Annotated in this window: 165 protein-coding genes, 2 tRNA genes and 6 pseudogenes (2 of these 173 running past the window's edge); 88 read left to right on the forward strand and 85 right to left on the reverse strand. The window is 64.7% G+C overall.

Features of this window, described 5'->3' with window-relative positions:
* Both BRAD285_RS27635 and BRAD285_RS27640 read left to right on the forward strand, forming a co-directional pair.
* Nucleotides 1–520, forward strand: the 3' portion of a protein-coding gene (locus BRAD285_RS27635) for an SDR family oxidoreductase (RefSeq protein WP_006610566.1). Its footprint begins 335 nt before the window's first position; 520 of the gene's 855 nt are visible here — the last part of the coding sequence; its start codon lies beyond the left edge, outside the window; it ends in the stop codon at nt 518–520.
* 398 nt (nt 521–918) lie between these two features.
* A complete protein-coding gene (locus BRAD285_RS27640; protein WP_006610565.1) occupies nt 919–2,508 on the forward strand; it encodes a hypothetical protein in 1,590 nt (529 codons plus the stop codon).
* Here BRAD285_RS27640 and BRAD285_RS27645 read toward each other — a convergent pair.
* From BRAD285_RS27645 to BRAD285_RS27660, 4 genes are all read right to left on the reverse strand, one after another.
* Nucleotides 2,444–3,700 carry a hypothetical protein gene (locus tag BRAD285_RS27645; protein ID WP_006610564.1) on the reverse strand — a complete coding sequence of 419 codons (1,257 nt, stop codon included), beginning with the start codon at nt 3,698–3,700 and terminating at the stop codon, nt 2,444–2,446. The genes BRAD285_RS27640 and BRAD285_RS27645 overlap by 65 nt on opposite strands.
* The gene (locus BRAD285_RS27650; protein WP_006610563.1) at nt 3,700–4,704 is read right to left on the reverse strand and encodes a hypothetical protein; all 1,005 of its coding nucleotides are present in this window, start codon (nt 4,702–4,704) and stop codon (nt 3,700–3,702) included. Before BRAD285_RS27650 ends, BRAD285_RS27645 begins: the two co-directional genes overlap by 1 nt.
* 533 nt (nt 4,705–5,237) lie before the next feature.
* Complete coding sequence (locus BRAD285_RS27655) at nt 5,238–5,513, reverse strand: YiaA/YiaB family inner membrane protein (protein ID WP_006614112.1); 276 nt, start codon at nt 5,511–5,513, stop codon at nt 5,238–5,240.
* 56 nt (nt 5,514–5,569) lie between these two features.
* Nucleotides 5,570–6,268 carry a PspA/IM30 family protein gene (locus tag BRAD285_RS27660; protein ID WP_006614113.1) on the reverse strand — a complete coding sequence of 233 codons (699 nt, stop codon included), beginning with the start codon at nt 6,266–6,268 and terminating at the stop codon, nt 5,570–5,572.
* Between the two features lie 103 nt (nt 6,269–6,371).
* On the opposite strand from BRAD285_RS27660, the gene BRAD285_RS27665 reads away from it, so the two are divergent.
* The 4 genes from BRAD285_RS27665 to BRAD285_RS27680 all read left to right on the forward strand — a co-directional run bounded on the left by BRAD285_RS27665 (nt 6,372) and on the right by BRAD285_RS27680 (nt 10,954).
* On the forward strand, nt 6,372–6,989 hold the full coding sequence (locus BRAD285_RS27665) for a TetR/AcrR family transcriptional regulator (RefSeq protein ID WP_035648034.1): 618 nt from the start codon (nt 6,372–6,374) through the stop codon (nt 6,987–6,989).
* 385 nt (nt 6,990–7,374) lie between these two features.
* The gene (locus BRAD285_RS27670) at nt 7,375–9,009 is read left to right on the forward strand and encodes an ABC transporter substrate-binding protein (protein WP_035648036.1); all 1,635 of its coding nucleotides are present in this window, start codon (nt 7,375–7,377) and stop codon (nt 9,007–9,009) included.
* A gap of 145 nt (nt 9,010–9,154) precedes the next feature.
* Complete coding sequence (gene hydA, locus BRAD285_RS27675; RefSeq protein ID WP_006614116.1) at nt 9,155–10,609, forward strand: dihydropyrimidinase; 1,455 nt, start codon at nt 9,155–9,157, stop codon at nt 10,607–10,609.
* A gap of 87 nt (nt 10,610–10,696) precedes the next feature.
* Nucleotides 10,697–10,954, forward strand: a complete 258-nt coding sequence (locus BRAD285_RS27680; RefSeq protein ID WP_244563565.1) for a hypothetical protein — start codon at nt 10,697–10,699, stop codon at nt 10,952–10,954.
* A 36-nt stretch (nt 10,955–10,990) separates the two neighbouring features.
* On the opposite strand, the gene galE is transcribed toward BRAD285_RS27680, so the two are convergent.
* Nucleotides 10,991–11,986, reverse strand: a complete 996-nt coding sequence (galE, locus tag BRAD285_RS27685) for a UDP-glucose 4-epimerase GalE (RefSeq protein ID WP_006614118.1) — start codon at nt 11,984–11,986, stop codon at nt 10,991–10,993.
* A 513-nt stretch (nt 11,987–12,499) separates the two neighbouring features.
* On the opposite strand from galE, the gene BRAD285_RS27690 reads away from it, so the two are divergent.
* Together BRAD285_RS27690 and BRAD285_RS27695 are read left to right on the forward strand one after the other, a co-directional pair.
* On the forward strand, nt 12,500–13,630 hold the full coding sequence (locus BRAD285_RS27690) for an HlyD family secretion protein (protein WP_006614119.1): 1,131 nt from the start codon (nt 12,500–12,502) through the stop codon (nt 13,628–13,630).
* Entirely contained in the window at nt 13,617–15,254 is a 1,638-nt protein-coding gene (locus BRAD285_RS27695) for an MFS transporter (RefSeq protein WP_006614120.1), read from the forward strand. Before BRAD285_RS27690 ends, BRAD285_RS27695 begins: the two co-directional genes overlap by 14 nt.
* 207 nt (nt 15,255–15,461) lie before the next feature.
* Here BRAD285_RS27695 and BRAD285_RS27700 read toward each other — a convergent pair whose 3' ends face one another.
* Entirely contained in the window at nt 15,462–16,937 is a 1,476-nt protein-coding gene (locus tag BRAD285_RS27700) for a M81 family metallopeptidase (RefSeq protein WP_006614121.1), read from the reverse strand.
* Between the two features lie 117 nt (nt 16,938–17,054).
* Nucleotides 17,055–17,672: a TetR/AcrR family transcriptional regulator gene (locus BRAD285_RS27705; RefSeq protein WP_006614122.1), complete on the reverse strand. Its 618-nt coding sequence runs from the start codon at nt 17,670–17,672 to the stop codon at nt 17,055–17,057.
* Between the two features lie 191 nt (nt 17,673–17,863).
* Between BRAD285_RS27705 and BRAD285_RS27710 the strand changes: the two genes are divergently transcribed.
* The 7 genes from BRAD285_RS27710 (at nt 17,864) to BRAD285_RS27740 (ending at nt 27,411) form a co-directional block, all read left to right on the forward strand.
* Nucleotides 17,864–19,096, forward strand: coding sequence for an efflux RND transporter periplasmic adaptor subunit (locus BRAD285_RS27710; protein ID WP_006614123.1), 1,233 nt, complete (start codon nt 17,864–17,866; stop codon nt 19,094–19,096).
* Between the two features lie 256 nt (nt 19,097–19,352).
* Complete coding sequence (locus BRAD285_RS27715) at nt 19,353–22,535, forward strand: efflux RND transporter permease subunit (RefSeq protein ID WP_006610079.1); 3,183 nt, start codon at nt 19,353–19,355, stop codon at nt 22,533–22,535.
* Between the two features lie 252 nt (nt 22,536–22,787).
* Nucleotides 22,788–23,009, forward strand: a complete 222-nt coding sequence (locus BRAD285_RS35920; protein ID WP_006610080.1) for a hypothetical protein — start codon at nt 22,788–22,790, stop codon at nt 23,007–23,009.
* A gap of 295 nt (nt 23,010–23,304) precedes the next feature.
* Nucleotides 23,305–24,306 (forward strand): ABC transporter substrate-binding protein, encoded by a 1,002-nt coding sequence (locus BRAD285_RS27725; protein ID WP_371507732.1) that lies wholly within the window; start codon nt 23,305–23,307, stop codon nt 24,304–24,306.
* An 89-nt stretch (nt 24,307–24,395) separates the two neighbouring features.
* Nucleotides 24,396–25,490, forward strand: a complete 1,095-nt coding sequence (locus tag BRAD285_RS27730) for an ABC transporter ATP-binding protein (protein ID WP_006610082.1) — start codon at nt 24,396–24,398, stop codon at nt 25,488–25,490.
* Nucleotides 25,491–25,525: 35 nt separating this feature from the next.
* Nucleotides 25,526–26,635: an ABC transporter permease gene (locus tag BRAD285_RS27735; RefSeq protein WP_006610083.1), complete on the forward strand. Its 1,110-nt coding sequence runs from the start codon at nt 25,526–25,528 to the stop codon at nt 26,633–26,635.
* Entirely contained in the window at nt 26,632–27,411 is a 780-nt protein-coding gene (locus BRAD285_RS27740) for an ABC transporter permease (protein WP_006610084.1), read from the forward strand. The genes BRAD285_RS27735 and BRAD285_RS27740 overlap by 4 nt, the downstream gene beginning before the upstream one ends.
* Before the next feature lie 153 nt (nt 27,412–27,564).
* On the opposite strand, the gene BRAD285_RS27745 is transcribed toward BRAD285_RS27740, so the two are convergent.
* Nucleotides 27,565–28,464 (reverse strand): NAD(P)-dependent oxidoreductase, encoded by a 900-nt coding sequence (locus tag BRAD285_RS27745; protein ID WP_006610085.1) that lies wholly within the window; start codon nt 28,462–28,464, stop codon nt 27,565–27,567.
* Nucleotides 28,465–28,689: 225 nt separating this feature from the next.
* Between BRAD285_RS27745 and BRAD285_RS35515 the strand changes: the two genes are divergently transcribed.
* Nucleotides 28,690–28,851, forward strand: a complete 162-nt coding sequence (locus BRAD285_RS35515) for a hypothetical protein (RefSeq protein ID WP_157681696.1) — start codon at nt 28,690–28,692, stop codon at nt 28,849–28,851.
* 1,553 nt (nt 28,852–30,404) lie between these two features.
* Here the strand turns inward: BRAD285_RS35515 and BRAD285_RS27755 are convergent.
* Both BRAD285_RS27755 and cpdR read right to left on the reverse strand, forming a co-directional pair.
* Nucleotides 30,405–30,479, reverse strand: a tRNA-Val gene (locus tag BRAD285_RS27755).
* Nucleotides 30,480–30,597: 118 nt separating this feature from the next.
* Complete coding sequence (gene cpdR / locus BRAD285_RS27760; RefSeq protein WP_006610087.1) at nt 30,598–30,957, reverse strand: cell cycle two-component system response regulator CpdR; 360 nt, start codon at nt 30,955–30,957, stop codon at nt 30,598–30,600.
* A gap of 419 nt (nt 30,958–31,376) precedes the next feature.
* On the opposite strand from cpdR, the gene BRAD285_RS27770 reads away from it, so the two are divergent.
* From BRAD285_RS27770 to BRAD285_RS27780, 3 genes are all read left to right on the forward strand, one after another.
* Nucleotides 31,377–32,261, forward strand: coding sequence for an N-formylglutamate amidohydrolase (locus BRAD285_RS27770; RefSeq protein WP_006610089.1), 885 nt, complete (start codon nt 31,377–31,379; stop codon nt 32,259–32,261).
* A gap of 499 nt (nt 32,262–32,760) precedes the next feature.
* Complete coding sequence (gene hisN / locus BRAD285_RS27775) at nt 32,761–33,549, forward strand: histidinol-phosphatase (RefSeq protein WP_006610090.1); 789 nt, start codon at nt 32,761–32,763, stop codon at nt 33,547–33,549.
* 115 nt (nt 33,550–33,664) lie between these two features.
* A complete protein-coding gene (locus tag BRAD285_RS27780) occupies nt 33,665–35,635 on the forward strand; it encodes a methyl-accepting chemotaxis protein (RefSeq protein WP_006610091.1) in 1,971 nt (656 codons plus the stop codon).
* A 4-nt stretch (nt 35,636–35,639) separates the two neighbouring features.
* Here BRAD285_RS27780 and BRAD285_RS27785 read toward each other — a convergent pair whose 3' ends face one another.
* The gene (locus tag BRAD285_RS27785) at nt 35,640–36,530 is read right to left on the reverse strand and encodes a LysR family transcriptional regulator (RefSeq protein WP_006610092.1); all 891 of its coding nucleotides are present in this window, start codon (nt 36,528–36,530) and stop codon (nt 35,640–35,642) included.
* A gap of 83 nt (nt 36,531–36,613) precedes the next feature.
* Between BRAD285_RS27785 and BRAD285_RS27790 the strand changes: the two genes are divergently transcribed.
* Nucleotides 36,614–37,366: a sulfite exporter TauE/SafE family protein gene (locus BRAD285_RS27790; RefSeq protein WP_006610093.1), complete on the forward strand. Its 753-nt coding sequence runs from the start codon at nt 36,614–36,616 to the stop codon at nt 37,364–37,366.
* Here the strand turns inward: BRAD285_RS27790 and BRAD285_RS27795 are convergent, their stop codons facing one another.
* A complete protein-coding gene (locus BRAD285_RS27795; protein ID WP_006610094.1) occupies nt 37,367–38,008 on the reverse strand; it encodes a LysE family translocator in 642 nt (213 codons plus the stop codon).
* A gap of 163 nt (nt 38,009–38,171) precedes the next feature.
* On the opposite strand from BRAD285_RS27795, the gene BRAD285_RS27800 reads away from it, so the two are divergent.
* The 3 genes from BRAD285_RS27800 to BRAD285_RS27810 all read left to right on the forward strand — a co-directional run bounded on the left by BRAD285_RS27800 (nt 38,172) and on the right by BRAD285_RS27810 (nt 44,823).
* Nucleotides 38,172–39,917: an adenylate/guanylate cyclase domain-containing protein gene (locus BRAD285_RS27800; protein ID WP_006610095.1), complete on the forward strand. Its 1,746-nt coding sequence runs from the start codon at nt 38,172–38,174 to the stop codon at nt 39,915–39,917.
* Nucleotides 39,918–40,032: 115 nt separating this feature from the next.
* Entirely contained in the window at nt 40,033–41,826 is a 1,794-nt protein-coding gene (locus BRAD285_RS27805) for an adenylate/guanylate cyclase domain-containing protein (RefSeq protein ID WP_006610096.1), read from the forward strand.
* A 186-nt stretch (nt 41,827–42,012) separates the two neighbouring features.
* Nucleotides 42,013–44,823: a di-heme-cytochrome C peroxidase gene (locus BRAD285_RS27810; RefSeq protein WP_006610097.1), complete on the forward strand. Its 2,811-nt coding sequence runs from the start codon at nt 42,013–42,015 to the stop codon at nt 44,821–44,823.
* 47 nt (nt 44,824–44,870) lie between these two features.
* On the opposite strand, the gene BRAD285_RS27815 is transcribed toward BRAD285_RS27810, so the two are convergent.
* Nucleotides 44,871–47,396 carry a YbcC family protein gene (locus BRAD285_RS27815; protein WP_006610098.1) on the reverse strand — a complete coding sequence of 842 codons (2,526 nt, stop codon included), beginning with the start codon at nt 47,394–47,396 and terminating at the stop codon, nt 44,871–44,873.
* A 13-nt stretch (nt 47,397–47,409) separates the two neighbouring features.
* Entirely contained in the window at nt 47,410–48,999 is a 1,590-nt protein-coding gene (locus BRAD285_RS27820; RefSeq protein ID WP_006610099.1) for an NADH-quinone oxidoreductase subunit L, read from the reverse strand.
* A gap of 115 nt (nt 49,000–49,114) precedes the next feature.
* On the opposite strand from BRAD285_RS27820, the gene BRAD285_RS27825 reads away from it, so the two are divergent.
* Entirely contained in the window at nt 49,115–50,002 is an 888-nt protein-coding gene (locus tag BRAD285_RS27825) for a LysR family transcriptional regulator (protein ID WP_006610100.1), read from the forward strand.
* A gap of 961 nt (nt 50,003–50,963) precedes the next feature.
* On the opposite strand, the gene BRAD285_RS35925 is transcribed toward BRAD285_RS27825, so the two are convergent.
* Nucleotides 50,964–51,113, reverse strand: a complete 150-nt coding sequence (locus tag BRAD285_RS35925; protein WP_006610101.1) for a hypothetical protein — start codon at nt 51,111–51,113, stop codon at nt 50,964–50,966.
* Between the two features lie 778 nt (nt 51,114–51,891).
* On the opposite strand from BRAD285_RS35925, the gene BRAD285_RS27835 reads away from it, so the two are divergent.
* The gene (locus tag BRAD285_RS27835) at nt 51,892–53,592 is read left to right on the forward strand and encodes a sensor histidine kinase (RefSeq protein WP_006610102.1); all 1,701 of its coding nucleotides are present in this window, start codon (nt 51,892–51,894) and stop codon (nt 53,590–53,592) included.
* Between the two features lie 330 nt (nt 53,593–53,922).
* The gene (locus BRAD285_RS27840; RefSeq protein ID WP_006610103.1) at nt 53,923–55,482 is read left to right on the forward strand and encodes a TadE/TadG family type IV pilus assembly protein; all 1,560 of its coding nucleotides are present in this window, start codon (nt 53,923–53,925) and stop codon (nt 55,480–55,482) included.
* Between the two features lie 49 nt (nt 55,483–55,531).
* Here the strand turns inward: BRAD285_RS27840 and BRAD285_RS27845 are convergent, their stop codons facing one another.
* Nucleotides 55,532–55,855: an immunity 53 family protein gene (locus BRAD285_RS27845; RefSeq protein ID WP_050886755.1), complete on the reverse strand. Its 324-nt coding sequence runs from the start codon at nt 55,853–55,855 to the stop codon at nt 55,532–55,534.
* Nucleotides 55,856–56,177: 322 nt separating this feature from the next.
* Here BRAD285_RS27845 and BRAD285_RS27850 point away from each other — a divergent pair, with 322 nt between their 5' ends.
* Together BRAD285_RS27850 and BRAD285_RS27855 are read left to right on the forward strand one after the other, a co-directional pair.
* Nucleotides 56,178–57,380, forward strand: coding sequence for an ABC transporter substrate-binding protein (locus BRAD285_RS27850; protein ID WP_006610105.1), 1,203 nt, complete (start codon nt 56,178–56,180; stop codon nt 57,378–57,380).
* A gap of 69 nt (nt 57,381–57,449) precedes the next feature.
* Complete coding sequence (locus tag BRAD285_RS27855; RefSeq protein WP_035644918.1) at nt 57,450–58,160, forward strand: hypothetical protein; 711 nt, start codon at nt 57,450–57,452, stop codon at nt 58,158–58,160.
* Here BRAD285_RS27855 and BRAD285_RS27860 read toward each other — a convergent pair.
* Entirely contained in the window at nt 58,150–58,998 is an 849-nt protein-coding gene (locus BRAD285_RS27860) for a tetratricopeptide repeat protein (protein WP_006610107.1), read from the reverse strand. The genes BRAD285_RS27855 and BRAD285_RS27860 overlap by 11 nt on opposite strands.
* A gap of 143 nt (nt 58,999–59,141) precedes the next feature.
* On the opposite strand from BRAD285_RS27860, the gene BRAD285_RS27865 reads away from it, so the two are divergent.
* Nucleotides 59,142–59,345: a hypothetical protein gene (locus tag BRAD285_RS27865; RefSeq protein ID WP_035644924.1), complete on the forward strand. Its 204-nt coding sequence runs from the start codon at nt 59,142–59,144 to the stop codon at nt 59,343–59,345.
* Between the two features lie 23 nt (nt 59,346–59,368).
* Here the strand turns inward: BRAD285_RS27865 and BRAD285_RS27870 are convergent, their stop codons facing one another.
* Nucleotides 59,369–60,316 (reverse strand): alpha/beta fold hydrolase, encoded by a 948-nt coding sequence (locus tag BRAD285_RS27870; protein ID WP_006610108.1) that lies wholly within the window; start codon nt 60,314–60,316, stop codon nt 59,369–59,371.
* A 192-nt stretch (nt 60,317–60,508) separates the two neighbouring features.
* Here BRAD285_RS27870 and BRAD285_RS27875 point away from each other — a divergent pair, with 192 nt between their 5' ends.
* Nucleotides 60,509–60,985 (forward strand): Hsp20 family protein, encoded by a 477-nt coding sequence (locus BRAD285_RS27875; RefSeq protein WP_006610109.1) that lies wholly within the window; start codon nt 60,509–60,511, stop codon nt 60,983–60,985.
* Between the two features lie 140 nt (nt 60,986–61,125).
* Here BRAD285_RS27875 and BRAD285_RS27880 read toward each other — a convergent pair whose 3' ends face one another.
* Nucleotides 61,126–62,136, reverse strand: a complete 1,011-nt coding sequence (locus tag BRAD285_RS27880; RefSeq protein ID WP_087877673.1) for a hypothetical protein — start codon at nt 62,134–62,136, stop codon at nt 61,126–61,128.
* A gap of 561 nt (nt 62,137–62,697) precedes the next feature.
* On the opposite strand from BRAD285_RS27880, the gene gltB reads away from it, so the two are divergent.
* Entirely contained in the window at nt 62,698–67,434 is a 4,737-nt protein-coding gene (gene gltB / locus BRAD285_RS27885; protein ID WP_006609204.1) for a glutamate synthase large subunit, read from the forward strand.
* 259 nt (nt 67,435–67,693) lie between these two features.
* Complete coding sequence (locus BRAD285_RS27890; protein ID WP_006609205.1) at nt 67,694–69,142, forward strand: glutamate synthase subunit beta; 1,449 nt, start codon at nt 67,694–67,696, stop codon at nt 69,140–69,142.
* Between the two features lie 918 nt (nt 69,143–70,060).
* Here the strand turns inward: BRAD285_RS27890 and BRAD285_RS27900 are convergent.
* The 3 genes from BRAD285_RS27900 to BRAD285_RS27910 all read right to left on the reverse strand — a co-directional run bounded on the left by BRAD285_RS27900 (nt 70,061) and on the right by BRAD285_RS27910 (nt 72,912).
* Entirely contained in the window at nt 70,061–70,876 is an 816-nt protein-coding gene (locus tag BRAD285_RS27900) for an arylamine N-acetyltransferase (RefSeq protein WP_006613062.1), read from the reverse strand.
* 14 nt (nt 70,877–70,890) lie between these two features.
* On the reverse strand, nt 70,891–71,706 hold the full coding sequence (locus tag BRAD285_RS27905; RefSeq protein ID WP_006613063.1) for an arylamine N-acetyltransferase: 816 nt from the start codon (nt 71,704–71,706) through the stop codon (nt 70,891–70,893).
* A 204-nt stretch (nt 71,707–71,910) separates the two neighbouring features.
* On the reverse strand, nt 71,911–72,912 hold the full coding sequence (locus BRAD285_RS27910; RefSeq protein WP_006613064.1) for an SIS domain-containing protein: 1,002 nt from the start codon (nt 72,910–72,912) through the stop codon (nt 71,911–71,913).
* Nucleotides 72,913–73,083: 171 nt separating this feature from the next.
* Here BRAD285_RS27910 and BRAD285_RS27915 point away from each other — a divergent pair, with 171 nt between their 5' ends.
* Nucleotides 73,084–74,790, forward strand: coding sequence for an outer membrane beta-barrel protein (locus BRAD285_RS27915; protein WP_006613065.1), 1,707 nt, complete (start codon nt 73,084–73,086; stop codon nt 74,788–74,790).
* 139 nt (nt 74,791–74,929) lie between these two features.
* Here BRAD285_RS27915 and BRAD285_RS27920 read toward each other — a convergent pair whose 3' ends face one another.
* The 3 genes from BRAD285_RS27920 to hemH all read right to left on the reverse strand — a co-directional run bounded on the left by BRAD285_RS27920 (nt 74,930) and on the right by hemH (nt 77,651).
* Nucleotides 74,930–75,376 (reverse strand): NfeD family protein, encoded by a 447-nt coding sequence (locus tag BRAD285_RS27920; RefSeq protein ID WP_006613066.1) that lies wholly within the window; start codon nt 75,374–75,376, stop codon nt 74,930–74,932.
* Nucleotides 75,377–75,389: 13 nt separating this feature from the next.
* Nucleotides 75,390–76,394, reverse strand: a complete 1,005-nt coding sequence (locus tag BRAD285_RS27925) for an SPFH domain-containing protein (protein ID WP_006613067.1) — start codon at nt 76,392–76,394, stop codon at nt 75,390–75,392.
* A gap of 189 nt (nt 76,395–76,583) precedes the next feature.
* The gene (gene hemH, locus BRAD285_RS27930; RefSeq protein ID WP_006613068.1) at nt 76,584–77,651 is read right to left on the reverse strand and encodes a ferrochelatase; all 1,068 of its coding nucleotides are present in this window, start codon (nt 77,649–77,651) and stop codon (nt 76,584–76,586) included.
* A 109-nt stretch (nt 77,652–77,760) separates the two neighbouring features.
* Between hemH and BRAD285_RS27935 the strand changes: the two genes are divergently transcribed.
* Together BRAD285_RS27935 and shc are read left to right on the forward strand one after the other, a co-directional pair.
* On the forward strand, nt 77,761–78,168 hold the full coding sequence (locus tag BRAD285_RS27935) for an MAPEG family protein (RefSeq protein WP_006613069.1): 408 nt from the start codon (nt 77,761–77,763) through the stop codon (nt 78,166–78,168).
* A gap of 209 nt (nt 78,169–78,377) precedes the next feature.
* A complete protein-coding gene (shc, locus tag BRAD285_RS27940) occupies nt 78,378–80,444 on the forward strand; it encodes a squalene--hopene cyclase (protein WP_006613071.1) in 2,067 nt (688 codons plus the stop codon).
* A 579-nt stretch (nt 80,445–81,023) separates the two neighbouring features.
* Here shc and BRAD285_RS27945 read toward each other — a convergent pair.
* From BRAD285_RS27945 to BRAD285_RS27955, 3 genes are read right to left on the reverse strand one after another with little or no spacing between them, the layout of a single operon-like run.
* On the reverse strand, nt 81,024–82,268 hold the full coding sequence (locus tag BRAD285_RS27945) for a nickel/cobalt transporter (RefSeq protein ID WP_006613072.1): 1,245 nt from the start codon (nt 82,266–82,268) through the stop codon (nt 81,024–81,026).
* Nucleotides 82,265–82,900, reverse strand: a complete 636-nt coding sequence (locus tag BRAD285_RS27950) for a DUF1007 family protein (protein ID WP_006613073.1) — start codon at nt 82,898–82,900, stop codon at nt 82,265–82,267. Before BRAD285_RS27950 ends, BRAD285_RS27945 begins: the two co-directional genes overlap by 4 nt.
* A 10-nt stretch (nt 82,901–82,910) precedes the next feature.
* Complete coding sequence (locus BRAD285_RS27955; RefSeq protein ID WP_006613074.1) at nt 82,911–84,992, reverse strand: M3 family metallopeptidase; 2,082 nt, start codon at nt 84,990–84,992, stop codon at nt 82,911–82,913.
* Between the two features lie 125 nt (nt 84,993–85,117).
* On the opposite strand from BRAD285_RS27955, the gene BRAD285_RS27960 reads away from it, so the two are divergent.
* From BRAD285_RS27960 to BRAD285_RS27985, 6 genes are all read left to right on the forward strand, one after another.
* A complete protein-coding gene (locus tag BRAD285_RS27960) occupies nt 85,118–85,378 on the forward strand; it encodes a hypothetical protein (RefSeq protein ID WP_006613075.1) in 261 nt (86 codons plus the stop codon).
* Between the two features lie 675 nt (nt 85,379–86,053).
* Nucleotides 86,054–87,196 (forward strand): type III PLP-dependent enzyme, encoded by a 1,143-nt coding sequence (locus tag BRAD285_RS27970; protein ID WP_006613076.1) that lies wholly within the window; start codon nt 86,054–86,056, stop codon nt 87,194–87,196.
* 176 nt (nt 87,197–87,372) lie between these two features.
* Nucleotides 87,373–87,960: a GNAT family N-acetyltransferase gene (locus BRAD285_RS27975; protein ID WP_006613077.1), complete on the forward strand. Its 588-nt coding sequence runs from the start codon at nt 87,373–87,375 to the stop codon at nt 87,958–87,960.
* Complete coding sequence (locus BRAD285_RS35930; RefSeq protein WP_172889829.1) at nt 87,948–88,109, forward strand: hypothetical protein; 162 nt, start codon at nt 87,948–87,950, stop codon at nt 88,107–88,109. The genes BRAD285_RS27975 and BRAD285_RS35930 overlap by 13 nt, the downstream gene beginning before the upstream one ends.
* Nucleotides 88,110–88,204: 95 nt before the next feature.
* Nucleotides 88,205–88,594 carry a RidA family protein gene (locus BRAD285_RS27980; protein WP_006613078.1) on the forward strand — a complete coding sequence of 130 codons (390 nt, stop codon included), beginning with the start codon at nt 88,205–88,207 and terminating at the stop codon, nt 88,592–88,594.
* Between the two features lie 55 nt (nt 88,595–88,649).
* Complete coding sequence (locus tag BRAD285_RS27985; protein WP_006613079.1) at nt 88,650–90,074, forward strand: homospermidine synthase; 1,425 nt, start codon at nt 88,650–88,652, stop codon at nt 90,072–90,074.
* A gap of 338 nt (nt 90,075–90,412) precedes the next feature.
* Here BRAD285_RS27985 and BRAD285_RS27995 read toward each other — a convergent pair whose 3' ends face one another.
* The 9 genes from BRAD285_RS27995 to BRAD285_RS28035 form a co-directional block, all read right to left on the reverse strand.
* Nucleotides 90,413–90,721: a hypothetical protein gene (locus BRAD285_RS27995; RefSeq protein WP_006613080.1), complete on the reverse strand. Its 309-nt coding sequence runs from the start codon at nt 90,719–90,721 to the stop codon at nt 90,413–90,415.
* Nucleotides 90,722–90,865: 144 nt separating this feature from the next.
* Nucleotides 90,866–91,885, reverse strand: coding sequence for a WD40 repeat domain-containing protein (locus BRAD285_RS28000; protein WP_006613081.1), 1,020 nt, complete (start codon nt 91,883–91,885; stop codon nt 90,866–90,868).
* Nucleotides 91,885–92,925: a GTP-binding protein gene (locus tag BRAD285_RS28005; protein ID WP_035647175.1), complete on the reverse strand. Its 1,041-nt coding sequence runs from the start codon at nt 92,923–92,925 to the stop codon at nt 91,885–91,887. The genes BRAD285_RS28000 and BRAD285_RS28005 overlap by 1 nt, the downstream gene beginning before the upstream one ends.
* 69 nt (nt 92,926–92,994) lie before the next feature.
* A complete protein-coding gene (locus tag BRAD285_RS28010; RefSeq protein ID WP_006613083.1) occupies nt 92,995–93,864 on the reverse strand; it encodes a metal ABC transporter substrate-binding protein in 870 nt (289 codons plus the stop codon).
* Nucleotides 93,865–93,875: 11 nt separating this feature from the next.
* On the reverse strand, nt 93,876–94,745 hold the full coding sequence (locus BRAD285_RS28015) for a metal ABC transporter permease (RefSeq protein WP_035647177.1): 870 nt from the start codon (nt 94,743–94,745) through the stop codon (nt 93,876–93,878).
* The gene (locus BRAD285_RS28020; protein WP_035647180.1) at nt 94,745–95,497 is read right to left on the reverse strand and encodes a metal ABC transporter ATP-binding protein; all 753 of its coding nucleotides are present in this window, start codon (nt 95,495–95,497) and stop codon (nt 94,745–94,747) included. The genes BRAD285_RS28015 and BRAD285_RS28020 overlap by 1 nt, the downstream gene beginning before the upstream one ends.
* 8 nt (nt 95,498–95,505) lie before the next feature.
* On the reverse strand, nt 95,506–95,745 hold the full coding sequence (locus tag BRAD285_RS28025) for a hypothetical protein (RefSeq protein WP_006613086.1): 240 nt from the start codon (nt 95,743–95,745) through the stop codon (nt 95,506–95,508).
* 526 nt (nt 95,746–96,271) lie between these two features.
* Nucleotides 96,272–96,658: a fluoride efflux transporter CrcB gene (gene crcB, locus BRAD285_RS28030; RefSeq protein WP_006614894.1), complete on the reverse strand. Its 387-nt coding sequence runs from the start codon at nt 96,656–96,658 to the stop codon at nt 96,272–96,274.
* A 208-nt stretch (nt 96,659–96,866) separates the two neighbouring features.
* Entirely contained in the window at nt 96,867–97,466 is a 600-nt protein-coding gene (locus tag BRAD285_RS28035) for a superoxide dismutase (RefSeq protein WP_006614893.1), read from the reverse strand.
* Nucleotides 97,467–97,571: 105 nt separating this feature from the next.
* On the opposite strand from BRAD285_RS28035, the pseudogene BRAD285_RS28040 reads away from it, so the two are divergent.
* Nucleotides 97,572–98,106, forward strand: a pseudogene (locus BRAD285_RS28040) (GNAT family N-acetyltransferase).
* A gap of 1,331 nt (nt 98,107–99,437) precedes the next feature.
* Nucleotides 99,438–99,872 carry a DUF2147 domain-containing protein gene (locus BRAD285_RS28050; protein WP_006611423.1) on the forward strand — a complete coding sequence of 145 codons (435 nt, stop codon included), beginning with the start codon at nt 99,438–99,440 and terminating at the stop codon, nt 99,870–99,872.
* 6 nt (nt 99,873–99,878) lie between these two features.
* Here the strand turns inward: BRAD285_RS28050 and BRAD285_RS28055 are convergent, their stop codons facing one another.
* Complete coding sequence (locus tag BRAD285_RS28055; protein ID WP_006611422.1) at nt 99,879–101,027, reverse strand: DUF3095 domain-containing protein; 1,149 nt, start codon at nt 101,025–101,027, stop codon at nt 99,879–99,881.
* Between the two features lie 139 nt (nt 101,028–101,166).
* Here BRAD285_RS28055 and BRAD285_RS28060 point away from each other — a divergent pair, with 139 nt between their 5' ends.
* A complete protein-coding gene (locus tag BRAD285_RS28060) occupies nt 101,167–101,970 on the forward strand; it encodes an RMD1 family protein (RefSeq protein WP_006611421.1) in 804 nt (267 codons plus the stop codon).
* A 200-nt stretch (nt 101,971–102,170) separates the two neighbouring features.
* On the opposite strand, the gene BRAD285_RS28065 is transcribed toward BRAD285_RS28060, so the two are convergent.
* Nucleotides 102,171–102,887, reverse strand: a complete 717-nt coding sequence (locus BRAD285_RS28065; RefSeq protein ID WP_006611420.1) for an MgtC/SapB family protein — start codon at nt 102,885–102,887, stop codon at nt 102,171–102,173.
* A gap of 149 nt (nt 102,888–103,036) precedes the next feature.
* Between BRAD285_RS28065 and BRAD285_RS28070 the strand changes: the two genes are divergently transcribed.
* On the forward strand, nt 103,037–103,423 hold the full coding sequence (locus BRAD285_RS28070) for a hypothetical protein (protein WP_006611419.1): 387 nt from the start codon (nt 103,037–103,039) through the stop codon (nt 103,421–103,423).
* A gap of 1 nt (nt 103,424) precedes the next feature.
* Here BRAD285_RS28070 and BRAD285_RS28075 read toward each other — a convergent pair whose 3' ends face one another.
* The 5 genes from BRAD285_RS28075 to BRAD285_RS28095 all read right to left on the reverse strand — a co-directional run bounded on the left by BRAD285_RS28075 (nt 103,425) and on the right by BRAD285_RS28095 (nt 110,085).
* The gene (locus BRAD285_RS28075; RefSeq protein ID WP_006611418.1) at nt 103,425–105,719 is read right to left on the reverse strand and encodes a heavy metal translocating P-type ATPase; all 2,295 of its coding nucleotides are present in this window, start codon (nt 105,717–105,719) and stop codon (nt 103,425–103,427) included.
* A gap of 92 nt (nt 105,720–105,811) precedes the next feature.
* Nucleotides 105,812–106,543, reverse strand: coding sequence for an SDR family NAD(P)-dependent oxidoreductase (locus BRAD285_RS28080; protein ID WP_006611417.1), 732 nt, complete (start codon nt 106,541–106,543; stop codon nt 105,812–105,814).
* The gene (locus BRAD285_RS28085) at nt 106,536–107,924 is read right to left on the reverse strand and encodes a class I adenylate-forming enzyme family protein (protein WP_006611416.1); all 1,389 of its coding nucleotides are present in this window, start codon (nt 107,922–107,924) and stop codon (nt 106,536–106,538) included. Before BRAD285_RS28085 ends, BRAD285_RS28080 begins: the two co-directional genes overlap by 8 nt.
* A complete protein-coding gene (locus tag BRAD285_RS28090) occupies nt 107,911–108,156 on the reverse strand; it encodes an acyl carrier protein (RefSeq protein ID WP_006611415.1) in 246 nt (81 codons plus the stop codon). The genes BRAD285_RS28085 and BRAD285_RS28090 overlap by 14 nt, the downstream gene beginning before the upstream one ends.
* A gap of 126 nt (nt 108,157–108,282) precedes the next feature.
* Nucleotides 108,283–110,085, reverse strand: a complete 1,803-nt coding sequence (locus BRAD285_RS28095; RefSeq protein WP_006611414.1) for a long-chain-acyl-CoA synthetase — start codon at nt 110,083–110,085, stop codon at nt 108,283–108,285.
* Nucleotides 110,086–110,262: 177 nt separating this feature from the next.
* On the opposite strand from BRAD285_RS28095, the gene BRAD285_RS28100 reads away from it, so the two are divergent.
* Entirely contained in the window at nt 110,263–111,252 is a 990-nt protein-coding gene (locus tag BRAD285_RS28100) for a tripartite tricarboxylate transporter substrate binding protein (protein ID WP_006611413.1), read from the forward strand.
* Between the two features lie 25 nt (nt 111,253–111,277).
* Here BRAD285_RS28100 and htpG read toward each other — a convergent pair whose 3' ends face one another.
* Nucleotides 111,278–113,152, reverse strand: coding sequence for a molecular chaperone HtpG (gene htpG, locus BRAD285_RS28105; protein WP_035645938.1), 1,875 nt, complete (start codon nt 113,150–113,152; stop codon nt 111,278–111,280).
* Between the two features lie 593 nt (nt 113,153–113,745).
* Between htpG and BRAD285_RS28110 the strand changes: the two genes are divergently transcribed.
* Nucleotides 113,746–114,399 carry a hypothetical protein gene (locus tag BRAD285_RS28110; protein WP_006611411.1) on the forward strand — a complete coding sequence of 218 codons (654 nt, stop codon included), beginning with the start codon at nt 113,746–113,748 and terminating at the stop codon, nt 114,397–114,399.
* A 128-nt stretch (nt 114,400–114,527) separates the two neighbouring features.
* Nucleotides 114,528–114,938 (forward strand): hypothetical protein, encoded by a 411-nt coding sequence (locus BRAD285_RS28115; RefSeq protein ID WP_006611410.1) that lies wholly within the window; start codon nt 114,528–114,530, stop codon nt 114,936–114,938.
* Between the two features lie 947 nt (nt 114,939–115,885).
* Here the strand turns inward: BRAD285_RS28115 and BRAD285_RS28125 are convergent.
* From BRAD285_RS28125 to BRAD285_RS28135, 3 genes are all read right to left on the reverse strand, one after another.
* Nucleotides 115,886–116,368, reverse strand: a complete 483-nt coding sequence (locus tag BRAD285_RS28125; protein ID WP_006611408.1) for a hypothetical protein — start codon at nt 116,366–116,368, stop codon at nt 115,886–115,888.
* 156 nt (nt 116,369–116,524) lie between these two features.
* Complete coding sequence (locus tag BRAD285_RS28130; protein WP_006611407.1) at nt 116,525–117,013, reverse strand: DUF427 domain-containing protein; 489 nt, start codon at nt 117,011–117,013, stop codon at nt 116,525–116,527.
* Nucleotides 117,014–117,475: 462 nt separating this feature from the next.
* Nucleotides 117,476–118,279: a hypothetical protein gene (locus tag BRAD285_RS28135; protein WP_006611592.1), complete on the reverse strand. Its 804-nt coding sequence runs from the start codon at nt 118,277–118,279 to the stop codon at nt 117,476–117,478.
* A 123-nt stretch (nt 118,280–118,402) separates the two neighbouring features.
* On the opposite strand from BRAD285_RS28135, the gene BRAD285_RS28140 reads away from it, so the two are divergent.
* From BRAD285_RS28140 to BRAD285_RS28170, 7 genes are all read left to right on the forward strand, one after another.
* Entirely contained in the window at nt 118,403–119,518 is a 1,116-nt protein-coding gene (locus BRAD285_RS28140; protein WP_006611591.1) for a ring-opening amidohydrolase, read from the forward strand.
* 269 nt (nt 119,519–119,787) lie between these two features.
* Complete coding sequence (locus tag BRAD285_RS28145) at nt 119,788–122,199, forward strand: TonB-dependent siderophore receptor (protein WP_006611590.1); 2,412 nt, start codon at nt 119,788–119,790, stop codon at nt 122,197–122,199.
* Between the two features lie 433 nt (nt 122,200–122,632).
* Entirely contained in the window at nt 122,633–125,161 is a 2,529-nt protein-coding gene (locus tag BRAD285_RS28150; RefSeq protein ID WP_006611589.1) for a TonB-dependent siderophore receptor, read from the forward strand.
* 45 nt (nt 125,162–125,206) lie between these two features.
* A complete protein-coding gene (locus tag BRAD285_RS28155) occupies nt 125,207–125,896 on the forward strand; it encodes a Fe2+-dependent dioxygenase (protein ID WP_006611588.1) in 690 nt (229 codons plus the stop codon).
* A gap of 790 nt (nt 125,897–126,686) precedes the next feature.
* Entirely contained in the window at nt 126,687–127,946 is a 1,260-nt protein-coding gene (exbB, locus tag BRAD285_RS28160; RefSeq protein WP_035646069.1) for a tonB-system energizer ExbB, read from the forward strand.
* Nucleotides 127,947–127,952: 6 nt separating this feature from the next.
* A complete protein-coding gene (exbD, locus tag BRAD285_RS28165) occupies nt 127,953–128,402 on the forward strand; it encodes a TonB system transport protein ExbD (RefSeq protein WP_006611586.1) in 450 nt (149 codons plus the stop codon).
* A 26-nt stretch (nt 128,403–128,428) separates the two neighbouring features.
* Nucleotides 128,429–129,217, forward strand: coding sequence for an energy transducer TonB (locus BRAD285_RS28170; protein WP_006611585.1), 789 nt, complete (start codon nt 128,429–128,431; stop codon nt 129,215–129,217).
* Between the two features lie 697 nt (nt 129,218–129,914).
* On the opposite strand, the gene BRAD285_RS28175 is transcribed toward BRAD285_RS28170, so the two are convergent.
* The 8 genes from BRAD285_RS28175 to BRAD285_RS28210 all read right to left on the reverse strand — a co-directional run bounded on the left by BRAD285_RS28175 (nt 129,915) and on the right by BRAD285_RS28210 (nt 142,229).
* Complete coding sequence (locus BRAD285_RS28175) at nt 129,915–131,780, reverse strand: outer membrane beta-barrel protein (RefSeq protein WP_006611584.1); 1,866 nt, start codon at nt 131,778–131,780, stop codon at nt 129,915–129,917.
* A 107-nt stretch (nt 131,781–131,887) separates the two neighbouring features.
* Nucleotides 131,888–132,229, reverse strand: coding sequence for a cupredoxin domain-containing protein (locus tag BRAD285_RS28180; protein ID WP_006611583.1), 342 nt, complete (start codon nt 132,227–132,229; stop codon nt 131,888–131,890).
* Between the two features lie 571 nt (nt 132,230–132,800).
* Nucleotides 132,801–133,598: a cytochrome b/b6 domain-containing protein gene (locus tag BRAD285_RS28185; RefSeq protein WP_006611582.1), complete on the reverse strand. Its 798-nt coding sequence runs from the start codon at nt 133,596–133,598 to the stop codon at nt 132,801–132,803.
* 10 nt (nt 133,599–133,608) lie between these two features.
* Nucleotides 133,609–133,887, reverse strand: a complete 279-nt coding sequence (locus tag BRAD285_RS28190; protein ID WP_006611581.1) for a PepSY domain-containing protein — start codon at nt 133,885–133,887, stop codon at nt 133,609–133,611.
* Nucleotides 133,888–134,475: 588 nt separating this feature from the next.
* Nucleotides 134,476–134,679, reverse strand: coding sequence for a hypothetical protein (locus tag BRAD285_RS28195; protein WP_244422170.1), 204 nt, complete (start codon nt 134,677–134,679; stop codon nt 134,476–134,478).
* A gap of 220 nt (nt 134,680–134,899) precedes the next feature.
* Nucleotides 134,900–135,514 carry a DUF4399 domain-containing protein gene (locus tag BRAD285_RS28200; protein ID WP_006611579.1) on the reverse strand — a complete coding sequence of 205 codons (615 nt, stop codon included), beginning with the start codon at nt 135,512–135,514 and terminating at the stop codon, nt 134,900–134,902.
* 10 nt (nt 135,515–135,524) lie between these two features.
* A complete protein-coding gene (locus BRAD285_RS28205; RefSeq protein ID WP_006611578.1) occupies nt 135,525–136,997 on the reverse strand; it encodes an SUMF1/EgtB/PvdO family nonheme iron enzyme in 1,473 nt (490 codons plus the stop codon).
* A 33-nt stretch (nt 136,998–137,030) separates the two neighbouring features.
* Nucleotides 137,031–142,229, reverse strand: coding sequence for a hypothetical protein (locus BRAD285_RS28210; RefSeq protein ID WP_006611577.1), 5,199 nt, complete (start codon nt 142,227–142,229; stop codon nt 137,031–137,033).
* Nucleotides 142,230–142,893: 664 nt separating this feature from the next.
* Between BRAD285_RS28210 and BRAD285_RS28215 the strand changes: the two genes are divergently transcribed.
* Together BRAD285_RS28215 and BRAD285_RS28220 are read left to right on the forward strand one after the other, a co-directional pair.
* Nucleotides 142,894–143,907, forward strand: a complete 1,014-nt coding sequence (locus BRAD285_RS28215; RefSeq protein WP_006611576.1) for a hypothetical protein — start codon at nt 142,894–142,896, stop codon at nt 143,905–143,907.
* Nucleotides 143,900–147,073: an efflux RND transporter permease subunit gene (locus tag BRAD285_RS28220; RefSeq protein ID WP_006611575.1), complete on the forward strand. Its 3,174-nt coding sequence runs from the start codon at nt 143,900–143,902 to the stop codon at nt 147,071–147,073. The genes BRAD285_RS28215 and BRAD285_RS28220 overlap by 8 nt, the downstream gene beginning before the upstream one ends.
* 20 nt (nt 147,074–147,093) lie before the next feature.
* Here BRAD285_RS28220 and BRAD285_RS28225 read toward each other — a convergent pair whose 3' ends face one another.
* Nucleotides 147,094–147,963 (reverse strand): ferritin family protein, encoded by an 870-nt coding sequence (locus BRAD285_RS28225; RefSeq protein WP_006611574.1) that lies wholly within the window; start codon nt 147,961–147,963, stop codon nt 147,094–147,096.
* Between the two features lie 248 nt (nt 147,964–148,211).
* Between BRAD285_RS28225 and BRAD285_RS28230 the strand changes: the two genes are divergently transcribed.
* The 12 genes from BRAD285_RS28230 to BRAD285_RS28285 all read left to right on the forward strand — a co-directional run bounded on the left by BRAD285_RS28230 (nt 148,212) and on the right by BRAD285_RS28285 (nt 163,562).
* Nucleotides 148,212–150,476: a NosR/NirI family protein gene (locus BRAD285_RS28230; protein ID WP_083846366.1), complete on the forward strand. Its 2,265-nt coding sequence runs from the start codon at nt 148,212–148,214 to the stop codon at nt 150,474–150,476.
* A gap of 10 nt (nt 150,477–150,486) precedes the next feature.
* Nucleotides 150,487–152,406 (forward strand): TAT-dependent nitrous-oxide reductase, encoded by a 1,920-nt coding sequence (nosZ, locus tag BRAD285_RS28235; protein ID WP_006611572.1) that lies wholly within the window; start codon nt 150,487–150,489, stop codon nt 152,404–152,406.
* Between the two features lie 2 nt (nt 152,407–152,408).
* The gene (locus BRAD285_RS28240) at nt 152,409–153,797 is read left to right on the forward strand and encodes a nitrous oxide reductase family maturation protein NosD (protein WP_006611571.1); all 1,389 of its coding nucleotides are present in this window, start codon (nt 152,409–152,411) and stop codon (nt 153,795–153,797) included.
* Complete coding sequence (locus BRAD285_RS28245) at nt 153,794–154,714, forward strand: ABC transporter ATP-binding protein (protein ID WP_006611570.1); 921 nt, start codon at nt 153,794–153,796, stop codon at nt 154,712–154,714. The genes BRAD285_RS28240 and BRAD285_RS28245 overlap by 4 nt, the downstream gene beginning before the upstream one ends.
* Nucleotides 154,711–155,541 carry an ABC transporter permease gene (locus BRAD285_RS28250; protein ID WP_006611569.1) on the forward strand — a complete coding sequence of 277 codons (831 nt, stop codon included), beginning with the start codon at nt 154,711–154,713 and terminating at the stop codon, nt 155,539–155,541. Before BRAD285_RS28245 ends, BRAD285_RS28250 begins: the two co-directional genes overlap by 4 nt.
* Nucleotides 155,538–156,083, forward strand: a complete 546-nt coding sequence (locus BRAD285_RS28255; protein ID WP_006611568.1) for a nitrous oxide reductase accessory protein NosL — start codon at nt 155,538–155,540, stop codon at nt 156,081–156,083. Before BRAD285_RS28250 ends, BRAD285_RS28255 begins: the two co-directional genes overlap by 4 nt.
* Before the next feature lie 10 nt (nt 156,084–156,093).
* Complete coding sequence (locus tag BRAD285_RS28260) at nt 156,094–157,092, forward strand: FAD:protein FMN transferase (protein ID WP_006611567.1); 999 nt, start codon at nt 156,094–156,096, stop codon at nt 157,090–157,092.
* A gap of 269 nt (nt 157,093–157,361) precedes the next feature.
* On the forward strand, nt 157,362–159,137 hold the full coding sequence (locus BRAD285_RS28265) for a thiamine pyrophosphate-requiring protein (RefSeq protein WP_006611566.1): 1,776 nt from the start codon (nt 157,362–157,364) through the stop codon (nt 159,135–159,137).
* Nucleotides 159,137–160,243, forward strand: a complete 1,107-nt coding sequence (locus tag BRAD285_RS28270) for an enolase C-terminal domain-like protein (RefSeq protein ID WP_006611565.1) — start codon at nt 159,137–159,139, stop codon at nt 160,241–160,243. Before BRAD285_RS28265 ends, BRAD285_RS28270 begins: the two co-directional genes overlap by 1 nt.
* Complete coding sequence (locus BRAD285_RS28275) at nt 160,240–161,214, forward strand: hypothetical protein (RefSeq protein ID WP_006611564.1); 975 nt, start codon at nt 160,240–160,242, stop codon at nt 161,212–161,214. The genes BRAD285_RS28270 and BRAD285_RS28275 overlap by 4 nt, the downstream gene beginning before the upstream one ends.
* Complete coding sequence (locus tag BRAD285_RS28280; RefSeq protein ID WP_006611563.1) at nt 161,207–161,875, forward strand: gluconate 2-dehydrogenase subunit 3 family protein; 669 nt, start codon at nt 161,207–161,209, stop codon at nt 161,873–161,875. Before BRAD285_RS28275 ends, BRAD285_RS28280 begins: the two co-directional genes overlap by 8 nt.
* Complete coding sequence (locus tag BRAD285_RS28285) at nt 161,865–163,562, forward strand: GMC family oxidoreductase (RefSeq protein WP_006611562.1); 1,698 nt, start codon at nt 161,865–161,867, stop codon at nt 163,560–163,562. Before BRAD285_RS28280 ends, BRAD285_RS28285 begins: the two co-directional genes overlap by 11 nt.
* A 653-nt stretch (nt 163,563–164,215) precedes the next feature.
* Here the strand turns inward: BRAD285_RS28285 and BRAD285_RS36375 are convergent.
* The 3 genes and pseudogenes from BRAD285_RS36375 to BRAD285_RS28305 form a co-directional block, all read right to left on the reverse strand.
* A pseudogene (locus BRAD285_RS36375) lies at nt 164,216–165,268 on the reverse strand (recombinase family protein); the annotation flags it as partial.
* A 17-nt stretch (nt 165,269–165,285) separates the two neighbouring features.
* Nucleotides 165,286–165,528, reverse strand: a complete 243-nt coding sequence (locus tag BRAD285_RS28295; RefSeq protein ID WP_006611560.1) for a hypothetical protein — start codon at nt 165,526–165,528, stop codon at nt 165,286–165,288.
* A 473-nt stretch (nt 165,529–166,001) separates the two neighbouring features.
* The gene (locus BRAD285_RS28305) at nt 166,002–166,538 is read right to left on the reverse strand and encodes a hypothetical protein (protein ID WP_139020611.1); all 537 of its coding nucleotides are present in this window, start codon (nt 166,536–166,538) and stop codon (nt 166,002–166,004) included.
* 408 nt (nt 166,539–166,946) lie between these two features.
* Between BRAD285_RS28305 and BRAD285_RS36700 the strand changes: the two genes are divergently transcribed.
* From BRAD285_RS36700 to BRAD285_RS28330, 5 genes are all read left to right on the forward strand, one after another.
* The gene (locus tag BRAD285_RS36700; protein ID WP_006611558.1) at nt 166,947–167,822 is read left to right on the forward strand and encodes an isochorismatase family protein; all 876 of its coding nucleotides are present in this window, start codon (nt 166,947–166,949) and stop codon (nt 167,820–167,822) included.
* Nucleotides 167,823–168,086: 264 nt separating this feature from the next.
* Nucleotides 168,087–168,962 carry a tyrosine-type recombinase/integrase gene (locus BRAD285_RS28315; protein WP_006611557.1) on the forward strand — a complete coding sequence of 292 codons (876 nt, stop codon included), beginning with the start codon at nt 168,087–168,089 and terminating at the stop codon, nt 168,960–168,962.
* 12 nt (nt 168,963–168,974) lie between these two features.
* The gene (locus BRAD285_RS28320; protein ID WP_006611556.1) at nt 168,975–170,174 is read left to right on the forward strand and encodes an IS91 family transposase; all 1,200 of its coding nucleotides are present in this window, start codon (nt 168,975–168,977) and stop codon (nt 170,172–170,174) included.
* Between the two features lie 758 nt (nt 170,175–170,932).
* A complete protein-coding gene (locus BRAD285_RS35520) occupies nt 170,933–171,121 on the forward strand; it encodes a hypothetical protein (RefSeq protein ID WP_006611555.1) in 189 nt (62 codons plus the stop codon).
* A 684-nt stretch (nt 171,122–171,805) separates the two neighbouring features.
* The gene (locus BRAD285_RS28330; RefSeq protein ID WP_035646049.1) at nt 171,806–172,156 is read left to right on the forward strand and encodes a hypothetical protein; all 351 of its coding nucleotides are present in this window, start codon (nt 171,806–171,808) and stop codon (nt 172,154–172,156) included.
* A 119-nt stretch (nt 172,157–172,275) separates the two neighbouring features.
* On the opposite strand, the gene BRAD285_RS35525 is transcribed toward BRAD285_RS28330, so the two are convergent.
* From BRAD285_RS35525 to traA (BRAD285_RS28340), 3 genes and pseudogenes are all read right to left on the reverse strand, one after another.
* Nucleotides 172,276–172,440, reverse strand: coding sequence for a hypothetical protein (locus tag BRAD285_RS35525; RefSeq protein ID WP_157681697.1), 165 nt, complete (start codon nt 172,438–172,440; stop codon nt 172,276–172,278).
* Nucleotides 172,441–172,765: 325 nt separating this feature from the next.
* Nucleotides 172,766–172,954: pseudogene (locus tag BRAD285_RS28335) on the reverse strand (helix-turn-helix transcriptional regulator); the annotation flags it as partial.
* Between the two features lie 116 nt (nt 172,955–173,070).
* Nucleotides 173,071–176,082: a Ti-type conjugative transfer relaxase TraA gene (traA, locus tag BRAD285_RS28340; protein WP_006611551.1), complete on the reverse strand. Its 3,012-nt coding sequence runs from the start codon at nt 176,080–176,082 to the stop codon at nt 173,071–173,073.
* 170 nt (nt 176,083–176,252) lie between these two features.
* On the opposite strand from traA (BRAD285_RS28340), the gene BRAD285_RS28345 reads away from it, so the two are divergent.
* Both BRAD285_RS28345 and BRAD285_RS28350 read left to right on the forward strand, forming a co-directional pair.
* Nucleotides 176,253–176,579 (forward strand): conjugal transfer protein TraD, encoded by a 327-nt coding sequence (locus tag BRAD285_RS28345; protein WP_035646061.1) that lies wholly within the window; start codon nt 176,253–176,255, stop codon nt 176,577–176,579.
* A gap of 1 nt (nt 176,580) precedes the next feature.
* Complete coding sequence (locus BRAD285_RS28350; RefSeq protein ID WP_035646046.1) at nt 176,581–176,835, forward strand: conjugal transfer protein TraD; 255 nt, start codon at nt 176,581–176,583, stop codon at nt 176,833–176,835.
* 60 nt (nt 176,836–176,895) lie between these two features.
* Here the strand turns inward: BRAD285_RS28350 and BRAD285_RS28355 are convergent, their stop codons facing one another.
* The 7 genes and pseudogenes from BRAD285_RS28355 to BRAD285_RS28380 form a co-directional block, all read right to left on the reverse strand.
* Nucleotides 176,896–179,520: an AAA family ATPase gene (locus BRAD285_RS28355; protein ID WP_006611548.1), complete on the reverse strand. Its 2,625-nt coding sequence runs from the start codon at nt 179,518–179,520 to the stop codon at nt 176,896–176,898.
* A 74-nt stretch (nt 179,521–179,594) separates the two neighbouring features.
* Nucleotides 179,595–180,719 (reverse strand): hypothetical protein, encoded by a 1,125-nt coding sequence (locus tag BRAD285_RS28360; RefSeq protein ID WP_006611547.1) that lies wholly within the window; start codon nt 180,717–180,719, stop codon nt 179,595–179,597.
* A pseudogene (locus tag BRAD285_RS36390) lies at nt 180,716–181,007 on the reverse strand (type II toxin-antitoxin system HipA family toxin); the annotation flags it as partial. The pseudogene BRAD285_RS36390 and the gene BRAD285_RS28360, both read right to left, overlap by 4 nt.
* 726 nt (nt 181,008–181,733) lie before the next feature.
* Nucleotides 181,734–182,165: a GIY-YIG nuclease family protein gene (locus BRAD285_RS36705; protein WP_349509734.1), complete on the reverse strand. Its 432-nt coding sequence runs from the start codon at nt 182,163–182,165 to the stop codon at nt 181,734–181,736.
* Nucleotides 182,155–182,940 carry a hypothetical protein gene (locus BRAD285_RS28370; RefSeq protein ID WP_006611544.1) on the reverse strand — a complete coding sequence of 262 codons (786 nt, stop codon included), beginning with the start codon at nt 182,938–182,940 and terminating at the stop codon, nt 182,155–182,157. Before BRAD285_RS28370 ends, BRAD285_RS36705 begins: the two co-directional genes overlap by 11 nt.
* Complete coding sequence (locus tag BRAD285_RS28375) at nt 182,933–185,020, reverse strand: DEAD/DEAH box helicase (RefSeq protein ID WP_006611543.1); 2,088 nt, start codon at nt 185,018–185,020, stop codon at nt 182,933–182,935. The genes BRAD285_RS28370 and BRAD285_RS28375 overlap by 8 nt, the downstream gene beginning before the upstream one ends.
* Nucleotide 185,021: 1 nt before the next feature.
* Nucleotides 185,022–187,826 (reverse strand): DNA methyltransferase, encoded by a 2,805-nt coding sequence (locus BRAD285_RS28380; RefSeq protein WP_035646058.1) that lies wholly within the window; start codon nt 187,824–187,826, stop codon nt 185,022–185,024.
* 679 nt (nt 187,827–188,505) lie between these two features.
* Here BRAD285_RS28380 and BRAD285_RS36710 point away from each other — a divergent pair.
* Nucleotides 188,506–189,530, forward strand: a pseudogene (locus BRAD285_RS36710) (transposase); the annotation flags it as partial.
* Between the two features lie 410 nt (nt 189,531–189,940).
* On the opposite strand, the gene BRAD285_RS36395 reads toward BRAD285_RS36710, so the two are convergent.
* Nucleotides 189,941–190,099 carry a diguanylate cyclase gene (locus BRAD285_RS36395; RefSeq protein ID WP_006611538.1) on the reverse strand — a complete coding sequence of 53 codons (159 nt, stop codon included), beginning with the start codon at nt 190,097–190,099 and terminating at the stop codon, nt 189,941–189,943.
* A 961-nt stretch (nt 190,100–191,060) separates the two neighbouring features.
* On the opposite strand from BRAD285_RS36395, the gene BRAD285_RS28395 reads away from it, so the two are divergent.
* Nucleotides 191,061–192,839 (forward strand): bifunctional diguanylate cyclase/phosphodiesterase, encoded by a 1,779-nt coding sequence (locus tag BRAD285_RS28395; protein WP_087877675.1) that lies wholly within the window; start codon nt 191,061–191,063, stop codon nt 192,837–192,839.
* A 419-nt stretch (nt 192,840–193,258) separates the two neighbouring features.
* Nucleotides 193,259–194,740 (forward strand): efflux transporter outer membrane subunit, encoded by a 1,482-nt coding sequence (locus tag BRAD285_RS28400; protein ID WP_006613217.1) that lies wholly within the window; start codon nt 193,259–193,261, stop codon nt 194,738–194,740.
* Between the two features lie 40 nt (nt 194,741–194,780).
* Here the strand turns inward: BRAD285_RS28400 and BRAD285_RS28405 are convergent, their stop codons facing one another.
* Genes BRAD285_RS28405 through BRAD285_RS28430 form a run of 6 tightly spaced genes read right to left on the reverse strand, consistent with a single transcriptional unit; the run spans nt 194,781 to nt 207,522 of the window.
* Complete coding sequence (locus BRAD285_RS28405; protein WP_006613216.1) at nt 194,781–197,870, reverse strand: hybrid sensor histidine kinase/response regulator; 3,090 nt, start codon at nt 197,868–197,870, stop codon at nt 194,781–194,783.
* Nucleotides 197,871–197,872: 2 nt separating this feature from the next.
* The gene (locus BRAD285_RS28410) at nt 197,873–198,805 is read right to left on the reverse strand and encodes a response regulator (protein ID WP_006613215.1); all 933 of its coding nucleotides are present in this window, start codon (nt 198,803–198,805) and stop codon (nt 197,873–197,875) included.
* A gap of 3 nt (nt 198,806–198,808) precedes the next feature.
* Nucleotides 198,809–200,158 (reverse strand): HlyD family type I secretion periplasmic adaptor subunit, encoded by a 1,350-nt coding sequence (locus tag BRAD285_RS28415; RefSeq protein ID WP_006613214.1) that lies wholly within the window; start codon nt 200,156–200,158, stop codon nt 198,809–198,811.
* Entirely contained in the window at nt 200,155–202,395 is a 2,241-nt protein-coding gene (locus BRAD285_RS28420) for an ATP-binding cassette domain-containing protein (protein WP_006613213.1), read from the reverse strand. Before BRAD285_RS28420 ends, BRAD285_RS28415 begins: the two co-directional genes overlap by 4 nt.
* Nucleotides 202,392–204,080 (reverse strand): ABC transporter transmembrane domain-containing protein, encoded by a 1,689-nt coding sequence (locus BRAD285_RS28425; protein ID WP_006613212.1) that lies wholly within the window; start codon nt 204,078–204,080, stop codon nt 202,392–202,394. Before BRAD285_RS28425 ends, BRAD285_RS28420 begins: the two co-directional genes overlap by 4 nt.
* Nucleotides 204,081–204,102: 22 nt before the next feature.
* Nucleotides 204,103–207,522, reverse strand: coding sequence for a hypothetical protein (locus BRAD285_RS28430; RefSeq protein ID WP_157681698.1), 3,420 nt, complete (start codon nt 207,520–207,522; stop codon nt 204,103–204,105).
* A 1,532-nt stretch (nt 207,523–209,054) separates the two neighbouring features.
* Between BRAD285_RS28430 and BRAD285_RS28435 the strand changes: the two genes are divergently transcribed.
* From BRAD285_RS28435 to BRAD285_RS35935, 4 genes and pseudogenes are all read left to right on the forward strand, one after another.
* Nucleotides 209,055–213,344 (forward strand): PAS domain S-box protein, encoded by a 4,290-nt coding sequence (locus BRAD285_RS28435; protein WP_006610679.1) that lies wholly within the window; start codon nt 209,055–209,057, stop codon nt 213,342–213,344.
* A gap of 47 nt (nt 213,345–213,391) precedes the next feature.
* Nucleotides 213,392–214,741 carry a diguanylate cyclase gene (locus tag BRAD285_RS28440; protein ID WP_006610678.1) on the forward strand — a complete coding sequence of 450 codons (1,350 nt, stop codon included), beginning with the start codon at nt 213,392–213,394 and terminating at the stop codon, nt 214,739–214,741.
* Nucleotides 214,741–215,004 (forward strand): annotated as a pseudogene (locus BRAD285_RS36715) (response regulator); the annotation flags it as partial. The gene BRAD285_RS28440 and the pseudogene BRAD285_RS36715, both read left to right, overlap by 1 nt.
* A gap of 104 nt (nt 215,005–215,108) precedes the next feature.
* Nucleotides 215,109–215,987 (forward strand): GGDEF domain-containing protein, encoded by an 879-nt coding sequence (locus BRAD285_RS35935; RefSeq protein WP_083846349.1) that lies wholly within the window; start codon nt 215,109–215,111, stop codon nt 215,985–215,987.
* A 120-nt stretch (nt 215,988–216,107) separates the two neighbouring features.
* On the opposite strand, the gene BRAD285_RS28455 is transcribed toward BRAD285_RS35935, so the two are convergent.
* The 7 genes from BRAD285_RS28455 to BRAD285_RS28485 form a co-directional block, all read right to left on the reverse strand.
* Nucleotides 216,108–216,329: a hypothetical protein gene (locus BRAD285_RS28455; RefSeq protein WP_087877564.1), complete on the reverse strand. Its 222-nt coding sequence runs from the start codon at nt 216,327–216,329 to the stop codon at nt 216,108–216,110.
* Nucleotides 216,326–217,978, reverse strand: a complete 1,653-nt coding sequence (locus BRAD285_RS28460) for an IS66 family transposase (RefSeq protein ID WP_157681655.1) — start codon at nt 217,976–217,978, stop codon at nt 216,326–216,328. Before BRAD285_RS28460 ends, BRAD285_RS28455 begins: the two co-directional genes overlap by 4 nt.
* Before the next feature lie 70 nt (nt 217,979–218,048).
* A complete protein-coding gene (gene tnpB / locus BRAD285_RS28465) occupies nt 218,049–218,396 on the reverse strand; it encodes an IS66 family insertion sequence element accessory protein TnpB (protein ID WP_006613318.1) in 348 nt (115 codons plus the stop codon).
* Nucleotides 218,393–218,782, reverse strand: a complete 390-nt coding sequence (locus BRAD285_RS28470) for a transposase (protein WP_157681650.1) — start codon at nt 218,780–218,782, stop codon at nt 218,393–218,395. The genes tnpB and BRAD285_RS28470 overlap by 4 nt, the downstream gene beginning before the upstream one ends.
* A gap of 219 nt (nt 218,783–219,001) precedes the next feature.
* Nucleotides 219,002–220,666 (reverse strand): PAS domain-containing methyl-accepting chemotaxis protein, encoded by a 1,665-nt coding sequence (locus tag BRAD285_RS28475; protein WP_006612377.1) that lies wholly within the window; start codon nt 220,664–220,666, stop codon nt 219,002–219,004.
* Between the two features lie 422 nt (nt 220,667–221,088).
* Entirely contained in the window at nt 221,089–221,289 is a 201-nt protein-coding gene (locus BRAD285_RS28480; protein ID WP_244422217.1) for a conjugal transfer protein TraD, read from the reverse strand.
* Between the two features lie 46 nt (nt 221,290–221,335).
* A complete protein-coding gene (locus BRAD285_RS28485) occupies nt 221,336–221,662 on the reverse strand; it encodes a conjugal transfer protein TraD (protein ID WP_006612379.1) in 327 nt (108 codons plus the stop codon).
* Between the two features lie 170 nt (nt 221,663–221,832).
* Here BRAD285_RS28485 and traA (BRAD285_RS28490) point away from each other — a divergent pair, with 170 nt between their 5' ends.
* From traA (BRAD285_RS28490) to BRAD285_RS28500, 3 genes are all read left to right on the forward strand, one after another.
* Nucleotides 221,833–224,844 (forward strand): Ti-type conjugative transfer relaxase TraA, encoded by a 3,012-nt coding sequence (traA, locus tag BRAD285_RS28490; protein ID WP_006612380.1) that lies wholly within the window; start codon nt 221,833–221,835, stop codon nt 224,842–224,844.
* 127 nt (nt 224,845–224,971) lie between these two features.
* On the forward strand, nt 224,972–225,226 hold the full coding sequence (locus BRAD285_RS28495; protein ID WP_050886867.1) for an AlpA family transcriptional regulator: 255 nt from the start codon (nt 224,972–224,974) through the stop codon (nt 225,224–225,226).
* Nucleotides 225,227–225,801: 575 nt separating this feature from the next.
* The gene (locus tag BRAD285_RS28500) at nt 225,802–227,496 is read left to right on the forward strand and encodes a recombinase family protein (protein ID WP_006612382.1); all 1,695 of its coding nucleotides are present in this window, start codon (nt 225,802–225,804) and stop codon (nt 227,494–227,496) included.
* Here BRAD285_RS28500 and BRAD285_RS28505 read toward each other — a convergent pair.
* Nucleotides 227,453–227,529: transfer RNA gene (locus BRAD285_RS28505), tRNA-Met, on the reverse strand. The two genes, BRAD285_RS28500 and BRAD285_RS28505, sit on opposite strands and share 44 nt — an antisense overlap.
* Before the next feature lie 501 nt (nt 227,530–228,030).
* On the opposite strand from BRAD285_RS28505, the gene BRAD285_RS28510 reads away from it, so the two are divergent.
* Entirely contained in the window at nt 228,031–229,464 is a 1,434-nt protein-coding gene (locus BRAD285_RS28510; RefSeq protein WP_006612383.1) for a coniferyl aldehyde dehydrogenase, read from the forward strand.
* Between the two features lie 159 nt (nt 229,465–229,623).
* Nucleotides 229,624–230,686, forward strand: partial view of a GMC family oxidoreductase gene (locus tag BRAD285_RS28515; protein WP_006612384.1) — the 5' portion only. 542 nt of this gene lie beyond the right edge of the window; the window shows 1,063 of its 1,605 coding nt (coding positions 1–1,063); it begins with the start codon at nt 229,624–229,626; the stop codon falls past the right edge of the window.

Genomic DNA, 230,686 nt, shown 5'->3' on the forward strand with positions numbered 1-230,686 from the left:
TTGGCAGCGCATTCTCGGCGTGAACCTGTGGGGCATCATCCACGGCTCGCAGGTGTTCGCGCCGAACATGATCGCGCAAGGCAAGCCGGCGCTGATCATCAACACCGGCTCCAAGCAGGGCATCACCACGCCGCCCGGCGATCCCGCCTACAACGTCTCCAAGGCCGGCGTGAAGGCGTTCACCGAAGCGTTGCAGCACGAGCTGCGCAACACGCCGGACTGCCGGTTGACGGCGCATCTGTTCATTCCCGGCTTCGTGTTCACGCCGCTCACCGCCAATGGCCGCGTCGAGAAGCCGGCCGGCGCGTGGACGCCGGAGCAGACCGTCGACTTCATGCTGGAGCGTGTGTCCGCCGGCGACTTCTACGTGCTGTGCCCCGACAATGACGTGCCGCGCGCGCTCGACGAGCGGCGGATTCTCTGGGCGGCCGGCGACATCGTCGAGAACCGTCCGCCGCTGTCGCGCTGGCATGCTGACTACGCGGAAGCGTTCGCGGCGTTCGTAAAGAAATCGCCATGATCTCGTCACGTCGCGGCGGCTGCGTTACGCCGCCGCGGCCTGGAGCCATAGTTCCCTAGCGCGTCGGATCGTCGCAACACAGCCGGCGCGCTGACATGGCCCGCTTCCATCGATCGAATCATTTCGGCTGACGTTGCCGCGAAGTGCCGAGTTGCGGTGCAAGCGACATCGCCTGCTCCTCGGAAGGCCGCATCCGTCAAGCGCTGCAATGTCGCAGCTCAAGCACCTCCGCCGCATTCACGCCGCACGACAATCTGACGCAGACGCATTCCACAAAGCTTGCGCGAAGCAGCCACGAAGCAGGCGGCAGATCGTCTCCGTCAGCCGCACCCGTTCAGCCGCAGCCGTTCAGCTCCGGCCGATCCGTCGGATGCGTAGCATTGGAGAGACCATCGGACATGACGCGCCATCACCGTCACCATCACGACAGTCACCACGATCACCATCATCACAACCATCATCACCACGATAACCACCACCATCATCATTGCCCGCCGGCACCGCCCCCGTGTCCCACGCCGCCGACACCAACGCCACCCACACCCACGCCGCCGGCACCTGCGCTCGGCTTTGCCGACCTCGGCATCGTCTTCAATGACGCCACGCGCTTCCTCGAAGGCGGGCTGTGGCGCAACGTGGTCGACGAAGGCGGCCAGGGACTCGGCAGCGTCTACAACTACACCGGCGATCTCGGCGTGATTCAGGACGGGCTGAAGGCGATGGTCGCGGCGGGCCAGTTCAACGGCCAGGCGCTCGCCAGCGTCAACAAGATCCTCGCCGACATCACCATCGCGCAGGATGCCGCGATGGCGTCGGTGACCGGCGGCGGCGCGTTCGGCAGCATCGCGGCCGCGGAAGCCGCGCTGCGCAACGCGCATCTCGACATTCTCAGCGTCGTCAACAACGACCCGACGCTGGCGGGTAAGGCCACCAATGCCGATGGTGCGACGGGCTTCCTGCAGGTGCCGCAGCTGCTGCCGGACGGCGTCACGGCGGCCACCGCGCCGAAGAACACGCTGGCCGAGCTCGGCCTGATCTTCAACGATGCCGCCAACCGCCTGCTGGGCGGCGTCAACGACAGCAACGCGGGCATCATCCAGGACGACGTCAACGCGCTGATCGCGGGCCTCAACGCGCTGGTCGCGGCCAACCCGCTGCAGTTCGGCGGGCTCACGGGCGTGCATGCGCTCGCGATCATCGATCAGCTCGCGCTGGTCAATACCCACATCAATGGCGCGGCGGGCAATGTCGACATCGGCCGGGCGCTGAACGACGACTTCCTCGACATCATCGACATCGTCGCCGGCGACACCAATCTCGCCAACATGGCGCAGCAGAACGGCGTCAACGGCTGGAGCCAGTTCGGCGACTTCCTCAACCCGACGCCGGCCTATCAGGACAACCAGGCGCAGACCGACTTCTGGGCGATGTTCATTGCGCAGTCGAACGCGCTGGGCAAGGCGGCGATCGCAGCCGTCAATGCCGGCGACGCCGCGGCGATGGCCAAGGTCACCGCTGACCTCATGACCTTCAAGAAGGACGTCACCGATTTCGACGCGGCGCAGGGCGGCATCTTCCAGGCCCGCTTCGACAACGAGCTGCTCGGCGACCAGAGCACGCTCGGCGCGGAGATCGCGAAGATCCTCGAAGGCTTCCAGACCGGCAACAAGGCGCTGGTGGCGGCGGCGGCCGACCAGATGCACCAGAACGCGGCCGATGTCGGAGGCAACAACATCCCGGTCAATGGCGGCGCCTATGACGTCAACGGCACCACGGCCGCACAGGTTCTGGCGACGACCGGCGGCAACGCCAACGCGGCCGCCGTGCTCGCGGAGATCATGGCCCAGCCTGCCGCGAACGTGATCATGCTGCCGACGGCCGCGTCCTCACACGGCGCCGCGACCGCCGTGCCGGAGACGCCCGTCATCGACCCGCCGCAGGTGGACATGTCGCAGCATCAGCACGCCCATCATCACATGTGGGCGTAGTTGCTTCGGGCGCCTGCACCAGCAGGCGCCTGACCAATGCCAGCGCGGTCTCCGTGGCCGGGTCGGCCGCGATCACGGAGACCGCGAGCACGATGAGATCGACCGGCTCGTGCGACAGCACGATCACATGCGTCGCATGCCGTGCCGTCATCAGCGTCACCATGCGCTCGACTGCAGGATCGTTCGCAGCGAGCCCCCAGGGCGCATCGGCCCGGCGCAGCACGCGCCGCGAGGCGAGAAAATCGCGCAGCAGCGGCGGATCATAGGCCGCGAGCTCGGCCTCGCGGTAGCGACGCGCGCTCTCGAAGATCGGCTGGTGGGTGAGCTCGGCAATCAACTCGTCGCGGGTCGACGCGGTCGCTGCGCCGATCGAATCGAGTACGCCGGGTTGTCGCGCTTCGAGCATCGCGCGCAACGCATCCCCCAACAGGCCGATCGTGAGCACGCCTGCGACCGCGACCGCGCAGAAGCGCATCAATTGTGCCGCATCGACCTCCGGCGCTAACGCCGCTGCGGCTGCACCGAGCAAGGCCGCGCCGGTCATGCGCAACGACGTCAGCCACACGCCCTGGCGCTGCGCCTCGGCGCTGGAGCCTGCGATCAGCATCGCGGTCACCGCGAGCAGCGCGCCGAGGGCGCCGAGCCGCACCGGCATGTGCGGGGCGAGGACGCGGAAATCGGTGACGATGAAGGGAATGACGATCAGCGCGCCGAAGGCGACGCGGTCGATGGCGCGGTTCTCCCAGGCGAGCAGGCTGGCGCGATCGCGCCGGAGCAGCAACCAGGCGCAGGTCGCAAAGCCGGCGAGCTGAAATGCCGACAGCACCGCGGTATGATGGTTCTCCAGCGCGACCGGGCCGAGCGCGCCGGCCAGCGCGAGCACGATACCGCCGATCAGCGCGGCGAGCTTCAGCCCGCGATGCGCATGCCGGCGCAGCAGCCCCTCGGTGACGATGAGCGCACCGACCGGGATCAGCGCCGCGGGGATCAGCGAGATGCGATCGAGCGTGGCGTTGTCGGTCCACCACGCGATGCCGCGCAGCAGGAACAGCGAAGCCACCAGCGCCAGCAGCGCGACGAGCCGCGCCGTTAGCGGTCCCCTTGGGTCGCGCCGGTACAGCATCGCCGCGGCGACGGCGAGACCGATCGCGCCACAGAGATTGACCACGGAGTCGGCGACCACGCCCGGCATCATGGCGCGGATTGTCCGGCTGGCAGGCGCGGCCGCAAGGTGCCGAACGGCCTGGTGTCATCGAGCCAATGCAGCAGCGGCAGAATCATCCGCTGCAGCGCCAGCACGGCCGAGGTTGCGAGCAATGCCGGCAATGAGCCGGAGGGAATCTCGCGCAGCAGATAACGCCGCGCGGCCGCGAGATCGATGCGTCCGAGTTGCAGCAGGTCGTCGCCCCGGGCGTAGTCCAGCTCGCGGGCGCAGAAGCCGTTATAGATATCGTCGCGATGCTTGGGCGCGTCGGCAAAGGTCTTCTTCAGCGCATCCGAGCCGCCGGTATAGGCATCGGTGATGACGAAGCGCGTCTCGTCGAAACCGGCCTCATCGCCAACGCCGAATACGGCGCGATGCGTTCGCATGATGCCGCGCGCGAGCTCCAGATGGGTAAAGCTCTTCCGCGCGTCCGGCTGCGGCGATGGATAGACGTCGGAGAAGGTCTCGCAGACCATGCCGGCCACCGCCGGCACCTGCGTGACGTTGGAGATCCATTTCGGCCGCAAGCCGTCGCGGATGAACAGGAGCAGCGTGGTCAGGCCGTAGAGCACGCCCGACAGGCCTTTGCCGCGCGCCTCCGGATCGACCATCACGAGGCCCAGATGGACCACCTCCTGGGTCTCGCCGTCGCGCGCCACCTGCATCACCGCCAGCGCATTGAAGGCGATCGGCCGACCGGTCACGGCATCCGACACCAACGTGATGATGGCGCGCGCCAGCGCCTCGCGTTGCCCTGAGAAGATGCCGTAGGTGAGATCTCCGGCGGGCAGCGTCTTGGCGGCGATGCTGCGGAGATCTTCAACGAGCGCGGTCAGGGCTGCATCGTCCAGTGTCTTGCCAGGGCTTTCGACGATGCGCGTGCGCAACTCCGCATGCGTGCGCAGCGACAGGTCCATCGCCTCCTGGCCCAGCGCGGTGAACCAGAAGCCGAGATTGTCACGAAGGCGCCTGACGGCTGCGACGATGTTCATTCCCCTCATCCGCCCGGCGCGAACGCAAATGGCTCGCCGGAGCCCTGCCGTCCTTCGCGTCATATGCGCTGCCCGCGTTAATACGTGATCACGCCAAGCTGCGAAGCCGCCGTCAGGGTAAACGCAGCTTGAACGATGGTCATGACAGCAAAGTCTGCCCGTGTGGCTGCCCCTCACCCCAACCCTCTCCCCGTGAAGAACGGGGAGAGGGAGCGCAGCCGGGCTCAAGTGAGCAGATTTGCCTTCTCGCATATGACGATCGAAGTTTTGCGATCATCTCTCGCCGCGTCGTCATGGCCGGGCGTGTCCCGGCCATCCACGTCGGGCGGCAAACTGAGAAGGACATGGATGCCCGGGACAAGCCCGGGCATGACGGAGCAACTCGATTACAGGATCGCTTGTCGCGGCCAGGCCCGGCTGCGCTCCCTCTCCCCGTCCTTCACGGGGAGAGGGTTGGGGTGAGGGGCGTCCTGCGCACCGGCCTCTGCTTCATTCAGGGACCTCTTCTTCCACGTGGGCGAAGAGGCCACGCCTCACGCCGCCTTGGACACTTCCATCAGCAGGCGCTCGGCGCGGGCGTCTTCGATGCGGTTGACGAGCTTGCTGCTTTCGTGACGGTCGCGCAACGTCTTGGTCAGGGTGACGCAGGTCTGCACCAGCATGACGATGCCCATCGTCAGATAGCCCTTCATCCAGAGATCGATCGGCATGAAGAACACGCCGAGCGCCACGAGGAAGGCGGACGCGGCGAACGAGACATAAGTGAAGGTGACGAAGGCACCGCTGTGGGGCTGGACGTTCTGGTTCATGGTCGGCTCCTATGGTGTCGGTTGATGAGTTGATCGAGTGGAGAGCAGTCGTAGATTCAGTTCGCCGGGACATTGCGGCCGGCCTTGAGCCGCGCCAGCACATCGTCGGCGGTGGTCTTGATGCGCGGGCCAAAGCCCTGTTCCGCGAGCTTCTCGGCTGTGGTGATCGGGCCGGTGGCGGCGTCGAGCTCCATCAGGGCCTCGTCGGCGGCCTGCGCTTCCATCTGCCGCTCGCGCAGCCGCTTCAGGGTGGCCTCCGCCTCCGGCAGCGTGCATTCGTAGGGACGCGCCGCCTCGATGCCGCCGCGGCGCAGGTTGCGCACCGCTTCCGAGGCGCGGGCGATGCGGCGGCCGCGGTCGAGCTCGGCGATGCGGGCTTCGGCACCGGCAACATGCTTCTTCAGCCGCGCAATCTCGGTAGCGAACAGCGCCCGCGCTGTCTTGGCAGCATCGCGCTCGGCCTCCAGCCCGGCGATCGCCTGTGCAGCCTCGCGGGCCAGGTCTTCGCGGCCGCCATCGAGCGCGGCGGTGGCGCGCACTTCGAGGTCGGTGATCCGGGCCATCGTGGCTTCCAGGCGCCTGCCCTCCTGCTGGTCCTGCGCGATGGCCAGCGCCAGTGCGCGCTTGCTGCGCTCGACGGCCGCCGCCGCGTCGCGCATCTGCTGATCCAGGATCACCAGCGCGGTCCGGTCCTGCAGCTCCTCTTCCGCAACGGCAACGGTTCCCCGAAACAGCGTCAGAACGGTCTTGAACATTGTGAACTCCCTGCTATGAGCATCGCTCATGAATATTCATCTAGCGCAAACTTGAGCGTCGCTCAAGAGATATTTTGAGCGCCGCTCATGATCATGGTTAACAATGTCTAAAACCCTGGAAAGACGCGCGAAACAGCGCGAGGCCCTGATCGAGGCGGCCGAGCGGATGATCCGGACGCGGGGTCTGGCCGGCCTGAAGACGCGCGATCTCGCCCAGGAGATCGGTGTCGCCAACGGGGCGGTCTACAATCTCGTCGCTGATGTCGACGAACTGGTGCTGATGGTCGGCTCACGCACCCTGGCGCGGCTCGATGCGGAATTGTCGGCGGCCGAGAGCGCCGATCCGCCCGGCCCGGCGGCGGCGCTGGAGCGCATCGCGATCGCCTATTGCGACTTCGCCGCCCATAATCTCGAACTCTGGCGCGCGCTGTTCGAACATCGCATGCCGGCGGACAAGCCCCTGCCCGATTGGGCGGTCGCCGACCAGATGCATCTGTTTCGTCACATCCATCAGCCGCTGGCGGCGCTGTTTCCGCAACGTTCGTTCGACGACATCAGCATCGTCGCGCGCAGTCTTTTCTCCGCCGTGCACGGCATGGTCGCGCTCGGCCTGGAGCAGAAGCTGATCGCCGTGCCGCTGGCGCTGCTGCGCCAGCAGATCGCCACCATGGTGAAGGCGATGGTGGCGGGACTGGCGGTGAATGAGAAGAGTGGTGGCTGACGAGAGCTTGATATGGCGCACCCCGCCGTCAGCTCCTTGATGCCGACCCACCAGACAGCGTAACGAACATCACGCCCACCTCCCGCCTTGCTGATGCCATAGCGGCTCTCGCCCGCTTGATGCTGATCGCGCGAGGCGAACAAACAACCGCCGCATTGCTTCGCAGTATCATGCCGAGGTTCGGACGTGTTCCAGACAATATCGGGAACTGCCGATCTACTGATACTCATCCACTGACACTCGATGGCGAGTGTTAGTTCGTGCGACATGCGCAGATGTCGGAGCATGGCCAGCTTCGCCGGCCGGCACATCCTGCAGCGTATGGCGCCGCGCGAGCCAAACAAGAAAATCCAACGACACGGCCGCGCGAGCCAAGGGGGAAATCGTGAGACATTTGCGTGCGCCCAATGACGACCGTGATCCGCCATTCTCGCCCGGCCACGCGGATGGCCGGCATCCGCACTATGACGCGCCGTGGCGTGACGACTACGAGCGGCCGACGCCGGCCGAATTTGCCTCTCGCTTCGGCGTGCAGCAGGTTCCACCGCCGCCACGCGAACGCAATGTCGTCGGCCTGCTGAGCATTGTCGGGCTCGTCGCCGTGGCCGCCGGCGTCGCCGGATTTGCCGCGATGAAACTGCCGGCGCGGTGGACCGCTGCCCTCTCTGCCAACAGCACTGTGGACGTCGCCCCCGCGACCGCTGCGCCGTCATCGCCGCCCCGAGCGCCGCAGAGCGCAGCATCCACCCCGGATAATCTTCCGACCGGCGCGCTTGCGAACGCCCTCCCTGCGGCCACGCCGGACCAGAGCATGCCGTTGCGGGAGGACGACCGCGCGCCGAAGTTCGACCCGCGGATGGCAAATGCCGCAGCGGCGCCGCCGGCCAACACGCGGCCTCCGGTGCAGGGCGTCACCGACAGCGAGATCAGCTTCGGAATGGCGGCGCCGTTTTCGGGGCCGGCCAGGGAAATGGGCCATCAGCTCAAGCTCGGCATCGACCTCGCATTTTCACAAGCCAATGAGGAAGGCGGCGTGAATGGCCGCCAGCTCAAGCTCTACACGGCCGACGATGCCTACGAGCCGGCGCGGACCTTGAACGCGATGAAGGAGCTCTACGAGCAGCACAAGGTGTTCGGCTTCGTCGAGAATTACGGCAGCCCGACCGCGCTGATCTCGGTGCCCTACGCGCTCGAACATCATGCGCTGTATTTCGGCGCTTTTACCGGCGCCCCGTCGCTGCGCCGCGATCCGCCGGACCGCTACGTCTTCAACTACCGGGCCGGCTATGCCGAGGAAGCCCATGCGCTGGTGAATTATCTCGTCAAGACCCGCAAGCTGCGTCCGCAGGAGATCGGCGTTCTCATCCAGCAGGACGCCTATGGCGACGCCGGATGGGACGGCGTCAGCAAGGCGATGCACGCGCTCCGCGGCGGCACGGGCGACGTCTTCCGCATGAGCTACAGCCGCAACACCGTCAATGTCGACGACGCCATCGCGCAACTGCGCCGACAGAAACATGGCATCAAGGCCGTCGTGCTGGTGGCGACCTTCCGCGCCGCGGCGAAGTTCATCGAGAAGACCCGCGACCTCTATCCCGACATGATCTACGCGACGATCTCGGGCGTCGGCAGCACCGGGCTGGCCAGCGAGCTGACGGTGCTCGGTCCCAAATATGCCGACGGGGTCATCTGCACCCAGGTCACGCCGGCGGTCGAGGGCTATGCATCCGTGACGCTGAACTACAAGAAGGCGCTCGCGAAATATTTCCCGGGTGAACCGGCCGACTACACTTCTCTCGAAGCCTACCTCACGGCCAACATCCTGATCGAGGGTCTGCGCCGCGCCGGTCCCGCCGTCGATACGGAGTCGGTGGTCGATGCCCTCGAAACGATGCAGAACTACGAGCTCGGCGTCGGATCGAAGGTGAGCTTCGGCCCGTCCGACCACCAGGCCCTGCACAAGGTCTGGGGGACGCAACTCGACAAGACCGGACAGTACCACGCCATCGATCTGGAATGAGGCGACGGCCTGAGCGCTCGCCTGCCTCGCCTGCGCTCTGCCCTGATCAAAATTTGATCAGGGCAGCTCGCCCTGCGCGCGTTAGATTCGTTCTCGGCGCCGCAAGGATGCGACGTCAGGCGATGCGCGGGGCGAGAGGCGATCCATGTCATTGTTCATCCGCGGCGGCACGGTGGTGAACCACGATCATTCCCGGCGCGCCGATGTCCTGATCCAGGGCGGCACCATTCTCGCGGTGGGCAACTCGATCGAGCCGCCGCTGTCGGCGGAGGTGATCGATGCCGACGGATGCTACGTGATGCCGGGCGGCATCGATCCGCACACCCATCTCGAGCTCGGCTTCATGGGCACGGTGTCGGCGGACGATTTCGAATGGGGCACCAAGGCGGGGCTCGCCGGCGGCACCACCATGGTGGTGGACTTTTGCATTCCCGACCCCGGCCAGTCGATGCTCGCCGCCTATCAGGACTGGCGGCGGAAGTCGGAGAAGGCGGCGGCCGACTACGGCTTCCACATGGCCGTGACCTCCTGGTCGAAGCAGGCGTTCGACGAGATGGCGGTCGTCGTCCAGACCTACGGCATCAACACCTTCAAGCACTTCATGGCCTACAAGGGCGCCTTGATGGTGGATGATGACGAGCTGTACAATTCGTTCGCGCGCTGCGCGGAGCTCGGCGCCATGCCGCTGGTCCATGCCGAGAACGGCGACGTCGTGGCCCGGATGCAGGAGGCGATGCTGGCGCGCGGCATCGACGGGCCGGAGGGCCATGCCTTCTCGCGGCCGCCGGAGGTCGAGGGCGAGGCCACCAGCCGCGCCATCATGATCGCCGACATGACCGGCGCGCCGCTCTATGTCGTGCACACCAGTTGCCGGCAGTCGCACGAGGCGATCGCGCGCGCCCGCGCCGCCGGCCAACGCGTCTACGGCGAGCCGCTGATCCAGCATTTGCTGCTCGACGACCGTGAATATCGCGCCGCGGATTGGGATCAGGCCGCGGCCTGCGTGATGTCGCCGCCGTTCCGCGACAAGGCGCATCAGGACAGCCTGTGGGCGGGGCTGCAATCCGGCTTGCTGCAGGTGGTCGCGACCGATCATTGCGCCTTTACGCTGGAGCAGAAGCGGCTCGGCCGCGGCGACTTCCGCAAGATTCCCAACGGCACCGGCGGGCTCGAGGACCGCATGCCGCTGCTGTGGAGCGCCGGTGTCGGCACCGGGCGGCTGACCAAGGAGGAGTTCGTCGCAGTCACCTCGGCGAACATCGCGCGCATCCTCAACATTTTCCCGCGCAAGGGCGCGGTCATGGCCGGCTCGGACGCCGACCTCGTGGTGTGGGATCCGGCCGCGCATAAGACGATCAGCGCGAGCCGGCAAGTGAGCCGCATCGACTACAACGTGTTCGAAGGCTTCAGCTGCACCGGCGGACCCGCCGTCACCGTGTCGCGCGGCCGCATCGCCTTCCGCGACGGCGAGCTGCGTGCGGAGGCCGGCGACGGCCGCTATGTCGAGCGGCCAGCCTTCCCGCCGGTGCATGTCGCGAACTCCACCTGGAAGGAGATCAGCGCGCCTCAAGGCGTCGCACGCGACATGATCACGCCATGATGGCCGCTTCATATGAGGCGCGACCCGGCGGCATTTACCGGGCGGAAACCGTTACTGTCGTTGAATGCGAGCATGGCACAGTTGCGCATGGAAGTTCGCGATTCGGCCGGCACTCCGCTGCCGGGCTATGGCGATGCATTCTTCGATCTCAGGCTGCCCGGCGATCATTGCCGCGTGGCGCAGACCCTGCTCCGGATGATTCGCGGCGACGATGTCCGCTCGCCGGTCCACAGCATCCACTTCTTCCGTGACGACGCCGAGATCGGCCGCTGGTCGATGGAAGACGAGCACGTGGAGCTGATGCTGATGGACGCCTTCGCGCATACGCCGCCAGCGGCGGCCTAGCAGCTCTCGCGCAACACTCTTTCCACGACGCGCCGCTCAGGCGATGCGCGGATGCGCCGTCTGGTGCCAAGCCCAGGCCGAGCGGATGATCGTGCCGAGGTCCGAACAGCGCGCCTGGAAGCCGAGCTCCTGCCGGGCGCGACGGGGATCGGCGACCAGCACCGGCGGGTCGCCGGCGCGGCGCGCGCGATACACCAGGGGCACCTGCTCGCCGGTTTCGTCACGGATCGCATCGACGACCTCGCGCACCGAATGGCCGGCCCCGGTGCCGAGATTATAGGTGCCGCCGGCCCCGGCTTCGAGCAACCGCACGAGCGCGGCGATATGGGCGGCGGCGAGATCGTCGACATGGATGTAGTCGCGCACCGCGGTGCCATCGGGCGTGTCGTAATCGGTGCCGAAGATCGCGAAATCCGTGACATGGCCGAGGATCGCCATCAGCGCGCGCGGAATGAGATGCGTCTCGGGATTGCGCAACTCGCCGATCCGGCCCTCTGCGTCGGCGCCGCTGGCGTTGAAATAGCGCAGCACGCTGGCCGAGAAGCCGTAGGCGGCGCGGTAATCGGCCAGGATCTGCTCGATCATGTATTTGGAGCGGCCATAGGGATTGATGGCCGGTCCCGCCGCGCTTTCCGGAATCGGATCGCGCCCGGCCTCGCCATAAACAGCGCCGGTCGAGGACAGCACGATCGACGCGCAGCCGGCCTCGCGCATGCCCTGCAGAAGGCCGAGGGCGCCGGTGACGTTGTTGCGATAATAGGTCTGCGGGTCGACGACCGATTCACCGATCGCGCTCGATGCCGCGAAGTGCATCACCGCCCGGACGTCGTATCGCCGGATGGTGTCCGCGACCAAGCGGCTGTCGGCGATGTCGCCGAGGACGAACGGCCCCCATTGCACGAAGCTGCGGTGGCCGGTGGACAGGTCGTCATAGCAGACCGGGGTGAAGCCGGCTGCGGCGACCGCCTTGCAGCAGTGAGCGCCGATATAGCCGGCACCGCCGGCGATCAGAACCGCGCCCCTCGTTGCCATGCGTCCGAATGCTTTCGTCCTGGAGATGAAAAGGCAGAGCCCGAACGCAGAACGCGCGACAGCATAGGTCGACGTTGCAGGTGAAGCAAATGCAACGGATGGCAGCGATGCCGTACGCGACACGCGATGCTTGCGGAGCCGCTCATTGCTCGACCGGCGCCGTTAACCTCCGCGCATCAACGCCATCGCGTGAGACGCACGCCGGATGCTGCATGTTGTCGGACGTTTGCTGATCATGCCGACATCTAGCCGTGAACAGATTTCAAACCGTGAGTCGCGACTGATTCGGACGCGGTTCGTTCCAGCCGCGTTCTGAACGTTAACGGCAGCGTCATCGGCGTCGCATTCCGGGACATCATGGCCCACCGCGTGCCAAGCGCCGGCTCCGGCGGGCACGCGGACTATCCACGAGCTGCGAATGCATATCTCCTCACCCTGGAGTCCAGGTGGCAGGTCCCGCAGAATGGGCTACCACTGGTGCAGCCGGTGAATGTCGGGCGATGGAGGCGTGTCTTGAGTGAAACATCGAGCAGCGTCGATGCGGCGTCCCGTGCGGCGCCACCCCCGCCCTCGCCCGCAGCGTCGCCGGGCCTGTGGGCGCGCCTGGCCATTCCCCTGTTGGCCGTGATCGTCGCGCTGGCCTTCGTGGCGCTCGCAACCAGCCGTTGGAATGCCTGGACCGGCAACGCCACGACCCAGACCACGAACGACGCTTATGTCCGCGCCGACCTGACCCAATTGTCGAGCCGGGTCGCCGGCGAGGTGCTGAAGGTCGCGGTCAGCGATTTCCAACAGGTCAAGGCTGGCGACCTCCTCGTGCAGATCGATCCGGCCGACTACCAGGCCCAGGTCTCGCAGGCCGAGGCCAATGTCGAGGCCGCGCAGGCCGCGCTCGACAATCTCAGCAACCAGGTCGAGCTGCAATACGCGACCATTGCGCAGGCCGAGGCGCAGCAGGTCTCCGCGGGCGCCGCCGAGGTGCAGGCCCGGCAGGAGGAAGAGCGCCAGCAATCGCTGTCGCAGAGCGAGGCCGGCACCAAGCAGCGGCTGGAGCAGGCCACCGCCGCCTATGCCAAGGCGCAGGCCGATGTGCGCGCCAGCCGCGCCGTGATCGCCGCCCAGCGTCATCAGTTGGAGGTGCTGACCGGCACCAAGAAGCAGCGCGGCGCCGACCTCGCCGGGGCCAAGGCAGCGTTGGCGGCCGCCCGGCTCAAGCTCGGCTACACCAAAATCACCGCGCCGTTCGACGGCGTCGTCGGCCAGCGCCAGGTGCAGACCGGCGACTATGTCAATATCGGCAGCAGCCTGATCGCCGTGGTGCCGCTGCCGCAGGTCTTCGTCATCGCCAACTACAAGGAAACGCAGCTCACGCATGTCGCGCCGGGCCAGCCGGTCGACCTCACCGTCGACTCCTTCCCCGGCGAGACGCTGCATGGCCGGGTCGAGCGCATCGCGCCGGCCTCCGGCTCGCAATTCGCGCTGCTGCCGCCCGACAACGCCACCGGCAATTTCACCAAGGTCGTGCAGCGCATTCCGGTGCGCATCGCGCTCGACGCCAACCAGCCGCTGCTCAACCGGCTGCTGCCGGGCATGTCGGTCGTGACCCACATCCGCACCGCAGGCGCGGCCGATGGCAGCAAGTGACGCGATCAGCGCAGCCGATCGCGGGCCGCTGTCGCGCGGCGGCCAGGCGGCACATCCGCTGTTCGCAGTCGGCGCCGTGCTGCTCGGCTCGTTCCTGGCCAATTTCGACAGCCGGCTGACCTCGGTCGGCCTGCCCGACCTGCGCGGCGCATTCTCGCTGGGCTTCGACGAGGGCGCCTGGCTGTCGACTGCCGCGATCGGCTCGCAGATCCTGATCGCGCCGGCGGTGGCGTGGCTCGCGACGGTGTTCGGCCTGCGCCGCGTGCTCGGCATTCCAAGCCTGGTCTATGCGGTGGTGTCGCTGATCATTCCGTTCGTCCGTGACTATCCAACCCTGATCACGCTCGCGATCATCCACGGCATGCTGCTCGGCACCTTCGTGCCGGCGACCCTGATGATCGTCTTCCGCAACCTGCCGATCCGCTGGTGGCTGCCGGCGATCTCGATCTACTCCATCCGCGTCGGCTTCGCGCTTGATACTTCGACGTCGCTGGTCGGCTTCTATGTCGAGCATCTCGGCTGGCAGTGGCTGTATTGGCAGGGCGTCGTGCTGGCGCCGCTGATGACCTTGATGGTCTATCTCGGCACTCCCGCCGAGCCGGTCAATCGCACGTTGCTCGAGAAGGCCGATTGGGGCGGCATGCTGCTGCTCGGCAGCGCGGTGTCGATGATCTATGCCGGGCTCGACCAGGGCAACCGGCTCGACTGGCTGCAATCCGGCACGGTGATGGCGCTGCTCGCCGGCGGCGCCGTGCTGTTCGTGCTGTTCCTGATCAACGAGGCGCTGGCGCCGCAGCCCTGGGCGCATTTCAACGTGCTGTTCTCGCGCAACATCGGGCTCTCGCTGGCCGTGATCCTGCTGTACACGCTCACCAGCCTGTCGAACGCGTCACTGGTCCCGAACTTTCTCGCTGCGATCACGCAGCTGCGGCCGGAGCAGAGCGGTTCACTTCTGCTGGTCTATGGCGCACTGCCGATGGTCGTGCTGGTGCCGCTGCCGATCTGGCTGCTGCGCCATTTCGATCCGCGCATCGTCGTCGTGCTCGGCTTGAGTGCGTTCGCGGCGGCCAATCTGATGGGCACGCAGCTGACCCACGCCTGGGCGCGAGAGGATTTCATCGGCATCGTCGTGCTGCAGTCGATCGGACAGGCGCTGACCTTGCTTCCGATCATCATCCTCGCGCTGTCGAATTCCGATCCGGCGCGCGCAACATCATTCGCGGCCTACATCCAGATCATGCGGCTCGGCGGCGCTGAAATCGGCGTCGCACTGATGGGGACGTGGCTGCGCGTGCGCGAGCAGGTGCATTCGGCGTATCTCGGCCTCAACATCCAGAGCGGCGATGTCGACGTCGCCCGCGCACTGCAGCGGCTCACCGGCTATTTCGCCAGTCATGGCGGCGCACAGGCCAAGGCCCGCGCCGTCGGCACGCTGGCCGCGCAAGTCCAGCGCGAAGCCAATGTGCTCGCTTATCTCGATGCGTTCTGGCTGTGCTTCTGGCTGGCCATCGCCGCGCTGGTGCTGCTCGCCCTGATCACGCGCGCACCGCCTGGCCCGTTCTCGCCGACGCCCATCGGCCTGCGCGCCGCGTGGATGCGGCGGTTCGGATCATCGCCGACGTAAACCGCCGCCCGGCTATTAACTCTTTTGACGAGCAACGCGCCGCGCGAGACGTACGCCGTCGCTGCATGTTGCGCGTCGCTTCGCAGGGCCACGACATCTAGCCATGAACGGATTTCAAACTGTGATTCGCCAGCGATTCGGACGCGGTTCGTTCCAGCCGCGTTCCGAACGTTAACGTCAGCGCTGACAGCGTCGCATTCTGGGACATCATGCGCGCGTCAGTTGCGGCAGCTCGTCGAGCGGCCATTTCGGACGCTTGATCTTCTTGTACGGCAACGTCGTCACGTCGCGCGCGACCACGCCGGGCGCATCGACCATGATGATGTCGGCCGCGATCGGGGCGAACGACGCGCGGAAGTGCTGCGCGGATTTCACCACGACGAGCTTGCGCGTCGACGGATCGCAGCCGAGCTGGGTGAAGAAGTCCTTCCCGAACGCCTGGCAGCGGAACGTCGTGATGACGACCTCGACGCCGCCGGTTGCGATCAGCGCGGAATCGCCGAGCTTCGCCGGCGTGCCGGCGAGCCCGGTCATCACCATGTTCTCCTTCAGCGCCTTGATCTCCCAGGTCGCATCGACCGGATCGCCCGACAGCGGCCCGATCTTGCCGCCGATCCGCAACGGCAGCTTGGCGCCGACGCCGGCATCGAAGGCGATGCGCACCGCGATCGGGTCCCACATCGGGCCGACGCAGACGTTCTCGATCTTCCGCTCGAGCACGCGGCGCAGGATGAAGGTGGAATCGCCCGGCGCGCCGCCGCCGGGATTGTCGCTGGCATCGCCGAGCACGATGGTGCCGTCCTTGGCCAGCGCCTGGTCGAGCGCGGCATCGACGCCGGGCATGCGCTCGGTCACAGCCTCGCGCATGCCGATCAGCTCGTCCGCGAGCTTGCGCGCCAGCGCTTGCGCCTTCGCGCCGTCGGGATCGACGGCCGCATCGCTATACACCAGCACCTTGGTGCCCATCGCGGGCGTGTCGCCCCAGCCAAAGCCGTGCACGACCGACGCCGAGACGATGCCGTCCTTGCCTTCCAGCGCGGTGATACGGTCGACGAAGCTGCGCACCGGCTCGCGCGTGGTGTGCAGAGTGACGATCATGTCGGTGTCGACCAGCGCCTTGCGCAGCTTCAGCCGCTTCTCGGCCAGCTCCGTGCAATGCTTCACCAGATCCTGCGCGCGCTCGAGAATGTCCGTGTGCGGATATTCCTTCCAGCAGATCAGGAGATCGGCGCTGTCCACCATCAGCTCGCTCATATGGACATGCGGATCGAGTGTCGCGCCGATGACAACGTCTGGGCCGACAATCTTGCGGATCTGCGACAGCAGCTCGCCCTCGCAGTCGTCATAGCCGTCGGCGATCATCGCGCCGTGCAGGCCGATCAGCGCCATGTCGATCGGCATCGCGGCCTTGAGGTCGGTGAGGATCTGGTCGCGCAAGGTCTCGAACGCCGCGCGGGTGACGAGCCCGTTCGGCACCGCCGCCGCGACCAGCCCCTCGATCAGCGTCCATCCTTTGGACGGCCCGACCTGCCGCGCCGCCCATAGCGGCCCGCCATGCATCTGCATCTTGTCGGGGTGCTGCCCTGCCGGAAAATACGCACGCTCGTGAAAGGTCCCGAGTCCCGTCGGCATCGGCGCAAAGGTGTTGGTCTCGGTAGCGAGGGCGGCGGAGAAGACACGCATGAAGAAATGGCTCTTGGTTCGCGCTGACAATGAGGCGGCCGCAGGGGACCGCATCGCGTCCGCGAGCACAAGACAGTACGACGGCAGAGCGCCCCGTCGCCCAGCGCATGCGAGCGATCAGTTCGCGGTGACCGGCGCCCGCACCGACTGATCTGCGATGGTCTTGATGGCGACCTCGGCGACCTGCGCCAGCGACTGACGGTCGGCGCCGGAGGACGCCATCACGCTCATGCCGGTGATGACGGCGGAGACGTAGCGCGCCAGCGCGGCGGGGTCGGCGCTCTCGGCCAGGTCGCTCTCTTGCTTCGCACGATCGAAGCGATGCCGGAGCTGCTCCTCGGTCTGGGCGCGCCGCGCGGCGAGCTCGAACGGCACGTTGGCCGAGCCGGAGCCGCAGGCGAGGCCGCCCTGCACCAGCAGGCAGCCAGGGGGATTGGACGGATCGGTCTGCTTCTCGGCAACGCCCATCAGCATCCGCGCGGTGACCTCGCGGGCGGTCGGCGCGCCCAGGACCTCCTCCATCCAGGCCTCGCGGCGCTGGGTGTAGCGGTCGAGCGCGGCCTTGAGCAGCGCCTCCTTGCTGCCGAAGGCGGCATAGAGGCTCGGCGGGTTGATGCCCATGGCGTCGGTGAGCTGGGCGATGGTCGCGCCCTCATAGCCATGGCGCCAGAACACCTCCATCGCCTGGTCCAGCGCGGTGTCGCGATCGAAAGTCCGGGGCCGTCCGACGCCCATGGTGCAAAACTCCTGTTTTCGTCTCCGCCCCGACTGATTCTTATCTATTTGCGATTCCTAGCCATTTCTTTGATCTGGCGCAGCCGCCAAAGTTCCGTCTAGGATTTTCGTAGCATCCGTTACATAAGTCTCTTGCGAACGAGTTGCCAGCGCCACATTTGTAGCGAGCACTACAAATCTGGAGCGGGACAATGCCTTCGCCTGATACGAGTTCCCCTAACCGCCTGAACCGGTGGCTGAGCACCGTCGCTGTTGCCGGCGCGCTGATCGCCGCCGGCTCCTATGCCGGTTCGCACTATTTCCATTTCAGCCCCGTCCCGCAGGCGGCTCACGCCGCGGCGCCGGAACAGGCCGTCCCGGTGACGGTCTCGGTCATCGAACCGCGCAAGGCCAGCCTGTGGGACGAGTTCTCCGGCCGGCTCGAAGCCGTCGAGCGGGTCGAGGTCCGGCCGCGCGTCGCCGGCGCCATCCTTGCCACCAATTTCACCGAGGGCTCGCTGGTGAAGGCCGGCGACGTGCTGTTCAAGATCGACCCCGCGCCCTACGCTGCCGAGGTCGACCGCGCCCAGGCGCAGCTCGAAGCCGCCCGCGCCCGCGCCTCCTTCGCCGCCAATGAGCTCGAGCGCGGCGCGCAGCTGGTCGGCAATTCCATTGTCACCAAGCGCGACTACGACCAGCGCGACAACGGCAATCGCGAGGCGATCGCCAACGTCAAGGCGGCGGAAGCCGCACTCCAGGCGGCCAAGCTCAATCTCGACTACACGCAGGTGCGCGCGCCGGTCGACGGCCGCGTCGGCCGCATCGAGGTCACCGTCGGCAATCTCGTCGCCGCCGGCTCGGCCTCGCCGGTGCTGACCAACCTGGTCTCGGTCAATCCGATCTATGCGAGCTTCGACGCCACCGAGGATGTCGTGCTGCGGGCGCTGGCCGCCGTGGCCGACGCCTCCGGCAAGCGCGGCAATCTCGATCGCATTCCAGTGGAGATGACGACGTCGGGCGGCATCACCGCGTCGGGCCACATCCAGCTGATCGACAACCAGGTGCAGGGCCAGACCGGCACCATCCGCGTCCGCGCCGTGTTCAAGAACGAGACCGGCACCCTGATCCCCGGCCAGTTCGCCCGCGTCCGCATGGGCCAGCCGCAGCAGCAGTCGCTCGTCCTGCTCGACGAGCGCGCCATCGGCACCGACCAGGACAAGAAATTTGTGATGGTGGTCGGCGACGACGAGCGCGCGGTGTACCGGCCGGTCACGCTCGGCGGCAGCGTCGAAGGCCTGAGGATCATCTCGGCGGGGCTGAAGCCTGGCGAGCGCGTGGTCGTCAACGGCCTGCAGCGCGTGCGGCCAGGGGCACTGCTGAAGACGCAGGTGGCCGCGATGGGCGCACGCGATGGGGCTGACACGAAGCAACTGGCGCAGCGCTGATCATGATTAGTCGATTCTAGTCCGACGCGGACGGTGCGCTCCCTCTCCCCGTTCTTCACGGGGAGAGGGTTGGGGTGAGGGGCAGCCACACCCACCGACCGTGCTGAAAGTCCCCCTCACCCGGATTGCATCTGGCGATGCAATCCGACCTCTCCCCGCACGCGGGGAGAGGCGCAGACCGAGTTCGCGGCACGACCGATAAAGCCAACTAACAACGTCAGCCCCACGCTGACCTCTCCCGACCACGGGGCCTTCCATGAACCTTTCCAAATTCTTCATCGACCGGCCGATCTTCGCAGGCGTGCTGTCGACGCTCATCTTTCTGGGCGGCCTGATCGCCCTGTTCTCGATGCCGATCTCGGAATATCCCGACGTCGTGCCGCCCTCCGTCGTGGTGCGCGCGACCTATCCCGGCGCCAACCCGAAGGTGATCGCCGAGACGGTGGCGACGCCGATCGAGGAGCAGATCAACGGCGTCGAGAACATGCTCTATATGAGCAGCCAGGCGACCACCGACGGCGCGATGACGCTGACCGTCACCTTCAAGCTCGGCACCGATCCGGACAAGGCGACGCAGCTGGTGCAGAACCGGGTGCAGCAGGCCGAGCCGCGGCTGCCGGCCGTCGTGCGCCAGCTCGGCGTCATCACCAAGAAGAGTTCGCCCGACCTCACCATGGTCGTGCATCTGATCTCGCCCAACGGCCGCTACGACACCACTTACCTGCGCAACTACGCGGTGCTCAACGTCAAGGACCGGCTGGCGCGCATCGACGGCGTCGGTGACGTGCAGCTGTTCGGCGCCGGCGACTATTCGATGCGGGTCTGGGTCGATCCGCAGAAGGCGGCCGAGCACGGCCTCTCCGCCTCCGACATCGTCAAGGCGATCCAGGCACAGAACGTCGAAGCCGCCGCCGGCGTGGTCGGCGCGTCGCCAAGTGTCAAAGGCCTCGACCTGCAGCTCTCGGTCAATGCCGAGGGCCGGCTCTCCAACGAGGACCAGTTCGCCGACATCGTGGTGAAGACCGGCGCGCATGGCGAGGTCACGCGGCTGCGCGACGTCGCCCGCATCGAGCTCGGCGCCTCCGAATACGGCCTGCGCTCGCTGCTCGACAACAAGCAGGCGGTGGCGATCCCGATCTTCCAGGCGCCCGGCTCCAACGCGCTGCAGATCTCCGACAATGTCCGCGCCACCATGGCCGAGATCAAGAAGACGATGCCGGAAGGCGTCGAGTATCACATCGTCTACGACCCGACCCAGTTCGTGCGCTCCTCGATCGAGGCCGTCGTGCACACGCTGTTCGAGGCGATCGTGCTGGTCGTGATCGTGGTGATCCTGTTCCTGCAGACCTGGCGCGCCTCGATCATCCCGCTGCTGGCCGTTCCCGTCTCCATTGTCGGCACCTTCGCGGTGATGCATCTGTTCGGCTTCTCGATCAACGCGCTCAGCCTGTTCGGCCTGGTGCTCGCGATCGGCATCGTCGTCGACGACGCCATCGTCGTGGTCGAGAACGTCGAGCGCAACATCGAAGCGGGGCTATCCCCGCGCGACGCCACCTATCAGGCGATGCGCGAGGTGTCCGGGCCGATCATCGCGATCGCGCTGGTGCTGGTCGCGGTGTTCGTGCCGCTCGCCTTCATCTCCGGCCTGACCGGGCAGTTCTACAAGCAGTTCGCGCTGACGATCGCGATCTCCACCGTGATCTCGGCCGTGAACTCGCTCACCCTGTCGCCGGCGCTGTCGGCGCTGCTGCTCAAGGGCCACCACGACCCGAAGGACCGCCTCACCCGCATCCTCGACCGCTCGCTCGGCTGGTTCTTCCGCGGCTTCAACCGCGCCTTCGTCCGCGCCTCCGACAATTACAGCGGCAGCGTCTCCCGGGTGATCGGCGGCAAGGCGGCCGTGATGATTCTCTACGTGCTGCTGATCGGCGCCACCGGCTTCCTGTTCAAGCAGGTGCCGGGCGGCTTCGTGCCGGGCCAGGACAAGCAGTATCTGGTCGGCTTCGCCCGCCTGCCGGACGGCGCCACGCTCGACCGCTCCGAGGAGGTGATCCGCAAGATGAGCGACATCGCGCTGACGCAACCCGGTGTCGAGAGCTCGATCGCCTTTCCCGGTCTGTCGATCTCCGGCTTCACCAACTCCTCCAATGCCGGCATCGTGTTCTCCGGCCTGAAGCCGTTCGACGAGCGCAAGGATCCGTCGCTGTCGGGTCCGGCGCTGGCGATGCAGCTCAACAAGAAATACGCCGGGATCCAGGACGCGTTCATCGCGATGTTCCCGCCGCCGCCGGTCAACGGTCTGGGCACGATCGGCGGCTTCAAGCTGCAGATCGAGGATCGCGCCGGCCGCGGCTACGAGGCGCTGAACGACGTCACCACCGCCTTCATGGGCGCCTTGCAGAAGTCGCCGGAGATCGCCGGCGCGTTCTCGAGCTTCCAGGTCAACGTGCCGCAGCTGTTCGCCGACATCGACCGCACCAAGGCGCTGCAGCTCGGCGTTCCCGTGACGGAGGTGTTCAACACGCTGCAGATCTACCTCGGCTCGTACTACGTGAACGACTTCAACAAATTCGGCCGCACCTATTCGGTGCGCGTGCAGGCCGACGCGCCGTTCCGCGCCCGCGCCGACGACATCCGCCAGCTCAAGGTGCGTTCGTCGTCCGGCGAGATGGTGCCGCTGTCGGCGCTGCTCAACGTCCGGCAGAGCGCAGGTCCCGAGCGGGCGATCCGCTACAACGGCTTCCTGTCGTCGGACATCAACGCTGCAGCAGCCCCCGGCTACTCGTCGGGCCAGGCGCAGGCGGCGGCCGAGAAGATCGCCGCGGAAGTGCTGTCTCCTGGATTTGCCTTCGAATGGACCGATCTGACCTATCAGGAGTTCATCGCCGGCAACTCCGGTCTCTGGGTGTTCCCGCTCGCGATCCTCCTGGTGTTCCTGGTGCTGGCCGCGCTCTACGAGAGCCTCACTCTGCCGCTGGCGATCCTGATGATCGTGCCGATGGCGCTGCTGGCGGCGATGGCCGGCGTCTGGATCTCGAAGGGCGACAACAACATCTTCACCCAGATCGGCCTGATCGTGCTCGTCGGCCTCTCGGCCAAGAACGCGATCCTGATCGTCGAATTCGCGCGCGAGCTCGAATTCGCCGGACGCACGCCGCTGCGTGCGGCGATCGAGGCCAGCCGGCTCCGGTTGCGGCCGATCCTGATGACGTCGATGGCGTTCATCATGGGCGTGCTGCCGCTGGTGCTCTCGACCGGCGCCGGCTCGGAAATGCGGCGCGCGATGGGTGTGGCGGTGTTCTCCGGCATGATCGGCGTCACCGTGTTCGGCCTGTTCCTGACGCCCGTGTTCTACGTGCTGCTGCGAACCCTCACCGGCATGAGGCCGCTCACCCAGCATGGCGGCCACGGCACGGTGGCGGCTCAGCCTGCGGAGTAAACGGCGATGTGAACAGGCGTGATGTCGGACACGGAGAAACGCGACCGTCTCTTGTAACGTACAGGCAAGTGACGGTTGGCGTCCTCATCACGCTTCCCCCGATGATCCGGTGCACGATCAATTTTCGCGAGATGTGAACCGGATCACAGACCAGCGCAGCGCGATGGAGGACGCCAACTCCAGCACGTTGCGCCGACCCGGCGGCCTGTCCCGCACCAGGCCGCCGGGTCATTTGACCAAAGGAGTTGCAGCATGGATTTTTTGAATCAAATGGTCGCAGCCCGGCTAATGAGGACCGCCGAGGGTTTTCAGCGCATCGGCGCGCATCGTGCCTTTCGCCGGCTGGCCGGCCCGGGCAGCGCCGCTGTCAACGCACGCCCCTCCGTCGGCCTGATCGTCGATAATTCGGCGACGTGCGACCCATCGCTCTCGCAGATCTGCCCGGAGCGCGACGGCTGCGGCGCCGGCCTTTAAGTCGGCGCTGGTCTGTCGACGCCGACGGAGCATTCCCGCAGCCATCCCGACGTCACGCTGTTGCAGTGCCGTTTCGCATGGCGCTAACGCCAAAATAGCATCAACATCCGGTGAAAACTCGCGCTTGCCAGCGGAATGGGCAGCCGATAGCTTTTTGCACCTTTCAAAGTGCGACGGATCATTGAGCATGTTTTCTCTGCGAACCAGCCTTCGAACAGCAACGGCGCCCACCAGAACGGACCGGGCACGCGCGATGCGACCTGGTTCGCGCACCGTGCTGGTGGCCGCGGCTGCGATGCTCGCGCTTGCCGCGTCGGCAGAGGCGCGGGACCTCACGGTGGTCTCATGGGGCGGCAACTACCAGGACGCACAGCGCAAGATCTACTTCCAGCCGTTTGCCGCCAAGCTCGGCGCCACCGTGCTCGACGAGAGCTGGGACGGCGGCTACGGCGTGCTGCAGGCCAAGGTGAAGGCCGGCGTGCCGAACTGGGATGCGGTGCAGGTCGAGGCCGAGGAGCTCGAGCTCGGCTGCAGCGACGGCATCTATGAGAAGATCGACTGGAGCAAGCTCGGCGGCAAGGACGGCTTCATTCCGGCCGGCGTCAGCGATTGCGGCGTCGGCGCCATCGTCTGGTCCACCGGCATGGCGTTCGACGGCGACAAGATCAAGGACGGGCCGAAGACCTGGGCGGATTTCTGGGACACGACGAAGTTTCCCGGCAAGCGCGGCCTGCGCAAGGGCGCCAAGTACACGCTCGAATTCGCATTGATGGCCGATGGCGTGCCGGCCACCGACGTCTACAAGGTGCTGAAGACCAAGGAGGGCGTCGAGCGCGCCTTCAAGAAGCTCGATGCGCTGAAGCCCGACATCGTCTGGTGGGAGGCCGGCGCGCAGCCGCTGCAATTGCTGTCGTCGGGCCAGGTCGCGATGACCTCGGTCTATAACGGCCGCATCACCGCCATCAACCGCACCGAGGGCAAGCATTTCGGCTTCGTCTTCCCGGGCAGCATCTATGCCGTCGACAGCTGGGTGGTGCTGAAGGGCTCGCCGAACAAGGACGCGGCGATGAACTTCATCGCGTTTGCGAGCCAGGCCGACAATCAGGCCAAGCTGCCGGAATACATCGCCTACGGCCTGCCGAACATCGCCGCCGCCAAGCTGGTGCCGGAGAAATACGCCGCGGAGCTGCCGACCACGCCGGACAATCTCAAGCAGGCGATCGCGCTCGACGTCGGCTTCTGGACCGACAATTCGGAAGAGCTGTCGAAGCGCTTCAACGCCTGGCTGGCGCGCTAAATCCCGACGCTCTGGACGCACGATCCTCGCATCGTGCGTCCGCCTCATGTGCCAGCGTACCGGCGTGTTTGGCGCCGAAAGCCTCCCTCATGGACACCCCCTTCATCTCGTTCCGGCAGGTGGTCAAGCGCTTCGGCCCGTTGACCGTCGTCGACCATCTCGATCTCGACATCACCAGAGGCGAGTTCATCGCCCTGCTCGGCCCCTCCGGCTCCGGCAAGACCACGCTGTTGATGATGCTCGCCGGCTTCGAGCAGCCGACCAGCGGCACGATCGCGGTCGATGGCGTCCGGGTCGACGGCCTGCCGCCGCACAAGCGCAACATGGGCGTGGTGTTCCAGAACTACGCGCTGTTTCCGCATATGAGCGTGCGCGACAACATCGCCTTTCCGTTGAAGATGCGCAACGCGCCCAAAGCGGAGATCGCCACGCGCGTGGCGCGCGTGCTCGACATGGTCAAGCTCTCCGCCATGGCCGAGCGCAAGCCGGCGCAGCTCTCGGGCGGCCAGCAGCAACGCGTGGCGCTGGCCCGCGCGCTGGTGTTCGAGCCGCAGGTGGTGCTGATGGACGAGCCGCTCGGCGCGCTCGACAAGAAGCTGCGCGAGCAGATGCAGCTCGACATCCGCGACCTGCACCGCCGGCTGGGCCTGACCATCGTGTTCGTCACCCATGATCAGGACGAGGCGCTGACGATGTCCGACCGCATCGCCGTGTTCAACCATGGCAGGATCGAGCAGATCGGCACGCCGCGCGAGATCTACGAGATGCCGCGCACGCCGTTCGTCGCCGAGTTCATCGGCGAGACCAATCTTTTGTCGTGCAAGGTCGACTCCCATGTTGGCGAGGCCGTGCATCTGACCACGGAGTCCGGGCTCTCGCTGACGGCGCATGCCAGCACGAAGCCTATCGACGGCGGCAAGGTGCGCGTCTCGATCCGCCCCGAGGCGATCCGGATCAACGATCATGCCGCGGCGACGGCGAACCGTGCCACCGCGCGCATCCTCGACGCGGTCTATTTCGGCGATCACATGCGGCTCGTCGCTGCTGTCGGCGAGCAGCGGCTGATCATCAAGGGCGACCGGATGAGCGAGGCGGCGGAGGTCGGTCGCGAGGTGGCGCTGTCCTTTGCCGCGTCGGATGTCTGGGTGGTGGGATCATGCGACCAGACCTCAACCAGCGCTTGAAGGCAGCCCTGCTGCTCGCGCCGCTTTTGGCGTTCATGCTGTCGTTCTTCGTCGTGCCGCTGGTGACGATGATGAAGTCGGCGGTGTCGGATCCCGTCGCGACCGAGGCGCTGCCGCGCACGGCGCGCGCGTTGTCGGGGTGGGACCGCCGCGGCGCGCCGCCCGCAGCGGCACAGGCCGCCTTTGCCGACGACATCCGCGCGCTAGAGAATGACGAGCAGTTCGGCGATCTCGTCCGCCGCCTCAACAGCGCACAATCCGGCTTCCGCAGCCTGCTCGGCAAGACCCGCCGCGCGCTCGACGGCAGCGGTGCGGTCGACCTCGCGAGCATCGATCCGCGCTGGAGCGAGACGTCCTACTGGACGACGATCGCCGAGGCCGTCGCGTCGCCCTGGACCGACAAGAACCTGCTCGCGGCCGTCGATCTCGAGCGCAACGCATCCGGCAGCATCGCGGCGATGCCCGAGGGCGCGTCGGCCAACCGGCTGATCATGATCCGGACCTTCATCACCTCGGCGCTGGTCACGCTGGCCTGCATCCTGATCGGCCTGCCCTATGCGATGGTGGCGGCCTCGGTCGAGGGCTGGCGTCGGCAGGTGCTGCTCGGCGCCGTGCTGCTGCCGCTATGGACCTCGCTGCTGGTGCGCACCGCGGCGTGGTACGTCGTGCTGCAGGACAACGGCCTGATCAATGCGACCTTGAAGGGGCTCGGCCTGACCTCGGCGCCGATCCCGCTGATGTTCAACCGGCTCGGCGTGGTCATCGCGATGACCCATGTGCTGCTGCCGTTCATGGTGCTGCCGATCTTCAGCGTGCTGATATCGATCCCGCGCAATCTGATGCCGGCGGCCGCCTCGCTCGGCGCGCATCCGCTGCGCGCCTTCTTCCACGTGCTGCTGCCGCTGTCGATGCGCGGCGTCGTCTCCGGCGCCCTGCTCGTGTTCATGGCCGCCCTCGGCTACTACATCACGCCCGCGCTGATCGGCGGCGCCAACGACCAGATGATCTCGTCCGTCATCGCCTATTACGCGACTGGTGCTGCGAACTGGGGCATGGCGGGCGCACTCGGCCTGGTGCTGCTGGCGATGACCATCCTGCTCTACGCCATCTATATGCGCCTGACGGTCGAGGAGCAGCGCGCATGAGGCCGCTGCCGCTCCTCAAGTTCGTGTTCGCCGCGTTCGTGGTGATCTTCCTGCTCGGGCCGCTCGTGGCCGTGCTGCCGCTGTCGCTGACCGACAGCGTGTTCCTGAACTATCCCATATCAGGCTATTCGACACGCTGGTTCCGCGAGCTCGTCACCGCCGAGTCCTGGCGGCTGTCGATCGTCAACAGCCTCCTGATCGGCACCGGCACCACGGTGCTCGCCACCCTGCTCGGCACCCTCGCCGCGCTCGGCCTGCGCGGCAAGCGCGCCTCGCTGCTGATCTCGACATTGCGCACGGTGTTCCTGCTGCCGATGGTGGTGCCCGCGGTGGTGCTTGGTGTGGGCATGCAGCTGATGTTCGCGCGCTATGGCCTCACCAACACCTATCTCGGCGTCATCATCGCCCACACCGTGGTGGCCGTGCCGTTCGTGCTGGTCAATGTCTCCTCGGCTTTGCAGGGCGTCGACATCAGGCTGGAGCAGGCGGCCGCCAGTCTCGGCGCCGCGCCGCCGACGGTGCTGTTCTCGGTGACGCTTCCCATTGCGCTCCCCGGCATCATCTCCGGCGCGCTGTTCGCCTTCGCGACCTCGCTCGACGAGGTCGTACTCACCCTGTTCGTCGCCGGCCCTAACCAGCGCACGCTCGCCCGGCAGATGTTCGCCACCATCCGCGAGAACATCAGCCCTGCCATCGTGTCGGCCGCGGCGGTCTTCATCGTCGGCACCATCGTGCTGTCACTCGCGATGCTGGCGATCCGGCGGCGGATGGCGTGACGCGCGGCGTGCACGTAAGGCAATTGGGTTACTCGTCATGCCCGGGCTTGTCCCGGGCATCCACGTCCTTCCGCTAGGCCCGACGTGGATGGCCGGGACGAGCCCGGCCATGACGTTGTGGAGAGAGCCGAGCATATCTCGCGATTGCGTGCCCTACCCCGCCTTCACATATTTCCGCCAGTCGTGCTCCTCCTTGAACCCGAGCACCTCGCGCGCCTTGCGGTTCGACAGCGGCGCCTCGCGTTCGCCGAGCTCGCGGGTCACCGGCACATTCGGACAATAGCGCCGCAGCAGCTCCTGCGTCGGCATGTTGGCCGTCACGGTATCGTTCACCGCATTGAACACCTGGAAGCCGAGCCCGTCCTTGGCGATTGCCAGATGCACGATCTCGCCGAGGTCACGCGCGTCGATGTAGGACCACGCATTGCGCTTGCGCGACGGCGGGTCGGCGAGGAAGCGCGGGAACATGTCGTATTCGTCAGGCTCGATGACGTTGCCGATCCGCAAGCAGTAGATGTCGATGCCGTAACGCATCGCAAATGCCCGCGCGGTCTTCTCGTTGACCACCTTCGACAGCCCGTAGGAATCCATCGGGTCGATGTCGTAATCCTCCTCGAGCGGGAAGCTGTGGAAGTCCTTGTCGCCCTCGGCGAAGCAGACCCCATAGGTGGTCTCGCTGGAGGCGATGATGATCTTGCGCACGCCGAGCTTGGCCGCGGCCTCGATCACGTTGTAGGTCGAGATCGTATTGACCCGGAACGTCTCGTTGTCAGGCTCGATCAGCACCCGCGGGATCGCGGCGAAATGCACCACGGCGTCCGGTGCCTGTGCCGGCCGCCCGGCATTGAAGCCGCCAAAGCCATAATGCGTCGTCAGCGCATTGAACGCCTGGCCGCTATCGGTGAGGTCGGCGACCAGCGTGTTGATCCCGGGATGATCGAACGGCTTGAGGTCGACATTGAGCAGCTCATAGCCCTTGGCCTTGAGATGCGGCAGCACGTGCCGTCCCGCCTTGCCGGTTCCTCCGGTGAACACCACGCGCTTTGTTGTCATTGGTCTTGCCATCCTCGTGAGTGCGTCGACGCCTGGGTTCTATCAGTTTTTCGCAGGAGTGCTCCATAGGAACCTGACCCAAGAGGGCCGGAGCCGGTCGGCCCGAGAACGCTCGCCCGAAGCCTGATTTGCCCTCCCGGCGGACCGCCTGCGACGGCGTCGGCCGAATGAACCTTTCTGTCCGTTCCGCTGACCTATTCATATTGGGCGAGATGGAGGTCGCAAATGACGACTCTGGCCAAAGCTATCTCGAAAGCCTTTTCTGATTCATCAAATGGCATTTCAGACGCGCTGCTCAAGCAGCTCCTGCTGGCCGCTGCCGCAGTTTTGCTGGTGGCGGCAATGGCGCTGACCTACGGGCTTGATCTCAGTCCCGGATTGTTCTGACCGGGCGACGTCCGGCGCAGCACGCACGACCGGCCGAGACCCGACAGCAATCTTGGTCCGCCACTTGAGATTCATCTTGCGGGACATTCGTTTCTGACCCCGGTCATGCGAGCGCCCATCGCAGGTGCGACTTGGCAGATCAGTGATCGCAACTGGTCGGATCAAGACGTCTTCAATCTAGCGAAACGGCTCAACGATACCCGGAACGGACAGATACAATTCCGAACGGTCCAACCAACGAAGTAGTCCGCTTCGGGTCAAAAAGCGGACGCTCGGTCCGTTGGCCGGCTGGGTCCAATTGATCTCGATGAGCCGACGTCGCTAATCCCAATGAGGAGACCGCCTTAGGTCAATGCGAGGCCAGTTCGTCACTCATACTGCTAGACGGGATATCGCCACCGCAGAGCGCGACGAACGACAATGAGCGCCAAAACATTTGCCAAAAGACTCAACCAAAGGATCGCCGGGACTGACAGCGCGATGCATGCGTGAATCAGGAAAATGAGCTGCCCAATCAGGCCGGCAAGAAGCGCGACTCGAATCCAGCCCAACAGCGTTCGCGGTATCCAATCATCGGACTCTGCGATTAAATGCGACGCGATCCATGCTCCCAAGAATTCCATGCTCTGCCCTGGCGTCGTTTGAGAGTATGTAAGAGCTAACTTCAATATTGATCAAGCCCGCTTTGGCTCTAAAGCCAACGTCCAGCCCTCCGACAGCGCAATTCCGATTGCTCCGGTAAAGCCGAATTTTTCTCTTTCATTTTTTCCGAATTCATGTATATCTATCGCCATCCCGTCTCACACGAGGGGCGCTTCGCGGTCGTCACGAACGTCGAGGCGGGATGCGGTGGGCGTGTTGTTGTCGCAGCGTGGTTGTCCGCGCCGACGAACGACAGCGATGCGCACGGTCAAGTCGCGTGGTCCTGACACCCCGACGCTGGTGTCACGTCCGTGGCGGCGCTCACGCGCCGCGCTGATAACGGTGGCCAGAAAGCCCGGCGCACCGGGGAGAGCGCGAAGCAGCCGTCAAAACCATCGCGCGGGGAATGCCGGGTGTTCTCGGCTGAACCTGTGGTGACTGCCGCCTGCTTTCTTTTCTGCAGGCGGGCCATGGGTGCGGCCAGCGCCCGGCATTCCCCGTGCCCTCTTCTCGGGAAGAGGGACATCGATCAGCAAAGCTCGGACGCGAGAACGCGCCGCGGGGCAGCGAAGCCATGTTTGCCGCCATCATCACGATCCAGCCGCCGTCATTGCGAGCGAAGCGACGCAACGCAGGGTCACGTGTGCGACTCTGGATTGCTTCGTTGCAACTGCTCCTCGCAATGACGGAGATAGAGAGAGTGACCGAAGCCCTCGGCATGGATTGCCGGTTCACGCCAGGGCTGCCCCGGTCACGGCGCCCCAGCGGCAGAAGGAGTTGCGCTTGCGTTCGCAATGGCCGCCGCCCTGCGAGCGTCTCGGCAGCGAGCGCCGATCACTGCGCATTCACAACGGAGGATCTTCAATGATCGAAAACTGGGACCAGGCTGGGCCACCGGCCATTTCGGCCGATGGTGGGCACGACAGGGATCGAACCTGTGACCCCTACCATGTCAAGGTAGTGCTCTCCCGCTGAGCTACGTGCCCTAATCCAACGATCCGTTCGGGTGGGCGTCCCTATATCGGCTCCCACGCAGGCAGGCAAGGACGCAAAATGCCGAAATTGGGAATAATCCGCGAATTCGCGGACAAGGCCTGCGGCGGCTCAGGCCGCCAGCATCTTATTGACCTCGCTGACGAGCTCGCGCAGGTGCACCGGCTTGGACAGCACCTTGGCATTCTTGGGCGCCTCCGAATCGGAGTTCAGCGCGACCGCGGCGAAGCCGGTGATGAACATGATCTTGATGTCCGGATCGAGCTCGGAGGCGCGGCGCGCCAGCTCGATGCCGTCCATCTCCGGCATCACGATGTCGGTGAGCAGCATCTCGAACGGCTCCTCGCGCAGCCGCTGGTAGGCCGACATGCCATTGTCGTGGGGCGAGACCTGGAACCCGGCATTTTCCAATGCCTTGACCAGGAAGCGGCGCATGTCGTTGTCGTCTTCGGCGAGCAGGATCTTGTGCATGGCGTGGGAGTCTGAACCGGTGAGAGGCGGAGCGTTGCCGCCACTAAGCCTGACGGGCGGTAAATTTCGGGTGAAAGATTGCGCCTTTTGATCCGACATCGACAAGGCAATTTCAGGGCTGAAGCTTGGCCGTTCACGGCGACGCGGCGCGCCCGCTCAGAGTTGTTCCAAACGACGGATGAACTTTTTCATTGCTTTTCGCTTGGCAGAACGGCCCGGATTATCGAAGATACAGGCTTGCGCATCAGCAGTAACGGCGTTGTCCAGCGCTCTACGGCCGGAGGATACCGGCGCATCGACGGACGTGACATCGAGCGACGTGACATAGACGGACCTGACATAAACGGACGTGACATCGACCCAAATGACGTGGAAGCACGTGACAGTGAAGCACGTGACCGAGGGGACGGCGCCCAGCAATGACGGACTTTGAAGGCGAATTGCCGCCGTTCGAGATCATGGAGCCTGCCGAATGGCGCGCGCCCATCATCTTCAATTCGCCGCACTCCGGCTCCGTCTATCCCGACGAGTTCCTGCTGGCCTCGCGAATCGACCTGCCGTCGCTGCGACGCTCGGAAGATTCGTTCATGGACGAATTGATCGCCGATCTGCTGGAGCGCGGCTTTCCCGTCGTGCGCGTGCACTTTCCGCGCTGCTATGTCGACGTCAACCGCGAGCCCTATGAGCTCGATCCAAGGATGTTCACCGGCCGGCTGCCGAGCTTCGCCAACACCCGCTCCATGCGGGTCGCGGGCGGCCTCGGCACCATCCCCCGCGTCGTCGGCGACGGCCAGGAGATCTATCGCGACCGGCTGAACGTCGACGAGGCGCTGCACCGGATCGAGACGCTGTACAAACCCTATCACCGCGCCTTGCGCCGGCTGATCAACCGCGTGCACCAGCAGTTCGGCACCGTCGTGCTGGTCGACTGCCATTCGATGCCGTCGGTCGGCGTGTCCCGTGACGAGCCGCGGCGGCCCGACATGGTGATCGGCGATCGCTACGGCACGAGCTGCGCCTCGCTGCTGCCGGACCTGTTCGAGGACGTGCTCGGGCGCCTCGGCTATTCGGTCGGCCGCAACAAGCCTTACGCCGGCGGCTTCATCACCGAGCATTACGGCAACCCGGCTTCGGGGCTGCACGCGATTCAGATCGAGCTCAACCGCGCGATCTACATGGACGAGCGCAAGCGCGAGCGCGGCCCGCGCTTCGCCCAGGTCGCCTCCGATCTCGCCGTGCTCGCCGAAGTGCTGGCGACCGTGCCGCTCGGCGACCTCGGACCGTTCCAGGCCGCCGCGGAATAGAGGGCGCGCACTTTCTCTGCGTAGGCGCGTTGCGCCGATCGCGTCGGCGCAAAGCTCGACGCAAAAAAAAGGGCCGCTTGAATGACAAGCGGCCCAAGTCTAGGGAGGAAACGCCCAAGGAGGGCAGCGATAACGCGAAGCGCTACCGCACCGCAACAATATGCAGATGCGCTGCACAAAACGCAAGGGTTTTTCGGCTGAACTCCATGCAAAAAACACAGGCCCGGTTTGCACTCAGCGCGACCCGAGCGGCATTTCATCCGTTCCATCAATGGGTTGATTGAAAAGTCTGATCAATCGACCTCGGGCCGGATCATTTCGTTTCCGGTTTCGATTGGCCGCTCGAGGCCGAAAACGCGCGCGATGTGAACCCCTGATGTCACCGAACGGTATCCAAGATGCCAAGTCGCCGTTCCATCTCCGGATGCGCGCCCGGTCGCTTTGAGCTAGGCATGATCCGGCTCGCGCGCCATCCGATTCCCTCACCGAAGGACGTGTTGTGACGGTCATCGACTTCTCTGCCTTCATCGGCCGCCTGGCGACGGCCTCGGGCGAAACCATCCTGCCGTTCTTCCGGACCTCGCTCCTGGTCGACAACAAGAGCAACCGGCACGATTTCGACCCGGTCACCGAGGCCGACCGCGCCGCCGAGGCGGTGATGCGCCGGCTGATCAAGGCCAACTTCCCTCAGCACGGCATCGTCGGCGAGGAGTTCGGCAATGAGCGCGAGGACGCCGACTATGTCTGGGTGCTCGACCCGATCGACGGCACCAAATCGTTCATCGCGGGCTTTCCGACCTGGGGCACGCTGATCGCGCTCTTGCACAAGGGCACACCGGTGTTCGGCATGATGCACCAGCCGTTCATCGCCGAGCGCTTCGCCGGCGACAACGGCTCGGCTAACTACAAGAACGCCAGCGGCGAGCGGCGGCTGTCGGTGCGGCGCTGCGAGCGGCTCGAGGACGCGGTGTGCTATACGACGAGCCCGCTGCTGATGAACGAGAGCGATCGCGCGATCTTCGCCAAGGTCGAGTCCGAGACGCGGCTGTCGCGCTATGGCGGCGACTGCTACTCCTACTGCATGCTGGCGGCCGGCCATCTCGACCTCGTCATCGAGACCGAGCTCAAGCCCTACGACATCGCAGCCCTGATCCCGATCATCAACGGCGCCGGCGGCATCGTCACCGACTGGGAGGGCGGTCCGGCGCAGAACGGCGGCCGGATCATCGCGGCCGGCGACAAGCGCGTGCACGAGGCGGCGCTGAAGCGGCTCGCCGAAGCGGGGTAACGACGGTCCGTACAACTACGGGAAGCGCACAACAGAATGCATTGTTAACAACACGTTGATCTCCCCCGCCTAGGATTTGTGCAGATTTGACAGAATTCCTGGGAAGGCGGCGTCGATGTCTCGTTTCAGCTTTCGGCTCACCCACAAGATCATGGCCATCGCGCTGATCGGCATCGGCGCTCTCGCGGTTTTCGGCGCGATCTATCTGGCCGGCACCGCATCCCAGGACGCCTCCCGCCGCCTCGCCGACAGCGCCCGCGGCGTTGCCGATCTGAACCAGAAGGTCCTGACCGATCTGCTCGAGGCGCGGCGCGCGGAAAAGGACTTCCTGCTGCGACGCGATCAGAAATACGCCGCGCGCCATGCCGAGCTGAGCAAGGCAATCAAGCGGGAGCTCGACGAGCTGCGCGGCGCTGTCCGTGCCATCGGCGATGCGTCGATCGGGAGCAGAATCGATGCCGTCGCCAGCGGATTCGCCTCCTACAGCTCGGAGTTCGCCGCAGCCGAGGCGTCGGAGGTCCGCCTCGGCCTCAACGAGACGATCGGTCTCTCCGGCTCGCTGCGATCCGCCGTCCACGACATCGAAGCCAAGTTGAAAGAGGTCGGCGACCCCCGACTCACCAGCGGCATGCTGATGCTGCGCCGGCATGAGAAGGACTTCATGCTGCGTCGCGATTCGAAATATGTGAACGAGCTGAAGACGGCCGCTACCGAGTTCGCCAAGGCCGTTGCCGGCGCCGACCTCGCGCCGGCGATGAAGGCGGATATCGGCCAGAAGCTCGACAAGTACCAGAAGGATTTCCTGGCCTGGGCCGATGGATCCCAGGACGCCGCGCGCCATGGCGCTGCGATGTCGAAGGCGTTTGCCGAGATCGAGCCCGTCATCGCCGAGATCGGCAGGGCCGTCGCGCAGCAATACGCGACAGCACAGCAGGCGGCGGCGCAGACTGGCGACGCCGTCAAACGCGGCATGCTGTGGACGCTCGGCATCTCGCTGATCCTGGTGAGCTGCGTGTCATTCCTGATCGGCCGCGGCATCTCCCATGCGATCCGCAACATGGTGCAGGCCATGACGAGGCTTGCAGGCGGCGACGCGTCGATCCGGATTCCCGGTGTCGGCCGTCGCGACGAGATCGGCGAAATGGCCGGCGCCGTGGAGATCTTCAAGACGAACATGATCGAGACCGAGCGGCTGCGCGCCGAGCAGGCCGCGCTCGAGCAGCGTCAGGCCGAGCAGCGCAAGGCCGATATGGCGGCGCTTGCCCGGAGCTTCGAGACGGCTATCGGAGAGATCATCGAGACTGTGTCCTCCGCCTCCACCGAACTCGAAGCGTCGGCGACGACCTTGACGCGGAATGCTCAGCACGGCCAGACACTGGCGACGACGGTCGCGTCGGCCTCCGAGGAAGCCGCAGCCGGTGTGCAATCCGTGGCGTCGGCCACCGAGCAGCTCTCGGCGTCGGTCGACGAGATCAGTCGGCAGGTGCAGGAATCGGCACGGATCGCCGGGGAAGCGGTCGGCCAGGCCCGCCGCACCAACGAGCGGGTCGGCGAGCTGTCCCAGGCGGCGACGCGGATCGGCGACGTCGTCGAGCTGATCAACACGATCGCCGGTCAGACCAATCTGCTCGCGCTGAACGCGACGATCGAAGCAGCCCGGGCTGGCGACGCCGGCCGCGGCTTTGCCGTCGTTGCCTCCGAGGTCAAGGCGCTCGCCGAGCAGACCGCAAAGGCGACCGGGGAAATCGGACAGCAGATCGCAAGCATCCAGTCGGCTACAGCAGAATCCGTCGACGTCATCCGGGAGGTCTCCGGTACGATCGAGCGGCTATCCCATATCTCGGCGACGATCGCTGCGGCGATCGAGCAGCAGGGCGCTGCCACCCAGGAGATCTCGCGCAACGTCCAGCACACCGCGCAGGGAACGCAGCGCGTGTCCGACAACATCGTCGAGGTTCAGCAGGGTACGACGGAGACCGGCTCGGCCTCTGCACAGGTGCTCTCGGCAGCGCAGTCGCTGTCGGAAGAAAGCAGCCGGCTGAAGCTCGAAGTCGGCCGTTTCCTTGAAACCGTCCGCGCCGCCTGACCGCTCACGCGGCGCTCCTGCGCAGGTGCTCGACGAGCAGCCTGGCGGGCCGTGGCAAGGTCTTGAAGCTGCGGGCGCAGATCACCAGCCGGCGATCGGCCCAGGCATCGCGCAGCGCGATCAGGCTGATCGGCATCGACCGCGCGCAGCGCCGCGCGGCCGCTTCCGGCACCACGGCGATGCCGATGCCGGCCGCCACCATCTGGCAGATCGCATCGAAGTCGCGCAGCCGCGCCCGCACATGCTGGCGAATCCCAAGCCGCGCGACGTGACGGCCGATATGGACGTTCAGCGCAGTCCCCTGGGTGAGGCCGATGAAGTCCTGCCCCGCCGTCTCGCTGAAATCGATCTGCCTGCGCCCCGCAAACGGGCTTGGCTTGCCGGCCACCAGGATCAGCCGGTCCTCGCCGAACGCAAAGCGCTCGATCGTCTCGGGCAGCGCGTGCTCCGCCGCGAAGCCGAGATCGGCGCGGCCGGACGCGATGGCTTCGGCGATCTCGGTGCTCTCGCGCTCCTCGACGTCGACATTGATGTCCGGGTTCTCGCGCAGGAAGGTCGCGAGCGCTCGTGGCAGATGCTCGGCGAGGCCAACCGTGTTGGCCAGCAGCTGCACATCGGCGCGCTGGCCGGATGCGAAGCCGGACAGCTCCCCCTGCATGGTCTCGACATTGGCCATGATGATGCGGGCGTGTTCGAGCAGGCTCTCGCCCGCGGCGGTCAGATCGACGCCGCGGCGGCCGCGCTTGAACAGCGCTATGCCGAACGCATCTTCCAGCCCCTTGATTCGGGCGCTGGCGGAGGCCAGCGCCAGATGCGCCCGGTCCGCGCCGCCGGTGATGCTGCGCGCCTCGGCGACGGCAATGAACAGCCTGAGATCGACCAGATCGAAACGCATGCCGCCCTGCCTCTGTCCAGACCGAAGGCTATCTCCGTAAGCTCCACATTGTGTCCCGGACAGCCGTTGGTCAATGTCGCATCATGATCGACCCGCTCCTGATCTTCATCGCCTTCGCCTTGACGTTGGCCGGCTTCGTCAAGGGTGCCCTCGGACTCGGCCTGCCGACCATCTCGGTCGGACTGCTCGCGATCGCCATGCCGCCGGGCCGGGCGCTCGCGATCGTCATCGTGCCAGCAGTCATCACCAACATCTGGCAGACCTTCGCCGGCCCCTATCTGCGCGACATCGCCAAGCGTCTCTGGCCGCTGATGGCCGGCACAGCGATCGGCATCTGCCTGAACGCCGGCGCGCTCAGCCACGCCTCGACGCGCTGGGGCAGCATCGCGCTCGGCGTGCTGCTCATGCTCTACGCGGTGCTCGGTCTCACCCGCTTCGCCTTCAAGGTCGCGCAATGTCACGAGAAATGGGTCGGCGGCATCGTCGGACTGATCACCGGGCTGATCTCGGCCGCTACCGGCGTGCAGGTGGTGCCGTCGGTTCCGTATATGCAAGCCATCGGGCTGGAGAAGGACGAACTGGTCCAGGCGCTCGGCGTGTTCTTCACCGTGGCCACCATTACGCTCGCCTTCAACCTGACGAGCGCCGGCCTGCTCAGCACCGCGACCGCCCTGCCCGGGGCGGTGGCGATGGCCTGTGCTTTTCTCGGCATGTTCGCCGGCCAGGCCGCGCGGTCGCGATTGCCGGCCGAGGCCTTCCGCCGCGTGTTCCTGATCGCCATGATCGTGCTCGGGCTTTATCTCGCCGGCAGTGCGATCATCGAGCTGATGTGGTGATCAGCGCGCCTCCAACATCGCGATCCTCACACCGAGATAGACCAACAGCCCGCCGATCGCGCGATTGAGCCAGAGCATCACGGCGGACGAGCCGCGGACACGACGTGCGGCACGGGCCGCGACGACGGCGACACCGAGACACCACATCGTGCCGTTGACGATGAAGATCGCGCCGAGCAGCAGGAAGGCGAGCGGCTTATGCGGCGCGTCGGCTGCGACGAATTGAGGCAGGAAGGCGAGGAAGAACATCGCCACCTTCGGATTGAGAATGTTGGTGAGCGCGCCCTGCCAGAACACCTGGCGCAACCGCACCACTGGCGTTCCGGCCACAACGCTCTCTTCTCTGACCATCTGGCGCCGGGCTAGCAGTTGCGTGACCCCGAGATAGACGAGGTACGCAGCCCCCGCCCATTTCACCACGGCAAAGGCCGTTGCCGAGGCGGTGAGCAGGGCCGACAGCCCGATCGCGCTGCCGAAGACATGGACGAGGCAGCCCGCGCTGATGCCCAAGGCAGCCGCGGCCCCGCCCCGCCAGCCCATCTGTACGCTACGGCCGACGATATAGGCCGTGTCCGGCCCCGGCGTCATATTGAGCAGAAGCCCGGAAACGAGGAAGAGCAGCAGGTCGTGGATGCCGAACATGATTGAACTTTTCCTAACGATATCGGTCTAAATCTCAAGCCATCCTGGTTTTGCCGTCCCGAGTGGCGGCCGATCTTATGACCGTGGGTAGCCGATTGGTTCTGGAAAAGGATTGGATTCGGCCGCCTTGGCCATGGTATGCGCGAGGCGGGAGCACGACGTGATGGAAAGACGCCTCGCTGCCATCCTTTGCGCCGATGTTGCCGGCTATTCGCGCATGATGGGGATCGATGAGGCCGGCACGCACGCCGCCTTCAAGGCTCATCGCGGCGCGATCCATCCGATCATCCTCAATCACGCCGGCCGTATCGTCAAACACACCGGCGACGGCTTCCTTCTGGAGTTCGCAAACGCCGCCAGCGCGATCCAGTTCGGGGTCGAGATGCAATGCCTGATGGCGGAACGCAATGCGCATCTGCCGACCGAGCGCAACATGCGCTTTCGTCTCGGCATCCATAAGGGCGAGGTCACGGTCGACGATGGCGAGGCCTTCGGCGACGGCATCAACGTCGCCGTCAATCTCGAATCGATCGCCACGCCGGGAGGCGTCGCCATCTCGGGACCCGCCTATGAGGAGGCGAGCCCGCAACTCCCCGTCAGTCTCACCAACGCCGGAAGCTTCCAGTTCAGGAATCTCCAGGAGCCGATCCAGGCGTGGACATGGGAGCCCGAGAGCGATGCCGCGTTTGGGGCGCACAGAAGCGCGGCCAGCGTGCCACCGCCCTACCGGACGGCGGTCGTCGGTGTGTTGCCATTTGCCAATCTCGCCGACGGCACCGACGAATATCTCGCCGACGGCCTCGCTGATGACCTGATCCATGCCCTGTCGCTGCAATCATTCTTTCGCGTCCTGAGCCGGACGTCGACGTTTCGCTTCAGGGACCGCGGAATCGACCCTCGGCTCGTCGCCCGCGAGATCGATGCGACCTATCTGATCCAGGGAACGGTGCGGCGCTCGCAGCAGAAGATCCGCGTGACGGCCGAGCTGATCGCGCCCGAAACCGGCGCCCAATTGTGGGCCGGACGGTATGATCGGGACATCGGTGATCTCTTTGCGATGCAGGACGAGATCACCACCAGCCTCTACGCCGCGCTGATGCCCGAGATCTATCGCGCCGAAGCCTCGATTCCGGTGCGTTCGCAGGCGGCCGATCCGACGGCATGGGACCGTTTCCTGCGAGGCCTGTCCCACTACTATCGACCGACCAAGACCGACTACGAGATTTCGATCACACTGTTCCGCGAAGCGATCCGGCTCGACCCGACGCTGGGCATCGCACATGCTTATCTGGCGACCATTCTGATGCAGGGCATCAGCTTCGGCTGGATCAAAGGCTCGCGTGAGCTCTGGGACGAGGCCAAGAGCCTCGCCTTGGACAGCGTCCGACTCGATCCTCGCTTCTCCTACACCTACGCCATCCTTGCCTTCGTGCACGCCATGCAGGGCGCACACGACGACGGCATGAAAGCGGCGCGTAAGGCGACCGAACTCAACGCTTACGACATGGGTGCGCGTGGGGTGCTTGGCCTCTGCCATATGGTCATGGGCGAGCATCAGCAGGCGATCGATCAGTTCTCGGTCGCGGCGCAGCGCGGCAACAGCGATCCACGCTATCAATGGCCGGCGCTGAACGCCTACAGTCACTATCTGCTCGGCCGCTATGAGGCGGCGCTGTCCTGGGCGCGTGAGGAGCTGTTCCTCTATCCCAACCATCTGCAGGCAATGACGATCCGGGCCGCGAGCCTGGGCCAACTCGGCGACCACGATCAGGCCCGGGACGCCATCGCGGCGCTGGGCGAGCAATATCCGTGGCTGACGCTGGACCGCCACCTGAAGAACATCCGGTGGAAGCAGCGGGCCGACATCGACCACTACCGCGACGGACTGATCAAGGCGGGATTGACCTGAGGGGATCCCGGGATCGATCCCCGAGCTGCCACATGGCCTACACATTGCTTCCGCAAAATCATTGGATTCGAGCAACGCTGCCGTGTTATCGCCCTCTGTAGGAGCGAGGAAACGAATGGAGAGACGGCTGGCCGCCATTGTCTGTGCCGATGTGGTCGGTTACTCGCGGATGATGGGCGCCGACGAGGCGGGAACCCATGCCGCGTTCAAGGCCCATCGCGGCGCCATCCATCCGATCATCCTCAATCACGGCGGCCGCATCGTAAAGTATACGGGCGACGGATTTCTCCTGGAGTTTCCGAGCATCGTCGGCGCCATCGCGGCCGCGGTCGAGGTTCAGAAGCTGATGGCCGAGCGCAATGCTCATCTGCCGGCCGATCGCGTCATGCAGTTCCGCCTCGGCGTGAACATGGGCGATGTCATCTTCGATGAAGACGAGGTATTCGGCGACGGCGTCAACACCGCGGTGCGACTTGAGGCCGCAGCCCCTCCCGGCGGAATCGCGCTGTCCAACAAGGCCTATCAGGAAGCCTTCAAGCATCTGACCGTCACCTTCGTCGACCGGGGTCCGTTCCGCTTCAAGAACATCGAAGGCACCATCAACGTCTGGACCTGGGATCCGTCCTCGCCGGAGAAGAGCCGCGAGACGCCGCCCGCAACCTCGCTGCCGGCGGAGTACCGGACCGCCATCGTCGGCGTACTGCCCTTTGCCAATCTCAGCAGCGAGACCGATGAGTATTTCTCGGACGGCCTGGCGGAAGACCTGATCCACGCCCTGTCGCTGCAATCCTTCTTCCGGGTGCTCAGCCGCAATTCGACCTTTGCCTTCAAGCATGCGGGCATGAGCGCGCGCCTGATCGCGCGCGAGATCGATGCGACCTATCTGATCCAGGGCTCGGTGCGGCGCTCCGGCAACAAGATCCGGGTCACCGCCGAGCTCGTCGCCCCGGAGAACGGCGAGCAGATCTGGGCCGGGCGCTACGACCGCGACATCGGCGACCTGTTCGCCGTCCAGGACGACATCACCGCCAATCTCTGTACGGCGCTGATCCCCGAGATCTACCGCGCCGAGGCAGCCGTGCCGGTGCGGTCGTCGACCACGGATCTGACGGCGTGGGACCGGTTCCTGCGCGGCTTGTCGCACTACTACCAGCCGACCAAGGCGGACTACCAAAGCTCGATCGCGCTGTTCCGCGAGGCGATCAAGATCGACCCGGGCCTCGCGATCGCCCACACCTATCTCGGCACCATCCTGCTGCAGGGCATTCATTTCGGCTGGATCCGGAATTCGCGGGAGCTGTGGGACGAGGCGATGGCGCTCGCCGAAGCCGGCGTGCGGCTCGATTCCCGCTCGTCCTTCTCCTACTCGCTGCTGGCCTATGTCCATGCCATGCAGGGACGGGTGGAAGCGGGCATGGAGGCGGCACGCAAGGCGCTGCAGCTCAACCCCTATGACATGGGCGCGCGCGGCGTGCTCGGCGTGTGCCATCTCGTCGGCGGCGAGCACCGTCAGGCCATCGAGCTGTTCTCGGTGGCGGCGCAGCGCGGCAACAGTGATCCGCGATATCAATGGTCGGTGCTCAGCGCCTTCAGCCACTACATGCTCGGCCAGTATGACGCAGCGCTGTCCTGGGCGCGCGAGTCGCACTATCAGAATCCCAACCATCTGCAGTGCCTCGCCATCCGCGCCGCCGCGCTGGCGCAGCTCGGACGCTCCGTCGAAGCCGGCGAGGCCGTCGCCGCGCTGCTCAGTCAGCATCCGTGGATGACGATCGACCGGCTTCTGAGCAACATCCGCTGGCGCAATCCGGCTGATATCGCCCATTATCGCGACGGCCTCGTCAAAGCCGGCGTGCCGCTCACCAAGCTGACGCTGGTCGACACCAAGGCGAAATACGCGGGCGAATAACGCAATCTCGACTTGAGGTTGACACGGCGGCGGGTTACGCCATCATTCATAATTGCATTGTAACGTTCAGACGCTGAGGGCTTTCGCCCTTCCGCGGCGCAATTCGGCGCCGACCTTGTTTGTTTGCGTGCCGTTTGTTTGCGTGCCCGTTTTCATCACTCAGCTGCTTTTCAAGGATGTCGCACGATGCAAGAAGACAGCGCCCGCGTCCGTGACGCCCTGCCGGGGCAAGTCCCCGTCTCTCCCGACAATCCATGCCCCTTCCTGCGCGCACTCGTCGCCGGCGGCTTCGTCGATGGGCACAGCGTTCCGCTCAAGACGATCGGTGATCGGGTCGAGGCAGCCAGTGGCGAGACCGGCTTCAAGAAGCGCATCGTCGGCATCGAGACCTTCGGCGTCGCGCTGATTGCCAACGGCCTCTCGCCGCTGCGGCTGCTGAAAAGCCTGTTCTCCGGCGCCGATCTCGATCAACTGCGCAACGGCCCGCTCGACAAGCATGGCGGCGGCTCGCGCATTCTCGATGCCGAAGCCAAGATCCATCCTGAGGAGATCGATCGTTTCGCGAGCTTCGGCAGCGATTATCCCGATCCGAATGGCGGCACCGAGCGCGGCTTGAATGCGGCGCAGATCCAGACCTTCATGAAAGCCAATCTGCAGCGCGACGGCGATCAGGCGCGCTGGTACTTCCCGATCCTGATGCAGGGCGAATGGCCGGTGCTGCTGAACATCCTGGGCAAGGGCGAGGGCGACGGCCGCTATCTGTCGGTCGCTGAGGTCCGCACGTTGTTCGTCGAGCGCCGTTTTCCGCAACGCATCGTCTCGCGCCTGATGGCCAAGCCGACGCCAGCCAACATCGTCTGGCGCATCGGCAAGGCCGTCGTCGGCACGGCGGTCCTGGCTGCGGTCGCTGTGCTGCTGGCCTGGGTGGCCGCGCCCGACGCGGTCAGCGACAAGCTGAGCGCCATCCTGCCGAAGAAGGCTGCGGCCCTGATCCCGCCGGCGCTGCCGGAGGTCGAGTCGACCAAGGCGGCCTACTGGCTCGACCAGGGCTGGACCACCAAGGACCGCCACTGGTTCCACCATGTCACCCAGGGCACGGCGACCTTCCCGATCCCCTACGCCTGGTTCATGGCGATGGAGCAGCCTTATTTGTCGCTGTTCGGCACGCCCGGCCTGATCTCCGACAGCGCCTATCTCGAACGCTTCGGCTTCATTCCCAGTCCGAAGAGCGTCGATGGCGACCCCAGCGCGCTTCGCGCGTTCGGCTATGCGGCCACCACGGCTGCCAAGACCGACATCGCGCCCGCCCTGCCCGCCAGCCTGAAGCCGACGCCGGCCGGTAACGAAGACGGCCTGCCGGTCGGCTTCGCCCGGCTCTCCGGCGCGGCCGACCCGGCCACGGGCGCCGCCCAGTCGAACAAGATCGGCTTGACCTGCGCGGCCTGTCACACCGGCAGCATCCACTACAAGGGCGTCAGCGTGCGGTTCGACGGCGGGCCGGGGATGGTCGACCTGCGCAAGCTCGAAGAGGCCATGGGCTTTGCGATGATCTTCACGCAATACGTGCCCGGCCGCTTCTCGCGCTTTGCCGATCGCGTGCTCGGGCCGAACGCCACGGATGCCGATCGCGATGCCCTGAAGAAGGGGCTGAAGGCCGCGACCGACTTCGCGCTCAACATGCAGGCCAAGAACTACCAGACGGCGATCGAGGCCAAGGGCCAGACCGAGACCGAGGAAGGTTTTGGCCGGCTCGATGCTCTGAACCGCATCGGCAACCAGGTATTCTATCTCGACATGGCCGTCAGCGGCCTGCCGAACATGCTCGGCAACCAGGAGGCCATCGACGCGCCGGTGTCCTATCCGCCGATCTGGACCGTGCCCTGGTTCTCCTGGGCGCAGTATGACGGCTCGATCTCGCAGCCGCTGATCCGCAATGCCGGCGAGGCGCTCGGTGTGTCCGCGCAGATCAACTTCTCGCCGGAGACGGCGAGCGACAAGCTGTGGCGGTCGACGATGGCGCTCGAGAACCTCACCCACATCGAGGACATGCTGCGCGGCCCCGATCCGTTCGCGACGACAACGCCGGCCTTCGGCGGACTGACCTCGCCGAAATGGCCGGAGAAGCTGTTCGCCGGCGACGATGCCTGGAAGATCGATCCGGCCCGCGTCGAGCGCGGCCGCAAGATCTACGCGACGATCTGCGTCGAATGCCATCTCGGCCCGGTCGCCGATCCCGTGTTCGACAAGGCCTATCCGGACAAGAGCTTCTGGAAGATCAAGCCGGCGGATGACTGGGAAACGAAGGGCTGGAGCGCCAAGGGGCCGATCCTCGACCTGATGCAGAAGCCCGTCGAGGTGATGCAGACCGATCCGGGACAGGCCAGCATTCTTGCGACGCGCAAGGTCAAGGTCCCCGGCTTCCTCCAAGTCGATCCGGCCAAGGAGCTGAAGGGCTGCAATCTGCCGCAGGGCTCGACCACCGAGATGCCTTACGCGCTGGCGCTGATGGCCGTCGTGCAACGCGCCAGCGACAAGTGGATGGAGGACCGCAAGCTCTCCCCGGCCGAGCAGGCGGCGCTGTGGGGGGACCGCCCGAACTGTCCCAATCCCGCCGGCAAGACCTATCGCGCCCGCCCGCTCAACGGCGTCTGGTCGACCGCGCCCTATCTGCACAACGGCTCGGTGCCGTCGCTGTATTGGCTGCTGACGCCGGCGGCTGAGCGGCCGACCTCGTTCTGCCAGGGCGCCCGCGACTATGATCCCAAGCATGTCGGCTTCGACGTGGCGAAGGGCGGCGAGACGGCCTGCAAGGTCGGACAGTCGCTGTTCGCCACCAAGGACGGCAGCGGCAAGCCGATCAAGGGCAACAGCACGCTCGGCCATTCCTTCGAGGGGCCGACCAAACCCAATCCCAAGGACTATCCGAACGGCGTCATCGGCGGCACCTTCTCCGAGGAGGAGCGCTGGGACCTGATCGAGTACCTGAAGACGCTGTGAGCCCATCACGCGGCGCGCCTTGCCGATGCCGAGGCGCGCCGCCGCTGTCATGCAGCGCTCCATTCACCGGGGCGGATGCAGCGCCGGATCGTTCCCTGCTCGCCGAGGGAATGCAGCATCACCCAGCCGTTGACGACGAGATCGCGCACACCCTGATGGCGCTGTATTACCTCGTCCATCGCGCTCTCGGGCGCGGCGATGAAGACGTTCAGCCGCACCGGCTCGTGGATGAAGCGCGTGCCGTCGTGGACCGATTGCCAAGGCAGTCCGACCCTGAGATCGCCGGCATTACCTTCGAGCACGCCGAGCTGGCCGACGATGTTGTGCAGCACCTTGTTGCCGCTGCCGAAGGCTGCATTGTTCACGGTCGAGCCGTAGTATTGCAGATTGATCCAGCTCGCGACCACCATCGGCGCCGTCATGATCAGCTCGAGCGTCCGATAGCCGTCGTCGCGCGCAGCCTCGTACGAGTGCAGGAAGGCCCGGCCGCCGAGATCGAGACCGCGGGTGAAGCCGCGCGGCGCCGCGATGAAGGCGGCGTTGCCGGCGAGCCCCCATTCGGGCCGCACCTGCGACCAGTCGCGACTGCGCGCGATCACGGCATCGTCGACATCGGACTTATCGCGGATGCCGAGCAGCGCGCTGCGCTCCAGCCGCGCCAGCCGCGCGGCGTCGGCCAGCTTCTGCTTCAATCGCTGCAGGTCCGGCGCGAGCGTCGCCGGAACGTCGTCCTCATCGAACAAGGTCACCGCGTCGGTGGTGGTGTCGTGCAGCGCGCCGATGAACCAGCAGTCAGCGGGGATGTCGATGCCCTTGGCCCGCAGCCCCTCGCGCACCCGCCAATCGTTCAGCACGGCCGCGGCGACGCGGGCATTGGCCTCACCGGTGTGTCCGCCGCAGGCGCCGCAATCGAGCCCCGAGGCATGCGGATTGTTGACCGTGGTGCTGCCATGGCCTGCCAGCAGCACCAGCCGCGCGAACGGCCCGGTCAGCGACATCGCCTTCAGCACCGCCTCGGCCATCGCGACCCGCTGCGGATCGGTGAAGCCGGTGGCCCGGCCGCCGAGCTCACCCGGCACGAGCCGCGGCTGAACCCGTGCGGCGATCTCGGGATCCAAGCCATCGACGACCGGCGACGGCACCGGCCGCGTGACGCCCGCGCTGTCCGTGGCGATCTTGGCGGCAAAGCCGAGTCCGGCCGTCTCGACGAAGGAGAATGACGACACGGCCGAGACCTTGAACGACTTCCACGCCTTGGCCGCGCGCCGCCGCAACAGTCGAAGGCCGAGCACCTCGGCCTGCTCGACGTCATCGGCATCTTTCACCGCCTCGCAGACGATGAAGGCGGGCTTGAGCAGCACCGGACATTGCGCGCCGCCCCGGGTGTGGCCGATCGGGACGTATTCGATCGGGAAGCCGAAGAATCCGGCGAAGCCGATGGTCTCGACTTCAGGATAGGCGGTCTCCAGTGCGCGCCGGAAGATCTCCGAGCGCACGTCGATGCAGAACGCCGCCTGCACCGGCGGCCGTGCCGGCAGCCGCGTGACCGCCGCCTGGGCACCGTGCTTGGCGAGCCGGGCAACGAGCTTGCTCCGGATCGCGATCTCATAAGCCTCGTGCAGGACGAGATCGATCGCGAGCTCCGGCGTCTCTTCGAGCCGCTGATCGGCCGGCAGCTTCGCCGCCTCCACCATCGCCTGCGCCCAGGCCGCCTTGAAGGCCTCGTCGGTGCGTTCCTGATACAGCGCGTAGCCCCAGGTGAGCCGGATCGCGAGCAGCTCCAGCAGCGTGTCGTCCCGCCGGCCGTCGAGCTGTGCATTCCAACCGATGTAGCGGGCATAGGCCGACCAGCCGCCGAGATCGAACAGCGCCCGCACCAGATAATCCTCAACCGCACGCTCGGGGATGCCGAGCCGGTCGACGATCACGCCGATCGCCTGCACGGGATCGGCAGGCAGCTCCGCAATGGCCTTGCGGAAGCCGGTGAGCCCCATCACCTCCGGATTACGGTCATAGGCCGCAATCGCCCGCCACGCGGCGTACGGCTTCAGCTTCCGCACGGGGCTTGGCCAGCTTGCCTGGCCCTCGTCGAAATAGGTGGCGCAGAACGCCGAGATCTCGTCGATCATGAAGGCGACCAGCGAGACGTAGCGATCCCCCTCGGCGAGCCGGTCGAGCACCTCGGCCACCGTCGCCACCACCGCAGGCGGCGACGACGGCGCGGCCTCGGCGCGCGCCTTCTGCTTGAGCGCTTCGACATCGAGCCCCGTCGACGGATGCAGGTCGAGCGCCTGCGCCAGCGCGGTATCGGCGATCCGGCCGTCGTCGAGCGCCTGCCGATAATAGGCCCGCGGCATCAGCATCCGCGTCCGCACCACGCGCTCGAACGTCGCGGCCGTCGCGGCGAAGCTCTGCGAGGTGAAGCCGAGGAACGGATTGACGGCGACGAAGTGCTTCAGCGGCCACAGCGGCGCGATCCGCTGGCAGGCGCTGTCGATGCGGGCCATCAAACCGGCATCGGCGGAGGTGTCGATCGGGTCGGTCAGGGACATGACAAGGGCAGCCTGGGTCATCGTCATCTCCGGCTCAGGACTGGGACGGAAGGTGCGAGGTCGAGCTTCGCGGCCAGACCGTCAGCACGAGGCGGTTGGCGAGCGTGTTGAGATAGAGGCCGTTGCGCAGGTGGACGTAGGCCGCGATCCAGAACGGCGCGTCGGCGCGGCGCATCATCTGGTTCTGGAACACGGTGACGGCCGCGAACGAGACCACCACCGCCGCCGCGATCAGCATCGGCACGACGCCGTCGACCGGCCGCGACGCGGGGATGCTGCCGCCGACCAGCCAGGCCGTGCCGGCCTGCAGAGCGAAGTACACGATCGCGACGCCGGCTGCGGTGACCCCGGCACGGGCGATGACGAAGGCGTTCGGACGTTCGTCGATGGCGTTGGCCATCAAGTGCACCAGCCCCATTAGCAGCACCGAGCCGAGCGCGATCTGCGCCGGGTTGCTGCGGAGCGTCATGCCGAAGGCAAGTCCGGTCAGCAGCGCCAGACCGATCACCGCGACCAGCGCCAGGATCAGCCGCGCCGCGTGCGGCTGGCCGCCGGGGCTCGGCGTCCACGACGCCCGCGCGAGATCGATGATGCTGCCCGAGGACAGGAAGGCGTGCGCCTTGTAGAGCGAGTGCGCCACGATGTGCAGCAGCGCCGCTGAGAAGGCGCCGAGCCCGCATTGCAGCAGCATGAAGCCCATCTGCGCGACCGTCGAATAGGCAAGCTGCACCTTCACCGAGGTCTGCGTCAGCATCACCAGCGAGCCGAACAGCGCGGTGGCGCCGCCGACGACCGCGAGCACGTCGAGCGCCGGCGTCGCCAGCAGTAGCACGTCGCTGAGCCGGAGCACCAGGAAGCCGCCGGCATTGATGATGCCGGCATGCAGCAGCGCCGACACCGGCGTCGGCGTCTCCATCACCTCGATCAGCCAGCCATGCAGCGGCAGCTGCGCGGATTTCAGCATCGCGGTTGCGACGATCAGGAGCGCTGCGATCGTGACGAGCGCCGAGCCCGCGCCCTCGCCCGCCCGGGCGTGCGCAGCGAGGCCGGCGATCTCCAGCGTGCCGAACCGGATGTAGAGCAGCAACGCCGCGAGCGCGAGGAAGGCGTCGCCGAGCCGGCTCGCGACGAACTTCTTGCGCGAGGCGCGGATCGCCGCCGGCCGGGTCTCGTAGAACAGCAGCAGCTTGCCGAGCGACAGGCTGGTCGCGACCCAGGCGGCGAACAGCAGCACCACATTGCCCGCGATCGGCAGCAGCAGCACCGCGGCGAGGGTCAGCAGCAGCCAGCGCGTGAACCGAACCTGGCCAGGGTCGCCGTCGAGATAGTTGCGGCTGTAGCGCACCACGACCAGGCCGATGAAGCTGACCAGCACGGAGAGGATCGCAGCCAACGCATCGAGCTGCAGCGACAGGCCGAGCCCGTACGCGCCGAGCAGCGGCGTCCGCCCTGCCCCGATCACGGCTGCGGCGAGGCTCGCGGCCGCCGCGATACCGAAGGCAATCGCGGCGGCGGCGATGGCGCGGGTGGCGACGGCGCGGGCGCCCGCCTCCGTGCCCAGGAGGGCGGCAAGGGCAAGTGTCAGCGGCGCGAGCGCCGCGAGGCAGGGCAGGAGCTGGGTCATTGGCGGCTCGGAGGGTTGATCAAATGAGACGATTGCCCCTCGTCTTAACGGCACCGAAGCCTTCTTAAAATTTCAATCATTGAACCTGATCGTTATAAAATATAGAATGATCGTCATGCCGCATCTGAACTACCATCACCTGCGCTATTTCTGGATCATCGCCAACGAAGGCAGCATGAGCCGCGCCGCGCGGCGGCTCAACGTGTCGCCGTCCTCGCTGTCGGTGCAGGTCAAGGCGCTGGAGGACCAGCTGGGACAGAAGCTGTTCGAGCGCACCGGCCGCTCGCTGCAGCTGACCGAGGCCGGCCGCATCGCGCTCGACTATGCCGGCAGCGTGTTCAAGTCCGGCCATGAGCTGATCGAGACCTTGTCGGGCCTGCGCCCGGGACGGCAGCTGCTGCGGGTCGGCGCAGCCGCCAATCTGTCGCGCAACTTCCAGATCGCCTTCCTCAAGCCGCTGATCGGACGCAGCGACGTCGAGCTGATCATCCGCACCGGACAGTTCGCTGATCTGCTGGAGCAGCTCGATGCGCACAAGCTCGACCTCGTGCTCGCCAACCATCCGGCCGCACCGGACACGCGCAGCAATTTCGACAACGCACTGATCGACGAGCAGCGCGTCAGCCTGGTCAGCCGCAAGCCGGCCAAGGCAGCCCGCTTCCGCTTTCCGCAGGATCTGGCGACGACGCCGGTGATCCTGCCCGGCCGCGGCAGCGCGCTGCGCTCCGCCTTCGATGCGCTGGTCGGCTCCAGCGGCATCCGCCCGATCATCGCCGCTGAGGTCGACGACATGGCGATGCTGCGCCTGATGGCGCGCGAGAGCGGCAGTGTCACGCTGGTGCCGTCGATCGTCGTGATCGACGAGTTGCGCACCGGCGTGCTGGTCGAGCGCGCGCGGCTCGGCGCGCTGAAGGAGCAGTTCTTCGCGGTGAGCCAGCAGCGCCGCTACCCCAACCCGCTGGTCGCCGAGCTGATCGGATCGCGTAGCAAGACTGCGGGGTGACGTGCGCATGCCGTCCAGGCTCGGTGCGTAGGGTGGGCAAAGGCGCGCTCGCGAGGTCTCGGCGTCATACGCGAATCTGTCGCGCGACGTGCCCACCGCGTCGCCCCGAGATCAAGATGGTGGGCACGGCGCGCCGGCAGCGACGCAAACGGCAAGACCTCGTAACGCGCCTTTGCCCACCCTACGGTCTCAGATAAATCTCCGAGCAATCGCACACGAACATACTACACGTGTCAAACAGCAAAAACACACGGGATCGCGCTCTCGCGACGGCATCCGTCCGAGCCTTGCGCATCATCACCCTCCGCTTCCAACGGGAGGGCGCAGGGAAGGCCGGACCTCGACTGAGGCCCGTGGCCCCCGTGCGGGAAAGAATGCACGGGGCAGGAACCACAGGTTCAGCCGGACAGACCCGGCCTTCCCTGCGCGATGGCGTTACGGCTTATACGCGCTCTCCCCGGTGTCCGGGCTTGTAGCCACCGTCACCCGCGCGCCTCATCAGGAGCACACGAGCTTGACGCCAGCATCGGGGCGCCAGGACCACGCGATTTCACCGTGCGCGTCGGATCGTTCGTCGGCATGAACGATCACGCTGCGACCCGCCGTGCCCACCGCATCCAGCCTCCCACGCTCGTGACGACCGCGATACGCCCCTCCTCGCGGAGACCGGACGCAGCGCAGACTACACGAATTCCGAATTTCGTAAATCAGAATCTTTTTCGCGCGAGGGCTGGACAGGTTTTTGAAATGCGTACCCGTCGGGCAAATCAGTCGTTCGATGCGACGGCGACGCCGCCGTTATCCCTCGCCCGTGAGAGGCATGTCATCACCGTTAGGTGGGCGATGACCGCAGCCGGGCCTGGATGGCCATCGACCCGGCGAGCAGCCTGTGAGGCGGCTCAGGCGACCGGCTCCCAACTCTGTCGAACCGGGAGCGGGCTAGGTCGTGTGGGCAGCCCGATCAGAACATGCCGGGCGGGCTGACGTCGATGCCGCGCTGAACGAGCACCAGCGAGGCGACGACGCCGGTCAACGCGAACATCGTCACCAGGCCGAAGCCGGAATTGAGAGCATGGGGGCCAAGCAGCTTGCGCGCAATCATCTTCAACATGAGCGTCTCCTCCAGAATGTCTTTGAATGAGCATCACTAGAGCGTCGACGCGTTACCGGCGAGTTTCCTGACACAGGGAGATCGGCACGTAGTGAACGCATGGTTGAGCGGGCCGCGCAGCCGGCGTGAAGCCCGCTTAACTGTGACCGGCGCGATCTAATTACTTCGCTGGAAGCACGGAATGTCGCACTAATAAGTTGCGCGCCCCTGCAACCTCTCGCTGGGCGGAGCACTGCCTCCCGGGCAGGAGACCAACGCCTCAAAGGCGAATCACCAGGCGAACATTACCAGGACGTGCGGAGGATGGCGCCGGCAGATCGGAAGCCCGGTTGCGACGCGAGCCACTTCGCATGCAGGCCATGGATCACCGCCGATGACGACGTCCGTCCCCGAACTAATAGAATGGGATCGGGCTCACCGCGCCGCCTGCGGGAGCAATGTCGGCGGATGCGGCGCCACCGGCAAAACAATCCCCGGGGCTCATTGGGTGGCGGGCCGTTTCGCGGTCCGGGCACATGGCGCCCCCGCGCGGATCTCGAGTCGTGGCATCTCTCGTGCCCGCCTCGACGCTGGCTCAGCAGCGGAGCCGCTGACGTAGTTGACAGACGAGGACAACAACGCGATCAGTCGACAGCGGCTGAAGCGCGTCAGAATCGCGGGAACAAAAGTTCCACATGGTAGTTCGGGTTCCGCCGCGGCCGGCAGCTTTCCTCGCAGAAGCAGATGTGACGACGCCCGCGGCTGGAGCGTTGAACCGCGCAAGCGGGGAGGAGATGGCGTGTTTCCTGGGGCATTGCGGATCGCGAGAAAATCCCGGACGATCAAGCCCGGGACCTGGCCGATCTCGGCCTACCTCCTCATTCTCGCGCTCGCGACTGCCGTTCCGATCACCGCCTGCGCGGCGTTCCTCGCCTATCACTTCGTCGCGGAATCGTCGCAATATCGGAAGGTCGAGTATGAGGACAGGCTGCGGTTGATGCGCAATGCGACCGAGCTGCGCCTCGCCAACATCATCGAGGATCTTCAGATCCTGGCGCTGTCGCCGCTGCTTGCGGAAGGCCGCTACGAGGAATTCAGGGATCACGCGATCGACGCCGTGAAGCTGATCGGTGGCGTGGCGATCGCATTATATCAGCCCGACGGGCAACAGCTCGTCAACACCCGGCTGGAGCCGGGAACGCCGCTGCCGAAGCGCGTCGCTTTCGATGCCGAGCGCCGCGCGATCGACACCGGCCGTCCGCAGGTCTCGGGCCTGCAGAAGGCGGTGGTCGATGGCCAGGCCATCGTCACGATCGCCGTGCCGGTGCGGATCGCCGGGGAGATCCGCTACGCCCTGAACGTCGGATTGTCGCCGCGCTATCTGTCGACTTTGATGGACGACTACGTGTCGGGGAATCTCGTCGGCAGCATCATCGACCAGCAAGGGCTGCTGCTCGCGCGGCGGCCGCTGCTCGGTGACGACGATCTGATCGGTCAGCCCACGATCCCGGAGGTCAGAGGTCACATCGGACAGGCCGCAGCCTGGTGGATCAAGGCGGTCTCGCGATCCGGCGTCCCGACCTACACGTCGGTGCTGCGCTCCGAGCAGAGCGGCTGGACCGTCAATCTCGCTCTGCCGCGAGACGCCATCGACGGCCCCTTACACCGGACGATCGGATGGATCGTGGCGCTCACCGTCTTCACCTTTGCGCTCGGCATGGTGCTGGCGCGCCTGCTCGCGCATCGCTTCGTCGCCGAGTTCGCTGATCTCGAGCGCTACGTGTCGGGGCTGCAGGCCGGCGCCGTGGCGCCCCGGATGGGGCGGATCGCCGAAGTCAATCGCATGAAGCACGTGCTCTACGAGGTGGGCGGCGAGCTGGCGAGCGCCCTGCGCCAGCAGCGCGACCTGCTCGACGAGATCAATCATCGCGTGAAGAATACGCTGGGAACCGTGCAATCCATCGCGCGCCTATCGCGCGCGAGCGCCGGTGATATCGAGCACTATGTCGCTGCGTTCGAGGCGCGCATCCTTGCGCTGTCCGAGGCGTATAATCTGTTGACCGAGAACAACTGGGTCGGCGCCGACCTCAGGGCCATCGTCGACCGCACGCTGGCGCCCTATGCCGGCCCCGATCGCCTCACCATCAGCGGCCCCCGCCTGCTGCTGCCGCCCAAGCTGACGCTCGCGCTGTCGGCAGCGATCCAGGAGCTGAGCACCAACGCCGCCAAATACGGCGCCTTCTCCACGCCCGCGGGCAAGCTCGACATCGCTTGGACCGGCCAGGAGAGCGGCATCGTCCGACTGGTCTGGACCGAAAGCGACGGGCCGCCGGTCCGCAAGCCGACGCGGCGCGGCTTCGGCACCAAGATGATCACGCGGATGTTCGGCTCGGAGACCGGCTGGTCCGTGACGCTCGACTTTGATCCGAGCGGCCTGCGCTGCGCGATGCAGTTCGGGGTGCAGGAGGAGCGCATCGGTGAGCCTCGGCTGACTGCTTAAGTCCCACGCTCCTCGCAATCCGCAGTCGCCTGAGTGGGCCTAGTGACTGGGCCCGGGCTGAGGGGGGAGCTTACGCGGCCTGAACGCGCCCCAAGGCCCGGCGGGAACTTCGCGCGGAGAAGTACTATAAAACCTCCAAACTTCTCAAGGACTTAAACCCAAACGCAACACCCATGCGCGATATTTTGTCGCATGGCGGTCGGACTTGCGACTGCCCGTGCGCAAACCGACCGGGCGCGCCGGACGTCCCGGCCCCTCCGCGTCGTGAACGCGGGTCAATGAACAGCAAGTCACCGGACCGGACAGGGAACGGGATCTTGGAGGTCAAGCGTGGGTAACAGCCGACGACTGCGACGGGCCGCGGCCCTCACGGCGCTCTTCTTCCGGGACCGCGGGGCCAACATCGGCGTCACCTTCGCGATAGCCCTGCTGCCGATCCTGGCGGCGATCGGATGCGCGACCGACTACTCCATGGCGATGCGGTTGAAGGTCAAGCTGCAATCCGCGGCGGATGCCGCGAGCATCGCCTCGATCGCGGTCAACTCGGCCGGCTATGCAGCGGCCATGGCGATGACATCAGACGGATCGGTGAGTGCGGGCGTCGCGGAAGCCGACAGCATCTTCAAGGGCAACGCCTCCACGATCCAGGGCTATACGCTGACGGCGGAAAGCAGCACCGTCACCAAGAGCGGGGCATCCCTGACGTCGCAGGTCCAGTTCACCGCCAGCATGCCGACGACGTTCCTGGGCGTGATCGGATTTCCCAATCTGACGCTCACCGGCCGCTCGTCATCCTCCGTCACGCTGCCGCTGTACCTCGACTTCTATTTGACCCTGGACGTGTCGGGCTCGATGGGCCTGCCCTCGACGACGGCCGAAGCGCAGCGCATGCAGGCGATCAGCCCCGACAACTACAGGCAATATCCCACCGGCTGCACGCTCGCCTGCCACTTCTCTCCGCAGAACAGCGCTTGCACGGATTCAGGCACGCAGGGCTATCCGACCAACAATTATTGCCTGGGCTATGCAATCTCGCGCGTCAGCCAAAGCGGCTACAAGAGCCTGCTGACGACCAACAAGAACTATCCCAAGGGCGTTGCGCTTCCCTCGACGATCGTGTCCGGGCTGCCGAACTCGCTCTACAACAAGCTGCCGACGGTCGCGAACTGCCCGACCGACGGGACGGATGCCTGCATCCAGCTGCGCCTGGATGCAGTCGGCTACGCGGTCAATCAGCTGTTCACGACGGCGAACAACACCAAGAAGGTCACCAACCAGTTCCGAATCGGCCTCTACCCGTTCATCCGCTATCTCTATTCCTATTATCCGCTCACCACCAATATCAGCGGCTCGACCAGCGATTCGACGACCATCAACTATGCCGCGGCGAACCTCGCGACCTTGCTCGACACCAACACCAACGCATCGCTCGGCTCGGGTGGGACGCATATCGATACGGCGCTCTCCAGCGTCAACAACCTGATCACCAGTGTCGGCAACGGCAGCGCCACCAACAACACCCTGCCTTACGTGTTCCTGGTCACCGACGGCGCGCAGGACCCGCAGGTGAAGGGCGTGCCCAACGGCTCATGGTCCGGCAGCAATCATGCCACCACAATCAATCCGGCTACGTCATGCACGCCGCTGAAGAACCGCGGCATCATCATCTCCGTGCTCTATATTCCTTATCAGCCGATCAACCCGGTCAATGCATCCTTCGCCGGCGACGAAGACGACTACGCCAACAACAACATCCCCAACATTCCACCGAGCCTGCAAGCCTGCGCATCGCCGGGATTCTTCTACACCGCGAACACCCCGGCAGACATCACCTCGGCGCTGAACGCGATGTTCAATCACGCAGTCTCGGAAGCGCATCTGACGCGATGAGGGCACGACCCGGATCAGGGGCAGCCCGCAGTTGGTGGACGGTACGACGTCAATGAGCAGGGTCGCGCGCGGCCGCGATCGCCCATGCGAGGAAGATCGAGATGACGTCGCCGAGGTGATGCGGGCCGCAAAAGGCTTCGAACACCGCGCCGCGGACCCGGCAATGGCACCAATCATCATCCTCGTCGCCCTGAACCTTCACCTCGGTGAACGGGCGCTCTGCCAGCTCTGTGTCGACCAGGTCGATCCTAAGGGCCCATCCCGGACTGTCCAAAGTGTCGATCTTGATCCCGTATTGATGCTCCCACTGGCCGTCGCATTGGGAGGCGTACCAATCCTGGAGGACCTTCAGAGGCTCGCGCTGATCCCGCATCTGCATCTCATTCATTGGGGCGCTGCGGCCCGGGTCGAAGCGGGTCGAAAACGTCAATGGCCCGCATCCGGATCCGGCGCGGCCGGAGCAGGATGACGCAACCCGCCGATCTGCGCGAGGGGCGCCGGGGCACATTGTCCGGACATGCTTTCGTGGACGTCACCTCGCCACGCCCGTCGCTGCGGTTGTAAGCGGCGCCACCTCGATCGTGTCACTTGTGTTGCCGAGGCAGAGCGTCATGATCGTCATTGCTGGCGGGTCGGGACAACCTTAAGCTTCCCAGCCAATTGCCGCCGTCAGCGCGGTGACCAGGGAGGTGTCCATGCGAAGTGCCCTCGCAGCCGCAGGGCTGGCCGTCATCTCGTCCGCGTTCGTGATGCCCGCCTGGGCGGAGGATCCGCCCGGAATCACCGCGAGCGAAATCCGCATCGGCCAGACCATGCCCTATAGCGGACCGGTGTCGGCGTTCGGCATCCTCGGCAAGGGCGAGGTGGCCTATTTCAAGATGGTCAACGACCGCGGCGGCATCAACGGCCGCAAGGTCAACCTGCTCTCGCTTGACGACAGCTACGTGCCGCCGAAGACGGTGGAGCAGACGCGGCGGCTGGTGGAGAGCGACGAGGTCTCCTTCATCTTCTCGACCATGGGCACCGCGCACAACACCGCGATCGCAAAGTATCTTCAGGGAAAGAAGGTGCCGCAGCTGTTCGTGGCCTCGGGCGCCTCGAAGTTCGGCGATCCCCAGCAGTTTCCGCTGGCCCTGATGGGCGTGATGGCGCCGTTCCGCAACGAGGCGCGGATGTATGCGCGCTACGCGCTGGAGAAGAAGACGGACGCGACGTTTGCGATCCTGGCGCAGAACGACGATTTCGGCCGTGACTATCTCGCGGGCCTGAAGGACGTGCTCGGCGAGCGCTTCGACACCGCGGTGACCGTGGCGAGCTACGAGGTGACCGAGCCGACCATCGACTCGCAGATCGTGAAGCTGAAATCGACCGGCGCCGACGCGCTGATCATCGCGGCCACGCCGAAATTCGCCGCGCAGGCGATCCGCAAGACCCATGAGGTCAACTGGCATCCGATGACGTTCCTGACCAACGTCTCAGTGTGGGTGTCCTCGGTGATGGAGCCGGCCGGCCTGGAGGCCGGCACCGGCATCATCTCGACGGCCTATGTGAAGGACCCGCTCGATCCGGCCTGGGCCGAAGATCCCGGCGTCAAGGGCTGGCGCGACTACATGGCGAAATACGTGCCGGACGGCGACATCCGCGATTCCAATTACGTCAACGGCTACAACAACGGCATGGTGCTGGAGCACGTGCTGAAGGCCGCCGGCAACGATCTGTCGCGCGAGAACATCCTCAAGCAGGCGCTGTCGATCAAGGACCTGGAGCTGCCGATGCTGCTGCCCGGCATCAAGGTCAACACGTCCGAGGGCGACCATCTGCCGGTCGAGCAGGTGCAGTTCATGCGCTTCACCGGCAAGCAGTGGGAGCGCTTCGGCGAGGTACTGTCGACCAAATAGCGGCGGGTTGGCGTTTCGGCGCCGAAAGCGTAGACCTCTCCTGTCGACCACAGGAGAGCCGCGGTGCCGATGTCCGAGACTGATGCCCTGACGCTGAAATTCCGCTGCCCCCGGGAGCTCGAAGGCCTCATCCCGCAGCCGCTGCCGGCACCGATGGGCATTCCCGACTGGGTCAAGAGCATGCCGGCGACGGCGTTCAGCGCGCTCAACCAGGCGGAGGAGCAGACGGTCAAGCGCTGCCCGCCGTTCATCGACGCGATGACGGCGGGCTTTCTGATTCCGCTGGTCTGCGATCTCAAGGTCGAGGATGGCGGCATCAGCTGGGACAACGAGCTGCCGCCGGGCGGCGCGATCGACTTTCCACGCTCGCCGGTGAGCTTTCACGACGTGTCGCAGGTGACGGGATCGCCGCTGTCCGAGGCCGACCGCTTCCTGCTGAAGTTCCACAATCTCTGGACGATCGAGGCGCCCGCGGGCTGGTCGCTGCTGTTCACCCATCCGCTCAACCGCTTCGACCTGCCGTTCACGACCGTGACGGGCCTCGTCGATAGCGACCGCTTCCACGACAGCTTCGTGCATTTCCCGGCGCACTGGCACGACACCGCGTTTCGCGGCGTGCTGCCCAGGGGCACGCCGATCGCACAGTGCATCCCGGTGAAGCGGCAGACGTGGACGATGCAGACCTCGGCCTTCACCGACGAGGACGTTGCCGAGATTCACACGGTGCGCGATGCGCTCAAGCGCGAGCAGGGCCTGTATCGCAAGCAGTTCAGGGCTTGACCGCCCCTGCCCCATTGGCGCCGAGGAATTTGGCGGCGTCGCTCGGACGGAAGAAGAAGCGGCCGTGCGAGCTCACGGCCATCGTGTAGGCGGCGCGGCTGAGCAGATGCGGCCGGCCGCGCATGACCGTACGTAGCGCCGCCTCGGCGCCGGCGCGGTCGCCGAGTTCCATCAGGCACATCGCGAGATTGGCGCGGGTCTGGGTGTCCTCTGGCCGCAGGCCGAGCGCATGCTTGTAGGTGCCGGCCGCTTCCGCGTAGTCGCCATCGAGGAACTGCACCCAGGCGAGCTCGATCAGGATGTCGGGACGGCCCGGCGCGGCCTCGCGGGCCGCCACGAAACTCTCCCGCGCGCGGGCGCGCTGATTGGCCTGCAGGCAGAGCCGCCCGAGATCGAGCTTGAGGTCGACACTGTCGGGAGCCAGGAGCAGCGCTTCCTCGATGACGCCGATTGCATCACCGAGCCGGCCGGATTTCGCCAGCCGTCCCGCGAGCTCCTGAAATGCCGGCAGATACGGCGGACGCCGCGCTGCGATCTTGCGCAACTGCGCGAGGCCGTCGGCTGCGCGCCGGGACTCGCACAAGGCGGCGCCGAGCAACGTCTCCAATTCAGGATCGGGACCGCGCAACGCGGCCTTCTCCAGCGGCGCGACCGCCTCGCCGGCGCGCTGCTGGCCGAGCAGCGCATGGGCGTAGACGAGCAACGCGGCGCGATCGGTCTTGACGTTGCGAAGGATGGAGGCTGCGATCTGCTCGGCGCGGGCGAACTGTCGCGCGCGCAGCGCCTGAACCGCTTCCTGCAGCGCCTGAGCCTGCAATTGTTTGCGTCGTTCACTCACTGCTGCTGCCGTCCCAGTGATACGATGCCACGACTAGACCGGCAGCCCTGGCCTGTCCAGCAGCCGCCCCGGCCTCACAAAAGGCCTTGGCACCTCATGCGCGCCGACCGCGTTGACGATCCATCGCAACAAGGAGAGAGACGATGAGCGGGAACGCACGCGACAACGACCTGCGTCTGCAGGACTCCGACGCCACGCTGAATCCGGGCGATGAGGCGCCACGCGGAACACCGGGCACCGGCGAGGATGTCTGCCCCGACTGCAACGGCAGCGGACGGCTCCATGAGGCGCCGTGCCCGACCTGCGGAGGCCGCGGCACGATCGTCCGAGGTGTCGGCGGCGGCTGATTGTCTACGCGACGACGCTGCGTTCACCCGAACAGCGGCGTGCCCGGCACGAAGGCGTCGAAGGCGGCCCAGAACTGCGAACGGTAGCGGTCCTGCTCCTGCAGGATCTCGTGCTTGGCGCCGGCGATGACGAGATGCGAGCCGGCGCGCAGGTGGTAGGCGAACTCCTCGATCGCCGCGGTTGACACCACGGTGTCGCTGGAGGCTGCCAGCATCAGGATCGGCTGGCGGATCTGCGAGGGGTAGGTCATGCCCCGGAACGTCATCATTGCCGAGAAGGCGGCGTCGGCCCAGGCCACGGTGGGCGAGGCGATGCCCAGCGTCGGATCCTCCTCGAGGATCGCGGCGTTGCGGGCGTAGCGCACGGGATCGGACGTCAGCGGGTTGTTGACGAACGGCGCGAGCCCGCTCATCTCGTCATTGCCGCCGGGCACGTAGCGGCCGCCCTGCCCTGCGATCCGCATGGCGCGCAACAGCAGCCGCGCCGGCAGCGAGGTGCGGTTGCCCGGCAGGTCGATCATCGGCGCCGACAGGACGATACGGTCGAACCAGCGCTTGCCGGCATGGGAGAGCCGCAGCAGCACCGTGCCGCCCATCGAATGCGCCAGCGCGAAGTAGGGCGGCGGGCAATCCGGCAGCACCACCTCGGTAATGAAGGTCTCGACGTCGACTTCGTAGTCGGAGAACGACCGCACGTAGCCTTTGCGGGAATCGCGCAGCCGACGCGACGAATGGCCCTGGCCGCGCCAGTCGATGATGGCGACCGCAAAGCCGCGGTCGCGCAGATCGCGGACCGTCTCGAAATACTTCTCGATCGACTCGCTGCGGCCGGTGAACACGCAGACAGTGCCCTTGCGTCCCGCAGGCGGTGCCCAGCGCGCAAAGCGCAGCTCGGCGCCATCAGGGGTCTTGATGGTGCCGGCGGTGGCGTTTTCGGGGACGGGATTGGCGGGAATCGAGACGAGCGTCATGAGGCGCCCATCGAATAGGTGAAAGGCCCAGGGAATCAAGGGGTGGAACGGCAAAAAGAGCGCGTTTGGGCGCTCTTGAAGGTGCAAACCTCCGACCCATATCGAGATCGTGCAGGCCGTCATGGCTGCACGACAGCCCGGCCCGATGGCGGGCGGGTTTGCCTAACAGTCGCTCAATGGAGGACTTCGACAATGCGTACCTACGACCTCACCCCGTTCTATCGTTCCACCGTCGGTTTCGACCGTCTGTTCTCGCTGCTCGATCAGGCGACCGCCGAGCCCAGCCCCGGCTATCCGCCCTACAATATCGAGCGCACCGGTGAGAACGCCTACCGCATCACGGTTGCCGTCTCCGGCTTTGGCAAGGATGAGCTCTCCCTCGTCGCGAAGGAAAACACGCTGACGATCAAGGGCGAGAAGGCCGCCAACGAGAACGGCAAGAAGAGCGAGGTGCTGTATCGCGGCATCGCCGCCCGGGCGTTCGAGCGCAGCTTCCAGCTCGCCGACCATGTGGTCGTGAAGAACGCCAGCCTCGAGAACGGCCTGCTCCACGTCGACCTCGTACGCGAGATCCCCGAGGCCAAGAAGCCGCGGTCCATTCCGATCTCGACCAATGCGAAAGCCGAGCAGCCGGCGATCGAAGGAACCGCCGAGAAGGCTGCTGCGTAACAGGCCGAACAGCTCCCAGAATACGAACGCCCCGGGAAACCGGGGCGTTTTTGTGTGCGGGGTTCGGTCGATGGTTCCGCGATGTTCGCCGGCCCGCGGCTCTATTCACGCAACGCTAGCCAAGAGGTGCCCGGCTGCTGTTACTCCAGCCCTTGCGCCGGCGGCATCTTTGCGGTCGGCAGGATCTGCGGCGCCGGTTTGGCTGCAGGCGCAATCGATCCGGTTGTCTGCGGAGCGGCTGCCGCCGACTGGACGGGCTTGGCGTCCAACGGCTTCGCATCAGACGATTTGGGCTCGGCCGGCTTGGTATCGACCGCCTTCGCGTCAGCCTTCGTCTCGGCTTTAGCTTCCACCGGCTTCGTCTCGGCCGGGTTCATATCCGCAGGCTTCGCTTCGGCCGGCTTGATGTCGGCGGTCTTCGGCACGGACGCCTTCGGAGCATCAGCCGGCTTCGGCGCGAGCGCCGCGGTCTGCGGCGACGGCGCGGCCGGTCGGACGGCCGGAGCGGCAGGCCGCGGCGCCTGCGCCGGGGCAACGGCCGCCACCCGCGGCGCGAACGGCGCCGGCGGCACGATACGCGGATCGGCCCGGATCACGGTCGGTGCTGGCAGGCGGTCGAGGCCGCCGCGCGGGGCCGGCTCGTAGCGCATCCGCTCGTACTGCTCGCCCCACTGGAACGCCGGCACGAAGCGAATGATGCGACCGGAGCGGGCGTCGACCACGAGCTTGCCGTCCTCGCCCTGACGGTCGAGCACCGCCACGACATAGACGTTGCCGCGCTGGCGCGGCGCGCCGAGCGGCGAAAAGCCGTTGTCGCGCAGGATGGCATAGACCTCATGCACCGGCAGGAACGCCGGCGCGTAGCCATAGTCCTGCTGATAGCCGTCACGGTAGCCGTCCTGCCGATAGCCATCCTGGCGGTATACCGGCGCCGGCGGCGCGTAGCGCTCCTCCCGGTAGCCGTCATCGGGACCAGCCCCGTAACCGTAGCGCGGCGGCGGCGCCGGGATCACGGCCGGCGGCGCCTCGGAATAAGGCGCATCGAAATCGGAGACCGCCGTATACGGCCCGCGCATACCCGGCAGCGGCTCCGCCTGGGCGGCAAAGGCTGCGATCAACGAGGCCGAGACGGCTCCAACTAGCAACTTCATGGCTCAAAGCTCCTGCATGCCCCCGCACGTGAAGCTGTTCGCTTCTTCAAGTGCCGCAGAAGGTCTGCCGCGATTCCGGCGGTCCTGGGTCGGAGTGTGGGCGGGATCGGGGCGCCGTGTTGCAAAATCGAGCGCGACGCGTGATCGCCTCGCCGGTTTCGCTCGTTCGGTCAGCGGCAGAAGCGGAAGATTTGCCGGGAGAATGCCGGCGAGACCACGCCGGAACCAGGGACTCCGGTGCCCTTGTGTGATAGGTTAAACTTTGGCATCTTGCGGTTTAGGACAGAATTGCTGTCTAAAATTTCGTTGCAAAGGTGACCGAGACTTTGCAATGATGTTACGGCGCCCAGTGGCCTAGCGGCATGGGCGTTGCGACATGAACAGGCCGTGATCATCCAGCGGGGACGTGGTCCCCCGGTGATTGGCCTGAACTCTGCAAATGCGGCTCGCTGAGAAGGACGAGCGTTGGTTCCGGAGAGGAGCCCGCGCAGCGCCCGGGGTGCGCCGGACTGTGTACCGGACTGTGGTGAAGGCCCTGACCAATAACTGATGGGGACGGATATGAGCGGATCGAAGGTCGAGCACGGGAAGTTGGGCGGCGCGGTGCTGGCTGTGGATTCGCACGAAAAACCGGCCGAGATCACGCGCGAGCTGCATACGTGGCGTCCCGAGGCGGAAGGTCTCTATGACCCCGCGCAGGAGAAGGATTCCTGCGGCGTCGGCTTCATCGCCAACATCAAGGGTGAGAAGTCGCACCAGATCGTCGCGGATGCGCTGAACATCCTGTGCAACCTCGAGCACCGTGGCGCCGTCGGCGCCGACCCGCGCTTCGGCGACGGCGCCGGCATCCTGGTGCAGATCCCGCACGCGTTCTTCTCGCGCAAGGCGAAGGAGCTCGGCTTCACTTTGCCCGCTCCAGGCGAATACGCCATCGGCGCGCTGTTCATGCCGCGCGACGAGGCCTGGCGGAACGTCATCAAGAGCATCATCGCCGACCAGATCGAGGACGAGGGCCTGGTGCTGCTCGGCTGGCGCGACGTGCCGACCGACAACTCCTCGCTGGGCGTGACGGTCAAGCCGACCGAGCCGCGCAGCATGCAGGTGTTCATCGGCCGCAACGGCGCCGCCAAGACCGAGGACGAGTTCGAGCGCAAGCTCTACATCCTGCGCAAGTCGATCTCGCAGGCGATCTATCAGCGCCGCGACCGCGGCATGTCGGGCTACTATCCGTGCTCGATGTCGTGCCGGACCGTGATCTACAAGGGCATGTTCCTGGCTGACCAGCTCGGCAAGTACTACGCCGATTTGCACGAGCCGGACTTCGAGAGCGCGCTGGCGCTGGTGCACCAGCGCTTCTCGACCAACACCTTCCCGACCTGGTCGCTGGCGCATCCCTACCGGATGATCGCGCATAATGGCGAGATCAACACGTTGCGTGGCAACGTCAACTGGATGGCGGCGCGCCAGGCGTCGGTGTCGTCGGAGCTGTTCGGCAAGGACATCAGCCGGCTCTGGCCGATTTCCTATGAAGGCCAGTCCGACACCGCCTGCTTCGACAACGCGCTCGAATTCCTGGTGCAGGGCGGCTACTCGCTGCCGCACGCGGTCATGATGATGATCCCGGAGGCGTGGGCCGGCAATCCGTTGATGAGCGAGGAGCGCCGCTCGTTCTACGAATATCACGCCGCGCTGATGGAGCCGTGGGACGGCCCCGCCGCGATCGCCTTCACCGACGGGCGCCAGATCGGCGCCACGCTCGACCGCAACGGCCTGCGGCCGGCGCGCTATCTCGTGACCAAGGACGACCGCATCGTGATGGCGTCCGAGATGGGCGTGCTGAAGATTCCGGAGGACCAGATCGTCACCAAGTGGCGGCTGCAGCCCGGCAAGATGCTGCTGGTCGATCTCGAACAGGGCCGCCTGATCCCGGATGACGAGATCAAGGCGCAGCTCGCCGCCAGCCATCCCTACACCGAGTGGCTCGCCCGCACGCAGATCCAGGTCGAGAAGCTGCCGGATGCGCCGACCAAGGGCGCGCGGACCAACCTGCCGCTGCTCGATCGGCAGCAGGCGTTCGGCTACACGGCCGAGGACATCAACATCCTGATGACCCCGATGGCTGCGACCGGCGAGGAGGCGACGGGCTCGATGGGCAACGACGCGCCGATCTCGGCGCTGTCGGACAAGCCGAAGCTGCTGTTCACCTACTTCAAGCAGAACTTCGCCCAGGTCACCAACCCGCCGATCGATCCGATCCGCGAGGAGCTGGTGATGAGCCTGGTGTCGATCATCGGCCCGCGCCCGAACCTGTTCGACCTCGAAGGCGTCGCCTCGACCAAGCGGCTCGAAGTGCATCAGCCGATCCTGACGGATGCGGATCTGGAGAAGATCCGCTCGATCTCGGAGGTTTCCGACAGCCACTTCGTCTCGCGCACACTGGACACCACGTTCGATGCGAGCCTGGGCGCCGCCGGCTTCGAGCAGGTGCTCGACGATCTCTGCGGCCGTGCGGAAGCTGCCGTCCGCGAGGGCGTCAACATCATTATCCTGTCCGACCGCATGGCGTCGGCCGACCGGATCCCGATCCCGTCGCTTTTGGCCTGCGCTGCCGTGCATCATCATCTGATCCGCACCGGCCTGCGCACGTCGGTCGGCCTCGTCGTCGAGAGCGGCGAGCCGCGCGAGGTGCATCACTTCGCGTGTCTCGCCGGCTATGGCGCCGAGGCGATCAACCCGTATCTCGCCTTCGAGACGATCATCGCGCTGAAGGACAAGCTGCCGGGCGCGCTGAGCGACTACGAGGTCGTCAAGCGCTACATCAAGTCCATCGGCAAGGGCCTGCTCAAGGTCATGTCGAAGATGGGCATCTCGACCTACCAGTCCTATTGCGGCGCGCAGATCTTCGACGCGGTCGGCCTTCGTGCCGAGTTCGTGCAGAAGTTCTTCGCTGGCACCCACACCCGCGTCGAAGGCGTCGGCCTCGCCGAGATCGCCGAGGAGACCACGCGCCGTCACCGCGACGCGTTCGGCGATGCGCTGGTCTACAAGTCCGCGCTCGATGTCGGCGGCGAATATGCCTTCCGCACCCGAGGCGAGGACCATGCGTGGACCGCCGAGTCCGTCGCGACCTTGCAGCATGCGGTGCGCGGCAATTCCAAGGACCGCTACCAGGCGTTCGCCAAGCTGCTCAACGAGCAGTCCGAGCGACTCCTGACCCTGCGCGGCCTGTTCCGGATCAAGTCGGCCGAGGACGACAAGCGCAAGCCGGTCCCGCTCGACGAGGTCGAGCCGGCCAAGGAGATCGTCAAGCGCTTCGCCACCGGTGCGATGTCGTTCGGCTCGATCTCGCGCGAGGCGCATACGACGCTCGCGATCGCCATGAACCGGATCGGCGGCAAGTCGAACACCGGCGAAGGCGGCGAGGAGGCCGACCGCTTCAAGCCGCTGCCCAACGGCGACTCCATGCGCTCGGCGATCAAGCAGGTCGCCTCGGGCCGGTTCGGCGTGACGACGGAGTATCTCGTCAACTCCGACATGATGCAGATCAAGATGGCGCAGGGCGCGAAGCCCGGCGAAGGCGGCCAGCTGCCCGGCCACAAGGTCGATGCCACGATCGCCAAGGTGCGTCACTCGACCCCGGGTGTCGGCCTGATCTCGCCGCCGCCGCACCACGACATCTACTCGATCGAGGACCTCGCGCAGCTGATCTACGACCTGAAGAACGTCAATCCGGACGGTCAGGTCTCGGTCAAGCTGGTCTCCGAGATCGGCGTCGGCACCGTTGCGGCCGGCGTGGCCAAGGCGCGCGCCGACCATGTGACGATCGCGGGCTTCGAGGGCGGCACCGGTGCCTCTCCCCTCACCTCGATCAAGCATGCGGGCTCGCCGTGGGAGATCGGCCTCGCCGAGACGCATCAGACGCTGGTGCGCGAGCGGCTGCGCAGCCGCATCGTGGTCCAGGTCGACGGCGGCTTCCGCACCGGCCGTGACGTCGTCATCGGCGCACTCCTTGGCGCCGATGAGTTCGGCTTCGCCACCGCACCGCTGATCGCGGCCGGCTGCATCATGATGCGCAAGTGCCACCTCAACACCTGCCCGGTTGGCGTCGCCACCCAGGACCCGGTGCTGCGCAAGCGCTTCACCGGCCAGCCGGAACACGTCATCAACTACTTCTTCTTCGTCGCCGAGGAAGTCCGCGAGATCATGGCAGCCCTCGGCTACCGCTCGTTCAACGAGATGGTCGGCCAGGTGCAGATGCTCGACCAGTCCAAGCTGGTGGCGCATTGGAAGGCCAAGGGCCTCGACTTCTCAAAGCTGTTCGTGAAGCAGAAGGAAGCGCCGGGCCAGAAGATCTTCCACTCGGAGAAGCAGGATCATCACCTCGACGCCGTTCTCGACCGCAGACTGATCGAGCAGGCCAGGCCCGCGCTCGACCGCGGCGCGCCGGTGAGAATCGAGGCCGAGATCAACAACACCGACCGTTCGGCGGGCGCGATGCTCTCCGGCGCGGTGGCCAAGATCTACGGCCATGCCGGCCTGCCGCAGGACACGATCCATGTCAGCCTGAAGGGCACCGCCGGCCAGGCCTTCGGCGCCTGGCTCGCCAATGGCGTCACCTTCGAGCTCGAAGGCGAAGGCAACGACTATGTCGGCAAGGGCCTGTCGGGCGGCCGCATCATCGTCAAGCCGCCGCGCAACTCCGGCATCGTGCCGGAGGAGTCGATCATCGTCGGCAACACCGTGATGTACGGCGCCATCTCCGGCGAGTGCTTCTTCCGCGGCATCGCCGGCGAGCGCTTCGCTGTGCGTAACTCCGGCGCGGTCGCCGTCGTCGAGGGCGCAGGCGATCATTGCTGCGAATACATGACCGGCGGCATCGTGGTCGTGCTCGGCAAGACCGGGCGCAACTTCGCGGCAGGCATGTCGGGCGGCGTCGCCTACGTGCTCGACGAGGCCGGCGACTTCGACAAGCATTGCAACATGGCGATGGTCGAGCTCGAGCCGGTGCTGTCGGAGGAGATGATCGCGGAAGCTTCCTATCACCAGATGGGCGACCTCGAGGCGCATGGCCGGGTCGACGTGTTCAAGAACCTGCTGGCGTCCGACGTCGAGCGCCTGCACGTCCTGATCTCGCGCCACGCCAAGGCCACCGGCTCCAGGCGCGCCGCCGACATCCTGGCGAACTGGAAGGACTTTGCGCCGAAGTTCCGCAAGGTCATGCCGGTCGAGTACCGCCGCGCGCTGAAGGAAATGGCGGCCAACGCCGACGCCGAGCCGAAGATCGCGATCGGGGCTTGATGCACGGAAGTAACCAAGGACGTCATTGCGAGCGCAGCGAAGCAATCCAGGGCCCAGAAGAAAGTCTGGATTGCTTCGTCGCCTTCGGCTCCTCGCAATGACGAAGTGAGAAAGGGACGGGCCTCATCCTTCGAGACGCGGCGAAGACGCCGCTCCTCAGGATGAGGATGAAAAGCAGAATGTTGATCCCTCATGGTGAGGAGGCGCGGAAGCGCTGTCTCGAACCATGAGGCCCGAGCAGTCAGGGACGTCGTAGGTCATGGGCAAGGTCACAGGTTTTCTCGAAATCGAGCGGCACGATCGCAAATACGCGCCGGTTGCCGAGCGGCTGAAGCATTTCCAGGAATTCGTGGTGCCGCTCTCCGAGAAGGAGCTGCGCGACCAGGCGGCGCGCTGCATGAATTGCGGCATTCCCTATTGCCACGGCACCGGCTCGGCCGCGCCGGGCACGCCCGGCTGCCCGGTCAACAACCAGATCCCGGACTGGAACGACCTGATCTACAACGGCAACTGGGAAGAGGCATCGCGCAACCTGCACTCGACCAACAACTTCCCGGAGTTCACCGGCCGCATCTGCCCCGCCCCGTGCGAGGCGTCGTGCACCCTGAACATCGACGACAATCCGGTGACCATCAAGACGATCGAATGCGCCATCGTCGACAAGGCGTTCGAGCAGGGCTGGATCAAGCCCGAGCCGGCCGCGGTCAAGACCGGCAAGAAGGTCGCGATCGTCGGCGCCGGCCCCGCGGGCCTCGCCGCCGCGCAGCAGCTCGCGCGCGCCGGCCACGAGGTGCATGTCTATGAGAAGCACGCCAAGGCCGGCGGTCTGCTTCGCTACGGCATTCCCGACTTCAAGATGGAGAAGGGCATCATCGACCGCCGCATCGCGCAGATGGAAGGCGAAGGCGTCGTCTTCCACTACGGCGCCCATGTCGGCGGCAAGGACGGGATCGATGCCAAGTCGCTGCTGAAGGATTACGACGCCGTGGCACTGACCGGCGGCGCGGAAGCCCCGCGCGACCTGCCGATCCCCGGCCGCGATCTCGCCGGCGTCCACTACGCCATGGACTTCCTGCCGCAACAGAACCGCCGCGTCGGCAACGAGGCCGTCAACGCCACCGACATCCTCGCCGGTGGCAAGCATGTCGTCGTGATCGGCGGCGGCGACACCGGCTCCGACTGCATCGGCACCTCGCTGCGCCAGGGCGCGCTGTCCGTCACCCAGCTCGAGATCATGCCGGCCCCGCCGGAGCGCGAGAACAAGGAGCTGACCTGGCCGAACTGGCCCTTGAAGATGCGGACCTCGTCGAGCCAGGCCGAAGGCGCGGTGCGCGAATTCGCGGTGCTGACGCAGAAGTTCGAGGGCGAGAACGGCGCGGTCAAGAAGCTGCACTGCGTGCGCGTCGACGCGCAGTTCAAGCCGATCGCCGGCACCGAGTTCGTGCTCGATGCCGACCTCGTGCTGCTGGCGATGGGCTTCGTGCATCCCGTGCACGAGGGCCTGCTGAAGAGCCTGGGCGTCGACCTCGACCCGCGCGGCAACGTCAAGGCCAATTTGTCGGACTACCAGACCTCGCTGCCGAAGGTGTTCTCCGCCGGCGACATGCGCCGCGGCCAGTCGCTGGTTGTCTGGGCCATCCGCGAAGGCCGCCTGTGCGCCCAGGCCGTCGACAAGTTCCTGATGGGCAAGACCGATCTGCCGCGCTGAGCGAGGCCACGCCGCGCATATCTGGACTCCACCTTCTTAGTTGGATCCGATCCACCACCCCGACGCCGGTGCGCTCCCCTCCCCCTTGCGGGGAGGGGTCGGGGGTGGGGGTCTCCGGGCGCTGACCGTCGTGGAGTTCGCCGGCGCTATACGGCAGGCGCAGCTCTCGCCGACGCCCTCCATCCTCGCTACTACCGTCATTGCGAGCGCAGCGAAGCAATCCAGAGTCGTGGGCGGGCCTCTGGATTGCTTCCTGCGCTCGCAATGACGCGGTGAGGCCATGGTCTCGGACGAACAGCGAGCCCGTGGATGATTGCCCAGCTCTCGTCACATCGAGCGGGACTCGTGGCCCCCCACCCCCGACCCCTCCCCGCAAGGGGGAGGGGAGCTCACTGTCTGCGCTGTGGGAGATCGGGTCTATTCAGACAACGGTAAAACAAAACGGGGTGGGGGCTTCCACGACGTGAGTCTCCGCGCGGCCTGAAGTGGCAGGTCAGGCCGTCGTTCTCAGATCGATCGGATGAACGTCGAAACGTCAGGGTCGACGTTTCAGCCGTGAAGCCCCCACCCGTCCTGGCCGCAAGGCCAGCTCGGATGAGCCGCGCATGTCGCGGCTCTGAGGTCAGGCGAGGGGCGGACCACAGCGGGGGCGGCGCTGCCCTATGATCTCGCGCGGGATTGATCGCGTCGCGTGCACCACCATGTCAGCCATGCTGGACGATCCCCATTGTTCCACGGCTGGACGCCGCGAGCCCCGTCAGGTCACGCAACCTAAAGGTGCGATTCTTAAGATAGACCAAACGGAAGTTCCGACTTTCCAAACAAATGACGCACGCCCAACAGCCGCGTCAGTCAGAGTTCAGCAAGCGATCTTTGTTCGATCTACGAACATTGAAATACTGTATCTTTATACCGCCGTCAATCCGCCGTCCGCGCCCAGATCGCGCCGATCGGGACCGGCGGCGTCACACGAAACACATCCTCAATGAGCCGGCCAAGCTCGGCGGCGCTGGCGACGATCCGCTCCTCGATCACCTCGCCGTCGCGCACCTGGCGCTGATAGCGGCGGCTGACCAGCTTGTGCCGCACGGTCGGCTCCACGCGCTCCACCATCAGCGTGTGCGTGGCCGGCACGGTCGCATTCGTCGACGTGTACCAACTGCCGAGCACGTAGTCGGCGTGGATCTGCGGCGCGAGATCGAACGCGTACATCATCCGCCAGCCGGTCGGCTGCTTGGCGCTAATCGTATAGAGCCCGTCCCAGGTGCCGATGCGGAACGTGCCCATCGGTGTGCTCTGCTCAAGCCCGACCTCAAGCCGAACCGGTCCATCCATCATGCAGATGCCGAAGCCGACATCGACGAGATGCGGCCGGCCTTCGACTTCCACCAGCAGCATCATGTGCTGGCGCGGCCCGAGCGGATCTGTCGGCTGCGAGCGCCAGCGCACCCGGCCCGTCAGGCCGGTGACCTTGAAGCCGATCGCCTCCAGCGCCGCCTGGAACAGCACGTTCTGCTCGAAGCAATAGCCGCCGCGGCGGCCGTGGACGAGCTTCTGCTGCACCGAGGCGAGATCGACATGGACCGGACGCCCCATCAGCGGATCGAGCGCCTCGAACGGCAGCGCGTCGACATGCGCGGCTTGTAGCGCGTTCAGCGTGGCTAGGTCGGGCGCAAGCGGGCCGCGATAAGCGATACGGGTGAGATAGGACTCCAGCTGAAACTCATCCGCCATCGCCGCGCCTTCCCTCAGCTCTCGATCCGCGCCCAGACCACATCGGCGGCGACCGGGAATGTGACGCCGAAGATTTCCTCGACCACGCGCTGCAACGCCTCCGGCGTCTCGATGATCTGCTCGCTCCGGATCTCGCCGTTGCGCGCCTCGACGACCAGCCGGCGGTTGACCAGCTTGTAGCGCAGCTCGGACGTCAGCCGTTCCAGGATCAGCATCGAGGTGAACGGCGTCAGCGGACTGGTCGAGGTGAACCAGTTGGAGAGCATGTAGTCGGCGTGGACCTGCGGCGTCAGATCAAAGACGTACATCATGCGCCAGCCCGTCGGCAGCTTCGTGGCGAGCCAATACATTCCGTCGGAGAACGTGAGGCGGAATGTGCCCATCGCGGTTGCCTGCTCGATGTCCGGCACCATCCGCAGCGGCATGTCAAACAGGCAGGAGCCGAAGCCGACATCAGCCAGATAAGGTCCCTCCGGCAGGTCGACCTTCAACATCATATGCGTGCGCGGCGTCAGCGGCGCATCGGCATCGACGCGCCAGCGCACCCGGGCCGACAGCGGCGTCACGGCGAAGCCGATCGCATCCAGCGCGGCTTTGAGCAGCGCGTTCTGCTCGAAGCAATAGCCGCCACGGCGGCCGTCGATGATCTTGGCCTGCAGCGAGGGGAGATCAATGTTCACGGGCCGGCCAAGCAGCGGATCAATGCCCTCGAACGCGATCGCATCGACATGCGCCGCCTGCAGTCCGGCAAGCGTCTCGAAGGTCGGGGTCAGCGGCCCGCGATAGCCGATCCGCGCGAGATATTTGTCGAGATTGAAGTCGGGAGGCATCGTGCGAAAACTTCTAGCGGCCTTAGGGCACCATGTCGATTTGGCGTCATTGCGAGCCTAGCGACGTGTCCGCCGTAGCTCAAAGAGCGAAGGCGGAAGCAATCCAGGGCTCAGCAAGGATTCTGGATTGCTTCGTCGCGGAGCCTGTCATCGGGCCGCGCTTGGCGCGGACCCGTTGGCTCCTCGCAATGACGGTGAGCGAGATCACGCCACCCCGGCGCGCAAGAGATCGTGCATGTGCAGGATGCCGACCGGCTTGGCGCCATCGGTCACGATCAGGGTCGTGATCTTGGCGGAGTTCAGGATCTCCAGGGCCTCTGACGCCAGCGCCTCGCGGCGGACGGTGCGCGGGTTGGCGGTCATGATCTCGTCGACCGAAACCGACAAGAGATCGGACCGCATCTTCCGGCGCAGATCGCCGTCGGTGATGATGCCAGCGACATGGCCGCGGCCGTCGACGACCACGACGCAGCCGAGGCCCTTGGCGGTCATCTCTTCCAACGCGTCGGCCATGCCGGTGCCCAGAGGCTTGAGCGGCACGGCGTCGCCGGAGCGCATCAGATCGGAGATGTGCTTGAGCATGGCGCCGAGCTTGCCGCCCGGATGGAAATTGGCGAATTCGAGCGCAGTGAAGCCGCGGCCCTCGAGCAGCGCAATCGCCAGGGCATCGCCGATCGCCGCCTGCATCAGGGTCGAGGTGGTCGGCGCGAGATTATGAGGACAGGCCTCGCGGGCCTTCGGCAGCTCCAGCACGATGCGCGCCGCCTGCCCCAGCGACGACTGCGCATTCGAGGTGATCGCGATCATCGGAATGGCGAAGCGCTTGGTGTAGTTGACCAGGGTCTTCATCTCCGGCTGCTCGCCGGACCAGGACAGCGCGATGACGACGTCGTCCGAGGTGATCATGCCGAGATCGCCGTGCCCCGCCTCGGCGGAATGGACGAAGAAGGCCGGCGTGCCGGTGGAAGCCAGCGTGGCCGCCATCTTGCGCGCGACATGGCCGGACTTGCCGAGGCCAGTGAGGATCGCGCGGCCCTTGGCCTGTCGGATCAGCTCGACCGCCGAGGCAAAGGCGGGGCCGAGGGCCCCGCGCAGCGCGGCCGAGATCGCAGCAATACCGTTGCTGCCGGCGTCGAGCGTGCGCAGCGCCGATTGGATATCCGCGTTAGCGGGAGGGGCTTCGGTCAACGGCTTCGATCTCGGCATTCTCTCATCCAAGGCTGAGACAGTCAGGCGCCGCTCTTTAGCATGGGTAAGGCGGCAAGGCGTCATCAACAGCCCATTAACCATATTTGTTTTTACTCCCTTAACGACGGTGTTTGCCGGCGGCACGCGGCTGCTTGGCGATATGCATGATTTTGTTGGAGTTTTCAGATCGTGGGGTGGAGGCCTGACAGCGGCCGCAGGGGGCGCGCGATGCGGCGCGGCGTCTCCGCCGCGTGCCTGCTGCTCGGCGCGCTCGGCCCCGACGCGGCTCGGTCCCAGACCCTCGACGTGCTCCGCCCCGTCCGCGACGGCTTCCTCGCCCCGCAAGATTCGCCGCTACGTCGCACGGCGGTGAGCGGCCTTTCCGACGCCGTCCCAACGCCGGGCGTCCCGGCCTCCCCTGCTCCGCCTAGCTCAGCCTCATCCGCCAACCGCGTTCCGCTGCCGGGCGTACCTGCCGCCAGCGGCGCGGCCGATGTCGGCTATGATTCGCTGAACCGCACGCGTAAGAAGGCGAAATACTATCCCGCGCAGCCGCGGCCCAAGCCGGCGCCTGGGCCAGGGACGCGGCCCTCCGGCGAGCTGATCGGGCAGCTGCGCCCGACGTTGCCGCCCTCGGCCTCCGCCAACCGGCAGCCGATCCCGCCGGGGATGGCCGGCACCGTGCCCGGCCAGCCGCCGCGCAAGCGTCTGCGGATCGACGACGACCCGTTCGGCGCAGTCGGCGACTATGTCGGGCCGTTCCTGGTGAAGGGCGCGGTGGAGCTGTCGGCCGGCTATGACAGCAACCCGGCGCGCCTCGCACGGCCGCGTGGCATGCCGGCCTGGATGATCGCGCCGGAATTTCTGGCGGTGTCGAACTGGGAGCGGCATGCGCTCGTCGCCGATCTGCGCGGCTCGTTCACCGGTTATGGCAGCACCCTGCCGGCCATCATGGATGGCGGCATCAATTCGGCGCCGACCACGCTCGACCGCCCGGATTTCACCGGCCATGTCGACGGCCGCCTCGATGTCACCCGCGATACCTCGGTCGGCGCGCAGCTCCGCCTGCGCGCGGCGACGGACAATCCCGGCAGCCCGAGCGTCCAGGCCGGCTTGGCGCGTTATCCAGTCTACACCACGCTCGGCACCACCGTTGGCTTCGACCAGCGCTTCAACCGGCTGCAGATCTCGGCCGGCGCCGCCGCCGACCGCACCAGCTATCAGCAGAGCAAGCTGACCGACGGCACGATGACGTCGAACGACGACCGCAACTACAACCAGTTCGGCGGCATCGGCCGAGTGTCCTACGAGGTCACGCCGGCGCTGAAGCCGTTCGTCGAGGTGCAGGGCAACACCCGCACCTACGACCTGCAATACGATCGCTCCGGCTATCAGCGCGATTCCGCCGGCGGCTATGCCAAAGCCGGCACCTCGTTCGAGTTCACGCGGCTGCTGACCGGCGAGCTCTCCCTCGGCTACGCCACCCGCAGCTACACCGATCCACGGCTCGACCGGCTGCAGGGCTTCTTGACCTCAGCCTCGCTGGTGTGGTCGGCGACGCCGCTGACGACCGCGCGGTTCTTCTCCGACACGCAGGTCGCCGAGACGACAGTCGCCGGAGCCTCCGGCGTGCTGGTGCGCACCTACACCGTGCAGGTCGACCACGACTTCCGGCGCTGGCTGACCGGCATCGGCAAGTTCACCTTCGGCACGCTGGACTATCAGGGCTACGGCCGCAACGACCGCACCTATTCGGCCGAGGGCAACCTCGTCTACAAGATGACGCGCAGCCTGTGGGTCAAGGGCACGCTGCGGTATGACAAGCTGGACTCGAATATTGCGGGCGCGGCGTCGTCGGGGACGGTGGTGATGTTGGGCGTGAGGCTGCAGAATTGAGCCCCGCTCTCTCCACGTCATTGCGAGGAGCAAAGCGACGAAGCAATCCAGGGCTGCACGTGACGCTCTGGATTGCTTCGCTGCGCTCGCAATGACGCGGTTGGAGCGTCGCTTCAATCAAGCAACATCGCCCGCAGAACTACGCCGCGGTCACAGTCAAATGCGCGCCGTCCGCATGTACGATCCTCACGCGGCTGCCCGCAGGCGCGTCAGGGCCTGCCACGCGCCACACCGTGTCGTCGATCCGCACCGTGCCGTTGCCGTCGATGATCGGCTTCTCCAGGGTGAACTCACGCCCCACGAGCGCGGCCGAGCGGCGGTTGAGGAACGGGTTGTCGCCGGCCTCCGCCGTGCTCCTGCGCGCGACGTGCCGCCACAGCGGCACGGCGGCGATCGCAAACAGCGCGAACATCAGGATCTGTAGCTGCCAGACGGGCGCGAAGCCAAACGAGATCACGCCGACCACGACCGCGGCGAGGCCTAACCAAATCAGGAACACGCCCGGCGCGAGCAGCTCCAGCGCCATCAGGATGACGCCGAAGATCAGCCAGTTCCAGGTGCCGAGCGTCACGAACATGTCGCTCATGATGACCTCCTGCTTACGCCTGCGGCGGCACAGGTGGCTTCGGCGGCGTGCCTGCCGGCGGCACCGAGCCGCCGCGGCGCGCGGCCGCCACCGCCGAGGCTGAGCTCTCGCCGAACGTCGCCTTGGCGATCTCGCCGATACCGGCGAGCGAGCCGAGCATGCCTGTGGCCTCGATCGGCAGCATGATCACCTTCTGGTTCGGAGAATCGGCGAGCTGGCCGAACGCCTTGATGTATTTGTCGGCGATGAAGTAGTTCAGCGCCGCGACATCGCCCTTGGAGATCGCATCCGACACCATCTGCGTCGCCTTGGCCTCGGCTTCCGCCGAACGCTCGCGCGCCTGGGCGTCGAGAAACGCTGATTCGCGCCGGCCTTCCGCCTGCAGGATCTGACTTTGCTTGGCGCCCTCCGCGCGCAAAATCTCCGACTGCCGCTGGCCTTCGGCCTGCAGGATGTCGGCGCGCTTGACGCGCTCGGCCTTCATCTGCCGGCCCATCGCCTCGACCAGATCAGCCGGCGGCACGATGTCCTTGATCTCGATGCGGTTGACCTTGAGACCCCACGGCGACACCGCAGCGTCGACGACACGCAGCAGCCGCTCGTTGATCTCGTCGCGATGCGACAGCACCTGGTCGAGATCCATCGAGCCCATCACCGAGCGGATGTTGGTCATGGTCAGCGTGATGATCGCCTGGTTGAGGTTGGCGACCTCGTAGCTCGCCTTCGCCGCATCGAACACCTGGTAGAAGGCGACGCCGTCGACCGTCACGGTGGCGTTGTCCTTGGTGATGACCTCCTGCTCGGGGATGTCGATCACCTGCTCCATCATGTTGATCTTGCGCCCGATGCGGTCGAAGTACGGGACGATGATGTTGAGGCCCGGCGACAAGGTGCGGGTATATTTGCCGAACCGCTCGACGGTCCAGTCGAACCCCTGCGGCACGGTCTTCACGCCGGAGTACAGCGTGAAGATAACCAGCAGCACCAGCGCTATGGCGAAAATGTCGAAACCGCTCATGGATCCTCCAAGGGAGGAGACAGTCGTCTCCTCACCAACCTCTGCAGCAATCACAATCTGGGGATTGCTACATGATTTTGTCGGGGGTCCGTGAGGCGCGGTTCAGGAACATATTTTCGACGGCCGCGGGGCGGTCGATCTTGTGCCGAGGTGGAGCTTACCTAGACGGCCGACAATACCGCTGCCGGCTCAGAGCCAGCCCTGCAGCTCGCGCAGGACCAGCTGCCGCAGCACTTCCATGCCCGGCGCGCTGTCGTTCAGGCACGGCACGGCGGAGAATTCCTCGCCGCCATTGTGCTTGAAGATCTCGCAGTTCTCACCGGAGATTTCCTCGAGCGTCTCCAGGCAGTCGGCGGCGAAGCCCGGCATCACCACGGCGATGCGCTTGACGCCGTCCTTGGCGAGCTTCTCGATGGTCTTGTCGGTGTAGGGCTGCAGCCACTCAGAGAAGCCGAAGCGCGACTGGAACGTCAGCAGCAGCTTGGTGTCGTCCATGCCGAGCCGCTTGCGCAGCAGCTCGGTGGTGGCGACGCACTGCTCGCGATAGGGATCGCCCTTGTCGACATATTCCTTGGGCATGCCGTGGAACGACGCCACGATCAGCTCGGGCGTGTACGGCAGCGTCTTGAGGTGCTCCTCGATCGAGACCGCCAGCGCCTCGATGTAGAAATCATCGTTGTAATACGGCGGCGTCACGCGGATGGTCGGCTGCGCCCGCATCTCGGTCAGTACGCGGAACGCCTCGTCGCAGACGGTCGCCGAGGTCGCGGCCGAATATTGCGGATACAGCGGCACCACCAGGATGCGGTCGCATCCCCTGGCCTTCAGCCCGTCGATCCCCGCCTTCATCGACGGATTACCGTAGCGCATCGCCCAGTCGACGATGACGTGGCTGCGATCAGACATCGCGGCGGCGAGCTTGTCGCTCTGCGCGCGCGTGATCGTCTTCAGCGGCGATTCGTTTTTCTCGGTGTTCCAGATCGAGAGGTAGTCTTTCGCCTTCTTGCGCGGCCGAACGTTGAGGATGATGCCGTTGAGGATGATCTTCCACAGCAGGCCCTGGTCCTCGATCACGCGGCGATCGGACAGGAATTCCTTGAGATACACGCGCACGCCGGCGGCATCCGCCGTATCCGGCGTGCCCAGATTGACGAGCAGCACGCCGACCCGCTCCGTCTTCGCGGCGGGTGACGGATTCAAATCGACAGACTTGGCCTCGACGGGCCTGGCATTGTCGAGAGAGATGGCGGCGGTCATGATGCCCGTGACTGGTGAAGGGCGTGGCTTGGCGGCTTGTTTCGACATTGTCAAGATAAGGGCCATTTCACCGATGTCATCGGGTTGGAGGAGCCGGGCTGGAGGAACCATGACGATTGCTGAGCTATGCATTTTCGCCAGCGTAATGCTCTACCTCGTAACGATCGTGCCGGCGAAATGGATCAGCGTCGACGGCGCCGGGCGCTACGACAATGCGCGGCCCCGGGATCCCGCCTTTTATGACGGCGGCATCCGCGAGCGGGCGCTGGGTGCCCATCAGAACGGCATCGAGGCGTTCCCGTTCTTCGCCACCGCTGTGCTGCTGGCCGAGTTCCGCGGGGCGCCGCAAAACCTGATCAATGAGCTGTCGGTGCTGTTCGTGATCGTCCGCGTCGCCTATGTGCTGACCTATATCGGCGACCGGCCGTCGCTGCGCTCGATCCTGTGGGCGATCGGCTTCCTGATCACGGTCGGCATCTTCTTCCTGCCGCTGCTGCGCGTTTACCTGCCGGTCTGAGCCCCGCCGCCCGGCGTGAGAGGCGTCACATCGCAGTCCCCATGCGGGTGCTAACCAAGAGCGCGGAAGACCTCCGTCCGTACGCCCTTTGTTTCCCATCTGATCTCGTCGGCTACGGCCAGTTGATTGGATTTGGCAGTAAAATTCCCTATAGGGCGGGGTGAATTCGACGGCTGTCGCGGCGCTCTCAGGCCGCCAGAGGGATTGTGATGACTGTGACCAGCTCGGCCTCCGCGCGCGCGGCGCGCGACCCGGGAAATTATCAGACCGCCCTGCAATCGACGGTCCGGGCGGCTTCGGACTGGCTGATCGCCAACCAGAAGCCGGATGGCCACTGGGTCGGCCGTGCCGAATCCAACGCCTGCATGGAGGCGCAATGGTGCCTCGCGCTGTGGTTCATGGGGCTCGAGGACCATCCCTTGCGCAAGCGCCTGGGCCAGTCGCTGCTCGACAGCCAGCGCCCGGACGGCGCCTGGCAGGTCTATTTCAACGCGCCCAATGGCGACATCAACGCCACCGTCGAGGCCTATGCCGCGCTCCGCTCGCTCGGCTTCCGCGACGATGAGCCGCCGGTGCGCCGCGCGCGGGAATGGATCGAAGCCAAGGGCGGCTTGCGCAACATCCGCGTGTTCACGCGCTACTGGCTGGCGCTGATCGGCGAATGGCCGTGGGAGAAGACGCCGAACATTCCGCCCGAGGTGATCTGGTTTCCGCTCTGGTTTCCGTTCTCGATCTACAATTTCGCACAATGGGCCCGCGCCACCTTGATGCCGATCGCGCTGCTGTCGGCACGGCGGCCGAGCCGGCGGCTGCCGCCGGAGAACCGGCTCGACGCGCTGTTTCCGCGCGGGCGCGACGCGTTCGACTACGAGCTGCCGGTCAAGGCCAATGCCGGCGGCTGGGACAAGTTCTTCCGCGGCGCCGACAAGGTCCTGCACGCGCTGCAGAACCTCGGCAACAGGCTCAATCTCGGCCTGTTCCGCCCGGCCGCCACCAGCCGCGTGCTGGAGTGGATGATCCGCCACCAGGATTTCGACGGCGCCTGGGGCGGCATCCAGCCGCCCTGGATCTACGGACTGATGGCGCTCTACGCGGAGGGCTATCCGCTCAACCATCCCGTTCTCGCCAAGGGCCTCGATGCGCTGAACGATCCCGGCTGGCGCGTCGATGTCGGCGAGGCAACCTACATCCAAGCCACCAACAGCCCGGTGTGGGACACGATCCTCACTCTGCTCGCCTTCGACGATGCCGGCGTGCTCGGCGACTATCCCGAAGCGGTCGACAAGGCCGTCAACTGGGTGCTCGCGCGCCAGGTGCGCGTGCCCGGCGACTGGTCGATGAAGCTCCCGCATGTCAAGCCCGGCGGCTGGGCGTTCGAATACGCCAACAACTACTATCCGGACACGGACGACACCGCGGTGGCGCTGATCGCCCTCGCCCCGCTGCGCCATGATCCCAAATGGAAGGCCAAGGGCATCGACGAGGCGATCCAGCTCGGCGTCGACTGGCTAATCGGCATGCAGAGCCAGGGCGGCGGCTGGGGCGCGTTCGACAAGGACAACAACCAGCAGATCCTGACCAAGATCCCGTTCTGCGATTACGGCGAGGCGCTCGACCCGCCGTCGGTCGACGTGACAGCGCACATCGTCGAGGCGTTCGGCAAGCTCGGCATCTCGCGCAATCATCCGTCGATGGTGCGCGCGCTGGACTATATCCGCCGCGAGCAGGAGCCGAGCGGCCCGTGGTTCGGCCGCTGGGGCGTGAACTACGTCTACGGCACCGGCGCCGTGCTGCCCGCTCTGGCCGCGATCGGCGAGGACATGACCCAGCCCTATATCGGCCGCGCCTGCGACTGGCTGGTCGCAAATCAGCAGGCCGATGGCGGCTGGGGCGAGAGCTGCGCCTCCTACATGGACATCTCAGCCGTCGGCCGTGGCACGACGACCGCGTCGCAGACGGCGTGGGCGCTGATGGCCCTGCTCGCCGCCAACCGCCCTGATGACAAGGACGCCATCGAGCGCGGCTGCATGTGGCTGGTCGAGCGCCAGTCCGCCGGCACCTGGGACGAGCCCGAATTCACCGGCACCGGCTTCCCCGGCTACGGCGTCGGCCAGACCATCAAGCTCAACGACCCCGCGCTGTCGGAGCGCCTGATGCAGGGCCCCGAGCTCTCCCGCGCCTTCATGCTGCGCTACGGCATGTACCGCCATTACTTCCCGCTGATGGCCCTCGGCCGCGCGCTGCGGCCGCAGGGGCATGGGTCGGCGGAGCGGTGATGCGGCACAAGCAACTAACAACTATAGCCTCCGCACGGTGCCCGTGATTGCGCCCTCTCCCCTTGTGGGAGAGGGCATGTAGGACAGCGCCGCAAACTCGGTTGGGTGAGGGGTCCCTTTCCAAGAGCGCGAATCGCCGAGAGAGCCCCCTCACCCGACCGCATGCTCGGATAGGCCATCGATGCCCTCTCCCACCCCGGCGAAGCTTCGCTTCGCCTTGGGGGAGAGGGCGCTGTATCGCGCAGCGAGTTAGCTGCAACAGCGAAGATGTTCTAGGTCCGCGCGGTTGCCATGCCACGCTGACCGGCAATGAGGCACGCTATCGCCACGCACTCCGCTGTCGTCCCGGGCTTGACCCGGGACCCATAACCACAGGGAGAAGTTTGAGGCAGGCGTGTAGTTAAAGGCTCGCTCAATCACAACCGCCGCGGAGTATGGGTCCCGGCTCAAGGCCGGGACGACACCATTGTTGTTGCGCGATCGTTGCCCTTCTCCACCGCTGTCATGCCACGCTGAGGCGGGGCATCCAGTACGCTGCGGAGGTGTTTGGCAGAAGCATCGTAGCTGAGCGCAGCCTACTCAGAAGCAGGTGGTCCGTTCCGCTGCCATGTAGCCGAACAGCAGGCCGACACCGAACAGCAGCACCAGCCCGGCCGCGCCGAACTCCAGTCCCCGCATGATCAGCGCGCCGCCGCCGTCGCGGCCGGCGCTGAGGCGGCGGGCGAGGTCTTTGGCGGCGACCGCGATGACGGCGATGGTGGCGACGGTGATCGCCGTGCCCATGCCCATCACGATGGTGGCGGCGACACCGGCCCAGAACATGCCCTGCGCGAGCGCGAACACCAGCACCAGGATCGCGCCCGAGCACGGGCGGATGCCGGCGGCGAAGATCGCCTGGAAGCCGCGCTGCCAGCCGCCGGGGCCGGCAAGCTCGCTCGGCGCCGGGCCGTGGGAATGGCCGCAGCCGCAATCGTCGCCGTGGACATGATCGTGGTGAGCATGATCGTTGTGGACGTGATCGTGGTGCGCGTGACCATGCGCTGCGGCAGCAGGCGTGTGAGCATGACCATGGCCGTGGTGATGATCGTGTCCATGATGGTCGTGCCCATGATGATCGTGCCCATGATGATCGTGCCCATGATGATCATGACCATGGTGATCATGCTGAGGCCCGCGATGCTGATGATCATGCGCATGGCCGTGATCATGACCAGCATGCGCCACCGCGCCCGCAGGCGCACCGGCTAACGCGAGCGCCGGCGCCGCCGGCTGCCAAATCCGCAGGAACGCCGCGCCCTTCACCCACACCAGCCGCGCGCCGAGCAGCGCGATCAGGCCGTAGCTTGCGATCTCCACCACTTTCTCGGCGCTGCACATGCTGGCCGCCGTGGCGTTCAGCAGCACCGCGCCGACGCCGACGATGGCGACCGCCACCAGCGCCTGCATCAGGCCCGAGACGAACGACAGCACGATGCCGCGCTTCGCCGTCTCCTGATTGGCGACGAGATAGGAGGCGATCACCGCCTTGCCGTGGCCAGGCCCCGCCGCATGGAAGATGCCGTAGGCGAAGGAGATCACCAGCAGCCACCACACCGCCGAGCCGTCTTCCTTGGCCGCGCGGATCGTCCCCGACATCTGCCGATAGAACTCCGACTGCTTGGCGAGCAGCCAGCCGACGATGCCGCCAACCTGCGGCTCGTCCGCCGGCGCGCCGAACGGAGACTTGGCGAGCAGCACATGCGAGGCGGCGTCGGCAGCCAACAGCGCCGCGAGGATCGCGGCGCAAGTGAGAAACGGTCGGGCGGAGCTGGGGCGAGGCGTCATGGACATTCCACTGAGATCTTGTTGGCGAAGTTCATTCCGAAATTGGCGTTCGCCCCGCCGCTCAGGAATGTCTGCTCGTTCATGGTCTGCGCGACGGATCCGCCGTCGCTCGGTCTCACCAGGCCGAGCTTGCAGCCTGCGGGAGCGCTGACCAGCTTGACGGGATCCTTCTCCGCCATCTGGAAATCGATGAAATAGCTGGGATCGTAGACCTCGACCTGGAGCTGGCTGGGCTTCACCGGCGCCTTCAGCGGCAGGGTGAAGTGCAGGGTCAGCTTGGTGTCCTTGTATTCGAGGTAGTAGTCGACGGGATCGACGAGCTTCTGCTTGCGGCCGTCCGCCTTCACGAAGGTGAAGTAGGCGTATTCCTTCAGCGACTCGGCGTTGGTCTGGGCCAGCGGCGCCAGCTCCTCCCTAGTGTAGACGCCCTTCTGCTTGGTCTCGAGCCCCTGCAGCGCATAGGTCGCGAACATGTCGTCGAAGGTCCAGGCATGGCGCACGCCGGTCACCGTGCCATCGGCTGCATAAAGCAGCTCGCTGGTCGCGGTGACCCAGACATGCGGATGAGCGCTCGCCGCACTCGCGCCGAGCACGAGCGTCAGCGCCGCGAGAACGACACGAACCACCGCCATCACCTTCACCTCAAGCCGCCGCGGGGATATCGAGCAAGCCGCGCCGGCGCAGCAGCGCGTCAGGCTCGGGCTCGCGGCCACGGAAGGCGACGTAAGCCGCCTCCGGATCGAGCGAGCCGCCGGAGGAGTAGACGTTGTCGTGCAGCCGCTTGGCGACGGCGGGATCGAAGATGTTACCGGCTTCCTCGAAGGCACCGAAGGCATCCGCATCCATCACCTCCGACCACATGTAGCTGTAATAGCCCGCCGCGTAGTGGTCTCCCGAGAAGATGTGGCCGAATTGGGTCGGCCGGTGGCGCAGCGCGATCTCCTTGGGCATGCCGATCTTCTCCATCTCGGCCCTCTCGAACGCGCGCACGTCCTTCGACGCCGCAGCCGGCTGGGTGTGGAACTCCAGGTCGATCAGCGCGGAAGAGACGAACTCAACCGTCGCGAAGCCCTGGTTGAAGCGGCGCGCCGCCAGGAAGCGCTCCAGCAGATCCTGCGGCAACGACTCACCGGTCTGGTAGTGCTTCGCGAAGGTCTGCAGCACCTCCGGGCGCTCCTGCCAGTGCTCGTAGAGCTGCGACGGCAGCTCGACGAAGTCGGTGAAGACAGACGTGCCGGACAGCGACGGATAGGTCACGTTGGAGAGGATGCCGTGCAGGCCGTGGCCGAACTCGTGGAACAAGGTCCGGGCATCGTCCGGCGAGAGCAGCGACGGCTGGCCATCGGCGCCCTTGGCGAAGTTGCAGACATTGATGATCAAGGGCGCGGTGTCGCCGTCGAGCTTCTGCTGGTCGCGCAGCGACGTCATCCAGGCGCCTGAGCGCTTCGAGGGCCGCGCGAAGTAGTCGCCGTAGAACAGCGCCTTGTGGCGGCCATCAGCTTCCTTGATCTCCCACACCCTGACGTCCGGATGCCAGACCGGGATGTCCTTGCGCTCGGCGAAGGTGATGCCGAACAGCCGCGTGGCGCAGTCGAAGGCGGCCGCGATCATGTTGTCGAGCGAGAGATACGGCTTGATCGCGGCATCGTCGAAGTTCGCCTTCGCCTGGCGCAGCTTCTCGGCGTAATAGCGCCAGTCCCAGGCCTCGAGCTTGAAGTTGCCGCCCTCTTCCGTGATCAGCTGTTGCAGCTGGTCGCGATCGGCCAGCGCCTTGGCGCGGGCCGGCTTCCACACGCGCTCCAGCAGGCCGCGCACGGCCTCCGGCGTCTTCGCCATGGAGTCCTCGAGGCGATAGGCCGCGAAGTTCGGGAAGCCCATGATCTTGGCGGACTCCTCGCGCAGCGCCAGGATCTGGCCGATGACCGCATTGTTGTCGTTGGCATTGCCATTGTCGCCGCGCGCGGTGAAGGCCTTGAACACCTTCTCGCGCAGGTCGCGCCGAGCCGAGCTCTGCAGGAACGGCTCGACCGAGGAGCGCGACAAGGTCACGATCGCCTTGCCCGGCATGGCGCGCTCCTCCGCCGCAGCCTTGGCGGCCGCGACGAAGCTGTCCGACAGGCCAGCGCGGTCATCCTCGCCGAGCTCCAGGAACCAGTCCTGCTCGTCGCCGAGCACATGATGGCTGAAGGTGGTGCCGAGTTGGGCGAGCTGCTCGTTGATCTCGGCCATGCGCGCCTTGGCCTCGTCCTTGAGGCCGGCGCCGGCGCGACGGAAGCGGGTGTAGGTGCGCTCCAGCAGCCGCTGCTCCTCGCCGGTCAGGGTGAGCGTCTTGCGGTTGTCGTAGAGCAGCGCGATGCGACCAAACAGCACGGCGTTCATCATGATCGGGTTCCAGTGCCGCGCCATCCGCAGCGACACTTCCTTGTCGATCTCCAGGATCGCCGGATTGGAGTGCGCCGAAACCAGGTCGTAGAACACCGCCGCGACCTTCGACAGCAGCTTGCCCGAGCGCTCCAGCGCCGTGATGGTGTTGGCGAAGTCCGGCTCGGCCGGATCATGCGTGATCGCGGTGATTTCAGCGGTATGGTCGGCAAAGGCGCGCTCAAAGGCCGGCAGGAAGTGCTCGGGCCTGATCGCATCGAAAGGCGGTGTCTGGTGCGGGGTGTCCCAGGCCACGAGCAGCGGATTGCTCTGGGCGTCGATCGAGGCGGTCGTGTCGGACATCGGCTCTTGCTCTCCGGATCAAACAGGCGCCCCTCTTACCACGGAGCCGGTCCTTTTTGGGTCATTTCCCCTTGAAGGCCGGGGCCATTTCGGAGAGATTGCGCCCCTCAAAAGGACCCTGGACCATGAGCGCTGACAGCACCTCGAAGCCCGCCCGCCAGATCGCCTGGCAGAGCGTGATCACCGTCATCTCGGCGGCGATCCTGATCGGCGCTGAAGTGTTCGGCGCGGCCTTCGCCGGCGGCTGGGCGCTGGCGATTCTGTTCGGGCTCGGCGACCAGGGCGCACATATCCTGCAGGCCGTGCTGTTTGCGATCGGCGTGTTCGTGATGATCGGCTTCATCCGCGGCGCACAGCGCATCGAGCCGTTCACCAAGCGCGCGTGAACAGCACAAAACACTGTCCTGCAAGGGTGAACGCGTTACGAAAGTTTAAGCTCGCTTAACGTTCGTTCAGACACCGCGCTGCTCTGTGTGTCGCGCAAGCACAGATTAGGGAAATCTTTCGCCGCGCCCAAAAATTCCTTGCGAACGAAATTCAAAACGCATATTTCCGGTCTTGCCCAATTTCGCACGTGCCTGTGGTCGTGTGTCAGTCGGTAGGTATCCGGACAAGAGGCCGGACAGCCGCCAAGGGATGAGGAACCGAGGGGCGCTCGGATCGTTGCGATCAAGATCAGTTCGATCGAGATCGTCATGCTCCAGGAGCCCAGCATCTCTCTCAAGAGATGCCGCTGAAGGTCACCCCATCTTTTGCAACCGTGACTGGCAGCCGGAGGCGAACCGGCGCACCCCGCTCTCAACGGGGGACGCGACTTAAAGCAACGACGGATCGGGCTTTTTTGGTCTCTACCGGCAGTCCAACGCCGGCGCGGGCTACTGAAAAGGCTTGTCCTTCATTGCCAGGTGTGCGGGCGGGAAATTCCCAACCAATCCACGGCAGCACAATTCGGCTTCGGGTTCGAGGTCTTGTCGCCTTTCCATCGGGCAGCAAGGCCAAGGCACCCGTGTCGGGATCATTTTGAACGGGCCACGTCGCAAACGGGCCGTTTGGAGGGTGCTATGACCGAACGTATCCGGGAATTCCTGCGCAATCGCCGTGAGGAAGGTCTGGACCACGAGCCCTGTCTCGTTGTCGACCTCGACATCGTGCGCGACAACTACATGAACTTCGCCCGGGCGTTGCCGGACAGCCGCGTGTTCTACGCGGTGAAGGCCAACCCGGCGCCGGAAGTGCTGTCGCTGCTGGCCTCGCTCGGCTCCTCCTTCGACACGGCGACCGTCGCCGAGATCGAGATGGCGCTGGCCGCCGGTGCGACGCCGGATCGCATCTCCTATGGCAACACCATCAAGAAGGAGCGGGACATCGCGCGCGCTTACGCGCTCGGCATCCGCCTCTTCGCCGTGGACTGCGCCGCCGAGGTCGAGAAGATCGCGCGCTCGGCACCGGGCGCCAAGGTGTTCTGCCGCATCCTGTACGATTGCGCCGGCGCCGAGTGGCCGCTGTCGCGCAAGTTCGGCTGCGATCCGGAGATGGCCGTCGAAGTGCTGGACCTGGCGAAGCGCCTCGGCCTCGAGCCGTGCGGCATCTCGTTCCATGTCGGCTCGCAGCAGCGCAAGGTGAAGGCGTGGGACCGCGCGCTGGCGATGGCCTCGACGGTGTTCCGCGACTGCGCCGAGCGCGGCATCAACCTGACCATGGTCAACATGGGCGGGGGCTTCCCGACCAAGTACCTCAAGGACGTGCCGCCGGTCGTGCAGTACGGCCGCTCGATCTTCCGTGCACTGCGCAAGCATTTCGGCAACCAGATCCCGGAGACGATCATCGAGCCGGGCCGCGGCATGGTCGGCAATGCGGGGATCATCGAGTCGGAAGTGGTGCTGATCTCGAAGAAGAGCGACGAGGACGAGCTGCGCTGGGTCTATCTCGACATCGGCAAGTTCGGCGGCCTCGCCGAGACCATGGATGAGTCGATCCGCTACGCCATTCGCACCCCGCATGAGGGCGCGGAGACGACCCCGTGCGTGCTCGCCGGCCCGACCTGCGATTCGGCCGACGTGATGTACGAGAAGCTGCCGTATCCGCTGCCGGTGACGCTCTCGATCGGCGACAAGGTGCTGATCGAGGGGACCGGTGCGTATACGTCGACCTACTCGTCGGTGGCGTTCAACGGCATCCCGCCGCTGAAGACGTATCACATCTGATTTGGCTGGCTGCCTCACCCGCGCGGTGAGGCGATGAAAAGCCCGGGTGGGGCTGTCCCCTACCCCGACCCTCCCCCGCAAGCGGGGGAGGGAGCGACAGACCGTCACCTTCAACCTGACATCACGTGTTTGCGCGCGGGCATGAGCTCGCCGCGCAGGCCGGGGACTGACGTGCCATGACCGCTTTTCGCATCCAACCTGCGCCCCCTCGGACTGCCGCTCCGTTCGTGATCCGCAGCGAGCGTGCCTCCGACGTCGCGGCGCGCGAGACGCTGCTCGACGTGTGCTTTGGCGACAACCGCCATGAGCGCACCTGCCAGCGCCTGCGCGACGGACGCGCGCCCGCCGCAGGCCTTGCCCTGTCGGCGATGCGCGGCGGCAAGCTCGTGGGAACGCTGCGGTTGTGGCACGTCAGCGCCGGCGGTCGCGATGCGCTGATGCTCGGGCCGCTGGCGGTCGCCGCGGAGGCGCGCAGCCTCGGCGTCGGTGCGGCGCTGATGAACGCGGCGCTGATGATCGCGGCGTCGCGCGGCCATGGCGCGGTGATCCTGCTCGGCGATGCGCCCTACTACGCCCGCTTCGGCTTCTCCGTTGCCAAGACGACCGAGCTGGAGCTGCCCGGCCCGTTCGAGCGCGCGCGCCTGCTCGGCCTCGAACTCGTCGAGGGCGCCCTGGACGGCGCCACCGGCATGATCGTCGCCACTGGCGCGCCGGAGCGCAAAGCCCGCCGCCGCAAGGAGCGGCCGCTGCCATGCGCGGCGTGAGGACGGAGGCGGCAGCTCAGCCGCCGCGGCGGACGTGGCTCCCCACGCTGGTGCTGATCCTGCTCGGGATCATGATCGTCCGCGACATCGTGGTGCGACGCTGGTCGAGCAGCCCGCCCGCCGGACCCGACGTCACCCGCCTGCGTTAGGCATGCCGGCACTGCGCGCCGCAGCCGTCCCGCCAGGGGTTGCGCAGGTGCAGCAAAAGCTCTTTAACCCCCGAAAATCCCCCGACGAGGTGCCCATGGCCCGCCGTTTGATCTCTACCGGATCACCGTTCGAGAAGACCGCCGGCTACAGCCGCGCGGTGATCGATGGTGATTTCGCCTTCGTCGCCGGGACCACTGGCTATGACTACAGCACGATGACGATGCCGGCCGATGTCACGAGCCAGTCACGCAACTGCTTCAACACCATCGCGGCCGCCCTGCAGGAGGGCGGATTCGAGATGGCCGACATCGTCCGCGCGACCTATTACCTGACCGACGTCGCCGACGCCGATGCGCATTTCGCGGTCTGCGGCGAGGTCCTCGGCGACATTCGTCCGGCCGCAACGCTGCTCATCGTCGCGGGCCTCTACAAGCCCGAGATGAAGGTCGAGATCGAAGTCACCGCCAAACGGCGCAGCGCCTGACGCAGCGTCCCTCAATCCACGAACGCGAAAGCACCTGTCCGGAGACCATCCCCTCATGAGCTCGCAGATCCACGCGAAAATCACCGGCCCCATCGTCATGATCGGCTTCGGCTCGATCGGCAAGGGCACCCTGCCCCTGATCGAACGCCATTTCGATTACGACAAGAGCCGCTTCGTCATCATCGATCCGCATGATGACGGCGAGCTCGCGAAGAAGCACGGCGTGCGCTTCATCCAGCAGGGCGTGACCCGCGACAATTACCGCGAGCTGCTGGTGCCGCTGCTCACCGAAGGCGGCGGCCAGGGTTTTTGCGTCAACCTGTCGGTCGACACCTCCTCGGTCGACATCATGACGCTGTGCCGTGAAATCGGCGCGCTCTACATCGACACCGTCGTCGAGCCGTGGGCGGGCTTCTATTTCGACAAGCAGATGGGCGTCGAGCAGCGCTCCAACTACGCGCTCCGCGAGACGCTGCTGGCCGCCCGCCGCAAGAGCCCGGGCGGCACCACCTCCGTCTCGACCTGCGGCGCCAATCCCGGCATGGTCTCCTGGTTCGTCAAGCAGGCGCTGCTCGACATCGCCCGGGACACCAAGACCGAGATCGTCGAGCCGAAGAGCCGCGAGGGCTGGGCGCAGCTGATGCAGAAGCTCGGCGTCAAGGGCGTGCACATCGCCGAGCGCGACACCCAGCGCTCCAAGAACCCGAAGCCGATGGACGTGTTCGTCAACACCTGGTCGGTCGAGGGCTTCGTCTCCGAGGGCATGCAGCCGGCCGAGCTCGGCTGGGGCACGCATGAGAAGTGGATGCCGGACAACGGCCGCTGCCACACCGAGGGCTGCGGCGCTGCGATCTATCTGCTGCAGCCGGGCGCCAACACCCGCGTCCGCTCGTGGTGCCCGACGCCGGGCGCGCAATACGGCTTCCTGGTGACCCACAACGAGTCGATCTCGATCGCCGACTACTACACGGTGCGCGACGGCGACAAGGTGGTGTACCGCCCGACCTGCCACTACGCCTATCACCCGGCGAATGACGCGGTTCTGTCGCTGCACGAGATCTTCGGCGCCACCGGCAAGATGCAGGAGAAGTGGCACATCCTCGACGAGAACGAGATCGTCGACGGCATCGACGAGCTCGGCGTGCTGCTCTACGGCCACGGCAAGAACGCCTATTGGTACGGCTCGCAGCTCTCGATCGAGGAAACCCGCCGCGTCGCGCCGTACCAGAACGCCACCGGCATGCAGGTGTCCTCCGCCGTGCTCGCCGGCATGGTCTGGGCGCTGGAAAACCCGACCGCCGGCATCGTCGAGGCCGACGAAATGGACTTCCGCCGCTGCCTGGAAATCCAGACGCCGTATCTCGGCCCGGTGAAGGGCTACTACACCGATTGGACCCCGCTGAATGACCGTCCGGGCCTGTTCCCGGAGGACATCGACACCTCCGATCCTTGGCAGTTCCGCAACATCCTGGTGCGGTAAATCCCCGCTGTCGTCCCGGCCTCGAGCCGGGACCCATACGCCGTGACGCGTATGTGGCGGAAGGTGGAGCTGTTAGCAGGCCCCACACTTCTGCCTGTGGTTGGGTCCCGGCTTTCGCCGGGACGACAACGGAATTTGTCGCCGCATTCGCGCGCCGCTCTCTCCTCCGTCATGGCCGGGCTTGACCCGGCCATCCACGAAGCCGCACGGGCGGAAAGACGTGGATGCCCGGGTCTTCGCCGCGCCGAAGCGGCTTCGGCCGCGCAGGCGGGACAAGCCCGGGCATGACGATGTTGAGGCAGTATGCGTGCTGTCGAGCACTGTCTCGCAGCGCCCAGCTACTTCTTCTCCATCGGCGGCGCGACCTTCTCGGCAGGTGCCGGCGGCAGCGCGGGCTTGGCGCCTTCCTGGACGGCGGACGTGTCCGGTCGCGCGGGCTCCGGCGCCGGAGTGGTCGGGCGGGTGCCGCCGGGCTTGGATTCGGCTGGCGTCGCGGATGGCTCCGGCGTCGCCTGAGCCATGTGGTCGAGATGGCCGGCCTTGATCTCGGTGAACGAGATGATCGCCACCAGCGCGCCGACGCCAAGCAGGCCGGCTGCAAGCCAGAGGTCGCGGCGCAGAGTGCGTTTGCTGTTGATCGGGGCCATCCGTTGTCCTCCGCATCCTCCGACGCGCATACACCACCGCATGTGGCGCTCGCATCGGATCATGCGCGGAACAACGGACTGATAGCGGCGAGGTTCCCATTTGGGCCTGCGCCGCTATGCCCCATTAACCACTGGAACGGTCCCTCAGAGCCGCAGCAGCCCGGCCTCGCCGCTTTCGTCGGAGAACGCGAGCCAGGTTCCCGCCGCGTTCCAGCCCAGCGCCGCCACCGGCGGCGTCTCGTTCCGCCGCACCAGGATCTCGGCGCCGTCCTGCATCCGCACCATCAGCACGGTGCCGTCCTCGTAGCCGCAGGCCAGGATGTCCTGCTTGGGATGGCAGGCCACCGCCGTGACCTTGGCCTTCATCGGCGCCAGCATCGCCGGCTCCTTGCCCATCGGACCGTCCTTGCCGACGAACGGCCAGAGGATGACCATGTCGGCGCCTGACGTCGCGAGGAAGCGCCCGCCACTGCCCCACGACATCGACTTCACCCGCGACGGATAGCCGGTCATGCGCATGTGCCTGCTATCAGCAAGCCGCCAGCCATGCAGCGCCGGCTCGTGCATCGCGGTGACCAGGAACTTGTTGTCCGGGCTGAAGGTGACGGCGTGATGCGATCCCGCCCAGCCCAAAAATTCCGGCTCGCCCGCCATGTTGGGAAACCACAACGTCGCGCCGTTGTAATGCGCGATCGCGAGCCGCAGGCCCTTCGGCGCGAACGCCAAGCCGCCGGCGGTCGAGGGCACTTCGAGCGACTTCTCCTCGCCCTTCGGCGCGCGCACGAAGGCGGTCTTGCCGACCGACCAGGCGATGGCGCCGTCCGGATGCACGGCGACATTGTCGATCCAGCGCCGCTTCGGATCGGTGGCGAGCACGCTCACGCTGCCTGCCTTGTCGAGCGACGAGACCTTGCCGTCATCGCCGCCGAACAGGATGCGCGAGCCGTCCGACACCGCCGACAGGATGCCGCCACTGGTGACCTCGAGCTTGCTGACCTCGCCCTCGGGATCGACGACGGCGACGCTCTCCTCGGTGCCGACGAAGGCCGCGCGATCGCCGAGATAGTGCACTGATGTGACCGCCATGCCGAGCGAGACCGGCTTCACCTTGTCGGTCACGGACACGATGGATGCGGCCTCGCCGCCCGTATCGAAATTGCTCATCAGGTCACGATGCAGCGTTCGAAGCCTTCGCGGATGGCGTCTTCCGGCAGCTCGCGGCCGATGAAGACGACGCGGCTCTGTCGCGCCTCGTCCGGCTTCCACTTCCGCTGGTGATCCCCCTCCAGCATCATGTGCACGCCCTGGAAGACGTAGCGGTCGTCATCGTCCTGGAACGCCAGGATGCCCTTGGAGCGCAGGATCTTGCCGCCTTCGGTCTGCACCAGGTTCTGCAGCCACGGCATGAACTTCGACGGATCGAGCGGCTTGTCGGAGCGCAGCGACAGCGACTGCATCTCCTCATCGTGATAGTGCTTCAAGCCATGGTCATGATGGTGGTGATGATCATGGCCGTGGTCGTGATCATGATGGTGATGATCATGATCGTCGCCGGCGTTAAGGAATTCCGGCTCGATCTCCAGAATGCGATCGAGATCGAACGCACCGCGCTCCAGCACGTCCGAGATCGCGATCTGGCAGCGCTCGGTGCGATGCAGCCGGGCGTAAGGATTGATCGCGCGGATGCGCGCCTCGACCTCGGCCAGCTCCGGCTTGGTGACGAGATCGGTCTTGTTGAGCACGATGACGTCGGCGAACGCGATCTGGTTCTTGGCCTCCGGCGCATCCTTGAGCCGGTCCGACAGCCACTTGGCGTCGGCGACCGTGACGACGGCATCGAGCCGCGCATTCTTCTGCACGTCCTCGTCGACGAAGAAGGTCTGCGCCACCGGCGCCGGATCGGCGAGGCCCGTGGTCTCGACGATGATCGCGTCGAACTTGCCCTTGCGGCGCATCAGGCCGGAGATGATGCGGACGAGGTCGCCGCGCACGGTGCAGCAGATGCAGCCGTTGTTCATCTCGAACACTTCCTCGTCGGCGCCGACGATGAGGTCGTTGTCGATGCCGATCTCGCCGAACTCGTTGACGATGACGGCGTACTTCTTGCCGTGGTCTTCGGAGAGGATGCGGTTGAGAAGCGTGGTCTTGCCGGCGCCGAGATAGCCGGTCAGCACCGTTACGGGGGTCTTGCTCGCGTCGGACATGCGCACTCCGAAAAACTGAGATCGCGTCGAAAAGGCTCAAAAGCACGGACAGCCGCGAGGGCCAGAACCCTAACGGACAAGCGCGCTCGTCAGGGCCCTTATATTGTGCCTGACCATGGCAATGTAAGTGGGAACGGGGCCGTTTTCCGCGCTCAGGGCGTCCGAATACAGCGTGCCGCCGATCTTCGCCCCGGTCTCGGCCGCGATGCGGCCGATCAGCCGGTCGTCGTTGAAATTCTCCAGGAAGACGGCCGGGATCCCGGCTTTTTTCACCTGGCGGATGATCTCGGCGACGTCGCGGGCCGACGGCTCGGTCTCGGTGGAGACGCCGAGCGGGGCGATGAACGCGATGCCATAGGCATCGGCGAAATAGCCGAACGCGTCATGAGTAGAGATGACCTTGCGCCGCTCGGCCGGGATCTTGTCGACCTCGGTCCGGACCTCGCGGTCGAGCGCATCGAGCTCGCCGAGATAGCGCGCGGCATTGGCCTTGAACGTCTCGGCATCGGCCGGATCGGCGGCCACCAGCGCGTCGCGGATGTTTGTCACATAGACCTTGGCATTGCCGACCGACTGCCAGGCATGCGGGTCGGCATCCGAGCCGCGCTTGCGCGGCGTGATGCCCTGTGTCGCCACGATGATCGGCGCCTTGCTGCCGGACGCCTGCTGCAGCCGCGGCAGCCAGCCTTCGAGGCCGAGGCCGTTGACGATGAGGAGCTTCGCTGCGCCCACTTCCTTCGCGTCATGCGGCGTCGGCGTGTAGACGTGCACGTCGCTGTCCGGCCCGACCAGCGAAGTGACGGCGACCTTGTCGCCGCCGACCTGGCGGACGAAATCCGCTGTTATCGAGAAACTGGTGATGACGCTCAGCTTGGTGTCGGCGGATGCGGGGACCACGAGCGACAGGAGCAGGCCAAGGACGGGCAGCAGACGTTTCATGGAGATGAGCTTCATGCTTCGAGGTGACGTCCCGGAAACAGTTGCGGAAGCACGCCGCCCACGCGTCCGAACAGCACCGAGCCGAGATAGATCAGGGATGCGACCAGGATGATCGCGGGACCCGAGGGAATGCGGGTCTGAAACGACAGCACCAGGCCGACATAGCCGGAGACGATCGCGGAGCCGACTGCGATGCAGATCATCGGCGTGACGTCGCGCGACCAGAACCGCGCGATGCCTGCGGGAAGGATCATCAGCCCGACCGCGAGCAAGGTGCCGAGCGCCTGGAAGCCGTTCACGAGATTGACCACGATCAGGCCGAGGAAGATCAGATGCGCCGGCGCGCCGGCGCGGCTCACTGTGCGCAGAAACAGCGGATCGACGCTTTCCACCACAAGGGGCCGATAGATCACCGCGAGCACGACGAGCGTGATGGTGGCGTTGGTCGCGACCATCAAAAGCGTCGGATCGTCCATCGCCAGGATGTTGCCGAACAGCACGTGCAGCAGGTCGACATTGGTGCCTTTCACCGAGACGATGGTGACGCCGAGCGCCAGCGAGGCGAGATAGAAGGTCGCCAGCGAGGCGTCCTCCTTCAGTCCGGTCGAGCGCGACACCAGGCCGGACAGCAGCGCCACCGCGAAGCCGGCGACGAGGCCGCCGGTGGTCATCGCAAACAGATTGAGCCCCGACAGCAGGAAGCCGATCGCCGCGCCCGGCAGGATGGCGTGCGCCATGGCGTCACCGACCAGGCTCATGCGCCGGAGCATCAGGAAGACGCCGATCGGCCCGGAGCCGAGCCCCAGCGCGATCACGGCCGCGAGCGCGCGGCGCATGAACTCGAAATCCGAGAACGGAGCGAACAGCACCTCGCGCAGCATCACGCCGCCTTCGAAGCTTGCGCCGGCGCACAGGGGGCTGCGGCATCGTCGAAGGCCTCGCACATCCGCCGCGCCTGCGCGAGATTGTCCGACGTCAGCACCTCGGCCGTCGGCCCCCAGGCCACGGCTTCGCGCGCCAGCAGCAAAGTCTGCGGGAAATGCGCGCGCACCATGTCCATGTCGTGCAGCGCCGCCAGCACGGTGCGCCGCTCGCCATGCCAGTGCTCGATCAGTTGCAGCAGGTCGGACGAGGTCTTGGAGTCCATCGCGTTGAACGGCTCGTCGAGCACGATCACACGCGCATCCTGCAGCAGCACGCGCGCGAACAGCAGCCGCTGCATCTGCCCGCCCGAGAGCGTACCGATGCCGCGGCCTTCGAAACCAGTGAGGCCGACGGCGGCGATGGCATGGGCGATCTTCTCGCGCGCGGCGGCGCCGATGCCGCCGAAGATGCCGACCGACCGCCACAGGCCGGTGCTGACGAAGTCGAACACCGAGATCGGAAAGCTGCGGTCGATGTCCGCAATCTGCGGCAGATAGGCGATCTCCCTCGGCTTGAGCCCGGCGGCTGAGATGCTGCCGGCCAGCGGCTTCAACAGCCCGACGATGCCGCGAAACAGGGTCGACTTACCGGCGCCGTTGGGCCCGATCACGGCCAGCAGCGCGCCTTCGGCCACGTCGCCAGAGAGGTGATGCACGGCCGGGTGGCGGTCGTAACCCAAGGTGACGTCGCGAAATTGCAGCTGGGCCATCACCGTCCTCACCGCATCGCCAGGATGACGATCACCCACAGCACCGCGCTGGCCGCAATCGCCGCGCCGAGCCGCGTCGTCACCGGCATCCGCAGGATCGACCACCGCGCCGGCTGCGCCGGATGCGGCGCGGCGGGACCGTGGCTGTGGGCATGCGGGTGATTGTGGCCGTGGCCCTCCGAGCCATGTGCATGGCTATGGCCGTGCGCATGTGGATGGCCGTGGCTCTGAAGGGCGGACTGTGTCATTTCGTCATAATGTTACATTATAACATCACCCCTGTCCACCGCAGCCCAGGGATGTTTTCCCGTTGGACCGCCCTATCTCCACCGTCATTGCGAGCGCAGCGAAGCAATCCAGAGTCCCGCCCACCACCCTGGATTGCTTCGCTACGCTCGCAATGACGGAGGAGAGATGGTGCCTCGCTCTCGGGCCACTCCGAGGATGAGGCGAGGTCGAGCCGCAACGCCGCTGCGCTCCCTCTCCCCGTCCTTCACGGGGAGAGGGCTGGGGTGAGGGGCGGCGGCACGGGTGGTGCCAGCCACCGAGAGCTGCAGCTCTTACCGATTTCTTCTGGCGCTGAAAGCCACCCGTTGCCCGAAGCGGCGCCCTTCATGATGCGGTCTCATCGTGGTCCGTGCGCAAGTAAGGAAAGCCCTTAACTGGCACCGCCCGTGCCGCCGCCCCTCACCCCAACCCTCTCCCCGTGAAGAACGGGGAGAGGGAGCGCACCGTGTGCGCGGCTGGCATCGGGGCCATCGCTGGATGTCACCCTCAGCTCAAAACCCGCACCAACGCCAACCCTGCGAACAGGCCTGCAATCGAGAGCCCTACCGAGCCCAGCACATAGGCCGCCGCCAGCCCCAGCGCCCCGCGCTCATACAGCAAGGCCGTATCCAGCGAAAACGCCGAGAAGGTCGTGTAGCCGCCGAGAATGCCGGTCATCAAAAACAGCCGCCAATGCTGGGTGGCGCCGCCCTTGAAGGTGAGATAGCCGGCGATCAGGCCCATCACGGTGGAGCCCGTGATGTTGATGATGAAGGTGCCCCACGGGAAGTCCGTGCCGAGCGCGCGGGCGCTCGCCATGTTGACCGCGTGCCGGATCGAGGCGCCGCAGCCGCCGCCGACGAAGACGAGAACATATCCGAACAACTGATTCACAGACCCTCACCCCCGCTGGGCATCGAGAGAACGAATGCCCTGCCCTCATCCCCGCAACACACAGAACTTTTGCCGCAGCCATCTCATGCTGGCAAGAACGGCCCATGTCACATCAGCGTCAAACACCCGATGCGCCAGAGAAGACGCCTCAAACAAAAAGGGCGGCGAGCTCTTAAGCTCACCGCCCTTCCCTGTCGATCACGTCAGATCAGACAGCCTTGCTGTACAGCTCTTCGACGTATTCCCAGTTGATGAGGTTCTCGACGAACGCCTTGAGATAGTCCGGACGGCGGTTGCGGTAGTCGATGTAGTAGGAGTGCTCCCAGACGTCGCAGCCGAGGATCGGGGTCGCACCGTACACCAGCGGGTTCTCGCCATTGGCGGTCTTGGAAATCTCCAGCTTGCCGTTCTTGACCGAGAGCCAGCACCAGCCCGAGCCGAACTGGCCGACGCCGGCCGCTGCGAAATCGGTCTTGAACTTCTCGAAGCCGCCGAGGTCCTCGTTGATCTTCTTCTCAAGCGCGCCCGGCAGCTTGGAGCCGCCGCCGTTCGGCTTCATCCACGACCAGAAGTGGATGTGGTTGTAGTGCTGGCCGGCATTGTTGAACACTGCGGGGTTCTTGCCGAACGAGCCCTTGACGATCTCCTCGAGGGACTTGCCTTCGAATTCGGTGCCCTTGATCGCATTGTTGCCGTTCGTCACATAGGCCTGGTGATGCTTGTCGTGGTGGTACTCGAGCGTCTCCTTGGACATGTAGGGGCCGAGGGCTTCATAGGCGTAAGGCAGAGGGGGGAGCGTAAATGTCATGGGTCGGTTCCGCAACTTGTGGGAAGACGGGATTTAACGGGACCTCCTTATAGAAGGTTCCGAAGCCGTAAAACACCGTGATTCTGGAAAAAGCGAGCCGTTTTGATGAGCATCGAGATCGATGTGTTGAATGCCGACGCCGGATGGCCGCTGGCGAAGCCTCTATTATGATGCGATCTGGCCGCCCGAGGTCGTCGCCACCCTACCCTGGGCCGGTATCACATTTGCGCATGCCGACCTGCGCGTCCTGGTGCAGGACGAGGCCGGCGAGGTGCTCTGCCATGTCGGCATCTATCGCCGTCTGACGAAATGGAACGGACAGAACGTCAACATCGCCGGCATCGGCGGCGTTTTGACGCGCGCCGACATGCGCAATCGCGGTCTGGCGACCGTGGGGCTGAACGCGGCGATCCAGACCCTGCGGCACGAGGACTCGATCAACTATGCCCTCCTGTTCTGCGCACCTGATCGCATCGCCTTCTACGGCGCGCGCGGCTTCATTCCGTTCGACGGCGAGGTCTACGCCGAGCAGCCCGACAAGGGCCGCATCCGCTTCGACACGCTGTCGGCGATGGTGCACGACGTCAAGCGCACCGCACCAACGCGGGGCACGATCGATCTCTGCGGATTGCCGTGGTGAAAGCACAAGGCCTGTCTTGCGTCGTCCCGGACAAGCGCGCAACGCGCGCGCCGATCCGGGACCCATACCCCCAGGGAGCAGTTTGAAGCACGCTGACAACTGGCTCTTTGCCCAACACGTCCGCCGCGGCGTATGGGTCCCGGCTCAAGGCCGGGACGACAACGGAGCGCGCGGCACGGGCGGTGCGCTCCCTCTCCCCGTTCTTCACGGGGAGAGGGTCAGGGTGAGGGGCAGGCCACACGGGAAGTGCATGCACTGAGCCTTGCCCAACAACTTTGCTTAGAAGCGAGAGCCAAGACTTTTTCACGCACACCACCCGTTCCGTTGCCCCTCACCCCAGCCCTCTCCCCGTGAAGAACGGGGAGAGGGGGCGCACCGCTGCTGCGGCACGACATTACCCTTCTCCGCCCATCAACCGGTAAAGCCGCGCCCAGCTGAATTCCGAAAACAATAATCCTCTTGCGCATTTTCGAAAATCATGATTATCTCACCGCATCCCGCCTCACTGCAGTAGGGGCGTTGCGCGCGATCGTCACGACACGCGAGGCGGGGATGCGGTGGCCGCGAGAGATCGCAGCGTCCTCGGCAACGAGGGCGCGGACGAACGATTGATCGCGGACGTGAAGTCGCAGCGTCCTGACACCCCGAAGCTGGTGTCATCCGCGCAATGCGCGTGAGCGGATTGTCGCGAGCGCGACGAGGCTTCGCCTCGCGCGGAGGTGGCCAACAAGCCGGCGCACCAGGGAGACTGCGTATAAGCGTGAAGACCATCGCGCAGGGAATGCCGGCGTGTTTCGGCTTTGCCTGTGGTACCTGCCGCCTGCATTTTTTTAAGCAGGCGGGCCATGGGTGAGGCTGTCACCCGGCATTCCCTGCGCCCTCTGCGCTGTTTGCGAGGGACGAACTGATAACATGCCTCGGGCGCGATGCGCCGCGAGACTGCAACTGCATGCCCTCGACCACCTCAGCTGTTTGAACCGTGAATCCGCCTCCCAATTGTCGTCCCGGACAAGCCATGGCGCGCGTCAGCGCGGCGTGGCGCCGATCCGGGACCCATGCGCCGCGGCGGACATGACGGGCAAAATGCCCATCGCCAGGCTGCCTCGAACCGCTCCCTGGGGATAGGGGTCCCGGCTCAAGGCCGGGACGACAGCGGTGGTTGTCGCGACAGCGAGACCTGATCCCCGGGGTGATGAGACAACCGCACAACGAATTGAGACAACCGTCGCGAATGCACTCGATCGTGATGATCGCGCTTTGGACAACCGCACCTCGCCGATTGCAACTGCTCCGTTTGCTGTTATTCAGGCGCGGCTTGAACGGGGGTTAAGATGATTTGGAAATTGCGTCTGGCTGGTCTCGCCTTCGCGTCACTGGTGATCGCACAACCTGCTTTGGCCGCTGACGATCCGACCGGCACCTGGCTGACCCAGGCTGGCGATGCCAAGATCAAGGTCGCCAAATGCGGCGCCAATCTGTGCGGCACCGTGGTGTGGCTGAAGGAGCCGATGGACACCGACACCGGCAAGCCGGCGGTCGACAACAAGAACCCCAATCGCGCGCTCGCCAACCGCCCGATCATCGGGCTGCAGCTGTTCGAGAACATTCATCCCGAGGGACCGAACAAATGGTCCGGCAAGATCTACAACGCCGATGACGGCCAGAGCTACACCAGCCACATCTCGGTGTCCGGCCCCGATACGCTGAAGGTCGAAGGCTGCGTCGGCGCGATGTGCGGCGGCGAGACCTGGACGCGGGCGCGCTGATCGACCTCAGGCGACCGCGGTCTTCAGCGCGGTCGCCGCCGAGGCATAGCCGCCTTGCGCGCCATCGATGAAGTGCACATGGTCGGGACGAATGGCCGATGGCGTGAAGCAGGTCATCATCGCCGACGCCTGCCGGTGCAGGCCGTAGCGCACGATGCCCCCGGATGCAGCGGCGCTGAGCCGCCGCTCCAACTCCTTGGCAAGCTCCTCGGTACAGTCGAGGATCATGCGCAGCGCATCGTCATATTTCCGGAAGTCGGAATTCTCCACCACCTGCTGCCGGTACAGATCCGGCACGAAGCCGCCGATGCTGATGCCGAAACGCATGATGGCATAGACGAACAGCGTGCGTCCGAGCACCCGGGCCCAGCGCACCACGCCCGGGCCACGCGACGCGCGTACTTCGTAGTCCAAGCCTTGGGGCGGCCATTGCAGCGCCGGCCCGCCGGGCGGCACCGGCCGCCCCGCCTCCGGACTGCGCTCGGTCAGCGTGATGATGTCCTCGATGACGCTGCGATAGGCTTGCGGCTCCGCGCCCGCAGCCGGCAGCACCAGCACCGACAGGATGAGACCACGCGCCGACGGCATTTCCTCGAACCGGCAGGACAGGCCGGATAGATCGGGCTGCGTGCCTGATGGCGCCGGGGGAATCGCGAACTCGCCGCGCTTCATCGCGGCCTCGGCCCAGCCGAGGCCGCCGCCGGCAAACATGGCGTAGGACAGGTTCGCCGAAGGACCATATCGCGCCACGCGCACGTCATGCCCCTGAGCGCGGATCGCGCTGACCGGCACCAGCGCGACGCGCATCGCGAGCCCGAGATCGTCGCTGACCCAGCGCGCCGTGGCGGCCAGGGCATCGCGGGCCGCCGCCGCATCGTCAGGTCCGACCGCAAAGCTCGCGCCGTCACCCCCGAACACGAACGGGAATTCGCGGCCCTCCAGCGCGTTGGTCACGGCGGCGATGATCGCTGCGCCGGCCATGTTGACCGCCTTGTAGCGCTTGTCCGCAATCGCCTTGGTCGACTCGACGATATCGGCCGTGCCGATCAGCCAATCGTCCGGCAGCGGCTTGTAGAGCTCGGGATCCATCAGCCGCGAGAAGCCGCGAAACACCGGGATCGAGGCATAATAATCTGCAGCGCTGGGCTTCGACATCGCGAGGTCATCCGTGCGGAGAGCGCCTTCCATGCGGAGCTACGGACATTCCTGTCAAGCGGGTTCGGCTCTGGGACAGGCGGCGCCACGGTCGCGCCATGTTATCGTTCCGTTGGGTTCGGCGTGCTAGCCTCGCCGCATGAGTGCCGATACCCCGCCTGTCCCCCAACTCGCCGCCCGTGCCCTGCAGATCGCGGACCGCATCAACACCGCCGGTTTCGAAGGCCAGGTCCTGTCGGCGACGCCGCTCGCCGTCCGCATCGGCGAGACCGGCATCGCGGTGGTCTTCCGCTACGGCGTCGTCGTGTTCGTCGGCCTGTCGGTCGCCGAGGAGATCAACTTCCTCGACCAGCTGAGCGCGCGGCTGTTCGGCCCGATCGCGCCGCATGAGGAAGAGACCGCCAAGGTCCAGGTCGCGCGCGAGTCCGAGGAGCCGATCCCGGTCGGCGGCCCGATCCTGGTCAAGGAGCTGTCGATCGAGCGATTGCTGATCGTCGCCGATGCGCTTGCCAAGAGCGTCGTGCTCGGCCGCAGCGAGCGCGAGATCGCGAACGTCTTCGACACGATCGAGCCGTTCGCGCGCGAATTGGCCTCGCTCGGGCGCACATCCCGGAGTCGGGTCGCGATGGTCAAGCTGCTCGGCGCCGCGCTCCTGGTGCAGCATCGCGTCTCCGGCCGCGTCGCCGTCGGCGAGAAGCCAGACGTGCTGTGGGATCGCCCCGATCTCGAGCGGCTCTATGCCCGGCTCGAGGACGAATATGAGCTGAAGGAGCGCGAGGAGACGCTCAACCGCAAGCTCGCCGTGATCTCCGAGACGGCGACCGCGGTCGCCGACATCATCGATACCAAGCGCTCGCTGCGGCTCGAGATCATCGTCGTCATCCTGATCGCCTGCGAGATCGTGCTCGGCTTCTACGAGATCTTCGCCCGCGGCGGGCATTGATCGACCCATCGCCCGTCGCCGCCAACTACGCGGGTTTCCGGCATTCAGCTCGGGTTCAGCCGCCGGATGGAACACTGCTGCCATGCTCAGTGTGGAGCATGGGGAGTACAGCGGGATGACGAAGGTGGGCAGTTATCGTTGTCGGAAGCAGGCCGCAGGTCCTGCCGCTGCGATGCTGGCCCTGTCGGGCCCCCTGCCGATCACTCCAGCGCGCTGACGTTCCAGGTCGCATGACGTACGCCGGGCAGCTTTGCCAGTTCAGCCGTGACGCGGTCGAGCTCGGCCGTCTCGGCCGCCAGCGGCACCAACGTCGCGGTGATCTCCGCGATGTCGTCGGAACGATAGGCGACCTCGGTCTCGCGCACAGGATATTTGGCCGCCTCCAGCCGCTCATCCAGCGCCTCGCGCAATTGCGCGGCATGCAGGATGTCGGTGGTCACCACGATCTCGTAGTTGGCCTCGGAGGTCGCCGCGTTGAGCGGGATGCGGTCGATCGCATTCACCAGCGGCCGCAGCAAGGTGTTGCCGGCGAGCACGAACAGGGTCAGCGCGACCGACTGGGCGACGAGGTCCGCACCCGCACAGGCGCCGACGGCCGCCGAGGCCCACAGCGTCGCCGCCGTATTGAGGCCGCGGACGTTCATGCCTTCCTTCATGATCGTGCCGGCGCCGAGAAAGCCGATGCCCGAGACGACGTAGGCAATGATCCGCACCGCGCCGTCGGCGCCGGTCAGACGGTTGCCGAGATCGACGAAGGCCGCGGCACCGACGGCGACCAGCACGTTGGTGCGCAGGCCGGCGCTGCGCTGCCGGAATTGCCGCTCGGCGCCGATCAAGGTGCCCAGCACGAAGGCCGTGAACAGGCTGACGAGCGTGTCGAGGAAATCATAGAGCTGGAAGGTGTGCAGGAATCGCATGGCAAGGACAGTCTTTGATATCACGCTCCGCTCGTGCAGCGGCTGGCATGGTCAGGGCCCGCGGCCTGGGGCGCCGCGAGACGGCCGCTTTCTTAGGCCGTCCTTGATCGAAATCAAATCCCCTTCCCTCCACCGTATCCTAGGCTGACATGATCAACAGGCAGATGACGTTGTCCGACACGCGAAGGGATCACAGTCCCGCCGTCCGGCTGGGACATGACGCGGTGAGCGCGGTGAAGCTGTCGCAGCAGCTCACCGCAGACATCGATGCGTGGGCCGAGACGCACCAGGTCACCCGCTCCGATGCCATCAGCCAGTTGCTCGCGATCGGCCTGCATGCCTCTCCGCCGGCGCCGGCTGCGCAGCCCAAGCTGAGGGATCCGCTGACGATCGAGCAAAACGCGATCCGGTTGATCGACCAGATGCTCGACCCCAACCTGCCGGCCGACGAGCGCGAGCGGCGCATCCGCCGCCTGATCGAGGGCCCGGCCGAATTTGCCGGCGAGCGCATCGACCTGCCGAAGCATCTCGACTGAGTTACGCCGCGGAGCGCGCCGCGACGGCCTCGTAGATGTCGTCCTCCTGCGCGGTATGCATGCGCACCAGGGTTTCGATCGCCTCGACGACCCGCTGCGCGTCGCGGATGAGATAGCGATCGACCTTCTCGGACGGCAGGTCCTCGACCACCCGCCCGAGCAGCCGCGCCAGGTGCAGGATCTCGCGATGCGCGCGGCTCATCGCCGAGAGGCCGTGGCTGTCCTGCAGCAGCCGCGCCAGCCGCGGATAGACCGAACCCTCGTCATCGCGCTCATGCGCGACGACCTGGTCCTGCACCAGCGCGTTGGCCTCGACGATCAGGCTGATCGCCTGCTCCGGCGAAGCCTCATCGAGCGCATCGACGATCGCGCGAAGACGATCGAGGCCACGCAGCAGCGCTTGATGGTCATGGCGCAGGCCACGGCCGTCCTCAGCCGTGATCTGGCCGGACTTGCCGCGACCGGCCGGCAGCAGCGCGCGGAGCGCGTTGAGGATGACGGCGACGTCGATCGCCTCCTGCACCAGGGCCGCCGGCACCGGCTGCAGCAGGCCGAACGCCGCCGCGCCCATCGCGATGAACGACAGCGCCATGCCGGCGATGATGCTCTCGAGCGCGATCCGACGGGCGCGCTGCGCGATCACGATCGCCTCCCCGACGCGGTCGAGCCGGTCGGCAAGGATGACGACATCGGCCGCCTCCGACGAGGCGCTCGCGCCGCGTGCGCCGAGCGCGATGCCGACATCGGCCGACGCCAGCGCCGGCGCATCGTTGATGCCATCGCCGACCATGATGGTCGGATGCAGCCGCTGCTCGCTCTTGACCGCGTCGACCTTGTCCGACGGCACGCGATCGGCGAGCACCGCATCGAGATCGAGCGCAGCCCCGATCGCCTGCGCCGCCGCGGCGCGGTCGCCGGTGACCATCACCATGCGGGCGATGCCGGCCTCGCGCAGCCAACGGATCGCCCGCGGCGTATCGGCGCGCAGTTCGTCGGCGAGCAGCAGCGCGCCGATCGGCTTGCCATCGACCGCGACGAGCACGATCAGCGCCGAGCGCCATGACGCGCGGCGGATGGCGCGCGCAGCCCAGGACGGCGGGGCGTGGCTGCCGAGGATCAGGTCCGGCGAGCCGGCGCTGATGCGGCGGCCGTCGATGGCGCCCTCGAGGCCCGAGCCCATCGTCTCGCGCACCCGCTCCGGGACCTTCAGCCTGAGCCCGCGGGCATGGCCCGCCTCGACGATGGCATGCGCCAGCACATGGTGAGAGGCCTGCTCCAGCGAGGCGCCGAGCAGCAGCACGTTGTCGGCATCCTCTCCCGGAGCCGCCTCCACCGAGAGCAGCCGCGCGCCGCCGACGGTGAGCGTACCAGTCTTGTCAAACAACACCGTGTGCGCCCGCGCCAGCGCCTCGAGCTTGCCGCCGCCCTTGACCAGGATGCCGCTGCGCGCGGCCTGAGCAACGCCGGCGATGAAGGCGACCGGTGCCGCAAGGATGAGTGGGCAAGGCGTCGCGGCGACCATCACAGCAAGCGCTCGGATCAGGTCGCCTGATGCAAACCAGGCCGCAGCCGCGATCGTCAGGCTCACCGGCAGGAAGATCAACGCGTAACGATCAGCGAGCCGCACGAACGGCGCCTTCGCGGTCTGCGCGGATGTCACCAGCTTCACGATGCCGGCATAGGTGCTCTCGCCCGCAGTGGCGGTGACCGACAGCTCGAACGTCTCGCCGGCGTTCAGCGAGCCGGACAGGATCGCCATGCCGCGCGTCTTGGACACCGGGATCGGCTCACCGGTGAGCGCCGATTCATCGACCACCGCCAGGACCGTTTCCACCACGCCGTCCACGGGCACGATCTCGCCGGCGCGGACCATCAGGCGGTCGCCAACGGCCACGTCGGCCACCGCAACATCCTCGATGCGATCCTCGCGCCAGCGATGCGCGATACGCGGCGCCCGGTCGACCAGCGCGCGCAGATCGTGCTCGGCGCGCGCGACCGCGATGTCCTCGAGCACGTTGCCGCCGGAATACATCAGCGCCACCACGGCACCCGCCAGCGGCTCGCCGAGCACGACCGCCGCGCTCATCGATACCAGCGCGATGGCATCGACGCCGATGCGGCCGGCCAGGACATCGCGGATGATCGAGATGATCAGGCCGGCGATGACCGGGACGGTCGAGGCGGTGAAAGCGATGCCTGCCCATTCGGGCCGGCCGACCGCATGCGCGAGGCCGCCCGCGACGAGGCCCGCGACGGCGATTGCGACGAGGGTCCATCGCAGGATGCGTTCGAACATGGCGATCAGTTCCGGATTTGCGCCGCACTATCGCCGCGACCACTGCCCGGAGGCTTGAGCGAAATCAACCGCTGATGCGGCAGATCAGCGCTTCAGGCGGTATTGCCGGCGTCGACGGTCAGCACCGTGCCGGTGACGTTGCGGCCGCCCTCGCCGAGCAGGTACTCGACCATCGCGGCAACATCGTCCGTCTCCGGCAGCCGGCGCAGCGCGCTGCGGCCGGCTATGCGCCGCTGCTGCTCATCGTCCATGCTCTGTGTGAGCTCGGTCGCGATGAAGCCCGGCGCGATCGCATTGACGGTGATGCCGACCTTGCCGACCTCGCGCGCCAGCGAGCGGGTGAAGCCGTTGGCGGCGGCCTTGGTCGCGCCATAGACCGCCAGGCCGTTATAGCCGGTGCTGGCGATGATCGAGGAGATGTTGACGATGCGCCCCTCGCCCGCCGCCATCATGTGCCGCACGACGTATTTGGTCAGGATCATCGGCGCCAGCACGTTGAGCCGCACGAGCCCCTCGATCTCCGAATTGTGCATGGTCGCGAGCAGGCCTTCGGTGCCGATGCCGGCATTGTTGACGAGGCCGTAGAGCGGACCGAACTCGTCGCGCACCGACTTCACGAAGGCGGGGATGGCATCGACGGCGCTGAGGTCGCAGGCGCGGAAATGGATGCCTGCGCTGCTGGCGCTGAACTCGGCGATGGCCGCGCGCAGCTCGTCGCTCTCGCGACGTGCCACTGCGATGACCTCGTAGCCCGCTGCCGCGAGCCTGCGTGCGATGGACAATCCGATGCCGCGGCTGCCGCCGGTGACGAGAACGTTACGCATCGGCGCGCGCCAGCTTGCCGGCCGGCGTGACGTCGAGCGCCGGCACGAAGCGGATCATCGCCGGCACCTTGTGGGCGGCCAGACGCGCGCGACACTCGGCGAGGATCTCGTTGCGAACGGCATCCGTCCGCGCCGCATCGCTGTCCCTCGTGAGCACCACTTCTGCCACGACGATGCCGCCGGTGATCGGGCTTCGCCGCGACTTGGCGCGCGACATCCGGACCTCGGGATGGCCGTTGATCACGGCTTCGATCTCCTCGGGATGCACCTTCAGGCCACCGACATTGATGATGCCGTTGCGCCGGCCGACGAAGTAGTAGCGGTCGCCGCGTAGCTCGACCATGTCACCGGTGTCGACATAGCCGTCGGAGTCGGTCAGCGCCGCCGCCGTGCGCCCGACATAGGCATGCGCCGCGCGCTTCGAGCGGATGCGCAGCGATCCGTCGACGACCTTCATGTCGACTGCGCCGCAGCCTTCGCCGAGCAGCGTTGCAGGAAAGCCTTCCAGCCCGTCATTGACGGCAAAGCCCACGCCCGCCTCGGTCGACGCATAGGCGTGACCGATCGAGGCGTTCGGGAATGCCTGCTTCAATCCATCGAGCACGGGCTGATCAGCGATCTCGCCCGACAGCCGCACATAACGCGGGGTGAATTGCTCGGCCGATCCGCTCATCAGCAGCTTGCGCCAATGCGACGGCGTGCCGGAGATATGCGTGACGCCGCGCGCAGTGAGGCGCGCCACGTGATCGGCCAGTGCCTCACCGGGATCGGACAGCACCATGGAGCCGCCGCCGACGATGGCGCGCAGGAAGATCTGCAGCCCGCCATAGCGGCGGATGTCGTAGAACGTCGCCCATACCGGCAATGCATCGCCAGGAGCCGGCCGATCGCCGATGATGGCGCCGCACAGGCCCTCCAGCGTATGGCCGACGATCTTCGGCACGCCAGAGGTGCCCGAGGTCAGCATCAGCCATTCGGTCGCGCGGACCGTCCGCGCGGCCTGGGCGGCAGGCTGCGGCAGGCCGACGGGGATGACGAGATCAATGCCGCGACCCGCGAAGCGCTCCGGCTCGTCGGTGACGAGAGCATCGATGCCGGCCTCAGTGATGATGCTGCCGAGGTGCTCGTCCTTCAAATCGGGCGGGCAGAGCAGCATGCGCCGGGCGACGCCATCGATCTCGATCAGCGCCAAGCCGGCCAACAGCTGGCCGGAGGTCGCGAGCAGGACCGAGCGGCCGTCGAGCTCGCCGGCGCGGCTGCCGAGACAGCTTCCGCGCGACAGCTCGGCCAGCAAAACGACGTGGCGCGGATCCGAGATCGTCCGCTCGGTCAGCCCCGTGCCGAGATGGTCGCGTAGCGCGAAGATCTCACGCGGGGACATTCTCGTAAGCCCTGATGAAGTCGCCGATCGTGTTCGGGAACGTGACCTCCTCGGACAGAGTAAAAGGATCGACGCCGAGATCGTCCTCGAGGCGGGCAACAAGGATCGCGAAAGCGAGTGAGTCGAAGCCGGTCTCGTGCAGGGTCAGCTCGTCGGTCAGCGGCGGCAGCTTGACCTTCTGCTCCTCCGCAATCTGCTTGATCGCTGCAATGATTCTTAACCGTACCGACATGGCGAAATCCGTCATTGTTCAAACGATGCGACCGACACTAGAGCGACAAGGTGAAGGAACCCGGACCTTCGCGGTAAGTTTTGAGACCGTTGGTAAATGCACCTCGTGGCCTATGATTAAAATCATCTACAAACGGACCTCGCCGCTCGCGATCTGCGCATAGATGGCAGCGTCGAGCCGGCGGTAGGCTCCGGTCGACGCATCGCGGATGTACAATGGCTCGGACACGATCGCGGGATCGAAGCCGTCCCGCATCAGCTGCTGCTTCTTCTGCTTGAACGTCTCGGTCGACTGCAGCGATGGCGTGAGGCGCAGCACGACTGGCTGCGCATAGGCCGGCAAGCGGCGCGCCAGCTCGGCCGACAGCCTCGCGAGATCGAAGTCCTCTGCGACAACCAGCGCCGCCATGCCGGCGCGACCATCGCTGCCCGGCACCGCGACGCCATAGGTCGAGGCCCCCACGACCCCCGGACATTGCAGGATCGCGTCATTCACCTCGCCGGTCGCGACGTTCTCGCCCTTCCAGCGGAAGGTGTCGCCGACCCGGTCGACGAAATAGAAGAAGCCCTGCTCGTCCTGGCGCATCAGGTCGCCGGTGCGGAACCAGGCGTCGCCCTCGGCGAAGACATTGCGCAGGATCTTCTTCTCGGTCTCCGCACGATCGGTGTAGCCCTCGAACCGGCCGCCGCCATCGTCGGCCTTGCCGATGCGGCCGACGGCCTCGCCGACCTCACCACGCGCACATGGCAGGCATAGCCCGTCGGGCCCGCGCAGCGGGGCGCGCTGATCCGCATCGAGCTGGATGATCGCCGCCGGAAAACGATGCGCGAGCAGCGACGGCACGCGACCGATCGAGCCCACTCTCCCCTCGACATTGTAGAGCGAGAAATTGCCTTCGGTCGCCGCGTAGAACTCCAGCACCTGCGGAATGGCGAAGCGGGCCTGGAACGCCTCCCAGATGTCGCCGCGCAAGCCGTTGCCGCAGGCCAGCCGCAGCCGATGGGCGCGATCGAGATCGGATGGGGGCGCTGCGAGCAGATAGCGGCAGAGCTCGCCGATATATTGCACCAGCGTGCAGTCGTGGTCGACGATGTCGCGCCAGAACTGACGCGCCGAGAACTTCTCAGCCAGCACCGCCGTGCCGCCGGCGCGCAGCATGCTGCAGGGCGCGACGATGCCGCCGACGGAATGGTAGACCGGCAGGCAATCATAAAGGCGGTCGTCGGGCCCCGCCCCGGTGAGACCCGCAAACCAGCCGCCCCAGTTCAGGATGCGACGGTGGCTGATGCTGGCGGCTTTGGGCAGCCCAGTCGTTCCCGACGTATAGATCAGCAGAGCGCGGTCGTTGATCGTGACGGCGGGACGTTCGGTCGCCTCCAGCGGGCGCGAGCCGATCGCGGCGAGCGCCGCGGCGAGATCGCCCCCGGCATTCCACACACGCGGTGCGCCGGAGATCAGCGGCACAGCGTCGGCATACGCAGGTTGAAGCTCGCTGGCGACGATGATGTGGGCTGGTGCGGCGACGTTGAGGCAGTGCGCCAGCGAGGGTCCGACCAGGTTGGTGTTGATCAGCGCGACGACGCCGCCGACGCGGCTGATCCCAAGCCAGGCCGCCAGATAGTCCGGCCGGCTCGGCATCATCAGCGCGACGGTGTCGCCGGGCGCGATGCCCTGGGCCAGCGCCCAGCCGGCATATTGGTTGATGCGCGCAGACAGCGCGGCGTAGCTGAGCGTCTCGCTGTTCGAGATCAGCGCCGGACGACCGGGCTGCCTGACGGACCAGTCATCGATCACATCGGCAAACAGCCGGGTCGGCTCGGCCTCGATGCGCGATATCAGCTCGATCGCCTTGAGCCAGATCTTGGCCGTCGATGGCCTCCGCCCGGGCGTGAGGGGGTCCGCAGATCGGTCCGCGCGCTCGGTTGTCATGCCTGCCACCACTTCCAGTCCTGCGTCCTTATAGGTCGCGCGGCCTGACCAGGCGTTAACCGGCAGGGTTAACCCGCATGGAGCGGGTCGCGATCGAAGTAGATGCGAACCTTTACGAAGTAATCGGAAATACCGGTTAGGTTGTCTCTCCCAGAACATGCCAAAGCGAAGGCCGGCATGCCCAAGGAATTGACGATCACACGACGTGCCGTGCTGCAAGGCATGGCCTGGAGCGGCCTTGTTGCCATGCATCCGGCTGCGGCGACCGCCGGCGGCGAAGCTCCCTACCCCGCCCGATCGGTGACGTGGGTCATTCCCTTCGCGCCGGGCGGTGCCACCGGCCGCCTGTCGGTGCTGATCTGCGACCGCCTGTCGCGGCGGCTCGGCCAGGCCTTCGTGCTCGACCACCGGCCGGGCGCCGGCGGCGCCACCGCCACAAGGAGCGTCGCGAACGCGCCGCCGGACGGCTACACGCTGCTTGCGACCTCCACGGCCAACATCATCACCGCCTCGCGGGAGCCTGCGCAGAACGGCGACGACATCCTTCCTGTTGCGGGGATGGCGCGGATGCCGCTGCTGCTGCTGGTCAGCAAGGAACTGCCGGTCAAGACGTTGCCCGAGTTCCTGGCCTATGCGCGGGCGAACCCCGGCAAGCTCAGCGTCGGCTCGGCCGGACCCGGCACGGTGCAGCAGCTGTCGGCCGAGCTTTTCCGGACGCTCGGCGGCATCACCTGGTCCGTGCTCGCCTATCGCGGCTCCGGCCCGGCGCTGACCGACCTCGCCTCCGGCCACATCCACGCGCTGTTCGACAACACCGCCTCCGCCACCGACCTGGTGCGCAGCGGCAAGATCCGGGCGCTGGCGGTGTCGACCCGCGAGCGGGCGCAAGCCTTCCCCGATCTGCCGCCGGTCGCCGACGTGCTGCCGGCGTTCGAGACCTCCGGCTTCTACGGCGTCGCCGCGCCGCGCGGGACGCCGCCGGCGATCGTCGACCTGCTCAACCGCGAGATCAATGCCGCCCTGGCCGATCCCGAGATCCTGCACCACCTCGCCGAGATCGGTGCGACGCCGATCACCGGCGACACCGGCGTCTATGCCTCGACCTACCGGGCCGAGGTGATGCGCTGGCGCAAGCTCGTGGCCGCGCAGGCGGACCCCACCAAATAGGCCGTGGCGCCCGCCCGTCGTCACCTCATGCCGCCACGCCCTGCAGCACCAGCCGGTTGAGCCGGGCTGCAAAGGCCGAAGGATCTTCCGGCAACTCGCCGTCGAGGATCTGCGCCTGCTCCAGCAGCAGGAACGAGAGGTCGTCGACCTTCGCCTTGTCGGCCGCCGCCTTCGCGACCGCAACGACCAGCGGATGGCGCAGGTTGATCTCCAGAATCGGCTTGGTGCGGGCGCCGCGCGCCTGCTGCGAGAGAATGCGCTCCAGCTCGCGATCCGGCCCATGGCTGCCGGCCACGAGACACGACGCACTGCTGGTCAGACGGGTCGAGACCTTCACATCGGTGACGTGATCGCCGAGGCTCGCCTTGATGAGCGCTATCGTATTCGCCTCGTCCGCGGCAGGCTTGGCCTCGTCCTCGGCCGCCGCCTCGGTCACCGGGATCGGATCGAAATTGATGTCGCCCTGGCTCAGCGACTTCAGCGGCTTGCCGTCGAACTCGAGCCGCGCCGAGGTCCAGAACGCGTCGACCGGATCGGTCAAGAGCAGCACCTCGACGCCGCGCGCCTTGGCCGCCTCGAGCCGCGGGTTGGACTTCAGCCGCTCCAGGCTGTCGCCGACCAGGAAGTAGATCTCGGTCTGGTTCTCCTTGAGGCCCTCGACATACTGCTTCAGCGAGCGCTTCTCGCCGGTCGTCGTGGTGAAGCGCGACAGCGCCAGCAGCTTGTCGCGGCGCTCGAAGTCCTCGTACAGGCCTTCCTTGATGACGGCGCCGAACGAATCCCAGATCTTGTCGAAGTTCGCCGCGTCCTTCTCGGCGAGCTGCTCCAGTTCGCTGATCACCCGCGTCGTCACGGCTTTGCGGATCTGGCCGAGCTGCGGATTGTTCTGCAGCATCTCGCGCGACAGATTGAGCGGCAAATCCTCGCTGTCGATCACGCCGCGGATGAAGCGCAGGTACGCCGGCATCAGATCGGCGTCGTCGGTGATGAAGACCCGGCGGACATAGAGCTTGACCTTGCCCTTGCGCGCCGGCTCGAACAGGTCGAACGGCTTGGTCGAGGGCGCGAACAGCAGCACGGCGTAGGAATAGCGGCCCTCGGCGCGGTAGTGCAGCGTCATTGCCGGCTCGTCGAAGGCATTGGCGATCGACTTGTAGGCCTTGGCGTAATCCTCCGCCGACAGCTCCGACTTGGAGCGCTGCCACAGCGCGCTCGCCGAGTTGATCTGGCGCGGCTCGCCCTCCTCGGCGACCAGCATGATCGGGAACTGGATGTTGTCGGAATAGGCGGTAACGATGCGCTCGATTTCGAAAGGCTCGAGATATTTCTTGGCGTCGTCCTTGAGGTGCAGCACGATCTCGGTGCCGCGCGCCACCCTCTTGGCGTCCTCCTCGGAGGCCGGCGCCACCTCGAAGCCGGCGCCGCCCGTGGAGGTCCAGGTCCAGACCTCGTCCCCGCCGGCGCGGCGGCTGATCACGGTGATGCGGTCGGCCACCATGAAGGCCGAATAGAAGCCGACGCCGAACTGGCCGATCAGGCCGGTGCCGTCCTTGGCTTCCGACAGCTTCTGCACGAAGGCCTTGGTGCCGGAGCGGGCGATGGTGCCGAGATGGTCGATCAGCTCCTGGCGGTCCATGCCGATGCCGCTGTCGGCGATGGTCAGGGTGCTGGACGCCTTGTTCGGGATGATCCGGATCTGCGGCGGCTCGCCCTCGCCGATGAGCTCTGGCCGGGCAATCGCCTCGTAGCGGAGCTTGTCACAGGCGTCGGAGGCGTTGGAAATCAATTCGCGAAGGAAAATATCGGTCTCGGAATAGACCGAGTGCACCATCAGGTGCAGCAGCTCGGAGACTTCGGCCTGAAACGAATGGGATACGGCGGCGGTGTCGGTCATCGTCATGCGTCTTCCCGGACAGAATGGCGGTGGAGGAGAGACCGTCGATATAGCGCCGACGTTGCCGTGATCAAGAGTTTGAGCGGGGCTTGCGGCCGCGGCCGGCGGCGCGCCATCCGCCCGGGCGGTGCGCTCCCTCTCCCCGTTCTTACGGGGAGAGGGTCGGGGTGAGGGGCACCCGCACGGGTGGTGCTCGCCGTCGGACTTGTACTCCTCACCCTGACGAGCTTCGCTCGCCATGATAGGTGGGATCGCATCGTCAGAAACAATCCGTGTAAAGGGGATCCGTCTCTCCGCTTGTACCTCCCGTGCGGCCGCCCCTCACCCCAGCCCTCTCCCCGTGAAGAACGGGGAGAGGGGGTGCACCGCTCGTGCGGCTGGAAGCGAATGCGGTGATTTGACATGGATCAATGACTGGAATCACCGAGCCGGCGCATGTTGTCCGATACGCTTGGTGCGCCGCGCCGCCTATTTGTTGCATCCGCAACAAATATCTCTCCGCACCGAGCACATTCATTGTGACAACATCATAATGTCACCTCAGCTTCATTGAAGCGCTCTACGGCTCGATCCCGCTCCACAACGCCACGGGGATTCGCATGCCGCGCTACTACAAAGTCCTGCAGACGCAGCGCTTCGACGACTATCGCTACTATCATCAGAGCCGGATCAATCAGACGCTGCATCTGGTCAGCGCCGTGATCTTCCTGGTCTGCTACGCCCTGCTGTTGAAAGATCCGGCGATGGCCGGCCTGGTCGGCTGGCTGGCGATGCTGACGCGCCAGACGGGACATTTCTTCTTCGAGCCGAACGGCTATGACCACGTCAACGGCGTGACCAACGACTACAAGGAAGCGGTCAAGGTCGGCTATAATCAGACGCGCAAGATCATCCTGCTCACGGTGTGGGGCCTGGTGCCGGTCGCGCTGTTCGCGTTCCCCACTTTGTTCGGCCTGTTCGAGGCACCCGCGACCCGGATGGATTTCATCCGTCACGTCGGCGTGCTCTGGCTCGCGGTCGGCATCGGCGGCGGCCTGTTTCGCGTGATCCAGCTGTTTGCAACGCAGGATGTTGCGACCGGCCTGATCTGGGCGTTCAAGGTGCTCACCGACCCCTTCCACAACATCGCGCTGTACTGGAAGTCGCCGCTGGCGCTGCTGCGCGGCGAGCTGATCGACCCGACCATCAAGGACGCCTCGCATTGGGGCGCGGCCGAGGACGACGACGCCGAGGAAGCCGCGCATCTCACCTGATGCGCCGCTCGCGCCTCCACCGCCCGTTGCGCGGGCGGTGGAACCAGGCCACAGCTTCAACATCATGGAACGACTTCTCTGCTGCGCCGTTGCGGCCTCAGTGCTGGTGGTGCCTTCAGGAGCTTTCCATGTGTGACTACAGCCTCCATACTGTCTCCTCCCGTGATGCCAAGATCGACGACGTGCTGGTCTCCTGTCGCTTCCCCGGCACGGAGACCCGCGGCTTCTCGACCAAGGACGATCCCTTGACGGCGGTGTGCCTGCGTCCGGGCACCGAGCTCGCCTTCGAGGGCGACGTGCGGATCAAGGGCTTCTTCTTCCGCCGCAAGGTCGGCGCCCATCTTGCCCGCTTCCGCCAGGTCGACACCAACAAGCCGACCGAGCACCACGACGCGCTCGAATTCTCCAACGGCCGCATCGTCAAGGTCACCGACCTCGCCACCGGCCAGCGCGCCCGCGTGCTGCAGATGCCGGCCGATCCGACAACCAAGCGTACGGGCACGCCCGTGACCATCGAGCTGCGCGCAACGCAGCTGTGAGAGCTTCGACCAAGGACGACGGCGGCGCCGCTCAGCGCTGCCCTCGTGCGTGTTGTGAGTGATGAGATCCATGTCCCCGATCTCCCGAGGTCGATGGACAGCTTTTTCATGACGCCAAGGGGCATGCGCGCTCACGATCCCGCGGCACGATGTGCCCGGGTGATACGGCCGTCAGCCCTTCCGAAACCGAGAGGGCGCGGGGAAGGCCGGGTGCTGACCGCGGCCCATGGCCCGCCTGCAACAAGGAAAGCAGGCGGCAGTCACCACAGGTCGGGCCACCAAGCGGCCTCCCCCGCGCAATGGTTTTACGGTGTCCTTCGTGCTCTCCCTGGGGATCGGCGTTCTTGCCCCCATCGCCCGCGCGAGCCGTCACAGCATCGACAGCGGACTTGACCTCAGCGTCGAGAGGCCAGGACCACACGACTTCGCCGTCCGTGCCGGCCAGGCGCTCGTCCAGCGCCGCCGCCACGTCCATCGCAGCCCACCTCACGTTCGTGACGACGCGTCCGTCCCTCTGCTCGAGGCGGGATGGAGGAAGATAAACATGATTTCTGAAAAATAGCAAGCTCATTCTGTTTGCAGGATACGCCTTGCTTTGGCGGCGGAAGGCGCAGTCACTGCCACTGCGACTTCGGCTGGAAGAGCTGCGTTAGATGTCCGACGGAACAGCATTAGCCTCCGCACCGCTGCGCGATGCAGTGCCCTCGCCCCTTGTGGGAGAGGGCATCGACGGCCCATCCTGTTGCTCGGTTTGGTGAGGGGTCTCTCTCGGCACGCCGAGCTCGCGGAGACATACCCCTCACCCAAGCGAGGTCGTTGCTCTGTCCTACATGCCCTCTCCCGCCCTGGCGAAGCTTCGCTTCGCCTTGGGGGCGAGGGCGCATTAACGGCCACCGCGCCCGCGGGCGAGATTAGAAGCGTGTGTGACCAGGAGGCTGCAGCCCGCTTCAATCCGGCAGGTTCGTAAACTTCGGCCGCCAGACGCCGAGGATGACGTTGACCGTGGCGACGCCGAGCATGACCCAGATGGCGCCCTGCTCGGTGCCGAAATTGGGGCTGAGGGTTGCGGGGTCGATCTGGCCGGCGACGGCGCGGGCGGCTTCGTCGGCGGCTTCCTGCATCGGGCCCTGCACGGCGGCGAAGCCCCATTCGAAGACGAGGATGCCGGAGGCGAGCTTGGCGAGCGCCCAGCCGGCGCTGTGCAGCGCGCGGTTGATGGCGATGGCGAGCAGGCCGGCGACCAGGGTCAGGCCGAGCGACGGGAAGAACACGTAGCGCACGATCGCTCCCATCGCCGCGCGCATCTCGGCGTAGTGCGCCAGCGACACCGAGGGCTGCGGGATCATCCCGAGCAGCACGACGAGACAGGCCATCGCTCCCATCATGCCGATCGCGCCCATCGTATGCAGGAACTTCATCAGCCGTCGCATGGCGTTGCCCCCCGGATGTCGCGAACAGGGAAATTGGAGAGGACGCCCGGCATGCCGCTGGTCCCCTCCATGATCTGCCGCGGTGCAAAGCCGCCCGCGCCGACCACATTGGACTATACGATCGGTCGGCCGCCGCGGTTCAGCCGATCGCGCCGCCTACCAATGCCGCGTGCCCGGCGCGCCCTTGAACGGCCCGACCACCGCCGAGGTGATCCAGCCGCCATAGAAATCGCCCTCCTGGGCGGCCACGCGCTCGTCGCCGACGAAGCAGGCGTCGACGCGGGAGGCATAGAAGGCCAGATGGCCGGCGATCGGCGCGAAGGCCGGCGTCGGCTGCTGGTAGCTCCACGCCGCCTGCTCCGACACCCGGCCATCGACATCGATCGTCCAATAGCTCGCAAAGCCCTTGAACTCGCAGAACGAGCGGCCCGGCGCGGGACGCAGCCACTGCATCGCAACATCCTGTGGCGGGAGGTAGTAGACCGGCGGGTGGCTGGTCTCGAGCACGCGATAACCGCCCTGCGTGTCGGCGATCGTGACACCGGCGAACACCACGCGCAGCCGCGCCGCGCAACGCTCCAGCCGCGGCGGCCGCGGATAGTCCCACACCGACTCCTGCCCGGGTCCCGGCGCGATGCGTTGCATGACCATGTCTCCCTGTGCGGCGGCGCGGCCGCTTTCAGCGAATAAACGTGGGACGCGTCGACGAGGATCAATCGGGAAACAGCCGGGCCTCATGGTTCGAGACGGCGCTACGCGCCTCCTCACCATGAGGGTCAAGCGCCGTGGGCGGCGCTGCGAACGTCGGCGCGGCGAGGTCGGTGCGCTCCCTCGCCCCGTTCTTACGGGGAGAGGGTTGGGGTGAGGGGCAGCCACACCCACCGACCGTGCGGAGAGCCCCCCTCACCCGGATTGCATCTGTCGATGCAATCCGGCCTCTCCCCGCACGCGGGGAGAGGCTGGCAGCGAGCGTTCGGGTTGGACCGTCCGGAAAATCGACCATGAACAAACTAATTATGCAGAGAATTTGCGCCGAGCGCGCGAGTGCACATGAACCATGACCAGCGCGCTCATGTCGGGAGACGCCACTTGCACCGGGTGCTCAGTTCACGCGATCGCCTTGAGATAGCGCGTCACGGAACGGTCGAACGCCGCTCTTCCGTCCTCGGCGACGTTCTTCTGCCACCAGGCGCCGTAGATGCGATCGAAGGCCAGCGGCGCAACCGCGTCGGCGATGCGGCGCACGGCGGTGGGGCCGAGCGGGATGTAGTTCGGATAGGAATACATGAAGCTGACATGGCGACGGTCCATCGCCACCATGGCGATGTCGCCGGCGAACAGCGCGCCTTTGCCGCCGGCGCCGCGGCGCCAATGCAGCATGGTCGCGCCGGCGAAATGGCCGCCGGTGCGCAGCAGACTGATGTCGTCGGAGATCTGCAGCGTGTCGCCGGTCCATGGCACGATGGAAGGATGCGGCCGGGTGACGAAGGCGGCGTCATCGCCATGCAGATAGGCCGGCGCGTTGCCGAACGCCGCGCTCCAATCGGCGACCGCGCCATAGTAATGCGGATGCGAGATCGCGATCGCCTTGAGCCCGCCGAGCGCGCGCACCTCCGCGATCGCCGCCTCGGTCGCCAAGGGGATGCAGTCCCACATCACGCAGCCGTCCGGCTCGGGGATCAGCAGCGCGCGCTGGCCGATCGCGAAGCTCGGCTCCAAGGCGAGGCCGGTCAGGCCGTCATCCTCGCGGCAGACGACCTGATGGCGGGTCGCCAGTTCGTCGCGGCTGAGGAAGCTCTGGCCCTTCCAGTTCACATATTGCCGCTCGTCCTCGCAGACGGCGCAATGGGCCGGCGGCACTGGGGTGTCGGGAAACTGCGCGCCGCATTGTGAGCAGGTCCAGAGAGCCATGGATCACCGGGACGTTCGGAAACGGGAATGGCGAGGATAGCATGCCGGCCATCCCGCAACAGCATCGCGCGCGGCATCGTGATTGCCTATCCTCGGCGCGACACTCACCGGGAGCCCCTGGACATGCCGACCGCCTTGCGCCGCGCCGCCGTTCACCGCCTGCCGATGCGAGGGCCCGACGATGTCGGCGCGCTGCAGGCGGCGATCGCGCAAGGCGCGATCGACCCGGCCGGCATCGTCGCCATTCTCGGCAAGACCGAGGGCAATGGCTGCGTCAACGACTTCACCCGCGCCTTTGCGGTGCGCTCGCTGGAGACGCTGCTCGAAAAACATCTGCCGGCGGACGCGGTCCGGCAGATCGCGATGGTGATGTCCGGCGGTACCGAGGGCGCGCTGTCGCCGCACATGATCGTGTTCGAGGCGCGCAAGGATGACGGCGGCGCACCGCGCGCCCATACCAAATCGCTGGCGCTGGGGCGCGCGCGGACGCCGGTGCTGCCGAGCGAGCATCTCGGCCGGCTGCCGCAGGTCGAGCAGGTCGCCGCCGGCGTGCGCGCCGCGATGGCCGATGCCGGCATCAGGGATGCCGCCGATGTCCACTACGTCCAGGTGAAATGCCCGCTTCTGACGATGGAGCGGATCGAGGCGGCGGAGGCGCGGGGCGCCCGCACCGCCGTGCGCGATACTTTGAAGTCGATGGGATTCTCGCGCGGCGCTTCGGCGCTCGGGGTCGGCGTCGCGCTCGGCGAGATCGCGCTCTCCGATTTGTCGGACGCCATGATCTGCGCGGACTACACGCGCTATAGCGAGCGCGCCGCCACCTCGGGCGGGGTCGAGCTGCTCGATCACGAGATCATGGTGGCCGGCATGTCCGCGGATTGGAGCGGGCCGCTCGGCATCGACCACGCCGTCATGCGCGACGCGATCGATATCGAGCCGGCGCGGGCCGCGTTGGCCCGGCTCGGGCTCGATGTGGCGGGCCAGGTGCCGGAGGCCGCCCGCGGCCGCATCGCCGCGGTGCTGGCCAAGGCGGAGGCGGCGCAGAGCGGCAGGCTGCGCGGACGCCGCCATACCATGCTCGACGACAGCGACATCTCCTCGACCCGCCATGCCCGCGCCTTCGTCGGCGGGGCCCTGGCCGGATTGTTCGGCTTCACCGACCTGTTCGTCTCCGGCGGCGCCGAGCATCAGGGCCCGGACGGCGGCGGACCGATCGCGATCATCGCCGAGCGCGGCTGATCGCGCCCCTCAGCTCACCCGGCATTGGTGAAACCCACAGGGGATGCGCCCCGGCGGGGCATCTTCGCGCGAGACGGTATCTCACGGCCGGCAAGCGTCACATCGCTAGATGCGACTGATTATCACATGCATATTCCTGGTTCCGCCACCCAGGGAACCAGTTTCGGTCCCATTCCACCCCCTTGTGGAGAGGCATTCGCAATTGGAACGGGCCAATTGCGGATCACGCACCAAGAGTCAGTTCTGCGTATCCAATGGGGTGGTTGAGTATGGGACAAGCCGTTTTTCCAGCAAGCTTGCGCGCCGGGGCGGCGCATCGAGGGGCCCCCGCCCCCGACATGACCGGGAGGGACATCTCCGGCGTGAAGGTGTCGGCGGTGGCGAGCCTGATCGCGGTGGCGTCGTTCTCGGGGGCCGAGGCGCAACAGGCGCCGCTGCCGTCCGTCACCGTCGAAGCGCCGGCGACGCGCGCCAAGCCGGCGGCGTCGCGTCCGTCGGCCGACCAGATCCGCGCCCGTAGCGCGCTGCGCCGCGCCGCGCGCCAGCCGCAGCGACAGCCGCAGGCGCCGACCGGCCCGCAGACGCCGCCCGATGCCAATCCTTATGCCGATGCCGCCGCGCCCTATAAGGTCGATCGCGTCGCCTCCGGCAAGTTCACCGAGAAGCTGGTGAATACGCCGAAGACCATCACCGTGATGAGCAAGGAGGTGATGGAGGACAAGCGCATCACCACCCTGAAGGAGGTCGGCCGCTCCACCGCCGGCGTCACGCTCGGCTCCGGCGAAGGCGGCAACGCGTTCGGCGACCGCTTCTTCATCCGCGGCTTCGACGCCCGCAACGACATCTTCATCGACGGCATCCGCGATCCCGCGGTGTCGGTGCGCGAGAACTTCTTCACCGAGCAGGTCGAGATCCTGCGCGGGCCTGCGTCGGCCTATGCCGGACGCGGCACCGCCGGCGGCGCCATCAACATCATCACCAAGCAGGCCGGCGACCGTAATTTCACCAATGCCGAGTCGACCATCGGCACCGACCAGACCAAGCGCGTCACGCTCGACGTCAACCAGACGATCTCGCCGACCTTCTCCGTGCGCACCGGCGGCCTGTTCCAGGATGCCAATGTGGCGGGGCGCGACCACGTCACGGACGATCGCTGGGGCGGCTTCGTCTCGACCAAGTGGACGCCGAACGACTCGCTGAAGGTGACGACCAACTACGTCCACACCGATCTCTCCGGCTATCCGGATTTCGGCGTGCCGTTCTACAAGCAGGGCAACATTCCGGTCACCTCGGCCGGCATCCCGCGCAACACCTGGTACGGCTTCCTCAACCGCGACTTCCAGGCGGCGCGGCAGGATTTCGGCACGCTGGCCGGTGAGCTGAAGCTCAGCGACAGCGTCACCTTCTCGAGCAAGCTGCGCGGCGAGCATTCCGAGCTGAACTATATCGGCACCCTGCCCAATGCGAGCGTGACCGGAACGGCGAGCCCGGATCCGACCAAATGGGTCTTCAACGCCAGCCCGCAGAGCCGCTATCAGACGGTCGACAACTGCGCCAACCAGAACGACCTGACGATCAAGTTCGACACCGGACCGGTCAAGCACACCACGGTTGTCGGCACGGAGTTCTCCAAGGAGAACATCTCGATCGACCGCTATGCCGGCCTCGCCTCCGAGGCGTTCGGAACGCAGGGCACCGCCACCGGCGGGCTACAGAACCAGAACATGTTCAGCCCGGCCTATACCAACCTGCCGTTCACGACCGTGGGCTATCTGACCGGCAACCCGACCCGCTACGACGTCGACAGCAAGAGCGCCTATCTCATCGACACCGCGAACTGGCGCGACACGCTGATCTTCACCGGCGGCCTGCGCTATGACGGGTATGCGATGCGCTCGTCGAACAACACGGCGTCGGCGACAGTCGATTCCGACCTGATCAACTACAATCTCGGCCTGGTCTACAAGCCGCTGCCGATCGCCAGCCTCTATGCGGCCTATGCGACCTCGGCCAATCCGTTCGGCTCGGAGCTCGACGGCACCGCGACGGATTACGGCGGCATCCCGCCGAACAGCACCATCATCCTCGGGCCGGAGCGCAACAAGGGCGCGGAGGTCGGCACCAAATGGGAGCTGTTCGACCGGCACCTGCTGGTGACCGGCGCGCTGTTCCAGACCACCAAGGACAATGCCCGCGAGACCGTCAACGGCCTGCTGACCTCGGGCGCCGCCTACCGCATCCAGGGCATCGACATCGAGGCGGAGGGCAAGCTGACCGATCGCTGGAGCATCTTCGGCGGCCTGGTGCTGATGCAGTCCAAGGTGACGCAGAGCGGCGTCGCCTCCAACGCCGGCCTGCAGCTCGCCAACATCGCCCACCAGTCGCTGAGCGTGCTCTCGAAGTACAAGCTCGACGACGGCTGGGAGATCGGCGGCCAGGCGGTGTACCGCTCGAAAGTGTTCGGCGGCACCTTCGCGGCCAACACCGGCAACGAGCTGCCGAGCTACTGGCGCTTCGATGCCTTCATCGAGAAGCAGTTCGACAAGAACTGGAGCGCGAAGCTCTACGCCCAGAACATCACCAACCAGCTCTATTACGACACCTTCTACCGCAGCAACGTGCCGTTCACGCAGGTCGCTCCGGGCCGGGCCTTCTACTTGATCACCACCGCGAAGTTCTGAAGAGGCCAATCACGAATGAGCAACGATGTTGCCGGATTCCCGCCGCACCTCGCAGGTGCGGCGGGTGCGAAGGCGAGACGAAACGCCGCAACCTGAGACATTCCGACGCAGGTACTGGAGTCATCCAGCGGTATCAGGAGCCGCTACTCGCTTGATCCAGGATTGAAGCCTGTCCGCAGGCGCAACCAGGAGGTTTCATCTGTTGCCGCAATGCGACAGCATGCGAACAATTGTCATTCTCGGAAACGGATTGAAACTTTTCGCATTCCGGCCATGAGCGGAACCAGCTTTGGACCGCTTTCCCCCGCTTCTTGACTTGCATTCGCAACTGGTACGGGCCGGTTGCGGCGTTCAACGAACCCGAGGTTCCCGAGGGGAACCGGAGGGTTCCAAGCCCAAGTCTCAAGTTGCGTAACGAATGGGGTGGTCGAGTATGGGTAAGGCAGTCTTTCCAAGGAGCTTGCGTGGAGCAAGCTGGCACGCAGAGGAACCATCCGCTGAGATGTCCGGCGTGAAGGTCTCGGCGGTCGCGAGCCTGATCGCGGTCGCGTCGTTCTCGAGTGCCGAAGCCCAGCAGGCGCCGCTGCCCTCCGTCAACGTCGAAGCCCCCGTGGCGCGTCCCAAGCCGGCCGCCTCGCGCCCGAGCGCCGAGCAGATCCGCGCGCGCGACGCGATGCGCCGCGCGGCCCGTCAGCAGCAGCAGCAGCAACAGGCTGCGGCGCCGAAGAGCAACCTGCCGCCCGACCGCAACCCCTATTCCAGCCCCGCCTCCGACTACAAGGGTGAGCGGCTGCAGGCCTCCGGCAAATTTCCCGAGAAGCTCCTGAACACGCCGAAGACGGTCACGGTGCTGAGCAAGGAGATCCTGGCGGACAAGAACTCCACCAGCTTGAAATCCGCCGTGCTGTCGACCGCCGGCGTGACGCTCGGCACCGGCGAAGGCGGCAACGCGTTCGGCGACCGATTCTTCATCCGCGGCTTCGACGCGCGCAACGACGTGTTCATCGACGGCGTGCGCGACGCCGGCGTGTCGGTGCGCGAGAACTTCTTCACCGAGCAGGTCGAGATCCTGCGCGGCCCGGCCTCCTCCTTCGCCGGCCGCGGCACCACCGGCGGCGCGATCAATATCGTGACCAAGCAGGCCACGACCGACAACAGCTTCTACAACATGGACACCACGCTCGGCACCGACCAGACCAAGCGCGTGGTGATCGACGTCAACCAGAAGATCACCCCGACCTTCGCCGCGCGCGTCGGCGGCCTGTTCCAGGATGCAGGCGTCGCCGGGCGCGACTACGTGACCGACAACCGCAATGGCGGCTTCATCGCCACCAAGTGGACGCCGCTCGACACCGTGACGCTCGCGACCAACTACATCCACACCGAGGTTTCGGGCCGCCCGGACTTCGGCGTGCCGTATTACCGTCCGAGCACGCTCACGGCGGGCGCGCCGTTCCCGGAGGTCGGCTCGCCGCGCAACGCGTGGTACGGCTTCGTCAACCGCGACTTCCAGCGCATCGGCCAGGACATCGGCACGATCAACGCCGAGGTGAAGATCACCCCCGACCTGACGATCTCGGACAAGGTCCGGGTGTCGCGCTCGACACTCAACTATATCGGCACGCTGCCGGAAGGCGCGACCATCACCAATCCGATCGAGAACTCGGTGATCCGCGCCAACCCGCAGAGCCGCTTCCAGCAGACCGACGTGCTCGCCAATCAGCTCGATGCGACCTACAAGTTCGACACCGGTGCCTTCAGGCACACCCTGGTCGCCGGCCTCGAAGTGTCGCAGGAAAAGGCACTCATCAACAGCTACACCGGTCTCACCTCCGAGCAGCAGGGCCTTCCTTTCGCAGGCAATGGCTCACTTTCCAATGTGAGCGTGTTCAACCCGCAGTTCACCAACCTGCCGTTCGGCATTCCATCGCTGAGCCAATTCCCGACCAACCTCAAGGTCGACACGGTGAGCGTCTATGCGCTCGACAGCGTCAACTACCGGGATCTCGTGATCCTCAACGGCGGTGTCCGCTATGACAAATACGACGTCCGGGTCGACGGCTTCGGCACCGTCAACGGCGTCGCCAACACGCCGGGTTCGACCGCCGCCTCCAGCGGCCTGCCGAACTTCAATCTCGGCCTGACCTTGAAGCCGGTGCCCTATGCGAGCTTCTATGCGGCCTATGCGACGTCGTCGAACCCGGTGGGCGCGGAGTTCGATGGTCTCAGCGCCGCCTATGGCGGTCTGACGGCGGTCACCAATGGCGGGGCCAACCAGGTGTTCGGGCCCGAGAAGAACACCTCGATCGAGATCGGCACCAAATGGGAGCTGCTCGACGGCCGCCTGCTGGTGACCGGTGCCTTGTTTCAGACCGAGAAGGAGAATGCCCGCGAGTCGTTCAACGTCACGAGACAGACGGCGACGGCGGCGTGCCCCTACAACGCCACCTCGGGCAACGTGCCGTGTATCTCGGCCGGCGCAGCCTACCGCATCCGCGGCATCGACCTGCAGGCGGGCGGCAAGCTGACCGACAAATGGAGCATCTTCGGCGGCCTCGTGCTGATGCAATCCGAGGTGACCAAGTCGAACATCCTGCCGGCCAACACCGCGCTGTTCGCCAGCAATGTCGGCCTGCAGCTCGCCAACACCGCACACCAGTCGTTCAGCCTGCTGACGAAGTACCAGATCAACGATACCTGGGAGATCGGCGGCCAGGCCGTGTACCGCTCGAAGATCTTCGGCGGTACCTGGCTCGCGGCCAACCAGGGCACGGAGCTGCCGAGCTACTGGCGCTTCGATGCCTTCGCGGAAGCCAAGCTCGACAAGAACTGGACCGCGAAGCTGTTCGTTGCCAACATCTTCGACAAGCTCTACTACGACGCCTTCTATCAGAGTGCCGCGCCGTTCACCTTCGTCGGACCGGGCAGAAGCGCATCGATCGTCCTGTCGGGACGCTTTTGATCGCCTGACGATCCACGCCGGGTACATTCGCGAGTTGATGAGTTCATGCTGATCTGTGTCCCCGGAATTCTAAGCAAAGACGATGTGGCGGACTTCCGCCGCATCATGGACCAAAGCGACTGGGAGGACGGCCGCTCGACGGCCGGCGCCCAGTCGGCCATGGTGAAGCGCAACGAGCAGCTGCCGCCCGACAGCGAGGTGGCGCGCAAGCTCGGCCACCGCATCATTTCGGCGATGACCGCCAATCCCCGGTTTCTCGCCGCCGCCATCCCGCAGCAGATCTTCCCGCCGCTGTTCAACCGCTACGCCGCCGACGCCGGCCATCATTTCGGCATCCACGTCGACAACGCGGTGCGCGGCGACAAGCTGACCGGCCTGCGCATCCGCACCGACCTCTCCGTCACGCTGTTTCTCTCGGAGCCCGAAGAATATGACGGCGGCGAGCTCGTCATCGAGGATCTCTACGGCTCGCACGAAGTGAAGCTGCCGGCCGGCGATCTCGTGCTGTATCCCGCCTCCAGCCTGCACATGGTCACGCCGGTGACGCGTGGCGTTCGCGTCGCCTCGTTCTTCTGGCTGCAGAGCATGATCCGCGATCCCCTCGCCCGCAGCATGATCTTCGACTTGGACACCACGATCCAGGGATTGTCGCAGCGGCTCGGGCGCGACGATCCGGAGATGGTGCGTCTGACCGGCCTCTATCACAACCTGATCCGCTACTGGGCCGAGGCCTGAGTCCACATTTCCCGCTCCCCGCGGTTCAACCAGCGATCGCGATCGGCAAGGAGCCGGGCTCCACCGACGGAGCAGCCTGGCTCTTGCATTTTCTGGATCATCTCCCGGATTGTCCGGCGAATTCGCCTCCAACTGCAGCGATCTCCCAAAGGCGACGCAAGCGGCGGACGATCTCATTCGGCCGACATCAGTGAATCCGACATACCTCGCGCGGGCCGAACCAAAGGCGGGCGCCCTCTCTCCCCGATCAGTTCCCTTTATGGGTTGCACGTCTTGTGTGCACGTTCGCAAACTCGCAGCAGACGCAGACCGCGCGGGACTTTGATTGATCACGATGTGCAATCAGGTCGCGCAGTATGTGCAAGACCGAACCCATCGGCCCGTTGATTCGTTTCGATTCCCCATCTGCGTCGCGGCAGACGGGATAGCGTCTCCGAAACTGCGCTTCAGCAGACGTAAGCGAGACTGTTCCGCTCACGTCGACGGCGCCGGCTAATTAGAATCGATGGAAGACGGAACGGCGGCAATTGCGTGACCGGTGTGTCCGGTTGCGAGCGCACGCATCATTCGAATCATTCCAGTTCAAAGCTTTCAGATAGTTAGCTCAGTCGCGACCGCCTTGCGCGTCGATCCGGTGATCGCCGGATTCGGTCCTACACATCGCATCGCACGCGCCGGCTTGATTGCCGACATCGATGGACCCGCTTTGAGTCAACGCGTCGTCTCAAAACAGCCCGCTTACGCCAGGAAACATTACGGCAAGTTTAACTACCAAGGGGTGTGCAGCAACATGTTCAGGAACGTTCTTTACGTAGGAGCGGTGATTGCCGCCGTTTCGGCCGGCGCGGTTGCGCATGCCGAGCAGCCGGCCGCCGCGCCGAAGCCTGGCCAGGCTGCGACTGCGCCGCAGACCGCAACAACGACTCCGGCGAGCACCGCCGCAGCAAAGAGCGTCCCGACTCCGACGGCAACGGCCGCGACCCCGGCATCGGCTCCGTCTCAGACAACGGCACCGAAGCCTGTCACCACCGGACAGGCAACGACACCGCCGGCTGCAGCACAGACGGCGCAAGCGCAACCGGCGACTGCACCCGCCTCTGCCGCACCTGCGCCCGCTGCAACGACTCCCGCAGCAACGACCAGCGCTGCGCCGACGCCCGCCGCCACCACAGGCCAGACGTCCGCTGCTGCAGTGGCCGACGCGCAGGCACCCGCCGCCACGGAAGCCGTGACCGACGCGGCGGCGGCCGACAAGCCGAAGGAACAGGCAGAGAAGCCGGCGCAGTCCGCTGCGCAAGCAGCAGCCCACGTTCCGCATGACCTGTCGCCGTGGTCGATGTTCCTCGCCGCCGACATCCTGGTGAAGTCGGTGATGATGGGCCTCGCACTGGCCTCGCTCGCCACCTGGACCGTGTTCATCGCCAAGACCGTCGAATTCGCTGTTCTCCGCCGCAAGCTGAGCAGCGCGCTCCGCAAGGTCGACGACGTGCGCTGGCTGTCTGAAGCCAAGCTCGCTCTGGGCTCGAAGCAGAGCGTGCTCACGGTGCTGATCGATGCAGCGATGCATGAGATCCGGATGTCGTCGGAGCTGCCGCCGCACGGCGTCAACGAACGTGCCGCGTCGAGCTTCTCCGAGATCGTGCGCGCCGAAGGCCGTCGCTGCCGCACCGGCATGGGCCTGCTCGCCACCATCGGCTCGATCTCGCCCTTCGTCGGCCTGTTCGGCACCGTCTGGGGCATCATGAACAGCTTCATCGGCATCTCGAAGTCGCAGACGACCAATCTCGCCGTCGTCGCTCCGGGCATCGCCGAGGCGCTGCTCGCGACCGCCATCGGCCTCGTGGCTGCGATCCCCGCCGTGATCATCTACAATCACTTCACCCGCGTGACCAAAGGCTACATGGAGCTCGTCAACCGCTCCTCCGGCGCCACCGCCCGCATGCTGTCGCGCGATCTCGATCGCGGCCAGAGCCACCATACGCCGCAGGGCCGGGGCTTCGAGCCGATCCACGTCCACTCGTCGCCGCCGATGGCGCTGGCCGCGGAGTAAGCGATTATGGCCGTCTCTCTCTCGGAAGCCGATGGCGACGACGATCTCGGAGAATCCGCCGACATCAACGTCACCCCGTTCATCGACGTGATCCTGGTGCTGCTGATCATCTTCATGGTGGCGGCGCCGCTCTCGACGGTCGACGTTCCCGTCGACCTCCCGACATCGAGCGCGACGCCGCAGAAGAAGCCGGACAAGCCGATCTATGTCAGCATCAAGCCGGACCTCACGCTGTTTGTCGGCGAGGAGCAGGTGAAGCGGGCGAGCCTCGTGAGCACGCTCGAGCACATTCCGGATGCCGCCAAGGACAAGTTCATCTTCCTGCGCGCCGACCGCGGCGTCGCCTATGGCGAGCTGATGGACGTAATGGAGCTGCTGCGGACCGGCGGCTACCCGAAGATCAAGCTGGTCACGGTCGAAGGTGTCCCGCAAGCGGCAGCGCAAGCCGCTCATTGAAACCAGTGAAACGACGGAAGCAGAGAATGGTCGAACACAAGTATCAAGGAGCGACCCGCCGCTTGTGGATCTCGGCGGCGATCGGAGCATTGATGCTGCACGGCGGCGGAGCGGCGCTCGCGGTGGTTCATCTCAGCGGCCAGGACACCGAAGGCGGCCTCGGCGCGGCCGGCGCCGAGTTCGCCCTCGAGATGGCCTCGCCTCAGGTCGAGGAGAACGACCTTCCGCCCGGCCCCGACAGCGATGCGGCGGAGGCCGCGCCGGAGCAGATGCAGCAGACGGCAGAGGTGAAGGAAACCGACGCGGTCAAGGACAAGCCGACCGAGACCGAGGAGGAAGCCGACCGAGTCGTCACGCAGAACGAACCGAAGAAGCCCGAGAAGGAAGAGCAGCAGGAGGCCGCCCAGCAGGCCGAAGCCTCGGTGGCGTCGGCTGCGCAGCAGGAGTCGGCACGCAAGGCGCTCGACGAGGCCGCGCCGCCCGCGGAGACGGCGAAAGCGCCGAATGTCGGCCTCGGCAAGGACAAGCAGAAGCTGACGGAGAACTGGGGTCGCAAGATCAGCGCCTATTTCGAGCTGCACAAGCGCTATCCCGACGGCAAGAAGCACGCCGGCACGGTGAAGGTCGCGCTGGTGCTGAGCCGCGCCGGCAAGGTGATGTCGGCCTCCGTCATGCAGTCCTGCGGCGACCCGATGTTCGATGACGCTGCGATCTCGATGATCCGGCGCTCCGATCCGGTCCCGGCACCGCCGTCCGGACTGACCGACGATCAGTTCAGCTTCAGCCTCGACGTGAACTTCAATCAGAAGAAGTAGTCGCGCGGTCCAACGCACATCGATCTGCAGACTGAGCAGCGCTTGCATTGCGCGGGCGCTGCTTTTTCATGGCGAGGAGTCGCGGAGCTACCTTGCCAGGTGATGAACGACCTCAGCCGTCACGCCGACGAGCCGCATCAGGCCAGGCGTCTTGAGGGGCGAGGCTCGAGGCGTGGCCTCATGGTTCGAGACGCGCCTCCGGCGCTCCTCACCACGAGGATCAAGAGCCAAGGGCGGCGCTGCACACCATAACGATTGATCGTTCGCATTTTGCCATGCACGATCTCGCCCCTCACCCTGAGGAGCACGCCGAAGGCGGGCGTCTCGAAGGGCGAGGCCCGGCTGGCCTCATGGTTCGAGACGCGCCTTCGGCGCTCCTCACCATGAGGATCAAGAGCCAAGGGCGGCGCTGCACACCATAACGATTGGTCGTTCGCATTTGCCATGCACGATCTCGCCCCTCACCCTGAGGAGCACGCCGAAGGCGGGTGTCTCGAAGGGCGAGGCCCGGCTGGCCTCATGGTTCGAGACGCGCCTTCGGCGCTCCTCACCATGAGGGTTGACCTGTGAAGCCGACGCTGCAGATCGCCATGAGTAGCGTGGTCATGGAGAAAGCTTGGTATTCAACTGTCTGAAGTTCACGTCCTGCCAGTCACGGCGTAGCTGGCTAACGGGACGGATCACCGGGCATCGCTGATCAGTACTGCACCCTGGCGCCGACCTGCACCACCGTCGCCGACAGATTGTTCTCGCGGAAGTTCGAGCGCGTCTCCTCGCGCCGGACGCTGGCGCGGAACTGGAGCAGGCGGGAGAATTTGTAGAGCATGCCGAGCTCGACGAGATAGCGGTTGTCGACGCGGGTCGTTCCGGTGAATGCGTCCTGGCCGTAGCCGGCGAGGAAGGTGCCGACCAGCCACGGCTCGAACTGGTGCTCGACGCCGACGGTGACGTCGCGCTTGAGAACGCCGGAGATGCCGGGCTCGGTGATCTCGACCACCTGCGACTTGGCGCCGAGCGCGATCGCCGTCTCCTTGGCGAACTGCCAGGTGAGATTGGCGTCGGCAATGAAGCCGTTGACCGGCTTGAGCATCGGATCCTGATAGCGGCGATTCAGGTAACCAACGGCGACGTCGCCGGTCAGCTTGTCCGCATAGTTGAAGGTCACGCCCGCTTCGACCGCCGTACCGGTGGAGTCGCGGCGGAAGCCCTCGGCATCGACCGCGATGTCGTGAACGCGGCGGTCGACCGCGACGTCGACGAAGGGGCGGATCTCCGGCGTGAGATTATAGGTGACGCGGCTCTGCGAGCCGTACTGCACGAAGTTGCGGTCGGCGTTGCTGACGATCTGGCCGTCCATCAGAGATGCATTCTGAAACGCGACCCGGTCGATGGCGGCCTTGGTCGAGACTTCAAAATCCTCGAACCGTTTGGTGACTCCGGCGGAGCCGCCCACGGTCGATGCCAGCGGAATCTTGGCGAAGCGGCCGGCGAAACGCGGCGTGCCGGGGTCATCGGCATCGACGGCAACGTGGCCCTCGCCGTTGAGCGCAAACGTATCGGTGATGTCGTAGCGCCCATTCACCTTCGCGTCGACGGTGGGCCTCGAGAGCTGCCGGAGCTTGGCATAGTCGATGTAGCCGACGCGCACATCGGCGTTGAGCAGATGCTTGTCGAACTGCGAGCGCACGAGCAGGACCGGCGCGACGCTGACGAAGGCGGAGCCCTTGCCTTGCGGCACACGTCCGGGATTGCTGTCGAAACCGGAGGACATCTCGAAGGCAGGTTTTAGAATGAAGTTTCCCACCGTGATGCCCTTGGGCTCGAAAGGGTCCTCCTCCATCATCGGCGGCGTCTGCGCCGGCTGCTCCTGAGGCTTCTGTCCTCGATTGACGGGCGGCAGCCGCATCTTCGGCTTGTCGGCCAGAACAGGCGGGATCGGCTGCGCATCCTGCCGCGGGATCGGCGGCAGATTGCGCGGCAGGACGCCGCGGGTCGCCGGCGGCGGACTGACGGCGAAGGCCAGCGCATCGAGGCAGCGATTGGGGACATTCGTCGTCGACAGCCGGCCCGGCGTCGACAGGCAGCCGCCGACCAGAAGGCCCGCGGAGGGTGCGCCGAAGAAACCGTTGCGTACAGGTGCGAGACGCGGTGCGGGCTCGCGGCGCGCCGCCTGAGGCAGCGCACCCGCTCCCGGATCGATCGGCGAGCGCGTCGTCCGCGCCGGCGGTCGCTCCTCCATTTGCTCCGATGTCTTCGGCTCAGGATCGGTGCCGCCAGGCGAGACGATCACTTGCGGGATGACCACCGGACCAGTGCCATTCGCCGGCCGCGCCGGCTGGCGGCGGCGATTGGGGACGACGATGACGGGCCCGCCCTCATTGGTCCCGGGATCTGCATAGGCCCGGGCCTGCGTGCCGGGAATGACGGTCTGGGCGTAGGACGGCGCGATCCCGAACAGTGTCACGAGCAGCACGGTGATCGCCACCGGCTCCTCCCGACACCGCAGAACGTCGCCACTAATGCGACGTCCGGGCGCGCCTGTCTGTCGTCCTGCTCGTTCCAAAAAACACCGTCTCCATCGCGTGCGGCAGGTCTTCGAAACCGGGCTTTGCGCGATGACGTGCCGTGGGTCACGACGCCGCGAAAGCCCTGAGATCACCCTGGGTCAGATCACTCGACGACCAGCGTGCCCTTGTTGCCCTGGTGGAAGTCGTCGAAGAACTCGTAGCGGCCGGGCTTCTGCGCCTTGACCTTCACGACACCCTCCATGTTCGGCTTGATCACCGTCTCGAACTGCAGCGGCTCGCTCTCGAACTCGACCGGCGCGCCATCCAGGTTCTTGACCTTGAACACGATCGGCGTATCGGCCGGCGCCTTCAGCTCGGCCGGCTGAAACTTGTTGTCCTTCACCGAAATCTCGATGGTGGTCTCGGCTGCACCCGCAGGCATTGCAACCGCCCCGGTCAGCAGCGTGACGGCTCCTGCGGCGAGTACGTTCTGAAAGAGCTTCATGATGTATGTCCCTGTCCCGAATTCACCCGTGTGCCGGATGTCTTCTCTGCCCGCCGCTCCCGGCGAGGCTCCGACACTTCGTAGAACGACTATAAAGTTTCGAATGCGGCAATTTGCCGTGCCGAATTTTGGCAAACTCGTTGTGTGCGACAAAGCGCGTCGATTTGTTAGTTTCGCCAGCAACGACGTGACATGCAGTGCATCCGCCGATGCCGATGCGCGCGACGTCACGCAGCGAAGACCAGGAAACTAGCGGCTTTTTCCGCTCGAATCGCAATGGCTGCTCGATGCCACTTAGTTCGCGCTCCGGACCGTTCTGATCTGAGACATCACGCCCGATAGCGGAGCCGGCGAGGCGCTACGAAGACGACAATGGCTCATGCCGATCGCGGCGAGCTTGCGGCATCATCCGGATGCCAAACGCCGAATCATCGGGACAGCTCCGGCGCCGAACATGCGTTCGCCCCATGCATCCTTGCGCTTTCTCAGCGCGGCGTGGCCGCTCATCGACGACGGCACTTCCTCGCCGGCTGATTGCCGGTCGAGGACATGCGATCGAAACGCAACGAGGTTACCTGCCGACCCCGAGCCGCTTGTCGTGGACGCTGAGCGAACGCGGCATGCGCGCCGGTCCCGGCGGCTTCGTCGCGGCGGGAGCTTGCGGATTCGTACGCAGCGGCGGCAGATCCGGCACGACTGAAATGTGCTCGTCGTGCACAACAGGCTCGGCCTCCGGCTTGCGTCTCGCAGTCACAACGGGGCGTGCCGCAGGCGGCGCCGCACGCAGGATGCCCGGCACCCGCTTGCGTCCCGTGAGCATCGCACGCGCCAAATTCTCACGCTGCAGCAGGCTCATCCACAACGTCCCGAGCACGTGCACGGCGATCAATGCGATGATGGCATTGGACGACAGCGCATGCGCCTGCTCGATCCAGCCGACGCCGAAGAACCGGACCGAGACCTGCATGAGCCCACTGAGGGTCGAGACGATCAGGAGCGCGAGCATCACGACCAGCATCGCAGCGCCTGCCGGGTTCAGGCCGAGATAGCGCCCCGTCTCTCCCCGCAGCATGCCCAGGATATACTGAGGCGCCGCCCGCAGCTTGAGGCTGATCCGCGCGAACAGCGAATGCCGGCTGCCGATCAGCCCCCAGATCAGCCTGAAGGCGAGCAGGCCGATGACGGCATAGCCTGCCGTCCGATGCAATCGATCGTAGGTGTTGGGCGTGACGCAGGCGACGAGCACCGAGGCTGCGAGAGCCCAGTGCCAGACGCGCAGCGGAAAGTCCCAGACCGCAACGGTGTCCGAACGTGAGTTCGCCGGGGCCTCGGACGAGACGCTCCGGTGTGCCTGTCCTGCGTCACGCATGATCGTCAGATCACTTCGCCTTGGTATGCTTCAGCGCGAGATCCTCGGGGCTGTAGAACAGCTCGAACAGCTTGCCGCCCTTGACGCCGTAGACCTCGTAGCAGGTGCCCTCGATCTTGGTCTGGCGCACCTCGTAGCCCGCCGCCTTCGCCTTGGCTTCGGCATCGGCCACGGTCTTCCACGATGCCTTGTCGAGCTTGGTGCAATCCTTGTAGCCGTCGGCGAGTGCTGCGGAGCCGGACACCGCGCCCATCGCGAATGCAACGACCATGATCTTGATGACCTTCATTATTCAAATCCTCCTCGAAGACTGCGCCGTCGGCGCCTCCAGCGCTCAATGCGCGAGCTACAAAGGGAGGGAGATTTCAACGAAACTTGGACGGCGCCTGCCGCGCCGCGCGGCCCGCGATCGGCATGCGCGTCGCAACTCGTCCCGCATGCGGCCGCATTGTCGCTGGCCGGCGGACGCATTTACGTTCCAGGCAAGATCGAACCATGTCGGCGCAACGCTGATGTTTTCTGATGCCACGCGGCTTGCGTCGTGGCGTTCGCTTGCAAGTGACATTGATTCGCAAGCACGTATCGCCAACGCGATGGAACATCCGTGTTCTCTCCGCGCGCGACGCATCGCTGCAGACACATCCCGGACCACACTCCTGCCTGATTGCGGCTGTGACGACGATGCGGCGAGAAGGAAGCCAACAGCGGCGAGCTGCGACTTAAGGTCTCACAGAATATTTTTGAGCTCGGCGATTGGTCGCCTGCCGAAGCGCAGCGACGATACGTAGAACCAACTGTCAAGCGGCCACGACTCTGCCTGGCCACTCTGCGCACATCCGGGCGAAGCAACGCGCGCTTGCGCTGAGGGCCGCGCGCTTCAACCGCGATCAGCGCCCTTGCCGATACGGACAGCCGACCAGGATGGCGGATCGCTGCAGGGGAAGGACTGGTCGGAGGCCTCGGCCACGAGGTCCCAATTGAGATCGGGGTCCGCCATGGCGGCAGGACCGGAGATGCGGCCGTTGCCCGGCGAACTGATCTCGTCCTCGACACCGCTGCGAAGCGCGGCGTGGGAAGGCATCGTGGGCCTTACTGCATGCTTTGGCATGGGGCCATCCGTTGCTGCGGGCAAGGATGGTGACGGATCGCCTCGCCGCTTGGATCGACAAGCGCCGCTGTCATCGATCGTTCCTGAAACAGCGGCCGGCGCAGCTCACGACAGCGCGTGCGAGCTTGCGGATCGATCACGCAAGAGCTGGCTGCGCCTCGAGGCGCCCAGCCGCAGTCCGTCTTGGGAGCGATCAGCGCGCGCCGGAGAAGACGCGGCTGATGAAGTCAGAGCTCTCCGGCGACTTCGTCATCTCCGGCGTCACCGCGGGCTGCAGCGGCAGCGGCTCTGACGGGGCGGCCGCGCGCTCCATCAGCTTGCGCCGCTCATTGGTGCTCCTGGTGGCGCGCGCCTGCTCCTCGCCGCTCGACTTGCCCACGGTGATCATGATCTTCTCCGAGACCACGGGCGGATCGAAGTTGAGGTGCTTGGTATCGCCCAGGACGAGTTGCAGCGTATGCTTGCCGGGCGGCAGCTCGATGCGCGCCTCGGTCTCGCCGGCGGCATAATGGATGTGCTTCTTGTCGCGGGGGATCGCCTCGCCCGCCTGCATCGTCTCGTCGACATCGATCAGCAGATGATGATGGCCGCTGCCGGCGAAATCGTCACCGGCATGCGTCACTCCCATGTTGCGAAGGCCGAAGCGGCAGATGAAGGGACCGCTCACCGTCTCGCCGTCCGCGGGCGAGATGAAGTAGACGCGGGCATCCTTTGCAGCCTTGGTGCCCTTGGCCGACAGCAGCGACGGCGCAAGCGCGAGCGAGAGGGTCAGGATGAGACAGAATCGACTGGACGTGGTCCGCAACATTTCAGAGCCCCTATGGTGACGACGCGACGCGGAAGCCCAAGGTCGGATGCCGGATGCGGCCATCGTAGCGATCGCGGCTTCCTGCGCGTGCCTCGGCCGAGCCGTTCTTCCACGAACCCGAGCGAATGACGCGCGCGAAACTGCCCTCTTCGAGCCAGGCCGAGCCGTCGGCCGGCGCGCCCTTGTAGTTCTTGTGCCAGGAGTCCGCGACCCACTGGCCGACGCCGCCGCCCATGTCGAACAATCCGAACGGGTTGGCCGGCACGCTGCCGATCTTCGGCGGCTGATCGGAGTCGGCATCGCTGCTGCCGTTGCAGCCTTTGCAGTTCGCCATGCCCGGACGCATGCGGTCGCCCCACCAATAGCGGGTGCGCTGGCCGCCACGCGCGGCGTATTCCCATTCGGCTTCGGTCGGGAGTCGAAACGACTTGCCGGTGGCTCTGGAGAGCCAGGCGAGATAGGCCTGGGTGTCGTCATAGCTCACATTGACGACCGGACGATCATCGGGCCCGGACGCGATGTCGGGGCAGCTTGCCGCCGCCACGCACTGCTTCCACTCGCCGACCGTCACGGGATGCTTGCCGAGCGAGAACGGCCGGATGCTGACCTGATGCGCCGGCTGCTCGGAATCGTCGTCGCCGCCCATCGAAAAGCTGCCGCCGGCGATTGCGACCAACTCCGGCACGCGCAGCTTCGGCTCGGGCTCCGGCGCAGCGCGCGGCGGGGCCGCGGGCTCGGCAACCGGCGGAGCAACATCCACGCTCGCCGTTGGGCGCGGAGCGACGAAACTATTGGACGGCGGCCGTGAGCCGAGCGACGACTCCGGCGGCGGAGACGCCGTCTCCAGCGGAATGCGTCGCGGCGACGATGGCGGCGCGCTGGAGAGCGCGTCGCGCTGCGTGCCGGACGAGCCTGTCCATCCAGGCGGCGGCTGAATCAGCAGCCTGATCTCGCGTAGCGGCAGCAGCACGCCGCCGAGAAAGACCACGCCGAGGACCAGAACGCCGACCGCGGCGCGGATCAGCGTCTTGCGAAATCCTGCCGATCTCGCGAGCAGCGAGCGCCACCAACCGGCTTCCGCGGCGTCCTCATGATCGTCGTGGAGACTCTCCTCCCAGCGCTCAGTGAAGCCCGCCGCGGGCTCAGGAATGACGTGCGGACGCGCGGGGGCCACCGGCGGCGGTTCGTGCCCGGCCATCGCCTCGGGCTCGCCGGCCTCCCACTCGGGCTCGAGCGACTGCTCGAGCGCGCCGCACATCATCAGCAGCAAGCCGCCCTCGCTCTTGCCGGTCCAGCGCTCCTGCACCTCGGGGCACTCGACCTGGTCCTCGACGCTGAGGAAGCTCGGCGGGCGCATCGCACTGAGGGACACCTGCACCGTCCGGCCACAACGGCGGCACGCGACCGCACGGGAGTCCGACGGCAGGCTATCCTCGGCGAGCCGGGGCGCCCGCAGCCATTGCAACGCTGAAGTCTCGCTCATGCCATCCTCGCCTGGTTGGCCCGCCAACCCCGTTTACTGACCCCAGTTGGCGAAGGCGTCCTTGAACACGCGGTCGCCCTCGGTGCCCTTCTCGATCGACAGCAGCGCGCGCGTGCCGCCCTCGTAGACGATCGGGATGTCGAACCACTGCTTGCCCTTGAGCAGCATGAGGTTGCGCTTGGTGTCGACCTCGTTGGCGGACAGCGCCACCATGAAGAATTTCGGCGTCACCTTGGCTGTCTGCGTCACCAGCGCCGTACCGCGCTCGGCCTCCTCGCCCTTGAGGCCGATGCCGCGCAGGCTCGTCAGTCCGCTCAGCGCCTGATCCTGCCAGTCGAATTTGAGCTCCATCACATGGCTCGCCGGCATCTCCGTCTCGGCGTTCCGCCGCAGGGAGAGCGTGACCTTGGTGCCGTTCTCGATCTCGATCTCGCCCTTGATCGCGGGCGCCGCATCGACGCGCGGTCCCTTGCTCTGCTCGACCGACCACGTCACCTTGCCGGGATAGCGCTTGCCTTTCGGATCCTGCGGATCCTCGTAGTAGAGATAGGCCTGCGCGGGCGTGCTGACCGGAACGCTCATGCCGACGGTGGCGTGCTCCTCGGCCGCGGCCGTGACGACGGGCTTGCCGTCGGGCATGATCCGCTCGGCGCTAACCTTGCGCGCGCCCGGCTCGGCCGCGGGCAGCGTCGCAGCCGCTGTCGCATCGCTCAACGGCACCTGCAGCCATTCCGACGCACGCTGCCATGACACGGCCGCGCCGACGATCGCGAGCAACCCGGCGGCTGCGACCGCCATCACCCGCGGGCTCGGCAGACGACGGCGCGGCGCGGCCGTGGTTTCCGCGGCCTTGAACGCCACCGCAACGAGTGACGGATGGATCTTGGTCTCCTCGACAGGCGCAGCGGGCGCCGGCGTAACCGCCACCTCTGGCTTCGCCGGCTCTGCCGGCGCAACGCTCGCGGCCGGCAGCTCCACCACAACTGCCGCAGGCTTCTCTTCGACCGGGCGCGGCGCGACCGGCTCGGGCGTGACGACGACCGGCGGCGCTTCGATCACTCTGACAGCGCGCAGTTCGCTCTTCTCAGGGCCGACCGTCTGCACCACGGGCGGCAGCGCAGGCGGTGTCGGCGGCACCACCGCGGGGACGATAACCTCGGCGGCAGGCACCCGCGGCGGACGCCGACGCAGCACGCGGATCTCGGGCGACGGCTTCACTGGCGTACTGTTGTCCGGCCGCTGCGGTGCCGCCCGGTTGCTCGCCTTGCCTGTGGGCGCGATGCCGTCCGCGCCGGAGCGGCGGGCCATCGAGAGATATTTCGCGACGGTGGCGATCTCCTCCTCGAGCGAATGTGTCGTGCTCACCGAGCGCGGCGCCGGACGCCGCGCGGCGGCAGGGCTCCGTGCCGGCTTCGCCGGCTCAGGCACGCGCATATCGGCAGGCTTGGAGATCTCAGCCATCCGCGGGGCCGGATCGACAGCCGCAGGCCGCGAGCGCAGCTCGATGATGCGATCCGGGAACAGGATCTCGGCGAGATCGCGCAACGATGCATCCGGCAGCAGCAGCCGCCGCAACGGCGATGGAATGCCCCGCAGCATCTTGGGATCGCTACGACCGACGGCGGCAGCGATCCGTCCGGCTGCGGTGAGCACGGCGTCGCGCCGTTCATCGCTGACCAGCACCTTGCGGGCACGCAGCATCGCCGTCAGCTCGCGCAGATCGGAGCGCGAGGCATGGTCGACGACCAAGAGATCGAAGGTGCCGATCCGTGCCGGCAGCAGCTCGGCGACACGCCAGGCGGGCATGATGTGGCAGGGGACGTCCTCGAGCCAGCCATCCAGCGACTTGCGCGCGGCGAAGCGCAGACGGCGGGCGCTCGGGCCGGAGCAGGCCTGAGCCATCTTCTGCATCGTATCGCTGAACCGCTTCAGCGATTGCCGGACGGCGCCGCTCGCATTCTGCGCAATGCCGAGCGACATGCGGGCGCTGATCACGGATTCGAACAGCGCGAGCGATCGCTTCTCCAGCCGCAGGCGTTGCGCGGCGAGATCATGCAGCAGCTGCCGCTCCTCGGGATTTTCGATCCGCATCAGCACGGCCCAATTCCAGGCCGTCATCCATTCGGACAGCGTCTCTGCGTCCACCGCGCCGGGCGTCGCAACCGATCGCAGCCGATCGGCGAGCTTCGGTGCGCCGGCAGCGACGGCCAGCCGGCACGCCGTCCTGATCAGCTCGTAGTCTGCGCCGGCGGCGCGGATCTCGTCCATGGCCGCAACAATGCCAGCCCAGCGCGCTTCGAGCTCATGGGCCTCGGCTTCGGCATCGCCGACCCGCGAGAGCACGTCGGCCTGCACCGCGGCCGCGAGCTCGCCGGCGCCGGCAAACAATTCGCCGAGACGCGCCAGCTCGACCAGCGGTCCGGAGACGCGCTTCATCACGCTCCGGATCGCCATGGCGAAGGCGATCGGCCGCTGCATGTCGGCCAGCATCGCGCTGACTTCTGCGTCCTGCATCGACAGCTTGCGGCAGGCGTCGACCACGTTGCGCATGGCGAGCGCTGCCGTCACGATGGCCGCGTCGACGCTCTTGACGATGCGCTCGAGGTCATCGAAGGCGCGCGCCGATTCCAGTTGCAGCACCGGGGCGTCGATCTTGGTCGCAATTGCCGTCCATCGCGACCGCAGCGTATGCAGCTCGTGCCGCCACAGCAGGAAACGCGCGACAACCTGCCAGTCTGCCGGCGCCTGCGGCGCCATCCCGTCCACCGTGATGGCCTCGACCGCGGCCTTCAAGGCGCGGCGCGACGGCGTGAAGCGCGCGAACGGCTTCTCACCGGCCGCGAGCCGCTCGACGACGCGGATCGCATCGCGCTTGGTGAAGGCCTCGACCGGCGCCTGCACCTGCCGCTTGGCGAACTCTGCACTGCGCGACAGCTGGAACGAGGCGTCGCGCGCCCAGGCCACGACCTTGTCGAGACCGGCCGGAGCGTCGGTCTTCCCGGCTCCGAGCGGCGACAGCTTTGCGAGCCAGCTTTCGTCGGCGATGGCGCGATGGCCGGCGGCGAGCGCATCGAGATCGGCCGCCAGGCGATCAGTGGCGTCCAGCCCGAAGGTCGCGATCGCGTCGAGCGCCAGATCCTCGTCACGGCCGTCCTCGGACGTCAGCGCCGCCTGCTGCCGTAGTTCGTCGTGCAGACGCAGGAGGGTCGCGGTGTCGGGCAGTGCGGAAGCCTCCGGCAACGCGTCGTCGATGTGCTTGAGGCGATCGCCCAGCCGCAGCCGGGCTTCGCGCGCCTTGTCGACCGCCACCACCACCGGGTCGCCGGCATCGAGCAGACGCTTCGGACGATCGACGAACCAGGCGTAGGAGTCCTGCGCGCCGATCAGCCCTTCGAACAGCTCGAACGGCAGCTCCGGCACCGCGCCGGCCAGCCGCAGATGGCGCCGGACGATGTCGGAGATCTCATCGTCGAGCGATGCGATCTGAGTTCGCTTGGAGATGATGTCACGTTCGAGCCGGCCGATCTGGCCGACATGATCGCGCAGGTTCGTCGCCTCGACGATCGACTGCAACCGGCCCGCCAGCGCCTCGGCCTTCCTCAGCACCTCCTTGTCGGTGCCGGTCGAGCTGACGGTCAGCTCGCGAATGCCGGACGGCAGCTTCTGATGCAGCAGCGACAGCGCGGTCTCGTCCCTGGACACGACCAGCACCCGCGCGCCGAGCGCGAGATGATGGCAGACCACGTTGACGAGGGCGGCGATGCGATCCTCGCGCGCGCCCGACTGAACGACCAAACCGTCGGCGCGGGAGAGCTCGCGCACGACCTCCGCATCCTCGGCAATTGGCGGCAGCGGGAAGAACAGATCGCCATGCTCGACGACATCAGGCTTCGGCGCAGGCGCAAGGTCGATCGGACCGCCGACGATGCCCGAGAGCTGCCGGCGCGCATTGGCGTGCCCTCGCCCGTCCGGCTGTGCTACCAGCGCGCTGACCGCCGTCGACAGGCAGCATTCGGTTTGCGGCGCATGCTCGATCGCCGTCTTGAGGCGATCGATGTCGCGCAGCGCGAGGCTCTCCGGCCGGCGCCGCATTGCGATCAGCCAGCGGCCGGTCGCGATCTCCGCTTCAGCGTTGTCCGCAGCTTCCGGTTCGCGCGACGGCTTGCGGCCGCCTTGCGCGCCCGCGGCGCTTGCGATCTGCTCGAGGCTGATCGACGTGAACGGCGACAACTCGCCGCGCTCTTCGAGCGCATCGATCAGCCGATCGGACTGGCCGCGCAAGGCGAGCGCCGCGTCGGGCGCGACAGCATCGAGCGCCCTGAGATTGACGGTCGCGGCGACGAAGCGCGGCCGGACCCGGACCTCGGCATCGGGACGTTCGATGATCTCGATCTCGACCGGACGCTCGAACAGCGGCAGCTCGCATTCGCGCCCGCTTTGTCGCCACGACGACAACGCGATGCCCCACATGATCTCCATCGCGCGGTCGGCCCGGATCGCGGCGGCCATCTCGCGCAGCCGCTGATGGACCGCCATGGTGCGGCGGCGCATGCGTTCTGTCTCGGCCCAGTCGCTCCAGCCGCCGTTGAGGTAGCGCTCGATGCGCTGAACCAGATCCGGACGCAGCTCCAGCCGCAGCCGGCCGGTCCAGGCGCCGAGCGTGCTGCCAGGCGAGAAATCCTCGGGCCGCGCATGACGGGCAAAGGTGAGACGGTTCTTCTCGATCTCGTCGACCGTGACCTGAATGCTCTCGCGCGGCGACGGACGCCGCTCCGGATCGGACGACAGCTCGACCCAGACCTCGAGATCGGCATCGATGGCCGGCGGCTCGGTCGCAGCGAGCGCCTCGACGGCCAGCCATACCGGACCATCGACATCGAACGTGTTCAGCACGACCCCCGGAAGGCGCTCCAGCTCCTCGCGATCGAGGGTAAGGCCATGATCCTCGACGAACAGATGATCGGGTTGCCGCTCGGCAAGAGATCTCTCGGAGCGAATGATCTCGGTCAGACTGCCGAGCACATCGCGCAGCGGCTCGACCGACGCCGCGGTCCCGAGGCCCTCGCTGATCTGCATGCCCCAGGAGTCCGGCGCCGCCTCGCTCTCCGGCGCGACGTACCCCGAAGCCCCGAGAGCGCCAAGCAGCCGCTTGCCGTGATCGGCTGAGACGAGCGACGCGGCGCGGTCGGTCGCCTTACCGTCATTCGGTCGCATGTGCACCGGATGGCTCATCGTGCCGCTCCCCCTCTCAGCTGCGCCGCAACATCGGCTCGCGCTCGGCGAGAGGCTGACCGACAAGGACGGCCCTGACCGTGAGGATCACGGTGCGCCGGGCGATCGGAGCGTGGGTTCAGTCTGGACAAGCTTGCCTCGCTGCAACGTCTTGGAACTCCCGACTCGTTGCGGAGGCGTATGGCGAAGGTAGGTCACATCAATGACCCGACAGGTAGATGAATGTGACGATTGTCGATCTTGCGGGAAATTCGGGAAAAACTCCCGGACTACGCGCTGATGAGAATGGCCCGTAAGGAGCGGCTAGTCCTCAGGTTTTTAGTCAGCGCCGCGCTCGATCGCCGCAGCGTGCGCGTCACCTGCGCGAATACGGTAGAACATGTCTAAGAATACTTCTAACGCTCAAGAAGAAACATGCCGATCTGTGCCGAACATCCCATCTCCCCGCCGCTGCAGGGCTCATGCCCATGTTCGGCCATCGCCATGCCGCGGATGCGGCGGAGCCGCCGACCAGTGAGCCAAACGCCCGCCCGGTTGTGGATCGCAGTCGGCGGCGCGACTCCCGGCCGGCCGCTGCTTGAAACAGCAGAAAAGCTGAAGTAGCTGTTGTTTCAATCACAATAACGCCGTCCAGACGATCCCAGAGCGGTCGGTCCGGCCCTGCATGGTTAGGCATCCGATGAGAGCTTTGGCCGCATGCGGTGTAATCCTGTTGGCACTGATTTCCGGGCCATGGAGCGGATATGCGCAGGCAGAGACGCCTGCGGCCGGAGGGCGTGAGCCTGCCACGGTGAAACTTTCCGCAACGCAGCAAAAGCAGATCGGATTGCAGACGGCGGTCCTGGCGGCGGAATCGCATCCCGAACAAATCCGCGCCTATGGCACGGTGCTGGATGTTGCAAGGCTCACCGAGCTCACCAACAACTACGCCAACGCCCAGGCCCAGTTGCAGACCGCGCAAGCCAGGCTGGAGGTTGCGAGGCTCGCCTACGAGCGCGCGCGCGATCTCGTGCAATCGGCGGCGATGCCGAAGAAGGATGCCGAAGCCGCCGAAGGCACGTTCCGGACCGACCAGGCCGCCCTCGCCGCGGCGGACTCGCAGGTCAAGACATTGATGGCCACCGCGCGGCAGGAATGGGGCGCGGTGATCGGACGGGGGATCATCGAGCGCTCGCCGCAAGTGGTGCAACTGATCGAGCGCGAGCAGCTGCTGGTTCAGGTCACGCTGCCACCGGGCGTAACCCTCGCCGAACCGCCGCGTTTCGCGCTCGCGCAGGCGCCGACGCGGAGCGTCAACATCGATCTGCGCTATTTGTCGCCAGCGACCCGGACCGACCCGCGCATCCAGGGCGTGAGCTATTACTTCGTCGCAGGCGGCGACAGCGGATTGTTGCCCGGCATGAACACGACGGCTTATGTCCCGTCGGGGAAATCCTATGACGGCGTCTTCGTCGAGGATACCGCCATCGTGCAGTGGCAGGGTCGGGCCTGGGTCTATCTGCGCGCCGGACCCGAGACCTTCAAGCGCCACCCGATCCGCACCGATCAGCCGGTCTCCGACGACGACTATGTGGTGCAGGACATCCCCCCGGGCTCCGAGCTCGTGATGCGCGGCGCGCAGGTGCTGTTGTCGGAAGAAGCCAAGAGCGAGCTGCGCGGCGGCGGCGACGATGATTGAGGGCCTTCGCGTTGAGGGCCTCGGCGCGGCCGTCACCGGACCGCAGGCGGCGCTGATCGCGTTCGCGATCCGCTTTCGCGGCGTGGTGCTGGCGCTCGCCTGCACCATCCTCGCCTATGGCGTGTTCTCGCTCGGCGCCGCCCGCTACGGCGTCTTTCCCGACTTCGCGCCGCCTCAGGTTTCGATCCAGACCGAGGCGCCGGGACTGAGCCCCGAGCAGGTCGAGGTGCTGGTCACCCAGGCGATCGAAACCTCGATCAATGGTCTTCCCGGTATCGAGAGCATGCGCTCCTCGTCGATCCAGGGCCTCTCGGTGATCTCCGTGATCTTCCAGGCCGGGACCGATGTCTTCCGGGCGCGCCAACTGGTGACGGAGCGGCTCGCGGTTGCAGCCTCCAGCCTGCCGCAGGGTGTGCGGGCGCCGTCGATGACGCCGCTGGTGCCCGCAGCCGGCACCGTGCTCGCGATCGGGCTGACCTCCGAGCAGCGCTCACTGATGGATTTGCGCACGATCGCCGACTGGACCGTGAGCCGGCGGCTGCTCGCCGTGCCCGGCGTCGCGCAGGTGACGACCTACGGCCGCGACATCCGCTCGCTGCAGGTGCAGGTGCGCAGCGACGACCTGGTGCGGTTCGGCGTCGGCATGAACGACGTGCTTGCCGCTGCCCGCAAAGCCACCGGCGTGCGCGGTGCCGGCTTCGTCGACACCGCCAATCAGCGCGTCATCCTGCAGACACAGGGGCAGTCGTTGACCCCCGAGCAGCTGGCGCGCACGGTGCTGCTGCATCAGGCCGGCGCCAGCGTCGTGCTCGGCGATGTCGCGACCGTGGTCAATGCGCCGGAGCCGCCGATCGGCGGCGCGCTGATCGACGGCCAGCCCGGCATCATGATGATGATCAGCCAGCAATATGGCGCCAACACGCGCAATGTCGCCGCGCGCGTCGAGACCGCGCTGCAGGAGCTGCGGCCGGCGTTGGAGAGCGAGAAGGTCAAGCTACACGCCGATCTGTTCCGGCCGGCGACGTTCATCGACACCGCGATCGAGAACGTGCTGTTCGCGCTGCTGATTGGCGGCGCGCTGGTCGTCATCGTGCTGTTCCTGTTCCTGTACGACTGGCGCACCTCGGTGATCAGCTGCACCGCGATCCCGCTGTCGCTGTTCTCGGCGGTGCTCGTGCTGCAATGGATGGGGCAGAGCCTGGACACGATGACGCTCGGCGGCCTCGCAATCGCGATTGGCGAGGTGGTCGACGATGCCGTCATCGGAGTCGAGAACGTCGTGCGCCGGCTGCGCGACAACCGCGCTCTGCCATTGCCGCGCAGCGAGGCCCGGGTCGTCTATGACGCCATGCTCGAGGTGCGCAGCGCGGTGGCCTATGCCACCTTCGCCGTGCTGCTGGTGTTCGTTCCGATCCTGGCGCTGCCGGGACTCGCCGGTCGGCTGTTCGGTCCGCTCGGCATCGCCTATATCCTCGCCGTCGTGGCCTCGCTGCTCGTGGCGCTGACGGTGACCCCGGCGCTGTCGATGATGCTGCTCGCCGGCCGCAAGCCGCGCGCGAGCCGGGAGCCGCCGCTGGTGCGCTGGTCGCGCCGCTACTACGAGCGGCTGCTGCGCGGACTGAGCCGCTTTCCCAAGCTGGTGATGGCGTCTGCGCTGCTCATCACGATCGGCGGCGCCGGCCTGGTGCCGCTGTTCGGCGGCTCCTTCCTTCCCGACCTGAAGGAGGGTCATCTGATCCTCCACGTCTCGACACTTCCAGGCACCTCGCTCGATGAATCGCTGCGGTTGGGCACCTTGATCGCCGCCGCGCTGCGCGAGGTGCCGGAGGTGCGCAGCGTCGCGCAGCATGCCGGCCGCGCCGAGGCCGGCGTCGATACCGCGGGCACGCATTCGAGCGAAATCGAAGTCGACCTGAAGCCCGGCCTGTCCGGCGACGAGCAGGAGCGCGCCGAGCAGCACATTCGCGCCGCGCTCGCGAACTTCGCCGGCATCAACCTCTCGATCAAGACCTACCTGACCGAGCGCATCGAGGAGACGCTGTCCGGCTTCAATGCCGCCGTCGTCATCAACGTGTTCGGTCCCGATCTCGACGATCTCGAGCGCGCGGCGAACGACATCGCGCGCGAGCTCGGCGAGGTCTGGGGCGCGATCGACATCCAGCAGCAGTCGCCGCCGGGCATGCCCCAGGTCAACGTGACCCTGCGCCCGACCGATCTGCAGTCCTGGGGCCTCGATGCGGTGGAGGTGCTGGAGCTGATCCGCACCGCCTATCAGGGCGACGTCGTCGGCCAGGCCTATGAGGGCAACGTCGTCTTCAACGTCATCGTCAAGCTCGATCCCGACGCCAGTGCCCGCCCGACCGAGATCGGCAACATGCCGATCCGGACGCCCAGCGGCGCCTACATCCTGCTGAAGCAGGTCGCCGACGTCTACGGCACCGCCGGGCGCTACGTCGTGCTTCATCGCAACGGCCAGCGCGTGCAGACGGTGACCGCCAACGTCCGCGAGCGCGATCTGGAATCCTTCGTCACTGCTGCCAAGCGCAAGATCGCCAAGGAGGTCAAGCTGCCGCCGGGCGCGCATGTCGAGTTCACCGGCGCCGCGGAGGCGCAGGCCAAGTCACGGCGCGACCTGCTGGTCAACTCACTGCTGGCGACGATCGGGATCGTGCTCTTGCTGTCGCTCGTCACCGGCCATTGGCGCAACTTGGTGCTGGTGCTGATCAATCTGCCCTTCGCCTTCGTCGGCGGCGTCATCGCGGTGGCGCTGACCGGCAGCGTGCTGTCGCTGGGATCGATGGTCGGCTTCGTCACGCTGTTCGGCATCGCGCTGCGCAACTCCATCCTGATGATCTCGCACTACGAGCATCTGGTCAGCAAGGAAGGGCGAAGCTGGGGACTGGAGACCGCGATTGCCGGCGCCGCCGACCGCCTGGTGCCGATCCTGATGACCTCGCTTGTGACCGGCCTCGGCCTCTTGCCGCTCGCGCTCGGCGCCGGCGAGCCCGGCCGCGAGATCGAGGGCCCGATGGCCATCGTCATCCTCGGCGGCCTCTTGACCTCGATGGCGCTGAACCTGCTGGTGCTACCGACCCTGGCGCTGCGCTTCGGGCGCTTCATCGCCGAGACATCGAAGCCGCGCGACGCAGGTGCCGCCATCGCCTGATCAACGGCCCTGTGCTCCGATCAACCGAGCGAGCGCAGCCAGGCCAGTCGCGCAATCGCCTGCGCGGCGAGCCGCTGCAACAGATCGAGCTGGCCCGGCTCCGTCGCGCGCTCTGCCTGATCCAGATAGCCGTCCGCGAGCGCCTCTGCGATCACAGCCGCGTCAGCCTGTGCGAGCGCAGCGGGCAGGCGGATCAGATCGGCTCCACCGGTCGCCATCGCCGCGGCCTCCTGGGCCAGCTCGCGCATGCGATCCGCTTGAGGACCTCGGCGGGGCGTGGCCATCTCGCCGAGCAGTTCGGCAAGACGATGTTCGAGCTGACCTGCTGCGACAGGTTCGCTGGGCGCCACCATCGACGGCGCGCGCCTGGCGTCAATCTCGCGATGATAGGCGCGGCGCCGCTCCTTGCGCAGCGTCGCGACATGACCGAGCTCCTCGCGCGCCATCGCCTCCGATGCTGTCCTGACATCGGCGCTGTCGCTATACGCCGCGAGGTAGGACCAGAACGCGAAGGCTCGCTCCTCGTTGCGCACCGCCATCGACAGCGCCCGGTAGGGCGTCATCAGGCGCGAGCGCTCGATCTCCGCGACGGCATCGGCATCGAAGGTCTCCGGCGCCTGCCAGCGCACCAGCGACGCATCCGGCGCGTGCCCGGTCCGCGCGTGTGACCATGTCACGACGCTGTCGACATGCTCGCGCTCGGCCGCTGCCAATTCAGTAAACACCTGCGCCAACTCGCCCCGGCCCTGGCGCTGCATCTCCTCAGCGAGTTCGATGTAGCGATCAGCCGCCTCCTGTTCCATCGCATTCGCGAGCGCGAACATCTCATTCAGCGAATGCAGGTTCCCGGCCGGTTCCGACTTGAGCAGGAGCGTTCGTGACAACAACATGATGGATTGACCTGCTGACTTGTCCGGGCTGTTTGATCCAGCGCAAAGTTGGTTGCAACGCGACCCACTAGACATCTGGCCACATCAGGAGTCAATTTAGGTTGGCTCGATTTGCTTCGGGGTCGCCAATGGCGACGATCCCTCTTTCCCAAACACACGACTGATAGGAATACGCGTCCTTCGGGGGCGGCCCGTTCCGCTTGAGGTGATCAATGGTTGCGAGTGATGTCGCCACCGATCGAGGACGCATGGCTGCTGCAATCCTGGCAGTCATCATCGCGCTCTGCGTGATCGCAGCACCGCGCACGGCGCATGCTGCCGGCGATCTCGCGAACTATCTGTCGAAGGTCGCGCCGGGCGAGTTCTTCCCCGAAGCGGATCGGTTCGGAGCGCCGCAAGGCGAGCCGCCGATTGCCCCCGTCTATCGCGGCGATCAGCTAAAGGGCTACGTCTATCTCGATTCCGATTTCGCCAATTCGGTCGGCTACTCCGGCAAGCCGATCCATATCCTGGTCGGCATCGATCCGAAGGGCGTCATCACCGGACTGAAGCTGGTCGACCACAAGGAGCCGATCGTGCTGATCGGCATTCCCGAGCCGCGCATCGTCGCCGCGCTCAACGGCCTGCTCGGCAAGGACATGACGCCGGTCGCGCAAGGCGCGGAGCACGCGCCGCAGGCCGACATCGTCTCCGGGGCCACCGTCACCGTGCTGGTGATGCATGACAGCATCGTCCGTGGCGCGATGCGCCTGATCCGCAGCGGCCGCATCGGCGCGAGCACGGCAACCGCCACCGCCGCGCAGCCCAACGTGGTGAAGTCGGTCGATCCCGACAAGAGCGAGGTCCGCGACTGGACCAGCCTGCTCGGCGACGGCTCGGTCCGACGGCTTCACCTTAGTATCGGCGACGTCAACGACGCATTCGCCAAGTCAGGCAATGCAGCGGCCGCGCAGAATCCGGAACCAGGCAGTGCCGACGACACCTTCATCGACCTCTATGTCGCGCTCGCCAGCGTGCCGACGATCGGCCGCAGCCTGCTTGGCGACGATGGCTATCAACGGCTCAAGGCCCGGTTGCAGCCGGGTCAGCAGGCGATCATCGTCGCCGGCGACGGCGCCTATTCGTTCAAGGGCTCGGCCTATGTGCGCGGCGGCATCTTCGATCGGATCGAGGTGCTGCAGGAAGGCGCGAGCACGCGGTTCTGCGACAAGAACCACACGCGGCTCGGCGGCCTGGAGGCCGCAGGCGCCCCCGCCCTGCGCGAGATCGGGTTGTTCGTCACGCCGCCCGAATTCACGCTCGACCCGACCGAGCCATGGCAATTGCAGTTGCTGGTGCAGCGGACCACCGGCAACCGCGACAAGGCGTTCCTCACCTTCGACCTCAACTACACCCTGCCCGACATCTACCTGAAGCGCGAGACGCGCGCCGCGGCCCCCGCGGCGAACGCGCCTGCGGCGGCTCCTGCTCCGGCCACGACGACGCCAGCCCCGGCGGACGAGACGGAAGAGCCGCTCTGGATGCGCATCTGGCGCACGCAGACCGTCAACATCGGCATCACCGCTGTCGCCCTCGCCGTCCTCACCGGGATCTTCTTCTTCCAGAACGTGCTGGTACGCCGTCCGCAACTCTACACCTGGGTGCGACGCGGTTATCTCTTGTTCGTGCTGGTCTGGCTCGGCTGGTACGCGAACGCGCAGCTCTCGGTCGTCAACGTCGTCACCTTCACCAATTCGTTGCTGACCGGCTTCCATTGGGAGTTCTTCCTTGCCGCGCCGCTGATCTTCATCCTGTGGGCCGCCACTGCCGCAGGCCTGCTGTTCTGGGGTCGCGGGCCGTTCTGCGGCTGGCTGTGTCCGTTCGGCGCGCTGCAGGAGCTGACCAACACGGTGGCCAAGTGGCTGAAGGTTCCGCAGATCACCGTGCCATGGGGCCTGCACGAGCGGCTCTGGCCGATCAAATACATCATCTTCCTCGGCCTGTTCGGCCTGTCGCTGTACTCGGTCGCGCTCGCCGAACAGGTCGCCGAGGTCGAGCCGTTCAAGACCGCGATCATCCTGAAGTTCGCGCGCAGCTGGCCGTTCGTGCTCTACGCCGTCGCTCTGCTCGGCATCGGCCTGTTCATCGAGCGCTTCTTCTGCCGCTACCTCTGCCCGCTCGGCGCCGCACTCGCCATTCCCGGCCGCATCCGCACCTTCGAATGGCTGCGGCGCTGGAAGGAATGCGGCTCGCCGTGCCAGCGCTGCGCCAAGGAATGTCCGGTGCAGTCGATCCATCCCGAGGGCCACATCAACGTCAATGAATGCATCTACTGCATGCATTGCCAGGAGCTCTATTACGACGACCAGCGCTGCCCGCACATGATCCAGGTCCGGCTCAAGCGCGAGAAGTTCGAGGCGATGTCCTCGCCCACGATGCGCGCAGCGAAGGCCGGCCCGAAGACGCTCATCACCCATGCCGGCCAGCCGCTGACGGCGTCCGCTCAATCCCCCGATCTCACTCGCCCATCATAAGGAGACCACGATGGCGCACGACGACGACCACAACAAACTCAGCCGCCGGCAGATCGTCGGCACGGCCGCGCTCGGCGCAGCCGGCGTGGCCGGCAGCATCGGCCTCGGCAAGAGCCTCGAGACCACGCCGGCCGCGGCACAGCCACGCCCCGCGCAGAACAAGGCCGAGGTGGCGCCGGGCCAGCTCGACGAATACTACGTGTTCTTCTCCTCGGGACAGACCGGCGAGCTGCGCATCGTCGGCATGCCCTCGATGCGCGAGCTGATGCGCATCCCGGTCTTCAACCGCTGCAGCGCGACCGGCTGGGGCCAGACCAACGAGAGCCGCAAGATCATGACCGAGGGGCTGCTGCCGGAGACGCGCGAGCGGCTCAAGGACAGGCTCGGCATCTGGATGAACGGCGACACCCATCACCCGCACATGTCGTTCACCAACGGCACCTATGACGGCCGTTACATCTTCATCAACGACAAGGCCAACACACGCTTGGCTCGCATCCGCACTGACGTGATGAAGTGCGACAAGATCATCGAGCTGCCGAACCAGTACACCATCCACGGCATGCGGCCGCAAAAATTCCCGCGCACCGGCTATCTGTTCTGCAACGGCGAATATGAGGTGCCGCTGCCCAACGACGGCAAGGTGCTCGACGACAAGTCGAAGTACTGGTCGATCTTCTCGGCTGTCGACGGCGACACCATGAAAGTCGCCTGGCAGGTGATCGTCGACGGCAATCTCGACAACACCGATTGCGACTACCAGGGCAAATACGCCTTTGCGACCTGCTACAATTCCGAGAAGGGCGTGACGCTGGCCGAGATGACGGCGAGCGAGCAGGATTGGGTGACGATCTTCAACATCAAGCGCATCGAGGAAGCCGTCAAGAAGGGCGACTTCAAGGAGATGAACGGCGTTCCCGTCATCGACGGCCGCAAGGGCTCGCCCTACACCCGCTACGTGCCCGTCTCGAACAGCCCGCACGGTCTCAACACGTGCCCAGACGGAATCCACGTCGTCGCGAACGGCAAGCTGGCACCGACGGTGACTGTCATGGACGTGCGCCTGATCGATGGTCTGTTCGACGACAAGATCAAGCCGCGCGACATCGTCGTCGCAGAGCCCGAGCTCGGCCTCGGGCCGCTGCACACCGCCTTCGATGGCCGCGGCAATGCCTACACCACGCTGTTCCTCGACAGCCAGGTCTGCAAATGGAGCATCGATCTCGCCAAGCGCGCCTTCAAGGGCGAGAAGGTCAATCCGATCATCCAGAAGCTCGACGTGCAGTATCAGCCGGGCCATAACCATTCGTCGATGGGCGAGACCAAGGAAGCCGACGGCAAATGGCTGCTGTCGCTCAACAAGTTCTCCAAGGACCGCTTCCTCAATGTCGGCCCGCTCAAGCCGGAGAACGATCAGCTCATCGACATCTCCGGCGACAAGATGGAGCTGGTGCATGACGGCCCGAGCTTCGCCGAGCCGCACGACGCCGTGATCGTGCACCGCTCCAAGCTCGAGGGCCGCGTGACGTCGATCTGGAAGCGCGACGATCCGTTCTTCGCCGACGCCCGCAAGCAGGCTGCGGCCGATGGCGTCACCCTGGAGAGCGATGGCAAGGTGATCCGCGACGGCAACAAGGTCCGCGTCTACATGTGGTCCAGCGCGCCGGCCTATGCGCTCGAGAAGTTCGAGGTCAAGCAGGGCGACGAGGTGACCGTCTATGTCACCAACATCGACGACGTCGAGGACCTCGTGCACGGCTTCTGCATCGTCAACTACGGCGTCAACATGGAGATCGATCCGCAGCAGACCTCGTCGGTGACGTTCATCGCCGACAAGCCCGGCGTCTACTGGTATTTCTGCACGTGGTTCTGCCACGCCATGCACATGGAAATGCGCGGCCGCATGCTGGTCTCGCCGCGGAACGCCTGACGATGCGGCGGCTGCGCCATATCACGACATGGGGGCTGGCGGCGTTTCTCGCCGCCGGCCTCGCCTTGCCTGCTCGCGCGGCGACGCTGCAGGTCGCGCCCGATACCAAGGATCTGCAGGCTGTGCTGGATCGGGCCGTTGACGGCGACGAGATCTCGCTGTCCGACGGCACATATCGCGGGCCGCTGCGCGTCACCCACAGCATCACCCTGACCGGCTCCCCGGGCACGACCATCACGGCCGACGGCCAGGGCACCGTCATCACCGTCACCGCGCCGGGCACGGTCATTCGCGGCCTGACGATCCGCGGCTCCGGCCACTCGTTGGAGCAGATGGATTCCGGCGTCTTCGTCGAACAGGCCGCGCACGACACGCTGATCGAGAACAATCACATCGAGGGCAATCTGTTCGGCGTCTATCTGCACGGCTCGGCCAACGCGCTGGTGCGGCACAACAGCATCATCGGCCTGCGCGCGACGCATCCCGGCGGCGCCGGTAACGGCGTCTCGGTATGGAACGCGCCGGGCGCCAAGGTGATCGACAACGACATCCGCTACGGACGCGACGGCGTGTTCGTCATCACCAGCCGCAACAACGTCTTCAGCAACAATCGCTTCAGCGACCTGCGCTTCGCGATCCACGACATGTACGCCAATGACGGCGAGATCACAGGCAACGTCTCGACCCGCAACATCATCGGCTATGCGATGATGTTCTCCAAGAACCTCGTGGTGAAGGACAACGTCTCCGACCACGACCGCGACCGCGGCATGCTGTTCAACGCGACCAACGGCTCGCAGATCTCCGGCAACAGCGTCATCGGAGGCCTGCAGCCGGCGGAGCGCTGGGCCACCGCCGAGAACCGCGGCGCCGACGAAGGTGTGCCGCAGACCGAGACGCGTTCGGTCACGCAAACGGGCGGCGTTCGCCCGGGTCCGGAGAAATGCGTGTTCGTCTACAACACCAATAACAATCGCATCACCGACAACTGGTTCGAGGGCTGCGAGATCGGCGTGCACTTTACCGCGGGCTCCGAAGGCAACGACATCCGCGGCAATGCCTTCGTCAACAATGCCAGCCAGATCAAATATGTCGGCACCCGCCATCTCGACTGGTCGAAGAACGGCCGCGGCAATTACTGGAGCGACAATCCCGGCTTCGACCTCAATGGCGACGGTGTCGCCGACACCGCCTATCGGCCGAACGACCTGATCGACCGCGTGCTGTGGACGGCGCCCGCCGCCAAGGTGCTGATCAACAGCCCGGCCGTGCAGGTGATCCGCTGGGCGCAGGCGCTATTCCCGGCGATCCTGCCCGGCGGCGTCGTCGACAGCCACCCGCTGATGTCGCCGCCCGCGCGCCGCACGGCTGCAGGGAGCACACCCAGATGAGCGCGACCGTCCACATCGCCAATGTCGTGAAGCATTATCGCAAGGTCGAAGCCGTGAAGGGCGTGTCGTTCGATCTCGCTGAGGGCGAGATGGTGGCGCTGATCGGCCACAACGGCGCCGGCAAGACCACGCTGATGAAGATGATGCTGGGCCTCATTCGCCCGACCAGCGGCACCATCGCCGTGCTCGGCGAAAATCCCGCCGCCGGCGAGTTCTCCGCGCGGCGCCAGCTCGGCTATCTGCCGGAGAATGTCGCCTTCGATGCCGCCCTCACCGGCCGCGAGACGCAGGCGTTCTATGCGCGGCTCAAGCGTGAGCCGGTCAAGGACGCGCTGGCTCTGCTCGACATCGTCGGCCTCGGCCATGCCGCAACGCGTCGCGTCAGCACCTACTCCAAGGGCATGCGCCAGCGCCTCGGCCTCGCGCAGGCGCTGATCGGCCGGCCCCGCGTGCTGCTGCTCGACGAGCCGACCACCGGCCTCGACCCGGAGCTGCGCCAGACGTTCTATGTGGTCATCCAGAAGCTCGCAGCCGAAGGCACCACCGTCCTGCTGTCCTCGCACGCGCTGACCGAGTTGGAGGAGCGCGCCGGCCGCGTCATCATCATGAACCGCGGCCTCAAGGTCGCCGACGGCACGCTCGACGAGCTGCGCCGCCTGGCGAGGCTGCCGACGCGGATCAGAGTCAAGGTGGCCGACCTGCCGCCGTCGGGCGCGCCGGCCTGGCTGCCGGCCGCCACGTCTTATCGCCGGATCAACGGCCACATCGTCGAGATCGATGCGGCGCCGGACGAGAAGATCGATCTGCTGCGCCGCGCGACGGCCGACGGAAACACCGTGCAGGACCTCGAGCTCATTCCGCCCAATCTCGACGAGCTCTACGCCCACTTCTTGCGCCACGCGGAGCGCCCGCAATGAACGGTCTGATCACCATCGCCGCCAAGGAAATCCAGCAGGCGATCCGCAATCGCTGGGTCCTGGCAGCAACCTTGCTGCTCGCCGGGCTCGCACTGTCGCTGACCTTCCTCGGCAGCGCGCCGACCGGCACCGTCGGCGCACGTGCGCTTGATGTCGTCATCGTCAGCCTGTCGAGCCTGACGATCTTCCTGATCCCGCTGATCGCGCTGCTGATCGCGCATGATGCCATCGTCGGGGACATGGAGCGCGGCACCATGCTGCTGCTGCTGAGCTATCCCGTGGCGCGCTGGCAGGTGCTGCTCGGCAAGTTCCTCGGCCACCTCGCGGTGCTCGCCTTCGCCACTTGTCTCGGCTATGGCGCCGCCGCCGTGGCGCTGCTGATCACCGGCAGCAGCTTCGATGCCGAGGGACTCGCCGCCTTCGCCGCAATGATCGGATCCTCGGTGCTGCTCGGCGCTGTCTTCGTCGCGATCGGCTATCTCGTCAGCGCTGTCGTGCGCGACCGCGGTACCGCCGCCGGGCTGTGCATCGGGCTGTGGCTCGTGCTGGTGCTGATCTACGACATGGCCCTGCTCGGCCTGCTGGTGCTGGACCAGGACCGCAACATCTCCGGCGGCGTGCTCAGCACGCTGCTGCTGCTCAACCCGGCCGATGCGTACCGGCTGTTCAACCTCACCGGCTTCGCCAATGTCAGCCTGTTCTCCGGCATGGCCGGGCTCGCCGCCAGCAGCACGCTGTCGGTGCAGGCGCTGCTGACCGCGCTGGTGCTGTGGACCGTGGTCCCCCTCGCCGGCGCCACGCTGGCCTTCTCCCGGAGGGAGCTATGAAACGAATCGCTCTTGCCTGCGCGCTCGCCGCCGCTTTCGCGCTCACCGGCTGCAACGACAAGCAGGCCGCCGCCCCGCCGCCGCCGATCAAGCTGACCCAACAGGCGATCGGGCGCTATTGCGGCATGAACCTGCTCGAGCATTCCGGCCCCAAGGGGCAGATCTTCGCCGCCAGCCTGATCGAGCCGGTGTGGTTCTCCTCGGCGCGCGACGCCATCGCCTTCACGATGCTGCCCGACGAGCCAAAGGACATCCAGGCGATCTACGTCTCCGACATGGGCAAGGCCACGAGCTGGGACAATCCCGGCGCCGACAACTGGATCGAGGCGCGCAAGGCGCTGTTCGTGATCGGCAGCCGGCTCAAGAGCGGCATGGGCAGCGATGAGGCCGTGCCGTTCTCGGAACGTGCGGCCGCCGAGCGCTTCGCCGCCGAGCATGGTGGCCGGGTCGTCAGCTTCAGCGACGTGCCGCGCGACTACGTACTCAGCGCGGCGGACGACAGTGCCAGCGCGGCCGATCCGGACGCCGGGAAAACGAATTGAGGTGCCCGTCATGACACATCACCTCTCGCGCCGGCGCTTCATCCAGATCAGCGCTGCGGTCGCCGGCCTCTCGATCGCTCCGCTTGGCACGCCGCGCGCCAAGGCCGACACCAGCCTGGTCGAATGGCGCGGCACCCTGCTCGGCGCCGTCGCGACCATCAAGCTGCACCATCACGACCCACATGAGGCGGAGCGGCTGATCGCGCTATCGATCACCGAAGCGCGCCGGCTGGAACGGCTGTTCAGCCTGTACCTGACCGACTCGGCCCTGGTCGCCCTCAATCGCACGGGCGTGCTGCTCGATCCGGCTCCGGAGCTGGTCGACATCCTCGCGCGCTCCAAGCGCTACGCAGAGCTGACCGATGGCCGCTTCGATCCCACCGTGCAGCCGCTCTGGACGCTCTACGCCGATCACTTTGCGCGACCCGATGCAGATCCGAACGGCCCACCACAACCGGCCGTCGCCGATGCGCTGACGCGCGTCGGCTACGACAAGCTTTCGATCAGCCACGATCGCCTCGTGATGCCGCGCGGCACGACGCTCACGCTGAACGGCATCGCGCAAGGTTATGTCACCGATACGATCGTCGAACTCTTGCGCAGCCAAGGCGTGCAGCAGAGCCTCGTCGACATGGGCGAGGCCCGCGCGATCGGGCCGCGTCCGGACGGGCTGCCGTGGGAGGTCGCCATCGAAGATCCGGAGCACACCGGACGCACCGCCGCGATGCTCCCGATCGTCGACCGCGCGGTCTCGACATCAGGCGCCTACGGCTTCCGCTTCGATCCGCAAGGCCGCTTCAACCATCTGTTCGATCCACACAGCGGCGACTGCGCGCAGCGCTATCGCAGCGTGACGACGGTCGCGGACAACGCGACCGCGGCGGATGCGCTGTCCACCGCCTTCAGTCTGATGTCGCCGCCCGAGATCCGCGCCGTGCTGCCCCGCTCGGGCATCGAGCGCGTCCACCTGATCGACGCGACCGGAGCGGCCATCGACCTCGGGGCCTGATCCCAGGCATCGCGCGACCGGCTCAAATTTTCGCAACTGAAGCGCGGGCCCTCCATCGGCAGGGAGTGATAGTGGCTGCGCATCGCGCGCCGCGGCGCACCCAAGGCTCGCCCTCCTCCGCGCATTGGAACCTGCTGCTCACACGGCTTCGTTGTTAGTTCAATCCCGAACATGAATTCTCGTTAAACCGGCAACGTTTGCCGCGACGGCACGTTTGATGGACAGCAGCAACGCCGCTCCCCCGTCACGCCCGATCGAGGATCACGTCCATGAACGTCAGCGAATTCGTTTGGCACCGCCTGTCCGAATGGGGTCTTCACCGCGTCTATGGATATCCCGGCGACGGTGTCGGCGGACTCGATGTTGCATTGGACAAGGCACAGGACGTCATGAACTACGTCCAGGTCCGGCACGAGGAGATGGCTGCGTTCATGGCATCAGCGCATGCCAAGTTCACCGGCCAAGTTGGGCTGTGCTACGCGACATCGGGACCCGGCGCGATCCATCTGCTCAACGGGCTCTATGACGCCAAGATGGATCACGTCCCCGTGGTCGCGCTGGTCGGCCAGGCCGCGCGAGCCTCGATCGGCGCGAGCTATCAGCAGGAGGTCGACCTCAAGACGCTGTTCAAGGACGTCGCCGAGTATGTGGAACAGGCGACGGTGCCGGAGCAGGTCCGCCATCTCGTCGATCGCGCGGTTCGCATCGCACATACCCGCCGCACTGTCACCTGCATCATCCTGCCAAAGGATCTGCAGGAGATGGACTATGAGGATCCGCCGCTCAAGCACGGCACCACGCACACCGGCCTCGGCTATGCCGCGCCGGCACAGGTTCCGGACAACGCGCAGCTGCGCGCGGCGGCTGAGGTCCTGAACAGCGGCCGCAAGGTCGCCATGCTCATCGGCGCCGGCGCGCTCGACGCAACCGATGAGGTCATCGCCGTGGCGGAGCGGCTGCAGGCCGGCGTCGCCAAAGCGCTGCTCGGCAAGGCTGCGCTACCCGACGATCTGCCGTTCGTGACCGGCTCGATCGGCCTGCTCGGAACCGAGCCGAGCTGGGACATGATGAAGTCGTGCGACACCTTCCTGATGGTTGGCTCGGCATTCCCCTATAGCGAGTTCCTGCCGAAGCCCGGCGACGCGCGCGGCGTGCAGATCGACATCGACGGCACGCGGCTCAGCCTGCGCTATCCGATGGAGGTCAATCTCGTCGGCGACAGCGCGTCGACCTTGCGCGCATTGCTGCCGCTGCTGGAACAGAAGCCGAAGGACAGCTGGCGCAGCGGCATCGAGGACGGTGTCCGCGACTGGTGGAAGAAGTTGGGGCGGCGCGCGATGGACTCCGCCGATCCGCTCAATCCGCAGCGCGTGTTCTGGGAGCTGTCGCCGCGGCTGCCGGACAATGCGATCATCACCGCCGATTCCGGCTCGGCCGCCAATTGGTACGCGCGCGATCTCAAGATGCGGCGCGGCATGAAGGCCTCGCTCTCCGGCGGCCTCGCCTCGCTCGGCGCCGGCACGCCCTACGCGCTGGCCGCCAAGATGGCCTATCCCGAGCGCACGGTGATCGCCTGCATGGGCGACGGCGCGATGCAGATGAACGGGCTGAACGTGATGATCACGATCGGCAAATATTGGCGGGAGTGGAGCAATCCGCGCCTCATCGTGCTCGTGCTCAATAATCGCGATCTCAACCAGGTCACCTGGGAGGAGCGCATCCAGCTCGGCACCGGCAAGACGCTGTCGACGCAGAGCATCCCGGACTTCTCCTATCATCGGTACGCCGAGCTGATCGGCCTCAAGGGCATCTTCGTCGACGATCCCGATCATGTCGGCGCCGCCTGGGACGAGGCGCTGGCGGCAGACCGTCCGGTGATCCTAGAGGCCTACACTGATCCCAACGTGCCGCCGCTGCCGCCGCACATCACGCTGAAGGACGCCAAGAACTTCATCAGCATGATCCCCTCGGAGCCGGAGCTCGGCAGCGTGCTGAAGAACAGCGCGAAGGAGCTCGTCACCAGCATCCTGCCGGGGAAAGATTGATGCGCGCGACCGTTCCAATCGAGAGCGTTGCTGTCAGCGCCTTCGAGATTCCGACAGATCGGCCCGAGGCGGATGGAACGATCAGCTGGACCTCGACGACGATGGTGCTGGTCGAGGTGTTCGCGCGCGGCAAGATCGGCATCGGCTACACCTATGCGCACGCTTGCATCGCCCGGCTGATCTCCGACACCCTGGCGCCGCTGGTCGAAGGCAGCGACGCGCTCTGCCCCGAACAATCCTGGGCCGCGATGCAGCGGGCGATCCGCAATCTCGGCCGGCAAGGCCTGGCGGCGACCGCGATCTCGGCGGTCGACACCGCGCTGTATGATCTCAAGGCGCGATTGCTGGATCTGCCGCTCTGCGCGCTGCTCGGCAGCTTCCGCGAGGAGGTCCCGATCTACGGCAGCGGTGGCTTCACCAGCTATTCGGACGAGGAGCTGCGCCGACAACTGGCCGGATGGGTTTCCGAGCAGCGCTGCGCCTACGTCAAGATGAAGGTCGGCTCCGATCCCGCGCGCGATCCACATCGCGTCGAAGTGGCGCGGCTCGCGATCGGCGATCGTGCGGCATTGTTCGTTGATGCCAACGGCGCCTATACGGCCAAGCAGGCCCTCGGACTGGCGCAGCCTTTCTCGGATCTCGGCGTGAGCTGGTTCGAGGAGCCGGTGTCATCGGATGACCTGCCCGGCCTGCGGCTGGTCCGCGAGCATCTTCATGCAGGGATCGATGTCGCCGCCGGCGAATACAGCTACACGACCGATCAGGTGCGGATGATGCTGCAGGCCGGCGCGGTCGATGTCCAGCAGGCCGACATCACCCGCTGTGGCGGCGTCACCGGCTTCCAACAGATCGCCGCGCTCTGCGATGCGTTCCACACCGATCTCTCCGGCCACTGCGCGCCGTCCCTGCATCTGCACGCCGCCTGCGCCGCGCCGCGGCTGCGCCACCTCGAATGGTTTCACGACCATGTCCGCATCGAACACATGCTGTTCGACGGCGCGCCGCAGCCGAAGGACGGCAAGATCCGTCCCGATCTCGCCCGCCCCGGCCATGGCCTGATCTTCAAGCACGCCGATGCGGCGCGCTACGCCGTGAGTGCAACATGAGCAACGATACCGATTGGCTGGTGGGAGCCGGCCTCGCCCTCTCGGCCATTGCCGCGACGGCGATGTTGCAACCGAGCCCGCCACGCAGGCCCGACCGCAATCCTCCGAGCCTGCCGCAGCGAGCAGGTCCGCATCCGCGCGCCTCGGTCCGCGCCGCGCGCCGGCTCAATCGCGCCGCGGGCATACTGGCGGCCTCGGTGCTGGCCGATAGCAGCGTCGAGCATTATCGGGGCTCATTCAAGAACAGGGCGATGGTCACGCCGCTCGCAGTGTCGGCATTGACGCTCGCGATGAGCGCGCACGGCACGGCTGACCGACGACCCTGGGCGCACCGGCTGCGCGACGGCAGCTACCTGCTCGCCGCCGCCACCGGCCTCGTCGGCACCGGCTTTCACGTCTACAACGTGACCAAGAAGGTCGGCTGCTTCAGCTGGCAGAACCTGTTCTATGGCGCGCCGCTGGGCGCACCGATGGCCATCCTGCTGTCAGGCCTGCTCGGCTTTTGCTCCGAGCGCGTGCGCGATACCAGCCGAGCGAAGCGGCCGCATGTGTTCGGACTACCGGCCGCGCGCACGATCGCGGCCGTCACGGCGGCCGGACTGCTCGGGACCTCAGGCGAAGCCGGGTTGCTGCATTTCCGCGGCGCGTTTCACGACCCGGTCATGGCCGTGCCCGTGACGTTACCGCCGCTCGGCGCCGCGCTGCTGTTCAACGCCGCCGCGCGCGATCCCGATGACGACCAGAACCGCAGGCATCCGCTGACCCGCGCCTGGATGTGGCTGCTGGCGGCAATGGGTTTCATCGGCGTCGGCTTCCACGCCTATGGCGTGTCGCGCAACATGGGCGGCTGGCGCAATTGGAGCCAGAACATCCTGGCCGGTCCGCCGCTGCCGGCGCCGCCGAGCTTCACCGGGCTCGCGCTCGCCGGCCTCGCCGCGCTCGGGCTGATGCGGGAGCATCCCGATGCATGATCGTTCGCACCCACCCGCGATTCCAGATCGCTATCCGAACTACGACGTGCTCGCCAAGCGCAACGGACCGTCGTGGAACAAGAAGACTCGCGACGTGATCGCCGAACGCCTGTCGGTCACGACGACGCCGCAGTTCTTCTCCGCCAGCGAATTCCAGTTGGTCCAAGCGATCGCCGCACGGATCGTTCCTCAGCCGTCCTCACGGCCGCCCATACCGGTGGCCGCGCTCGTCGATCGAAAGCTCCACGCCGATATCGCCGAAGGCTATCGCACCGCCGGAATGCCGCGCCATCGCGAGGCGTGGCGGCGCGGCCTGCGCGCGCTCGAGGCCGAGGCGCTCGCGGCATTTCACCAGCCATTCGCCGAACTCTCGGAGGCGACGCAAGACGAGTTGCTCCAGCGCGCGGAAGCCGGCGAACTCAAGGCGGCCGACTGGGGCGACATGCGCTGCGACGACTTCTTCAAGCGCCGGCTGCTGCACGACATCGTGCTGGCCTACTACGCCCACCCGATAGCGTGGAACGAGATCGGATGGGGCGGCCCCGCCAGCCCGCGCGGCTATGTGCGTCTCGACGTCAACGAGCGCGATCCGTGGGAGCCCGCCGAAGCCGAGCCCGGCCACGAGGCCGACGCCGCAAGGACGAACCGTCATGTCCGATGATCCGCAGACCACGCCGCGCGCAACCGGCGGCCGCGCGCCCGACGTGTTTCGCCCCGGCGGCTGGGTGCCGATGCACAATTATCGCGACGACGAGCCGGTCGACTTCGTCATCGTCGGCTCCGGCGCCGGCGGCGGTACGCTCGCCTGCAAACTTGCGGAATACGGCTTCTCGGTCGTCGCGCTCGATGCCGGTCCCTACTTCCGCCCCCTGGAGGATTTCGCCTCCGACGAGTCCGAGCAGACCAAGCTGTACTGGACCGACGATCGCATCACCGACGGCGCCAATCCGCTGCAGCTCGGCAGCAACAACAGCGGCAAGGCCGTCGGCGGATCGACCGTGCACTTCGCGATGGTGTCGCTGCGCTTCCGGCCAGAATGGTTCAAGTCGCGCACCCTGCTCGGCTACGGCGCCGACTGGCCGATCGACTGGCGCGAGATGTGGAGCTATTACACCGAGGTCGAGCAGGCGCTGACGATATCGGGCCCGATCACCTATCCCTGGGGGCCGAAGCGGCCGCGCTATCCCTACCGCGCGCATCCGCTCAACGCCGCCGCGCGCGTGCTCGCACGGGGATGCGAGGCGCTCGGCATCTCCTGGACCGAGACGCCGCTCGCTACGCTCTCGGCGCCGCGCGGCCTCGCGCACCCTTGCGTCTATCGCGGCTTCTGCGTCGCCGGCTGCTCGACCAACGCCAAGCAGAGCGCGCTGGTCACCTGGATTCCGCGCGCGCTTGCCGCCGGGGCCGAAATCCGCGATCTCGCGATGGTCGGTCGCATCGAGGTCGATGACCGCGACCTCGTGACGGGCGTGCACTACCACCGCAATGGCAGCTGGCACTTCCAGCGCGCCCGCAATGTCGTCGTCGCTGGCTACGCGATCGAGACGCCGCGGCTGCTGTTGAACTCGGCCACCGACCGCCATCGCGACGGCCTCGCCAACAGCTCCGGCCTCGTCGGCAAGAACCTGATGACGCAATCCAACCAGGCGGTGTGGGGGCTGATGGACGACGAGATCCGCTCCTACAAGGGGCCGCCCTCGCTCGCCATCACCGAGCACTGGAACTACGAGGACAAGGACAAGGACTTCTTCGGCGGCTATGCCTATATGAGCCAGGGCCCGCTGCCGCAGCTCTGGGCCAACACGCTGGCGCAGGCGCGCGGGCTGTGGGGCGCGCGTCTCGTCGAAGAGATGACCAACTATAATCATGTCGCCGGCCTCAAGATCGTCGGCGAGATGCTGCCGCAGGAGCGCAACCGCGTCACCCTGGCCGACGAGGTCGATCAATACGGCCTGCGCATTCCCCGCGTGACCTATTCCTGGTGCGACAACGACCGGCGGCTGATCGATCACTCGCTCGCCTTCATGACGCGCGCTCTGCAGGCGGCCGGTGCGAGGGACATCTGGAGCCAGGAGGACGACACTTGCCACCTCAATGGCACTGCGAGAATGGGCAATGATCCGCGGAGCAGCGTCGTCGATGCCGACTGTCGCAGCTGGGACATCCCCAATCTGTGGATCTGCGACGGCTCGGTGTTTCCAACCGTCGGCGGCGTCAATCCATCTCTGACCATCCAGGCCATCGCCTGCCGGACGGCAGACCGCATTCGTGCGATGGCACGGCGCGGCGAGTTGGCGCGACCGGCCAGACGCGGATCACAGACGAGCGCAACCAGCCAACTCGCATGAGCCGGAAAGAAGACGTGAAAACGAAAACGCCCGCAGCCGAGGCTGCGGGCGTTCCGGTATCTTTGGTTGCGGGGACCTGCAGCCACTGCCGGCATAACAAGAATACTTCTTTGATTTTCCTGGGTATTCGAGAATTCAAGGATACCCATCAACTCGCCGCGTAGCTCGGCATGGACCTCGCCACGTTTCTTGCCGGGAGTGAGTACGATCTCGCCGATGAGCGAGCGCAGTGCCTCGGCGGCCTCGCGCCCGCCATCCGGATCGGCGAGCGCCTCGGTGAACCGACCGACGTTCTTGCGATAGACATTGGCGATGTTGGGATGCATGTCGGGAATGTCGGCGGGAGCCTCTGACAGGCGCTGTGTGATCTCCGCCTTCTGCCGTTCAAGCTCGTCGATCCGCGCCTTCATCGACGGCTGGTAGAGGCCGTCCTCGATCGCTGCCATGATGCCGGCAACGGCCCGCTCGATCTTCTGAAGCGCACGGTGGTCTGTTTCCGCCCGTGCCCGCCGGTCGTGGTTGAGGCGGTTCATCTCCTCGGCATAGGCACGCACCGCTTCTGCGACCGCCTTGGAGGAGACGAGGCGATCCTTCAGTCCCGCCAACACCCGCGCCTCGATCTTCTCGCGCATGATGGTGCGGTTGTTGGCGCAATTCCCGCGACGATGATGGTTGAGGCAGCCATAACGATTCGGCGTCAGGATGCCGATCTTGCCGCGGCAGCAGCCACAGGTGAGAAGGCCGGAAAGGAGGGAGACGGGCCGGTTGGCGAGGTGCAGCCGCTTGGCCCTGCCCTCCCGCGTATTGGCCGGGTTGGGGCCAAAGAGTGCCGAGATTTGCTGCTGCCGCGCCCGCGCGGCCTGCCACAGTTCATCGTCCACGATCTTGAGATGCGGCACCTCGGTCCTGATCCACTGACTTTCCGGGTTCGGCCGTGACACGCGCTTGCCGGTCGCCGGATCCTTGACGAAACGCTGCCTGTTCCAGACCAGGACTCCGGCATAAAGTTCATTGTTGAGGATGCCGGTGCCGCGGGAGACGTGGCCTCGGATGCTGGTGTCGCCCCAGGCCCGGCCGAGCGGACCGGAAATGCGGTCCTTGTTCAGTTCGACCGCGATGGCCTTCGGGCTTTTGCCGGCGGCAAAGGCGCGGAAAATGCGTCGGACGATCCTGGCCTCCTCCACGATGATTTCGCGATCGCCCCGGATCGGCTCACCGTTGGCGTCGAGCTTCTTCACGACGTTGTAGCCGTAGCAGAGGCCGCCGCCGGCTTTGCCCTTCTCCACTCGGCCGCGCAAACCGCGATGGGTCTTCAGGGCAAGATCCTTGAGGAACAGGGCATTCATCGTGCCCTTGAGGCCAACGTGAAGCTCGCTGATCTCGCCTTCGGCGAGGGTCACTATGGAGACGCCCGCGAAGCGCAGATGCTTGAACAGCGTGGCGACATCCGCCTGGTCACGAGAAATTCGGTCCAGCGCCTCGCCCAACACGACATCGAACAGACCGCGTTGCGCATCCTGCAACAACAACTGGATGCCGGGCCGCAGGATCATGCTCGCGCCCGAAATGGCGGCGTCGTGATAGGTGCTCGTGACCTTCCATCGCTCGCGCTTGGCGTGCTCTCGGCAGAGGCGGAACTGATCCTCGATCGAGCTTTCGCTCTGATTGTCGGACGAGTAGCGGGCGTAAAGCGCAACGCGGGGCATGACGGTCTCCGTTCTGTCTAATCCTTGCCGGCCTCGTCCTCCACATCGTTCGTGGCTTGAGGCCCGTTATCATTGGCGGCGCTGAGCGCCGCGAACTGTTTCCGTGCAATCCGGCGCCCGATAAGCCGGGCAATGGTCAACGTCACCTGCTCCAGCTGTCGCCGCGTCTTGTTATCCGCCTTACTCGTTCCATCCTCCGGACCCTGATTGTCGTTGGCCGGTCTGATGTCGTCCAGCTCCAGTTCTGTATCATCTGCCATGCCGTCGCTCGCCCGAATGGTGAAGTCAAACGAGCATCAAGCGGCGACGAATTCAGGAAGAGAAGACCAAAAATCCTGCCATCGCACGGGAGCGCGCAGATACTTGCGAACGGCCGTTTTGGCGTAGGTTGCGAAGCATCACGCAGCCTGCAAAGCCCTCTGCACTGCCTTCGGAGCGAGCTCGATCGCGAGAAGATAAACGCGTGTCGGCCCTTCCGGCTGTCGCGACCTTGCTCCGAATGGCATAGCGTATTGAGCGCTGAATCCGAAGCGAGCTGCGAACTCTTTCTGCGTCACGTCTAAGCGCACCCGGGTCGCCTTCACGCCGATTCTTCGGCCTTTTGTGGAGCTGAGATGTGGCACGATGGTCGTAGGCCGGAGATATCCGTTCGCACCGCTTTCGTCTGGCGGCGCCTTAGCGGTTCGACCAGGACTTCGTTTCCACATCCCGCTCGCAGGAAGGCGCGCAATCGCTATCGAGGATCAACACCACTATTCGGAATAGCGAGACCAACGGCCGCGCAAATCGCGCGTTCAGTTGAGAGCAGCAGCAACCGGTAGCCATCCTCCTCGTAGAGAGGGTACTGGCGAGCTTCGTAACACTCGCGCACATACTTTAACGCCGCGGCCGCTCCTTTGAGGCTTCCCGGCACGATGCCGGCGAGCTGACGCGAGGCCTTCATCTCAGCCCGGCCGAGTGCGCCTTCAGCCTCGCAGAGGCCACTTAACTTGGCCTCCAGCTCGGCCCGCCTGCTGCAGGGCGCACGGCGCAGCTCGCGCTCGGCAGCATCCTGCTCCGCGAGCAGGCGCCCCAGTTCCTCAAAGGCTCGGCGGTGGCCCTCGATAGCATCAAGGACCGGGTCGGGCGCGGTCGAAACGCCAACGCTTTCAGCCCGCGAGGGCGTGATGACCCCGGCCAGGATGGCGGCGCCGCCGGTGACGAACTGCCGGCGCCGAACGGCAGGAAAGATTGAACGACTCGTGGTATAGGCAGAATCAGCCTGAGACATGGCACTCTCCATGTTGAGGGTTAGGCTCGTGCAGGTGTCTTCAGCACCTGTGCGGGCCGCTTGCCTGGCCTGTAGCGGCCAGTGCCGCGAATCGAATCACGGTCGATTCGTTACGTCAATGGATATCCGGTTTTCCCCTACGGCCAGGCGTGTACCCATAAACCTTGCGGCGTGATGCGACCAAAGAAACGTCTGCTTTGTCCCTATAGCGACCGACTTCGCGCAGATGCGCAATATGTCGCGATGGGTCGATCGCGACGGCTTTGCCCGATCTCTGGCAGGTCCGGTCTACTCCCTCAGATCCTCCATGCAGGCCATAGGCGGATTTCGTCGCGATCGGCCATAAGCTGACAACTAGCCTGTCTCCTGTTACACGTCGTTCGACGATCATCATAAGGGCTATCGCTTGTGGATACTCTCATCGTAGTCGACATGCAGGTTGGGCTATTGCGAGGCCCCGCCAAGCATAATCTGCAGGGTGTGATCGAGCACATCAATCTGCTGTCGAAGAAGGTGCGGGACGATGGAGGCCAGATAATCTGGATTAGGCATTGCGGTAATGCAGGCGACGTCTTTGAACCGGGCGGGCCCGGCTGGGAGTTCCTTCCAGACCTAATCCGAAGTGATGCCGATCTCGTCGTCGATAAGACGTTGAACGACCCATACGTCGGGACGTCTCTCGCCAGCCTCTTGGCTCACATCTGTCCAAACCGCGTGGTTGTCACAGGATGGGCGACGGACCTTTGCGTCGATGCGACTGTCCGTTCAACGGTCTCTCATGGTTACGACGTGATCGCAGTCAGTGACGGTCACACGCTCAGTGACCGACCTCACTTGCCTGCGACGGTCGTCATTGCGCATCACAACTGGCTTTGGGGAGAGCTGATTACCAATCGATCCATCCGCGTCATACCAACCAGCGAACTAATGGCTGCGGTTTTTGATTCTAACGCTATTCAAGGAAAATTGCGCAAGTCGTGGTCGCTGGCGACCTCCAGCAAATGGACCATGCAAAATCCGGCAGCCGGACAGTGCAATGTCACTTCGCTACTCGTCCATGAACTATTTGGGGGTGAATTACTAAGAACTCCCCTTGTGCAAGGAGATCACTTTTACAATCGAATTGGAGGGGTACGATACGATTTCACTGAATGCCAGTTCGATCAACCAATCCCGTACTCGGACATCCCCGCTGATCGGGCCGAGGCGGAGAGAGGCGCAACGAGCACGCAGCTTGCAGCGCTCCGGGCGGCCTTCACGCTCCAGACCATCGCGTCGAATTAAGCTCCGGGGCTATGCCGCCCGAACCACTTGCCACTTCCGCTCTGGGTCGAAGCCGCCTAGTCCTTCGAGGGTAGCCAACGCCCGGTTGCACCCAGATAGCAGACGTCGTAAGCGCCGGCCAGAAGGTCCGAGATGGGGCAAAGGACTAAACCGCTCGCGCGGTAGGGCACGACAGCCGGCGGCACGGCTGAGGGGATAGCGCAACGAGGCGTCCTGTCTTGAGATGAGGGGTTCGCAACCTTCACCCAAGACAGGAGCATCCTCATGACCGACGAGGCAATGAGCCCGTTGCGCCGGCGCATGATCGAAGACATGACGATCCGCAAGTTCGCGCCCAAGACCCAACATGACTACGTGCAGCGGGTCAAGGACTTCGCAGCCTTCCTCGGGCGATCGCCGGATCTGGCCAGCTTCGAGGACGTGCGCCGCTATCAGTTCCATCTGACATCGAGCGGCGTCGGCGTGCCAACGCTCAATCAGAGCGTCTCGACCTTGCGGTTCTTCTTCAAGGTCACGCTACGGCGTCACGAGATCGTCGAGCACACCCATTTTATCCACGAGCCGCGCAAGCTGCCGGTGGTGCTGAGCGTGGAGGAAGTGGCACGGCTGCTCGATGCGGTCCCCGGGCTCAAATACAAGGCGGCGCTCAGCGTGGCCTGCGGCGCCGGCCTTCGCGCCAACGAGGTCGTCTCGCTCAAGATATCTGATATCGACAGCAAGCGCATGATCATCCGCGTCGAACAAGGCAAAGGCGGCAAGGATCGCAACGTCATGCTGTCGCCGAGCCTGCTCGACCTGCTGCGCGCCTGGTGGAAGGCGGCGCGTCCCCAGGGATGGCTGTTTCCGGGTCGCGATCCGGCGCAGCCGATGACCACGCGCCAGCTCAATCGTGCTTGTCATGCCGCCGCTCAGATTGGCGAGATAAACAAGCGCGTCTCGCTGCATACCTTGAGGCACAGCTTCGCCACCCATCTGCTGGAGCAGAACGTCGACGTGCGCGTGATCCAGGTGCTGCTCGGTCACGCCAAGCTCGATACGACGGCGCTCTATACCCGGGTCGCCACCAAGACGATCAGCGAAGTCATGAGCCCGTTGGAGCACGTCGCGATCAAGCTGAAGGAGGCACGGCCGCCCGGCTGACGCGGGGCCGGCGTGTCTCGTCCGGCTCTGGAGGTTGCGGATATTTTTCGCGACCATGGTCCGGCATGGCGTCAGGCCCATGCCGGCCATGTCAGCCTCGACCAGTTGAAGGTGATGTCGGCGATCGAGAGTTGCCGCACGGCAGCTCTCGGCGGCCATGTCGCGCGCTGCGAGGACTGTGCCTATACGTCTATCGCCTACAACTCATGCCGCAACCGGCACTGCCCGAAGTGCCAGGGCGCCGCGGCGAAGCGGTGGCTCGCCGACCGCGAGGCAGAGCTGCTGCCGGTGCCGTATTATCACGTCGTGTTCACGCTGCCGGCGCGGATCGCCGACATCGGCTATCACAACAGAGCTGCCGTCTACGATCTCCTGTTCAAGGTCTCGGCCGAGGCGATGCTGACGATCGCCGCAGACCCGAAGCATCTCGGCGCCAGGATCGGCATCACGTCCGTGCTGCACACCTGGGGCTCGGCCATGACCCATCACCCGCATGTGCACATGATCGTGCCGGGCGGCGGCATCTCGCCGGACGGCCAGCGCTGGGTGTCCTGCCGGCCGGGCTTCTTCCTGCCGGTGCGCGTGCTCTCACGCCTGTTCCGGCGGCTATTCCTGGAGCGTCTTGCCGCCCTCCACAAGGCGGGGCGCCTGAGCTTCTTCGGCAACGACGTCCATCTCGCCGATGGGCCATCATTCGCCGCATTTATTGCGGCAGCAAGCAAGACGGAATGGGTCGTCTATGCCAAGCGTCCGTTCGGCGGCCCCGAGGCCGTGCTGGCTTATCTGTCGCGCTATACCCACCGCGTCGCCGTCGCCAACAGCCGCCTGGTCGCCTTCGACCGGCACGGCGTCACCTTCAGGTGGAAGGATTACCGCGTCGAGGGCCGAGACCGTCAAAAGCGGATGACGCTCGCGACAGACGAGTTCATTCGCCGCTTCCTCATCCACGTGCTGCCAAAGGGCCTCCACCGCATCCGCCACTACGGCCTGCTGGCGCGAGGCGCCTGCGCCGAGAACGTCGCACACGCGCGCGAACTGCTCACCATCAGGGATCGTGAGGATCAGCCGACCGAAACCACCGTCGACACGGCCAAGCCGCCATGTCCATGCTGCGGCGGCCGTATGATCGTCATCGAGATCTTCGATCGAGGCGCGACACCTCGCCATCAACCGAGCGCGCCAACCAGCGCCATCAGGATCGACACGTCATGACCGAACAACCGCCATTCTGCAAAGCTGCTTGCAGCGCCCGCCGCTCATCGACTGGCCACGGCAGAATGCACCCCGACTTTCCTCTGTCGTCGCCGATCGGCCGACGTTTGAACGCGTTCAGGGCCGTCCACCGCTCATTCATCGGTCACGTCGTCGTCGCGCAGCTCGCCGCATCGGTTCGAACTCCATCAGCCAGCTCGCCTGCAGCACTCAAATCCCCATAGAGCCTGCCGCACCAGTCCTGCCTACCATGCGCGGTTTCCTCCCTTGGAGGCTTTCGGACGCCGGCCGCCCGAGTATGCCGCCCCGTCAATCATGCGGCCGGCATCCGAAACCCTTCACACAAGCCGACATGCTTTCACAGCCGAAGGTTGGCTCACTTTTCCCGCTATGCTGCAGCGAGCTCTGGCTGAGCGGTTCAGCAATTCGGTGCCTTCTGCAAGCGCGCTGTAGCGGTTGGCGGGTGCGCGAAACTGCCGAAAGACAAAGGCATCGCCTGTCGCGTTCGCGAGGCTCTCGAATTAGCCGGCAATTTGCGATATTGGTCGGGATGTCAACATAAGCGCCTAACAGGCCGCCCCCGCGCGGTTCTCCGGACGAGAGACAGGCGGCGCCTGACACCTGAGGCCGCTCGCGCCAAAGTATGGTGCCTAGTCACAGGCTGCTGCTAGTTCCTCAAGTAGACGGTCTCGATGTTCGATTTGAAGAGATTGAGAGGCCTCGAAATTAGCTAAGAGCCGCTCTGCTTCGAGACTGTCGTGACCGCGTCGCTTGAACTCGTCGATGATTTCAATCTGACGAGCGATATGCCGGTCTCCCTGAGAGACGTGCTGTTCCGCGAGAGCAAGATGCTCTTCTATAAGCCGACGCTCCATCATCGCACCGTCACCTTGTCCCGAAGCGAACCATCGCAAACATATTGGGACCGCCGGAAAGGAAACAGTTGACGTGGATCAATTCTTAAAAGGTCAGTTCGGCTGATCCAGTTCCTTGCCCTCCTTGCAGAGGGATTCTTGCGTCTTCCTACCCAAGAAAATGTCCGGCTTTGACCCCTTGAGCAGCTCACGTGATTGTCGCACCGACTGCCGAGCTTCCTTGATCATGTTTTGGATATACAATTTAAATGCTTGATTGCGCCTCACCGGCATGGTGCGTTCCTAACGCCATATGCAGGCGGGAGCGCTATCGGTCTCTCAGCCACTAGCGCCCACGGGAAACCCTTGGCCAGTGATGTTGGATTAACGAGCTATCCGGGATTAGGTTCAAGACGGGGGCTGCCGCTGACTTTCCTGATACTCAGCGCGGGCGCGATACTCCTCGGCAATTTCAAGCAGCGCGTCTCTCGTCCGGCCCTCTGCTCCCAAGGCCGCTTGTATTCGTGCGGTGCGTTCGGGTTGTCGAAGGTCACTTTCCATCGCAGCCAATTAGCAGGCGCCGCTGGTTCGCGCATGAGCGGCTAATCGGGGCCAATTCGTCGAAATAATCAGTGCCGCCCGGCACCGGACGCTCAGGTCGGCTATGGGCGAGCAGCGGACGTCAGGAGACCAAAAGAAGGGGACGACAAAAATTTGCGGCGCACCCGAAGAAGCCAAACCTGCTACACTCGCCCAGTTGAAGAGGAAAACTCTACGATGGCTTGGGCAAATTGGATTTCGGCGGGCGGCAACGTCATAGAGATCATTGGATTCGCCATTCTCGCGAAGGAACTCTGGGGCACGAATACCTCGGCTATAATCGAAAATGAAGAACTGCGAGCAATGCCGTCAGATTTCGAAACCATCTCGATCTACGACGGCGAAGGCGGCGGTCCGAAAGGCGGCTTCATAGGAGGCGGAAGAATCGAAAACCTGATCTCGAACCTAAATCGTCGCCAGCGAGAGCTCACTCAGAGCAAGAGGCTCATCCTCTATGACTTGGCGTGGACATGCGCCGGTATCGTTCTGCAGACGGTGGGTTCGATCGGCCAAGCGCTCAACCCCTAGGCCTAGTACCCCCTTTTCTTGGAATGTGAGTCGCAATTCGACGTCTGGCCTATGCCCGAAGCAGCAGAAAACCACTTCCGATGGATAGGCGCCGTGTCACTTAGCTATGATCCGGGGTACTAGAGAAGGTCTGCGCCGACGTGGTCGTCGAAATCGCTCTCGCGCCGGTCGTATTCCCCGAGCGTGTCGACCTTCACATGGCGCGTTTGCTTCATGATCTTCAGCGCGTCGACGCCCCTCTCGATCTCGGCCTTGAGAGGCCGCTCGACGTCGTGTCCGATCAACTCCGGGACACGCGCCCAGTTCGCCTCGGACCACGCCCCGCGCTTGCCGCGGGACTGCTCGTCCCTCCGGTGCTGCGTTGAAGCTGGGCATTCCGGCAATCGGCATGGGCCCTCCTTGGCACGAGTTGGCAAAAGGGGGAATCCGCTTGTCATAGCGCGGGGAGGCGCTTGTCAGTCTAGGGTCCGGGAAGGGCTGGAAGGGGACGCTGCTGACTTGATCGAAGATTCAGCTTCGGGTCAGATGTCGCCTTTCGGTCCTGCCGTGCACTACTTCCGGTTGGCCCCCGGAGCGGACATCGCCCGTGCAGGCGACGGACAGGCATGTCGGACGCCACGCCGCGGGATCGGCGATCCAGCGGTTGATGTCGGATTCCCGCCAGCCTGCGCCGTTGACGCTGATCCTGAGTTGGGCTGGGAATGTGCCTTCGCGGATCTTGCGGTAGATGGTGGATCGGGACAGGCCGGTACGGGCAAGAACGGTTTTCAGGCGGACGATCCGGTCTGGTTCGCGCATGGCTGCGCTGCCTCCTGCTGACTGCTCCTGATCTACACAGAGCAAGCAGTCGCGCGCGCAAGAGCGTCTTTCAAGGCGTCGTACTGTGGCGTAGAGACGACGGCAAACAGGCCGGGTCAACGTTCGAGGCCTCTGTCTCTTCCAAAGCCTATGCCATGGGCGATGGCCAATTGCTGGCCGAGCCGGCGACCTGATTCGAAGGCGATGCCGAGGTCTTTCCTGCGGCTGGCGAGGATGGACTCCAGTTGCGGATCGCGTTCGAGGCCTTTGGCCATGTCGCCCATCGCCGCGCGCGTCGCCCTGTAGCCGGACATGTCGCCGGCCCGATACTGTCGCTGGCTGGTGTGGTCGAGCTTCTGCCAGCGCTCCACGAAACGGGCGGCGCGGCGGCTCGGATCGATGCGCAGTTCGGTCTCGAGCTGGAGCGCGCGTATGGCGCGGTTGAGGCGTCCGCCAGCGGCCTCGCGGGCCAGCTCGGGGGTCTTCTTGTAGGCGGCCTCAGCGTCGTGGGAGCCATAGGGGCGCACCTTTTCGAAGGCTTGGCGGGCGGTCTGTAGCTCTTTGACCTGTTCGGGGCTCGCTCTGCCGCCCGTCTCATGCGCCGCGAAGATCGCATCCACGGCACGAGCATGGCGCACCAGCGCCCGGGTCCGCACGCGACGGGCTTCAGCTTCGGGATCTTGCGCCACGGTCCTTGCCGGCACTTCGGCTTCGCGCCGGTCGGCTGCCGTGCCGCTGTTTTCTCTTTCGGAGGATCCCCGCTCGGGCCGTCGTCCGCCATCACGGTCGAGCACCTCTCCAGGAACGCTAAGGCCGTCGAACATGCCGCGCAGCTTCTCCGGCACGGCCTTGCGCACGATCTCGGCCACGCGCTCGCGGAACGTGATCCCGCGCCGCTCGGCGTAGCTCTGGACGGGATCGGCACGGTCGTAATCCGAGGCCATGTCCTTCGACCGGTCGCGCGACAGGGCACGGTTGAGCCGATCCGCATCGGTAAAATCGTCGCGGCCATAATGCAGGTCTACGCTGTCGCGATGCCGCGACAGGGCGACATAGCTGCTGTGGGCGTCCATGCCGGGCGTTGCCAGGACATGCACCCGGTCGACTGTCATACCCTGCGCCTTGTGGATCGTCGCCGCATAACCGTGGTCGATCCGGTTGTAATCCTTGAGGTCAAAGCGCACGGACCGGCCATCGTCGATCTGCACGGTCATGGATTGCGCGCTGACCAGTTCAATGGTCCCGAGTGTGCCGTTCTTGACGCCAAGCCCACGCTCGTTCTGCAGGAACATGATGCGGTCTCCGCCGGCGAAGCTTCTCGCGCCGCGCTCGGCCGTGACACGCACCTCGTCGCCGAGATCACCGGCGGCTCGCATCCGTTCGCGTGCCGCCTCGTTCAGGATCCGGACCTCATCATTGGTGTGGGTCAGGATGATGCGGCTGCGATCCGGCGATGCCTGCCGGTCGCGGTCCCAGTGATCGATCAGATCGCCGCGAGCCTGCTCGCGGGTCTCGGCCTCATGCACCATGCCGTGGGCGCGGTAGGCCTCGAGCGCATGGCCCACTTTGCCGGTCGCCAGATCGCGCGTGGCGTTGCGCTGCCAGTCGTCGCGCTGGCGGCGCACGTCCCCGATTTCCGCGCCGCCGTGACGCTCATGGATCGAGCGGAAGGCCGCGCCGGCTTCGATGGCCTGCAGCTGTTGCGGATCGCCGACGAGCACCAACTTGGCTCCGGCTTCGGCCGCATGCGACAGCACGCGCTCGAGCTGCCGCGTGCCGACCATACCGGCCTCATCGATGACAAGCACATCACGCGAACCGAGCAGATCACGGCCCTGTTCCCAGCCATGCTCCAGGCTGGCAATCGTGCGCGACGCAATGCCCGATCCGCGTTCGAGGTTTTCCGCGGCAATGCCGGACAGTGCCACGCCCCGGACCTCGTAGCCGGCTGCTTCCCAGGCCTCCCGCGCCACCCCCAGCATCGCGCTCTTTCCCGTCCCGGCATGGCCGACCACGACGCTGAGACCGCGTCCATCCGTGACGTGCGCCAAGGCGTCAACCTGCTCGGATGACAGCACCAGGCCGCGTGCTTCCGCACGCGCCAAAGCGCCATGGCGAGCCGCGTCGCGGACGTTGTGGCGCTCACGGTCCGCTAGCTGCTCAGCAGCGCGATGCAGGCGCTGTTCTGCGTCGACCATTCCGCGGGTTGTGAACCGATCCTCGCCGCGGACATCCTTGCCCAGCTCGACCAGATCGGGCGCGCCCTGAATCGCACCCACCACCTGGTTGAACTGGTCGAGCCCGTCACTGTGCCGATGCGCGAACTTTGCGAGGTCACGGCGTGTGAAGGTCGATTGCTGTTGGGTGATCGCGTCCAGTCCAAGGGAGGGATCGGCGATGATCCTCCTGCCGTTGTTTCGCGCGATCTCGCGGTGCATCTCGGCCCGGTCAGCCTCAGCGCCCTCGCCTCCGACGCCCCGCCCCTCAATGCGCTTGGCGGGTGCGCCGATCTGGCTTTGCGGCTCGAGCGCAATGCCCTGGTCTTCCAGACTGCGGTGGTCGATCCGCGCGTCGATGTCGAGCTCCGCCAGCCGCTCGTTGGCAAGCTCCGCCCAGCGTTCACGCCAGCGCTCGACCAGCTCGGTACGATTCCAGTCCCGCACCTTCTGGCCAAAGCCGTTCTCGTCGACCGAGCGCATCGTCAACATGACATGAGCGTGGGGCTTGGGCAGGCCGTCCTCGGCGCTCTCCCAATGCACATTGAGATCGGCGATCATGCCGCGACCCACGAACTCGCTCCGAACGAAGTCCCGTGCCAGCTCGATTCCCTGCGCCTCATTCAGCTCGCGCGGAAGGGCGAACTCGACCTCGCGGGCCAACTGGGCATCTTTCCGGACTTCGAACGCTTCGACATCGTTCCAGAGCCGCTCCCGGTCGCTCCAGGCCTCCGGCGCGTTCTCCGGCAGCAGTACTTCGGAATGAACGACCCCGCGCTTGGCGGAAAACTCCTGCTCACGGCCAAGCCGCTCGTCGCGCAGCCGCGACGCTGAGCGGTAAGCGGCCGAGGCCACCGCACTGCTCCCTGCCTTCCGGCCAATGACCTTGACGTGAAGATGATAGATCGCCATCGCGATCCAATCACTGGCACAACGAAGCGCACGTCGGAACGACGTATAAGCGCGCCCTCCCTCGAAAAAATCTCGGGAGGGACTATCCCGTCCCAAGCCGTCCTGACGACCTTACAGCATTGTGCCGGGTGCTCGACTATCATTTCTCCATCGACACGATGGAGACGACGATGCGCAAGCCAAGGGACTTTGATGCGGAACTGAAGGCACTTGGGGACAAGGCGCGCGACCTCAAGAGCCGCAAAGTGCAGCAGCTCGGTGAACTCGTCATCGCCACGGGGGCCGACGCGCTCGGCGCCGATGAACTTGCAGGTGCGCTGATCGTGCTAGCCGAGACGAAGGAGACCGGGAAGAAGGAGGCATGGGCCAGGCGCGGGACGGCGTTCTTTCAAAGCCGGGTGCGGCGAATTGCGCCAGAAACTGCTGACAACACGGACGGCCCTAATGCGCAACCGAGCGGCGCTCAAGCGGCATCAAGCCGCAAGGGCTCGGCATGATGTGCGCGCGTGTCAGATCGAGCGCCGCAAGCGCACGCGACATCTCATTGAACTGGGCGGCCTCGTCGTCAAAGCCGGTATCGTGGACCTGACCGGCGATGACCGCATCACGATTCTCGGCGCGCTAATCTGGATTGCCGAGAAACTCAAAGGCGATCAAGGCGGAAGGGCACGAGCGATCTGGGCCGCAAAAGGAAAGCAAGGGTTTGGGGCGGACTGGGCGGCCCGCAAGGGGGGAGATCGTCGTAATGCATGACAATGCGATCTGAGTGCAACGGTGGCGTGTCGGAGCGACCGCCGACGGGGCGATGCATCATCATGCTGCCTTGTCCTGACGGACCCGAATTTCGGCGATCCACTGCGCCAGCGCGTCGATCTCTGCTTCGATGGCCGATGGCGCGGGCAGCTGCGGATTGATCTCACCGGGCTGACTGTGAAGGAGCGCCGAGCACCGTCCGAACGCTTCACGCATGGCGGTGCAATCGATATCGGTGAGGACGGTGAGCTTGATGAGGCCCGTCGTGTCCACCTTACGGGACAGGCGGCGGATCACAGGCCCGACCACTTCCTCGACGGCGCGCTCCCAGGTCGTGCGGAGTTGGTCCTGAAAGGACGTCACCTCGCGCAGCCATTTCGCTTGATCGCCGCGTTCGTGATGGATTTTCACGTTGGCGAGGTGGGCTTTCATCCCGTCGATCACCTTGTCGAGAGGCATGACATTGGCCGGCGGATCCTGATGGCAGTAACCCGCATTTTCAAGGCCGCGGCTGATCAGGCGGTACGCGACCGGCGTCGCTTCACGGTCCTTGGTCGCCCGGCACGCCTCATCGAGAAGAAGCAAGAACGCCATGTCGTGGGTGAAAACGATGACCTGGCGAGTCTGTCCCGCTTCCGCCAATCGGGCGGCTACCCTGTCGCGATGCAAATGGTCGAGCGAGGAGACGGGATCGTCGAACACGATCGCGGACTGGGCATCGATGGTGGAAAGCTCTGCGAGAAACGCGGCCAGCGCGACGCAGCGATGCTCGCCTTCACTCAGGACCTTGCCAACCGGCTCGTTCGGTTTGTTGATCAGCCTGACTTGGAAGAAGGGTACGCCGGCAGTGGTCTTAGCCTGCTGAAGTTCGATGGCGAGACCCGCGACTCCGAGCTTGTCCACCTCGATTGCGAACCTGCCTCGCAGGCGATTGGTGACGAGAGCTTGAGCGATGCGGGCGCTCTGGGTCGTGATCTTGTTCGTAGCGGTGTCCTTGCCGGCTTTCTCGATCGCTTCGATAGCTTTGAGGCGTTCGATCTGAGCAAGCAAATCGGCTTTCACCACGCCGAGCCATTTGCGGTCAGCGAGGCCGTCGCGTTCGCCGATAAGCGCCGCGCGCTGCGGTGAGCTGGCTTCCGACTGCAGGCCTTCGATACGCGTGGCGATACTGCTGAGGGCCGCGCGCAATGGATCGAGCGATATGGTGACTAATTGCGGAAGATTAGGCAGAGCTGGAAGGTTGTGGGCTCGCAAGATGGCACGCAGCCGCCAGGCCAGTTGCAGAACTTCTCGGCGAAGAGTGCTCGCGAGCTGCTCCTGGCCGATCTCATCGCGGATCGTTGCGACGATCGCGGTGAGATCCTTCATAGAGATGGCTTGCGATGACACCTCTTTTAGCTTCTTGTCGTAAGCGTCTGTGGCCTCCTGTTCACGGCGCCTGCTCTCGTCCTTCACGAATGCCTCGAAGCTTCTGAGCCGCTTAGAGGCCTCCTCGCTGAGCGGCTGCTGACAAAGCACGCAGTGGGCTCCGATTCCTGTCACGGGGAACGGCCGGTCTGTATAGGCGGAGGCGCGGGAATAATCCCGAGCAGCCTCCCACAAGGCCTTCCAGACGTCCGAGCCGATGTCGGGCAACGGCTCATCGGCGAACAAGTCGGCGGAGGCGGCCGCGGCGGCTGAGCGCGCTGTTGCACGATGCGTATGGGCGTCGCGTAGCGCGGTTCGGGTTTCGTCCACCGCGGCTGCCATGAGCCGCTCGATCTGCTCTATCGCCGACTTGATGCGGGCTTCTTGGCTTTGGAGTTGACGAACCGTGCGCGCGGGATCGCTGGCCAGATCGGTGCTGAGCGTTTGGAGCCGGGCTTCTTCCTCGGCCGTTAGGCCCGCGAGCCTCTCGATCACTTCCGGCTTCGTCTTGCCCGAGAGGCCGGAGATAAGTTTGCCGACCGGCGTGTCCGGCTTACATTCCGGTTTTGAGAGGATTGCGGGTTTTTGCTCTTGGAGCGCCTTTATCTCGTCAGCCAGTTCGGCCTTCACATCCTGGCACGCTTGCGCGAGACCGGCGAGGATCCGGAGCGGCAGCGGCGTGTAGGCGAGATCGTTTGTGTTCTCGACATGGACATTGGCTGTGCGTGAGTCAAACACACTGATGGCCGAGAGCATCGGGTCGGGCGCGTTACCCTGCGTCCAAGATGCACTTCGCTTCTGTCCGCCGATGAAGAAGTCGACGCTGGCCGTCGGAATGCCAGAGCCAGCCGCATAGATGTTTGGAAGGATTGCGTCGCCCTTCGGCGAGCGCGCCCGGCAGAGTTGCTTCAGGACGCGGGCGTAGCCAGATTTGCCGGCGCCATTGTCGCCGTAAATGATGGTAAGCCCCGCTTTGCCGAATGAGAGGCGTTCGCCCGGCGCCAGCGCGTTGACGTTCGACAGGCCGTGAAGAGCGCAAAGGCCGACGACGGCGTGACTGGCTGCCGGGTCCCTGATGTGGCTCGCATCGAGCGGGACGCCTGTCGCCTCGCTTTTACAGATCGCGACGAGGGCGGCGATGTCGGCGCCCTGCAGCTTGTTCTGGTTGCTCAACCGGCGCAGCGCGTCGCGTTGCCATGCCGGCAGGTCCACCGACCATGTGAGGATGTCTCCGAGCGCTGCCGCCTCGTTCGAGAGATCGTTCTCCTGTGCTTCCATTTTCCTGCCCCTGATCGTGCCGTAACTGGTCGCCGGCCGTTTCCCCATGATGCTTATGTTCGGTGGTCAGCGGTTCAGGCGCCACCCCTAATGCGCCGCTCCTGACCGAGCGGGACAATCCAGCCGCCGGCCCGGTCAGGCCGAGCAAATTCATCGGGATTCAGTGTCTGGGTGAGGCGAGTGCGCACGGCCTGCGGTTCCGCGTCGATGGCTGCGCGGATGAGATCGCGCTCGATCCCAACGAAGACCGGCCGAAGGTTGAGGCGTGCGAGCGCCTCCTGGTCGGTGGGGGCGACGTCGGCCTCGGTAATGGGCCCGGCTCGTGTGACGATCCCGCCGATCAGCTCGCCCATGGCGGTCGCTTTCTCAACCTCCCTTATCGGAGTGGCTTCCAGCAGCGTTCGGGCGCGCCCGAGGTCGTCTTGGAGCCTTCGTGCGAATGGCTGGTGTGTGATGCGGTAGAGCGCAGCAGCCAGTTCGGCGTGGCCGAGAGGCTTGATCAAATTGGCGATATGCAAGCGCAGAAGCCCGATGAAGAGTGCGTTCTTTTCTTGGGGATCGATAGGTTCACCTTCATCAATCGGATCGCGAACCGACAGGTGGGCCTCCGTTGGCCCCGCCGCGACGATGCCCCAGCGCGTGGCGATCGCGATGCGTTTTATCGCGACCTTGCGGCCTTGTACTGTGACGTTGATCCGTCCGGCTTGCGTCCACGCCCGGTCCAGCGCTTTCGCGGGGCCTCCGACGTCATGACAGCCCTTTGCTTCGGCTACTGTCAGGGAGGACAGGTTGGCGGCGCAGGCGATCCAATCGGGCAAATCGCCACGCGACAGGCGCGCGACCTTGACGCGCCGGCGACGATCGAGGTCGATCGTTCGGTTGCCGAGATGGGCGAAGATCGAGAGATTGAAGTAGCGTTCAAGATAGGCGCGAGCGACGAACCGTCCGAACAAACCTGACAGGGCGACTTTGACTTCGCGCGCTTGTCCGAGCGGCTCTTTGAAGATGAACGGCGTTCCAATGCCGGTCGGTGTGAGTAATGCATCGAGGATCGACCACGCACCGTAGGCCGCACCCGGCGTCTGCAGCACTTCCCGAATTCCGGCATCCTCGATCTCTGAAACTTCCAAGTCAACGGTGGTGCCGGTGATAGGACTGGCGCCGGCAGGGTCAAAGCTGTGAAGGAAGGTTCTCGTCACAACGCCAGCGCTCGTTTGAGGTCGCCATGGTCGAATGCGCTAGCCATACGGTTGATCTCGGAAGAGCGGGCACCGACCGTCTTGGCTGTATCGCGCCAGGTTGCGGTCACGGTCGCGACCTCTTCGATGATCCCACGAGCCTGCGCCAGCGTTTAGCCCAAAGTATTCTGACAGGGCCTCGAGCAAGTCAAGCGAGCAGGTGCCTTCATCGAGATCGATATTCGTCGTCAGCACTCCCGCTTTGAGATAAGTTGGAACGGGGTTGGGGTCGTATACCGGCGGGAGAGACCCTCGCCCTGTCGCTTCTATCGACTGCCAATCCTTGAACTCGTAGACGAGCTCTCTGATGAGATCCTCGAAGCGATGCGGTTCCAGATCTTCAAAGTGGATCGGGCCGTATGTGCGGCTGATTCTCGGCATGCATCTAAGTTAGCCGCACGAGCAATAGCGGTCATGCGAATCACTTGAGGTTTTCCATATTTTTGGTGCCAGGCAGCACCATCCAGCATGGCGATCCCTTAGCGTCCCAAACCCGCACGGGCAGCTGAATCTGAATCTGCTGTCCATTCCCGACGATGCCGAACTTACCTGCTGGAAGAACCTATTTCGTCGAACTTGACAGCCGCCTTTCATTCTTGGTCATCGAGGTGGAGCGCCTGATGAGGCTGCTTGATCTCAAGGTCGAGCCTGTCCGTTTAATCATACTGTAAACAATTTCTTCGCAGTTGCTTCGAGTGAGCGTGCGGATGCCGTGTTGCCGCAGCTCATCCTCGAGGATCCTTAGCCATTATCGACATGATGCCCATTCACTCCACTCCCTTTGATAACTACAACGCGATATCAAGGTGAATGACGCTAGTTGCAGTCTTCATAAAGTCGACCGCGCGAGCAAACCGGCATATTGGCCATATCGCAGATCGCCTCGATCAAGAGGCGAATAGCCCGACTATGTAGGCCTTCCTGCCACGCTTCGCTGTGCGATCGTCAGCGTCGTCGATTTCAAGAAAGACTGATCTACAGCTTCACTAGCGCCGCGGTGTTTGGACTGTAGACGTAAGAAGTAATGGACTCATCTTTAATGCGAGCAACAACTTCGTCAATGATATGGAGCGGCACGAGAAACCACTCACGGGGCTTTACCTTACGGCCAAAGCGATCGGGTATCTCGACGTCGAGCCGCGCCGTAGCGAAGAACCGATGCAGAAGCGCTTCCAACTTGGTGCGATTGATGTTGATGAGCTTATAGGTGGCGACGATGTCCACATCGGCAAACAGAAATGTCGGGTCCGCCTTGGCGTTAGATATGCGGAGAGAAACATCGCCACCCGTGACGCCGATCTTGTGAATGAGGTCGCGATGATGCGCAAAATAGGGATGACTGGATTGGCTTCGCAGCACATAGATTGTCCCAGTCTCAACGCCTTGGACCGTCGCCTCAATCGTCATCATCGCCCTCGGCAAATAGCGGACCGGCCAGGGGATCGGTTATCCTGCGCCCTGAGTCATCGCGATGCAATGCGCGCTGCAACGAGCGCAACAGGATATCGCTCTCGGTGCCGTTGTCGTAGATCACGCGCAGGCGACTGTCGCGGCGATCATACTCCGTCTCAAATTCCTTGCCCACGTCGGCGACGTAAGCCATCTGCCCATTGATAATGAAGAACTCGCCCTGCTTGATGCCGGCCATCTTTGCGTAGCGGCGGGTCTTACGGAGGCCACCTTTTAGGTCCTGGCGGATGGCATTGAACAGAGGTTCAAACAACTCGAAATCATCGCACTTCGTTCGCTCGCCGATCTCCTCGGCAGCGCGCACTTCCGCGCGTGGCTTGACGTGTTTGAGCTGGGTTACGTCATCGGCGCGGACCGCGTCACTGTCCATCTCCAATTCCTCGAGCAGAGCCTCGTCGCCCAGCTCCTCGTCGCTCAGAATAGGTTCATCCGTCGCAGCGCCGAGGAGGCCAAGCTTATCGAAGGGCTGCAGCAATGGACGAAAGCGCCTCAATGCTCTCAATCTGTCCAACCGCACGGCATAAAGCCGCTCAAAGATGTCGCGGCCTTGCCCATGCTCCGGGGCATGCCCGTGCTCGTGGACGAACTTCATGATCTCTTCGAACCCGGCGATGACGCGCGCCTCCTCACGCGTGTGTCCACCGGAACCCGCCTGGTCGTCATCAAGCTCCAGTTCGCGCGCGAGCTCGTCGAGATCATGCTCGTCACTCATCATAAGCACCTGAAGCCTTGTGCTTGCCGAACGCCAAGCGGCCCTCTGCAAGACGCTTCTCCCACGCGTCATTAGACGTGATGTCAGGCAGCCTTCCACGCTCCTTCTTGAACTTCACCGCTCGCACCGCCAAGTCACGCGCCTCCTCTGCCGGAATCGTCGTTCGCTTCGCGGCGATGGCCTCCTGCACCTGCTTCAATATCTTAGGATCCAAGGTTTTAGACAGAATGGCAAAAGCGGGACCGAAAGGGTTGATCCGATCGATCATATCGATGTCGAGGTCGCGCACATTCACGAAACGTCGAACACCATCGATGAAGGCCGTGTTTGCGACTGGATCGCCGCCGCCGATTTCTCCAGGACCATTCGTCGTCGCCCCGCCTTCCGCCGCCTTCCGGGCTTGTTGCACAAGTGTAAGCGCGGCAACTGCGCGCTGCCGGATCGCTTCGCGGTCGGTCTCGGTCAGATCCGGGTACTTGTCCCTGACGATGTCTCCCATCTTGAGCTGGGTGAGTTCCTCGGGAACTGTATCCTCGTCGAACAGACCGCGTTCGACAGTCCGCGTATCCTGTACGAAGGCTGTGATGACTTCATTGATATCCTCCTGGCATATGCGGGCCGCTTCCGCGCTCTCGGGTTCCACAAGTCCCTTGATCTCAATGTGAAACTGCCCCGTCGCTTCATCGAAGCCGACATTGCTACCTCCCGGCTTATAGCCACCTTCGCCGTAGTCATATCCGTCAAGGCGACCATCGTCTGTATTGCGCGGCGTAAAATTGAAACGTGGTGCCAGAACCTGCTCCATGAGCAAGCTGGCGGCGATAGCCTTCAATGTGTCGTTAACGGCGTCAACGACCGTATCCTCCGCCGCATCCGGTTCTGCGATGAGGTTAGTAAATCGCGCTTTGGGCTTGCCGGGAGCGTCCCGTGTGGCGCGGCCGATGATTTGGATGATCTCGGTTAGACTGTTCCGATAGCCGATGGTCAGCGCGTGCTCACACCAGATCCAATCGAACCCTTCTTTAGCCATACCAAGAGCAATAATGATGTCGACGTGGTCGCGATTGTTCTTCTGCGCTGGGTCTTTTAATGCAGCGATAGTCCTGGCCTGCCGAGCGGGATCAACGAGGTCTGCGATACGCAAGATGCGCCCATCGGGGCGCTCAACGAGATGAAAGCCCGTCAAGACGTCTTCGCCCTTCCAGGTGCCGAGCGCATGCATGATCTCCTCCGTCTCACGGAGCTTATCACCAAGGCTCTCCCGCGAGTTTACATTCGGGATATGCACGATGGTCTTTTTGTCTGGATCGAGTACCTTGTCGACCGCATCGGTGTAGCGGCCGGAGTAAAAGAAATAGCCGAGATCGAGCTGCTTCAGATGCTCGTAACCATTGAGCTGTTCGTAATAAGTGTACGTGACTGTCTGAAACTTGATCTCGTCCTCGGGGGCAAGCACTGGGACGGCATCACCACGAAAATACGAACCAGTCATCGCGATGATCTGGACCTTGTCGCGCGCCAGGAAAGCGCCGAGCTGCGTACCTAGCACATTGTCGCCGCTGGCCGATACGTGATGGAATTCGTCGATCGCGATCAACCGGCCATCGAAGGCTTCGATACCGAGTTCCTCTACGGCGAAGCGAAACGTCGCGTGCGTGCAGACAAGCGCTTTATCACTTGATGCCAAGAATTCTCGGACTGCGGCAACCTTTGATCTTGCTACGCGGACATCGTCAGCACCCGGTGCATTGCACAAGCTCCACTGCGGCGCGACGTTCCAATCGTATGGGAAGCCGAATTTACTCAGTGGCTCATCGGCAAAGCTGCCGCCAATTGAACGCTCCGGTACGACGACGATGGCCTGCTTAACGTCCTGGTTGTTGAGTTTGTCCAGCGCGATAAACATCAAAGCGCGAGACTTACCCGACGCCGGCGGTGACTTGATCAGCAGATATTGTTCGCCGCGCTTGGCGTAGGCGCGCTCCTGCATAGTGCGCATACCGAGTTCGTTTGCCTTCGTGGAGGCGCCTGTCTGTCCGTACTGAACCGAGACGGAGGGAGGTGTTATCTTCGCAGTCATATTAGGCAGCTCCCCTCTTCGCCCTTTTTGGCTTCACGCCGCCTTCCGCCCTAGCTGTCATCTTCGTGTACATATCGAATAGCTTTTCGAGCCGTTCGGTGTCGTTCTTGAAGCGGCGGCCGATGTATATTCGTTCAAGCGTCTCGTCGTTCTTGTCATGAGCGGCGCGCAGATTGTCGGGCATCTTCTCGGGATCGTAGAGATCGGCTATAGTGGCGGGGAAATGCGCCTCACGCGCGAGCAGGATGTCTTCAGCGCAGCCCGTCAGCTCCGCCTTCTGGTTCGTGGTCAGCGGCGGCAAAGGAAAGGTATTCCAGCCGAGATTACTGGCGTAGCGGTATCGTGTCTCTAGCTTTCCACAAATTGTTGCGATCCACGCTAAATGAAGCTTTGAACTTAACACCGAGAAGTCAACTAAATTCGGATCGTAGATCACGTGACCCAGATGGGTGATCACCGCGTCGTTTTTAAGTAGCCCTACCGGCAGATATTCACGTCGCTCTGACGACACCTGGGGTATTAAAATTTGGCATTTCTTTGCTTCATGGCGATATCGGAATTGATGCGGTCGAGCAACCAAGGTTCGCGCAACTTCACCCCCGTCTTTGCGATATTGCAGAACAGATTGAACTCGCGGACCACTAAACGGATGGGAGGTGGCAAAGGCGATATCATCGTCGGCAAACCAAAGACAATATCGGCTTACGCCATCGACAAGTTCTGTAGTACCAAGAACTCTTCTAACCTTGCTGGATAGCTCGGGATAGTTGACGCGTACGGACTGAGCCTCCTCCGGCGTCAGAAATAGATGTCCCTCGTCGTAAGCAGCGTTCCCCGTAATCATGCGGGAGAGAGAATTCAAATTCCGACTGCTCGGCTCGACAATGACATTTGCGCCGTCAAGGAGATAGAAATTGATGTTTGATACGAGGCGGCGAATGCCCTCGGAAAGAATGGCCTTAGGAGCAGCGGTGCGTTTCCGAAGTCCAATGATCGTGCACGACACGCCTGCATTATTCTGCGCGTTATTCGCCCATTTGAACGGTTCGTAACAAAACGCAATCTCGCAGTTAGCTTTTTGTATGAGCGGCCAAAACGTCGGCACATGCGTGCCCTGGCAGATAGAGTTGGTTGTGACAAGCGCCGATCTCGTCGCGATGGACAAATAATCCGCAGATTTCAGGAAGAACGCGCATACGTAATCGAGATTCTTATATTGGTCCGATCGGCCACGGAAAACCGTGGCTATATCTGCTTTTTGGTCCCGGTCTTGCTTTTTTCCACCGAGATAGGGGGGATTGCCGCAAACATACGTCTCACCCTCCGGCTCCGCGGGGGCGTCCGATGCTAACCGACCAATTGGGCTCCCTAGATCCTCCTCAATCGCACTCGCAGGCTTGTGAGGCGGACACACCTCCGACCAGTTCTCTCGTAGTGCGTTGCCCGTTTTGATGCGGCCCGTGTCGTGGAGCGGCAACACCATGTCTCGAGCTTCTTTCTGCCCGATGTAATTCACATCGCTTTGAAATTCTGCGATGAGAAGCGCCAGTCGCGCGATTTCGGCGGCAAAACTCTTTATCTCGATGCCATAGAAGTTCGTGAGGGGGATGGCGCTGCGCTCTCCATGATAGCTCACGAGATCCAACAACTCTTCGTCGGAGCCCGTCCCACCTTGTAGGCGAATGATAATACGACGCTCGATTTCGCGCATCTGTCTGTATGCGATGACGAGGAAGTTCCCGGAGCCGCAAGCCGGATCGAACACGCGGATGCGAGCGAGTCGCTTTCGGAGGTTCTGGAGCTTTCGCCTGTTGTCAGCCGCTTCCTCTAGCTTCTCCCGGAGATCATCAAGGAACAAAGGGTTGAGCACTTTTAGAATATTCGGCACGCTTGTGTAATGCATGCCCAACTCACCGCGCTCATCCTCGTCCGCGACGGCCTGTATCATCGAGCCGAAAATATCTGGGTTGATCTCCCTCCACGTCAGCGATCCGGCATTCAAGAGATAGGAGCGCGCGATGCGCGAGAACCTTGGCACCTCATTGCGCTTCGTGAACAGCCCACCATTGACATAGGGAAAGTCGTCGGCGAAGGGGCGGACCTTGGCCCGGGATCGATTCTCGATCTTGGTGTCCATCGCCCGGAACAGCTCGGCAATGACCTCGTGCGTGTTGCTGGAGTCGCTGGCGGTAAACTGCTCGATGGCTTTCGTGAAAAGGTGGTCGCCCTTGAAGATGCCGGTGCTCTCGGCAAAGAAGCAGAAGATGAGGCGAGCCATGAATTGGTTGAGATCGGCGCGCCTGGCTTCTCCGTCCCAATCAGGATTTTCCTTAAGCAACTCGACATAGAGCTTGTTGAGCTTGTTAGTCGCCCGGATGTCGATAGGGTTGTCTTTGATTTGCCGGATGGCCGAGATGCCGGCAAGCGGCAGCATCAAGCCAAAAGCCTTGGGCAGATCGGTGAACTTGCAGACCTTGGCTTCTCCAGTCGCGAGTTCTTCGACCTCAAGCATGTCGCCATCGGTCGCTAGTACGAACTTGGCCTTCGCTTTTTGAGTCGCTGGACTCAATCTCAGCGTTTTCAGGGTCTCGCTGACGGCACCTGCCGCGCATACAGCAATGTGAATATTGCTGCGCTGGAGCACCCAGCCATCCTTATCGGAGGCGTTAGACGTGCCGGACCGGAGGCGCTTGAGCGTAGTCTCCTTGTTACCAAACGCTTCCAACAGCCTGAATGGGAACTCAACCGCGTCGAATGGTTCAGCCGCCAGTTGGGTGATGGCCTCCTCGATGTCGGTAGCCTTCATCTGACGCGAGCTTCCCGTGTCGACTGCGAACACGGAGCGCATCGGACTAGAGCGCTGTTCCAAAGCGGCACAGGCACTCGTAAATTCGTATCGCGGGAGCCTCCGGAGCGCAGCACCGCTGCCTATCCAGCGATCATCGCTACAACGCCGGCCCGCAGATGTGAAGGGATCAGGCGGGACACCAGGGCTTTTTCACCACTATCCTGCTCTACATCGCTCATACGCCGATGCAGACGTCATGCGGACCCAGGACAGCGCTTCCTACAAGCGTTGAAGCGTCGGCGCGCGACCATGCGCGCGGAAATTACAAAGCGATTTCAATCACATAAGTGTCCGCGCTTTTTATTCAATGCGCCCGAGAGATTCGAACTCCTGCGCCATCGGCCGGTCCGTGATCCATCTCGTCCGTCCCGGGCGTTTAGACCGGGACGGTGAGTGAGTTATGACAGAAGTGGTTGCGGGGAGACGCAACCACCGATACCGACATTCGCTGATGGTGGCGATTTGATCAGCTAATGGCGCGATGGGACCCCGGTTCCTGGAATGGCGCCAAGCGAATAAGTTGCGCAATCAGGGCTGACGGCAGCTCTGTCCTGCCGATCTAGCAGTCTGCTGAAAAACGATCGTTCTTGCCGCGTTTTCGTGATTTACTCATCTCGGAGAGTCCCTGGAGGGGCGGGTGCGGGGCAAGTCCGAGGGTCAGGGCGGGCTGCTTTCCTATGTTTCGCCGGAGGCGCGTATTCCGAAGGGTCACTCGCTACGCAAGATCCAGCAGTGGGCGCGAGACGTCCTTCGCGACTGAACGGCACGTTTGGCGCTCTCTACTCGAAGGAAGGCGCCCTTCGATCCCGCCCGAGCAATTTGTGAGCGCGCTGCTGCTGCAGGTGTTCTACGGCATCCGATCGGTGTACTGCTGGTTCGTGGAGTTGGCGCCGGACGATCCGGTCTGGGCCCCGCCAACATTCACGAAGAACCGCGCGGCGAGGTGTTCGCCAAGTTCATGTCGAATCTGCTGAACCATCCCGAGGTCAAGCCGCTGCTTTCGAGCGAGCACTTCTCCGTGGACGGCACGCTGATCGGGGCCCGGGCTTTGCACAAGAGCTCCGGCCCAAGGATGGCTCGGACGACGGAGACGATGGCACGAACTTCCACGGCGAAAAGCGCAAGAACGACAACGATGCCAGCGTGACCGATCCCGACAGTTGCCTGTATCAGAAGGCGCGGGGCAAGGAAGCCAGGCTTTCCGACATGGGACACGTAACCTTGGAGAACCGGAACGGCCTGGTGATCGATGGGCGGGTGACGCATGCCACAGGCAAAGCCGAACGAAGCGCATCCGAAGCCATGCTCAAGGCGGAAGCCAGGACGTCTGGACGCCGCATGACAGTCGACGAAGACAAGGCCTATGACACGGCCGAGCCTGTCGCCAAGCTGCGGCAGATGAATGCCACGCCGCATGTCACTCAGTACAAGACCGGCAATGCCAACGGGCGCCAGAGCACAATCAATGGACGAACGACTCGGCACGCCGGTTACGGAATGTTCCAAACATGCCCGGCCATGATCGAATGCAATATCGGTTGGAGCAAGCAGCACGAGACCACGCGCAAGACCAAGCACCGCGGCTGCGATCTCGTCCTTGGCAACTTCCTCCTCAACCCGATCGGCTACAATCCCGTCCGAATACCGAAGCTGATCGCCGCACGAGGCCGCCTCCCGGGACCTGAGATCATCCCGCCAACGACGAAGTCTCGTCCAAAACTCAACATCGCCAAAAACGCTCGGTATTTCCTCGGTTCTTCAGCAGACTGCTGGGTCAATCTGCGCAAGCGACACGGCGCCGCGACGGCACTCTAGCCTTCAAGCGACAGGCGAGGTGTGTTCCCCGCTTGCCTGCATAAAAGTGCGATTGCGCCCGGCATTCTTAGCAGGATACCCCCCTGATCCGCACGTTCGATGATATCCTGTACGTCGCGGTCATTTTCACCCAGCAGAGCGATGCCAATCGAGACGGTGATGGGAAGGCCGTATATTCGTGGCGCACGGCCGTGTCCTCGATCGATCTTCTGATGCGATCCGCGAGGAACGCGGCGGCCTCCTGTTCGATCTCAGCCTCAAAACTCCCCTCCATCGAAGCGGGCTACCTTGCCAGTTGTGCGGATCGCCCGGCGGGTGATGTCGGCGACGTGCTTGACGGCATAGTCGCCGGCGATGTGCCCATGCGTTTCACTGATCGTCTTGAAGTGATCGATATCGATCGTCAGCGTCGTCATATTACACTAGTAGCGGCGGCTGCAGGCAAACGAATCGTCGGCGATAGTCAGAAACGAGCGCCGGTTCATCAGACTGGTCATAAAATCGGTATTGGCAAGTTCGCGCAGCCTTAGGATATCTTCCTGCACCTACATCTCGTTCTCTGTCGCGCACAGCTAGGCCTCCTTAATTCTTCCTCGGCAAGGCCGGTGCGTCGCAGTAGAGAGCGTAGCGCCCGAGAAAGCTGGAGCGCCTCGGCTGACCAGCTCTGGCGAGCCAGCATGGTCGGACCTTTGGCCCGGCCGATACGGTCAGCTTCCTGAGTGATAGCAATGATCGGGGCCGCTATCCGCAGCGACAGCAGAACAGCGAGCGACAGAGCTTCTAAGGCGGTAACAGCACCTATAGCTAGGATCGACTGTGCGGATGAGATCGCGGTGGCGAGTGCGACGTTTGCAGGCTGGCTGGCAGTGATGATCTAGTTTAGGCCTTGATAATCGAGGTAGCCAGCGCCTACATGGAGTGCGCTCAGCATCTGGTGTCCGCCGGACGCCTTCCGCAAGGTGCCGTCGTGGTCTTTCAGAATTCCGGCGAACTGGTCGCCAGCGTAGCGGATGGTGTCCCGCTGCGGTCCGACCAAAACGATGCCGTCCTTACTCAGGATCGAGAGCTGGTATCGCTATTACCGTCGCTGGCCTCGATCGACTGACAGTTGTATGGCGGCCATCCCCGAGTGGCGTTGGTAAAGGCGGTTGACCAGATGGAGCAGTAGCTAGCCAGCAAGCAGGCAAACGGCAAATAGCCCATCACGACCTACAAGACTCAGTGTGCCATAGCACCATCGCAGTTTTCCTGCTGCTTAACCAATCGCTAAGTCTATCCGATAGATACGAGGCAACTTTTCATGCTTCGCGCGATTTTAATTGGACCTTTCCCATTGGGCGTACGTATTTCGCCCGGACACCGTCGTCTGGAGCGACCATGACCGCGCAATATAACGAAGCTGAACGACTGGACGCTCTCACGCGGCTCCGATTGCTCGATACGTCACCAAGCGAAACGTTCGATCGAATAACGCGCACAGCCAGCAAGCTCTTCGAACTCCCGATTGCCGCCGTATCCCTGACCGATAGCGATAGGCAGTGGTTCAAGTCACGAATCGGAGTTCAACACGACTCGATCCCGCGCGACAAAGCGCCTTGCGCGGAAGTTGCCGAGACCGCTAGCGTGGTCGTCGTTCCCGACCTGATGGAAGACCCGCGCTATTCAACAAGCCCATTGGCCGAACAGGGAATCCGGTTTTACGCTGGTGCGCCTCTTATCACGCGTGATGGCCATGGACTGGGCGCCCTGTGCGTTCTCGGTGTAAAGCCTAGAGCCGTCTTAGACTCTGAGCTTACGGCATTGAAAGACATGGCCGAGATGGTGATGGCACAGATCGAGCTGCAACACGCCTTTGGCCGGATCGACCCAGTCAGCGGCCTCCCGAACCGCCTCCAGTTTTTCGAAGATCTGATGGATCTCGCGCGGGACCACAACAATACGCAGCACATCGCTGTTCTCGTCGATTTGGCGAGGGATGAGCAAATCAGTAGCGGCACGCGCGTCATGGGCGCTGGCTACATAGATGACATTGTTCGCGCCTCTGCTCGGCTGGTCCGCGAAGCGCTTGGTTCAAATCGGACAGCCTATCACGTCGGCGCAACCCAATTCGCCTTCCTTGCGCCTCCTGACGTGGACCCATCCGAGTATCAGACACGTTTACAGGACTTTCTCGACAGAATAGCCAAAGGATCGACTGGCAGCTTTCTGAAGACGGCCTCTATCGGCCTTGCGCCATTCCGTCCGGGTGAGACCGAGCCTTTGGCTATCCTGAGGATGGCGCACAGCGCTGCGCTGGAGGCACGCGGATCGCTGAATGCCGTGAGGAAATACTCGCCTGAAGAAGATCAAGTCCATGTACGGCGCTTCGCACTTTTGAAAGACTTCGGGGTGGCTCTGCACGAGGGCGGGAATCAGTTTCACCTCTTGTTTCAACCCCGCATTGACATGAACACCGGAGACTGTTCCGGCGCTGAGGCTCTCATGCGGTGGAGCCATCCCCAATTGGGCCCGGTCCCGCCGAGTGAGTTCATCCCGATCGTTGAGCAGACGACGCTGGCCCGAGAAACCAGCGATTGGGTGCTCAAAAGCGCGATACGGCAACTCGGATATTGGCACGCTAGCGGCCGACAGCTGACACTTTCAGTCAATCTTTCTGCGACGAATCTCGAGGAGTCAGATCTCGTTCAGCGCGTTCAGCTGCTGTTGCTGAAGCACCGCGTTCGCCCGCAGTTCCTCGAATTGGAGCTTACCGAGAGCGCGGTTATGCGAGACGGTGAGCGCGCCCTGTGGCAGCTAAGCGCTCTACGTTCCACCGGCATACGGCTCGCTATCGACGATTTTGGGACGGGACATAGCAGTCTGTCATACCTCCAACGGCTCCCCATTGATGTCGTGAAGATCGACCGGTCTTTTATCAAAGAGCTTGGGACAGGCACGAAACCAAAGTCGTTGGTTAACTCTATGATCACGCTGTCGCATGAACTCGGTTATCGGGTGGTTGGTGAAGGCGTCGAGACCGCTGATGTCGCGGAGTTACTACGCGAACTTGGATGTGACGAAGCACAAGGCTACCTATTCGCGAAGCCTATGGGGCCGGCGGAGTTCGAGCGATGGCTATCCGCTCCCAAGGGGATTTCACATCGAATTGCTTCATAACGATCCGACTTCAGAGAAATTGGGCGGCCTTCGTGCTGTGACAGAGTTGGTTGGGCCTATAATTTTTGAGAGCTGATCGATTGCGGCAGGCGCTGCGTGTCCAGGCTTGGCCTCGCTTTCTTGACAATTGATATTCAACGACCCAGCCGTATCTTGATCTATCGGCGATATCATCTCACCTCTGAGGGCCCTGTCTCCTCTCCCCTGGCTCTGCACTTAACTATGCATAGCAAGGACCCCGTACGACCCCGGACAGGGGCACATCAAATTGGCGAAACTTCGCTGCAGCGTGGCTGAAAGTCAGCATTTGTCCGAGTCCTGAATCGAGCCCGGACAAATCCTGCCTTTCTCGAAACGTCATTTTAACCACAAGAGGCAAATGCTGATCGGGCCTGAAACCTTTGGTAACGAAGTCTCAAATGTGGCGTTCACTCTGTAACTGCCTTATTAAAAAGCTCTGCTTAGCGACGACGTGCGCATTGGTTGGTTGCCAAACGACCGCAGGGCTTCCTCCGGCAGCGATCGGCCTCCCGGATCGTTTCACGACAGGATCGACAACACCTATACCCAGCCGGTTCGTGGCTTGGTGGCGTCAAGTCGACAACAAGGAATTGCGGAACCTGATCGATCGCGGCCTATCCAACAATCTCGATATCGAGAAGGCCGTCGACCGTCTTCTGATCGCGCGTCAGAATGTCACCATCGCGCGTGCGGACGGATTGCCGCAGATCGGCGCTGGCGGAACGACGCAATCGTCCGGCGCGTCGCCGTCTGATCTGCTCAGCACGACATCGACGAACTCCGCCGGCATCAACGTATCCTGGCTACTGGACCTCAACGGCAAGATCGCAAGGCAGACCAGGGCGTCGGAAGCATTGCTCAGGGCTGCAGGCTATGATTTCAGTTCAATCCGATTGGCATTCCTCTCCGACTTGATCGCGACCTATATCGAAATGAACTATCTGAGCCGCGTGATCGAGGTGACCGAGGGCTCGATCAAGAATGCCCGCGACACGGTCACACTGATTCGCAACATGAAGGAGTTGGGGACGGCCAGTGAGCTGGATATCTCCCAGGCTCAGGTCGATCTGGCGAGCCTGCGCGCCACGCTTCCTGCACTCCAGCGCGACAGGATCATCGCCCAAAATCACCTTGCGACGCTGATCGGCGAGCCCGCAGGACGCCTCAAACTTGCAGGGAGCGTTTGGATGGGGCCGGTCGTGATCGCTAAAGACGCGGCTGGCATCCCGAGCGACCTGATCCGCAACCGCCCCGATATCCGGCTCAAGGAGCAACTGCTGTATGCGGCTGCGGAACGCATCGGCGTCGCGAAGGCAGATCTGCTCCCCACACTTACATTGAACGGCAGCATCAATGCCACGCTGCTGCAAGGGCCAGCCGGCCTTCTCAGCGGCGCCACCTGGGCTTTCGCTTCCTCGCTCGTGGCCCCAATCTTCGACGGCGACCGACGCCGCGCGGCCATCGACATCGCCGAGTCCGACTGCCGTATTCGCTATGCCGACTGGAGGCAGAATGTTTTGACCGCCATCGAAGAGGTAGAGAATCTGCTGACCTCAATCAATCGTGGCCGGATAGAACTCACCGCGTGGCAAGAGAGTGTCGAGGCAAACGAGATCAGCCTGACTTTGGCCCGGGAAGCGATGACAGGAGGCACCGGCATCTTGCTCGGCGTCCTGGACGCCCAGCGCTCGCTGAATCGATCGCGCCTCGCCCTTGCCCAAAGCGAGCGTCAACTTGCGAGGTACCGACTTTCCCTGATGATCGCCGTCGGTGCCGGCGCCGACGCTCCGGAATCTGCGCCTTCTACACCTGTGCTGCCGCCAACGGCCTCTGCCACGCCCCGGCCGATGCCCGCAGCAACGGTGGTGGCTCAGCAATAGCTTTGGGCTGCAAGGCAGGGCGTGACCGCGTGAAGCGGTTTCACGAAGCCCGCGCCGTAGCAGACCTGAGAGAACCATTGGCCTCCAGGACATCCAACTGCCGTAGCGTGTGCTCGAAGATGTTCTCCATTCTGACCAGGATTGCCCGCAAATCGGCGGGACCGGCCTCGCCCGACCTGAGTAGATTCTCCAGACGTTCAGCCAATGCCGCCATTCCCGATGCGCCGATGATCCTGCTCGAGCTCTTGATCGTGTGAGCAGGAAGAACCGCTGATTCCCATTCTTGCGTATCGATGCGCTCGCGGAGCAAGTCCAGATATGCGCGTGTATCGGTCCGGTACAGGGACAGCAGCGTATCGAAATTGCGGACCAGGTCGCGTGTCTGCCTCAACACGGAGAAATCCATCAACGGGATCTTGCTGCGGCTGTCGGCTCGAGGAGCCGCATCTGCAACGGGTGACGGCACCGTCTCAGGCGGTCGAAGCAGAGCCGCGGACGTCGTCGCGTTTTGCGTATCATTGTCGGCGCCAAGCGTATCCGTCCGGGCCGGATCAATCGCCGCGGCCTCCCGACCAATTGCGTCGCCCGACGATGTCGCTGCGGCCCCGGCCACGGACGCAACCGTCGCCGGCGGGATCACTTTGACAACGCCGTTCGGCTCCGCAGCGGGCGACCTCGTTTCCTGAGGCAGCTTTAGCAAACCGCGTTTCAGAAGCTCCGACAATATTTCGGACATGCTTCGCACTGAAATCGGTTTGAATACGACGTCGTCCATGCCTGCTTCGATGCAGGCCTCACGGTCACCCTTCAGCGCGTTCGCGGTCACGGCCACGATCGGGCATTCTCTCACCAAACCCTGCGCCATGAGCTCTCGCAACCTTCCCGTTGCAACGAACCCGTTCATCTCCGGCATCTGACAATCCATCAGAATGAGATCGAACGAGCCTTTCTTCGCCAACTCGATCGACGTGGCCCCTTCGGTCGTGGATTCGACGTCGAAGCAGAACTGCCGCATGATCTCCTCGAGGATGATGAGATTGATCTGGTTGTCGTCCACGAGAAGCGCATGAAGGCCTTCAAATTTGAGCCAATCGGGCCTATCGTTGTTTATGCTGGGAGGCCGCGCCACTGCCGTCGGCAACTTTTCTTGTACAGCAACCGATTGCAGACATTCGATGAGATCCGCGCCGATAAACGGCTTGACCAGAAATGCGTCAAACTGCTCGTACTTCGCGCTCACCTCGCGTTCACCCAGCACGACCGCTGGAATGCCGCGCGGGATCTGGCGCTTGAGTTGCAGCCACTGATCGCAGGCCCGATGAAGGTCGCGATCCTGATCGAAGATCAGCGCCCGCAGCGGTCCCTCCTGCAACAAGTACGCCACCTTCGACGGAAGCTCAGGCCCGTAGTCCAGCTTGATACATTCGCTGCCCTCATCCGAAAGCGCGTTGAGGATGGCCTTGAACTGAGCATCAGAGCCTGTGATCACGGCGATGCGCTGACAGCTGTTGATCGGCATGCTATCGGAAGGAAGCCGCGAGACCGGCAACCAGAACTTGAAGGTTGATCCGACCCCAACGTTACTATCTACCGTGATGTCACCTCCCATGGCATCGCATAGCTTCTTGCAAATGGCGAGACCGAGCCCCGTCCCCTCATAGTGGCCCTGATCGTCCTCGGACGCCTGCGCAAAGCGACGGAACAGCTTCTTCTGCTGCTCGACCGAGAGGCCGATCCCTGTGTCTGTAACCGCTACCTCGATCACCCCCTCCGCGTCATCCGCGGGACGGTAAGACACGACAATCGCAATACTCCCGGATGGGGTGAATTTGATGGCATTGCTGATGAGGTTGCCAAGGACCTGTCTCAGCCTCATCGGGTCGACCTCGATGTAACGTGGCACCTGCGGCGCAAGGTCGAGCACGAGTTCTAGTTTCTTCTCTCGCGCCTGGGCGAAATAGAAGCTGACAATTTCCTTCATATGGACAGGCAAATCTACTCGCGTCGGGTTGATCGCGATCTGCCCGCTCTCAAGCTTCGCCATATCCAAGACGTCGTTCAGAATGGTTAAAAGCAGGGATCCGGATGTCGCGATCAGCTGCAAGTATGTCTTCTGAAGCGCCGACAGCTCCGTTCTAATGAGGACATCTGCCATTCCTAAAATGCCGTTCAACGGCGTGCGAATCTCATGGCTCACGTTTGCGAGGAACTCGCCCTTCGCTTCATTTGCTGCATTTGCACGCTGCAGGGCATCCTGGAGACGCTGCTGTTGCAAGCGTCCGCATCTCGCAAACATCACGAAGAGCGCTGTCGCAAGCAGAAAGAGGAACACCAATCCAACCACGAATCCGAAAAGGCCTGGGACATCGGAACGTTGTTCGGCAAAATCCACGATCAGCTCGACGTCGCGCACAATGGTTACAGTCTTCCGTGAGTGTTTCGACACCCCCAGTATCCCGCTGTCCTCATTGCCAATCTTGCTCTTCCAATCATAGAGAGTGTCGCCAACCCTGAGCTGCAACCCGGAAAGCCGCGTACTCGTCGCAAAGGAAGCGAACGCCTTGGCTATCGCGGCATCCAGATCCAGCACCAGATATACAATCAGATCCTTCCCGGGATTTTCACGGTCAGGCGCGCTCTGCACAAGAACGAGATCGGTACTCCTCAGCGCTGAGAATGACTTCGGGTATCGATCGGCGGTAAACCCTCGCGTTCTGGACGGGTAACGTTTCAGCTCGGAATTGAGCGCCTCAGCTTCGCCGGAATCAATTCTTAGCTCTCCACGATCGCCGACGAAACGCTCGTGCCTGAAACGGCCGCCGACGCTGAAATAGCCAATCTCCACGACGTTGGGCGACCTTTTTGACAACTGAAACAGCTTTTGTTCGATCAAGTACCGCTGGTCAGTCGCCAGCATGGCCACCATATCCTTGATGCGTACGAGGCCCAGGTCGCCGTCCGCCGACAAGATGCGCGAAATTCCGTCGACCTCGAGATCAAATCGCTGATGGTTCCTGTCAATTGTGCCAGCCACGTAAAAGTACAAAAGGGCGGCAGTCGCCGCAAAGAACGTCACGATCGTTGCACCGAGCGGAATCCGGATCGTCCGATCCTTGCGCTGAAACTGCATGTTCACCACTCGGCTGGGCGCTTTGCCTGGATCACCCCAACGACTTCGTTGCCAGCTTCGTTGTACACCAGCTTGCTAAACGTATAGTTGTTGGCGCGCGCGATACCGCGTCCGTTCGGCGCCAACGCTCGCGAGGGATCTGTCGACAGAAACGGCCGCCAGTCGAAGCCGGGGCCGGTGTCCTTCACGGAGAGCACCAAATGCCCGTCCTTGCGCATCATCGTCGCTTCCACCTCGCCGCGTAAAGCCGGGCTTCGGCCACGACTGTCCAGCTCGCTCTGCCATCGGCCGGCGGCCAGCAGCGCAGCCTTGTTCTGCAAGCCGAACCGCAGCACGCCATGCTCGACGGCGTTCTGAACCAATTCATAGATTCCCTGAATGATCGCCTCGGGTTCGGAATGCAGGCTTGCGAGGAGACTGCAGACGCCTTCCACTTCGTGAGGGCGACTGAGCGACATCCGCATCACGACGACATTGCCGAATGCAGCCTGATGGACAGCGAGACGGGAGGATACATTGCGTTGCCGGTCGACCTCCTTCTTGGCCGACTCCACAACCGACTTCACGAGCTCGATCGACGGCGGCTTCGTCAAATAGTAGAAAGCGCCGGCATCGAGTCCGGCGGCAACATCCTCTGCGATGTTGGATCCCGTGAGCAGGATCACGGGCATGGCGCGAGTCGACGGCTCTCTCTTGAGCCGCCTCGTCAGCGCCAGGCCGTCCATGACCGGCATGATCCTGTCCGTGATGACCAGATCGGCCCGCGCCGGATTTTCCCGGAGCATCGCGAAGGCCTCGGCACCATCGCTCGACGTCTCGACGAGGTAACCAAGCGAAGACAGCAACTGTTCGAGAAAGCTGAGAGAAAAGCTGTCATCGTCTACGATCAGGATACGCGTTCGATCTACGTCTTTTGAGCCGACGCTGTTGGGCATTGGTCAACGTTCGCTGAAGGCCGAGCTCAGCGTCCTCTGCAAGGGGGTTAAAATGTATTGCATGACGGTCTTCTGGCCCGTGATGATCTCGCAGCTCACCTCCATTCCAGGCAGGATCACCGCTCCCGGAGCTTTCGGCATCCGGGTGTCCAAAGGCCGAATCTTCACTCGATAGTAGTACTGTCCGCCGATCTGGAACGATGACGGCGAAATCGTTTCGACGACGCCCTCGAGGCTTCCATAGCGCGTGTAATCGTAGGCTCCCACGCGGATCTGCGCGGGTTGCCCCGGACGTAGATAACCGATTTCAGAGGATCGCACGTTGGTTTCCGCTACCAGCTCGGTATTGAGCGGCACGAGGGTAGCGAGCACCTGGCCGGACCCGACCACCTGGCCGACGGAATTCACATCGAGTGACTTGACCATGGCGGCCACCGGCGCCGTAATCGTCAGACGCAGCTTCCGATCATTTTTCTTGGCGATGTTCGCGTCGACGACGTTGAGATTGGCCTCGAGGTCCCTGATCTTGAGGGCTCGATTCGCGCGAAGCTCGGCGCCATAGCTGACCAGTTGCTTTTCGACCTCGGCCAACCGCTCGATGGCGGCCTGCTCCCTGGCCGATGCGGATTCGGCCGCCGAACGCGCTCGCACAACGCCCTGGCGCCGCTCTTCGGCCTGGAGGCCTGTCGCCACCCCCTTCCGCATCAATTCGTTGAAGCGGCGTGCCTCTCGTTCCGCGTTGTCCACCTCGTCCAACGCGCCTTTCAGCTGGATGGCAGCCGCCTCACGGTTGAACTTGGCCTGTGCGATCTGGCTCGAGAGACGTGAATACTCGTTCTTCTCCAGCGTCTTCGCCGCGGTGAATGCATTGGTGTTCGCGAGCTCCTCCACGGGGTGCTTTCCCGATGAGCTCTCGAATTGCGGCTCCTGTCCCTCGAACAGCGCAATCTGCGCTGCGATCTGTGCGCGCAGGTCGAATCTCTGCCGCTCGAGCGCGACATCATCCTCTGCGGTATTGGCGTCACGAAGGACGATCAACGTGTCCCCCTTCTTGACCATCGCGCCTTCACGAACGGCGATCCTCTCGACCATGCCGCCTTCCAGATGCTGGACCACCTGCTCTGCTCCGACCGGCGTGAAGCTGCCCACCGCCTGTGTGACCTCCTTGAGGTTGGCGAAGCAGGCCCAGACGATGCCGGCGGCGGTCGCGACCGCCGCAACCCATCCGAAAGACCGCGACAAGCGCACTGTCGCGCTCTCGCTTGCCATCGGCGGCAAAGCGATCGCGTCCATCAGGCGCTTGTCACGCTCGAACGCGACCCTGACCGTTGGAATGATTCCAGCATTCTTCATGCGCGCCTCTCGTTCCGCGCGCGTCCGCCGGCCAGAAGCCGGGGGACGCCGCCATAGGACAAGTCGACGATGCGATCCGCTTCATCCAGGAAATCGGCGCGATGCGACACAAAGATGATCGTCCGACTGCCCCGGAACTCCACAATCGTCCGGCGCAGCAGGACGCCGAGGCTGCGATCCATCAGACTATTCGGAAACTCGTCAATCAGGACCAACTTGCTGTTTGTGAGGATTGCTCTCGCAAACGCGACCCGCAGCCGGAATTCATCGCCGAACCGCCGCGCTTCGTCGGCAGTGATGCAATGGTCCAGACCGCTCGCGAGTTGGCCGATATCCTCCTGGAGGCCGACGATTCTGAGCACTTCCTTCAGATTCCGGTCTGAAACCAGAGGATTGGCAAACAGCAGGTTGTCGCGGATCGTTCCGGGTACCAATGAAGGCTGTTGGGGGATGTAGGAGATCCGCCGGCGCAACTCCTCGACAGAAAACTGCCGGATGTCGACGCCGTCGAGCCGAATGGCGCCCAGGCCGATCTCCATCATGCCAAGGATCATCTTGAGGATGACCGATTTGCCGGTACCTGCTGCTCCGTGGAGCCCGATGACCTCGCCCGGGCGCACGTCCAGATCCAAACCGACGAAGACAGGACGGGTATCCGCCGCACGAAAACCGACATTGACGAAGCTCACCGCCCCCGTCAGGTCGCCCATCCGCTCCCGCGCCTTGAGCCGATCGAGTTCGGTCGGCATGTCCTTGAACTCGTTGACCTGGGAGACGCTCTTTCTGATCTGTTCGATACGAAGCACCGAGAGACAAAACGTGTGGAATGGAAGCAGGCAGCGAAGGCCGAGGATCGTCATCGCGAGCACCTCGACACCGCCCGCAATGCTGGATTTGACGGCCAGTCCCCGCATCACCATGAGCAGGATGATAGAACCTGAGAACACTGCCGAAGATGCGGCCTCGACCACCGCGCCAAGCTTCTGCAACTGAGCTTGCGCCGCCTGATCACGGCCGAATTGATCGCTCAGGCGATTGGCCCAGACATGCTGCAAGCCCAGGTCGGAGATCACCTGCATGCGGTCGAATGTCTCGATCGCTATCCGCTGGGCCTCCGTAGCCTCGTCGGCGACCACCGAGATATGGACTCTGGCGAAACGCAGGCCGACGAAGAAGACGAGGCTGAAGGCGGCCATCGCGGCCACCAGAACCAGCGCGCTGTGCCAGTCGATCATTGCAACAATCGCCGCGTAGAACGGCGCCAGCGCCATATCCAGCGCCGCCGGACAGGCGGGACTGACGAGGAAGTCGCGAATCCCCTCGAACGACCGCATGCGCGCCGCCTGCGCCGCCGGCGGCGCTCTCTCGGACAGGAACGGCGGCAACCTCAATATGTGATCGAAGGACGCTGCGTTGACCAGAAACTCCAGCCGATTAGCCACCCAGGACAGAATGTTTGAACGGAGCTGCGAGAGTTTTGCGTCCGCCACCAGGATCAGGATCAGCCCGATGGCGAGCATCGGCAGCGTGTCGAGCGCCGCGCGGCCGATCACTTCCGAAAATATCGTCGAGATCGCGACCGCCGACAACACGCCGAGCGCCGCGAGACAGAAGCTGATCGCGCCAAGCGTGAGCCAGATATTCCGGAACCGGCTCGTGAGCGCCGCAATCCAGCTCAGGCCGGTGTGGCCGCGGCGGGTCGCCGACAATGGGTCGACCACGCTGCGGAATGCGAAGGTGACGACGCGAAGTTGTCGCGACAGACCATCGATCTCGAACGGTTCAGGCCTGGCTCCGTCCACCAGCCGGAAGCGGCGTCCGGTTCGCGTGTCGGTCACGACGACGAATTTCTCGCCCCCCGATCGATCGCGGACCAGAAATGCGGGCTCGGTCAGAAGGAGATCCTTCGGAGCGGCCGAGCTCTTGACAACGTAGAAGCCGAGGTTGGCCATCGCGGTGACAACGATCGTCTCGCCATGCGTCAGTCGGCCGCGCGGCAGTGCTCCCAATACGTTCTTGAGCGGAAAATCGTGACCGCTGAAGATCACCAGAGCGGCGAAGATCTCGGCGGTTTTGTGCTCGAAGCCCTCCCGGGCGATGATTGCGGCAGCGGTGGTGACGGCCGCGCATTTCTGCTCGATCTCCGAAGGCGCCGCCGTCGGCGTCGCAACGGGCCGGTCATGGTTCTCGGCAGATGCAAACTCTTCAGCTCGGCTCAGCAATGCGCGGGCGGTCATAGCTTCAATCCCCGATATGTAACAAGCTGCTCGCCCAGCTTCGAACGGTCGAGTTCGAGTCCGTCAGACCGCAAGTGATAGTGGCGCGACGCACCTCCGGTCAGATTTTTATCATCCGAGACCAAGACGACCGTTGCGCGTCCGCTGATTCGCGCAAGGAAGCGATGCAGGTTCGCATAGGCCAATTGGTCCAGTCCTCGGTCCACGTTGTCGAGCAGGATCACTCGGGGCCGATGCGCAAGCGCTCGAACGATTGCGATCTGTTGGCACAACGACGCGGGGATCGCTTCCACGATCTCTCCGAGAAGAGGCGTTTCGATGCCCTGAGGCAGTTCGTTGATCAGGCGATCCACGCCGAGCATGCCTGCGACGCCCAGGGCCTGCTCTACCGTGACCTGACCGAACCGCGTGATGTTGTCACGTATCGTTCCCTTGAGCATCGCGCCCGACGAAGTGACGAGGGCGATGCTCGCGTTGAGGGCCTGGAACGACAGCTCCTCGACGGGACGACCATCGACGTTGACGACGCCAGCCTCGGGCTTCTGAACGCCGGCCAGGATTCGCAATAAGGAAGCGAGCGCCTCTTCCGAGCGTCCCGAGATCGCGACGAAATCGCCGGCATTCAGCTGCAGATCGAGACCGGCATAGTGTTCGGTCGCAAGTCGGCTTTCGATCCGAAATCCGAGATTGGCCGCGTCCAGCCTGCCGGCCGGAACGAAGTGCTCCCTCTCCGCCACGGCCCGCCCCGACTCGCGCGCGAGCAGCCTGACGATGATGTTCCGGCTTTCGCAAAGGTCTCTTGCCTGGATGAGAATGAAAACGACGCGCTGCAGCGGCCCCATGAGACGTCCCGCGAGCAGAATAACCGCGGCGACCGCGCCGATCGTCATCGAGCCGTAAGCGACACCGTACGCTCCGCACAATAACGCAACCACCGTGAGCGACTGATTGGAGGCCGAGATGCCGTTCATCAGCCGCCCCATCTTGATCGCCATCTTGTAATTGTAGCGAGCAAGGTCCGCCTGGTAGACCTCGTACTGGCGAGCGATGCGACCTTCGACGCCGATCGCCTTGATGGAATGAATCGCGCCGAGAACGCCCAGCAGGAAACTGTATCGCCGCTCGGTCTTCCGGGAGACGATCCGCGCCAGCCGGTTCATCTTCCTGCCATCGGCTGCAGTGATGCTGAGGCCAATCACGACGCTGATCGATATCGCGATGCCCGATAGCGGAGAGATGTAGAAGATCAGCGCGAGAATGAGAGGAACGAACGCGAGTTCGGCGAGCGCAATCGCCGTTTTCCCGCCGAAGTCCTCGGCGACCTGTCCGACCCGGCCGAAATAAACGATTGCCTGGGCCGCCCCGGCCTTCGCCGTTTCGGCCGCGCCCGCGCGAACCAGTTTCTCAAAAGCCGCCGAGACCAGCGTCTGGTTGTATTTCAGGGTTTCCTCGATGGCGAGAAAGGTCCGGGCGAGCCGCAAGAGCGACTCGAGCAATGTGACCGCCAAGGCCGCGAACACGATGACCGGAAGAGTCGTCGTATTCGGATTTGGCAGGATCCGGTTGAAGATGATCTGAGCCGTCAGTGGGACGCACAATCCGAGAACGTTCAGCGCAAGTGTCATTGCGACGAGCGTCGAATTGAAGCCGATTCTTCTCCTTTCTCTCTCGCTGACCGCTGTCATGTCATCCCTAGATAGTCCCCATTCATAGATGGAGCCCGATGCTGCTGACGGTTTTCGCCGTGACTGCCGTGAGCAACGAGGTGCTTGTTCCGGTCGGCGTCGGCGTCGGAGTCACTGTTCCGGTCGTCGCCGCATGCGTGGTCGAAGTGGTGGACAAGAGCGAGGTTGTTGCTGAAGTCGTCGAGAATGATGATGTCGGCGTCGTGCTCGTGCTTGTGGTCGGAGAAAGCAGCAAAGTGGAGGTGGTCGTGGCCGGCGTGACCGATGGCGACGTTGTGCTCAACGATGCGGTCGGGGCCAGCAACGACGTCGTCGACGCGATGGAGGAAGTCGAAACCGCGGTTGTCGTGGACGACGTCGTTGACGAAACTGATGGGGACGTGATCGACGTTGATGACGGGAGTAGCGAGGAGGTCAACGTCGACAAGGATGTCGCTGTGCCACCCGACGCCGAGGACAGGGTCGAGACGCTCGACATCGTCGGTGCCAACAGTGACGCTGTCGACGCCTCTGGAGCACTGGACGTCGGCAGCAGGTTCGTCGTCGACGTGAGGGAAGACAACGGCGATGAGATCGACGCCAAAGACGACGTCACATCGCTTGATGGCTGAAGAAGAGATGCGCTCGACGCCGTCGGCGCCAGAAGAGACGTCGTCGACGCCAGGGGCGCCGCGGCATCCAACAGCCCGCTCGTCGTCGAAGTGGTAAATGACAACAGCGACGACGTCGACGAAACGGACGTCACCAGCGGCAAAGGATCCACGCTAGGCAGTACTGATACGGTCGGTTCACCCGACGCGGGCAGCAGCGTTGACGTCGACGTCGCGGGCGCGGCGAGCGTCGGAAGCATGCTCGTGGGATCCTGCGCTGATGACAACAGTGACGAGGTCGACGTGGTTGGCACGACTGACGGGCTCAAGGCCAGGCCGATCGTATTCGTGAAGAAGTCGGCGCTGGCGATCGAGCTGCTGCTGAACAGCTCTCCAGTCCCGGAGGCAACCGTGACGGTCGGCGCGATGTCGGCCAAACCCGAGATCGAGTAATTGCCTCCGTTCAGCGTCGTGAGTTCGGTTGAAAGCGAAGTCGACAACATGCTTGCGGATGACGCGACCTGATGGTCGATCGAGGTCAACGTTGCCGTGGCCCCACCGACGATCTGCGACAGGAGATCGTTGGCTGGAGCGCTGGAAGAAGACCCGACGACGATATCCGACGCCGCCGGGTGACTCGCAACAAGATCCAAGGGCGAGATCGCCGCGGTTGGGACGGAGGCCACGGGCACCGACGACACTGGCGCGAGAAGGCTGTCGTTCACCGCGACGCTTGGGACGATGGAGCCCGAGCTGGTCGAGAGCACGTCGAGGTTTGCCACCGTGCTGACATCGATGTCGATATCGCGGCCGAGCAAGGACTCTACCGGATCGAGCGTAACCGCTGTCGCAGCGCCGGCAGTGCCGACCACCGGCACGTTGAGCAGCTGCGCTCCGACCGTCAGGTCCGTGTCCTGCGGCGCGTGGCCTGCCGGCGTGCCGGTCAGACCGCCAAGCACCGTGCCGACGCTGTCGGCCACGCCGTTCAGCACGCCCGTCACCGGCGCCAAATTCGCCACCGCGCCGACATCGATGTCGATGTCGCGGCCGAGCAAGGACTCCACCGGATCGAGCGTCACCGCCGCCGCGGCGCCGGCAGTGCCGACCACCGGCACGTTGAGCAGCTGCGCTCCGATGGTCAGATCCGTGTCCTTCGTCGCGTGGCCTGCCGGCGTGCCGGTCAGGCCGCCGAGCACCGTGCCGACGCTGTCGGCCACGCCGTTCAGCGCGCCCGTCACCGGCGCCGCATTCACCACCGCGCCGACATCGATGTCGATGTCGCGGCCGAGCAAGGACTCCACCGGATCGAGCGTCACCGCCGCCGCGGCGCCGAGGTCACCGACCACCGGCACGTTGAGCAGCTGGGCTGCGATCGTCAGGTCCGTGTCCTGCGGCGACTGGCCTGCCGGAGTGCCGGTCAGGCCGCCGAGCACCGTTCCGACGCTGTCGGTCACGCCGTTCAGCGCGCCCGTCACCGGCGCCAAATTTGCCACCGCGCCGACGTCGATGTCGATGTCGCGGCCGAGCAACGCCTCCACCGGATCGAGCGTCACCGCCGCCGCGGCGCCGAGGTCACCGACCACCGGCACGTTGAGCAGCTGGGCTGCGATCGTCAGGTCCGTGTCCTGCGGCGACTGGCCTGCCGGAGTGCCGGTCAGGCCGCCGAGCACCGTTCCGACGCTGTCGGTCACGCCGTTCAGCGCGCCCGTCACCGGCGCCAAATTTGCCACCGCGCCGACGTCGATGTCGATGTCGATGTCGCGGCCGAGCAACGCCTCCACCGGATCGAGCGTCACCGCCGCCGCGGCGCCGAGGTCACCGACCACCGGCACGTTGAGCAGCTGGGCTGCGATGGTCAGGTCCGTGTCCTGCGGCGACTGGCCTGCCGGAGTGCCGGTCAGGCCGCCGAGCACCGTTCCGACGCTGTCGGTCACGCCATTCAGCGCGCCCGTCACCGGCGCCGCATTCACGACCGCGCCGACGTCGATGTCGATGTCGCGGCCGAGCAAGGCCTCCACCGGATCGAGCGTCACCGCCGCCGCCGCGCTGAGGTCGCCGACCACCGGCACGTCGAGCAGCTGCGCCGCGATGGTCAAGTCCGTGTCCTGCGGCGACTGGCCCGCCGGCGTGCCGGTCAGGCCGCCGAGCACCGTGCCGACGCTGTCGGCCACGCCGTTCAGCGCGCCCGTCACCGGCGCCGCATTCACCACCGCGCCGACGTCGATGTCGATGTCGCGGCCGAGCAAGGCCTCCACCGGATCGAGCGTCACCGCCGCCGCCGCGCTGAGCTCACCGACCACCGGCACGTTGAGCAGCTGGGCTGCGATGGTCAGGTCCGTGTTCTGCGGCGACTGGCCTGCCGGCGTGCCGGTCAGGCCGCCGAGCACCGTTCCGACGCTGTCGGTCACGCCATTCAGCGCGCCCGTCACCGGCGCCAAATTTGCCACCGCGCCGACGTTGATGTCGATGTCGCGGCCGAGCAAGGCCTCCACCGGATCGAGCGTCACCGCCGCCGCGGCGCCGAGGTCACCGACCACCGGCACGTCGAGCAGCTGCGCCGCGATGGTCAGGTCCGTGTCCTGCGGCGACTGGCCTGCCGGAGTGCCGGTCAGGCCGCCGAGCACCGTGCCGACCACGTCGCCCGCGCCTGAGACAATGCCAGTGACAGTGTTTATCACCGGCGTGAGATTCACCGATGCGGTCACATCGACCGTGCCCACCAGCGGAATGTCTGTTGCGGTCAGCGAGATCGACGTCCCGCCCGGAGGCGGGACCGGGGGGTTGGACCCGCCGATATCGATTCCGGGAATGGTCGTCCCACCGCCATTTGTAACACCGGTGTTGACTGTCACGACCGGAGTTGTCGTGCCTCCCGATACCACCACTCCGACCGTCGTGGTGCCGCCGGAGGATCCCGTATCGGTAGTTGTTCCAGGCGTGGGATTGCCTGTATTCGAACCACCTTCGGACCCGGGCAGGACGACCGCAGGGGTTGTATTGGGAGGAGTCGACGTCGACGACCCCGTCGATGAGCTGGCCCCGGCGGAGCTACTTCCCTGCTGATCGCTCCGAGCCACCGCAGAAACAGCAGCCTGTCCGAGTGTCGGAGCCAGCTGCGCGCCGAGGCTCTGAAGCGGAGCGGTTGCTGTAGGTTGGGATGCGGTCAATTGCGCCGCACTGGTGGGCGCGTCCTCAAGCGATGTCCCCGAATTGTTGGACTGCTCAGACCCGCGCGGGCCTGGGCCAGAGCTCTCAGCGGCAGCGGCTGCCGGCTGAAACAAACCGGGGTCTGCGGTCGACGCGATCAGATTAGACTGTGTTTGCGCATTGCTTGCCGTCGGCCCGAGATTTCCGACCAGGTTATCGCTTGCGAGCGTACGTGTGCCGCTGGGCGCAGCCTCCTGCACCGCGCTCGCCTGGGGCAGCGTCGTCTTCGACACGGCGTCGACCGGTCCAAACCCCGAGAACTGATCGAACGCTTCGTACAGTTTCGATTCCAACACGCCCGTTGTCGCGCTTTCACCAGCCATTTCGAAGCACTCCCGATTACCGTTTGAACGACCCGCCTGTTTGATAGTTACGTCTTTTGAGTAGCTTCTTATTGATTTCGCCGTGAATTCAGCCGGAGACAGAACAACTACGATCTTTCCCCGCCTCGCGTTTCATCGAAGATTATTCTACCTTTAGTTGAGCTTCATCATAGGAAGACAATTCTTAATGAGACATTTCGCGGTTCCGGGCATTTTCGACCGGGCAACTACGGGTCGTGCGGCATTCGACGCGCTCACCTTGCCATCAATGAAATGCCTTCGACTAAAAATGACACCGCCTGTTGTCAGTTCGTTAGCGAGAGACCGCGATACATCATCGAAGGTCGATGATCAACGTCAGCTGCGACACTCCCTGGATGTCTCGGTTGATCAGACGTGCCGCCCCCCCAGATACCAAGCGGCAGAACGACGCAATGCGCCGCAGCGAATTGAACACGCAGTGCGTCAGGCGGAGCCTGGCCCTATGCACTCTCTCGAACAGAACTCGCTCCGCCCCTATCGTTCTAGCCCGGCAGGATCGAGCGCACCTGCCGGGATTGCGGAATCTCCTCCCTTTAGACCGTAATTATACGGCTCGGACAATTAATCGATCGCGAGAACATGCGTCCTAGTCTGAGATCGCTGCTCGCCTGGATAGTTTGCGCCGGAATGACTTCTGATCCTCTGCCGCCCGCAAACCACATCGGTTCGACAATCCGAGCAGGCACCGGAAAAGGTTCTATGGCGTCCAAGCAAGCTCTCCCGTTCGAAACGGCTCGACGAAGCGGGACAGGTCTTTTGTTAGTTCGTGTTGCCGGTCCGCGCGTGACGGCCGGCCTGAGGCTGGTGCGGTCATGATGTCTGCGCCGCCGACCACGGCCGCCCGGACGTCCTCGATTCGCTTCGAATCCATCTTGAAGAATTCTGGCCGCGTTATCCTCGTCGGCATGGGGTTGACCGTTCTGGCGGCCTTTGGCGCCGCATTCCTGCAGTTTTGGTACAATGACAGGATTTCCGCCGAGCGTTTCGACACGCTGACCGCCAGAGTCGCGGTTCAGATCCAGCGTCAAGTCGCAACGTATGAGTACGGCCTTCGCGGTGCCCGCGGGGCCGTTCTCGCAGCCGGCGATGACCTGTCGCGCGAACGGTTTCGCCGCTACGCGGCGTCGAGGACGCTCGATGAGGAATTCAAGGGAGCGCGCGGCTTTGGCTTCGTCAGGATTGTTCCTCGCGAGCTGACCGGTGCTTTTCTCGAGAGCGCGAAAAGCGAGGAGCGCCCAGACTTTACGATTCGGAAACTGGGAGACAATCCCGGCTCTCACTTCGTCATCCAATACGTCGAACCCGAAGCACCAAACGCCGCGGCGGTCGGCCTCGACATCGGGTCGGAAGCCCGCCGCCGCGAGGCGGCGTTGGCTGCGATCGATACCGGTCGCGCTCAGCTCACCGCACCGATCACTCTCGTACAGGCGTCCGGAAAGCAGGCCCGCAGTTTTCTGTTCCTGCTTCCGGTGTACCGACAAGATCAGCCTATCGGAACGCTGGAACAACGTCGGGCAGCTGCGATCGGATGGACCTACGCTCCGCTGATCGTCGACGACGTCCTCTCAGGTCTTCCTTCAGTCAACGAAGACATTTCACTTGCGATCGCCGACCGGGCGACAGGAGAGACAACACCGTTCTATTCCACGTCGAATGCGGCGCCGAGCGACGATGGACAGACCCGTCAGGTCTCGCTAGACGTTTACGGCCGAGAATGGAACATCAAAACGCGCGCGCTGCCGCCGTTTTTGGCGCAACTGCACCTCATCAACCCTGCGCTGACCGGCTCGGCCGTTCTCATCGTCGGACTGCTTCTGACCGCCTTGCTCCATTTGCACCTTTCGGAGCTGCGGCGCCGGGAATTTGCGTGGAGTGAACGGTCACGTCTCGCCGACATTGTCGCCCAATCGAACGAGGCGATCATCGGCGTGACACTCTCGGGCGCGGTGACGGACTGGAATCCCGCCGCCGAGCAATTGTTCGGCTACGCCGCCTCGGAAGCGTTGGGACGCAACCTCGCCAGCCTGATCGTACCCGAACACCTCATGACGCAATACGAGAATACAATTCGTCTCGTGCTCGACAAGGCCGCGCCGGTGCGGCTGGTGACTCAGCGCAGGACGCGAGATGGACAGCTGCTCGACATGGTGGTCAATCGCTCCCTCCTCCGCTCGGAGAACGGTACGATCGTCGGCTTCGGCACATCCGCCCTCGATATTACGTCCTTCGTCCGCACGCAGAACGAGTTGAAGGAGCTGAATAATTCTCTGGAGGCCCAGGTCAGGCAGAGGACATTGGAGCTTCGGGCCTCGTCCACCCTCAAGTCGGCCATTCTCGAACACTCGAACTATCCCGTCATCGCGACCGACCATTCCGGCATCATATCGATCTTCAATCCCGCCGCGGAGCGCTTGTTGGGATATCAGGCAGAAGAGCTCGTTGGCCGCAGATCTGCGGCCGTTCTGCATGACCCAGAAGAAATCGAGGCTCGTGCCACAGAACTGTCCGACAAGCTGGGGCGACGAATCAAGCCCAGGCTGGACGTCGTCGTGGCCGAGGCCCGCCATACACATTCCGAGATTCGGGACTGGACATACATCTCCCGCGCCGGAAAGCGAATCCCGGTCCGCCTGAGCTTGAGCCGATTGCGGTCGGAGAGCGGCGAAGAGCTGGGCTTCCTGGCAATCGCCGTCGACCTCACCGCTCAGTTGGAGCATGAACGCCGCATCGCCGAGAGTGAGGCTCGCTACCGCCTGCTGGCCGAGAACACCACGGACGTGATTGTTCTCCTCCGCGACGCCACCGATGAGCGTCTCTACGTGAGTCCGTCGGTCTTCAGCAATCTGGGATATACCGCGCCGGAATTCGAGGCGCTCGACCGCAAGCAGCTCGTGCATCCCGACGATCTGGGCCAGCTCGTCGAGAAGCGCGCATTGCTGCGTGCCGGAGAAACATCTGTCACAAGCGTTCACCGTATCAAGCACAAGGGTGGATACTGGATCTGGGTGGAGGTGATCTATACGCGGCTCGCTCCGGAGAGCGTAACGAGTCCAGACACGCTGGTCGTGATCCGCAACGTCACCGATCGCCATCTTCAGAGCGTGGAATTGCGCAAGGCCAAGGATGTCGCCGAAGCGGCCGCGCAGTGCCTGGAGGCGAGCGAGGCGCGCTATCGGCTGTTGGCGGACAACAGTTCCGATATGATTTTCCAGCTCGATCGCGACCTCGTCCGACGCTACGTATCGCCCGCCTCGCTCGAACTTCTCGGCTATGAGGCGATGGAGATCATTGGTACCAGGCCGATCGGTCAGGTTCACCCGGACGACGCCGAGCGGGTCTCGAAGATCTTTCAGTCGTTGCTCGAAGGAGAAGTCGAAAACGCGACGATCACCAATCGGATTCGCCACCGAGATGGGCATTGGGTATGGGTCGAGGCGACGTTGCGGGCCCTGAAAGATCCTTCGAACGGAAACGTCTCAGGCGTTCTCGGCTCGCTGCGAGATATCTCGCGCCGCAAAGCGATTGAAGAGGAGTTAGAAGCGGCCAAGAAGGCCGCGGAGGACGCCGCGCGCGCCAAGGGCGAGTTTCTCGCAGCCATGAGCCACGAACTGAGGACGCCGCTCAACGGCATCATCGGCTTTGCCCGGCTGATATTGGAAAGCCAGTCTCCGACGGACGCCGCGACCGAAAGGCATGTCCGGCTGATCCATGGCGCCAGCCAATCGCTGTTGTCGATCGTGAACGACGTGCTCGACGTCTCGAAACTTGAAGAAAACCGTCTTGAACTGGATCCTCGCGATTTTGAGATCCGCTCACTTGTCTCGAGTACCCTCGAACTCCTGCAGCAGGAGGCTCGCACAAAGCAACTGAGCTTGCGTGCCGAGATTGCGCCGGAGGTGCCTGAATATCTCGTCGGCGACGACAACCGTCTCAGGCAGGTCCTGATGAACCTCGTTTCGAACGCGCTGAAATTCACCGCCCACGGAAGCGTGCTGGTGACCGTATCGGATCGAGGCGGCAGTCCCGAACATGCGCGCATGCGTGTCAGCGTTCGCGACACCGGAATTGGCATTTCGGAAGCCGCGCGGCCTCGAATCTTCCAAAAGTTCAGCCAGGTCGACGGGTCGATCGCGCGCGGCTATGGCGGCAGCGGTCTGGGCCTCTCGATCTGCAAGCGCCTCATTGAACTGATGGGAGGCACCATCGATTTCCTCAGCCGAGAAGGTGAGGGATCCGAGTTCTGGTTCGATGTGGCTCTTCCGGTCGGTGCGCGTGCAGCAGGACCTGCGACGCTTCCGCCGGAGAGCGACGCTGCAGGTCATGGCCCTCCCGCCGACATTCTGCTCGCCGAAGACAACCCCGTGAACCAGGAGCTTGCGCTGTCCATCATCGGACAATGGGGTCATCGCATCGACGTCGTGTCCAATGGCGCCGATGCTGTCGATGCGGTCCGGCGCAAGGATTACGATATTATCTTGATGGACGTGCAGATGCCGGTGATGGACGGCGTCGAGGCGACGAGCCGCATTCGCGCTTTCGGGGGCCCATACGCGACGATGCCGATCATCGCGATGACTGCGGCGGTTCTGGTCAATCAGATCGAGAGTTTCAAGCAGGCCGGCATGACCGATCATATCGGCAAGCCTTTCGAACCGCATCAATTGCAGCGGATGATCGATCATTGGGTTGCTTGTCGAAGCCACGAATCGTCTGGCACGGATTTGCTGCCGCCCATGATCCAATCCGTTCCGCTGGCGCCGGAGATGCCGCCCGTGACGGTGGACGATTGCATTCTGGACGAGGGAGTGTTTGCCGAGCTGTCGAGCATAATCGGCGAGGGCAAGGCCAAGAATCTCGCGCAAAAATTCGCCGCCGACCTCGCCCGCCGCTTCGTCGACGTCACGAACCAAAAGGTCATCCGGAATGATGCTCATACGATCGCTTCTTCAGCAGGCGCATTGGGGTTCAGGAATCTATCGGCCTGCGCAAGACGATTGGAATATGCCTGCGACGGCCAAAGCGACTTGGCGGGACAGATGGAAGAACTGCAGGACTGGCGCCGGCGGGTGGGGGAATTCATCGGCGAACGGTTTAGCGCCTAGCGCTTGGGGCTTCGCGCTCGGGCAAACAGCGGAGTAGATGGGTAGACATGACCGGTCAGATCACCCCTCCCAAGATCGAGCGCGACTCGACGAGACAGGCACCAGAGTTGCCACCCATTCCGACGATCTGCGTGTTCGAACCCGATTCCCCCGTGGATTCCGTCGCATCGGCCGTCGAGCAACTGAACTATACGGCCCTGCGGTTCAGCAACATCGAATGCGCCCGTTCGCTATCGGAAAGCCAGCACGTCGAGGCCGCGATCGTCAGCGACGAACTCCCGCAGGCAATCGAGATCTGCATGTCGATCCCCGCTGGCATTCCGAAGATTCTGGTTGCATCCGAGCCATCGCTGGAGTTCAGCATCGCCGCTGCGCGCGCCGATGTTGCCGGGATGGTTCGACGCCCCGTCCAGCAGATCGAACTTGCCGACTGGCTGAAATTGTTCATTGCCGAGCGGAGTATCGTTGCCGCCTCCGTCCTGATCGTCGACGATGAACCGATCATCGCAGAACTGCATGCCTCGATCCTGTCCTCGTCCGGCTTGACCGTCAACGTCGCGACCACGCCGGCCGAAGCGCTCACTTCAATCGAAAGCAATCCTCCCGACCTCATACTGATGGATGTCCAGATGCCGGAGGTCGACGGGATCGAACTGGCGAAAATCATCCGACAGACACGGCATCGCCTCAGCGTGCCGATCGCGTTTCTCTCCGGGGAACAGAAGGAGGATCGCCAATTGGAGGCGCGTCGCTTCGGTGGAGATATCTTCATCAAGAAGCCGATCGATCCCAAACCCTTGGTCTCGCTGGTCCGGCTGCGAGCAGATCGCTCCAGAGTGCTGCGCTCCTTGATCGAGCGAGACAGCCTCACCGGTCTCTACAATCACGGACAGTTCAAGGAGCGTCTGATCCAGGAGTTCAATCGCAGCAATCGAACCAGAAGTCCGTTGAGTCTCGTCATGATCGATATCGATCATTTCAAGAGCGTGAACGACCAATTCGGTCACCCGGTTGGTGATCGGGTCATCCGCGGAGTGGCCAGCCTGCTGACGAGCAGGTTGCGAACCACGGACATCATCGGGCGCTATGGTGGGGAGGAATTCAGCGTTCTGCTCCTCGACACCCCCGTCGACGCAGCGACAGAGGTCATCGACAATCTGAGAAAAATGATGTGCGCGACACCCTTCGATATTGGCGGCCGATCGCTTCCGGTCTCGTTCAGCGCTGGTGTTGCAGCCGCCGCCAACAGCGCGACCCATGTCGAATGGATCGCTGCGGCCGATCGGTATCTTTACGATGCGAAACGCGCGGGTCGCAACCGGGTTGTCGCCGAACGCGATTTGGCGGCAACGTCCGCAGGCGCTTGCCGGGGAGGTTCGACGTGGACCCAGTCATGATGAGACAGCAAAATCTCAAGATCGCCGTCGTGGACGACGATGACGTCTTCCGCAGCTTGGTATCCTCGCTCTTGTCAAAGGACACCGGGTTCCAGATTTTCGAGGCCGCTTCAGGTCAAGAACTCGATCAGATCTTCAGTCGGGCTGATATCGATTGCGTCATGCTCGATTACAATCTGGGAAACGAGAACGGCTTTTCGATCAAGGAACGCATGGAGCGTCTGATCCCCGCCGTTCCACCCGTTGTCATGCTGACGGGTGACGGGCGAGAGAGCACCGTGATAATGGCTCTTCGCATGGGAATGGACGACTATTTGCCGAAACTTGATCTCAAGGCGGCCACTCTCATCTCGCGATCACTCGCGCCGTGGCGAGGGATCGCGACGCCAAGCGCGAACGGGCCGAGTATCAGCGGCTCATTCGGACGTCCGGCATCGATCCGGCAACTGGCTTGCAGAGCCGGGCGAACCTGGAGGAGCGGCTCGCCCGCATCGTCTCGCTGCCTGCCCGCAGTCGATCGTCCTACGGGGTTATCGCGATCGAACTGACCAATCTCGATGAAGTCGTCGCGAGATTCGGGTTGAGCGTGGGAGACAATCTGCTCCGAACATTCTCCGAACACCTCCGCGACGTCGCCCGGAACACCGATACCGTTGGTCGCTATTCCGAGAACATCTTTCTCGTGATTGCCGAAATCGGCGGCGACCCGGTCGTGCTCAAGAATTTGCTTGCAAGGCTGCTCCATACGCTGTCGTTTCGGTTGGAGACGAAGGCGACAAGCATCGCGATTTCCGTTCGTGTTGGGAGCGTACTCTGTCATGAGGTGCATCGGGATGGCGTGGTCACCTCCGCCGACCTCGTCGCAGCGGCGATTGCTGAACTGTCGTCGGAGGTGTCCCGTGCGCGGGAAGCCGAAGCCACGGATGGATCGTCGGCCGCTGCCGCGAGCATGGCAGCCGTGACCGACGCTCAAAATGCCGGCACGGGTCTCCGCACCGTCGACCGCCGCAAGGAGCCTCGGAAGCGTGTATTGAAGCGCGGACAGATCGTTTCTGCCTCTCTTGGAGTGGTCGTGGATTGCACGGTGAGGAACGTGTCCGCGCGCGGTGCGGCCTTGCGAATCGATGCACCGTTTGCGGTTCCAACTGAGTTCGACCTCGTGATTCCCGGCGACGGAACGAGGCGCTGCGTCCGGCTTCGGTGGCAGGTCGGCACCGACCTCGGTGTCGACTACGTCGATCGGTGAACTGGCCCCGGCTTGGCGCATTCAGGCCGGGGGTGACTCTGACGCCTTGCCGCTGATATCGTAAGCATCCGCCGTAGGCCGCGGGGGGAGCCGGTTTGCGGCGTCATCTGGGAAGAGATTTCAGAGCTGCCGACGTGTTTTGACGAGTTCGATCAGGTTGTCGATCCCGAAGTCGGTCAAGGCCATGACGCCATCGTCACCAGCGCCATAGACCCAGATGACGCCATCCTCGATGTCCAATTCGCTGGCGACGTCGTGCAACCATTCCTCATCTTCGCCGAGGTCCTTGGCAACCTTGGCGATGGTGGTGACGTGGTGAACTTTGTTGACGTGCGTGGTCATGCTGCTCGGGTGGAGAGCGCTGCGGCCTGAGGCGTCCAGTTCCAGGGCAGCAGTTCGTCGAGCCGTTGGGACGGGTGAGCGGCAATCCGGTCAATGACATCGGTCAGCCAGGCTTGCGGATCGATCCCGTTCATTTTGGCGGTGACGATCAGGCTGTACATCGCAGCTGCGCGCCGGCCGCCGCGATCAGACCCGCAGAAGAGCCAGGATTTTCGACCTAGGGCGATGCCTCGCAGACCGCGCTCGGCGGCATTGTTGGAGAGGCACACACGACCGTCATCGAGGAACAGCGTGAAGCTCGGCCATCGCTTCAGCACGTAATTGAATGCCTTGGCAAGGTCGTGCCCCCGGGCGAGCTTGGCGAGTTGCTCTTGCATGTAGAGCCGCAGGTCTTCGGTCAAAGGCCGACTGAGCGTCTGCCGTGCTTCGAGACGCTCCTGCGCGCTTTTGCCATTGATGGAACGCTCGATCTCGAACAACGCATCGATCCGGCGCACGACCTCGATTGCGATCGGAGAAAGCGGGATCTCCTTCTTGCCCGCAGCCTTGCGGCGCGCATTCTCCTCCAGATCGGCCATGGCAAAGAACGGGCGCCGCGCATGCGCCCAGCACGACGCCTCGCGGATCGGTCCAGGGCCGCGTCCAGCCAGATAGAGCTGGTTATAGCCGTCATAGGCGTCGGCCTGCAGGATGCCGGCATACCGCGCCAGATGCGCCTGCGGATGCTCGCCCTTGCGATCGCGCGAGTAGTAGAACATCGCTGCCGGCGGGTCCGCACCACCGAACGGCCGGTCGTCCCGGACATAGATCCAGCACCGCCCCGTGTCAGTCTTTCCCTTGGCCAGCACCGGCACGGTCGTATCGTCGGCATGAAGGCGCTCGGCCGTCATGACATGCGCTTCAACCAGGCGCAGCAGCGGGTCCAGCGACGCACAGACCGACCCCACGGCATCCGCCATGGTCGAGAGCGCTATCGGCACGCCCTCCAGCGCATAGCGCTCGGCCTGGCGGTTCAAGGGCTGATGCTGACCGAACTTCTCGAACATGATCATCGCCAGCAGGCTCGGCCCGGCCCATCCTCGCGCCACGGCATGGAACGGCGCCGGCACCTGGCTGATCTTCTCGCAGTCCCGGCAGGAGAACTTCTCCCGCACCGTCTCGATCACCTTCCATTGGCGCGGCACCACCTCCAGCGTCCGCGTCACGTCCTCGCCGAGCTTGCGCAGGCGATTGCTGCCGCAGCATTCGCAAGCCGTCGGCGGCTCGATCACCACCCGCTCGCGGGGCAGATGTTCGGGGAAGGTTTGTCGCTCGGTGCGCTTGCGCGTGAAGGCGCGGACCGTGCTGGTCTTCGCCGCGGCGCGTTCCGCCGCAAGCTCGTCCTCGGTGGCGCCAGCTTCCTGCTCTTCGAACGTCAGCGCCAGTTGTTCGAGCAGGCGTGATGAACGCTCCGACCGCTGCCCGTAGATCTGATGCCTCAGCTTGGCGATCTGCAGCTTCTGGGACGCGATCAGGGCTTCGTCTTCCGATGCCTTGGCTCGGGCAGCCGCAAGCTCGGCAGCGACCTCCAATCCCTTCGCGCGCTCGGCCGCCAGCGCCTGTTTCAGGGCGACGACGTCATCCGGTCCAGCATCGCAATCGGCGTTCATGCGACGCAGTGAATCACAGATCAGGCCGGTTGGAACTCCCTAAATACCGGAAAGCCGCAACTATCTCTGCTCAGCCTGCGCTCTGTGGCCGCCATGTCAGCTGCGGATTCCTCCAATCGATCGCCTCAAGCATGTAGGCCATCTGCGCGGCCGAGATCGACACCGCGCCATTGGACACCGAAGGCCAGATGAACTTTCCTCGGTCGAGGCGCTTGGCGTAGAGCGACAAGCCGATTCCGTCATGCCACAGGATCTTGACCAGATCCCCGCGACGGCCGCGGAAGATGTAGAGATCGCCGGCGTGGGGATCTCGCTTCAAAATCTCCTGGACCATCAGGGCCAGGCTCTGCATACCACGGCGCATGTCCGTGTGGCCGGTCGCAATCCAGACCTTGACGTCGCTCGGGATCGGAATCATCGCCGCCTCAAAAGGTCGAGAATGCGCCGAAGTGCCTCGGTGTCCACGTCGCGGTCGACGCGCACGCAGCAGTCGTCCAGTTCGATCTCGATCGTTCCGGCCCGCATGCTCGGTGCGGCACGCGATGGCGACGGTGGTGATGGCACCCTCGTCAAGTCGTCAGCCTGCGACGACACGATGGCGACAGGAACGATAGCCGGCACAGCCTCGGCACCCAGCCGGCCCTGCCGCGCCTGCCGGCGCCAGGTGAACAGCAGGCTCTGAGCCACCCCATGCCGCCGGGCAACTCCGCAGACGGTCTGCCCGGACTGCATCGTCTCCTCGATCAGACGAACCTTATCCTCATAACTCCATCGACGCCGCCGTTCGGCGCCCAAAACTTCCATCTGCATCGCCGCATGACCTCAAGGCTGGACTTAAGGCCATATCCTTAGGCGGCCGGTGACGCCGAACAAGGCGGCCTACGCCGGAGCGATACCTGATATCAGGCCCCTTGTTCGAAAACAGCACGCGATAGCGCGAAGTCAACACTTCGGCGCTATCGGCCTTTCGAGACATGGCATCGGCAGGCTGGCTCGGAACGGCCAACGGATTCCTTAACCTGCCTAGGCGAGCTCAGCCGTGGCACGTTGCATGTTCGCCGACATGTCGGCCGTCACGGCACTCTGCTCTTCCACGGCGGCAGCTGTCGATGTGATGAAATCGTTGACGCTGGCAATTGCGGTCTTGATCATCGATAGGGACCCGACGACGTCGGCCGCAATCGTGTTCAACGCGTCGATTTCTGCAGAGATCGTGTCTGTGGCCCGCTTGGCCTGTCCAGCGAGGTTCTTGACCTCCGAGGCAACGACAGCAAAGCCGCGACCGGCTTCGCCGGCTCGAGCTGATTCGATGGTCGCGTTGAGAGCAAGCAGGTTGATTTGACCGGTGATGCCGGAGATCATTTCGACGATTCCGCCCATTGCGTTCGCCGCCTCGTTCAGACGCTGCGCTTGCCCGTCCGCAGCTTCGACCCGGCCGGTCGCGACTCTGGAATTTTCGCGAGACTTTGCCATTGTCTCAGAGATCTCGCGAATCGAGGCGCTCATCTCTTCGCTGCCAGCCGCGACAGCTTCGATCAGGTTTCGGGCGTTGTCGGCCTTTTTCCGGCCGATTGCCTGCGCGGTGATATCCGTGGCGTACTTCACGATCTTGTACGGCTTTCCATTCAAGTCCAAGATCGGATTGTAGGAGGCCTGAAGCCACACTTCACGGCCACCTTTCGCAATCCGTTTGTACTCCGCTGAGTGATATTCACCTCGTCTGAGCGTCTCCCAGAATGCCAGATATTCAGGCGAGTTTCGCTCGGTTGGGTCGACAAACATGGAATGATGCTGCCCCCTCATCTCGGAGAGGGTGTACCCCATCGTATTCTGGAAGTTGTCGTTGGCTGTCCGGATCGTACCATCGAGATTGAACTCGATCACCGCTTGAGACTTCCGGATCGCGGCGAGCTGCCCGTCGCTATCTGCGGCGTTCATCTTCTGCCTGGTGACGTCGTTTGCAAACTTCACAACCTTGAAGGGCTTTCCGAGCTCGTCTAGAATTGGATTGTAGTTCGCCAAGATCCAGACCTCTTTTCCTCCCTTCCCGATCCGCTTGTATTCAGCCGTTTCGAACTCGCCGCGGTTCAATTTTGCCCAGAATGCGGCATAGGCTGCGCTCGATCGGTCCTCCGGAGTAACAAATATGCTGTGATGCTTGCCCTTTATCTCTTCGAGTCTATAGCCCATCACGTTCAAAAAGAGATCATTCGCAGTGATGATCGTACCGTCCATGTTAAACTCGATCACAGCTTGCGCGCGGTTGATTGCGGCAAGCTTACCCGCGTCCTCCATCTCCCTTATCTTCTGCGCCGTGATGTCGGTGGCGAACTTGATGAAACTTACGACGTTTCCGTCCTCATCCAGAAGCGGAGCATATGATGCATGAATCCAAACTTCTTTGCCGCCCTTGCCAAATCGCTTATATTGCGTGGTCTGGAATTCGCCGCGGTTCAAACTAGCCCAAAAGTCTCGATAGCGAGCGCTTTCGCGCTCGCTCGGACTCACGAAAATGCTGTGGTGCTTGCCCTTGATCTCCGCGAGAGTGTAGCCACTCATCTTCAGGAGGTTCTCGTTGGCATCCAGGATTGTGCCGTCAAGGCCGAATTCGATGACCGCTTGCGATCGATCAATAGCCTCAACTTCGGCCAACGCGTGTTTCACCTTCTGGTTCTGAAAAATAAACACGTTTGGTTCTCGCCCTGCCCCAATCGACCCGACACAACTTTAAAGAAAGCTGCCCGACTTTCGTTAAGCAGACGTAAGCGCGGGACACTCGATTTCAACATCCCGTAATCCAGCGGGTTGTTGCGCCATCGGCGGACAAGAGAGGCAAGCAGACAACTTTCGGAATTGCGACACGTCGTGGCGCGCACGAAATGCATCCAATTGTGAATAAGCTGAAGCAACTACCCCTCGCCGAAGGATACCGCGACAAGTAGGTGCTGGTACTGAGAGCTGCTCTTTTGCAAACTTTGGGCAGCGCCGGATCGGACGACTTGAGGTGGTCGCGACGGTCGACAGTAGCACGATAGATATCGAGCTTGTGGCCGACGCCAGGCTTGAATCAAGGTAACTCATGTCGAAGTCTGCCGACAAACCGTTCCGAGTCAACGAACTGAGCGTCTCCGCATTGTAACTTCTATTTTAAATGATTGCCTACCCATTGCGGTCCACAGCGCTCGCGCTCGTTCGCTGTGATCGCCCTTCAGCTTTTCGGCTACCCAGAGCAATGCACCAAAAATGGTGGCGCGGTCGTCGCCGGTGAGATCCACGATACCGGCTTTGACGACAAGGCCTCCCAGTTCGATTAGATGCCGCGTTCGCTTGCGACGCTCGACCTACCACGCGCGCATATCATGTCGCGCCCTTGCGGATCGGTGCCGGTTGAGGGCCGCTCGGTTGCGCAGAAGCGCCGCCCATGTTGCGGTCAGTTGCTGGTGCAATTCGCCGCCCCAGACTTTGAAAGAATGCGGCCCCGCGCTTGGCCCACGCCTCCTTCTTTCCGGCCTCTTTCGTCTCTGCCAGCACGATCAGCGCGCCAGCCAGTTCTTCCGCAGTGAGTGCGTCGGCCCCAGTCGCGATTACCAATTCGCCGAGCTGGCGCACTTTGCGAGTTTTAAGGCCGCGCGCCTTGTCTTCGAGTGCCTTCAGGTCTGCATCAAAGTCTCGTGGTTTGCGCATCGTCGTCTCCATGAGTTCAATGGAGAGATGATAGGCAAGCACACCGCAGAATGCTGTAAGGTCATCAGGACGACCTGGGACGGTGCGATCCCTCCCGAGATTTTTTCGAGGGAGGGCGCGCTTATACGTCGTTCCGACGTGCGCTTCGCTGTGCCAGTGATTGGATCGCGATGGCGATCTATCATCTTCACGTCAAGGTCATTGGCCGTAAGGCCGGGAGCAGCGCGGTGGCATCGGCGGCCTACCGCTCAGGCTCGCGCCTGCGCGACGAGCGGCTTGGCCGTGAGCAGGATTTTTCTGGAAAGCGCGGGGTCGTCCATTCCGAGGTGATGCTGCCGGAGAATGCGCCTGAGACCTGGAGCGACCGCGAGCGGCTCTGGAACGATGTCGAATCGTTCGAAGTGCGCAAGGACGCCCAGTTGGCCCGGGAGGTCGAGTTCGCCCTTCCGCGCGAGCTGAGTGAGGCGCAAGGCATCGAGCTATCCCGCGACTTCGTTCGGACTGAGTTCGTGGGTCTGGGCATGATTGCCGACCTCAATGTGCATTGGGATAGGGCCGAGGACGGACTGCCCAAGCCCCACGCTCATGTCATGTTGACGATGCGCTCGGTCGACGAGAACGGCTTTGGCCAGAAGGCGCGCGATTGGAATCGCACGGAGATCGTCGAGCGCTGGCGCGAACGCTGGGCGGAGCTTGCCAACGAGCGGCTGTCCGAACTCGACATCGACGCCAGGATCGACCATCGCAGTCTGGAAGCCCAAGGCATTGCGCTGGAACCACAAAGCCAGATCGGCGCACCCGCCAAACGGATCGAGCTTCGGGGCATTGCAGGCGAACCGTTCGGGGCCGACCGCGCCGAGATACACCGCGAGATCGCGCACAACAATGGCGCGCGGATCATCGCCGATCCGACCATTGGGCTGGACGCCATCACCCAGCAGCAATCGACCTTCACACGTCGCGACCTGGTAAAGTTCGCGCACCGGCACAGTGACGGGCTCGATCAGTTCAATGAAGTGGTGGGCGCAATGCAGGGAGCGCCCGATCTGGTCGAACTCGGCAAGGACGCCCGCGGCGAGGACCGGTTCACCAGCCGCGGAATGATCGAGGCAGAACAGCGGCTGCACCGGGCTGCTGAAGTGATGGCGGACCGGGAACGCCACGAGGTGCGAGATGCGTATCGCGAAGCCGCTTTGGCGCGCGCGGAAGCACGCGGCCTGGTGCTGTCGTCCGAGCAGACTGAGGCGCTGGCGCATGTCACGGGCGGGCGCGATCTCAGCGTCGTGGTGGGCCACGCCGGGACGGGAAAGAGTGCGATGCTGGACGTGGCGCGAGACGCGTGGGAAGCGGCGGGCTTTGAGGTCCGGGGCGTGGCACTGTCCGGCATTGCAGCGGAAAACCTTCAAAGCGGATCGGGCATTGCGTCGCGCACGATTGCCAGCCTAGAGCATGGCTGGGAACAGGGCCGTGATCTGCTCAAATCGAGCGATGTGCTTGTCATCGACGAGGCGGGGATGGTCGGCACGCGGCAGCTGGAGCGCGTGCTGTCCCATGCCGCCGAGGCTGGGGCCAAGGTGGCGCTCGTCGGCGATCCGCAACAGCTGCAGGCGATCGAAGCGGGAGCGGCATTCCGGTCGATTTATGAGCGTCACGGCGGCGCCGAGATCGGTGAAGTGCGCCGTCAGCGGGAGGATTGGCAGCGCGACGCCACACGCGATCTGGCGACTGGCAAGGTGGGCCACGCGCTTGAAGCGTACCGCGCCCAGGGCATGGTGCATGAGGCCGAGAGTCGCGACTTGGCGCGCGGCGATCTGATCGATCACTGGGATCGCGACCGGCAGGCATCACCGGATCGGAGCCGGATCATCCTGACGCACACGAACGACGAAGTCCGCATCCTGAACGAGGCAGCGCGCGAGCGGATGCGGGCAGCGGGCGATCTCGGCGACGAGGTGGGGGTGACGGTCGAGCGCGGCGCGAGAAACTTTGCCAGCGGGGATCGGGTGATGTTCCTGCAGAACGAGCGCGGCCTTGGCGTCAAGAACGGCACGCTCGGGACCATCGAGCAGGTCAGCACGCAGTCCATAGCCGTGCAGACCGACGATGGCCGATCCGTGCGCTTCAATCTGAAGGATTACAACCGGATCGACCATGGCTATGCCGCGACGATCCACAAGGCGCAGGGCATGACGGTCGACCGCGTCCATGTCCTAGCGACGCCCGGCATGGACGCCCACAGCAGCTATGTCGCCCTGTCGCGGCATCGCGACGAGGTGGAGCTGCACTATGGCCGCGACGATTTTGCCAATGCAGACCGGCTTACCCGGGCCCTGTCGCGCGACCGCGCCAAGGACATGGCCTCGGATTACGAGCACGTCGATCCGCTCCAGAGCTACGCCGAGCGGCGTGGGATCACCTTCCGCGATCGCATGGCCGAGATCGTGCGCAAGATTGTGTCCGAGAAGCTGCGCGACATCCTTGACGGCCTGCGCTCTCCGGCTGATGTCGCCGGACTGGATATTGGACAGAGACCGGAACGGGCAACGCCGGAAAGGGAAAGCAGCGATCCCGCAGCCGAGCGGCGCGGAGCCGAAGTCCTGGCAAGGAACGTGGCGCAAGATCCCGAAGCGGACGCACGTCGCATCCGGACACGGGCGCTGGTGCGCCATGCCCGCGCGGTAGATGCGATCTTCGCGGCGCAGGAGACGGGCGGCACAGCGAGCCGCGAGCAGGTGAGAGAGCTGCAAGAGGCGCGTCGAGCCTTCGAGGAGTTGCGCCCCTTTGGCTCGCACGACGCCGAGGCCGCTTACAGGAAGAACCCGGAGCTGGCTCGCGAGGCGGCCGGTGGTCAGGTCAGCCGGGCTGTGCGCGCGCTCCAGCTCGAAAGCGAACTGCGCACCGATCCGAGCCGCCGCGCCGACCGCTTCGTGGAGCGTTGGCAGAAGCTCGACCGTGCCAGCCGGCGCCAGTATGAAGCCGGCGACATGTCCGGCTACAAGGCCACGCGGTCCGCGATGGGCGAAATGGCGAAAGGCCTCGAACGCGACCCGCAGTTGGAATCTATCCTCGCCGGCCGCAAGAACGATCTTGGCATTGCATTCGAATCAGGCCGCCGGCTCGGCCAGGATCTAGCCTTCGTCCATGGGATCGATCTCGGCAGAGGCCGAGGCCTTGGAATTTGACCCATCCCGTTTGCCGCCGGCTCTACGCCACGCTTGGCAACGCGCGAACGCCTATTGTCCGCCTGCACCTGATCGCCTCTCTGGTCTCACAACAGCTCAGAACCGACCAGCGAAGGGCATCACGGCCATGCGCGAACCAGACCGTATCATCAGGATGAAAACCGTCCTCGCCAGGACCGGGCTGTCCCGGTCCACAATCTACCGCAAGATCGCCGAGGGCACGTTCCCGGCCCAGCTCAAGATCAGCAGCAACGGAACCGGTTGGCATGAATCCGATATCAACCGATGGATCGCAGATCCAGTCGGATGGCGTGCGGAAGGCCGATTCGAGGAAGCCCCGGTGAGCTCGATTTCCGATCCTTCAACCGGCCGCAGAACGTAAAGACTCGTGCTCTCGTATCCTCACTTCATACACCGCCTACTTTCGATCGCGGGCCCTTCCTTCGCCAGCGTATCCTAAACGGCGAGCGCGTCTATGATCCTCTTCCGTTTCCAGACGCTCCTCTCTTGACTGTGCCTACGGGGAGGCACAGTGCCCAAAGGTCAGAGCGAACAGTTTAGGAGACCTTCACCTTCGGCCGGAGCAGGCGATCAGAGTGCCTCCGAAGAAGCTCTGCTGCGTCTCGGTCGCCTGATCGGAAGGCAATTGGCTAGAGACGCGATCAAACCTCGGCCGCAGGAGCTGCGCGAGGAGGATAGCACTCGGATCCATCATGAGCCTCCTGCACGAGGTCCGGGAAAGGATGATTGACGCGAGCGCTACTGCACCTGTCCAGGTACATCTACACTAGCGAAATCACCTCGAAACATCGACGGAAGCTCATTCGTCAGTCTCCGTTCATGTTCACCAGCAATTCGAAGTGGATCGGCGTGCACACAAATGCCGCGTTCGTGCTGCATTCTGTGCGCTGATGGCGCCTGTTATGGCGCGAAACGCATTGCCGGGGAAAGCCTACGATGCGCGTTGCTCTCTACGCTCGATACTCGTCCGACAATCAGCGCGACGCCTCGATTGAGGATCAATTCCGCATCTGTAAAGAGCGCGCCGCGCGAGAGAACTGGACCATCGTTGCGTCATACAAGGATGCAGGCATCTCCGGCGCCAGCATGATCCTCCGCCCCGGCATCCAGGCGCTACTAGAAGACGCTCAGAGCCGCGCGTTCGATATGGTGCTCGCTGAAGCACTCGACCGTATCAGCCGGGATCAGGCAGATGTCGCGACCCTGTTCAAGCATTTGCGCTTTGCCGGCGTGCCAATTGTTACGCTGGCGGAAGGGGAAATCACCGAGCTTCACGTTGGCTTGAAGGGGACGATGAATGCCCTCTTCCTGAAGGATCTTGCTGCAAAGACGCATCGCGGCCTCCGTGGGCGGGTCGAGGGAGGCAAGTCTGGTGGAGGGCTGTGCTACGGTTACCGTGTGATCAAGAAGCTGGACGAGCGAGGCGACCGCATCAGGGGCGACCGGGAGATCGATCCGGTCGAGGCCGACGTGATCAGGCGTATCTTTCGCGACTTTGTATCCGGCATGAGCCCACGGGCGATCGCGATCAAACTCAATGCTGAAGGTGTCGCGGGTCCTGAGACAAAGCTGTGGAACGACACAACCATCCGCGGCCACCTCAAGCGCGGCACGGGGATCATCAATAACGAGCTCTACTTGGGCCGCCTGATCTGGAACAAGCTGCGCTACGTCAAGGATCCATCGACCGGCAAGCGCATCTCGCGTCTCAATCCAGAGTCCGAGTGGATCGTCACCGATGTCCCACATCTCCGCATCGTTGAAAATGAGCTGTGGCAGGCGGTGAAGGCAAAGCAAAAGGAGATTGCCGAGAAATTTGTCAACGTGACAGCAGCCGTTCGCGAGCACCATTCGAACAAGCGCATCAACAGTGCACGAAGACCAAAATCGCTGTTCTCGGGGCTCGTCTTTTGCGGCCAGTGTGACGGGCCCTGTTCACTGCGCGGGGCTGATCGCTTCGTCTGCTCGGCTCATGTGAGCAACGGATCCTGCCCGAATGGCAGCACGCTGAAGCGGAGTGAACTCGAGCAGCGCGTCCTGGAGGGGCTGAAAGACCGGCTGCTGGCGCCGGACGTCGTTGCCGAAGCCATGCGCGCCTACGCCGAAGAGCTGAACCGGCTGAACCGCGAGCGACGCGCCAGCGGTGATTCCTGGCGCACCGAACTGGCGAAGGTCGAAAAGCAGATCCAAGAAATCGTCGAGGCGGTCAAGGAGGGGCTGTTTCAACGCTCGATGATCGCAGCGATGGACGCACTGGAGGCCCGCAAGGAAGAGCTCACGGTCCTGCTTGCCGAGGCCCCCGCCGACACCCCTGACATGTTGCCGAGCGCCTCGCAGCTTTACGCCAAGAAGGTCGCGCACCTCACTGAGGCCTTGAACCGTCCGCAAGACCGGGCCGAAGCCGCCCAGGCTCTGCGTGGCCTGATCGACCGCATCGTGCTCCGGCCGGGCGCCAAGCGGGGCCAGATCGACGCTACGCTTTATGGGGAACTCGGTACCGTCCTCAGTTGGACAGCAGCCCAAAGGGACAAGGGGGCAAAAACCAAAACTCCCACAGCCGAGGCGGCTGCGGGAGTGTCGGTCTCAGTGGTTGCGGGGATAGGATTTGAACCTATGACCTTCAGGTTATGAGCCTGACGAGCTACCGGGCTGCTCCACCCCGCGTTAACTTCTGCACGGCCTTCAGGGAATTATCGGGTGCTCCTGGCTGACGCGTCTGAGCGCCGCCGAGTTCATCCCAAAGGCTTCCTGAGAAGGCTTGAGCCCGTCGGCCGGTCCGGCCATCGGGTGCGGGCGGTATGTACCAATGCGAGGCTGGTTTGGAAAGGGCCTTTTGGAAGTTTTTTTGCCGGATTGTGACAGCGGCCGACCGAATTCGAACCCCTGGAAAACTCTCGTGAAATCATATGATTACAGGTGAAGGTGCGAAACATGCTGTCCCCCTTGAGCCCAACCGAAGGTCCAGCGGCGGCAAGGTCCGTGGCTACCTGCGAGGGCCACCTAGGGACAGCAGCCCCTGCGATGAGTCTGCTGTGTCGTCCCGCCAGCCATTCGGCCCAATCCACCACGTCACCGCGCTTGCCAACGGTTCCGCAACGCGGCAGCTTCGACCACGAACCAGAACGACGGCCGGAACGCGGCCGCAGCCCATGCGAGGAGACGTCGATGGACCACTCCCTGAAGAGCCCCCCGGTCACCGCGCTCGACGACACCTTTCACGCCATGATCGAGGCCTCGCGCGGCACGTCGCCGCCGGACTTGGCTGCGCGGCAGGACAGCCTGAGGCGGCTAAGGGGCATGCTGGCCGACAACGAGAGGCGCCTGGAGCAGGCGATCTCAGCGGATTTCGGCCATCGCTGCGCCTTCGAGACCACCATCGCCGAAACGCTGTTCCTGCAGACCGAGCTGAAGCACACATTGAAGATGCTGCCGCGCTGGATGGCGCCGCGGCGGATCGCGACCTCGCTGCAGTTCTTCCCCGCGCGCAACCGGCTGATCCCGCAACCACTCGGCGTTGTCGGCATCATCGCGCCCTGGAACTATCCGCTGCAGCTGACGCTCGCGCCAGCGATCGGCGCCATCGCAGCCGGCAATCGCGTGCTGATCAAGCCGAGCGAGCTGACGCCGCATTTCTCGGCGCTGCTGCGGGAGCTGATCGCTGCGGCATTCGACCCAATCGAGCTGTCCGTCACCGGCATCGAGGATGGTGTCGCGCAAGCGTTCGCCGCGCTGCCGTTCGATCACCTCGTCTTCACCGGATCGACGCGCGTCGGCCGCATCGTGGCTGAAGCTGCGGGGCGCAATCTGACGCCTGTCACGCTCGAGCTCGGCGGCAAGTCGCCGACCATCGTCGACGTCTCCGCCGATATCGACGAGGCCGCCGAGCGCATCGCCTATGCCAAGCTGCTCAATGCGGGACAGACCTGCATCGCACCCGACTATGTGTTCGTGCCGGAAGCGCGGCGTGACGCCTTCGCCGGCAGGCTCCACGGCCACATGCTCAGGATGTTCGGCACCAACCCCGCCAATGGCGACTACACCTCGATCATCTCCGACCGGCACTATCAGCGGCTCGAAGGCCTGCTGCGCGATGCGATCGCGCGCGGCGCCAAGCCGTTGAGCGTAACGAGTCCCGAAGATCCCGCCTGGAAGAAGCTGCGGAAATTCCCGCCGACCGTCGTGGTCGGCGCGACCGCCGAGATGGCGATCATGCAGGAGGAGATCTTCGGCCCCTTGCTCCCGGTCCTGACCTATCGCGATGCCCACGAGGTGATCCGCTTCATCAACGCCCACGACCGGCCGCTGGCGCTGTACTGGTTCGGCAAAGACGAGACGGCGCGCGAGAACGTGCTGGCGCGCACCCTATCCGGCGGTGTCACCATCAATGACTGCCTGCTGCATTTCGCGCAGATGAACCAGCCGATGGGCGGCGTCGGCGCGTCCGGCATCGGCCACTATCACGGCGAATGGGGCTTCGACAGCTTCAGCAAGCTCAAGCCGGTGTTTTATCGCTCGCCCTTCAACCGCATGAAGGATCTCTATCCGCCCTACGGCGCCAGCATCGCCTGGATCGAGAAGCTGCTGCGGTTTCTGAGCTAATCAACTCCGAGTCAGTCCGGGGGGGCGCGCTGCGCGCCGCCGGACTCTCGAGGTGATCGAGACGCAAGCCAAGCTCGAGATTCCGGATTCGCCGCGCAGATGCGCGGCGCCCCGGAATGACGGCTGAACAACGATAAATCCATCAGGGAGAGAGCGCGCGTGGCGGAGGAAGTCGATTTCATCGTCGTGGGTGGCGGCAGTGGCGGGGCGACGGTCGCGGGGCGGCTGTCCGAGGATCCGGGCACGTCGGTGATGCTGCTCGATGCCGGCGGACGCAACGACAATTGGATCGTCACCACGCCGTACATGCTGTTCCTGATGGTCGCAGGACCCGTCAACAATTGGTCGTTCACGACCGTGCCGCAGCCAGGCCTCAACGGCCGCATCGGCTATCAGCCGCGCGGCCGCGGGCTCGGCGGCTCATCGGCAATCAACGCGATGGTCTACATCCGCGGCCACCGCGCCGACTATGACCAATGGGCCGCGCTCGGCAATCCCGGCTGGTCGTATGACGACGTCCTGCCCTATTTCAAACGCGCCGAGAACAACGCCGAGTTCAACGGCGAGTATCACGGCCAGTCCGGACCGCTGCCGGTCAACCGGCTGCGGACCGGCAATCCCGTGCACGAGATCTTCCTGCAGGCGGCGCGCGAGGCGCAGTTTCCGATCCGCGAGGACTTCAACGCCGAGACCCAGGAAGGGCTCGGGCTCTATCAGGTGACTCAGCAGAACGGCGAACGCTGGAGCGCGGCGCGGGCGTATATCCAGCCGCATCTCGGCACACGCAGCAATCTGCGCGTCGAGACCTCGGCGCACGCCTCGCTGATCCTGTTCGACGGCAAGCGTGCCGTCGGCGTGAAGGTTCGCCAGGGCAAGGAGGTCAAGGAGATCCGATGCCGGCGCGAGGTGATCCTGGCTTCCGGCGCGTTCCAGACGCCGCAGTTGCTCATGCTCTCAGGGGTCGGTGATGCGGCTGCGCTGGCCAAGCATGGCATTGCCAGCGTGCATCATCTGCCGGGCGTCGGCCAGAACCTGCAGGACCATCCGGACTTCATCTTCGCCTACACCTCCGACAATCCGAACTTCTCGTCGCTGTCGCCGAAGGGCATCCGCAGGCTGCTCGCTGGTCTCGGTCAATACCGGCGCGAGCGCCGCGGGGTGCTGACCTCGAACTTCGCCGAATGCGGCGGCTTCCTGAAGAGCGATCCCAACCTCGACATCC

This window comes from Bradyrhizobium sp. ORS 285, from assembly GCF_900176205.1.
GTDB lineage: Bacteria > Pseudomonadota > Alphaproteobacteria > Rhizobiales > Xanthobacteraceae > Bradyrhizobium.

Excerpts from the sequence above, each read along its gene's own strand:
- BRAD285_RS28090 (WP_006611415.1), bottom strand. The coding sequence starts at position 108,156 with ATGTCGGTACGGTTAAGAATCATTGCAGCGATCAAGCAGATTGCGGAG.
- BRAD285_RS27890 (WP_006609205.1), top strand. The coding sequence starts at position 67,694 with ATGGGCAAGGTCACAGGTTTTCTCGAAATCGAGCGGCACGATCGCAAA.
- BRAD285_RS28250 (WP_006611569.1), top strand. The coding sequence starts at position 154,711 with ATGAACGGTCTGATCACCATCGCCGCCAAGGAAATCCAGCAGGCGATC.
- BRAD285_RS27910 (WP_006613064.1), bottom strand. The coding sequence starts at position 72,912 with ATGCCGAGATCGAAGCCGTTGACCGAAGCCCCTCCCGCTAACGCGGAT.
- exbD (WP_006611586.1), top strand. The coding sequence starts at position 127,953 with ATGGCCGTCTCTCTCTCGGAAGCCGATGGCGACGACGATCTCGGAGAA.
- BRAD285_RS27795 (WP_006610094.1), bottom strand. The coding sequence starts at position 38,008 with ATGTTCGGCATCCACGACCTGCTGCTCTTCCTCGTTTCCGGGCTTCTG.
- shc (WP_006613071.1), top strand. The coding sequence starts at position 78,378 with ATGACTGTGACCAGCTCGGCCTCCGCGCGCGCGGCGCGCGACCCGGGA.
- BRAD285_RS27705 (WP_006614122.1), bottom strand. The coding sequence starts at position 17,672 with ATGGGCGTCGGACGGCCCCGGACTTTCGATCGCGACACCGCGCTGGAC.
- BRAD285_RS27645 (WP_006610564.1), bottom strand. The coding sequence starts at position 3,700 with ATGCCGGGCGTGGTCGCCGACTCCGTGGTCAATCTCTGTGGCGCGATC.
- BRAD285_RS27960 (WP_006613075.1), top strand. The coding sequence starts at position 85,118 with ATGAGCGCTGACAGCACCTCGAAGCCCGCCCGCCAGATCGCCTGGCAG.
- BRAD285_RS28100 (WP_006611413.1), top strand. The coding sequence starts at position 110,263 with ATGCCCAAGGAATTGACGATCACACGACGTGCCGTGCTGCAAGGCATG.
- BRAD285_RS27650 (WP_006610563.1), bottom strand. The coding sequence starts at position 4,704 with ATGAACATCGTCGCAGCCGTCAGGCGCCTTCGTGACAATCTCGGCTTC.
- BRAD285_RS28070 (WP_006611419.1), top strand. The coding sequence starts at position 103,037 with ATGATCAACAGGCAGATGACGTTGTCCGACACGCGAAGGGATCACAGT.
- BRAD285_RS27980 (WP_006613078.1), top strand. The coding sequence starts at position 88,205 with ATGGCCCGCCGTTTGATCTCTACCGGATCACCGTTCGAGAAGACCGCC.
- BRAD285_RS28085 (WP_006611416.1), bottom strand. The coding sequence starts at position 107,924 with ATGTCCCCGCGTGAGATCTTCGCGCTACGCGACCATCTCGGCACGGGG.
- BRAD285_RS28470 (WP_157681650.1), bottom strand. The coding sequence starts at position 218,782 with ATGGAAGTTTTGGGCGCCGAACGGCGGCGTCGATGGAGTTATGAGGAT.
- BRAD285_RS28380 (WP_035646058.1), bottom strand. The coding sequence starts at position 187,826 with ATGAAGGCTACCGACATCGAGGAGGCCATCACCCAACTGGCGGCTGAA.
- traA (WP_006611551.1), bottom strand. The coding sequence starts at position 176,082 with ATGGCGATCTATCATCTTCACGTCAAGGTCATTGGCCGGAAGGCAGGG.
- BRAD285_RS27900 (WP_006613062.1), bottom strand. The coding sequence starts at position 70,876 with ATGGCGGATGAGTTTCAGCTGGAGTCCTATCTCACCCGTATCGCTTAT.
- BRAD285_RS28115 (WP_006611410.1), top strand. The coding sequence starts at position 114,528 with ATGTGTGACTACAGCCTCCATACTGTCTCCTCCCGTGATGCCAAGATC.
- BRAD285_RS27695 (WP_006614120.1), top strand. The coding sequence starts at position 13,617 with ATGGCAGCAAGTGACGCGATCAGCGCAGCCGATCGCGGGCCGCTGTCG.
- BRAD285_RS28220 (WP_006611575.1), top strand. The coding sequence starts at position 143,900 with ATGATTGAGGGCCTTCGCGTTGAGGGCCTCGGCGCGGCCGTCACCGGA.
- BRAD285_RS27850 (WP_006610105.1), top strand. The coding sequence starts at position 56,178 with ATGCGAAGTGCCCTCGCAGCCGCAGGGCTGGCCGTCATCTCGTCCGCG.
- BRAD285_RS27805 (WP_006610096.1), top strand. The coding sequence starts at position 40,033 with ATGGAGAGACGGCTGGCCGCCATTGTCTGTGCCGATGTGGTCGGTTAC.
- BRAD285_RS27725 (WP_371507732.1), top strand. The coding sequence starts at position 23,305 with ATGCTCGCGCTTGCCGCGTCGGCAGAGGCGCGGGACCTCACGGTGGTC.
- BRAD285_RS28495 (WP_050886867.1), top strand. The coding sequence starts at position 224,972 with ATGCGCGAACCAGACCGTATCATCAGGATGAAAACCGTCCTCGCCAGG.
- BRAD285_RS35515 (WP_157681696.1), top strand. The coding sequence starts at position 28,690 with ATGACGACTCTGGCCAAAGCTATCTCGAAAGCCTTTTCTGATTCATCA.
- BRAD285_RS36705 (WP_349509734.1), bottom strand. The coding sequence starts at position 182,165 with ATGACGATTGAGGCGACGGTCCAAGGCGTTGAGACTGGGACAATCTAT.
- exbB (WP_035646069.1), top strand. The coding sequence starts at position 126,687 with ATGTTCAGGAACGTTCTTTACGTAGGAGCGGTGATTGCCGCCGTTTCG.
- BRAD285_RS28405 (WP_006613216.1), bottom strand. The coding sequence starts at position 197,870 with ATGCAGTTTCAGCGCAAGGATCGGACGATCCGGATTCCGCTCGGTGCA.
- BRAD285_RS28420 (WP_006613213.1), bottom strand. The coding sequence starts at position 202,395 with ATGACCGCCCGCGCATTGCTGAGCCGAGCTGAAGAGTTTGCATCTGCC.
- BRAD285_RS28140 (WP_006611591.1), top strand. The coding sequence starts at position 118,403 with ATGCCGACCGCCTTGCGCCGCGCCGCCGTTCACCGCCTGCCGATGCGA.
- BRAD285_RS28510 (WP_006612383.1), top strand. The coding sequence starts at position 228,031 with ATGGACCACTCCCTGAAGAGCCCCCCGGTCACCGCGCTCGACGACACC.
- BRAD285_RS27995 (WP_006613080.1), bottom strand. The coding sequence starts at position 90,721 with ATGGCCCCGATCAACAGCAAACGCACTCTGCGCCGCGACCTCTGGCTT.
- BRAD285_RS27870 (WP_006610108.1), bottom strand. The coding sequence starts at position 60,316 with ATGACGCTCGTCTCGATTCCCGCCAATCCCGTCCCCGAAAACGCCACC.
- BRAD285_RS28125 (WP_006611408.1), bottom strand. The coding sequence starts at position 116,368 with ATGCGACGGCTGATGAAGTTCCTGCATACGATGGGCGCGATCGGCATG.
- cpdR (WP_006610087.1), bottom strand. The coding sequence starts at position 30,957 with ATGCACAAGATCCTGCTCGCCGAAGACGACAACGACATGCGCCGCTTC.
- BRAD285_RS27810 (WP_006610097.1), top strand. The coding sequence starts at position 42,013 with ATGCAAGAAGACAGCGCCCGCGTCCGTGACGCCCTGCCGGGGCAAGTC.
- BRAD285_RS27865 (WP_035644924.1), top strand. The coding sequence starts at position 59,142 with ATGAGCGGGAACGCACGCGACAACGACCTGCGTCTGCAGGACTCCGAC.
- BRAD285_RS35920 (WP_006610080.1), top strand. The coding sequence starts at position 22,788 with ATGGATTTTTTGAATCAAATGGTCGCAGCCCGGCTAATGAGGACCGCC.
- BRAD285_RS35925 (WP_006610101.1), bottom strand. The coding sequence starts at position 51,113 with ATGTTGAAGATGATTGCGCGCAAGCTGCTTGGCCCCCATGCTCTCAAT.
- BRAD285_RS27945 (WP_006613072.1), bottom strand. The coding sequence starts at position 82,268 with ATGACGCCTCGCCCCAGCTCCGCCCGACCGTTTCTCACTTGCGCCGCG.
- BRAD285_RS28095 (WP_006611414.1), bottom strand. The coding sequence starts at position 110,085 with ATGACAACCGAGCGCGCGGACCGATCTGCGGACCCCCTCACGCCCGGG.
- BRAD285_RS28200 (WP_006611579.1), bottom strand. The coding sequence starts at position 135,514 with ATGTTGCGGACCACGTCCAGTCGATTCTGTCTCATCCTGACCCTCTCG.
- BRAD285_RS27955 (WP_006613074.1), bottom strand. The coding sequence starts at position 84,992 with ATGTCCGACACGACCGCCTCGATCGACGCCCAGAGCAATCCGCTGCTC.
- BRAD285_RS28240 (WP_006611571.1), top strand. The coding sequence starts at position 152,409 with ATGCGGCGGCTGCGCCATATCACGACATGGGGGCTGGCGGCGTTTCTC.
- galE (WP_006614118.1), bottom strand. The coding sequence starts at position 11,986 with ATGGCAACGAGGGGCGCGGTTCTGATCGCCGGCGGTGCCGGCTATATC.
- BRAD285_RS27920 (WP_006613066.1), bottom strand. The coding sequence starts at position 75,376 with ATGAGCGACATGTTCGTGACGCTCGGCACCTGGAACTGGCTGATCTTC.
- BRAD285_RS28410 (WP_006613215.1), bottom strand. The coding sequence starts at position 198,805 with ATGCCCAACAGCGTCGGCTCAAAAGACGTAGATCGAACGCGTATCCTG.
- BRAD285_RS27660 (WP_006614113.1), bottom strand. The coding sequence starts at position 6,268 with ATGTTCAAGACCGTTCTGACGCTGTTTCGGGGAACCGTTGCCGTTGCG.
- BRAD285_RS28275 (WP_006611564.1), top strand. The coding sequence starts at position 160,240 with ATGAGCAACGATACCGATTGGCTGGTGGGAGCCGGCCTCGCCCTCTCG.
- BRAD285_RS28330 (WP_035646049.1), top strand. The coding sequence starts at position 171,806 with ATGGCTTGGGCAAATTGGATTTCGGCGGGCGGCAACGTCATAGAGATC.
- tnpB (WP_006613318.1), bottom strand. The coding sequence starts at position 218,396 with ATGATTCCGATCCCGAGCGACGTCAAGGTCTGGATTGCGACCGGCCAC.
- BRAD285_RS27785 (WP_006610092.1), bottom strand. The coding sequence starts at position 36,530 with ATGCGTTTCGATCTGGTCGATCTCAGGCTGTTCATTGCCGTCGCCGAG.
- BRAD285_RS28295 (WP_006611560.1), bottom strand. The coding sequence starts at position 165,528 with ATGGCAGATGATACAGAACTGGAGCTGGACGACATCAGACCGGCCAAC.
- BRAD285_RS28225 (WP_006611574.1), bottom strand. The coding sequence starts at position 147,963 with ATGTTGTTGTCACGAACGCTCCTGCTCAAGTCGGAACCGGCCGGGAAC.
- BRAD285_RS28305 (WP_139020611.1), bottom strand. The coding sequence starts at position 166,538 with ATGTCTCAGGCTGATTCTGCCTATACCACGAGTCGTTCAATCTTTCCT.
- BRAD285_RS28005 (WP_035647175.1), bottom strand. The coding sequence starts at position 92,925 with ATGTCCGACGCGAGCAAGACCCCCGTAACGGTGCTGACCGGCTATCTC.
- BRAD285_RS28455 (WP_087877564.1), bottom strand. The coding sequence starts at position 216,329 with ATGACCACGCACGTCAACAAAGTTCACCACGTCACCACCATCGCCAAG.
- BRAD285_RS28110 (WP_006611411.1), top strand. The coding sequence starts at position 113,746 with ATGCCGCGCTACTACAAAGTCCTGCAGACGCAGCGCTTCGACGACTAT.
- BRAD285_RS27735 (WP_006610083.1), top strand. The coding sequence starts at position 25,526 with ATGCTGTCGTTCTTCGTCGTGCCGCTGGTGACGATGATGAAGTCGGCG.
- BRAD285_RS28170 (WP_006611585.1), top strand. The coding sequence starts at position 128,429 with ATGGTCGAACACAAGTATCAAGGAGCGACCCGCCGCTTGTGGATCTCG.
- BRAD285_RS27825 (WP_006610100.1), top strand. The coding sequence starts at position 49,115 with ATGCCGCATCTGAACTACCATCACCTGCGCTATTTCTGGATCATCGCC.
- BRAD285_RS28435 (WP_006610679.1), top strand. The coding sequence starts at position 209,055 with ATGATGTCTGCGCCGCCGACCACGGCCGCCCGGACGTCCTCGATTCGC.
- BRAD285_RS28195 (WP_244422170.1), bottom strand. The coding sequence starts at position 134,679 with ATGCCTTCCCACGCCGCGCTTCGCAGCGGTGTCGAGGACGAGATCAGT.
- BRAD285_RS28400 (WP_006613217.1), top strand. The coding sequence starts at position 193,259 with ATGTGGCGTTCACTCTGTAACTGCCTTATTAAAAAGCTCTGCTTAGCG.
- BRAD285_RS27740 (WP_006610084.1), top strand. The coding sequence starts at position 26,632 with ATGAGGCCGCTGCCGCTCCTCAAGTTCGTGTTCGCCGCGTTCGTGGTG.
- BRAD285_RS27770 (WP_006610089.1), top strand. The coding sequence starts at position 31,377 with ATGACGGACTTTGAAGGCGAATTGCCGCCGTTCGAGATCATGGAGCCT.
- gltB (WP_006609204.1), top strand. The coding sequence starts at position 62,698 with ATGAGCGGATCGAAGGTCGAGCACGGGAAGTTGGGCGGCGCGGTGCTG.
- BRAD285_RS27815 (WP_006610098.1), bottom strand. The coding sequence starts at position 47,396 with ATGACCCAGGCTGCCCTTGTCATGTCCCTGACCGACCCGATCGACACC.
- BRAD285_RS28345 (WP_035646061.1), top strand. The coding sequence starts at position 176,253 with ATGCGCAAGCCAAGGGACTTTGATGCGGAACTGAAGGCACTTGGGGAC.
- BRAD285_RS28060 (WP_006611421.1), top strand. The coding sequence starts at position 101,167 with ATGAGTGCCGATACCCCGCCTGTCCCCCAACTCGCCGCCCGTGCCCTG.
- BRAD285_RS28265 (WP_006611566.1), top strand. The coding sequence starts at position 157,362 with ATGAACGTCAGCGAATTCGTTTGGCACCGCCTGTCCGAATGGGGTCTT.
- BRAD285_RS27950 (WP_006613073.1), bottom strand. The coding sequence starts at position 82,900 with ATGGCGGTGGTTCGTGTCGTTCTCGCGGCGCTGACGCTCGTGCTCGGC.
- BRAD285_RS28315 (WP_006611557.1), top strand. The coding sequence starts at position 168,087 with ATGACCGACGAGGCAATGAGCCCGTTGCGCCGGCGCATGATCGAAGAC.
- BRAD285_RS28135 (WP_006611592.1), bottom strand. The coding sequence starts at position 118,279 with ATGGCTCTCTGGACCTGCTCACAATGCGGCGCGCAGTTTCCCGACACC.
- BRAD285_RS27790 (WP_006610093.1), top strand. The coding sequence starts at position 36,614 with ATGATCGACCCGCTCCTGATCTTCATCGCCTTCGCCTTGACGTTGGCC.
- BRAD285_RS28285 (WP_006611562.1), top strand. The coding sequence starts at position 161,865 with ATGTCCGATGATCCGCAGACCACGCCGCGCGCAACCGGCGGCCGCGCG.
- BRAD285_RS28155 (WP_006611588.1), top strand. The coding sequence starts at position 125,207 with ATGCTGATCTGTGTCCCCGGAATTCTAAGCAAAGACGATGTGGCGGAC.
- BRAD285_RS27935 (WP_006613069.1), top strand. The coding sequence starts at position 77,761 with ATGACGATTGCTGAGCTATGCATTTTCGCCAGCGTAATGCTCTACCTC.
- BRAD285_RS27800 (WP_006610095.1), top strand. The coding sequence starts at position 38,172 with ATGGAAAGACGCCTCGCTGCCATCCTTTGCGCCGATGTTGCCGGCTAT.
- BRAD285_RS28215 (WP_006611576.1), top strand. The coding sequence starts at position 142,894 with ATGGTTAGGCATCCGATGAGAGCTTTGGCCGCATGCGGTGTAATCCTG.
- BRAD285_RS28150 (WP_006611589.1), top strand. The coding sequence starts at position 122,633 with ATGGGTAAGGCAGTCTTTCCAAGGAGCTTGCGTGGAGCAAGCTGGCAC.
- BRAD285_RS27985 (WP_006613079.1), top strand. The coding sequence starts at position 88,650 with ATGAGCTCGCAGATCCACGCGAAAATCACCGGCCCCATCGTCATGATC.
- hemH (WP_006613068.1), bottom strand. The coding sequence starts at position 77,651 with ATGACCGCCGCCATCTCTCTCGACAATGCCAGGCCCGTCGAGGCCAAG.
- BRAD285_RS27680 (WP_244563565.1), top strand. The coding sequence starts at position 10,697 with ATGGAAGTTCGCGATTCGGCCGGCACTCCGCTGCCGGGCTATGGCGAT.
- BRAD285_RS28395 (WP_087877675.1), top strand. The coding sequence starts at position 191,061 with ATGACCGCGCAATATAACGAAGCTGAACGACTGGACGCTCTCACGCGG.
- BRAD285_RS28375 (WP_006611543.1), bottom strand. The coding sequence starts at position 185,020 with ATGACTGCGAAGATAACACCTCCCTCCGTCTCGGTTCAGTACGGACAG.
- BRAD285_RS28000 (WP_006613081.1), bottom strand. The coding sequence starts at position 91,885 with ATGAGCAATTTCGATACGGGCGGCGAGGCCGCATCCATCGTGTCCGTG.
- BRAD285_RS28145 (WP_006611590.1), top strand. The coding sequence starts at position 119,788 with ATGGGACAAGCCGTTTTTCCAGCAAGCTTGCGCGCCGGGGCGGCGCAT.
- BRAD285_RS36395 (WP_006611538.1), bottom strand. The coding sequence starts at position 190,099 with ATGACGACGCTGACGATCGATATCGATCACTTCAAGACGATCAGTGAA.
- BRAD285_RS28440 (WP_006610678.1), top strand. The coding sequence starts at position 213,392 with ATGACCGGTCAGATCACCCCTCCCAAGATCGAGCGCGACTCGACGAGA.
- BRAD285_RS28415 (WP_006613214.1), bottom strand. The coding sequence starts at position 200,158 with ATGAAGAATGCTGGAATCATTCCAACGGTCAGGGTCGCGTTCGAGCGT.
- BRAD285_RS28280 (WP_006611563.1), top strand. The coding sequence starts at position 161,207 with ATGCATGATCGTTCGCACCCACCCGCGATTCCAGATCGCTATCCGAAC.
- BRAD285_RS27710 (WP_006614123.1), top strand. The coding sequence starts at position 17,864 with ATGCCTTCGCCTGATACGAGTTCCCCTAACCGCCTGAACCGGTGGCTG.
- BRAD285_RS27640 (WP_006610565.1), top strand. The coding sequence starts at position 919 with ATGACGCGCCATCACCGTCACCATCACGACAGTCACCACGATCACCAT.
- BRAD285_RS27970 (WP_006613076.1), top strand. The coding sequence starts at position 86,054 with ATGACCGAACGTATCCGGGAATTCCTGCGCAATCGCCGTGAGGAAGGT.
- BRAD285_RS27875 (WP_006610109.1), top strand. The coding sequence starts at position 60,509 with ATGCGTACCTACGACCTCACCCCGTTCTATCGTTCCACCGTCGGTTTC.
- BRAD285_RS27905 (WP_006613063.1), bottom strand. The coding sequence starts at position 71,706 with ATGCCTCCCGACTTCAATCTCGACAAATATCTCGCGCGGATCGGCTAT.
- BRAD285_RS28185 (WP_006611582.1), bottom strand. The coding sequence starts at position 133,598 with ATGCGTGACGCAGGACAGGCACACCGGAGCGTCTCGTCCGAGGCCCCG.
- BRAD285_RS27745 (WP_006610085.1), bottom strand. The coding sequence starts at position 28,464 with ATGACAACAAAGCGCGTGGTGTTCACCGGAGGAACCGGCAAGGCGGGA.
- BRAD285_RS27845 (WP_050886755.1), bottom strand. The coding sequence starts at position 55,855 with ATGCGGGATCAGCGCGAGCCTCTGAAGGTCCTCCAGGATTGGTACGCC.
- BRAD285_RS28065 (WP_006611420.1), bottom strand. The coding sequence starts at position 102,887 with ATGCGATTCCTGCACACCTTCCAGCTCTATGATTTCCTCGACACGCTC.
- BRAD285_RS28205 (WP_006611578.1), bottom strand. The coding sequence starts at position 136,997 with ATGAGCGAGACTTCAGCGTTGCAATGGCTGCGGGCGCCCCGGCTCGCC.
- BRAD285_RS35930 (WP_172889829.1), top strand. The coding sequence starts at position 87,948 with ATGCGCGGCGTGAGGACGGAGGCGGCAGCTCAGCCGCCGCGGCGGACG.
- BRAD285_RS28130 (WP_006611407.1), bottom strand. The coding sequence starts at position 117,013 with ATGCAACGCATCGCGCCGGGACCCGGGCAGGAGTCGGTGTGGGACTAT.
- BRAD285_RS28080 (WP_006611417.1), bottom strand. The coding sequence starts at position 106,543 with ATGCGTAACGTTCTCGTCACCGGCGGCAGCCGCGGCATCGGATTGTCC.
- BRAD285_RS27820 (WP_006610099.1), bottom strand. The coding sequence starts at position 48,999 with ATGACCCAGCTCCTGCCCTGCCTCGCGGCGCTCGCGCCGCTGACACTT.
- BRAD285_RS28025 (WP_006613086.1), bottom strand. The coding sequence starts at position 95,745 with ATGACACAGTCCGCCCTTCAGAGCCACGGCCATCCACATGCGCACGGC.
- BRAD285_RS28055 (WP_006611422.1), bottom strand. The coding sequence starts at position 101,027 with ATGTCGAAGCCCAGCGCTGCAGATTATTATGCCTCGATCCCGGTGTTT.
- BRAD285_RS28270 (WP_006611565.1), top strand. The coding sequence starts at position 159,137 with ATGCGCGCGACCGTTCCAATCGAGAGCGTTGCTGTCAGCGCCTTCGAG.
- BRAD285_RS27880 (WP_087877673.1), bottom strand. The coding sequence starts at position 62,136 with ATGAAGTTGCTAGTTGGAGCCGTCTCGGCCTCGTTGATCGCAGCCTTT.
- BRAD285_RS28210 (WP_006611577.1), bottom strand. The coding sequence starts at position 142,229 with ATGAGCCATCCGGTGCACATGCGACCGAATGACGGTAAGGCGACCGAC.
- BRAD285_RS28015 (WP_035647177.1), bottom strand. The coding sequence starts at position 94,745 with ATGCTGCGCGAGGTGCTGTTCGCTCCGTTCTCGGATTTCGAGTTCATG.
- BRAD285_RS28190 (WP_006611581.1), bottom strand. The coding sequence starts at position 133,887 with ATGAAGGTCATCAAGATCATGGTCGTTGCATTCGCGATGGGCGCGGTG.
- BRAD285_RS28370 (WP_006611544.1), bottom strand. The coding sequence starts at position 182,940 with ATGAGTGACGAGCATGATCTCGACGAGCTCGCGCGCGAACTGGAGCTT.
- BRAD285_RS27665 (WP_035648034.1), top strand. The coding sequence starts at position 6,372 with ATGTCTAAAACCCTGGAAAGACGCGCGAAACAGCGCGAGGCCCTGATC.
- BRAD285_RS28075 (WP_006611418.1), bottom strand. The coding sequence starts at position 105,719 with ATGTTCGAACGCATCCTGCGATGGACCCTCGTCGCAATCGCCGTCGCG.
- BRAD285_RS28460 (WP_157681655.1), bottom strand. The coding sequence starts at position 217,978 with ATGAACGCCGATTGCGATGCTGGACCGGATGACGTCGTCGCCCTGAAA.
- BRAD285_RS27925 (WP_006613067.1), bottom strand. The coding sequence starts at position 76,394 with ATGAGCGGTTTCGACATTTTCGCCATAGCGCTGGTGCTGCTGGTTATC.
- BRAD285_RS28425 (WP_006613212.1), bottom strand. The coding sequence starts at position 204,080 with ATGACAGCGGTCAGCGAGAGAGAAAGGAGAAGAATCGGCTTCAATTCG.
- BRAD285_RS27975 (WP_006613077.1), top strand. The coding sequence starts at position 87,373 with ATGACCGCTTTTCGCATCCAACCTGCGCCCCCTCGGACTGCCGCTCCG.
- BRAD285_RS28230 (WP_083846366.1), top strand. The coding sequence starts at position 148,212 with ATGGCTGCTGCAATCCTGGCAGTCATCATCGCGCTCTGCGTGATCGCA.
- BRAD285_RS28355 (WP_006611548.1), bottom strand. The coding sequence starts at position 179,520 with ATGGAAGCACAGGAGAACGATCTCTCGAACGAGGCGGCAGCGCTCGGA.
- BRAD285_RS28180 (WP_006611583.1), bottom strand. The coding sequence starts at position 132,229 with ATGAAGCTCTTTCAGAACGTACTCGCCGCAGGAGCCGTCACGCTGCTG.
- traA (WP_006612380.1), top strand. The coding sequence starts at position 221,833 with ATGGCGATCTATCATCTTCACGTCAAGGTCATTGGCCGTAAGGCCGGG.
- htpG (WP_035645938.1), bottom strand. The coding sequence starts at position 113,152 with ATGACGATGACCGACACCGCCGCCGTATCCCATTCGTTTCAGGCCGAA.
- BRAD285_RS27700 (WP_006614121.1), bottom strand. The coding sequence starts at position 16,937 with ATGCGTGTCTTCTCCGCCGCCCTCGCTACCGAGACCAACACCTTTGCG.
- BRAD285_RS27715 (WP_006610079.1), top strand. The coding sequence starts at position 19,353 with ATGAACCTTTCCAAATTCTTCATCGACCGGCCGATCTTCGCAGGCGTG.
- BRAD285_RS28245 (WP_006611570.1), top strand. The coding sequence starts at position 153,794 with ATGAGCGCGACCGTCCACATCGCCAATGTCGTGAAGCATTATCGCAAG.
- BRAD285_RS28485 (WP_006612379.1), bottom strand. The coding sequence starts at position 221,662 with ATGCGCAAACCACGAGACTTTGATGCAGACCTGAAGGCACTCGAAGAC.
- BRAD285_RS27730 (WP_006610082.1), top strand. The coding sequence starts at position 24,396 with ATGGACACCCCCTTCATCTCGTTCCGGCAGGTGGTCAAGCGCTTCGGC.
- hydA (WP_006614116.1), top strand. The coding sequence starts at position 9,155 with ATGTCATTGTTCATCCGCGGCGGCACGGTGGTGAACCACGATCATTCC.
- BRAD285_RS28260 (WP_006611567.1), top strand. The coding sequence starts at position 156,094 with ATGACACATCACCTCTCGCGCCGGCGCTTCATCCAGATCAGCGCTGCG.
- BRAD285_RS28500 (WP_006612382.1), top strand. The coding sequence starts at position 225,802 with ATGCGCGTTGCTCTCTACGCTCGATACTCGTCCGACAATCAGCGCGAC.
- BRAD285_RS27780 (WP_006610091.1), top strand. The coding sequence starts at position 33,665 with ATGTCTCGTTTCAGCTTTCGGCTCACCCACAAGATCATGGCCATCGCG.
- BRAD285_RS27855 (WP_035644918.1), top strand. The coding sequence starts at position 57,450 with ATGTCCGAGACTGATGCCCTGACGCTGAAATTCCGCTGCCCCCGGGAG.
- BRAD285_RS28020 (WP_035647180.1), bottom strand. The coding sequence starts at position 95,497 with ATGGCCCAGCTGCAATTTCGCGACGTCACCTTGGGTTACGACCGCCAC.
- BRAD285_RS27655 (WP_006614112.1), bottom strand. The coding sequence starts at position 5,513 with ATGAACCAGAACGTCCAGCCCCACAGCGGTGCCTTCGTCACCTTCACT.
- nosZ (WP_006611572.1), top strand. The coding sequence starts at position 150,487 with ATGGCGCACGACGACGACCACAACAAACTCAGCCGCCGGCAGATCGTC.
- BRAD285_RS28010 (WP_006613083.1), bottom strand. The coding sequence starts at position 93,864 with ATGAAACGTCTGCTGCCCGTCCTTGGCCTGCTCCTGTCGCTCGTGGTC.
- BRAD285_RS28035 (WP_006614893.1), bottom strand. The coding sequence starts at position 97,466 with ATGACATTTACGCTCCCCCCTCTGCCTTACGCCTATGAAGCCCTCGGC.
- BRAD285_RS28050 (WP_006611423.1), top strand. The coding sequence starts at position 99,438 with ATGATTTGGAAATTGCGTCTGGCTGGTCTCGCCTTCGCGTCACTGGTG.
- BRAD285_RS28255 (WP_006611568.1), top strand. The coding sequence starts at position 155,538 with ATGAAACGAATCGCTCTTGCCTGCGCGCTCGCCGCCGCTTTCGCGCTC.